This is a genomic window from Streptomyces sp. NPDC026500, from assembly GCF_055567635.1.
Map to the genome: position 1 here is coordinate 111,225 of NZ_JBVHQB010000013.1, position 167,655 is coordinate 278,879.

A 167,655-nucleotide genomic window follows, 5' to 3' on the forward strand; every position below is an offset into this window, starting at 1 on the left:
GGACTCGACGGTCTCGCGGCCTGCATACTGCGTCCTTCCGGCATTCAGCCCGGCAGCGGGGAGAGCGCCGCTCCGAGCAGCGCGCCGTCGGACCAGAGCGGCGCACCGCAGAATCAGAGCAGCCCGCCCCAGAACCAAGGCAGCCAACAGGGCGGCGCCGCTCCGGTCGGCAACGGCCCCGTGGTCGCCGACTTCGCGGACATCAAGTCCGTCCAGCCCAACGTGCAGACCCCGCAGCCCCAGGGCGACGCCTCCCAGGGCGAGTTCGCCTCCAGTTGCGGGGTGAACGCCAATGGGCTGTTCAACTCCGACAACGTGATCGTGGCCCCCGGCGTCACCAACGGCGCCCACCACTTCCACGACTACGTCGGCAACCAGTCGAACAACGCCTTCGCCAGTGACGACGACCTGGCCAAGGCCGACACGTCCTGCCAGGACAAGGGCGACAAGTCCTCGTACTACTGGCCCGTGGTGCGGCTCCAGAACGGAACCCGCGAACGCGACGCCGACGCCGCCGGAGGCGGGACCGAGGGCAACGCCGGTCAGATCGTCACGCCCAAGCAGGTCACACTGACCTTCGTCGGCAACCCGCGCAGCAAGGTCACGGCCATGCCCCGCCTGCTGCGCATCATCACCGGCGACGCCAAGGCGTTCGTCAACGGTACCAAGAACGCCAACGCATCCTGGAGCTGCACCGGTTTCGAGGACCGGCAGTTGAAGGACAAGTACCCGATCTGCCCGCAGGGCAGCGACGTGGTCCGCACCTTCAAGTTCCAGAGCTGCTGGGACGGCGCGAACATCGACAGCGCCAACCACCGCACCCACGTGGCGTTCGCGGACGCCGAGGGCAACTGCCCCGGCGGTTTCAAGGCCATCCCGCAGCTGGTGCAGCGCATCGTCTACGCCATCGACGCGCCGAGTCTGCAGGACGGTGGCCGTACGTCACCGTTGTTCGCGGTGGACTCCTTCCCCGAGCAGCTGCACAAGCCGGTCACGGATCACGGCGACTTCATCAACGTCTTCGACGAAGGCCTGATGAACGACATGGTCGACTGCATCAACAGCGGCCGGAAGTGCGGCGCGGGCGCGGGGGCCGAGCAGCCGCAGGACCCCTCGGGCACCGGCAAGCCGCAGAGCCCGTCGCAGAGCGCGGAGCCGAACCCCTCCGAGGCGGCCCCGAACCCGTCCGAGGCAGATCCGAATCCGTCAGAGGCGGCCCCGAACCCGTCCGAGGCAGATCCGAACCCTTCCGAGAACCCCTCGGAGAAGCCGGCGCCCACCGCGGACGACCCGTCCGACGGTACGGGGGGCTCGGCCCCCGGTGACAACGGCGGCGGTCAGACCACGGAGCCCACGGCCGGAGCGCCGGGCACCGAGCCGGCGGGCGACAACGCGACTCCCGTCAACGTGGAGCCCAAGTCCGATGTGACGACCCCGGGCAACGATCAGGGTGCCGAGGTGGGTACGCCCGCGCAGACGGCGCCGGCCGCCGGATCGTATCCGTCGGCCGTCTCGGGGGCCGAACCGCAGGCGGTCGGAGGTGGCGGGCTCGCCGAAACCGGGGCGAACCTGTGGCCGGCCGCGTTCGGCGGGATCTTCGTGATCGCGGGCTTCGTGCTGCTCCGCTGGATCCGGCGCACGTATGGGTGACACGGACCGGCCGGGACGGACGAGTCCTGACGGATGAGTTCTGAGGGGGCTCGTGGCCTGTGCGGACAGGCCACGGGCCCCCTCGGGCGCGTCGCGGACGCCCATCTCGACCGGCGGTGTGCGCCGATTCACAGCATGCTGGTGGGAGACGCGATCATGTCGTCCACATTGGGGAAGGCGAAGCTCCATGGACGCATCAGAGCAGGCACCGGATGACCGGCCCCTCGACCTGTACCTCGAAATGCTCCGCCTGCGTATGGATCCGGCGGACTACGCGCTCTTGCTGCGCATGGTCGAGCCCGTACTCCAGGCGATCAGCGAACAGAGGGTGGGCGCGATCGAACTGTGTCTGGACGGCGCGGAACCCGACAGCGTTCCGCAGGAGGTCCGTGACGAGGCGTCCCTCGTGGTCGCCGTAGCCGTCACGGGACGCCTGGACAACCGGATCGTCGAGCTGGAGACCGAGGAGATCGGTGTCGTCCGGGTCGTCACGGATTCGGGTACCGCCGATGATCCGGAGCGGTGCAAGGAGATCGCCGACTTCATCGGCGAGCGCCACCGTCAGGACGAGGAATTGCGCGGAATCGCCGAGGCCAGCGGTCTGCCCACCGATGTGTGACACCCCTCGGAGCGCTCCGGCCCGTCCCGCAGGACCGTAAACCGGCCGACCGGAGCGTCGCGGAGGCGAGCCGAGGCGAGCCGAGGCGAACCGTCGTGGGCCGACGTGAGACGCCGTGGGCCGGCCGCTCCGGGTGGACCCCGCCGCGCGCTGTCCCGCGCGGGGAGGATCCGGCCCGCGAAGAAGCATGCCCGGACCGGGGGCCCGGCGCCGGAGAAACCCCCTCGTCGCCTGCCTGTGGGCGATCATGGTCTTGGGGCCGGAAAAGATGACGTAGAGTTGAGTTCAACGACGCGGGGTGGAGCAGCTCGGTAGCTCGCTGGGCTCATAACCCAGAGGTCGCAGGTTCAAATCCTGTCCCCGCTACTCGAAGATCGAGGGGCCGACATGACAATGTCGGCCCCTCGATCGTTTTGTGCGTACCCGCCTGTAGGGCCCGGCGTCCTGGCTACCGGGTGACCAGCCGACCGTAGAAATTCTCCGGTACCGGGGCGAAGCGGAAAGCCATCGTCACCGAGTCCGGCCGGGGCACCGTCAGCCGGTAGCGGCCGCACATGAGGTAGCACAGGGCCATGAGCTGCACGGTGCCGATGCCCGCGCCGACGCATTTCTTCGGGGCCCAGCCGAACGGCACGTAGCAACTGCGGTCGGCCGGCCCGTGCGGTGCCCCGGGCAGGAACCGGTCCGGGTCGAAGGTGTCGGCCTCCTTCCAGACGCGGGGGTCGCGATGGATCATGTGCGGGCTCAGCAGATACCACTGACCCTTCTCCAGACGCGTCTTGCCCAGCTCGAAGGGGAACAGCGAACGCCGTACGAGCAGCAGCGGGGGACTCCACAGCCGCAGGACCTCCTTGACGAAGCGGTGGGTCACCGGTGCGGCCCTGGTCGGTGCGGCGCAGAACTCCGCCCGGCTCAGCTCCCGCAGTTCGGCTGTGATCCGCTCCTCCCACTCGGGGTGGCGGGCGAACTCGTACAGCAGGCTCGCGGCGGCGACGCCCGGCGGGCCGCCGATGGCCGTGAGGACGGTGGTGACCACGTCGAGGGCTCGGTCCATGCCGAGTTCGGGGAGAAGGTCGACGATCGGATCGGCCAGATCCTGTCGGCGGGCCCGCTTCCCGGAGGCGCGGTCCCGCAGGACCCGCCGTACGACGAGGCCCGAACGCACCTGCACCGCGACGAACTTGAGGTGGTGCCAGGCCCCGCCCTCGGCACGGGATACGAGCCGGAGCAGTTTCTGGTCGAGGTCGCGGCCCACCGACTCGGCTTCGGCGTCCGTGAGTCCCGACAGCGCGACCGGCAGCATCGAGCGCAGCGCGACCTCCTGGGTGAGCATGACGAGGTCCACGTCGTCGCCGAGCCGCGCGTCGATGATCCGCTCCATGCGGGCGACGAGGCGGTCGTTGTGCTCGGCCGTCGCCAGGCTGTGCAGTTGGGCGAGCCACGCGGCACGGATCCGGGCCCACGGCATCGGAGTGCTGGTGCGCCGCCGGACCATGTCGATCAGGCGGTCGTGCATGAGGTAACGGTTCCAGTTGACCGCACTGACGCGGCGTGCCGCCTCCGGTTCGAAGATCGCGAGGCGCTCGTCGTCGATCCAGAAGATCCCGTCCTCGGCCGCGCTGCGCAGCCGCAGGTCGTGCAGGAAGTCGTCGGCATGCTGCGGAGTGGTCATCGCTGGCGTTCCCCTTCGTGGTGCGCGGGGAGCCGCGGCCAGGCGGCTCCCCGCGCCGGGCCGGATCAGATGTGGTGGTACAGGTACCAGAACGTGCCGTAGATGCCGCGAATGTTGAGAGCGGACTTGACCTGCCGGTACAGAGAAGTCACTGGGTTCACCCCCTTTCGGGGCAGCCGTCGGGATCGTCGAGCGTCGCCGTGAAGCGGGGCGGCGCCAGCGCGGGACCCACCTGGGGTCCGTCGCCGTACGGGGTGACCGACAGACGCCAGTCACGGGTGATGAGACCTACGAGGTCCTCCAGCAGCCGCATGGTCACCGTGGCGCCCGCGCAGCTGTGCGGTCCGTGTCCGAACGGGAGGAACGCCGGATCGGGCACGGGCTCGGCCCAGCGCTGCGGCAGGAACTCGTCCGGCCGCTCCCAGTGCCGTGGGTTGCGGTGGACCAGGTAGGTACAGACGGCCAACTGGTCGCGCGGGGTGACGGTCAGGCCGGACAACTGGTGCTCACGGCTCGGGGTACGGCCGAACAGCCAAGCGACCGGCCACAGCCGCATGGCTTCACGCACCAGCCAACTCGGTTCGGCAGAGCGGTAGTTCGGATGCAGCCCGGTGAGGTAGACCGACCAGCCCAGGGCGAACCCGATCGACCCGACCGTGGCGAACAGGAAGGACAGATACACCTCGGCGAGATCCCGGACGTCCGCGGTGGGGCCACCGCCGAAGACGGTGACGTCGAGAAGGTCACGCGGTGCGTCCCCGGCCCGGTCGCGCCGGGCGTGGATCTCGGCCAGCAGGACGCGCAGGGCACGGCGCCGGAAGAGCAGGCGGGACACGGGCGAGTGCTGTCCGCGCGCGCCCGCCAATACCGCCCGGCCGACGATCTCCTCGACGGTGGTGCGGAGTCGGGCCGGCGTGTCCGGGCACAGCAGGGCGTCGCGCAGATGTCGGTGGACCAGCAGATTGCCCGCGTCGGGCCAGACGCTCCGCGGTGCGAGCCGTTCCGCGACCAGGTCCGGCAACTCCGACCGCCGCTCGCGCAGATGCCGTCGCAGCAACGCCCGCGCGTTCCGCCCGATCTCGATCTGCGCGGCACGGGGTCCGAACACCCCGTGCCGGGTGCGGTAGAAGTCCGAGGTCGGGGCGACAGTCGCGTGCCGGTTGCCCAGCACGTCACGGGCGGTCGCCGGATCGGCCACGCAGACCGCGCCCGACGCCGTACGCCACACGTCGTGGACACCGTCGAACTCCTCGGACAGCGAGGTGAGCGGGTCGCCGCCCCGGCGGTGAGCGCGGGACCTGCCGTGGCCGGTCCCGCTCTTCGTACCGGCGCCGCGCGTCGCGGACGACTCCATGGGGATCCTCCTTCGGGGCGCGGTGGCGGCATCGCGCCCTGCACCGGATCTTGTTGAGAACCGCGCCAGCCGGCGAAGGGGTCGGCTCAGCGATGCGACGGTCACCGGGCCGAAGGTTCCTCGCACCCGTCGACGGCCCCCGGGAATGCGGGACCGCCGTAGAGCAGCGTGGCGGCCCGCGTCAGCCGTGTCACCGCCGGTTCCGTTCAGCGGACCGGGTGACGGCGACATCCGGCCTCAGGCCAGGGCCGAGCCCGGCCTGTGGGGTGACCACGCGCTGCCGGGACGGACTCGCCCGCCCGCGGCGCGGATGTGGGGGAGACGGAGCCGGGGGAGCAGGCCGGTCCGCAGCGGATCCGTGTCGGCGAGGCCGAGCCGGTCGGCGGCGATGGTCAGAGCCCGCGCCCACGCGCCGTGGGCGGCGCGGGGGGCGGAGCAGGCGTGATGGATGTCGCCGAGGCAGACGAGGCTCGCGGCCTCGCTGTGGAATTCGCCGGTGCGGTGGAACAGGGCGACAGCCTGCTGGTAGCAGTCGACGGCCTGGGCGTACTGGGCGAGATGGTGGTGGATGTAGCCGAGGCTGTCCCAGATGTGTGCCTGCCCGTTCAGATCCCCCGTCTCCTCGGCCAGGACCAGTGCCTGCCGGCAGTGGACAAGTGCCTTCTCCTGGTAGCCGAGTTGGGCATGCAGCCATCCGATGTGGTTGAGGGCGGCGGACTGCCCGGCCCGGTCGTCGGCCGCCCGGTAGTGCGCGAGGCTGTGATGGGCGTGCGCGAGGGCCTGCTGGTGAAGCTGCTGCGCGGCGCTCATCCGGGCGAGGTGCTGATGGGTGCGGGCCTGTCCGGCGTGGTGGCCGAGAGCCCCGAACAACTGGAGAGCGAGTAAGTAGTGGGTACGCGCCTCGTCGCGCCGGGTCAACCGGTCGTGCGCCAGGCCGAGTCCGCGGTGCGCGTCCGCCTGGCCCGCCGTGTCGCCCTGCCGCCGGGCGGCGTCCAGGGCGGCGGCCTGCACGTCGGCCAGCGCCCGCCAGTGTCCATGCCGGTCGAGGAAGGTGGTGAGGGCCGAGGCGAGTCTCCAGGTGTGCGCGTCGAAGCCCTCGGCCGCGGCCCGGTGCACGGCGGCGAGGAGCACGGGAAGCTCACCGCGGAACCACTCCTGGGCCTGCTGATGATCCATCAACTCGATGGGACCAGTGCCTGGTTGAGGGGACGGGAGCGGCACCGGACGGGGCTGGGGGGTCAGCAGTACGTCCGCTCGGTGCGCCGTGTGCGCATAGTGGTCCAGCATCCGGAGCGTGGCGTCGCGCCGGACGGCCTCACTGTCGTGCGTGGCGACCAGTTCGGCGGCGTAGGCGCGCAGCAGGTCGTGGAAGGAGTACCGGCGTGCGGCGGTCTCTGTCTGCAGGTGTCCGCGCACCAGTTCCGTGAGCAGCGGACGTATCTCCGCCGGTCGCGCCCCGGCCAGCGCGGCGGCGGCGGGGAGAGCCGTGTCGGGCCCGGGATGCAGCCCGATGAGCCGGAACACCCGGGCGGCCTCGGGGCGCAGCGCCTGATACGACCAGGAGAACACGGTCCGTATCTGACTGGCCGGCTCCCCGCCGTCGAGGGCGTCGAGCCGGCTGTCGGCCAGGCGCAGTTCCTGGGCGAGCCGGGCGAGCGGCAGCCCGGGATCGGCGGCGGCGCGCGCGGCCACGACGGCGAGGGCGAGGGGCAGTCCGGCGCAGCGGTCGACGATCTCCCGCACGGCTGACGGCTCGGCCTCGGTGCGGTCGGCGCCCAGCCGCCCGGTCAGCAGGTCCAGTGCCTCGTCGGGAGTGAGCAGCCCAAGGGCGAGGAGGTGGGCGCCCTCGGCGGCGGCCAGTCCGGTGAGCAGGTTGCGGCTGGTCACGAGTGCCATGCAGCCGGGTGAACCGGGCAGCAGGGGGCGGATCTGCTCGGCGTCGCGGGCGTTGTCGAGGACGACGAGGACACGCCGCCCGGTGAGCAGGCTGCGGTAGAGGCCCGCCTGCGCGTCGAGGCCGACCGGAATGCGGCTCGGCGGCACGCCGAACGCGTCGAGGAAGCCCCGCAGCGCCTCCGCCGGGTCCATGACCGGCCCGCCCGGGGCGAATCCGCGCAGGTTCACGTACAACTGCCCGTCGGGGAAGGCGCCTTGTGCGGTGCGCGCCCAGTGAACGGCCAGTGCCGTCTTCCCCGCGCCCGCGGTGCCGGACACGGCGCAGATCACCACGCCCCGCGGTTGCCCCGCTGTCGCCGCGAGGAGTCCGTCGAGGTGTGCGAGTTCGTCCTGTCGGCCCGTGAAGCCTCGTACCCCCATGGGTAGTTGGGCCGGTAACTCGCCCAACCGGGCCGTCGCGGTGGGCGGCGGTGGAGGTGGCGGAGGTGTCGGTGGTTCGGGGGGCGTCGGGGTGAAGGACATCGCGATGGTGGCGTCGTCCGTCGCGCCGGTGGCTGTCGGCCACGCCGGGGGCGGGGACAGACTGCCGCGCAGTATGGCCTGGTGGACGTCCTGGAGGCCGGGCGAGGGGTCGGAACCGAGCTCCTCGGTCAGCCGTCGGCGCAGAGCGGCGTAGGAGTCGAGGGCCTCGGCGCCGCGTCCCGCGGCGTGCAGCGCGCGCATCAGGGCCTCGCTGAGCGGTTCCACCAGCGGATACTCGCCGAGCAGATCACCGAGCGGGCCGATCACGGTGGCGGGGTCCCCGGCCCGCAGCGTCAGCCGGGCCCAACCGACGGCGGCGTCCACATGCTGCCGTCGCCATGCCTCGCGCACCCGTGCAGCCCACTGGCCGCTCAGTCCGGCGAGAGGTTCACCGCGCCACAGGCCGAGGGCCTCCCGCAGCAGGGATGCCCGCGCGTCGTCGGACCGCCTCGCCTCCCGGGCCCCGCCGACGAGGTGCCGGAAGCGCAGGATGTCCACCTGGTCCGGGCCCGCTTCCAGGACGTAACCGCCGGAGCGCCGGACCAGCCGGAACCGTACGTCGTCCACCTCGCCGAGTTGCTCGCAGAGCCGACGGATCCGGGCGATGTGCGCGTGCAGGGCGCGCCGTGCGCCGTCCGGGGGTTCGGTGCCCCACACCCTGGTGATCAGTACGTCGGTCGCCACGGGCAGTGCGGTGTCGACGGCCAGTGCCGCCAGCACGGCACGTCGTTGCGGCGGGCCCACTTCCCTCGCGTTTCCGTGCTCCGCGAATTCCACCGGGCCCAGCAGCCGTAATTCCACCACGATGTCCGCACCCCCGTGCAGATCGCCTTTCACCGTCGCGCATCCGCAAGTGCTGGGCGACAAGCTATCGACAACGTTGCGACCAACGCTCGGGGGCCACGCTGGTGGCGCGGCGGAATCGCATATGCCCGCGGCCGCCGCGGTGCGGAAGAGGCGCGATCAGGAGTGAAGTGCCGCGCGGGACGGGAGAGTCGGGCCCATGTCCAGGTGCCCGGTCCCGGCTCCGGTCATGGCCTGGGCCGGAACCGTCGGACGGACCGCTCCGGGCATGACCGGCCCGGGGCGCGTGTCGCACGAATGGCCGGCCGCCGGACCGCACACGGGGAAGTGATCGGGGGAGTGTGACGAGGCGATGGACACGTATGAGAGGCGACGCACGGAGACGGTCGGCACGAGAGGTTCGGACAGGTATCCGCTCCGGCACGCGGAACGGCCGGCCGAGCCGGTCGCCGTGCCGTCCGCGGACGCCGGCGGACGGAGCGTACTGGAGGGCGCCTTCGCGTTGTTGGGAGCGTTGGAACGGACTCAGGTCGCGGGTCTGACCCGGCTGGCGGCGGACTGCGGCCTGCCCAAGACCACCGCCTACCGGCTGTTGGAACAACTGGTGGACCTGGGAGCGGTGGAGCGGTGTGTCGGCGGGTACCGGATGGGGCCGAGGCTGTTCCGGCTCGGCCAGCGGTGGCAGCCGCACCCCGGACTCAGGGCGGCCACCTGGGAGTCGGCCCGTCGTCTGGCGCAGATGACCGGTGCGATGGTCGGGGTCAACGTGCTGCGGGAGGGACAGACCCTGGTCCTGGACTGGACCGCCGGCGCCCCTGACGCCGTCCGCGATCAGCTGCGCCTCGACGTGGTGTGGCCCTGGTTCACCGCGGCGGGCAAGGTTCTGGTCGCCGGGGCGCCTCCCCGACTGCCGCTGGGCCCGCAGCCCGGCACCTGGCAGCGGGAGGCGGCCGTCATCCGGGAAGAGGGCGTCGCCTTCGACCGCGAGGAGTTGGTGACGGGCGTGTGCTGTGTGGCCGTGCCGCTGAAGGGGCCCGGCGGTGTCACGGTGGCGGCGCTGTCCGTCGTCACCGATGCCGGGCACCGGCTGGACCGCCTCGCCGATGTCGTTCAGCGCGCGGGAAGGACGATCAGCGCGGGGCTGCGGGGCCGTTGACGGTGAATGCCCGGCTTCCGGGCCGCACAAAAAAGCACCGCCTCCGGAATCACCGGAGGCGGTGCGTGTGGAGCGCCGGGCAGGCCTTGCACCTGCATTTCCCCGCAGGAAGCGGGGCGTCTTTCCTTGGACCACCAACGCCGGGCTCGTCACCGAGTGATCGGTGCGGGCTCAAGATCGAGCATATCAGCTGTCCAGAGGGTCCTGCGTTGGACCCGCCGGGCGAAACGCGCAAGGTGAAGTGGAGCGCCTCACGGGCGACGCGGGGGCTTCGGGGGAAGCCTCTCCCAGTCGGCCGTCGCTCGTCGGCTCGTCGGGGTGGTGCTTGCGGTGGTGGCGGGCCGCGCGGCAGGGTGCGGGGTGTGCCTACTCTGCTGATCGTGCATCACACGCCCTCGCCCAACTGCCAGGCCATGTTCGAAGCCGTGCTCTCCGGCGCGACGGCGCCCGAGATCGAGGGCGTCCGGGTGGTGAGGCGGGCGGCGCTGGAGGCGACCGCTTCGGATGTGCTCGCCGCCGACGGCTATGTGCTCGGCACCCCGGCGAACCTCGGCTACATGTCGGGCGCGCTGAAGCATTTCTTCGACCAGGTCTACTACCCGTGCCTGGACGCGACGGCCGCGCGCCCCTTCGGCTACTACGTGCATGGCGGAAACGACGTCACGGGGGCGGCGCGCGGCGTCGAGTCGATCACGACCGGCCTCGGCTGGCGCCGTGCGGCCGAGGCCGTGAAGGTGACCGGCGAGCCGGGCAAGGCCGACATCGAGGCGTGCTGGGAACTCGGCGCGACCCTCGCCGCCCAGCTGATGGACTGATCCAGATAGGTTGCGGCAGCCTGTCGCGGCCGCCGCGGCGCAGTCCCGCTAGCTCCCGGAGTTCGGGGTGAACGTGCGGGCGAGGTGGGCCGTCAGGTGCGCCGCCGTCGGCGGGGAGAGCCGGGCGTCGATGTACCCGTCGGGGCGGACCAGGAAGGCCGTCGCCCCGTCGGAGACCGCGTAGAGGCGGGCGAACTCGCCGAGCGTGTCGACGTACGCCGGCGGGCCGGCGGTGTCGGTGGAGGAGCCGGCGGGCCGGATCACGCAGGTGTCGACGCGTCCCTCGGAGAACTCGCCCGCCACGTCGGCGAGTTGCCCGTCCCGATCGTCGTCCCCGAACAACAGCAGCACATGTCCGCGGTCGCGCAGGAGGTCGTACAGGCGCAGGTGAAAGGCGGCGATGTGCGCCGAGAGGCCGCCGCAGTCCGGTGCCCGGTCGCCCGGCTGGGGGCCGGGTCCCTCGGACGCCGGATCCACGAGCGGGCTGCCGCGGTAGCCGACGAGCAGCTGGGCCTCGCGCAGCATCATGGTCCGCGGGTCGAGCGGGTCGGCCTGAACGCCCTGAGTGGCGTGCCGGACCGTGCGTTCGACAACTTCCTCGCCGACCGGCCGCCGCTCGGCGTCGTAACTCGCCGCCAGGTCGCGGTGCGCGCCGCCCCCGATGGCGAGGGCGAGTTTCCAGGCCAGGTTCCAGGCGTCCTGGATACCGGTGTTCATGCCCTGGGCGCCGGTCGGGGGGTGGATGTGCGCCGCGTCCCCGGCGACGAAGACGCGGCCCTCGCCATACCGGTCGACGATCCGGTGGCTGATGCGGAACACCGAGGACCAGCGCAGGGCCGAGGCGGTCGTGGGCTGCGGGGACAGCCGGTCCAGCACGGCCTGGATGTCGGAGAGCGCGGGCGCGTGTGCGCTCTCCAGCCCGTGGACGACGCCGTCGGCCGGATCGGCCGGACCGTCCTGCCGCCCCGCCGCGGAGAGTTCGGGCGGGACCATCATCGACATCCGGTACCGTCCCCGGCCGGGCAGCGGGATGCACACCAGCAGGTCGTCCGCCTCGCCGTCCGCGTCCCGGTGCATGGCGCGGACGCCGTACCCCGGCGGCAGGTCCCAGTCCACCTCGACGTCACCGAGCATGTACTCCTCCGGGAACGCGCTGCCCTCGAAGGTGAGACCCAACTGCTTGCGCACCACGCTGTGCGCGCCGTCGCAGCCCACCAGATAGCGTGCCCTGACCTCCTCCTCGGCCCCGGACGCCGACCGCAGCGCGACCGTCACGCCGTCGGCGTCCTGGCTGAACGAGACCAGCTCCGTGCCCCGTTCGATCCCGGTCCCGAACCGCGCGAGGAACCCGTCGAGGATGCGCTCGGTCTCGTACTGCGGCAACGCGGCGAAGCCGTACGGCACTTCGGGCGGCAGAACGAGGTCGATCCGGGGCTGTTCGACGCCGTTGACGTACGCCAGCTGCCCGTACATCGGTACCGCCGCCTCCAGGGCCGTGCGGGCGAGCCCCATGTGGTCCCAGATCTCCAGCGTGCGCGGCTGGATGCCCACCGCCTTCGCGTACGGCAACCGTGCCGGGAGCCGGTCGACGACACGGCAGCGCACCCCGCGTCTGCGCAGCTCCGCGGCCGCTGTGAGACCGACCGGGCCCGCACCCGCCACCACGACGTCGGTTCCGAAGGTGTGCGCCACGGGAGCCTCCCTGCGTACGCCCCCTGCGTCGAGTCGATCTCGTTCCATCGTGGCCCCGCGGCGACCGGCCTCGCTACTCGAGCACCGGTGCGGGAAGCCCGTGCGCCTCCCGGAGTGACGGCGCATCGGATGCGAACGGAGCAGGTGGAAGCCACGATGGACGAGAGCGGAGGGGCACCGAGCCTCACCCCGTACCGCCCCCACGGGAGATGCGCAGTGGCACGCACCGAACCGGCCGGACGAACGGGCGGCATCTTCTTCGCCTTCGCGCCGTGGATCATCTTCGATGTCGTGGCGAGCCCCAGCACCTGGAAGTACGCGGCGCTGGCCGCCCTGCTGGCATCGGTGGTGCTGAACGTCGATGACATCCGCCGCGGCCGGCCGAAGATCCTTGAGGTCACGGGTATCGTCTTCTTCGCGGTCCTCAGCGTGCTCGCGCTCGCCGTGGACCGCCACGACCTCATCTGGCTGGAGACCTACGCGCAGGTACTGGCGAACGGGGTGATCGCCGTCGTGGCCCTCGTCTCCCTGGCGTTCGATCCGTTCACGGCTCAGTACGCGCGGGAGTCGACGCCGCGCGAGTACTGGGACTCGCCCGCGTTCCGGCACATCAACCTCGTCCTCACGGCGGTCTGGGGCGGCGTCTTCGTGGTCATCGCCGTACTCGGCCTCGTCGCCGTCCACACCGAGGGCTCCTCGGACTGGCTGAACTGGGTCATCCCGGTGGCCCTCCTGGTCCTCGCGGTCCGGTTCACCGAGCGCTACCCGGACCAGTACGCCGCACGGCACGGCCGCGAGCGGGCCACTGTCTGACCGTCACGGGGGCCTGAGCCGGCCTCCGTCTCCTCTTGCCGGGCGCGGAGTTGCTCCCGTGCTCGTTCAGCGTTGTGCGGGAGGCGTGGATCCGTCGGCGCGGAGGCGGTGGTGGCCGTCCAGAGGACGGTGCGGGAGGTGGAGGTGGTGGGAGGCGATGCGCTCGATGACCAGGAAGGCGGCGTCGTCACCGGGCTCGTCACCGATGTGCCGCACGAGGTCGTCGTGGATCCGGCGCAGCAGGTCGTCGGGGCTGGAGGCGGGAAAGGAGGCGACCCGCTCGACCAGGGGGTAGAAGGTTCCTTCCGGGGAGCGGGCCTCGATCACGCCGTCGGTGTACAGCAGCAGGAAGTCGCCGCCTTCGAAGGCGAACGGGTCGGTGCGGTGGCTGGCCGCGGGCAGCTCGCACATGCCCAGCGGGGGCACGGGGTGTCGTGCGTGCAGGACGGAGACCTTGTGATCGCGCAGAAGCAGGGGCGGCGGGTGGCCGCAGTTGATCATTTCGACCTGTGTGCCGTCGTCGGGGATGTCGAGAACGAGCGCGGTGACGAAGTGTTCGCCCGGGTCGTGCTCGGTGTCGGCGACCTCGTCCAGATCCCGGCACACGCTCACCTCGAGCGCCGCGGTCAGTTCGGGCAGCGTGGCGTACCGGTGGGCGCCCTCACGGAACGCGCCCAGCACCACCGAGGCCTCACCGATGGCGGCCAGCCCCTTGCCCCGGACGTCGCCGATGATGACGCGGGTGGACGAGCCGGCGGCGCGGGAGATCGCGAACAGGTCGCCGCCGATCTGGGTGTCGTCCTCGGCCGCCAGATACAGCCAGGCCACGCGCAGCGGACCGATCCTTCGCGGCGGGGGCCGCAGCAGAACCCGTTGCGCGGTCTCGGCGACCGAACGTGCCCGCACCAGTTCCCGGGCGCGCCGCTCCCGTACACGGCACACGAACACCACCAGCGCGGAGAGGACCACCAGGGCGATTATCTGCGCGATGTGATTGGTGGTGCCGATTCCGCCGTGCAGGATGGCGATGACCACTTGGGCGGTCACGGCCAGCACCCCGACCAGAGCCGTCAGCAAGGGGCCCGCGAGCGAGGCGGTGAGGGTCGGCGCGATGACCAGCAAGGGGCCCAGGTGGACGTCAGCGGGGGAGCGTATGTCCACCACGGTGATCACGACGATCAACGCGAGTGGAATCGCCACCAGACCGCGGCCCGACGGTTGCTCCACGAGACGGTCCACTGACATGCGCCGGATACCCACATGCCCCATTTTGTACCTGATTCTGTGGCCGTGGCCTCCACGGCCACAGCACCGTCGGCGAGTCCGACGCGAGCGTCGGGGTCTCAGGCGACCCCGGAGCGGCCTCGGGCCGGGTCCGTCAGGGCGCGACGCCGGGTCCGCGACGGGCGGCGGCCGTCAGTTCCACAGCGGGTAGCTGACCGCGTGCGCGTATCCCTCCGGCCGGTCGTGGGTGTACACCAGCGTCATCTGCGAGTAGTGCTGCAGTTGCGGCTTCTTCTTCCACTGCTGCGGGTGGTCCAGCAGGACGACGACCGGGTACGAGTGGAACTTGCCCGCCGCGCAGTACGGCTTGCAGTCGTTCACCATGTTGACGCCCTCGGCCACCGCCGAGTTCCGGTTCCAGTGCGACCAGTGGAGTGAGACGAGGCGGCTGTTGCCGTCGCCGCAGGCCAGGATGAAGTTGGCGGGGCGCACATCCGGGTGCCAGAAGCAGTCCACGAGTACGGGGGTCGCCTGTCGCTGCTTCGCGGCGTGCGAGGCCGCGGGGGCGGCGGACGCGGTCCCCATCACTGCTGCGAGCGACGCGGCCGCGCAGACGGTGATCGCGGTCCGGATTGAATTTCTGCGCATATCAGCTCCGTGCGGGACGCTCTGTCATGTGGCCGTCAGCGTGTCGGCTCTGCCTCGACGCTACGGCTTTGCCTTGTGATGTTCCACTCATACGGATTAACGACACCATTTCGTGAGAAGTACCCACCACCGGAACGCACCGGAGCGCACCGGAACGCACCGGAACGAGCCGGTCCACCCCTGTCCCGCCTGGTCCCCCGGGCGCGCCGTCGCTCTAGAATTCGTCCGTGATGAATAAACCCGGGTCGCCCCGTGGGCGCAGACCGGGAAGCCCGGACACCCGGGCCGCGATCCTGGACGCCGCGCGCCGCCGCTTCCTCGAAGACGGCTATCAGGCGGTGACCCTGCGGTCCATCGCCGGTGAGGCCGGGGTCGATCTCGCTCTGATCAGCTACTACTTCGGGTCCAAGAAGGGGTTGTTCGGTGCCGCTCTGGCGCTGGGCGCGAACCCGGCCGAAGTCCTCGCGAGGGTCGTGGAAGAAGGGGACCTCAATACGTTCCCGGAACGCGTCATCCGTCAGGTCGTCGCCATCTGGGACGATCCCGTGACGGGCCCGTCCCTGCTCACGATGCTGAAGAGCGCGATCGACGACGACCCTCTCGGCGGACTGGTCAAAGAGGCGGTGGAGCGCGAGATCGTGGACCGGATCGGGACCCTCGTTCCGGGACGGGAGGCCCGGCAACGCGCCGCCTCGTTCACCACCGTGATCGTCGGACTGATCGCCACCCGCTATCTGCTGCGCCTGGAGCCGATCGTTTCCATGACGACCGACGAACTGGTCCGCTTCGTGAGCCCGCAGCTGCGACAGGCACTGCGCGGCCCCGGACGCTCGGCGCCGAACGCCCGACCGGCGGGGCGACCCGCGCGGCGCCCCTGACCGGTGGGGTGACGGACGTCCTGCTTCCGGCCGGTGGGTCGACCGGCGCCGCGCTCCTGACCGGCGCCGCGCTCCTGACCGGTGGAGTGACGGACGTTCCGCTTCCGACCGGTGGCGCGCTTCCGATCTGCTGGCCGGTTCCGTCGTACGCAGCGCGGTTCCCCGACGCACCGAAGGCCGGCACCTCGCACAGGGCGAGGCGCCGGCCCGGAGGTCTCAGAGGTACGAGGGCTGCTCCTGCGCACCGGCGGTGCGCGGCACCTCGTGGTCGTCGGCGGGCACCTCCGGCCGCGGAGCGGAACGCAGCAGCAGGGCGACGGCGACGGCGGCGAGTGCGGCGGCCGCGGCGGCGCCCAGGAGCGCGAGGTGCATACCGTCGATGAAGGCGGTCGTCGCCCGGCCGGAGACCGGGCCGCCGATGGCGTGGGCGGCGGCCAGAGAGGAGCGCGCCGCGTCCGCCACCTGGTGCGGCAGACCGGGCAGGCTCAGGTGGTCGCGATAGGCGGCACTGAGCAGGCTGCCGAGGACGGCGATTCCGAGGGCGCCGCCCAGCTCACGCGCCAGGTCGTTCATGGCGGAACCGACGTTCTGCAGCGAGCGCGGCAGAGCGTCCGTGATGGACGTCGTGGCCGGTGTCATGGCCAGACCCATCCCCGCGCCCAGCGGCACGAGACCGGTGGCGATGAGCCAGTACGGGCTGGACGCGTCGAGCCGTGAGAGGACCCCCATGCCCGCCGCGACAGCGGCCAGGCCGACCACCCAGGGCGCCCGGAAGCCGAACCGGCCGACCAGCAGAGGGGCGGCGCGGGAGACCGGCACCATGGTCACGGCCATGGGCAGCATGGCGGTGGCCGCCATCAGCGCGCTGTCGCCCCGCACCAGTTGCAGGTACTGCATCATCACGAAGATGAACCCGAAGAACACGAAGAACTGAAGCATGATCGACAGCGAGCCCGCGGCGAAGTGCCGGTTGCGGAACAGCCGGGGGTCCAGCAGCGGGTTCTCGCGGCGCAGTTCGAAGAGGACGAATCCGGCCAGCACCACCAGGCCCAGCCCGATTCCCGCGAGCGTGACCGGGTCGGCCCACCCGCGGGTCGGCGCCTCGATGACCGAGTAGACGAGCGCGACCAGACCCACCACGGCGAGGAGAGCGCCTCCGATGTCGAGCCGCGGCTGCTGCGGTTCCGCGGACTCGGGCACGAACAGCAGCGTCCCGACCAGGGCGACCAGGGCCAGAGCGACGTTCAGCAGGAACACCGAGCGCCACGACCAGCCCTCCAGCAGGGCTCCGGTGGCGAACAGGCCCACCAGAGCGCTGGCTCCGGCGACCGCGGCCCAGACGCTGACCGCTCGCGCCCGCTGAGCACGCGGGAACGTGCTGGTGATCGTCGACAGCGTGGCCGGCATGACGAGCGCCGCGCCCACACCGAGGACGCCCCGCAGGACGATGAGTGTCGAGGGTTCGGTCGTCAGCGCGGCGGCGGCCGACCCGGCGCCGAAGATCGCCAATCCCGCGAGCAGGGCCCGCCTGCGGCCGAAACGGTCACCAAGTGCGCCGGCCGGCAGCAGCAGCGACGCGAAGACGAGGCTGTATGAGTCGATGATCCAGGACAACTGCGTCTGCGTCGCATGCGTCTCGCGGGCGAGATCGGGCAGCGCCACATTGAGCGACGCCATGGCGGCGACCACCGTGCCGAGGGCGACGCAGGTGACCACCAGGATCAGGTTGTGGCGTACGGCCGGTGCGGAACCGGCGGCAGGGGCGCGCGTGGAGGGCATCGTGGCGTCCTTCGTCCGAGCGGTCCGGGGGGATCCCGGTGCCTGGTCCCAGAGTCGGGAGTCCGGAGAGTGATTTCCACGTCGATGAATTAGGGGTACGGTCCGCCGACCGGTACCGAGGGGCCGCGTTCGTATGCCGCCCCTCGGCACCGAGCCATGCAAAAGTGCTGGTCAGTGGACCGGAGAGCCAGACGCGGCGGCCGACCGGGAGCGAGCGCGCCGATGCCCCCGCCCCCGGATCGGCACAACTGACCGGCCCCTGTTGAATTTCTTCTCGCCCTGCCCGAAGTGCGCGGGGGAGCGCCTACCGGAGCTCGCGTCCGGAGTGAGGTCCGGAATGAGGTCCGGAGTGAGGTCCGGACGAGGGCTCCTAAGCGCCGGCCGGTCGTGCGAGAAGATCTGTCACCTGTCGGTCGACGAGTTCCCAGGTCGCGGCGGGAAGACGGCCGAAGGAACTGCTCCGCAGAGTGCGCAGATCCTCGTTGACATCGGTGTGGCACGCGGTGCTCTCGCTGAACACCTCGTCGTTGTCGCGGACGGCGACGCACAGGCGGGTCGGTCCACCGTCGGCGGAGTGCACGGCGGCGGCGACGACGAGAGGCGATGGCCCACCCGCCTCGCCGGCGGCCTTGTGGTAGCTGCTGGCGATCGGCGCGCGCCAGTGGAGACTCAGCAGCAGATGGCGCTTGGCCAGCACCTCGGCCAGGTCGGTCTCGGAGACGCCTTCGGGTTCCAGGATCACCGCTCGGGCGTCCAGTACGAGCGCCGCGGGCAACAGACAACGCAGCGTGCTGCCGACGATGTTGCCGCCCACCGTGGCCGTCCGCCGTACCGCTCCGGTCCCTACCGCAGCGGCCGCCCGGCGCAGCACCTCCGGCACACGGTCGTCGATACGGTTCAGCACCACGGCCGCGCCCAGGGCCTCGCGCCCGATCGCGTTGGCCTCCGGGAGGTCGCGCAGCGACATGGCGTGGTCGGGGAAGCCGTCCCGTTGCCAGGTGGCCCACACCAGCGTGGCGCCGCCTATCGGCACCGCTCCCTCGGTCATGCACTCCTGCGCTTCGGACACGGATGTGGGCAGACGCAACAGCACGGCAGCCGACCTGCTTTCCTGGTGACTTGGCGGCGGGGTACTCGGTGTCTGGGCCGAATGACCGTCAACAGGCGCATTTTCGCGGTGGGGACGGGGGCGCGTACAGGGCACACTCCTTCGACTGGTGCGCCCCGCCTGCGGATGCGCTCACGACGAGGGCTCTTGCCGAGGCCCGCACCTGCTGTCGGCTCTCACCGAGCGGCAGCCGCCCGCCACTTCCCTTTCCCAAGCGACGACTTGCTTCGTGTCGCGGTCAACTACCCTGGTGGCGGCCGGAGTAGGCGGCCCATCGGCCCGCATGCCGGACCACGGTGATACGGCGGCCGGATTCCGGCGGCGGTGGGTGACGGTCACTGCAGGACGGGGATGGGTCACGGTGACTTCAGGATGTTGACGGCGCGGGCCACCACCAGCACCACGGTCACCAGTGAGACCGTGGACTGGAGCATCATCAGCATCTTGGCCCAGCGGGACAGCGGCATCACGTCGGTCGGGCTGAACGCGGTGGAGTTGGTGAAGGAGAGGTACAGGTAGTCCAGGAACGCCGGTTCCCAGTCCGGCGGCGCGGATTCGGGGCTCTGCATCTGCACGAACAGGAAGTCGGCGAACTGGTGATGGCCCATCATCCGGTCCGCCGGTCCGCCTCGGTCCCACTCCCAGTACCACAGGCCGAACACGATGACGTTCGTCAGCCAGATGTTGGCGCCGGTCAGCAGCAACGTCGGGGGGTGCGACCAGTCCGTGCCGTGCACCAGGTCCGTCACCAGCTGTGCGGCCGCCCAGCCGTTGGCCAGACTGATCAAGCAGATCAGCGCCAGGCCCAGCCACCGCAGCCGCTTGTTCCGGGGCTCGACCCGCCGGGGGTTGGCGGCGATCAGGCCCCCCAGCAGAACCAGTTCCAGGACCGGCAGTACCCAGGGCGACATCAGGGTCAGCCGGTGCGGCAGTTTCAGCTGGAGGATGACCGCCACCAGGATCGCGACGGTCACCGCCCAGCGCGGCTCGCCGTGCGTCACCCTCCGCCAGGCGGGTGCCACTTCGCGCTCGCCGGACTCCAGGAGCCGCTCGATCCTGACGATCCGGCTCTCGGTGTCGTTCGATCTGTCATTCATGGAGGTGATTGTCGCGTGTCACATGTTGATCAAGTGACGCCCCGGCTCGGCTACCTCGGCGGATGGCAGGCACTGTTGGTCTGAACGGCAAGGATGCTGTTGTCATGTGCCGTTGCTGGCCGTTGCTGTCCTCCCTCGTCCGGCCCACGCACGGCCCAGCTCTCATGCGTCTTTGTGGGGTGGCGCCAGTGGGCTCGGCAGATTTGCAGACCGCGCGTCCATTACGCGCCCAAATGCGCCTTCCAGGGTATGGGCATCCTCATGCCCCACGAGTGCCCCACCTGCAGCGGTGCACCTGCCTCGCTCTGGGATGACGGCCCGCCGTTCAATCAGCGTGCGCATCGCCCATCCGAACATCGGGGGCGGGAGTCTCCGCTCGGAGTGGTGCCCCCATGCGGTCGAATCGCAGTTCCGGGCCCGCGGCCTCGGCTGCCCCCAGACGGCCAGGTCGCGGCAGTTTTACAGCGGGGCAGGTCCAAAACCATTGATTTGCGGTTTTTCCCAGCGCCTGCCGCAGTCGGTATGGCGACAAGGCCTCGGAACCGGCGCCTGTCCGCGCACTCAAAACCGACTGGTGGCAGTTCCTGAGAAGACCGGGGAGGGGCGGCACCCTGTGCGGGGTGCCGCCCCTTCGGCATGCTCTGCGGAGACGATCACCGACAGTCTGCCGCGGGATGAGCATGAATGTCCTGTAGCCGGAACTGCGGTCGCGCTACGGGGGTCGGGGCCCGAGCGGGACAGCCACCGCGGTCCCATCGTGAATCCGTGAGCACGACGGTTCAGGGCGACTTGGGAATGTCACCCCGTTCAGCCCGAGCTCGGTGGCATGCACGACGGGCCGGCCCCGAACACCTGCATCGCAGGCTCTGGTCAGTGGCCGCCGCTCGGGGGCTCACAGTTGCTGCCGTCGGGGTAGCCGCCGAAAGCATCCGCCTTCGTGGAGCCACTGCTCATCATGCCCTCCACACACCAGGGAGAGACGCCGATGTCGATGAGGAAGCCGACCCCGGCGGACCCGTTCTGGTACGTCTGTACCTTCTCGGCGGAGTAGCCGAGACCGGTGAGCGCGGCGCGGACGCTGTCCGGGGCGAAGTCGCCACGTCGGCGCAGCGGTTCGAGTGCGTCCTTGACGCGTCCGACGACGGTCAGCCCGTCGCAGCGGTTCTGGCCGTGGAGCGGAATGGGAACCCTGAAGCCGTGGTTCTCGGCGTAGTGGTCGGCCGGCGACTCGGTTGAGCCGGGGGTGGCGGCGGCCGTGGACTCCGTCGGCTCGGCGCTCTCGCCCGGACAGGTGAAGTCCACTGGTGTGCTCGGCGTCGCCATGCCGCTCGGCGTTGGATGCGAACTCCGGTATGCGTCGGCGGCATCCCCTGCCCGCTGCGTTCCGCACCCTGTCGCCGACAGGACCAACACCGCTGACGTCAGCATCCCGAGCCGGACTCTCATCTTCCTTGGCGTCGTCATTCCCTGATCCTTTCCCGCAGCTCGGCGGGCGTCATGAGTACTTCTACTCATGACCGCAACATCGCGTCAGCCGGCGATGGCAAACCCCGGCGATCGGTGTGTGGGAGGTGTTGTGGTCCCGCGACCCCACGCCTCCGTGAACAGTCACGAGTTGGCCGGGTACCTCATCGACCTCGGCCGGGTCGAAGAGGCCGTTGCCGTCCTGCGTCAGGACAAGTCCCGTCCGCCACAGCCCTCGACCACCGCCTGGAGCGCAGAGCCCCTGTTCTGATGTGTGCCTGGCGCCTTCCGGTGATGGGAGCCGGACGGGCAGGGGTGCTGATGGCGCACCCGATCCACCGGCTGCGGGGTGACCGTACGGATCACGCCGGTTCGGCGGTCCACGGCCACGCGGCCGCGCGGCCGGCCTCGATGAGGCCGACCATCCGGAACGCGGCGTCCGTGAGGCCGCCGAAGGTGTGCCGGTGGGGGCCCGTTGGGCCGTGGGCGGGCCGGTATCCCGCAAGGTTCCAGGTGTAGACCGGGATGTCGAGCGGGACCGGCTGGGCCGGGTCCCCGGAGCAGCGGCAGGGGGCGGCCTGCTCGTCGGTGACGATCAGGACCCGGTCGTGCCCCCGGTAATGAGTCCGCACCGCCTCGGCGGTGTGGGTGCCGCCCATATCGTGGAACCGTTTCAGCACCTCGAGCACCGGCTCACCCGCCTCGAACGGCACCTGCGCGCTGCTCGAGCCGAACTCCACCAGATCCGCCTGCTCGGCGCGCATGGCCAGCGCGGTGCCGAACACGGCTGCCGCGTCCGCGTGGGTCAGCTTGGACCGCTCGGAGACGGTGCCGTAGAACATCGAGCCGGACCGGTCCACCAGGATCAGGGTCCGGCCGGGAAGCGGCGGTACGTTGGGCAGGGAGTGGGTCAGGGCCTGTTCCAGTGCGGCCGCCCAGCGCTGCGACGGTGCGTGCTGGTGGGCGGCCAGGTAGCGGAAGGGGAACTGCCGGGACCGGGCCACCTCGGAGGCGTTCGAGAGACGGGCGGCGACCTGGGCCGCGACGTCGTCCGAGACTCCCGCCTCGTCGAAGTTCCGCAGGTTCCGCAGGAGCGCCATCGGCGCCATCGTGGGGATCATGGCTTCCCAGACAGCGGCGTCCATCGGTCCGTGGAGCCAACCCGCCAGCGCCTCCCACGTCATGCCTGCCGCGGCAAGCCGCTCGGAGCCGCCCGGCCCGGTCACCAAGGCGCGCCGTTCGTCCGCAGGCGCTTCCATCAGAGTCCGGTGGGCGGTCAGCAGACGGTCGGAGAACGGCGGAACCGCCTGTTCCGGGTGGTGGCGGCGGTCCAGGGCGTAGCGGAAGAGCGCACCCTGCCAGGGCTTGTCCGGGTCGGGGGAGGCGTGCACCAGGTTGAGCACGTCGCCGAAGCGCAGATCCTTGGACGCGGTGTCGTACTTGAGCAGGGACCGAGACGTGTACAGACGGCGTACGCCGTCGGCGACGCCCCGCTTCACCGGCTGCGGCACGTTCCGCCCGTACGCCGAGATCCAGTGGGCGAGCAGTTCGCCGGGCTCGTCGGCACGCTGGAGCACCGAGTCGATCACGGACCGGTTGGACGGGTCCCCGGACTCACCGGCTCTGAGCCGGGCCCGTACGTACGCGGCGGCGCCCACCAGGGACGCCGTGCGCATGTTGCCCTCGCCGCGAAGCCAGCGCAGCAGGCCGGCCGTCCATTCGGGGTCCTGGAGAGCGAGTTCACCGACGAGGCGGGCGTACCGGTCGTCCCGCTCCGCACCGCTCTCGTAAAAGGTGCGCTGGGAGACGAAGTTGCCGACCGCGAGCAGGAAGAGTTCCTCGCGGGGTTCCCGGACGAAGGCCTGACCGCCCTCGTAGGTGCGGAAGTCCGGCGTGCACTCGTGACCGAGCCGTGGTGGGGACAGGGAGCGGGCGGCGGCCGAGATGTGCGAGGCCACGAGCATCTCGGACCAGATCTTGGAGACGCGCGGGGTGTGACGAGGCAGCGAATCCCCCCGGATTCAAAGGACTGGACGGCCCCGGCCAAAAGGTCGACGGGGCGAAGACGCCCCGACGGGGCGAACACGCCCGCGCCTGCCGAGATCAAAGGTGGCGGCGGCGTTACTTGGTTTTCGGAAGGAAGTAGCCGCAGCCGAGCGCATCGGAGGCGCGGTCGCGATCCCAACATACAAGCGCCATCGGGTCGCACACCAGCGATTTAATACTCCAGCAGCGTTGCGCTGTCTGGCCTGGTCAGAGGCGTTGTCGGGAGTGTAGGCGCTGTCCCGTAACTGCTGGTCACGGTGAGCCGGTAACGCTGGCCGACGTCAGCCGAAGAGGAGGTCGATGTCCCTCTCCGCGTCAGTCACACCCGACGAGGCGCGTGCTCCGGCTGCCTGCTCCGGCCCCGACGACTGCTATGGCGTCGCATGGTCGTTGCTGCACCTGATCGAGACCAGCCCGGGCCCTCTGCCGCCAGTGATACGCCCGGGCCCCGACGCCGACGCCTGGCATCACACGCTCTGGAACGGCTGGGGAAATCGGCGGATTCACGGACGCGGACTTGACGCGTTAGAGCCCTGAGGTGTCTGGATAGGTCCGTTCATGGGGGTGAGCCCGCGTCAGTTCGGCAAATCGATCACCGCGTCGAGGCGCGAAGGCGCGGAGCCGGTCCGCAGGGGCCGACCCTGGAACCTGCCGCTGGAGGACCGGTCCTGCGCAGGCCCAACGTCCCAGAGAAGTCCCAGAGACGCCGCCGCACCCCTTCCTGGCTCGCTGCGCTGCAGTTCAGAAGGGGTGCGGCGGCATTCACCCGTCACATGTTGATCATGTGGCCGGCCAGCCCGTGAATGGCCTCCTTGACCGCCTCGCCGAGGGTCGGGTGCCCGTGCACATTGCGCGCGACCTCGTGGACCGTCAGATCCCACTGCTGAGCGAGCGTCAGTTCCGGGAGCAGCTCGGTGACTTCGGGGCCGATCAGATGGGCGCCGAGAAGTTCGCCGTGGCGCGCGTCGCTGAGAATCTTGACGAAACCCGCGGTGTCACCGAGGCCGTGCGCCTTGCCGTTGGCGGTGAACGGGAACTTCGCCACCTGGACGTCGAAGCCCCTGTCGCGGGCCTGCGCCTCGGTCCAGCCGAAGCTGGCGATCTGCGGCTGGCAGTAGGTCGCCCGAGGGATCATGACGTAGTCGAGTTCCATCGTCTCCGCGTCGGCGATCGTCTCGGCCGCCACGATGCCCATCGACTCGGCCGCGTGGGCCAGCATCAGCTTCGCCGTCACGTCACCGATGGCGTAGATGTGCGGCACGCTCGTACGGCAGCGGCCGTCGATGTCGATCGCCCCGCGGTCGGTGAGTTTCACGCCGGTGTTCTCCAGGCCGTAGCCCTGCACCCGCGGCTGGAAGCCGATCGCCTGCAGCACCTTGCCGGCCTCCAACGTCTGCCGCTGGCCGCCCGTGGTCACCATGACCTTGACCGTGTCCCCGGAGTCGTCGATCGCCTCGACGCGGGTCGACGTCAGCACATTGATGCCGAGTCGCTTGTATCGGCGGGCCAGTTCGGCGGAGACCTCCTCGTCCTCCAACGGGACGATGCGGTCGAGGAATTCGACGAGGGTGACCTGGACGCCGTAGTTGTGGAGCACGTAGGCGAACTCCACGCCGATGGCGCCGGCGCCCGCGATGATGATGCTGTCCGGGAGCGTGTCCGACAGGATCTGCTCCTCGTACGTCACCACGCGCTCGCTCAGTGAGGTTCCGGGGAGCAGCTTGGTGGTGGCGCCGGCGCCGATGATGCAGTGGCCGAAGGTGACCGTTTCCGCGCCGCCGTCGGAGAGGGCGATCTGGAGGGTGTTGTCGTCGCGGAAGGTGCCGTGGCCGGTGTACTGGGTAATCTTGTTCTTCTTCATCAGGTAGTGGACGCCCTTGACCCGTCCGTCCGCCACCTTCCGACTGCGGGTGAAGGCCGCGCCGTAGTCGAAGCTCACCTCACCGTTCACCTGGATGCCGAAGGTCTTGGCCTCCTGGGTGAAGATGTGGGCGAGCTCCGCGTTGCGCAGCAGCGCCTTCGACGGGATGCACCCCACGTTCAGGCACACACCGCCCCAGTACTTCTCCTCGACGATCGCCGTGCTGAGTCCGAGTTGGGCGGCTCGGATCGCCGCGACATATCCACCCGGGCCGGCGCCCAGGACCACCACGTCAAAGTGTGCGCTCATGGCGGCCAGCCTAGAACGCCCCGCCACCGGATCGCCGATCCTGGCGTGACGCCGGGCCGTGGGCCGGGCATGCCGAGGGCCCGTTCCGGCCGAAGGCGTCCGGGCCGGCCCCGGTCAGGGCCGGCCCGGACACCGGATGTCAGACGAGGTCGAACCGGTCCAGGTTCATGACCTTGTCCCAAGCGGCGACGAAGTCGTTCACGAACTTCGCCCGGGCGTCGTCGCTCGCGTAGACCTCCGCGAGCGCGCGCAGCTCGGAGTTCGAGCCGAAGACGAGGTCGGCACGCGTGCCGGTCCACTTGATCTTGCCGGTGGCGTCGTCGCGGCCCTCGAAGGTGGTCGCGTCCTCGGACGTCGGTGTCCAGGTCGTGCCCAGGTCGAGCAGGTTGACGAAGAAGTCGTTCGTCAGCGTCCCGGGGGTCCCGGTGAGGACACCGTGCGAGGACCCCTGGTGGGTCGCGCCCAGGGCGCGCAGACCGCCGACGAGGACGGTGAGCTCCGGCGCGCTCAGGGTCAGCAGGTTCGCCCGGTCGAGCAGCAGGTATTCGGCCGGCAGCCGGTTGCCCTTGCCGAGGTAGTTGCGGAAGCCGTCCGCGCGCGGCTCCAGCGCGGCGAAGGACTCCGCGTCGGTGTGCTCGTCCGTCGCGTCGACGCGGCCCGGGGTGAAGGGCACCTGGACGTCGTGACCGGCGTCCTTGGCGGCCTTCTCGACGGCGGCGACGCCGCCGAGGACGATCAGGTCGGCCAGCGAGACGTTCTTGCCACCGGCGTTGAAGTCACGCTGGATGCCTTCCAGCGTGCGCAGCACCGCCGCCAGCTGGTCGGGGTCGTTGGCCTCCCAGCCGCGCTGCGGCTCCAGACGGATGCGCGCGCCGTTGGCTCCGCCGCGCTTGTCGCTGCCGCGGAACGTCGAGGCCGACGCCCATGCGGTGGAGACCAGCTGCGAGACCGTCAGGTCCGAGTCGAGGATCTTCGCCTTGAGGGCGGTGATGTCCTGGGCGTCGATGACCTCGCCCTCCGCCTCCGGCAGCGGGTCCTGCCACAGCAGGGTCTCCTCCGGGACCTCGGGGCCGAGGTAGAGGGACTTCGGGCCCATGTCGCGGTGGGTCAGCTTGTACCAGGCCCGCGCGAAGGCGTCGGCGAACTCGGCGGGGTTCTCGTGGAAGCGACGGGAGATCGGCTCGTAGATCGGGTCGAGGCGCAGCGACAGGTCGGTCGTGAGCATCGAGGGGGCGATCTTCTTGGAGGGGTCGTGGGCGGCCGGGACGGTGCCCTCGCCCGCGCCGTCCTTGGGCTTCCACTGGTTGGCGCCCGCGGGGCTCTGGGTCAGCTCCCACTCGTAACCGAAGAGGTGGTCGAAGAAGCTGTTGCTCCACTGGGTGGGCGTGGTGGTCCAGGTGACCTCCAGGCCGGAGGTGATGGCGTCCGCGCCCTTGCCCGTGCGGTACGTGCTCTTCCAGCCCAGGCCCTGCGCCTCGATCGGGGCGGCCTCGGGGTCGTCGCCGACGCTCTCCGCCGGGCCCGCGCCGTGGGTCTTGCCGAAGGTGTGGCCACCCGCGATGAGGGCGACCGTCTCCTCGTCGTTCATCGCCATCCGGCGGAAGGTCTCACGGATGTCGCGGGCCGCGGCGATCGGGTCCGGGTTGCCGTTCGGGCCCTCCGGGTTGACGTAGATGAGGCCCATCTGGACGGCGCCGAGAGGGTTCTCCAGGTCGCGGTCGCCGGTGTAGCGCTGGTCGTCGAGCCAGGTGGTCTCGGGACCCCAGTACACGTCCTCCTCGGACTCCCACACGTCCTCGCGGCCGCCGGCGAAGCCGAAGGTGTCGAAGCCCATCTGCTCCAGCGCGACGTTGCCGGTGAGGATCATGAGGTCGGCCCAGGAGAGGCTCTGGCCGTACTTCTTCTTGACGGGCCACAGCAGACGGCGGGCCTTGTCCAGGTTGCCGTTGTCCGGCCAGCTGTTGAGGGGGGCGAAGCGCTGCTGCCCGGCACCGGCACCGCCGCGGCCGTCGCTGATGCGGTAGGTGCCCGCGCTGTGCCACGCCATGCGGATCATGAAGGGGCCGTAGTTGCCGAAGTCGGCGGGCCACCAGTCCTGCGAGGTCGTGAGCACCTCGGCGATGTCCTGCTTCACGGCCGCGAGGTCGAGGGCCTCGAAGGCCGCGGCGTAGTCGAAGTCCTCGCCGAGCGGGTTGGCCACGGCGGGGTTCTTGGCAAGGATCTTCAGGTTGAGCCGCTCCGGCCACCACTGGCGGTTTCCGCCGCCCTGGGTCGGGTGCGGGGCGCGGTCGTGCGCGACCGGGCAGCCGCCTCCGGCCTCCGTTTTTGCGTCGGTGACGATCGCATCGTGGTTCTCAGACATGGGAATCCTTCCGGACGGGCGGATCTCGGTGCTCAGAGACTGCGGGTGGGGGAACAGCCGGGGCGGGGGCCCCGGCGGCCGGCCCCGGAACCATCGACGCGGTCGACGGGGAGGCCGTGGTCTTGGGACGGGAACAGGCAGGGGGCGCAGCCGCCCGCACAGTCGAGGGCGGGGACGTCGTTACACCGCTCGCATCGGGCCGGCTGGACCGGTCCGATACGGGGTACGCGTCCCGCCACGGTGAGCGGACGGAGGGCTGTGTGCGACGTGGAGGGAGATACGGCGCCCGGGCGGCACACCTCGGCAGCGATCGCGTCCTCGCCGAGGTGGCCCAGGGCTCCGGGAGGGTCCCGAGCAGCGTGTCATGGGCGGCCGTCACACGCAGGCCGGCGCCGCGACGTTCCACGGCGGTGGTCCCGACATCTCTGTCTCTCCTGCCCGTACTGAAGTCTTCCTGTCCCTTGGCCAGTGCCAAAACCGATCCTACAATGGACAGAGTCCAAGTCAAGAAGGACGCCAAACGCGTATCCGATCGGACCCAGGATGCACACCGATAAACTGCGGGTTCCCACTGATCCTGAAAAGGTGAACCGATATGAGTGACCTGCTGGAGCGACTGCGAGGGCGTGGCTGGCGAATGACCTCCCAGCGGCGTGTCGTTGCGGAGGTCCTCGACGGCGAGCATGTGCACCTCACGGCCGACGAGGTGCACGCCCGCGCGGCGGAACGGCTGCCCGAGATCTCCCGGGCGACCGTCTACAACGCCCTGGGGGAGCTGGTCTCCCTCGGCGAGGTCATCGAGGTCTCCACCGACGGCCGCGCCAAGCGCTACGACCCCAACGCCCACCACCCGCACCAGCACCTGGTGTGCTCCAGCTGCGGCACCGTCCGTGACGTCCATCCGACCGGCAACCCGCTGGCCGACCTTCCGGCGGCGGAACGATTCGGGTTCACGGTGGCCGCCGTCGAGGTCACCTATCGGGGGCTGTGCCCTTCGTGCGTCTAGGGTCCGTCCGGATCCCGTCCGGACTCCAGTCCGGCGGGCGACGGACTCGTCCGTGATCCGTCCGGCGGGGCCCAGCCCCGGGGCGGCTCGCACGGTGATGCCTAAGCTTTCCGCCGTGAACGACACCACGCGGGGCACGACACAGGAGATACGGATCAGGCCGGGCGGCCCGGCCGACGCGCAGGCCATCCTGGACATGCTCGACGCGGCGGTGGTCTGGATGAACGGCCGCGGCAACACCGAGCAGTGGGGCACCATCCCGTACTCGCAGACGTCTGGCGGGGCGGAGCGCGTCCATCGGTACACGACCGAGAACGCCCCCTACATCGCGGAGTCGGACGGAGCACCCGTCGGAGCCATGGTGCTGGACTCCGGGCCCAGCCCGCTGATGCCGATCGAGCCCGCCGGGGAACCCGAGCGGTACGTCCGGCTGCTCGTAACCGACCGGCGCTACGCCGGCCGGGGCATCGGGGCGGCACTGCTGGCCCACGCCGCCGAGGAGACCCGGCGGGCCGGCGTCGAATTGCTGCGGGTCGACTGCTGGGCGGGCGGCGGGGGCGAACTGGTCGCGTTCTACGAGCGCCAGGGATTCACCCCCACCAGCCCCTTCCTGTCCGGGACCTGGCCGGGCCAGGTGCTGGCCCGGCGGATCGGCCGACCCCGCGGACGGAGCGATCAGGCGAGGTAGTCGGCGACCAGCGTGGCGAACTCCTCCGGTGCCGCGAGTCTGATCCCGAGAGTCTCGGCCTTGGCGCGCTTGGATCCCGCGCCCTCCCCGGCGACGACCAGGGTGGTCTTCTTCGACACGCTGGAGGAGGAACGCCCGCCGGCCCGTTCGATGAGCTCGTTCATCTGGTTGCGGCTGAGCTGCTCCAGGGCCCCGGTCATCGCACCGGTGACCACCACCGTCATCCCGGCCAGCGGCCCGCCCGCGGCTTCGCCGCCCTCCGCGGTCGGGTCGTCCTCACCGGCCGGAGCGGGCGGGGTGGCGCCGGGCTCGGTCATGTTGACCCCGGCAGCGGCGAGCTTGTCGATGAGCGGGGCGAGTTCGGCCAGCTCGGCGACGATCGACGGGGCCTTCTCGGTGCCGATGCCCTCGACCCGCTGCATCGTTTCCGCATCCGCCGCGCGCACCAACTCCATGGTGGCGAAGTACCGGGCGATGCGCCGGGACATGGAACGGCCGGTGCCGCGGACGCCCAGCGCGCACAGCACCCGCGAGAGCGGCTGTCCCTTGGCCGCCTCGATCGCCGCGAGGAGGTTGTCGGTGCTGGTCTCGCCCATGCGCTCCAGGCCGAGGAGCTGATCGCGGGTCAGGCTGAACAGATCGGCGAGATCGGCGGCCAGACCGGCCTCGACGAGCTGGACCACCCGCGTATGGCCGAGGCCCTCGATGTCGAGCTGGTCGCGGCCGGCGGCGTACGAGAGCGCGGCGACCAGATGGCAGTTGCGGCCCTGCTCGCAACGCCAGCGCTGCTCGCTCGTGTCGATGGCGGATCCGCAGTTCGGGCACGTCTCGGGGAAGACGATGGGCTGTTCCTCGCCGGTGCGCAGATGGGCCACGGGCGCTTCGATCCGGGGGATGACGTCTCCGGCGCGGTGGACCATCACATGGTCGCCCAGCCGCAGATCGCGACGCGTGATGTCCGCCGGATTGTGGAGGGTGGCGTACGTGATGGTCGAACCGTCGATCTCGACCGGCTCCAGCACCGCGCGCGGGGCGATGATGCCCGTACGGCCGACGTTCCACTCCACCGCCAGCAGCCGGGTGATCTTCTCGACGGCCGGGAGCTTGTAGGCGATCGCCCACCGCGGCGCGCGTGAACCCGACCCGGCGGCCCGCTGGTCGGCTGCCAGGTCGGCCTTGATGACGATCCCGTCGATCCCGAACGGCAGCTCGGCGCGCAGTGCCCCGATCTCCTGGACTCGGGCCAGGACCTGCTCGGCGGACGCCGCCGTGATGCCGGGGACGGCGGTGCCGGCGGTGGTGTTCACGCCCAACTCGGCGGCCCGTGCCATGAGTTCGCTGTGCGCGAGCTCGCCCAGCCGGGCGGCCTCCTCAGCTTCGGTTCCGGACACCGGGAGAAGGCCGTAGCCGAAGAAGGTCATCGGAACGGTGTAGGCACGCTCCTTGGCGCGCAGGGTGCCCGCCGCGGCGTTGCGCGGGTTCGCGAACGGCTGCCCACCGTGCGCGGTGCGCACCTCGTTGGCGTGCTCGAACTGGGCCGTCGTCATGAGGACTTCGCCGCGCGCCTCCAGCGTGAGCGGCTCCGTGAGCTCGCCGGGCAGGCCCTCGATCGTTCCGATCGCGTGCGAGACGTCCTCACCGGCCGTCCCGTCCCCGCGCGTCACCAGTTGCGTCAGCCTGCCCTGGCTGTAGCGCGCGGCGATGGCAAGACCGTCGAGCTTCGGCTCGACGCTGAAGTGCTCCACCTCGTGACCGATCCGCCGGGCCACCGACACCGTCCAGGCGGTGAACTCCTCGGGCGAGAACACGTTGTCCAGGCTCAGCATCGCCACCGTGTGCGGGACATCTCCCTCGACGGCGCCGCCCGCGACCTTCCCGGTCGGCGAGTCGGGCAGCACCTGATCGGGATGTTCGGCCTCCCACGCGGCGATGCCGCGCACGAGCCGGTCGTACGCGTCGTCGTCCAGCATGGAGGTGCCGCCCTCGTAATAGGCGGCCGATGCCTTCAACGCGTCCTCGACCGCCTGCGCGTAGGCGACGGCATCCACGATCACTGCGACTGGTGTTGTCATACCCGTCATCCTGCCTGCCACCACTGACAATGCCCTCCCGTCGACCCGCTCGCCAGGAGCCGGCCGCGTTGGCACATGTGAGACGTGGCGCTTTGGTGCCAGCCTCTTGGCGTTCCCCCGGGCCGACGCGGACCGGTAGGACCTAGCCATGATCTCCCTCATACCGCGCCGCCCACGAGGCAGGCGGGCCCTCGCGGCAGCGGCGGCCGCAGCCGCCGTGCTCGGCTCACTCACCGGCCAGGCGGACGCCGCGAACAGCGCGCCCACGGCTCCCGCCGCCCCGTCCCGCACGGGCGCCGACCGCACCGTCACGCTGATCACCGGAGACGTGGTCAAGGTGATGGACCTCGGCGCAGGCAAGCACTCCGTCGACGTACGGCGCCCGCGCGGCGCCACCGGCGGCGTACACACCGAGACGGTCGGCAAGGACCTCTACGTCTACCCGGACGAGGCGTTGCCCTATCTCGCCGCGAACCGTCTCGACCGACGCCTCTTCGACGTCACCGCCCTCATCGAGCAGGGCTACGACGACCAGCACAGCTCCGGACTCCCGCTGATCCTCGGCTACCGCGACAAGGTGGCGGCGACTCCGACCGGCACCACCAAGGTGCGGTCGCTGAAGAGCGTCAACGGCACCTCCGTCCGGGCGTCCAAGAAGCAGGCCAGGAAGCTCTGGAGATCGGTCGCCACCGACACCCCCGCGCAGCGGCCCTCGCTGAAGGGCGGCCTGTCCAAGATCTGGCTGGACGGCCGCGTCAAGGCCACCTTGAAGGACAGCACCGCGCAGATCGGCGCGCCGGCCGCCTGGAAGGCCGGGCTCGACGGCAAGGGCGTCAAGGTCGCCGTGCTCGACACGGGTGCCGACAGCCATCACCCGGACCTGGCCGGCCGGATCAGCAGCGCGGTCAGCTTCGTGCCCGGCGAATCCGCCGAGGACGGGCACGGACACGGGACCCACACCGCGTCCACCGTGGGCGGCAGCGGAGCCGCCTCCGACGGAGCCGAGAAGGGCGTGGCGCCCGGCGCCGACCTGCTGATCGGCAAGGTCCTCGCCAACGAGGGCTACGGAGACGACTCCTGGGTCATCGCCGGCATGGAATGGGCCGTCGACCAGGGCGCCAAGGTGGTGAGCATGAGCCTCGGCGGCTCCGAGCCCACGGACGGCACCGACCCGATGAGCGAGGCGCTTGACCGGCTCAGCGAGAAGAGCGGCGCGCTGTTCGTCGTCGCCGCGGGCAACACCGGGACGGAAGCGTCCATGAGCGCCCCGGGCGCCGCCGACGACGCGCTGACCGTGGCCGCGGTGGACTCCGACGACCAGCTCGCGTACTTCTCCAGCACGGGCCCGCGCTACGGCGACTACGCCCTCAAGCCGGACATCGCCGCACCCGGCGTGGACATCCTCGCCGCCAAGGCCGGGGGCAGCGCCGAGACCGGCTGGTACCAGACGATGAGCGGCACCTCGATGGCCACGCCGCACGTCGCCGGAGCGGCCGCGATCCTCGCCGAGGAACACCCGGAGTGGACCGCGCCGCAGCTCAAGGACGCCCTGATGAGCACGTCGAAGGAGCTCCCCGGCCTGAGCGCCTATCAGGTCGGCGCGGGCCGGGCCGATGTGGCGGCCTCCGTCGACGCGACCGTGACCGCCACCGGTTCGGCGTACTTCGGCTTCGACGCCTGGCCGCACAGCGGTCCGGCGACCGTCGACCGCACGCTCACCTACCGCAACAGCGGTGACAGCGCCGTCACTCTGAAACTCGCCCTCGCCGCGTCCGTGGCCGGCGGCCCCTACGACGTCGACCCGGGCGCCGACGCCGGAACCCCGGCGCCCGCGGGCATGTTCTCCCTCTCCGCCGACTCCGTGACCGTCCCCGCGCACGGCACCGCCTCCGTCACCGCCACCGCGCGGCCGAACCTCGGCGCGAACGGCCGCCGTTACCTCGGCCAGGTGTCCGCGAGCGACGCGTCGGGCGGTGTGCGAGCCCGCACCCAGGTCGGGCTCTACCGGGAGGAGGAGCGCTACTCGCTCGACGTCACCCTCAAGGACCGCTCCGGCAAACCCGCCTCCGGATACGTCCAGTTGCAGCGCTTCGGCAGCGACACCGACCCGCAGATCGTGCCCGTCGGTGACACCGGCAGCGCGACCGTGCGGCTCCAGGCGGGCACCTACAGCGCCCTCAGCTACCTCGACGTGGCCGGCAGCCACGGCCCCGACTCGCTCGGCATGGCGCTGCTCGGTGATCCGGAGATCGTCCTCGACCGCGACCGGACGGTGGTCCTCGACGGGAGCAAGACCCGCGAGGTCACCGCGGAGGTACCGCGCAGGACCGAGGACCGGATGCTCTACATGAACTGGTACCGCTCGGACGGCGGAGTCAGCACCGTGGACTCCGAGTACCTGCTGCCGCCCACGTACGACAGCATGTTCGTGCTGCCCACGCGGAAGGTGACCCAGGGCACCTTCGAGTACGAGACACGCTGGCGCAAGGCGTACCCGCTGCTCTCGCTGAGCCACGACGGCAAGGCACTCACGCCCCTCGGGCAGGCCGGATCCGCCTTCTACGACGGCCGGAAGCGGATGGACGTGGTGTACGCCGGATCCGGCGCCCCCGCCGACTACGCGGGGCTGCGGGTCAAGGGCAAGGCGGTGCTGGTGACCCGTTCCGACACCGTCACCGGTACGCAGCGGGCACAGGCGGCGGCCGACGCCGGGGCGGGACTCCTGCTTGTCGTGAACGACCAGCCCGGCAAGCTCCTCGAATGGGTCGGTACCGACGAGGGCGGCTACAGCGCCGTCCCGGTCGCCTCGCTGACCGCGCGCGAAGGCGCCCCGCTCATCAAGCAGGCCCAGCACGGCTCCCTGCGCCTGAACGTCGAGGGAGCGCCCAACTCGCCGTACGTGTACGACCTCGTCGACCCGCACCCGGGCCGGATCCCCGATTCGGGCCTGACGTACCGGCCGCGCGCCTCCGAACTGGCCGTCGTGGACATGCGCTTCCACGGCACCACCAAGTACCCCAGCGGCGAATACCGTTGGGACTACCGGCCGTACCGCACCTACGCCGTCGGATTCCCGCTGCGTACGGACATGCCCGCGACGCGCACGGACTACCTGTCGGCGCAGCCGGGCACCTCGTGGGCCGAGGACTCGATCACCGGGCCGAACCTGGCTCTGGAGTCACGCGGCGGAATGATCACCTACAAGGCCGGCAAGCGGGTCACCAGCGACTGGTTCGCCCCGGTCGCGCATCCGCGCAACGGCAGCGGCTTCTGGTGGTCGGAGCGGCAGGTGGGCTTCGTGTCCTTCAACGTCCAGCCCTGGACCGACAACGGATCCGACCACGGCGGCTACATGCAGGACGGCAACGACAGCCTGGACTTCAAGGTGTACCAGGACGGTGAGCTGGTGAAGACCTCGGCCTGGGCTTCGGCGACCGTGTATCCCGTACCGGACGTTCCGAGTACCTACACCCTGGACCTGCGTGCCGAACGCGACGCGAGCGCCTACCGGTTGTCGCCCCGCACACACACCGTGTGGAAGGTGCGATCGGCGCCGGTGACCGATCCGATGAAGATCGACCGGATGGCGCTGATGCAGCTGGACTACGACGTCGCCACCGACCTCGCGGGCGACGCGCGCGGTGGCCGGCAGACCCTCGGCCTGACCGGGTCGAACCTGCCGGACGCGGCGGGCGCCGGACGGGTCGCGGGCGCGACGCTCTCCGTCTCATACGACGACGGCCGCCACTGGCGTCCGGTGCGTCTGGACCGTACGGCCACCGGCCACTGGACCGCCCGATTCGACGCCCCGCGCAGCGGATTCGTGTCTCTTAAGGCCCGCACTTGGGACGATGCGGGCAACAGCGTCACGCAGGAGGTGACACGGGCCTACGGCTTGAAGTAGACCTTGGCGTACCCGTGAGACCGGGCGGGCCCGGGCTTCCGCAGCCCCGGGCCCGCCTGGCGTCACCTGCGACGTCAAGGAGTGGCCCATGCTCGCCGCGCTCGGTCTCGGCCCGGCCGAGGAGGAGATCTACCGCCTGCTCGTGGCCCGGGGACGGGCGGCCGTCCATGAACTGGCCGCCGACGGGGACCGCCCCGAGTCCGAGGTGCGGGAAGTCCTCACCGATCTGGCCGGGCGCGGTCTCGTCGTGCGCCAGGCGAGCGAGGACACGGTCACCATGTTTCTCGCGGCACCCCCCGCGGTGGCACTGGGCGGGGAACTGCGGCGGCGCCGCGACGAGTTGAGCGCGGCGGAGCACGCGGTGCTCACTCTCGCGGAGCAGCACCGCACGGGCGCCGAGGGCGGCGCGGTGGAGGTGATCAGCGACATCGACGCGGTTCGCCACCGGTTCAGACAGCTCCAGGAGTCCGCCCGGCACCAAGTACGGTCGATGATGGTGCCCGAACAGACCGTTGTGCCTCGCAGTGACAACGCCGCGGAGGGGGCCGGAGTCCGCCGTGGCGTGCTCTACCGGACGATCTTGCACCGGGAGGCGCTGACCGAGCCCGGAGCGGTCGCCCAGGCCCTCGCCGCGCTGGAAGCCGGACAGCAGGTCAGGGTCGCCGACGCCGTGCCGGTCAAACTCATGATCGCGGACCACGAACTGGCGATGCTTCCCCTGTTCAGCGGCCGCAACACCGCCGCCGCCTCGGTGCTGGTGCACGCCGGAGGGCTGCTGGACGCGCTCGTCGCCTATTTCGAACTGGCCTGGGAGCAGGCGTATCCGCTCTCGCCCCACACGACGGGCGACGGCGTCGCCGAGCAACGCCCGGACGCCATAGACGAATTCGACTCCCGGATGCTCGCCCTGGTCCTCGCGGGACTCACCGACCAGGCGGTCGGCGCGCGCCTCGGCGTCTCCCGGCGCACCGTGCAGCGACGCATCGGTGAACTCATGGCCCGCGCAGGCGCGGAGAGCCGCATCCAGCTCGGCTGGCACGCCGCGCGCAAGGGGTGGGCCTGACACGCGACCCGGTGGTCGTTCCGGGTGTCAGTGTCCCCGGACGGCGGGTGAGGGGCGCGCGGACCGGGTGACGACGAGGTCCGGTTCGCGCGGACCGGGAGGCAGGCCCCTGTCGCGGTCGGCCTGGCGCAGTTCGGCCAGCAACTCCGTCTGGCCGGAGAGCAGTTCGGTGAGGATGCGGCGGGCGGCACGCAGGAGTTCGGCGACATCGCCGCCGGCCAGCGCGTAACTGACGGTGGAGCCCTCGCGGATGGACACCACGATTCCCGAGCGGCGCAGTACGGCCAGTTGCTGCGAGAGGTTGGAAGGTTCGATCTCGATCTCGCTGAGCAGGTCGCGCACCGAGACGGGGCCGCTCTGCAGCAGTTCCAGGACCCGGATGCGCACAGGGTGTCCGAGCATGCGGAAGAACTCGGCCTTGGCCTGGTAGAGGGGGACCTGCCTGGTCAAATCGTTCGCTCCCTGCCGCCTGGGACGGGCTGTATCTCCGGCTGGTGCGGTGGCTGTCTGCGCGCCCCCGCGAGCGGTGCCGTAAGGACTGATCCTCGCGGCTCCACCTCCGCACGCCCACGGGATTGACCTGATCTGGATGTACCTAAATGAAGAAGTCTTCAAGTCGTGGGCATGCGGAGGCGCGGAGAAGCCGGCCGTTTACACCTCGAGTTCGGCCTCGATGCGTGCGAGTTGATGACGCGCCATGGCCAGGTTGGAGGTCGCCTTGTTGAGCACCAGGTACAGGAACAGCCCGTTGCCGTCACGGCTCTTGAGCGGCCGGAGGAGGTGGTACTGGTCCGCGAGCGTGATCAGCACGTCTTCGATCTTGCTCTTGAGGCCGAGGTGCTCCATGGTGCGCACCTTGGCCCGGATCACGTCGGTGTTGCCCGCCGCCGCGACAGACAGGTTGAGTTCCTTGCTGCCCCCCAGCGTGCCCAGTGCCATGCCGCTCGTGTAGTCGACGAGAGCGACGCCCATCGCACCCTCGATGGACGTCATGGTCTCCTTGAGGGAGATCTCCACATTTGCCATACCGATGTCTCCTCCTGGTCACTGCGCGGGCGGAGGAGTTCCCGCCCGGTCAGTGACCAGGACCCTACGGACCGTCCGCGGCGGGCAGCCGAGTTGTTTCGGGACTGGCGGAAGGAGCATCGAAATGCGCGCCGACACAAGCTCTATTGATCACTGTTGTGCGGTTGATGACCATGGATCACGGCCGTGGCGGGAAGGCCAGGTGGCCGCGACGCCGACGGGCGATGCTCACCCGCCGGCCGCGGGCCGTGACGCTGCCGTGCGCGTCGCGAAGTCCGCGAACCACGTCAGCATCTCGGGGTGGGTGATGGATCCTTCGCTGCTGACGTCCGAGCTGCGGGCGCCCTGGAGAATGCGCTTGACCGGGACTTCGAGCTTCTTGCCGGTGAGGGTGCGCGGGACGGCCGGGACCGGCACGATCACGTCGGGCACATGGCGCGGGGACAGCCGGCTCCTGATGGCCGTGACGATCCGCCGGCGCAGGCCGTCGTCGAGCGCGGTGCCCTCGGCGGGCACGACGAACAGCGGCATGAAGTAGTCGCCGTCGGACTGTTCCACCCCGATGACGAGACTGTCGGCGATCTCCGGGAGCTGGTCGACGACGGCGTAGATGTCGGCGGAGCCCATGCGGACACCCGAGCGGTTCAGGGTGGAGTCGGAGCGGCCCGCGACGACGACCGACAGGTCGGGGTCGATCGTGACCCAGTCACCGTGCCGCCAGATTCCGGGGTAGGTGTCGAAGTAACTGGCCCGGTAGCGGGCGCCGTCGGGGTCGCCGACGAAGCGGAGCGGCATGGACGGCAGTGGCGCGGTCACCACCAACTCGCCCTGTTCGCCCGTCAGGGAGTGCCCCTGAGCGTCCCAGGAGGCCAGGGCGACGCCGAGTGCGGGGGCCTGGATGCGGCCCACGCGGACGGGCAGCAGCGGGGTGCTTCCCGCGAGGACCGAGCAGACGTCCGTACCGCCGCAGATGGACTGGAGCCGCACTCCCGGCGTCAGCCGGTCGTGGACCCAGCGCCAGGTGCTGGGCGGCAGGGTCGACCCGGTCTGCAGGACGGTGCGCAGCTTGCCGAGTCCGAACATGTCCGCGGGACGCGAGTCCGCCTTCTCCCCGGCGGTGAGATACGCGGCACCCAGCCCGACCACGGTCGCGCCGGTCCACTCGGCGATCCGCCAGGCGCCGTCTATGTCGGGAAAGGTCGGGCTGCCGTCGTACAGGATGACGGTGCTGCCGTGCAGCAGGCCGCCGACCAGGAAGTTCCACACCATCCAGCTGGTGGAGGTGAGGAAGAGATAGCGGTCGTCGGCGCGCAGATCGACGCCCAGTCCCAGGGCCTTGAGCAGTTCGACCACGATGCCGCCGTGCCCCTGGACGATCCCCTTCGGTATCCCCGTGGTCCCCGACGACCACAGGATCCACAACGGGTGGTCGAAGGGAACGTCGGCGAACTCCAGCTCCTCGTCCGCCGCCGGCAGCGCGGACCAGGCGTGCTGTTCGACGTCGGACCGCCCCGACCACGGTTCGGACGGGACCGGGAAGAGGCTGTCGACCGCGAGGATGTGGCGGACGGTGGGCAGGCCGTCCGCGAGCTCGGCGACCTCCGGGCGTTTGTCGTAGGTCTTGCCGCCGTAGCGGTATCCGTCCGCGGACACGAGGACCGTCGGCTGTGCCTGGCGGAGCCGGGCGAGCACGCTGGGCGTGCCGAAGTCGGGGGAGCAGGCCGTCCACACGGCGCCGACGGCGGCCGAGGCCAGCAGCGCCACGACGGTCTGGCGGAGGTTCGGAAGGTAGCCGGCCACGCAGTCGCCGGGCTGCACGCCCAGGCGGCGCAGGGCCGCCGCGACATCGGTGACCTGCCGGCGCAGATCGTGCCAGGAGATGTCCTCGGGAGTGCCGCCCTCGGTCAGGCAGACGAGCGCGGGGCGGGCGTCCGTGGCCTGGGCGAAGCAGCGTTCGGCGAAGTTGAGCCGGGCACCGGGAAACCAGTCGGCTCCCGGCATCGACGCCTCGCCGAGCACGTTGTCGTAACCGGTGACCGCGTCCAGCCCGTAGAACTCCCACACCGCCGACCAGAATCCAGCCAGGTCGGTGGAGCTCCACCGCCACAGCTCGGCGTAGTCGGAGAAGTCGAGTCCCCGTACTTCGCTCACCCAGTCCATGAAGCACGCGACGTTGGAGTCCTCCAACTCACGGCGACCGGGGGACCACAGGAGGTCGGTGTCGGTGTTCATCGGTCTTCCTTCGTGGATGCCCCGGCCTTCGGGCCGGGGTGGGGGTACCTCCCGCTTGCGGGGAGAAACTGACTCCTGCGGAGCAGGGAAGCGAAAGACGATTCGCCGGCTTCGAGGTCCGGGCGAAGTACCCCCGGTTCAAATCTCTCAAGAAGTCCCGCCGTTGCGCCGAATACACCAGCTCGGCGTTCCGCCACCGCGACGGCCACCTCATGCTCGCCAAGATGCGCGAGGGAGTCCTCCCGAACGGGGCGGTCGTCGGTGAAGCGGGAACTCCAGCGGGCGACCGCTGGACCCCCCCGGCCCTTAGACGGGGGAGGAAGCCAACGGTTGCCTTCTGGGCTGGGACGCGGCGTTCAGCCGGTTTCTTCTATTTCGCGGAGCAGTTCCTCCGCGCGCGGCCAAGGACCGTAGCCGGACCCGGGGTTGAGATGGCCGACCTCGCCGAGGTCCACCAGCCGGCTGCCCCAGTCGCGGGCCAGTTCAGTGACCCGCTCGACTGTGCCGAGGGGGTCGTTCGAGCTGGCCGCGACGACGCTGGGGAAGGGCAGCGGCGTCCGGGGCACCGGTGTCCAGCCGTTCTCCGCGAGCGCCTCGGGCCTCGGATAGCCGTCGGGCAGCGGGGTCTCGAAGTCCGGCGGTGTCGCGAGCAGTGCTCCGTGCACCTGTGCCGTGCTTCCCTGCGCCCAGTGGACCGTGGTGATCACACCGGCGCTGTGCGCGACGATGACGACGGGACCCTCGATCTCGGAGACCACCTTGTCGAGCGCCGCCACGCGGGCCTCGCGGCTCAGGGTGTCCTCGGTGAGCGGCGGGACCGTGCGGACGGTGCGCCCGGCCTCGGCCAGCCGGTTCGCCAGCAGGGTCTGCCAGTGCTCCGCGACATGATCGCGCAGGCCGGGGACGATCACGATCACCGGTTCGGTGGTGGTGCTCACGCGGACACCACCGCGTCCTCCGGCTCCGCCGCCGGGACGGGGCTGCTCGTCAGACGGCGCAGATCACGCTCGTAGAAGTGGCGGCCGATCAGGAAGGCGACGGTGGCGGCGAGCGCCGTGAGCGGGATGACCCGAAGGGCGCCGAGCAGCCCCATGTGGTCGGCGAGCGCGCCGGTCACGGCGGGCCCGGGAGCCAGCCCGAGCAGGCTGTTGGCGAGCGTCAGGGTGGCGAAGGCCGTCGCGGAGATGGACGCGGGGGTCAGGTTGGCCACCATGGCGGTCGCGGGACCGGCCGTGCCGGCCGACAGCAGGGCTCCGGCCGCCAGCGCCGCGAGCTGGAGGGGGCCGGTCGGCAGCTGGAACGCGGTCATGAGCAGGACGAGGGAGCCGATGCTGCACCCGATGGCGACCGCCCATTTGCGGATGGGGAAGGCCCGGCATATGCGGTCCGAGACGATGCCGCCGCCGATCATGCCGATGCCGATGACGAGGACGAAGATGCCGGCGGTCGCGCCAGCCTTGGCGGTGGGCATGTCGTAGTAGCGGTTGAAGTAGCTGGGCAGCCAGGCCATGAGGGAGGCGGCGATGAAGAGCTGGAGACCGCTGCCGACGTAGGCGCTGATGACCGAGACCGAGGAGAACAGCCGGGGCAGCAGCACGCGCAGTCGGCCGCGTGGTCCGGGATCCGTTTGGGCGTCGGTGGAACCGGCCTCCGGCGTCAGTCTCTTCTCGGTGACGACGAAGCCGTAGACCGCGGCCAGGACCAGGCCGAAGATGCCCATGACGCCGAACGCCCAGCGCCAGCCGAGGTGTTGGGCGACCGCGCCGCCGATCGATATGCCCAGGACCGATCCGAAGGCGCCGCCCGCGATGAAGGCACCGGAGAGGGTGGCGCGCAGGCCGATCGGGAAGATGCTCAGGACGACGGCGATGCCGACGCTTCCGTACGCCGCCTCACCGATGCCGACGAAGAGCCGGCCGATGAACATCTGGTCGTAGCTCGCGGACACCGCGCAGCCGAGGGTCGCCACGCTCCACATCGACGCGGCGAGGAGCAGGCTCTTCACCCGGCCCCAGCGGTCGGCCATCAGCGACATGGGGAAGGTGAGCACGCCGACCATGAGAGCGACGACTCCGCTGAGCGAACCGAGCTTGGCGTCCGTGAGCAGCCACTCGCTCTTGAGCATGGGGAAGACGGCGTTGAGGACCTGCCGGGACATGTAGTCCGACAGCAGCAGGCCGAAACTGAGGGCGAAGACCACCCAGGCATAACGTCGGGTCACGGGCCATCCGGACGAGGCGGTCGTGTCCGTCTCGGGAATGGATCCAGCAGTGGTGTGCAACTCCATTGTCATCACCTCACGCGCTTGGAGGAAGGGTTCTAGAACGGTCTGTCGCCGACGATTCCGGCACGCTCCATGCGGCGGACGGCGGGCCAGTAGTCCTGTACGGCGTAGTGCTGGGTGGAGCGGTTGTCCCAGATGGCGACGCTGTTCGGGGTCCAGCGCCAGCGCACCTGGTACTCCGGGATCGCGGCCTGACCGATCAGGTAGTTCAGCAGGAGGCTCGCGCCGGGGGCGAAGTCCTGCCCGAACCGCACGTTCTCGGGCGTGTGGTAGTTCACGAAGTGCGTCGTGAACGCGTTGACGAAGAGGATCTCCTCGCCGGTCTCCGGGTGGACGCGGACCACCGGGTGCTCCGCGTCGGGGAAACGCTCCTTGAGAGCGTGCCGCTTCTCCTGCGGCATGGCGGCGCCGAAAGTGGCCTCGATGCTGTGCCGGGCGCGCAGCCCACGGATCTTGGTGCGGATGTCCTCTGGCAGCCGGCGGTACGCCTCGGCCATGTTCACCCAGATCGTGTCCCCTCCGACGGGAGGCCCTTCGATACATCGCAGCACGGCGCCCATGGGCGGGCGCTCGCGCCACGTGGCATCGGTGTGCAGGGCTCCCTCGTACGACTCCGCCGGGCTGTCCAGGTCCTTGTAGATCCGCACCAGGCCGGGGTTCTCGGGATCGCTGCCGGCCACCGGGTGGTCCTCCAGCGCGCCGAAACGTTCGGCGAACGCGACGTGTTCGGCGCGCGTGATGTCCTGGTCCCGCAGGAACAGCACCTTGTACTGGAGCAGCAGGGACCTGATCTCGTCGAAGAGATCGTCGTCGCGTGAGGCGTCGCCGAGGTTCACACCGGACAGTTCCGCCCCGATCGTGCAGGTCAGCGGTTCGACCCTGATCGAGCCGCGATTGTGGGCGCGGACCGGAGCGCCCTCGGGGGGAGCGAGCGTGTGTTCCATGGTGCTTCCTCCTGGAGTGAGTGGAGTTGAACCGCGGGGGAGGGGTGGGCTCAGAGGACGAAGACGGACGAACCGGTGGTCTGCCCGGCCTCAAGTTCGCGGTGCGCCTGGGCCGCGTCCTCGAGGGCGAAGCGCTGGTTGACCTCGATGGTGATGCGGCCGGAGGTGACGTGGTCGAAGAGTTCACCCGCGAGGTCCGCCCGTTCGGCGGGGTCCGCGATGTAGTCGGCGAGGGCGGGCCGGGTGACGAACAGGGAGCCCTGGACTGCGAGTTGCATGGCGTCGATGGGCGGGACGGGGCCGGAGGCGGTGCCGAAGCAGACCAGCAGGCCGCGGCGGCGCAGCGAGGCGAGCGAGGAGGCGTACGTGGTCTTGCCGACGCTGTCGAAGGCCACCGGGACCCCTGCGCCGTCGGTGAGTTCACGCACCCGCTCGGCCACGTTCTCGGACCGGTAGTGGATGACGTGGTCGCAGCCGTGCGCGCGGGCCAGTTCGGCCTTCTCCTCGGTGGAGACGGTGCCGATGACATTCAGACCGAGCAGCTTGGCCCACTGGCAGACGATGAGGCCGACGCCGCCCGCCGCCGCGGTCAGCAGGATCGTGTCACCCGCCTTGAGGGGGTGGATCCTGCGGAGCAGGTACGCGGAGGTCAGACCGCGCATGGTCATCGCCGCGGCGGTCTCGAAGGCGATGCCGTCCGGCAGCTTGATCAGCGAGTCGACGGGCATGACCCGCTCGGTGCTGTAGGCGCCGAGCGGACTTCCGGTGTACGTGACCCGGTCCCCCTCGGTGAACTGGGTGACGCCCTCGCCCACCGCCTCGACCACGCCGGCCGCCTCGACACCCAGCCCGGCGGGCAGCGGCGCGGGGTAGAGCCCGGTGCGGAAGTAGGTGTCGGCGAAGTTCAGTCCGACGGCGTGGTGACGGACCCGGACCTCGCCGGGGCCGGGGTCGCCGACGACGACCTCCTCCCAGCGCAGGACCTCGGGACCGCCGGTCTCCTTGAATCGAATGGCGTGGGCCACGGGAATGCTCCGTTGTCGGGTGTCGGGTGTCGGGTGAAGGGGAGGCGAGGGGAGTGGAAGGGGCCGCCGGAGCCGGGGGGCCTGGCCCCGGCGGCCGCGTGGCGTGAGCAGCAGAGCGGCGCCACGGTGGTTCCGGCCGCGACCGGACTGTCGCGCGGTGGCCCGACGGTCGGTCGGCCCGGTGGTGCGGGGACGCGCGCGACGGCTGGTGGGGCCGGCACGCCGGCCGGTGCCCGGCCGAGCGGCCGGCGCGGGGCCCGTGCCACGGTCACCATTCGATCGGGTGACCGGTGCATGGGCCGGCGCCGTGGCCGGGCGGGCCACGATGGTGCCGGCCGTGGCCCGGTGGCCGGGACCGTGGTCCTTGCCCTGGCCCGGGCGGCTGGGACTGTGGTCCTTGCCGTGGCCTGGCGTGCCGGGACGGTGGTCCTTGCCCTGGCCGGGCGGCCGGGACGGTGATCCTGGCCCTGACCAGGTGGGCCAGGGTGGTGGTCCTGGCCGTGGCCCGGTGGCCGGGGCCGTGGTACTTGTCCTGGCCGGGCGGCCGGGACGGTGATCATTGCCGTGGCCTGGCGAGCCGGGACTGTGGTCCTGGCTGTGGCCGGGTGGCCGAGGTCGGGACCGTGGTCTGGCGGGCCGCAACGCTGCTCTGTTCGGCAGCGGAGCGGGCTACAAGGGCGGTCTGTTCCCGGCCGGCCGGCACGGTGGTCCGCCGTGGGGTCAGGCGTCGCGCAGCATGAAGCCGCGCCGGCCGGGACGGCGGTTCGGCACCATGCCGAGCTGGGCCAGCGTCTCGTCGGCGTTCGCGTAGGTCTCGCCGAGCTTGTAGATCTTCCTGGCCTCGGCGCCGGTCGCGATGTCACGGCCGAGCGCCTCGGAGATCTGCACCATCTGCTCGACCTGCTCGACGCTGGACATGCGCTCGCCCTTGCGCCGCCACAGGTTGTCCTCGTTGCCCACCCGGACGTGCACGCCGAGCGCGATGCCGATCGCGTTCATGGGCGCCACGGCGCGCATGGAGCTCTCGATGGTGAGGACGGCGCCGTCAGGGGCGCGACGGACGAACTCGATGAGGTCGGCCGGGTGACGGCCGGCGAAACCGCCGCCGATCGCGACGTAGTTGAGGATCAGCGGGCCCGTGTGGATACCGGCCCGGATGAGCCGCTCCACGGTTTCGAGCTGGGCCAGCGTGGCGAGCTGGAAGTGCGGCTGGATACCGCTCGCCGCCAGACGCTTGAGGTGCTCCAGGTAGAAGTCCGGACCGGCCTCCAGGTACATGTCCCGGTACGCCTTGTAGTAGTCCGGCTTGGCGATCGAGGTGCCTTCCAGATCATCGTCGGTCATGATCTCGACGATGTTCATCTGGCTGGTGTTGATCGCGATGGTGACCTGGTCCGGCTTCGGGTCCAGGTCGGCGAGCATGTGGCGGCTGTCGAAGTCGAGCCACTTGGCGTCCGCACCCTCGCCCTCCGGGGCGAACGAGATGGACCCACCGATCTGCAGGACCATGTCCGGCACGGCCTCGCGCAGGCGTCCGATCAGCTCGTTGAACATGGAGAGCCGCTTGGAGCCCTTGCCGTCGAGCTCCCGTACGTGGATGTGGAGCACGGTGGCGCCGGCGTTGTAGCAGTCGACGGCCGCCTGCACGTGCTCGTCCATCGTCAGGGGAAGGTCGTCGGCGTCTCCGGGAAGCCATTCGGGCCCGTAGGGAGCGGCCTGGATGACGAGCTTTTCCTGGTTCTCGGGGAACAGTGAGTCGTCGTGGAAGTGCACGGTCCGTCTCCTTCGTCGGATCGGTGATCACTCGCCGGGAGCATCGCCGCGCACTGCGCGGGCCTGGGATGTCCGGCGGGGATCGATGCGGGTCACCGGGTGACAGCGGGCGCGGTGGCCCGCTGCGATCGGCCGTTCCGGAGGGAGTGCCGGGGGAGTGGCACGGCTCCCTCCGGCGGCCGACCGCGTCTTCTGTGCGGTGGTGCAAAGGTAGGGCCGGGTTCGGAGGTGCGCTTGCCGTTAGGGGACAGATGATTTGTCATTTGGGGACATTGACGCTTCGGTGTGCCCTGAGGGGCGGTGCCTGGTCCGCCGGACCGTCCCACCCGTCACGGCAGTCCCCCCGTGGGAGTTGGGGTGGAGGAGCTGGAGCCACTACGGAGCGTTGCTGCCGCGCCACGCTCTCGGACTGCACCCGAACTGCTCACGGAACCAGCGCGAGAACCCGCTCAGCGACGAGAACCCCAGCAGGTCGGAGATCTCCGTCAGCGAACGCCGAGGGTTCGCGACGAACTGCTCCGCGAGATGGCGGCGGGTGACATTGAGGAGCGAGGAGAACGTCTCGCCCGACGCGGCCAGATGCCGGTGGACGGTGCGCCGGTCGACGCCGAGGCTGCGCGCGACCTGCTCGATCGAGCAGCGCCCGGTCGGCAGCAGGACCTCGATCAGTTCACGCACCCGGTCCGCGGCGGTGGTGTCCTTGGGGACGGCGATCGCGTCGAAGTACTGGCGGGCGTACTCGCGCAGCAGCGGGTCCGCCATGGCGTTGGGCGCGTCGAGGTCGTCGGCGTAGAAGACGATGCCGTCGATCTCGCGGTCGAACTCCACGATGGGCCCGAACGCGCGCCGGTGCGCCGCGGTGTCCGCCGGCGCGGAATGCCGGAACCACACGGAGAGCGGCTGCCAGCGGGTGTGCAGGAAGTCGTTCAGGATGCGGTGGAACGCGGCGACGGCCAGCTCGGTGGCCTGCCGCGACTCCATCACCTCACCGAGCCGCAGATCCACCTTCAGCGTGGCCAGGCCGTCCCCCTCGGACAGCCGGGTGTGCAGCACCTCGTTGTACATGTACTGATGGCGGATCAGCAGTTCCAGCGCGCTGCGTACGTCGGGTTCCTCGCGGACGACCAGACTGATGGGGCCGAGATTGGAGAAGCGCCGGAACTCCGCGAGCAGCACCCCGAAGTCCTCGTGACCGGACTCGGCCGCCGACAGTTCCAGTACCTCGACGGCGGCCGTGCCGGAGATCCAGCGGTCCTGCACGGTGAGGGCTGCGGTGTCCAGGCCCACCCGCTTCAGAAGCGCCTGCGGATCGATGCCGAGGGAGCGGCACAGCTCGACATAGCCGCTCAGGGCGGCGGTGCGGACCAGAGGTCTCATGGGCACGCTCCAGAGATGTCCCGAAAAGCCAAATCTCCTGTCCCGCCATGACAAGCACGGCGGTGGTCGAGGAACCTAGCATGACGCCGTTCACCGGCCGGGTCCCTCAGGGGGACCGCTCGTGTGCAGGTGAACACGCGACGGATCGGAGGCGAACATGACAGGAACGACGGACGCGGACCAGGCGCCGCCCACGCCCACGCCCCGCTCGGGCCCCTCGGTGTGGAAGGGCCAGGACCTGACACACCCCGAGGAGTGGCAGCTGCTCCTGTCGGCGCCCCGGCTCGCCGAGATCGACTCCGCCCTGCACGCGGCACGCAGACGGGATCTCACCCTGCTGAGGCTGACAGCCGCCGATTTCCCGCTCCCCACCCTCGCCGCCGACCTGGCGCGCCTCGCCGGGGTCCTCGAACACGGACGGGGCTTCGCGGTCGTCCGCGGCATCCCTGTCGAGCGGCTCGGCGAGACGGCCGCGAGCACCGTCTTCTGGGGCCTCGGCCGGCACCTGGGGCATCCGGTCCCGCAGAACGCCGACGGAGTCGTCCTCGGCCACGTCCGGGACACCGGCCGCAGCCTGAGCGACCCCGCCGTACGCGGCTACCAGACCCGGGAGGCCCTGCCGTTCCACACCGGCGGCGCCGATCTCCTCGCCCTGCTGCCGGTGCGGACGCCCCGCACCGGCGGACGCATCTCCCTGGTCAGCTCGGCTGCGGTCCACAACGCCGTACTGGACCTGCGCCCCGATCTCGCCGGGCGCCTGTACCGCACGTACCACTTCGACCGCCGCGACGAACACGCTCCCGGCGAGCCGCCCTACACGGCCGCCCCGCTGGTCTCCCGCCCCGACGGCCCCTTTGGGGCACTGAGCATGCGGTACAACCGGTGCTATCTCGAATCCGCCCAGCGCTTCCCGGAGGTGCCCCGCCTGGAGACGGCGGACCGGGAACTCTTCGATCTCATCGACTCCGTGGCCGGCTCCCCGGAGTACCGGCTCGACCTCGACCTCCAGGTCGGGGACCTGCTTCTGGTCAACACACACCGCGTGATGCACGCCCGCTCGGCGTTCGAGGACCATCGATCGCCGGAACAAAAACGCCACTTGCTGCGTCTGTGGCTGGCCTTCCCGCAGGGGCGAGGTAGCCAAGACGCACGTCACTGGGTCACTCTTCGCGATGTGATCCGACCGCGCAGCCACGCCACGCCCGGCGCGACGAATTCAAGGAGATCCCCGGTATGACCAACCTCGTCACCCTGCTGGCCGCCACCGTCGCGGCCCACGGCGAGCGCGTCGCCGTCCGCCATGACGACAGCACGCTCACCTACGCCGAACTCGACGACGCCAGTGCACGGGTGGCCGCGCTGCTGCGGGACCGCGGCGTCCTGCCGGGCGACCGCGTCGCGATGACCATGCCCAACGTCCCCCTGTTCCCGGTCCTCTACTACGGCATCATGCGGGCCGGCGGTGTCGTCGTCCCGATGAATCCGCTGCTCAAGGCCCGTGAGGTCGCCTTCACCCTGCGCGACTGCGGGGCACGGATCGCGCTGGTCTTCCCGCTGTTCGCCGAAGAGGTCACGAAGGCGGCGGCAGAGACCGGAACCGACTGTCTGGTGACCGAGCCCGAGGCCTTCGACGCCCTGCTGCGCGGCCACGAGCCGATGCGCGACACCCCGGACCGGACCGACGACGATCCCGCTCTGATCCTCTACACCTCGGGCACCACCGGAACGCCCAAGGGCGCCGAACTGTCCCACCGGAACCTCGCCAGCAACACCCTCACCACGTCCGAGACCCTCCTCCAGGTCGGACCGGACGACGTACTCTTCGGCGGCCTGCCCCTCTTCCACGCCTTCGGCCAGACCTGCGGGCTCAACACGGCCGTCGCCGCAGGCGCCACCCTGACCCTGCTGCCCCGGTTCGACCCGCGGAGCGCCCTGGAGATCATCGCCCGGGACGAGGTCACCGTATTCCTGGGCGTGCCGACGATGTACGCGGCGCTGCTGCACGCCGAACTTCCCGACGGCTTCGACACCGGCCGGCTGCGCCTGGCCGTCTCGGGCGGGTCCGCGCTCCCGGTCGAGGTGCTGCACGGTTTCGAGCGGCGCTTCGGTGCCGCCGTGCTGGAGGGCTACGGACTGTCCGAGACCTCGCCGGTCGCCGCCTTCAACCACCCGGACCGCCCGCGCAAGCCGGGGTCGATCGGGCTGCCCATTCGCGGGGTCGAGATGCGGCTCGTCGCCGACGGCGGTGGTGAGGTCGAGCCCGGCGGGATCGGCGAGATCGCCATCCGCGGCGAGAACATCATGAACGGTTACTGGAACCGCCCGGACGCCACCGCGGAGGCGATCCGTGACGGATGGTTCCACAGCGGTGATCTGGCCCGCGTCGACGAGGACGGTTTCTACTTCATCGTCGACCGCAAGAAGGACATGATCATCCGCGGCGGCTACAACGTGTATCCGCGTGAGATCGAGGAGGTGCTGTACGAGCACCCCGCGGTCGCCGAGGCCGCCGTCGTGGGCGTGCCGCACCCCCTGCACGGTGAGGAGGTCGCGGCGGTCGTCACGCTCCGGCCCGGTGCCGAGGCCACGGCCGAGGAGATCCGCGCCCACACCAAGGAGCGGGTCGCGGCGTACAAGTACCCGCGCATCGTCACGATCGCCGCCGAACTGCCCAAGGGCCCCACGGGCAAGATCCTCAAGCGCGAGATCGTGGTCGGCGGCGCGTGAACCACTGAGAGTGGACGGCCGTGCGGTGCCGGTGGCGGAACCCTGCCACCGTCACCGCTCCCTCGGTCGCGGTCCCGCGAGGATCAGGCTCTCGACACCCTCGTACACCCCCCGTTCCCGGTCCGCCGCTCGCCGGCCGGACAGCAGGCTGCCGAGCCACCCGAAGGCGAAGCCCAGCGGGATGGACACCAGCCCCGTGGTGGTGAACGGGAACCAGTTGAAGTCGGCGGCGGGAAAGGCGGACGTCGGGGACCCGGACACCAGTCTGGTGCCCGGCATCAGGATCAGGACGGCGAGGGTGCCGCCGATGAGCGTGCTCATCAGCCCGGTCCGCGTGTAGCGGCGCCAGAAGAGGCTGTAGACCAGAGCGGGGGCGATCGCCGAGGCCCCCACGCAGAAGGACAGCGTGGCGAGCGGTTGCAGACTGCGGTGCTGGACGAGCACCGCGAGGGCGATCACGGGCGCGCCGACGACCAGGGCCGAGCCCCGGGCGAAGGCCGTCTCGCGCTGCGGTGACATGGCGGCGTTCCCGCCCGCGAAGACGTCATGGGCCAGCGAGTTGGCGCAGGCGAGGGTCATCCCGGCGACCGAGGCGAGCAGGGTGAGGAAGATCGCCGTGGTGACCGTGGTGAACACGAGGGTCTCCGCCCGGGACATCGCCGGGCCGAACGCGGCCAGTGAGCCCAGCAGATAGGCCGTGTGCCCGTGCGGGTCGGCGGCGGTGATGCGGGCCCGGCCGATCATCGCCGTCGCTCCTATGGCGACAACGCCCGCCACCAGCATGAACAGTGCCACCGAGGACACCGCCCAGGACATCGAACGCCGCACCTGGCGGGCGCTGTTGGCGGTGAACATGCGCATGGTCACGTGCGGCAGACAGGCACCGCCCAGCACGATGGCGAACTGCGTACTGATCATGTCGAGCCGTGGATGCGGGCCGCCGGCGAACTGGAGCCCGCCGTGCAGATACGCGGCCGGTGAGCCACTGCGCTTCGCGGCCGCGGTGAACAGGACCCCGGGGTTCCAGTGAAACCGGCTCAGGATCAGCAGCGCGACGACGCTTCCGGAGCCGAGGAGCACCACCATCTTCAGGAGCTGGATCAACGCGGTGCCGCGCATGCCGCCGATGGCCGCGTAGATGATCATCAGGGTGCCGACTCCCACGATGCAGCCGGTCTTCATGGAGTTGTCGGAGAAGCCGAGGATGAAGGCCAACAGCTGCCCTGTACTGGCGAGTTGGACGAGCATCATCGGCACGAGCGCGGCGATCGTGACGCCGCACGCGGTGATCCGTACGGCGCGAGAGGGCATCCTACGGGCGAGCACGTCGCCCATGGTGAACTTGCCCGTGTTCCGCAGGGGTTCGGCCAGCAGGAACATCAGCACCAGCAGGGAGAGCAGCGTGCTGAGAGCCAGCACGACACCGTCGAAACCGCACAGGGCGATCACGCCGCCGATGGTCAGTACGGTCGCGGCGGAGATGTAGTCGCCGGCGATGGCGAGGCCGTTGCGCAGCGGGGAGAGCGAGCGGTAGCCGGTGTAGAACTCCGCCAGATCGTCGCTGTCCGGGCCGGTCAGCACACACAGCAGCAATGTCACCGTGACGGCGACGGAGAAGGCGACGAGTGACCAGGACTGCGTGGAGCCGCCGAAGGCGTTCACCGCTCCTGCTCCTGCTCGCCGCTCGCCCAGGGGGTGCTCCGGTTGACGCGGCGTGCGAGGGGGTCGACATAGCGGCGGGCGGTGCGCTCGTAGGCGAGCACGGCGAGCCATGTGGCGGGGATCTGGGAGAGGGCGAGCACCAGGCCCGTCGACAGGCCTTCGGTGACGGGACGGTCCATGAAACCGGGGCAGCCGGCGGAGAGACCGAGGAAGAGAGTGAAGCAGCCGAGCACCGCGAACGTGGTCACGCGCCGTTGCCGGCGGTAGGCGCGGCGCAGGATGCGCAGATCGCGATGGTGCCCGGTCCAGGTGCGGGGTGATACCCCGCCGCATAACGGTTCCCCGGCGGGGTCCGGGACGGGCCGGGCGGGGGAGTCGTGCTGTCCGTGCGGCGTTCGCGAGGGATGCGGGGCGGAGCTGTCGTACGACATGCCGGCCTCCTGGTGGGGTGCGGGCCCGGCGTACATGGACCGCGGGACGGTGGGGGGAACGGCTCGGGTCCTCGCACGCTATTCGGCCCTTCGGCCCGTGCGAAGGGGTTTCCTTCAAGTGCCTGGTCGGACCGTGTTCATGCCGCTGACCTCGCCTGTTGTCGGTGAAACCGCTGTTGCGCCCGCGCTCGGAGTGGGGCGTGTGGCGGGGGTGATGGGGACGTTCTGTGCGCGGGGATTCGTCACTCGCCCCACCGGGGGGGAGGGGCGGCGAGGGTGTACGCGTTGGTCGACGAGGCGGTCCGGGAGGGGGTTCGGAGCGGTGCATGCGGCGCGCGTTACATGCCGATCGGCGGTCGTGCCCGTGCCGGCTCAGGAGGAGTCGCGCAGTTCGTTCAGCGGTGTCCCGTGCGCCCAGCGGCGCAGGCACGAACCGTCGATCAGACGCACACCGCCCTGCCGTCGCGCCCACTGGACGTCACGCCGGGTGAAGGCCCCGCGGTGCACCACGAGACGGAGCGGCGGGCCGGGGCCGCCCGGACGTCCCGTGCGAGAGGGCGCGTCCTCGTCGGGCAAGGGCTCGGCCACGGGCCGGAAGGCGACCTCCAGACGCTGCCCGCGACCGTCCCGCGCACGCACGTGGACGCGGTCCTCGGATCTCCGCGGAGGGAGCACCCGCCAGCCGTCCCGGCGCAGCATCCGGGACACCGCCTGGGCCAGCCCCGCCGTGTCCAGCTCCGCCAGTTCCTCCGGCGTGTAGAAGCCGAGGCGCCGACGGGCCGACGGACGGTGCCGCCGCACCGCGGCCGGGGCGGCGACGGCCACGACGACGAGCGCGCCGAGGGGTACGCCGATGCCGGCCACGCGGTAGCCGACGGCAAGGCCGGCGACCACCGCGCACAGGGTGACGACGACCGCGGCGAGGGCCGGCAGCACCTCACGTAATAAGGGCCCGTAGTGCCCTTCCGCGCGCAGCCGGCGGATGGCTCGCTGCCGCTGCGCGCGTCCTGACAAGCGCTTTCCTGGTGTCCGCCCCCTCGGTGTCACTCGGGCCAGCTCCCCCCAACCCTCGCGCGCTTCGGCGTGTGCGGGAAGGGGCTACCCCTCGCGGGCGGGCCGGTCCCCTGGAGTACGGGATCCGGCCACGAATCCGGCTGAACTCTTTCGCGGCCCCGCGACGTGTGGGGCACGATCGGTTCCGGTGGCCGCGGAGTCCTGTGCGGCGGACCGCGCTGTGGGCCCGGTAGGGGCGTCGGCGTGACCACGGGGCGGTGGCGGTCTCATCCCTCGGCGACGCGGACGGCCCGCGTGGGAGAGGGCGCGGAGGCGGCCCGGACTCGGGGCCACTGGTCCTGCGCAGGTCGCTCGGACCGTACGAGCGTCTCGTTCTCTTCGTTCATCAAGAACGCGTCCGGCGCGGTGACCGTGCACAGGCCGTCGGACTCGCGCCCGGTGCGGTCCACTTCACCCTTCACAGGGGTGCCGACCGCCTGACTTGGCCCGGACTTGGCCTCCGGACCTCGCCCAGCCGGGGAGCCGGCCGACGCCCGACGGAGGCGGCGGGTGGTGCGCCGCCGCCTCCGTCAGCACTCGTCCGTGGGGTGGACCCGGACTGCCGGACCGCTCAGACGGTGCCGCAGTCGGAGACGACGATCTTCTTCGAGGTGGTGCCGGAACGGCTGCCGAGCGCCTCGATCGCCTTCACGACGTCCATGCCCTGGACGACCTCGCCGAAGACGACGTGCTTGTTGTCCAGCCAGTCGGTGACGATGGTGGTGATGAAGAACTGCGAGCCGTTGGTGTTCGGACCCGCGTTGGCCATGGACAGCAGACCCGGCTTGGTGTGCTTGAGCGTGAAGTTCTCATCGGCGAACTTCTCGCCGTAGATGCTCTTGCCGCCCGTGCCGTTCTGCCGCGTGAAGTCGCCGCCCTGGAGCATGAAGTCCGGGATGACCCGATGGAACGGCGAGCCCTTGTAACCAAAACCGTGTGCGCCGGTGGCGAGCTCACGGAAGTTCTGCGCGGTCTTCGGGACGACGTCGTCGTAGAGTTTGAACTCGATGCGGCCCAGCGGCTCGCCGTTGGCGGTGACCTCGAAGTAGACGTTCTCGCTCATTGCTCTGCTCCTCATGGATGCGAATGTTCGCCCCCGAGCATAGAGAAGCTGAGGCGGTGGACGCGTGACCGGGGGTGATCATTCGGCGTGTGGCCCGGGATGATGGAGCGATGAGCCCCGGGTGAAACGTGCCGCGGACATCACCGGGCCACCGCGATCTCCGCGCGGCATTCGCCCGCGCCCTCGGGACTGATGTGCCGTGCGCGCCGAGCGAGTTCTGCGTACGCCCCTGGTGCCCGAACTTTCGACAGGAGTAGTCGGTAAGCGGTTCTCTTGCGCTCATGCCCGGTCACCGGATGTCAGCCTCGGAGATACTCCGTTGGTGACTCGGCCGTGCGCATACGGTGCGGTCACGCGGCAGGACGGACGATTGCCGGTCCTGCCGCGTGACCGACAACCAAGGGGAGACGCTATGGCGAGTGTGGAAGTGTCGCTGAAGGAAATGATGACCGAGGCCGAGGGAGCATTGGGGGCGGCCGTCGTCGACTACACCAGTGGTATGGCGCTGGGCACGCTGGGAGGGGGCAAGGATCTGGACATGACGGTCGCCGCTGCCGGCAATACGGATGTCGTCCGCGCGAAGGTGCGGGCCATGGAGCAGCTGGATCTCAAGAGCCGGATCGAGGACATCCTGATCACCCTCGGAAACCAGTACCACCTCATTCGGCCGGTCGCCGGGCGCAGCGGCAACGGCCTGTTCCTGTATCTCGTGCTCGACAGGGCGCGTTCGAACCTGGCGATGGCCCGCCACCACCTCAAGCGCGTCGAGGGGCAGCTGGAGATCTAGACCGGCCGGAGCCCTGGGCTGACGTGTGCCCACGATATGAAGACTTCTTCAAGTCGCCATATCAACATGATCGCAACAGCGGATGCGCGTGGCCATGGGCGAGAAGGACCGGTATTCGTGGACACATCCTGCGGCGGCGCCCTCCGGGCGTCGCCGCGCTGTGGCGAGGCGCGCGTGCCGAGCTGTCCTTCGGCTGCCGGTCCAAGGACCTTGATTGGGATCCGGCGGCGGCCGGCGGATCCGACAGGGCAGGAGGCGGGGGCGGGGGACGGTCAACTGGGCGGCACCGTCCGGCAGCGGGACCGTTTCGAATGGCGGCCGGCCGGGGCGAGCCGCCTTGTTGCCGTGGAGCGTCTCGCCCCGTCCCGCCCGCAGGGAGCAGCCGCCTCCAGATACCCGGAGCACTGTCCAAACTCCAGGAGGCGGCCGCCGATCGAGGGCCGTCGCTAGGAGGGCGCTTTCATCCCCTGCTGAGCGGCCTTCAGATCGGCGAGCAGCTCGGCCTGACCGGCCAGCACCCCGGACAGGATGGTCCGCGCGACCCTGAGCAGCTCCGCCACATGCGGGCTGGTCAGGGAGTAGTACACCGTGGAGCCCTCCTTGCGCGTCACCACCAGGTTCGCCCGGCGCAGCACGGCGAGCTGCTGGGACAGATGTGCGGCTTCGATGCCCACCTCGGGCAGCATCTCCGCGACGGCGTGTTCGCGCTCGCTGAGCAGTTCCAGGACGCGGATGCGGGCAGGGTGCCCAAGGGTTTTGAAGAACTCGGCCTTCAGCTGGTACAGCGGCGTGCTCATCGTGCTGTCGCCTCCCCGGAACAGCTGTCCGGCCGAGCTGGCCAGTCCTCGGTGCATCGCGTCCACCCACTCGTCAACAACATGGCGCCCATCTTCGCCCGCGGAGTCGGCCGGGCCGAAACTGCGTGCGAGGAATCGTCCACCAGTTCAAGCAGTGAAGGCCTCATGACTTGCCAAGATTAGAAACTCAATATATCGCGTGACGGATCCCTGGGTGAGAAGCACTGTCAGGTCGACCAGCCGCTGGTACGCCACTGCTGTTGACCGTCATCGCCCTGGCTGTAGGCGTCATGCTCCGCGACGGCCGCCGCAAGGTCGGTGTGGATGGTGATGGGCGGGCAGTCGCCGTCAGGTACGAGGGAGCCGTCGGCGGGGATCGCGGCCAGTTCCAGGCTGCGTCCGTGTGCGCCGAGCCGGCGCGCTGCCTCGATGACGGCGAGCTGGCCGTTGACGGACCAGCTGCGCAGCCCGCTCATGTCGACGACGACCGGACCGGTGCCGCGGGCCAGGACCCAGCCGACGGCGCCGGCGAAGCGATGCGCGCCCTCGGGTCCGAGATGCCCGGAGAGGGAGAGGACACTGAAATCCTCTCCGGCGGTGTAGTGCCATTCGATCGTCATGATGATGAACCTTCTTGTGGGTGGTGCGTGTTCGGCTCGCTTCCCCGACCGGCTCGGGTCACAGGGGCAGGGTGATCCAGATGCTTTTGCCGTTTCCGTCGGCGTCACCGCGGACGACGGCGGTGCCGCCCAGGCCGAGCGTGAGTTCCATGACGGTGCTCAGACCACCGGCCCCCGTGCCGATCGCGGCCCCGTACAGCGATGGCTGGTGGGGGTGGCGGTCGTGGACGGCGAAAGCCAGGCAGTCGGAGCCGGCCGCATAGATGACGGTGAGCTGGGGAGAGAGCCTCACAGCGTGCCGGACGCTGTTGGTGACCAGTTCGCTGAGGATCAGCAGCGCCGGGTCGACGGTGGGGTGGCGCAGGCTGATCCCCCATTCGGTCAGGGCTTCTTCAGCGGTCTGGCGGGACAGCCGGACAGCGGACGGCTCGTTGGGCAGGGTGACGACGTGCCGGTGGGGCAGGGCTTCGAACAGCGTGGACATCAGGCCTCCGTCCCCCGGGGCAGCCGGAAGCCGGATACGACGTGGTCCGTCACGGACGAACGAACCGCGGCAGCCCGCACCGGAGTGCGCACCACCAGTCGCCCGAACTCCCACACCTGGCGGCCCGGGCGGACAACGGTCAGATCCCGCCGCATGGAGACCAGGCGACCCGACGCAGCCCCCTCCAGCGGCCACAGTGCCTCCGCGCCGGAGACCTCGGCCATGCGCGGGGTGGCGGGAGTGGCGCTCATCGAGGTGTCTCCTCTCTCATCTCTGTGACGTCGCGGGCGGGCTTCGGGGCGGCGAGAAGGACTCCGGCCCTCTCCAGGTGGCCGCGGGCCCCGCGGATCGCTTCGGGGGTAGTGGTGTACTCGCGGCCCTCCAGCCGCAGGAGGTCCAACACACCGACCGAGTCGAGGACTTGGCGTTGCTCCGGCCTGATTCCGGAGGTGAGGACGACGATTCCGCGCCGGTTCAGCTTCTGGACCGCGTCCTTGAGCACCAGCGCCCCGGTCGCGTCCATGGTCGACACCCGCGACATGCGAAGGATCACCACACGGACGTCGGCCACTTCCGTCATCTCCAGCAGGAAGCGGTGCGCGGCGGCGAAGAACAAAGGCCCGTCGACGCGGTAGGCAATGATGTGCTCGGCGAGCAGGGCATGTTCCTCGGCGGTGTGGTCCCCGCGGTCGAGAGGCACCTGGTCGAAGCGGGCCTGCTTGGCGACGGCGCGCAACGCGAGGGCGCCCGCGACGACCAGGCCGATGATGACGGCGTACACGAGATCGAGGGCCAGCGTCGCGACGGCGGTCAGGACGAGGATCAGCGCGTCCGAGCGGGTGGCCTTCATCATCGCCCGCAGCGAACCGACCTCGACCATGCGGATCGCGGTGGCCAGCAGGACACCGGCGAGGGCCGCCAGCGGGATCTTCGACACGAGAGGCGCGGCCGCGAAGACGATCACCGCGAGGATCGCGGCGTGAGTGAGGGCGGCGAGCCGGGAGCTCGCACCGGTGCGCACGTTGACCGCGGTGCGCGCGATCGCCCCGGTCGCCGGCACGCCACCGAACAACGGGGCGGCGATGTTGGCCAGGCCTTGGCCGAACAGCTCCCGATCCGGGTCGTGCCGCTGGCCGACGGTCATGCCGTCGGCGACCGAGGCCGAGAGCAGCGACTCCAGCGCGGCCAGCGCCGCGACCGCAACCGCGGGGGCCAGCAAGGAGCCCGCCGCGCCCAGGTCAAGGAAGGACAGCGAGGGCGCGGGCAGCCCCGACGGCAGTGCACCGATCGGTTTCGCCGCGGTCAGCCCGGCGGCCTGCGCCACGACCGTGGCGGCGATCACCGCGACGACGGAGAACGGCACGGTCGGACGCCACCGGGCTCCCAGCAGCATGACCGCGGCCACCGCGACGGCGACGGCGACGGCCGTCCAGTTCGGGTGCCGCGTGAACTCCTCGATGGCCCGCCAGGTCACCACCAGTACCCGGTCGCCCTCCGGTTTGGGCACACCGAGCACGCCCGGAATCTGCTGCAGTCCGATCACGCACGCGATGCCCAGCGTGAAGCCCTCGACGACCGGCGCGGGCACGTACTGCATGTAACGTCCGGCCTTCAGCACGGCGAGGCCGACGAGCATCACGCCGGCCATCACACCGACCGTGAGGACGCCTGTCGGACCGTATCGGCCCACGATCGGTACCAGCACGACCGTCATGGCGCCCGTCGGCCCCGACACCTGCAGATTCGATCCGCCGAACAATGCGGCGAGGGCGCCGGCAACGACGGCGGTGGCCAGGCCCGCCTCGGCGCCGAGCCCGGACGAGACGCCGAAGCCGAGGGCAAGCGGCAGCGCGACGATGGCCACCGTGAGCCCGGCGAGCAGGTCCCGGCGGGGGTTGCGTCCCATCTCCGCCAGGTCGCCGCGGGTGGGCAGCAGCGACGCGATCCGGGCCCGGACCCGGCTGATCCCCGAGGTCATCGCGCGGCAACCTCGGTCTCCAGCAGCTCGGCCAGCAGTTCGTTGCGCCCGGACAGCATCTGGGTCAGGATCCGGCGAGCGGCCTTCATCAGGTCTGCCACGTCCCCGCCGGCCAGTGCGTAGACGACCGTCGAGCCGTCCCGCGTGGCGGTGACGATCCCGGACCGGCGCAGTACCGCCAGCTGCTGCGACAGGCTGGACGGCTCCACCTCGATCTCCCCGAGCAGTTCCCGTACCGGCCGCGGGCCGTCCTGGAGCAGCTCCAGGACCCGTATCCGTACGGGATGCCCGAGCATCCGGAAGAGCTCGGCCTTGGCCTGGTACAGCGGAACGGACACGACCCCTCGCCTTCCCCGGATGGCGCCCCATCCGGGGCAGACACAAACGGCTGCGCCCAGAGCTACCTGCGGGTACAGCGAATACAGCATCTAACCAATTGCTAAATTTTGCAATTCCGCAAGAAGCTGCTGCCTCGGTCACCCGCGAGTCACGGATCAGGCCTTCTTGACCACGCTGGACTTGAGCTGCATCGCCCCGAAGCCGTCGACCTTGCAGTCGATGTCGTGGCCGTCGACGCCGTCGACCAACCGGATACTGCGCACCTTGGTGCCGGCCTTGATCCCCGAAGGGCTGCCCTTGACCTTGAGAGCCTTGACGACAACCACGCTGTCGCCGTCCTGCAGCACATTGCCGACAGCGTCCTTGACGACCCGCTCCCCGGTGGTGGCCCCATCCTCGGCACCGCTTTCGGCGGGAACCCATTCGTGGCCGCACTCCGGGCACACCACAAGGGCGTTCATCTCGTAGGTGTACTCACATGAGCACGTCGGGCAGGGGGGAAGATTTTCGATCATTCCATCAGAATATCCGGCCCTGGCCCTCAGGCGGCCCGTGGCTCCCACCTGCTGGATTCCGCGTTCAGCCCCTGGCGCGATACGAGCCAGGGGCTGAACGGAGTGTCCTTCGGTCACCGGCGTGATCGACCCTCGGTCACCCGCGTGATCGACGGTCCGGCCTATTCCACCTTCGCCCAGTCGAGGGTGCGCTCCACCGCCCTCTTCCAGTCCGCGTACCCCTGCTGACGCCGGTCCTCGGACCACTGCGGCTCCCAGCGCTTGGACTCCTGCCAGTGGGTGCGCAGTTCGTCGGTGTCCTTCCAGAAGCCGGTGGCCAGACCCGCCGCGTAACAGGCGCCGAGCGCGGTGGTCTCGGCGACGACGGGACGGCTGACCGGTACGCCGAGGACGTCGGCCTGGATCTGCATGCACAGGTCGTTGGCGGTCACGCCGCCGTCGACCTTGAGCACGTCGAGATGGACTCCGGAGTCCTGCTCCATGGCCTCGACGACATCGCGGCTCTGGTAGCAGATCGCCTCCAGGGTCGCCCTGGCCAGGTGGGCGTTGCTGTTGTACCGGGCGAGGCCGACGATCGCGCCGCGGGCGTCGGAGCGCCAGTACGGGGCGAACAGGCCGGAGAACGCCGGGACGAAGTACATCCCGCCGTTGTCCTCCACGCTGCGGGCCAGCGTCTCGCTCTCGGCCGCGTTGGTGATGATCTTCATCTGGTCACGCAGCCACTGCACGGCGGATCCGGTGACCGCGATGGAGCCTTCCAGCGCGTAGACGGCGGGACTGTCGCCGAACCGGTAGGCGAGGGTGGTCAGCAGGCCGTGCTGTGAACGAACCAGCTCCGTACCGGTGTTGAGGACCAGGAAGTTGCCTGTGCCGTAGGTGTTCTTGGCCTCGCCGGGTGCGTAGCAGACCTGTCCGACGGTGGCCGCCTGCTGGTCGCCGAGCACCCCGGTGATGGGGATGGGGGCGCGCAGCGGACGGGAGGTGCGCGTCGTACCGAACGCCTCGCGGTCGGACGAGGAGTTGATGCTGGGCAGCATGGCTCGCGGTACACCGAAGAAGCCCAGCAGTTCGTCGTCCCAGTCGAGGGTCTCGAGGTTCATCAGCATGGTGCGACTGGCGTTGGTCACGTCGGTGGCGTGGATGCCGCCGTCGGGGCCGCCGGTCAGGTTCCACAGGACCCAGGCGTCCGTGTTGCCGAACAGGGCGTGGCCCTGTTCCGCCGCTTCGCGGACCCCGTCGACGTTCTCCAGGATCCACTGGATCTTGCCGCCGGAGAAGTAGGTCGCCGGCGGCAGCCCCGCCTTGCGGCGGATGACGTCGCCCTGGCCGGAACGGTCCAGCGCCGCGGCGATGGAATCCGTCCGGGTGTCCTGCCAGACGATGGCGTTGTAGTACGGACGCCCGTTGCGCGGGTCCCACACGACCGTGGTCTCCCGCTGGTTGGTGATGCCGATCGCCGCCAGGTCCTCGGCGGTCAGGTTGCCGTGCCGCAGGGCGTTCTGGATCACCGAGTTGGTGCGTTCCCAGATCTCCACCGGGTCGTGCTCGACCCATCCGGAGCGCGGAAGGATCTGGGCGTGTTCCAGTTGATGCTTCGCCACCTCGTTGCCGTCGTGGTCGAAGATCATGAATCGGGTGCTGGTGGTCCCTTGGTCCACCGCGCCCACGAATTCAGCCATGGGTTGCCGCCTCTGCTGGGGGTGTCAGTCCTCGGGAACCGGGACGCGTCCCGCGGGTTCGGGCTCCGCCGTCGGCAGGAACCGGCCGATGAAGAGCTTGTAGATGCCGGCGCCGAGCACGCCACCGATGAACGGACCGATGATCGGCACCCAGAAGTAGAAGTTCCCGTACTGATCTCGCCAAGCCCCTCCGTATCCCGTGAGGAAGCTCGCCAGCCGGGGGCCGAAGTCACGGGCCGGGTTGATCGCGTAGCCCGCGAGGGTGCCCCAGGCCATTCCGATGCCCACGACGACCAGGCCGATGATGAACGGGGCCAGGTTCGCGCCGGGCGGGGTGTTGAGCAGGTCCGTGATGGCCATGATCAGCAGCAGCAGAATGGCGGTGCCGATGATCTGGTCGCGGAACGCGCCCCACTCGTGGACCGGCAGGTTCGGGTTGCCGTTGGCGGGCAGTGTGGAGAACACGCCCTGGGTTTTGATGGTGTGGCCGGGGTCGGCCTTCGCCAGCGCATCCGTGTAGTTCCAGCGCACGATCAGCGCCGCCACGAAGGCACCGAGGGTCTGGGCCACCACATAAGGCGCTACCCTGCGCCACGGGAATCCCCTGAACGTGGCCAGGGCGACCGTCACCGCGGGGTTGAGGTGCGCGCCGCTCAGCCGTGCCGCGACGTAGACGCCCATGATGACGCCGATACCCCATGCCCACGCGATGCTGTCGTGGTTTCCCAGACCGCCCGGTGGCGTCGTGAGGGCGCCGCCTGCGACCACCTGGGCCACCACGCCGCACCCGAAGAGGATGAGAATCATTGTGCCGAGGAATTCGGCGGACATTTCGCCGATCAGCCCCGACTTAAGCCGCCCAACCATGGAAGCCTGCTTCCCGCCGGTCCAGGACCGGCCGTTGACCGCCGCCCGAGCCCTCCCTCACATCAGCATAGAATGATCAAGAGCGAATCGCATTAAAAGATAAATATCCCGCTTTGGTACCCCCTGTGATCGATGGATCGGTTGCGAGAGTCGAGGAGCCGTAGACCCCTCGGGGTCGGCGCGGACATGGTCGGCGCGGACGCGGGAGGCGTCAGGCGGGCACCGTGACGATGCCGAGAGGCTCGCTGGTCGGCTGTGGTGATCCGCCCGCGGGTTCGGCCGTGATTCCCACGGCGCTGACGTCGTCCAGGGGCCCTTGGAGCACCTGTGCGTGACCGCCGCCCGAGCCGGGAAGCAGGCCCGCCGGGCGAAGGCCGCCCGCTTTCGCGGCGTACCAGAGTTCGTAGACCTGATCGTTGCCGAGGCGGGGCAGGCCCGAGGCGATGAAGGCGGCCCGGCCCTGCGCGCGGGAGGCGACGACTGCGAGCGTGAGAACCCATCCCCGGGCGGTTCCGAGTTCCGGTCGATAGCGGCCCGCGGTCCGCCAGATCTCCACCATCACGTCCTGCGCCACCTCCTCGGCCTGCGCCTCGTCCCGCAGCACACGACAGATCAGACCCTTGACCGGCGGCGCGAGGGCGTCGTAGACATCGGCGAAGGCGTCATGGTCGCCCTCCGCGGCGCGCTTGAGCCGGGCGTCCAGCCACGCCTCCGCCGAGGGGTGCCGTCGCGAACCGTGTCCGTCCTGGCCGGTCCTGGGCATCGCTCACAGAATCCGTCCGTTGCTTCCTTCTCGCCCGGCCCGTCCGGCTCGACTCTCCGTCGCGGCGGCCTCCTCTGCAGCGTGACCGGACCGTTCCCGATGGGGTAAGCGCAGGTCGCCGTGCCGAGAATGCGGTTCCGACCGGCGCCGCCAGCGTCCGGAACCGCGCAGGCAACGGCCGTTGACACCGTGTATTCGTAGCCACCGTGCCCCGCGTATGGGCCGAGGGCGCCGCGAAGTCCCCGCGCCGGGTCATGGGCTCGGCGCCCACGGAACCGGCCCTGTCCGACTCCTCACGAAAAGTCGTATCAAAAACTTACTGGGGTCTATCCTCATACATACCTTTCTTCGCTCCGAATACCTTATGTCCCGCACATCGAGGGCCTTGGAACGTACCGACGGCTTCGGCGCGAACTCCCGTGACATCGGCTCCCGTTGCGCACGTCCATCACATTTCGAGGGAGGTAGTCCGATGAGCGCACGCCTCAGTGCCCGGCGCCTGCTCGCCGGTGCGGCCGCGACAGGCCTGCTGGCCGGCGGTGCCGCGTTGGGCCTGTCCGGTTCAGCCGCCGCGGCCGCGACACCTTCGCCCACGCCTTCGGTGACCGCTGACCACCATGGTCACCACGACCGCTGCGAGTGGAAGAGGGGCCACTGGGAGAACAAGTGGGTGCCCGGACACTGGGTCAAGAAGTGGGTCCATCACGACACCTGGCACCACGGCCATCACAGCCACGGCTGGATGCAGAAGTGGGTCTACGTTCCCGGCCACTGGGACCACGTATGGGTCAAGGCCCACTGGGACTGCCGACACCACCACCACTGAGTGCTCCGGTCGAGGCGTGAGGGCCGGGCGCGGTCACCCGCCCCCGGTCCGCCCTCGCCGGTTCTGCCGCCCGGATTGCAGCGGTGAGGGCACTGGAAACGCGGTGGAACAGGGTCGATCCCGTTGGTTAGGCTCGCCCGATGACCACACGCACTTTCCGTATCACCGTTCGCGGTGTCTTCGACGGGCTCGGCGCCGACCAGCGTGCCGAACTCCTGGCCCGCGCGTCAGAACATGACGTCCTGCAGGCCGCCTTCACCCCCGAGGGGCACCTCAGCTACGACCTGGCCGCCCGGCCGGCCTTCACCTTCCGCTTCCTGGACTCGGGGGAGGCGGAGGAGGACATCCTGGAGGCGGTCGAACGGGCCGAAACCGCCGCGACAGCCTGGCTGACCGAGCGCGGCTACGGTTTCAAGAGGCTCAAGTCCCAGGGTGAGGACCTGTCCCAGGCCCCCCTCGGCAAACGACAGCGGCGGGCCATCGCCCAGAACACCCCCTGATCCCTCGTACTCCATGGGGTGCCTACGTTCCGAATATGCTTGAGTAGTCAAGGAGGTGTCAATGAGCAGGGGACTGGACGCGGCACTGCGCCTGGTGAGGGCCCAGGCCGCCCTGGTGAAGCGGTTCGACGCGAGCCTGGGCGGACTGCACGGGGTGAGCCTGGCCGACTTCACGATGCTGCTGCGTCTGTCCGAGGCCCCGGGTGACCGCATGCGCCGGGTGGATCTGGCCGAGGCGCTGGGGCTGACCGCCTCCGGTGTCACCCGGGGGCTCGTACCGCTGGAGCGCATCGGCCTGGTCAGGCGGGACGCGGACGCCCGTGACGCGCGGGTGGCCTATGCGGCGCTTACGGAGACCGGCAGGGAGCTGTTGGCGGACATGCTCGTCACGGCCGAACAGGTCGCCGAGGAGATCTTCGCCGAGCCGCCGTGGACCAAGGAGGAGGCGGCACAGCTCGCCGGCCTCCTCGGCCGCCTCGGCGGCACCGGGTTCGTCCGGCGCGAGCCCGGGCGCTCCTGAACCGTGCGGACGCCGGTCGCGGACGGGGCGTCCCGCTGAGCGGGCTGTCCGTTTCGGCCGGCCTGGGCGTCGGCCGGCCTGAGCGTCGGCCGGCCTGAGCGTGGGCCGGCCTGGGTGTCGGCCGGCGTGCGCGACGGCAGGCCCCTGCGACCGGCGTCCCGTGTGACCGGCGTCCCGCGCGGCGGCGATGCCGTGAGCGGGGGTCGCCCCGGGGGTAGGGGCGCCGGGGTGGGGGCGCTCCGAGTCCGCTGCTCCGAGGGGTTCACCCGGAGCAGCGGAGCCGCAGAAGCGGGCCCCTATGGGCGGCGGATCCGGTGACGCCTTGCCTGTCTCGTGACCTCGGCGCACGCTGGTGGCATGGGAGTTCGCGACGGGCCGACGCTCATCACCTCCGTCCAGCGGGCCTTCCGCCTGCTGGAGGCGGTGAGCGCCCACGAGAACGGCGCGCCCGCCAAACAGCTGGCACGCGAGACCGAGCTGCCTCTGGCCACCGCCTATCACCTGCTGCGGACCCTCGTCCACGACGGATACATACGCAAACTTGACGACGGTGGATTCATCCTGGGTGACAAGATGCAGACATTGCGGACCCAGGGCCGTGGGCAGGCGCTTCTCAGCCGCGTCCGCCCCACTCTCGCCGCTCTGCGTGACGAACTCGCGTCCGCCGCCTACCTCACCTTCTACGAGGAGGGCGAGATCAGGGTCGCCGAGATCGTCGACGGGCCCCGGGCGCCCCGGGTCGACCTGTGGGTCGGATTCGAGGACGCGGGGCACGCCACCGCGCTGGGCAAGTCCGTACTGCGCGAGCTGGACGAGGAATCCCGTAACGACTACCTCGCCCGGCACACCCTCGCGGACCTCACTCCGCGGACCATCACCAGCCGACCGGAACTGTTGCGGCGCCTGGCCTCGTCGCCCGTGGCCCCGGCCGTCACCGACCTGGAGGAGTACGCCCTCGGCACGGTCTGCGTCGCCGTCCCCGTCTACAGCGGGGACACGCTCGGCTCGCTCGGCGTCTCACTCCCCGCCGAACGGCTGCCCCGGCTCGAGGAAGTCCTGACGCGGCTGATCCCGACCGCAAACCGGGTGACCAGGAGCCTGTCGCTCACTATCTGAAATCTCTGTGCTTGTGGCGGACGCCTCGAACGTCTTTCCTGTATCAATCGGACATTTCAGTGATGAATCCAGGTGAGGACTGCGGACTAGCATGAGTCAGGCCCGAGAGCACGGTAGCGAGCACTGGCCGAAACAGACGTTCACGAACCGAGGAGTGGGTTCCGGGGCCGCGGTCCGCAAGCGCGCCGCGCACCTTGCCTTCGGCACGCCGGTGCTGCCTTTCCTGGTCGTCGGCGCCATCGTGCTCGTCGACCTGGCCGGCGGAGCGGGGGTGATCTGGCTGCCGTTGCTGGCCGCCGGACCCGCGCTGGCGGCCACCACCAGCCGGCCGTACGGCGTTCTCTGCGTCGGTCTTCTGGCCGCAGCGGTGAGCGCGATCCTCGGCACCCGGGACAGTGTCCCGGGCGGCGAGCTCGCGGCCGTCCTGTCCGCCCTGGCCGCCGTCACGCTGGCGAGTGCCCTGGCCAGCGCGCTGCGCTGGCGCCGGGAGCGAGTCCTCGCGGCCGTCCGCTCCGTGGCTGAGGCGGCCCAGCACGCCGTGCTCGCACCCATACCGTCGAGAGTCGGTCCGTTCCAGGTGGCCGTCCGCTACAGCGCCGCCGCGGCGGAGGCACGGATCGGCGGGGATCTCTACGCGCTGGTGCCCACACCGTACGGAGTCCGGATGATCATCGGCGATGTCCGCGGCAAGGGGCTGCCGGCCGTGGGTACGGCCGCACTCGTGCTCGGTGTCTTCCGCGAGGCCGCCTACGACGAGCCCGACCTTCTCGCCGTCGTCGGCAGGATCGAGCGGAGTCTGGCGCGGAACCTGGGGTACGACGACTTCGTGACCGCCGTGGTCGCCGGGTACCCGGAGCCGGGCCGGCTGGAGGTCGTCAACTGCGGACACGCTCCTCCGTTGCATGTCCGCGCGTCCGGGAGCGTCGCGTCGGTCGACCCCGTCAACCCCGCTCCGCCTCTCGGGCTGCGGGCTCTGACGGGGGAGACCCCGAGCCTCCAGGTGCTGCCGCTGGCCGATGGTGATCAGCTCCTGCTCTACACCGACGGGGTCACCGAGGCCCGCGACCACGGCCGCGAGTTCTACGCTCTCGCCGAAGGACTGGCACGGCATGTGTCCGACGAGCCGGCTTCCACCCTGGCCGCGCTCGACGCCGAGCTCCAGGCCCACGTGGGCGGCCGGCTGCACGACGACGCGGCCCTGCTCCTGCTCCGCAAGCCGGCCGTTCCCGACCCGGTAGAACCGGCGACCGCGGTCGGCGCGGGCAGTGACTCCGTCGCCATCACCGTCCCCGCCCCGCCCCGGCCGCCTGCCGCGGGCGCCGGTATCGGCTGTGGCCGGGGCACGGAGTAGCCCTTCGGGGTGTGTCACCTTCACCTGTGAGGTGCCCTGTTGCGCGGGACTGCCGATGCGCTTTCCGGTACGGGTCAGTGCCGGGCGAACTGGACCCGCGTCGGTTGCACGGTGTCGGGCCGCAGCGCGATTCCGCTGACGGTCAGACGTTCACCGTAGATGTCGGTGATCCTGATCGCGCCGCCGCATCCGCCGCCGTTGTCGGCGAGGAAGTAGTTGTAGTCGGTACGGGGCAGCTGCCGCCATCCGCTGGCGGTGCGAAGTTCGAGCCGGGCCACCGGATTCCGGTGGCCGATCACCTGGACCGCGCACCACCAGCGGCTGGACCCGGTCTTGTACCGGACCGCGATGGTGTCGGAGGTGCTGGGGCTCAGCAGCTTCCAGGTGATCGGGATCCGTCCGGCCGCCGGACTCGCGAGTCGGGCGAAGGCCTGTGCGCTGAGGTCGAGCTGCCCTGGAGCGCAGCCCACCGGGCATTCATTGGTGATCCGGACGGTGACGGTCGCGCCGTCGGCCGCGCGGACCACGACGTACGCTCCGCACGCCTTGGACGTCTCGTAGTCGGTGCGGTTCATCGCCGCGGTCATGAGGTCGTCGCTCGGGCCAAAGGAGCAGGCGCCGTCGCCGTTCCCGGCGTCGTAGGTGGTGGCCACTCCCCGGTAGCCGACCCCGGGGCGAATCCGTCCCGCCAACGAAGCCGTCGTGGAGACGGTCCCGGAACTGTGCGAGGCCGACGGCCGAGCCGGTGCGCTGGTGGCATCGGTGGCGGTCGGGGACACCGTCGAGCTCGGCGACCGTGTCGCCGTCGGGGACGCCGATCCGGCCGGAGCCCGCTCGTCAGGAGTCGCGGTCCCTTGGGCTCCGGCGACGGCCGAGGCCGCGGTGTGCCCGGCGTCGGCTCTGTGATCGGGGCGGAACGCCACGACAAGGCTGACGAGAGCACCCACCGCGATCAGCGCGATCGGGGTGACGGTCAACAGCCTGAGCCGGTGCCTGCGGCGCCGCGCGGCCTGCCTCGTTTCCTTCATGCGCATCCGTTCCGAGGATCGAGCCGATGGTGTGTCCATCAGCGGCCGCGGGACGCGAAAGGGTTGCCGCCCGATTCCGGCTGGCGCTGAACAGGGTGAGAATGTCCGAGGGCCGCGCCCACCCAACCACCCGTACGCCGGCCGTCCCTGTCTGCCGTGGGCGGTTCATGTCTACTACGGAAGACTCGTTGACGGGGTCATGTTGACCGTATGCGGCCGATCCGCTTCCGGCCCCAGGCCCGGCCCGGCACCTCGATGCGGCGATGGGTCAGCACGGACAGCGGCAGCAGCACGGCGAAGAACGCCGCCTCGAGTACGAGTTCGTCCCGCCGGTACCGTCCGATCACGCTGTCGCTCACCGCGAGCAGGACGGGATGCACCAGGTAGACCGAGTAGCTGATCGTTCCCAGTCCGGTCAGTACGCGTGGGAACCTCCGGCGGCGCAACGCCACACCGGCACCGAAGGTGAGTACGGCGAGGAGGAAGGCCGCGATCCAGCCGCGCCGTGCGAAATGCGCCCCGTCGCCGTGTCCGTACGCACTCCCGACGGCGCAGATCAGCACCACGACGGCCGTGCAGGCCGCGACGAGCCAGGTGCTCTCACCGCTTTCCGCCCGCTGGACGGCGGTGCCGAGGAACATCACGGCGAGGATCACGAGGCCTTCCCAGAGGGGAACGGTGCCGTTGAACGCGACCAGGACCAGCGCCAGCACGCCGCCCACCATGGCCCCGGACACGCGCAGTCCCGTTGACCCGGAACTCGCACAGCAGACGGCGACCACCAGGGCCGTCGAGGCGAGCGCGACCAGTGGGCCGGCGCCCACCGCGGCGGACAGCGCGGAGGGCGGTGGCACGAACCCCTCCGTCGCGCTCACGGCGGCCAGCATCCCCAGGACTACGGCCGCTCCAGCCGACCGCCGGTGCAGACGGACCGTGAAGAGGGCGACGACCAGCAGGTAGAAGGCCATCTCGTACGACAGTGTCCACAGGACGAGAACGACACTGGGCGTCCCCAGCAGTTCCTGCAGCAGGGTGAGATGAGCGACGGCCACCGTGAGGGGACTCCGCCCGGCGAAGCGAGCGTGCGTATCCGCGATGCCCAGCAGATCGAGTGCCACGACCGAGCCCACGACAGCGGCCCACAGGGGGTAGACGCGGAAGAACCGTCCGGTCCAGAAGGTCCGGACCCGGCCCCGGCGTTCGAGCGACGCGGGGATGACGTAGCCGCTCACGAGGAAGAACACCAGGACGCCGTACCGGCCGATGTTCACCTGGGACATCAACTGCTCCCGGGACCCCGCCATGAAGGCGTACGACGAGTGGTCGAGCGCCACGAGGAGTGCGGCGATGCCGCGCAACGCGTCCAGCCAGCCCAACCGGGGCGGACCGGTGGATCGGTCGGACGAGGGTGGACGCGACGGTGCGGAGAGCCGCCGCTCCAGCGGCGGAGGAACGGGACGCGCGGGTTCCATGGGTTCCCTGACTGGACCGAGTCGTGTGAGGGTGATGGGTTCGTCGGGACGGCCGTGAGGCGGGCATGCGGAGGAGGGCGGCCCGGTACGGCGGATCGCCGGAGTTCTGTGCGAGAGGCCTCCGCTCGCCCATCGAAGTGCGGCCGCGGGGCGGCACGGCACGGGACACGCCCTGATGAGGCGGCTTTCGCCGGGATTGACTACGCGGCGGTCAGGGGCCGCGCGTGTGCGTGGGGCAGGGCCGCCACCGTTTTCGGCCGGGCAAAGCCGAGCGCGCGCGACCGCCTCCCGGCGTCCTCGTGTGCCGGGATCCTTGATGCTTGTGCTCCGCGGTTCCTGCGCCTTCCGCGACGGCCGATCGGGCGGCGGAGCCCGAGGGCCAGTGGGGCGAGAACCCGGCGCTGTGCCGCCGACGGCCGTCTTGACGGGCCTGTTTCAGCCATCGTCTTCCTTCTGGCCGCCGGACGTTCGGTGTGGGTGCCGCGCTCCTGCGCTCGTAGGGTGCGCCGAACGTCGACGGACCGCACGTGGACGGGGGCAGACCGGTGGACCGTCCCGGCGATTGCTCCGTCGTCTGTGCGGTGGGTATGCGTTGGTTCCGAGGATGGGACAGAGTGTCGTCATGGGGCGCCTGTGGATGACGTGGTCGATCGAGGGAGTCGGGTCGGCCGGCCAGAACGTCGCTGACGTGGAAGCGGCCTGTCGTGCTCTGGTCGGCTCCGTCGAGCGGTCCCGGCGTGCCTTCGATGTGCCGGAGCCGTGGGAGGAGATCCGTGAGTCGGCGCTGATCGTCCAGGACCAGCTCCTGGGCTCGGGGCGCGAGATCCTCGATCAGGGCCGGGAGTGGACCTCGACCCTGAAGGGCGTGAGCATCATCCTGATTCCGCGCGACTGAACGGTCCGGACGCCGGGTCCGGCGTCCGGTTCCCCGTCCAGCCATCCGTGCGAGGACCCCGCTCACCCGCCCGGCCGGGCGCTCGGCCAGGCGGGAACCTCCCCTCCCGATTGCGCCGGAGCGTCAGGCGTCGGCCGCCACGGACACGAAGGCGCTCCCGTCCCGGAAGGCGGAGTGGTCGCCCAGACGGAGTACGTAGTCCCGGAGCCGGGGATGCGAGCCGAGGCTGTCGGTCGGCCCCAGCCGGGTGACCGCGACCCACACGTCCACGTCCGCGGCCGTCAGGTTGTCGCCCAACACATAGGGTTGCGTGGCGAGTTGGCAGTCCAGCAACTCCAGTGCGGCCGAGAGCTCCGAGGGCTGGGCGGACGGGGTGACGTCGCGGTCCAGCAGGTCGCGGAGGGCTTCGAGGTCGGCGCCGAGGGCCGGAGGGCACAGCGTGGACGGGTGCCCCGTGGTGTGACCGGAGAGCAGCCCCGCGAGATCGCGGAGGATGTCCGGCGTGTGGTTGCTGACGATGCGTCCACTCCATCGGTCGCACAGCGCGGGCGCCGTCAGCGGTCCGTCGTAGTGGTGCTCGGTGGCCTCGTAGGCACGGCGCAGTGAGGCAAAGGCGTCGGGTGTCGCGGCGGGGTGCGCCAGGAGGGTGGTGGCGACCGAGCCCCTCAGGCCGAGCAGGTCGAGGGTGATCGCGATGCGCAGCGAGAGCGGACAACTCTCCGACAGATACAGCTCGTAGCGGTGCGGTGCCGGGTAGAAGCCGCCGGCCACACCTACGCCGATACGGCTGTGGACGCGGTGGGGGAGCGTGGACGGTGTCGTCGCCACTTTGAGGCGACGGTCCGAGGGGAACGAGATCTGGTCGCAGGGGCGCGAGTTGGCTGTACCTGAAGTCCGCGAAGCTGTCTCGGGCATGACTCTCCCTTGGGGAACGAGGAAGCCACCGCCGCCTTGTGGGCACCAGCGGCCGAATGCGGATTGACTGCGCTTGTCGCACCGGTCCGGATCGAACGGACCGGTCGCGGATCAGTAAGCGCTGGAGACACGCAACAGATCGATGTGCAGGCGCCTCGTCAAACCGTTCCTGGGCAATTCCCACCGGTCCCGACTCCAGGGCTCGCGAGACGCGAGACCACGCTTGCCCCGCCGCATCGGCGGAACCCGGTCGTCACCCGGGGCACCCCGTCGCGGTGGAAGGGTTGCCTGTCAGCGGGCCGGGGCCGATGACCACAGGAGCGGGGCGAACCCGCACCGTGGGCGCTGACAATCGTGACCGTCCACGCCAGTCTCGATGTGCCCTGAGCTGCCGTCAAGACGGCCCGGTACGCGGTCTCAACTGGTGGTCACCCGCATTGACATTCTTTTCCGGGCAGGCCTAACGTGCGGCGCACAACGGATGCCTCAGGGCCGGAGAAGTGATGGTGAAGGCGATGCACGCAGCTGACGGGACGACCGCATGGCGGCGCCTCGGCCGCGATGTGCTGTGCGCCGACCGCTCCGTGGACCTGCTGCGCGTCAACAGCGCGCTGTGTACGGCCATGTGCCGCACCCTCAGCCAAGGCTGACGGCTCTTCTCCTGAATCTCTGACGACCACCGCTGTCGCGGTGTGCCCCTTCTCCGTCCAGCCCCCGTTCCACGTGCACCCGTGCGTAGATTCGCGCCGAGCCGTTCCGGCTCCCGCCTGCTGCTGCCGCTCGCCGTGGTCCGGGGTGTCCGCATCCGCTGGAGCTCTCCATGAGTCAATCTCCCGGCACAGCTGTGTCCTCCGGATCAGCACCGCTCGCCGAGGCGATCCCCCGTACCGACGTCCCCGCCTCACCCAAGCCTCTGGCGGCTCAGCGGGTCCTCCCGCTCCGGCGTCCCGGCCGCTGGATCGTCACGGCCGTCGTGCTCGTGCTGGTCGCCCAGATCGCCCACGGGCTGGTGACCAACCCCTTCTACCAGTGGGACCGTTTCCAGTACTGGTTCCTTCGCCCGACCATCCTCGACGGCCTGCTCATCACCCTTGAAGTCGCTCTCTACAGCGCCGTGTTGGGTCTTGTGGGCGGCATCCTGCTCGCTCTGGCCAGGCTCTCACCGAGCCCTGTGCTCCGCGCGGTGAGCTGGGTCTACACCTGGTTGTTCCGGTCGGTCCCGCTCATCGTGGTCCTGCTGTTCCTCTACAACTTCAGTGCGCTGTACCGGACGTTGAGCGTAGGCGTTCCGTTCGGCCCGGCCTTCTTCACCTTCGACGAGTCCCACCTGGCCTCCGACATGGCCGTCGCCGTCGTCGGACTGAGCCTGAACGAAGCGGCGTACGCCTCCGAAGTGGTGCGCGGCGGCCTCCTCTCCGTCGACCAGGGGCAGCACGAAGCGGCCTCCGCCCTGGGCCTGCCGAAGCGGTACCAGTTCGCGAAGATCGTCTTCCCGCAGGCGCTGCGCTCCATCACCCCCAACTACGTGAACCAGCTGATCGGCCTGATCAAGGGCACCTCACTGGTCTTCTACGTGTCACTGCTGGACCTGTTCGGCTCCGTGCAGAGCATGGGCAGCACGTATCCCGGCGACATCGTGCCGCTGCTCCTCGTGGCCAGCGCCTGGTATCTGATCCTCACGAGCGTCGTGTCCGTCATCCAGTTCTACGTCGAGCGGCACTACTCACGGGGCGCGCTGCGCACCCTGCCGCCGACCCCGTTGCAGAAGGTGCGGAACGGTCTGCGCGACGTGCGGGCCCGGGTCCGGAGGGAGACGGCGATATGAGCGGCGAGACGAATCGGACGACGCTGAGGACGCGGAGGGCCCGGGCGCTCCGGGCGACGGAGACGGCTTCGCCGCCCGAGAACGCCGGAGCGCTCGGGGCGGAGCCCGCCGCGGTCGAGGTGCACGACGTCCACAAGTGGTACGGAGCCCAACGGGTCCTGAACGGAGTGGAGTTGACCGTGCGACCCGGAGAGGTCACGGTCGTTCTCGGACCGTCCGGCTCCGGCAAGTCCGCTCTCCTGCGGGTGATCAACCACTTGGAGAAGCCCGAGATCGGCCATGTCAGCCTGAACGGCGAACTCATCGGCGTACGCAGAGTCGGTGAGCGTCTGAAGGAGCTCAGCGAGCGGGTCATCCTGGCCCAGCGCAGCCGGATCGGGTGCGTGTTCCAGAACTTCAACCTCTTCCCGCACCTGACCGTGCTGGACAACGTGGCCGCGGCTCCGGTGGCGACCGGGAAGCTTTCCAGGCCCGAGGCCCAGCAGCTGGCCCGCGATCTGCTCGCCCGCGTGGGGCTGGCCGACAAGTCCGGTGCCTATCCACGGCAGTTGTCGGGCGGACAGCAGCAGCGGGTGGCCATCGCCCGCGCCCTCGCCCTGCGGCCCGGGGTCATCCTCTTCGACGAGCCGACCTCGGCGCTCGACCCCGAACTGGTCGGCGAGGTGCTCACCGTCATCAAGGACCTGGCCGGCAGCGGCACCACCCTCGTCATCGTCACCCACGAGATCGGCTTCGCCCGTGAGATCGCCGACCGGGTCGTCTTCATGGACGGCGGCCGCATCGTCGAACAGGGTCCGCCCGCGCAGGTGTTGGACCATCCACAGCAGGAGCGAACCAAGGACTTCCTGAGCAAGGTCCTCTGACCCACCCGCCGACGGCGAACGGCGAGGCATCGGTCGCCACCGGCCTGCGCCCGCGACCGCCGACCCGCGTTCGGCGACGCGACGCGCGGCGCAGACCCCGGAACCCGCCATCCACTGTGCGCCCTCGCGCACGTCCACCCGATCTCGCGGCCCGCCGGGACCGCGCCCCCACACCCTCACCGCACACACCCGACAAGGACAGCCATGCGCACCCTCCCCCTGGACAGCAGAATTCTTCGCGGCGTCACCGCCACCGCGGCCGTCGCCTCCCTCGCCGCCGGGCTCGCCGCGTGCGGGGGTGACAGCGACGCGGCCACCCGGAGCCAGGGCGCCTCGGCCGGATCGGTCACCGTCGGCGCGCTGTCCAACGGCGCCGCCAAGGAGACCCAGTTGAAGGTGTCCGAGGTGAAGTCGATCAGCGCCGAACTGCCCAAGTCCATCGCCAAGAGCGGCACATTGCGGATCGGCGTCGGCGCCCTTCCCGCCGGATTCGCGCCCCTCGCGTACGTGGGCGGGGACCAGAAGACGCTCACCGGCGCCGAACCCGACCTCGGTCGGCTGGTGGCCGCGGTGCTCGGCCTCAAGCCGGAGGTCAAGAACTCGACCTGGGAGAACCTGTTCGTCGGCATCGACAGCGGCAAGGTCGACGTCGCCTTCTCCAACGTCACCGACACCGAGGAGCGCAAGAAGAGGTACGAGTTCGCCTCCTACCGGCAGGACAACCTCGGCTTCGAGGTGCAGAAGAAGAGCACCTGGAACTTCGACGACGACTACCGGAACCTGGCCGGCAGGACCGTCGCGGTGAGCGCCGGTACCAACCAGGAGAAGATCCTCCTTGAGTGGAAGGCGAAGCTCGCCAAGGAGGGCAAGCAGCTCAACGTCAAGTACTACCAGGACAGCAACGCCACGGCCCTGGCGCTGTCCAGCGGAAAGATCGACGTCTCCTTCGGCCCCAACCCCGGCATCGCGTACCACATCACCCAGACCGCCAAGACGCCGAATCCGACGCGCAACGCGGGGAAGTTCTCCGGTGCGGGCGAAACGCTCCAGGGTCTGATCGCGGCCACCGCGAAGAAGGACAGCGGGCTCGCCAAGCCGCTCGCCGACGCGATCAACCACTTGATCAAGAACGGCCAGTACGCCAAGTGGCTGGCCGCCTGGAACCTCTCCAACGAGGCCGTGGGCACGTCCCAGGTGAACCCGCCCGGCCTGCCGCTCGACAACTCCTGAACCAGCGCCCACCTCAGGGGACTCCGCCGCGCCGCGACGGAGTCCCCTGAGGCGCCCGCTGTCCCACGGACGTGTCCCGGTGCACGGCCCTCGAGGACCCCACCGACCGCCGCTCGTGGGACGACTTCGCCGCGTACGGGCAGCCGGAAGAAAGGGCACAGCCGTGCCGTTGTGCAGGTTCAGGAGCGCGTGGCACCCCTTCGGGTACCCGCGAGGCCGGGCGGACCAGGAACTCCGGAGCACCGGGTCGAAAGGGTGGAGGTGAGGCACATGCGTCGCGTGTCCCGCCGCCGTGTGCCGAGGCTGCTCCCGCCCCGCCGCCTGTACCTGTACGGCCGGCCGCACATCGATCTGCTGCGGGTCGCCGGCGCGCTCTGTCGCCCCTGACCCGTTCCCACGCAGCCGCGCCCCGCTCGCCGGGGCGGGCTTCCTCGTACGGTCGATCAGGAAGGCACCTCCCGTGTCCTCGTCACCCACACCCCTGCACCTCGCCGTCGCGCTGGACGGCGCGGGCTGGCACCCGGCCGCCTGGCGCGAGCCCGTGGCCCGCCCCCGTGAACTGCTGACCGCCGCCTACTGGACCGACCTGGTCACCGAGGCCGAGCGCGGTCTGCTCGACTTCGTGACCATCGAGGACGGACTCGGCCTCCAGTCATCGTCGCTCACCGGACCGGACGGCCGCACCGACCAGGTCCGCGGCCGCCTGGACGCCGTCCTCATCGCGTCGCGAATCGCGCCGCTGACCCGGCACATAGGCGTGGTTCCGACCGTGGTGGCCACACACACTGAGCCGTTCCACATATCGAAGGCGATCGCCACTCTCGACTATGTGAGTTCCGGCCGCGCGGGCCTACGCGTGCAGATCAGCGCACGCCAGAGCGAGGCCGCTCACTTCGGGCGCCGTACGTTCCCGCCCTTCCGGTTCGAGGACTACGACACCCCCGCGGTGCAGGAGGTGGTGACCGACCTGTTCGACGAGGCCGCCGACCACGTCGAGACCGTGCGCAGGCTCTGGGACAGCTGGGAGGACGACGCCGAGATCCGCGACGTCGCGACCGGCCGCTTCATCGACCGCGACAAGCTGCACTACATCGACTTCGAGGGCAGGCACTTCAGCGTCAAGGGCCCGTCCATCACTCCCCGGCCGCCCCAGGGACAGCCGCTCGTCACCGCCCTGGCCCACGCGACGATCCCGTACCGGCTGGTGGCCAGGGCCGCCGACGTCGCCTTCGTCACGCCGCGCGACGCCTCTCAGGCCCGTGCCATCGTCGACGAGATCCGCGCCGAGCAGACCGCGGTCGGCCGGGGAGAGGAGACCGTGCACCTCTTCGGGGACCTCCTGGTCTTCCTCGACGACGACCCCGGGGCCGCCGAGGCCCGCCGCGAGCGCCTGGACGCCCTCGCGGGCCGGCCGTACACCGGCGACGCCCGGATCTTCACCGGGACGGCCACCCAACTCGCTGATCTGCTACAGGAATTGGGCGAGTCGGGACTGTCCGGCTTCCGGCTGCGGCCCGCCGTCGTCGGGCACGACCTCCCGGCGATCACGCGCACTCTGGTGCCCGAACTCCAGCGCCGGGGTGTCTTCCGGAACGCCTACGAGGCCGACACCCTGCGCGGACTGCTCGGGCTCGCCCGCCCCGCGAACCGCTACTCACCCAAGTTCACCGAGCAGGGGTCAGCCAAATCCGCCCCGACCGCCTGAGCCGGAAGGACCCCCGACCATGAGCAAGCCGCTCAAGCAGATCCACCTCGCGGCGCACTTCCCCGGCGTCAACAACACCACCGTGTGGAGCGACCCCGAGGCCGGCAGCCACATCGAGTTCAGCTCCTTCGCACACTTCGCGCGCACCGCCGAGCGCGCCAAGTTCGACTTCCTGTTCCTCGCCGAAGGTCTGCGCCTGCGCGAACAGGGCGGAAAGATCTATGACTTGGACGTCGTAGGACGGCCCGACACCTTCACCGTCCTCGCCGCCCTCGCCGCCGTCACCGAACGGCTCGGCCTGACCGGCACCATCAACTCCACCTTCAACGAGCCCTACGAGGTGGCCCGTCAGTTCGCCAGCCTCGACCACCTCTCCGACGGGCGTGCCGCCTGGAACGTCGTCACCTCCTGGGACGCCTTCACCGGCGAGAACTTCCGCCGCGGCGGCTTCCTGCCCCAGGAGGAGCGCTACTCCCGGGCCAAGGAGTTCCTGACCACGGCGAACGAGCTCTTCGACTCCTGGCACGGGGACGAGATCGTCGCCGACCAGGAGACCGGCACCTTCCTCAGCGACGCCAAGGCCGGAGCCTTCGTCCACCAGGGGCAACACTTCGACATCGAGGGCCAGTTCAACGTCCCGCGCTCCCCGCAGGGCCGACCGGTGATCTTCCAGGCCGGTGACTCCGAGGAGGGCCGCGAGTTCGCCGCCGCGGGCGCCGACGCCATCTTCAGCCGCTACGCGACGCTCAAGGAGGGCCAGGCCTTCTACAGCGACGTCAAGGGACGCCTCGCCCGCTACGGCCGCCACCACGACCAGCTGCTGATCCTGCCCGCCGCGACCTTCGTGCTCGGCGACACCGACGCCGAGGCCGAGGAGCATGCCCGCGAGGTGCGGCGCGCCCAGGTCAGCGGCGCCACCGCCATCAAGCACCTGGAGTTCGTCTGGAACCGTGACCTGTCCTCGTACGACCCGGACGGCCCCCTGCCCGACATCGACCCGGACCTCGGCGAACACACCATCGCCCGCGGCCGCGCCCAGGTCCGGATGTACCGCGACCCGCTGGCCACCGCCCGGGAGTGGCGGGAGCGGGCGGCCGCCAACAACTGGTCCATCCGCGATCTCGTCATCGAGACCGGGAACCGGCAGGCCTTCGTCGGCAGCCCGGCCACGGTCGCCGAGACCATCAACGACTTCGTCCAGGCCGACGCCTCCGACGGCTTCATCCTCGTCCCGCACATCACGCCGGGCGGCCTGGACTCCTTCGCGGACACCGTCGTCCCGCTCCTCCAGGAACGGGGCGTTTACCGCACCGACTACGAGGGCAGCACCCTGCGCGACCACCTCGGCCTGGCCCACCCCGACGCCGATACGTCCGCCGAACGGGCGGCGTCATGAAGTTCCTGGCGATCACCCTGATCGTGCACGCCCCCCACCCGGTCACCGGAATCCAGAAACCGACCAACGACCGCTTCCGTGAGGTCATCGACAACGCGCTGCTCGCCGAGGAACTGGGCTTCGACGGCTTCGGGGTGGGGGAACGGCACGAGCGTCCGTTCATCTCCTCCTCGCCGCCGGTGGTCCTCAGCCACATCGCCGCACTCACCTCAAGGATCCGGCTGTTCACCGCGGTCACCACGCTCAGCCTTCTCGACCCGGTGCGCGCGTACGAGGACTACGCGACGCTCGATCATCTGTCCGGCGGACGCCTGGAGCTGATCGTCGGCAAGGGGAACGGCGCCGCACAGCGGGAGCTGTTCAAGGTCACCACCGAGGACCAGTGGGACCGCAACGCCGAGAGCTACGAGGTGTTCCGCAGGATCTGGCGGCAGGACAAGGTCACCGCGGCGACCCGGTTCCGTCCGGAACTCAAGGACGCGGAGGTGTGGCCCCGACCCCTCCAGCAGCCCGTCCGGGTCTGGCACGGCAGCGCCACCAGCAAGGAGTCGGTCGATCTGGCCGCCCGTCACGGCGACCCGCTCTCCTCCGCCAACGTCACCAACCCGATAGAGCCGTATGCCGAGTTGATCCGCCACTACCGCGAGCGCTGGGAGTACTACGGCCACGATCCGGCCGGCATCGCGGTCGGCGCCGGGACGGCCGGCATCTACGCGGCCCGGACCTCCCAAGAGGCGCTCACCGCCTACCGGCCCGTCTTCGAGGGAAACCTCGCGTTCCAGAAGCGGCTCGGCCTCGCACCGGTGTTCACGACGCTGGAGGACTTCGTGGAACGCAGCTCGGCACTGATCGGCAGCCCCCAGCAGATCATCGACAAGGTGCACCGCTATCACGAACAGTTCGGGCACAGAGTCCTCCATCTGCACGCCGACGCCGGAGGACTGACCAACCGTCAGCACCGGGACTCACTGGAACTCTTCCAGTCCGCCGTCGCGCCGGTGCTGCGCCGAGAGATCCCCGACCCGCCGTTCCCGTGGGCGCCCGTCCTCTCACCGCCCGTGCCCGAACCCGTGCCCGCCGACCACTGAGGAGCCCTGACCCGCCATGTCCGACATCCCCCTCGGCGTTCTCGACCTGGTCCCGATCTCGTCCGGTTCCACCGCCACCGAGGCGCTGCACAACTCCATCGACCTGGCCCGCAGGGCCGAGGACCTCGGGTACGCCCGCTACTGGTTCGCCGAACACCACCTCAATCCGGGCGTGGCCGGTACCTCGCCCGCGGTCGTCCTCGCCCTGACGGCATCCGCGACCTCGACGATCCGGCTCGGCTCCGGCGCCGTACAACTGGGCCACCGCACCGCCCTGTCCACGGTCGAGGAGTTCGGTCTGATCGACGCCCTGCACCCCGGCCGTCTCGACCTGGGCCTCGGTCGCTCCGGCGGCCGGCCTCCTGGCGGGCCCGCCACGCCGCTGCCGACCGCGACGCCCGTCGTCGACGGCCGCACGCCCAACGGGCTGCGCATTCCGCCCCGTTTCTCGTTCGAGCATCTGCTCGGCTCACCACGGGTCGCCCTGCAGCGCACTCTCCTCCAGCAGCCGAACGCCCAGTCGCAGGACTACGGCGAGCAGATCGACGACATTCTCGCGCTGCTCGCCGGCACCTACCGATCGGCGGAGGGGGTCGAGGCGCATGCCGTACCGGGCGAGGGCGCGGACGTGGAACTGTGGATCCTGGGCAGCAGCGGCGGCCAGAGCGCCGAGGTCGCCGGCCGCAACGGGCTCCGGTTCGCGGCGAATTACCACGTCAGTCCGGCCACCGTGCTGGAGGCGGCGGAGGGCTACCGGGCCGCGTTCCATCCGTCCGACGTCCTCGACAAGCCGTACGTCAGCGTGTCGGCGGACGTCGTGGTCGCCGAGGACGACGACACCGCCCGCGAACTCGCCACCGGATACGGCCTCTGGGTCCGCAGCATCCGTAACGCGGAGGGAGCCATCCGGTTCCCGACCCCGGACGAGGCGCGCGCCCACGTCTGGTCCGACACGGACCGCGCGCTGGTCCAGGACCGCCTCGACACCCAGTTCGTCGGCTCGCCGGGACGGGTGGCCGACCAGCTGGCGCAGCTCCAGGAGGCCACGGGCGCCGACGAGTTGCTGATCACCACGATCACGCACGGCCACGCGGACCGCGTGAAGTCGTACGAGCTGCTGGCCGAGGAATGGCGTACGAGGTGAACCGGCTTCAGGTGAACCGGCTCTGCGCACCTCACCCGGTGACTACACGCCGTTCGGCCGCGCGTCACGGCGAAGCGGTTCGCCACCGCCCCGGGGTACCCGCTGGCGTACCGCCCGCACCCGCACGGGGGCCACGATCCTCGATGGGTACCGTAGCGAGAAGATCGTCGTGACCTGCGAAATTCGCCGGACCCCGGAAGGAACCAACGAGATCATGCGCGTCATCGTGGCCCAGGGCCTGACGGAGGCTGTCGGATGACCGGCACCGAGGCACCCGGCGCCGAGGAAGCCGTCCTGCTGCACACCGACGGACGGGCCGCCCACCTCACCCTCAACCGGCCGAAGGCCCTGAACGCCCTGAACCACACGATGGTGCGCCTGATCGACCGAGCCCTCGCCGCCTGGGAACACGACCCGGCCGTCGAGACGGTGGTCATCACAGGCGCCGGAGAGCGCGGACTCTGCGCGGGCGGCGACATCCGGTTCGTGCACGACGACGCGCGCGACGGGGACGGCACCGCGTCCGCCGCGTTCTGGCGCGACGAGTACCACCTCAACGCCCGCATCGCCCGCTACCCCAAGCCGTACGTCGCGGTCATGGACGGCATCGTCATGGGCGGCGGCGTCGGCGTCTCCGCGCACGGCAGCGTCCGGGTCGTCACCGAGCGCTCACGCATCGCCATGCCCGAGACCGGCATCGGCTTCGTCCCCGACGTCGGCGGCACCCGTCTGCTCGCCCTCGCCGCGGGTGAACTGGGCACCCATCTCGCCCTGACGGGTGCCTCGATCGGCGCAGGCGACGCTCTGCTGTGCGGCCTCGCCGACCACTACCTGCCGTCCTCGTCGATCCGCCAGTTCGTTGCCGACCTCGCTGCTCTCCCGGTACAAGAGGCTCTGGCCCGTCATGTGCAGCCGTCGCCTCCTGCCGAGCTCGCCGAGCGGCGGGAGTGGATCGACGCCTGCTACGCGGCCGACACGGTCGAGGAGATCGTCCAGCGGCTGCTCGCGGTCGGGGATCCGGCGGCGAAGGAGACGGCGGAGATCCTGCTCGGCAACTCGCCCACCGCGTTGAAGGTCACGCTGGCCGCCCTGCGCCGTGCCCGGCGGCTCGGTTCGCTGGAGCGCGTTCTGGACCAGGAGTACCGCGTCTCCTGCGCCGCCCTGTCCGCCCCCGACCTGGTCGAGGGCATCCGGGCCCAGATCATCGACAAGGACCGCGACCCGCACTGGTCCCCGGCCACCCTCGCCGAGGTCACCGACGCCGACGTCGAGCGCTTCTTCGCGTCCCTGGGAGAGCGGGAACTCGGGCTCGCCGACCCGGGAACGGCGATACAGAGGGACTGAGTTCGGCGAGCGGGCGCGTCGCATTCACCCGACCCGGGCACACGGGCCGAACCCGTCCCGCGTGCCGAGCGCGCACCGAACTCCGCCCGCAGACGGTTCAGTTGTACGCCGCGAACGTCCAACCTCGTGCGTCGCCCACGGCCGAACGCGGCGGAGTCACCGGGCACTTCTTCGGGCTTCGTCCGAAACGGCACCGGTGACCCGCCGTTCACACAGGACCCGCCACCTGGGACGAGAGGAAGATCACCCCAGGTGGTGCGGTCTTGGCCAGGTAGTCACCACGCGGTACGGTCGGTCCGATATTGATGACGTCAAGACGGAAGCCGGCGGAAATCCGGCACGGTCGCGCCACTGTGAACGAGACGCTCCAGCCACGCTGGGCGCCGCGTGAGTCAGACCCGTAGGCGTCATCCTGTGCACCACCGAGATGGGACGCGAACTCCCGAGGAGGTCCTGCCATGGCGCAGACCGTCGCCCAGCCGACAGCCACCACCCCCGCACTTCCCGCCAAGCTGCCGCTGACCGCGATAGCACCCTGGGCGGTCTTCTTCGGCATCCTGATGCTGGTCCTGCTGTACTTCGTCGGCGCCGAACAGGGCGCCACCTCCGTCGTCTCCGGCGAGGACGTCCACGAGTGGGTGCACGACGCCCGCCACCTGCTCGGTTTCCCCTGCCACTGACGCGAGGGACGGCACACGCTCATGAACTCCGCAACGGTAAGAAACCTGCTCGTGCGAGGCATGCTCGCCGGTCTCGCGGCCGGTGTACTCGCCCTGGTCGTCGCCTACTTGCTCGGTGAACCGACCGTCGACAGCGCGATCGGCTTCGAGGAGGCTCACGCTCCCGCGCACGGGCACGAGGTCGAACTCGTCTCCCGCAGCCTCCAGTCCACCGCCGGCCTCGCCACCGGTGTCCTGATCTACGGCATCTCCTTCGGCGGCATCGCCGCGCTCGCCTACTGCTTCGCACTCGGCCGCGTGGGCCGCTTCGGCCCCCGCGCGACCGCGCTCCTGCTGTCGGTGACCGCGCTCCTCGCCGTGTACGTCGTCCCGTTCCTGAAGTACCCGGCCAATCCGCCGTCGGTCGGCGACCCCGCCACCATCGGCAAGCGGACCACGCTGTACTTCCTGATGATGGTCCTCAGCGTGCTCCTGGCGATCGGCGCCACCATCCTCGGCAAGCGCCTCGCGCCCCGTCTGGGTACCTGGTACGCCACCGTGCTCGCGGTGGCCGCCTTCGCCGTCGTGATCGGCCTGGCCTACGCGTTCCTGCCCGTGGTCAACGAGGTGCCGGGGGACTTCCCGGCCACCCTCTTGTGGCGGTTCAGGCTCTCCGCCCTGGCCATCCAGACCGTCCTGTGGGGCGGATTCGGCCTCGTCTTCGGCGAGTTGGCCGAGCGCATGCTCAACCCCAGGCCCGCGACGGTCCCGTCCGGGCGGTCGGTTCCGGCCGCACACTGAATTCTTCGCGAAGCGAGAGGCCCCTCGGATCCGTCCGAGGGGCCTCTCGTGCTGTGCGTGCCGGGAAGGCGTGACGCAGAACCGTCGATGACCTGTCGGCTCCGCCGTCCGAGCGGCTAGGAACCCGCGCCGCCGAACACCTTCAGAATGCGCTCCGCCGCGAGCGTGGCCGTCAACCCGCCCTCCCGTACCTGCCGTTCGAGGTCGGGGGCGATGGCCCGTACGGCCTGATCGGCGTGCAGGCGGCCGAGGAGTTCGTCGCGGACCATCGTCCAGGTCCAGTCGACCTGCTGGTCACGGCGCTTGTCGGCGAGACGGCCGGTCGAGTCGAGAAGAGTGCGGTGCTGTTCCAGACGATCCCAGACGGCGTCCAGCCCGGCCGACTCGCGGGCGCTGCAACTCAGCACCGGAGGCGTCCAGGCCGCGTCCTTGCCGTGCATCAGCCGCAGGGCGCCTGCCAGTTCACGCGCCGCGGACTGCGCGTCGCGCGTGTGCGGGCCGTCCGCCTTGTTGACGGCGATCACGTCGGCCAGCTCCAGGACACCCTTCTTGATGCCCTGCAACTGATCTCCGGTGCGCGCCAGCGTCAACAGCAGGAAGGAGTCGACCATGTTCGCGACCGCGGTCTCCGACTGGCCGACCCCGACCGTCTCCACCAGCACCACGTCGTAGCCGGCGGCTTCCATCACGACGATCGACTCGCGGGTCGCCTTGGCCACCCCGCCGAGCGTGCCCGCGGTGGGGGAGGGGCGGATGAAGGCCGCCGGGTCCACGGCGAGGCGCTCCATGCGGGTCTTGTCGCCGAGGATCGAGCCGCCGGTACGGCTGGAGGACGGGTCGACGGCGAGCACCGCGACCCGGTACCCGAGCGAGGTCAGCATCGTGCCGAACGCGTCGATGAACGTCGACTTGCCCACGCCCGGCACCCCGCTGATGCCGATCCGCCGCGCCTTCCCGCTGTGCGGGAGCAGTTCGGTCAGCAACTCCTGTGCCAGCGCCCGGTGCTGGGGCCGGGTGGACTCGACGAGCGTGATGGCACGGGCGACCAGCGCCCGCTTCCCGTCGAGCACACCCTTGACGTAGGTGTCGAGTTCGATCACAGGGCGTGCCCGAGGTCGGCAGAGAGCCGCTGGACGAGGTCGTAGGCCGCGTCCGGGATCACCGTCCCGGGCGGGAACACGGCCGCCGCGCCCATCTCCAGCAGGGTCGGCACGTCCTGCGGCGGGATCACCCCGCCGACCACGACCATGATGTCCTCGCGGCCCTCCGCCGCCAGTTCCTCGCGCAGCGCCGGTACGAGGGTGAGGTGCCCCGCGGCCAGCGACGAGACGCCCACGATGTGCACGTCCGCCTCCACCGCCTGGCGTGCCACCTCGCCCGGCGTCTGGAACAGCGGGCCGACGTCCACGTCGAAGCCGAGGTCGGCGAAGGCGGTCGCGATCACCTTCTGGCCGCGGTCGTGACCGTCCTGGCCCATCTTGGCGACCAGGATGCGCGGGCGCCGGCCCTCGGCCTCCTCGAACGCGTCCACCAGGGTGCGGGTGCGGTCCACGGACGGGGACTCCCCTGCTTCGTTGCGGTACACGCCGGAGATCGTACGGATCTGGCCCGCGTGCCGCCCGTACACCTTCTCCAGGGCGTCGGAGATCTCCCCGACGGTGGCCATCGCGCGGGCCGCGCGCACCGCCAGTTCCAGCAGGTTGCCCTCGCCGCCCGCAGCTCGCGTCAGGTCGTCCAGCGCGTCCTGGCACGCCCGCTCGTCGCGCTCCGCGCGCAGCCGCCGCAGCTTCTCGATCTGCTGCGTGCGTACGGAGGAGTTGTCGACCTTGAGGACGTCGATCTTCTCGTCGGTCTCCACGCGGTACTTGTTGACGCCGATGACCGGCTGGCGGCCGGAGTCGATGCGGGCCTGGGTGCGGGCCGCCGCCTCCTCGATCCGGAGCTTGGGGATGCCGGCGTCGATGGCCTGCGCCATGCCGCCCGCCGCCTCGACCTCCTCGATGTGCTGCCAGGCCCGGCGGGCGAGGTCGTGCGTCAGCTTCTCGATGTACGCGCTGCCGCCCCACGGGTCGATGACCCGGGTCGTACCGGACTCCTGCTGCAGCAGCAGCTGCGTGTTGCGGGCGATCCGCGCGGAGAAGTCGGTGGGCAGGGCGAGGGCCTCGTCCAGGGCGTTGGTGTGCAGCGACTGGGTGTGGCCCTGGGTGGCGGCCATGGCCTCCACGCACGTACGCGTCACGTTGTTGAACACGTCCTGCGCGGTCAGCGACCAGCCGGAGGTCTGTGAATGCGTGCGCAGGGAAAGGGACTTGGCGTTCTGCGGGTCGAACTGCTTCACCAGCTTCGCCCACAGCAGGCGCGCCGCCCGCAGCTTGGCGACCTCCATGAAGAAGTTCATGCCGATCGCCCAGAAGAACGAGAGCCGCGGCGCGAACGCGTCCACGTCGAGCCCCGCCTCGCGGCCCGCCCGGATGTACTCGACGCCGTCCGCGAGCGTGTACGCCAGCTCCAGGTCGGCCGTCGCGCCCGCCTCCTGGATGTGATACCCGGAGATGGAGATGGAGTTGTAGCGCGGCATCCGCTGCGAGGTGTACGCGAAGATGTCGGAGATGATCCGCATCGACGGCTTCGGCGGATAGATGTAGGTGTTGCGGACCATGAACTCCTTGAGGATGTCGTTCTGGATGGTCCCGGCCAGCTTCTCGGGCGGCACGCCCTGTTCCTCGGCCGCCACGATGTACAGCGCGAGGACGGGCAGCACGGCGCCGTTCATCGTCATCGACACGGTCATCTTGTCCAGCGGGATGCCGTCGAAGAGCTGCCGCATGTCGTAGATGGAGTCGATGGCCACGCCCGCCATGCCGACGTCGCCCGTCACGCGCGGGTGGTCGCTGTCGTAACCCCGGTGCGTGGGCAGGTCGAAGGCGATCGACAGGCCCTTCTGACCGGCCGCCAGGTTGCGGCGGTAGAAGGCGTTGGACTCCTCGGCCGTGGAGAAGCCCGCGTACTGGCGGATCGTCCAGGGCTGGTTGACGTACATCGTCGGGTACGGGCCGCGCAGATACGGAGCCATGCCCGGGTACGTGTCCAGGAAGTCGAGGCCTTCCGTGTCACGGCCGGTGTACAGCGGCTTGACCGCGATGCCCTCCGGGGTCTCCCAGAACGCCTCGCTCCCGCCGGTGGCCTTCTGTGCGGCGGCACTCCACTCGTCGGCGCTGCCTTCGGTGGTGGGCGTCCCCAGTTCGATTCCGGAGAAGTCGGGGATTCCCATCAGGACACTCCCATGCGGTCGAGGGTGGCGGAGAGGACGGCGACGGCGTCGCAGCCCGCGAAGACATAGGCGTCGACACCGGCGTACTGACCGGGGCGGCCGGCCAGGAACACATGCCGGGCGCCGGCCGCCGCGAGGGCTTCGGCCGTGGTCGCGGCCTGCTCCTCGTACAGGGCGTCACTGGAGCACAGACAGGCCTCGGTGGCGCCGCTGTCCTCGAACGTGCCGTCCGTGACCGGCTCGATGCCACCGGCCTGGAACAGGTTCGCGACGAACGTCGACCGAGCGGTGTGCGCGGCGGCGGGGCCGATCGTGGCCAGGTAGATCCGGGGACGGGTCCCGGTGGCGGCGAGGTGCGCGTCGGAGCGGGCCCGCAGCTCCTCGTACGCCTCGTCGCGCCGCACCCGCGGCAGGCCGCCGGACGGCGCCTCGGGAGCGGGTTCACGCTCCACCGGGCGCTCGGCCAGATGCGGGAACTCGCTGACGCCGGTGATCGGTTCGCGCCGCTTGGCGAGCTTCGCCGAGCGCGCCGCCCAGGTGTCCGCCAGGTCCTGGCGCAGCCGGCCCGAGCGCAACGCCGCGGCCTGGCCGCCCGTCTGCTCGATCCCCTGGAAGAACTCCCAGCCCGCGTGGGCGAGTTCGTCAGTGAGCTTCTCCACGTACCAGGAGCCGCCCGCCGGGTCGATCACCCGGGACAGGTGCGACTCCTCGATGAGGATCGTCGAGGTGTTGCGGGCGATGCGCCGCGCGAAGGCGTCCGGCAGGCCGAGAGCGTGGTCGAACGGGAGGACGGTGACGGAGTCGGCGCCGCCGACCCCGGCCGCGAGCGTCGCGATGGTCGTGCGCAGCATGTTCACCCACGGGTCGCGGCGCGACATCATCACCGGCGAGGTCACGGCGTGCTGCACCTGGGCACCCGCGCCCGGCGCCCCGCACACCTCGGCGACCCGCGCCCACAGTCTGCGCGCCGCCCGCAGCTTGGCGATCGTCAGGAACTGGTCGGCGGTCGCGGCGTACCGGAACTCGAGCTGCGCACAAGCCTGTTCGACGGACAGACCCGCTTCGGTCAGCTCCCGCAGACAGGCGACACCGGTCGCCAGTGAGGCGCCCAGCTCCTGCGCGGCCGAGCCGCCGGCCTCGTGGTACGGCAGCGCGTCCACGGTCAGCGCCCGCAGTCCTGGGTACTCCTCGGTGCACCGCAGGGCGAGCGGGACGATCGACGTGAAGTCCATCGCGGTCCCGGTGCGGGCCTCGTGGCCGAGCGGGTCCGCGCCGAGGTTGCCGCGCACGGCGCTCGGAGCGATGCCCCGTTCCTCGTACAGCCGCAGCAACTCCCGGGCCGCCGCCTCGACGTCACGTCCCGCGTCGAGGACGACGGGCGCCAGGTCGAGGAAGACGCCGTCGAGGACGCCTTCGAGCGAGGAGACCGGAATGCCGCCCTCGCCGACGGCGAGCCACAGCGAGGTGACGCCGTTCTCCAGGTCACCGAGCACCAGGGCGTTGTCGGTTGCTGTGTGCCGCTGCCGTACGTCCCAGCCGCCGGCGGTGTTGCCCTCGGGCCGGCTTCCCCGGACGAAGGGGGCGAATCCGGGGAAACCGGGTTCGGCTGCTGTGTCGTGCGCGGTGTACAGGGGCCTGGTGGCGAGCCCGTCCTCGAGCGAGGTGGACAGCGCGGCTTCGGCTGTCGCGCTCGAGACCTCCTTGCCCGATTTGCGCAGCACGCCTTCTACCAGGAGCTGCCACTGGTCATGGGTCGCGGAAGGGAACTCGGCGGCCAGCGCGAGCCCGTCATTGGGCAGGACTGTCATGCTCGGATGCTAGGTCAGAGTCCTGGAGCGACAGCAGAGGCAAAGCCTGTGACCTTGACCTCTTGCTGTCGGTGATCCAGATCTCAGGCGCCTGAACGACGCCCTTGGACCGCTCTGGCAGGGTGAACCGATGCGAATACCCAGGCAGGCAGCCAGAGTCGCGGTACTGGACCCGGCGGGGGCGGTCTTCATGTTCCGGCACTGCTGGCTGCCGTACGACGCGAAGGCCCACCGGCCGTGCCCGTCGACCTCGGTCTCGCCACGAACGGGCCCGCCGGCACATCGCCCTGACCGCGGCGCCGACAGCCCCCGATGGGCGGGAAGCCCGCGCACCTGCCTCGGTGAGCCGCCGACGCGCAGCTGGTCAGTACACGTCGCGGACGTACCGCCTCTCGGCCGCGAGCTGCTTGAGGTACGCGGCCGCTCCGTCGGCGCTGTGGCCGCCGTGGGTGGTGGCGATGTCCCGGAGGGCTCGGTCGACGTCCTTGGCCATGCGGGAGGCGTCGCCGCACACGTAGAAGTGCGCTCCCTCCTGGAGCCAGGACCACAGTTGCGGGCCGTGCTCGCGCATCCGGTCCTGGACATAGACCTTGGCGCGCTGGTCGCGGGAGAAGGCGGTGTCGAGTCGGGTGAGCGTGCCGTCGGTGAGGAAGTCGGTCAGCTCGTCCTCGTAGTAGAAGTCGGTGGCCCGGTGCTGTTCGCCGAAGAACAGCCAGTTGGGCGCGCGGTGACCGAGGGCGCGGCGCTCGTGCAGGAAGCCGATGAAGGGGGCGACTCCGGTGCCGGGGCCCACCATGACCATGGGCGTGGCGGGGTCGGCCGGTGGCCGGAACCTCGGGGCGGGCTGGACGAAGACCGGTACAGGTGTGCCGGGGGCCGCGTCGGCGAGAAAGGGCGAGCAGACGCCCTGGCGCGGTCGGCCGTCCGGGTTCTCGTACCGGACGACGGAGACCGTCAGCGAGACGAGGTGGGGATCGGTCAGCGGGCTGGACGAAATGGAGTACAGACGGGGCTGGAGCGGCTTCAATACCTCGGCCCACTCCTGGGCGTCGGCCCGGACGGGGTGTTCGGCGATGACGTCGACGGCCTGGCGGCCCCAGGACCACTTGGCCAGCTCGTCCTTGTTGTCGGGACGCAGGAGCTTCTTCAATACTCGGTCGCGGGTGCGTTCGGCGACGAAGCGCAGCAGGTCGGGGGTGATCCGGGTGATGTCCAGACACCGGTGCAGGGCGTCGTGAAAGGGGATTTCTCCCGTTCCGCTCAGGTTCACGGGGCTGTCCGGTGCGAGGCCGGTGGTGGCCAGCCATTCCGCGACGAGGTCCGGAGAGTTGACGGGACGTACGCCGAGAGCGTCGCCGGCCCGGTGGACGAGCGGGGTCTCGCTGTCGCGGGTGTCGAAGGTGAAGCGCCGGACCTCCTTGCCCGCTCCGGGAAGACTGAGCAATCGGTTGCCGACCAGGCGGGTGGTGACGGGGGCTGCCTTCTTCGTCGGGGGAGCGGGCGGTGGTGGCGCCAGGGGGGCGGACGATCGCCCCGGGGCAGCGGCCGAGGCGGTGGGCGCGGGCTTCGGGACCGTTGCCGGGCCGTCGGTCAGTGAGGTGAGGACCTGGTCGAGCCACGCCATGGCCGAGGGCTCGTAGTCGGGCTCGCAGTCCGTGCGCGGGGCGAGCCGTACGGCGCCCAGTTCGTCGAGGCGCTGGTCCAGACGGCGGCCGTGGCCGCAGAAGTCGTCGTACGAGGAGTCGCCGAACGCGAGGACCGCGTAGCGGACGCCGTCCAGGCGCGGTGTGTCGGGCGCGGCCAGGGCGTCCCAGAACCCGGAACCGTTGTCGGGGGCGTCGCCGTCACCGAACGTGCTGGTGATCAGGAGGATGTCGGCGCCGTTGGGCAGTTCCCCCGGGTGGGCGTCGTCCATGCCGACCAGGGTGGCCTTGTGCCCGGTTGCGGTGAGCCGCTCGGCGGCGGCCGTGGCGAACTCCTCCGCGTTGCCGGTCTGCGAGGCCCACAGAACGACGACCTCCCGGACCGGGGTGGCAGGTGCCCCGGCCGGGGGCGGCGTTCCTGGAGCAGACCGGGAGTACATGCCGGCCAGCACACCGTTCACCCAAAGCGCGTGCTCGGGGCTGAAGGGTGCGCCCGGCGGCAGCACCGGCACGCCGGGAGCGCCCGATTCGATGCCGGCGAGGAAACCGATCAGGTACCGGCGCTCGTGCTCGGCCAGGACCGGCGGTGGAGCGGGCTCGAACCCGAAAACGCTCGCGGGTCCCGCGGAAAGGGCGGCCGCCGTGGTCGGCCCCCCGGACGCTGCGGCCACCGCGACTCCGGCGTCCTCGGCGGCACCGCCCACGGCCGGCGCCGTCACCGTCACCGGCGTCGCCACCTTCGTCAGGGACACCGCGCAGACCTTGAACTCCGGCTGGAAGGACAGCGGATCGACGGCGTCGCTCGTGACGGCGTTGACGCTCAGGTATTCGCCGAACAGATCGTTCCAGTGGAAGGGCGCGAAACAGCAGCCGGGCCGAACCCGGTCGGTCACCACGGCGGGCAGCACAGCCCGGCCGCGCCGCGAGGCGACCTCCACCGAATCGCCGTCGGCGATCCCGAGCGCCGCGGCGTCGTCCGGGTGCAGCTCCACGAAGGGCCCGGGGTTGAGCTTGTTGAGCTTGGCGACCCTGCCCGTCTTGGTGAGGGTGTGCCACTGGTGCTGCAACCGGCCCGTGTTCAGGACGTACGTGTAGTCGTCGTCGGGCATCTCGGCGGCGGGAGTGTGCGGACGGGCGTAGAACACCGCGCGGCCGCTCGCCGTGGGGAAGACAGGACCTACGCCGTCCGCGTCCAGGTAGCGGATCGGGTTGCGGTCGGGGCCGTCCTCGTGCGCCGCGGGCCACTGCACCGGGGTGGACCGCAGCCGGTCATAGGTGACGCCCCGCAGGTCGTAGCCGGTCTTCGGGTTGTGGGCGCGCTTGATCTCCTCGAAGACCTCCTCCGCGCTGTCGTACGAGAAGCCCCGCTCGTACCCCATCGCGCGGGCGACCGCGGCGATGATCCGCCAGTCCGCCATCGCCTCACCGGGCGGCTCCACCGCGGGCCGTGCGAGGGTGACATTGCGCTCGCTGTTGACGAGGACACCCTCGGTCTCGGTCCACAGCGCTGCCGGCAGGACGACATCCGCGTACGCGTTGGTCTCCGTCTCGGCGAACACGTCCTGGGCGACGACGAACTCGGCCCGCTCCAGGCCCTCGATGACGGTCTTGCGGTTGGCCACGGAGGCGACCGGGTTGGTGCAGATGATCCAGCACGCCTTGATGTCCCCGTCGGCCATCTTCCGGAACATCTCGATCGTGCCCCGGCCGACCCCGTCCTTACGGACCGTACCGGGGGCCAGCTCCCACAACTCCTCGATGAAGGCGCGCTCCGCGTCGACCAGCACCGACCGCTGGCCGGGCAGTCCCGGACCCATGTACCCCATCTCCCGGCCACCCATGGCGTTCGGCTGACCGGTCAGCGAGAACGGACCGCTGCCCGGCCGGCAGATCGCGCCCGTCGCCAGATGGAGGTTGACCAGCGCGTTGGTGTTCCAGGTGCCGTGCGTCGACTGGTTGAGGCCCATGGTCCAGCAGCTCATCCATTCCCCGGCCTCGCCGATGAGCCGGGCCGCTTCACGGATGTCGTCCTCCGGGATCCCGGTGATGTCGGCGACCGCGGCGGGCGGGTAGTCGGCCAGGAACTCCGGCATCGCCTCCCAGCCCTCGGTGTGCGCGGCGATGAACCCGGGATCGGTGTGCCCGTTCTCGTACAGCAGGTGCAGCAGTCCGTTGAGCAGCGCCAGGTCGGTTCCGGGCCGGACCGGCAGGAACAGGTCCGCCTTGTCGGCGGTCGCGCTGCGCCGCGGGTCGACGACGATCAGCTTGGCGCCACCCGACTTGACCCGGTCCATCATCCTGAGGAACAGGATGGGATGACAGTCGGCCATGTTGGAGCCGATGACGAAGAAGACGTCGGCGTGCTCGAAGTCCTGGTACGAGCCGGGCGGCCCGTCCGCGCCCAGCGACAGCTTGTAGCCGGTGCCCGCGCTGGCCATGCACAGCCGGGAGTTCGACTCGATCTGGTTCGTCCGTATGAAGCCCTTGGCCAGCTTGTTCGCCAGGTACTGGGCCTCCAGACTCATCTGCCCGGAGACGTAGAACGCGAAGGCGTCCGGGCCGTGCTCGTCGATCACCGCCCGAATCCGGCGAGCGGTCTCGGCGATCGCGCTGTCCACCGGGGCGGACTCGGCCTCCTCCCCCCGCTCGGATCGCACGAGGGCCGAGGTCAGCCGCCCGGGGGCGGCGAGCATGTCGGCCGTGGTCGCGCCCTTGGTGCACAGGCGCCCGAAGTTGGCGGGGTGCGTCTTGTCACCGGTGGCCTTCAGGACCGTACGCCGCCCATCGGGACCCATCCCGATGTCGAGGACCATCCCGCAGCCGACACCGCAGTACGAGCACACCGTCCGTACCTGCTGGGTGGTCGTGGTCACGAGCGGCCCCTCCGTGTGATCGGTACCTTCCTCCCCCGACGCTACGAAGTGCCCATTACGCGGTTGTCACACCGCTCGATCATCAGGGGTTACGCGCTCCACACACCCGGGTACCGGCGCTTGTGAGATGTGGCCCGCGGGGACACCGAGGCATGGGCTGTGCGGTGATCCGTACCCTTGCCGGGTCCGGATCGGCACTCCTACGGTGAGCGACATGACGGATGAAGCGACACGCGCGGCGCGGCTGCTGGACGCTCAGGCCAAGGCGGCGTCGCTGTTCGCCGAGATCGAGACGAGACAGCTGGTCGCCGCGGGCCGGGGCGAGCGCGCGGTGAGCGACAGGATCCGTGACCTGGCGAACGAGATGTTCGGGACCACCCACTACTGGCACAAGCGGATCGTGCGGTCCGGACCGAACAGGCTCCTGCCCTACCGCGAGAACCCGCCGGACCGGGTCATCGGCGCGGACGACATCGTGTTCGCCGACTTCGGGCCGATCTTCGAGGAGTTCGAGGCCGACTTCGGGCGGACCTTCGTACTGGGCGAGGACCCCGTCAAGCACCGCCTGCGCGACGACCTGGCGACCGTTTTCGCGGCAGGACGCCGCGCCTTCGACGCGGACCCGGACATCACCGGCAAGCAGCTATACGCCGAGGTCGAACGGCTGGCGGCCGAGGCGGGCTGGGAGCTGGGCGGCTGGCACGCCGGCCACTTGGTCGGCGCGTTCCCGCCCGAGTACAACGACTGGGACGACGTCGACTCCCACATCGTGCCCGCCAACGACAAGCCGCTGCGCCGCACGGACGACGCGGGGCGGTTCCTGCACTGGATCCTGGAGATCCATCTCGTCGCCCCGGGACGGGAGTTCGGGGGATTCTATGAGGAACTGCTGGACCTCTGACGTTCGGTGAGGGTACGTCAGGAAGGGCCGCGTCGCACGCACGCACGCACGCACGCAACCGGCCGGCGGGGAGACAGGCCGCCCGGCCGTCGCCTCAGTAGCCGAGGCTCGTCGTGTACGCGCACTCGGTGTAGACGTAACCCGGCGACAACTTGGCGGTGTCCGAGGCGGGGGACTTTCCTGTTCCGCTCCGGGACTTGTGCACGAAGTAGGTGGTGCCGACGGGCAACCGGATGGTCCGCTGCGGGTAGTGCTTGCCACTGTCACTGCACGGCTTGAAGCCGATCCCCAGCGTGCTGCCGAAACCGTACGTGGCACAGCTCCCACAGGCCTTGAGGTTGAAGCTTCCGGTCACCGGCCCCGTGTACAGGACCGTGATGTCGTCGGGGCTGTCGTTCTTGACCGTGACGGCGATGCTGCCGCCCGATGCCGTGGTCGGCAGCCGCTTGCCTGCCGCGGGCACCGTCTGCGCGACCTCCGCGGCGATGGCTATCTTCTGGGCGCGCGCCCGGTTCTTGTGGTGCGGGTTGTTCTTGGCGAAGTCGTTCATGGTGGTGACGGCGTCACCGAAGTTCCCGTCCGTGTACTGATGCACACCGCAGGTGTACGCGCCCGAACGTGCGCTCTGCGAGGCCCGGTCGGCGTCCTTGCCCAGGGCGTCGGCCAGTCCGGCCTGCTCCCCGGGCAGTCCCCGGACCTGGGTGTCGAGACCGTTGAGCTGCTGGACGGCGGCACAGGGGTCGTCGCCGCCCACGGACTTGACCGCCTTGTCGACCGCGGTCTTCACGGCGGGCTCCACCCTCCCGGCCTGTGCGGACTTGGGGAAGGTCGACAGGAGCTCGCCGAACTGCGTGGTCCAGTCGCCTCCTCCGCCGCTGAGCGACGCCGCCGCGCACTCGTAGAGTGATGTGGCCAGCCGGTCGTCCGGCCAGGTGGAGAGGTCTCCGAGTACCTTCTTGCCCATCGTGTGGGGGACCGTACGGAGGTACTTCAGGGGCGATACGGCGGAGCAGTAGTTCTTCTGCGCGTAGGGGGCGCCGACGGTGGCGTAGTAGGTCTTGAGCCGGTCGGGGACACGCTGGGCCGCGCGTGAACCCGGGTGGTCGTCGCTGAGTGCGCCGTAGACGGCGAGGGCGCGGCGATAGTCGGCCTCCGCCGTTTCGAACGTCTGCTTCCCGGATTGCCTGACCAGCTTGTCCGCCCGGTCGAGCCGGTCCAGGAGCATCTGCTCCGTGGCTTCGTCGCGCGCCCCGTCGTACAGGACGACTCCTCCGGAGGGCACGGCCAGCAGTACGACGCCGAGCGCGGCCGCGGTCAAGGCGCTCGGCAGCAACGCCAACCGGGTCCGCAGGCCCACGGACGCGCCGTGCGCCGCCGCGAGCGCCAGGAAGATCAGGTACAGCACGACCATCGCGCCGGGGACCCCGTCAGGGTCCGCGGGCAGGGCCACCAGAAGCAGGATCGCCGTCGCGACCCAGCATGCTGCCATCAGCCCCCAGCGGCGCACGACGGCGTAACCGAGCCCGAGCCCGCTGAGGTTCAGCAACGCCACCGCGAGGGCCCGCCCTGGATCGGCGGGAGCGGGCGGCGGCGCGGTCGGCATCGGTGGTACGACGAAGTCGTCACGAGCACTTTGAGGATCCCAGGACATGACGGTTCCCCCCGTCAATCACGCCTGAAGTTCTATGACTTGTCAGCGTACGGTCAGTAAGCGACCGAGGACAGGGGCCCGCACCGAGCGTCTACGGCCCACCCGCCCCGCCGGATGGCAGACGCCTCGCGCGTTTCGCGCACGGTGGTCGACGCGGGGCGCCACCGGCCGGTACCTCGGTGTGTTCGGCCTGGGCGCCGGGCCCGGCCGAGCCGTCGGGCCGGGTCTCCCCATCGCGCTCCGCATCACCCGGGGGCGCCCCGGCTGGTACGTCCTCGGACTGCTCTTCGCGCTCACGGGGATGGCGGCACCCTTCGCGGTCCGCCGGGCGGAACACCATGGGGGTGGGCGGCAACCACACCTCACCGTCCCGGAAACGCCGAAGACGAACCGGATCTACGGAACTGCGGCCGACATCACCAGGAGAACGCGACACCAACGGCCGGAACCGTCGGCGCGGTGCGGCTCGCAGCCGATCGGCGAGGCCTGAGTGCCGCATGATCGTCTTCTTGGTCCCGATTGATGCCAACTTGGCGGGCGGTTTGTGATGGTGAGCCATGGGCGGCCCGCTCGTCGACGCCGCTCGGCCGGTAGGTTCGTGCGGGGCGGCGGAGTCGTCATGACGCGCATGTGGCGGCAGTTCCGGTCCACCTGACGGCCCTTGCTCTCTGGTGAGAGGCGCTCTCGCCGTGTAACGTCGCTGGCAGATGTCGTGGTTCGCAGTACCTGCCCGCGCCGTGGTGCGGGCGTTTTGCTGTGCAGTGCCCGAGGACCAGGACGACTACCTCCGGGTCCGCGCGGTGCGGATCCGTCATCGAGTGAGAGGCACTGGCATGGCCAGCGGAACTGTCAAGTGGTTCAACGCCGAAAAGGGCTTCGGTTTCATCGCGCAGGACGGCGGCGGCCCCGACGTCTTCGCGCACTACTCCAACATCAACGCCAGTGGCTTCCGTGAGCTCCAGGAAGGCCAGGCGGTGACCTTCGACATCACCCAGGGTCAGAAGGGCCCCCAGGCGGAGAACATCACCCCCGCCTGACCTTTGCGTCACGCCGGCACGGTGCCTCAAGGAATACCCACGTTGAGGCACCGTGCATTGCGGCAGACCAGAAGGCTCCGCCGCTTCCCCGAGGGGGTGGCCGGGCCACGTACCGACGCGGCGGCGTGGCACTCGCCCGCGTGACAGGCACGTACCCCTTTCCGGCGCCATCGGCGCCGAGGCTCCGACGGCCCGAGTGCGGCCGTCATCACTTGTCCACGCCCGACCGCCCTCGCTCAGGGGCATGGTGAGGCGTGAGAGTTCTTGTGGTCCCCGGCCGTCAGTGGCTCCCATCCGTCGGCGACGGCCTGGTCGATGCCGCTCCCGGCGATGCCGAGTACCCCCACATCGGTTCCGTGGCCTGCGGCCGTGTTGATGATGTGGGTGATTCCTGACGCCGCGGAGGCGGCCCCCCGGCTCACCAGCCCTTCAGTGGCGGTTCGGGCGCGACGCGTACGGCGTCGTGGGCCGAAGACCGCAGGCGTCGCCGATCGGGCGCCGATCACCCGTCCGGCCCGTGCGGCCTCCTGGATCGAGGCGACGACTGCGGCACCCTGGCCGAGTAGGCCTGCGATGCTCCCCGTCGTCCGGCCGCACCGCCACCGGCTGACGGGCCGCCAGGAACGCGGCGGCGAGGCGCCGCCCACCGGACCGGACCTCCCACGGTGACGGGACCGGCGGGGTCTCGGATTCCGCCGGCCTCGGTATGCCGCCGGATCGGAGCGGAACGGTGTTACTCACTTTCGGGTGACGGCCGCCTGAGGTTCGGCGATGTACCGGATGCCCGAAAATGGGCTGGATGCTGTAGGAGTACGGGAGTTGGCGATGACAGGGCATCACTCTTCGGCTTTCAGCAGTTAAAGGACTGATACAGGTGTCTGTAACCGACATGTTCGTAATTCGTAACAGGGGTCGGGTGTTGCTCGTCCCGGGCGGGGATGTGGAGCAACTTATGAGTCACCGGCCACCGGGCCGGGACTCGCACAGGGTCGCACCGTCCAGTTCCCCGCATTGGGGTGCTGCACGGGGTGTGCCGGCTCTCGAACCTTGAGGAGCATTCATGTCCGTTTCCACGTCTGTCACGGCCCGCCGTATGGTGGCCGCGGCCCTCGCGGCCGGCGCAATGGTCGGCTCGACCGCCGTCTCCGCCTCCGCCGCGGAGCCGCGCTTCGAGCGCACGCACGTCGCCATCAGCAGGGTCCAGAGCGACGCGCCGGGCTTTGACGACCGCTCCAGCCGTTCGCTGAACGCGGAGTGGGTGGAAATCACCAACTCGGCACGCCGTGGAGTGAACCTGAACGGCTGGACGCTGTCGGACAAGGACGGCAACCGCTACACCTTCCGGCACTACACCCTGGCCGGCCGTGCCACCGTCCGGATCCACACCGGCTTCGGCCGAGACACCAGCCGTGACCTCTACCAGGACCGCCGCAACGAGGTGTGGGACAACCACTCCGACGTCGCCACCCTGAAGAACGACCGCGGCCGCTTCGTCGACAGCGTCTCCTGGGGCCGGCACCACGACCGTGACCACGGCCGTGACGACAACCGCGGACACGACGACAACCGCGGACACGGCGACAACCGCGGACACGGCGACAACCGCGGACACGGCGACAACCGCGGACACGGCGACAACCGCGGACACGGCGACAACCACGACGGCGGTCACCGCGGCCGCTGAACGGCCCTTGGTGGCAAGCCCCTTCCGGGACCGGACGCTGAGATGACCTGCTGAGGTCGGGCACTGTCGGACCCCGTGATCACTTGGCCTGCTGGACGGCCTCGCTGAGGAAGACCCGCACCGGACGGTGCGGGTCTTCTGCGTGCGGCGCACGCGGCCGTTCCTTCAGGCGCTGGTCCAGACGAGGTCGGTTTCGCCGACAGCGACCCGTCCCGGAGGCGGGCCCCCACGGGCTCGCCGGTTCAGGCCGATCGCCGTTGCCTCGATGCGCTGACGAGCCTCCACGCGGTCCCGGGCGACGGCCCGAGGAGCCCTCGGGAAGCTGATCAAGCACTCCGGGAGCGGCCGGCGGGGCGGGGCGACGGACACCCGTCGCCGGATCGCGGCCGTGCGCCGCGCGCGGCCTGCGCCGGGCGCGCGTCACCGGCTCGAAGGACGACGTCGCGTGGTCCGACACGGCTCAGGGCGGCCCCGTCCCGATCCCGATGCCGCTGAGCAGCAGGGTCACATCCACCGTCGCCACGACGATCGCCGTCGCGAACGCCAGCCGCTCCCAGCGGCGTCCCAGTACCGTCCCCGTCACCGCCACCAGGAGGACCACGCCCAGGGCTGCCACCTCGCGTCTGCCGGGCGGTCCTGCGGGCCCCAGCGCCAGCAGCGCGGACGCGATCACCAGGGGCACCGGAAGCAGCAGCCGCGCACGATCGGGCCCCAGTCGCTGCGGCCACCCTCGGACGCCTGTCGCCAGATCCCCGCGGATGTCCGGCAGGACATCGCCCAGATGCGCCCCGATTCCCAGGAGCGCTCCGGCGCCGACGACCCACCAGGCCGGCCACGGACGGCCCGGCAGCCCGAGCGCGACGAACGCCGGGAGCGCGGCGAACGCCAGCGCGTAAGGCGCCCAGGACCAACGGGTGGCCTTCAGTCGCACGTTGTACGCCCACCCCGCCCCGACCGCGGCCAGGTGAACGGCGCCGGCCCACAGGCCGCAGAAGAGGGAGAGCGGCACACACAGGGCCAGCGCGGCGTACGCGGCAGCCCAGACCTGGGGCACTCCGATCGCGCCGTCCACGACCGGCTTGCCGCGGCGGCCCACAGCGGTGTCCCGCCGTGCGTCGAAGGCGTCGTTGCACCAGCCGACCGACAACTGCCCCGTCAGGACGGCGGCGCCGACCAGGACACAACCCCCGGTTCCGCGGCCGGCGATCACGGCCAGCGCCGCCGCCAGCGTGGTGACGGCCACGACGGGCCCGGGGTGGCACGCTCGGCCCAGACCACCCACCCGGCCGGTCCCATTTCCCGCGGTGTCACCGGTCGTCGAGTGCTCGGGAGTACCCACCCGGCGATGGTAGGAGGCTTCGTCGCGCCGGCTCGGGCGCGCCACGGGACGAACCGCCGGACGGGCGATCCCTGGTGGCGAACGGCCGGTCCGGGGAAGGCCTGGAGAGCAGCCCACCCCAGTCGGTTTTCGGACGGGAGCCCTATGACGCGGATCGCCGCCGTGCACGGTGCCCTCGCGCCGCACCACCACGCCCAGTCGGAGATCACGGACATGGTGGCCCGCACATGTCTGCCCGAGGGCGCCGACCGCCGTGTGCTGGACCGACTGCACCGCGGCGCCAAGGTCCGTACCCGCCACATGACGCTGCCACTCGAACAGTACGAGACGCTCGATGGATTCGGCGCCGCGAACGACGTCTTCATCACGGCTGCCACGGACATGGGGGCCAAGGCGGTCCGAGAGGCCCTGCGCCTGGCCGGTCTGTCGGCGGCCGACGTGGACCTGTTGATCTTCACCTCCGTCACGGGCATCGCGGCGCCCTCCATCGACGCCCGGCTGGCGGGCCGCCTCGGACTGCGGCGGGACGTCAAGAGACTGCCGATGTTCGGCCTGGGCTGTGCCGGCGGTGCCGCGGGCCTGTCCCGCATGCACGACTATCTGCTGGGCCGGCCCGACCAGGTGGCGGTGCTGTTGTCGGTCGAGCTGTGCTCGCTCACGTTCCAGCGCGGCGACCCTTCCCTGGCCAACATGGTCGCCACCGGTCTGTTCGGCGACGGCGCCGCCGCGGTGGTGGCCTGCGGATCGCGTCGCACGGGCCGAGCCGTCGGCCCCACGATCGTGGACACCCGCAGCCGCCTGTACCCCGAGAGCAGCCGCGTCATGGGCTGGGCCATCAAGAACTCGGGCTTCCAGGTCGTCCTGGACCCGGAGATCCCCGACGTGGTGCGCCGTCACCTCGCGGATGACGTCGAGGGGTTCCTGGGCGACCACGGTCTGAAGCCGAAGGACGTGAGCGCCTGGGTGTGCCACCCCGGAGGGCCCAAGGTCCTGGAGGTCGTCGCCGAAGCCCTCGACCTGCCGGACGGGGCCCTCGATGTGACCTGGCGTCATCTGGCCGAGGTGGGCAACCTCTCCTCGTCGTCCGTGCTGCACGTGCTGCGCGACACGCTGGCCACCCGCCGCCCGCCTCCCGGTACGCCGGGTCTGCTTATGGCGATGGGGCCGGGCTTCGCCTGCGAGCTGGTGCTGCTGCGCTGGTAGGCCGCCCGGCGTACGACATGGAACGGTGGGACACGGACACATGATCTGGTACGGACTGCTGGTGGCCGCCGTCGCCGCCGAACGGGTCGGCGAACTCGTCGTCGCCCGCCGCAACGAACGGTGGAGCCATGCTCGCGGCGCGATCGAGGCGGGCCAGGGCCACTACCCGGCGATGGTCGCGCTGCACACCGCCCTGCTGGTCGGCTGCCCGGTCGAGGTCTGGCTGGCCGACCGGCCCTTCCTCCCGGCCCTCGCCTGGCCGATGGTGGCCGTACTGGCGGGCGCCCAGGCGTTGCGCTGGTGCTGCATCGCCACGCTGGGATCCCGCTGGAACACCCGGGTGATCGTCGTGCCCGGCCTGCCCCTGGTGGCCCGTGGCCCCTACCGGGTACTGCGGCACCCGAACTACGTGGCGGTCGTCGCGGAGGGCGTGGCGCTGCCGCTGGTGCACACCGCCTGGGTCACCGCGGTCGTCTTCACCCTGGCCAACGCGGTCGTGCTGACGGTGCGCATCCGGTGCGAGAACCGCCTGCTGGCCGACGTGACCGCCTCGCTCACCTCCGTTCCGGCGTGATCGACGTCCTGGTGGCCGGTGGCGGACCGGCCGGTCTGGCCGCCGCCATTCACAGCGCGCTGGCCGGTCTGGAGGCCGTGGTCGTCGAACCACGGACCGCGCCCGTGGACAAGGCCTGCGGAGAAGGCGTCATGCCCAGCGGCGTCGCCGCGCTGCGGGCGCTGGGCGCCGAGGTCACCGGCAGGGAATTGCGCGGCATCCGCTACGTGGACGGCGCCGTCCACGCCGAAGCGCTCTTCCGCGGCCACAGAGGGCTCGGCATCCGCCGTACGGCCCTCCACCATGCCCTGTACCAACGCGCTCTAGGCCTCGGCGTGCGGATCGTGCCCGGCAAGGTGGGGGAGGTGCTCCAGACCACGGACACCGTCACCGCCGCGGGATTCACGGCACGTTGGCTGATCGCCGCCGACGGCCTGCACTCCACCGTCCGCCGCGGCCTGGGTCTGGAGCTGCCGAGCGGCGCACACCGTCGCTACGGACTGCGCCGGCACTACCGTGTCGAGCCCTGGACGGACTTCGTGGAGGTTCACTGGTCAGGGCACGGTGAGGCCTACGTGACACCGGTCGCCGACGACCTGGTGGGTGTCGCGGTCCTCAGCCGCGTGCGTCGCGGCTACGACGAGCACCTGCGCGAGTTCCCGGCCCTCACCGCAGTGCTGCGCGGGGCCCCGGAGACGGAGGTGCGGGGCGCCGGACCGCTGCTGCAACGGGTACGGCGCCGAGTCGCCGGACGCGTCCTGCTCGTCGGCGACGCGGCGGGCTACCTGGATGCCCTCACCGGAGAGGGCATCGCCCTCGGGCTCGCGACGGCCGGAGCCGCCGTCCACTGCCTCGCGGCGGGACGCGCTGAGGAGTACGAGCGGGCGTGGGCGCTGCTGACACGCCGTCACCGGATGCTGACCGGGGCGCTGCTGACGGCGAGCCGCCGTCCCGGCACCGCCCGCCTGATCGTCCCCATGGCGTCCCGGATGCCCCCGGTGTTCACCGCCGCGGTCCACGCGCTGCAGTAGCGCGTACGGCAGAGCGGTCTCGCGGCCCGTTCAGGTGGACCGAGTTCGGCTTGCTGGCCTCGCATGTGTCGCCGCACGGACGACCCCGTCGCCGCGCTGCCGGCCACCGGACTCATCGACGAGGTGCGGCCGATGGTTGCGCCGGTGGTCGTGGGCGGTGGCCGGCGGCTGTTCCCGGACAACGGCGTCCCGGCAGGGTTGCGCCTCCTGATCAGCGAGACGACACCGAGCGGAGTCGCCGCCCAGGTGTTCGAGCCGACAGGACCGCCCCGGTACGGGACCTACGAGGCCGACGCGCCCTCCTGAGAGGGCTCTCCGGTGTTCCGCGCGGTCTCATTCCGAATCGGTCTCTCGGGCGTTCGGCACCGGGGCGACGTCGCTCATGAACCGGCGGGTGTCATGAGATGTCCGCGGCGGCCACAGCGGCCAGGCGGCCGTCACCACCGCGGACCCGTGCGGTTGCGGGACGCGTGCGGGCGTCGTGGAATCAGCGGTTGCGGATGGCGCTGGTGGTGAAGAATCCGGTTGCAGCGGCGGCGACGAGAGCACAGACAGACAACAACATGGTTCGACGCATGGGACGTCCTCTCAGGGTGATCGTGGGCAGGTACGTTGCACAACGCCGGTCATGCCTTCAGGGGCTCGCCTCTGTCCCATACGCCACCCGCATGGACGCGATGTCGGGCGCCGGGGCGCGGACGGAGGGACGCGGGGCGAGCACTCCCCGGCTGTGGTAACGGCTGTTACCATGCCGATATGGCGAGGACACAAGTAGGCGCACGGATCGACGAAGACGTCCTGGAGCTTGCGAAGGCCAGGGCCAAGGACCGCGGGCAGAGTGTCGGCGAATACCTGTCCCAGCTGGTCCTGGAGGACGCCGACGGCCTGCGCGCTCGAGGCCTGGACGCCGCCCGCCGCTTCCTTGACGAGCACCAGGACGTCTTCGACGAGGCCGAGGCCGCCGACGTCCGGCGGGCCGCCGACGAGGCGCACGCAGCGTAATGGACCTGCACATCGACGTCCCCTGGATCCTGCAGGTCGCCGAGATCGCCGGGGCGGGGGATCCGGCCCCCGACGACTACGGGGTGCCGGTGGCCGCGGTCGCCTGCCACAAGGCGCAGCTGCTCGAGCAGCCGGTGTACGACGGCGCTTACGCGCGCGCCGCCGCCTTGGTGCACGTCCTTGGCCGCTGTCGGTGGCTGGAGCGCTCCAACATGGCCGTCGCGGCGGCCACGGGCGTCATGTATCTGGAGGCCTCGGGCATCCCCGTGAAACCGACCCGGGACGACGCCGTCGCGCTGCGTGATCTGCTCCGCGACCCCGCCTGCTCGGCCGCGAGGATCGCCGTGCTGCTGCGCTCCTGGCCCGCGGTCACCTGATCCGCGGTGACCGTTTGATCCAGGCCCGCCCGGCGCGACCGAGCCGGCCGCATTCTGGGCGGGCCGGCCCTTCGGCGCGTCGGTTCTTCGGCTGGTCGGGCCGGCTCAGAGGACGCGCGCCACTCCCGCGTAGATGCCGCTGTCCTCAGGCCTCGGCCTGCGGGCCGACCTGAACCACTCCGTCGCCGTCACCAGGCCGGGCTCGACGAGATCGAGACCGTCGAAGAAGCTCTGCACCCCTGTCCGGGTGCGGAAGCCGAGCTGGATGCCGCCCTTGGCGTACTCGGCGGTGACCTGTGCGGAGAGTTCCGGGAACAGGTCGGAGGAGGCGTGCGACAGCACCAGGTAGCTGCCCGAGGGCAGCGTGGCCACCAGGTTGCGGACGATGTCGTGCGCGTCCTGCTCGTCGGGGATGAAGTGCATCAGCGCGATCAACGAGAGGGCGATCGGGCGGGTGAAGTCCAGGATGTGCCGGGCGTGTTGGACGATCTCCTCAGGCCGCCGCACGTCGGCCTGGATGTAGTCGGTGACTCCTTCGGGCCGGCTGACCAGGAGCGCCTCGGCGTGACGCAGCACGATCGGGTCGTTGTCGGTGTAGACGACCTTCGCCGCCGGCGTGATGTCCTGGACGATCTGGTGGAGGTTGGGCTTGGTCGGAATCCCGGTTCCGATGTCCAGGAACTGGTCGATGCCCTGCTCGGCGAGCCAGGCGGACGCCCGGTGCATGAACTCGCGATTCTGCCGGGCCGCGTCCCTCGCCTCCGGCGGCAGCTTCTCTCCCACCGCCTCGTCGACCGGGTAGTTGTCCTTGCCGCCCAGCAGCCAGTCGTAGACCCGGGCGGGATGCGCCTTGCTGGTGTCGAGCGCTGGAAACGACTGTCGGTCGATCGTCATGGAAGCTCCCATCGCGCCACGGAAACGCGGCAGGCCGAGTGTTCGATCATCCTACTCGGAAGCGCCATGTGGTCTGTACGGTACGGGAGTTGGATCGGCGGACCGCCGGTGCGGACTTGTGCGTGCTCGGCCGACGCTGCGCGACAGTCGTCCGCCCCGGCCGGGCGTCCTCCAGTGCCTCACCCGCCGAGTCTGCGTGTCCTGGGTCGCGTTGGTACGCGGACCAGGCAGGTGTCGCCGCCCTCCGCGGAGAACGGTTCGTCGAACACCGTGAACACCTGGTCCGACCAGCTGATCCCCGCGTCATACCCCTGCTCCAGTACGGTCGACCGCCCGCGGCTCACTCCGTCGGCCGCTCCGCCAGGCCTGTGGTGATCACCCCGACCAGCGTCGACACGCAGGCCAGGGCCACCAGGCCGAGCACCGCCGCCAGCAGCATCCGCAGCGGTGTTCCGGTCACCTCGCCCAGTCGCGGCGTCTGGGTGCTCGTCCGCCACACCGCCGCCGGCCGCTCCCCGAAGCGACCTCGGCGAGCCGGGATCCGTCCGCACGGGTAGGGCGCGAGGGCAGCCGGGGGAGTCGGCGCAGGCGGTGCAGGTTACGGAGCGGCCGGGCTGCTCGGGACCTGGAAGCGGGCGGCAGGATCCTGCTTCGGTTGCGGGGCTCCGCGAGCGCACGCAGGCTGAGGAGAGGCCCGTAGCAGGGGATGGTCGTCGTGAGCGGATCCGCAGGCCGGAGGCCCGGACTGTTCTCGCGCCGGGACCGCGCGGTCATCGCCGCCGCCTCGATCTCGATGCTGCTGGTGCAGATGGACTGGTTTGCGCTGAACCTGATGCTGCCCGTGATCGGCCGCGACTTCGGGACACCGACCACGAACCTGCAGTGGCTGGTGAGCGGCTACATGCTGACGCTCGGCGCGCTGATGATCGTCGGGGGGCGGGCAGCCGACCTTTACGGCCGCAGACGGGTCATCGTCCTGGGCCTGACGGGCTTCGCCGTGATGTCGGTGGTGTGCAGCGCCGCGCAGAGCGCGGCGTGGCTGACCGCGGGACGGGTGGTCCAGGGGATGACTGCGGCGCTGATCCTGCCCATCGCGGTGGCGGTGGTGTCCTCCCATTTCCGTGACGATCGTCAGGGTCGGGCCGTCGGGACGGTTCTCGCCTTCAGCGCGATCGGTACGGCGCTGGGGCCGTTCGTCGGCGGGGCGTTCGCCGAGCTGGTCAGCTGGCGTGCGGTGTTTCTGCTGAACGTGCCCTTCTGCGCGCTGGCGGCCCTGCTGATGCTGCGGTACGTGAAGGAATCGCGGGACGAGGGGGCCGCGCGGGGGATGGACCTGCCGGGTGCGGTCACCCTGGCCGGTGGTCTGACAGCGATCATGCTCGCTGTCGACCAGGGGGCGACCTGGGGCTGGGGCTCGGTGGTCACCGTGGCCTGTTTCGCCGCGGGCGCGGTCATGCTGTGCCTGTTCGTGGTGGTCGAGCGGCGCACCGCGGAACCTCTGATCGACCTGTCCCTGCTGCACAACAAGCCGTTCGTGACCGTGACGGCCGCAGGTACGGTGTCGAACGTCGTGTACTGCCTGATCGCCGTGCTGGCGGCGCTGGACCTGCAACAGGCGCGCGGGCTGTCGCCGTTGGACGCGGGGCTGATCTTCCTGGCGCTTTCGGCGGGCGAGGGTGCGGCGAGCTACTGGTCGGGGCACTTGGCGCGCCGGTGGCGGGCGGAGGTCTTGATGGCGGTGGGGCTCCTGCTCAGCGGGGCGGGGCTGTTCGCGCTGACGTGGACGGGTCCACTGCCGCTGTACACCGCCGTGTTCGCGGTGATCGGAGTGGGCGTGGGGCTCGGCTGGGCACTCACCAATGCGGCGACCCAGTCGTACGTGTCCGCCGGGCGGCTGGCGGCGGCGTCGGGGCTGGTGCTCACCTCGCTGGTGCTGTGGGGCGCGGTGGCCGTGACGGTGGCCGCGACCGTCCTGGAGACGATCAGCGGGTCCACCAGTGGTGCGGCGTCCGACGGTTCGGCGATCGACGGGATGCTGCGTGTGGTTGCCGTGCTTTCCGTGGCCGGTGCCGGGCTGCTGATCCCGCTCATCCGCTCCAACCGCGGGACGCCGACGGCGGAGCCCGCGGCGGAGGAGGAGGTCGATGCGGTGCCTCGACCCCGCTCCTAGGACCTCGCTTCCACGACCTCGCTTCCACGACCTTGCTCCCAGGCCTTCGTCGGATCTGCCCGGCCGTGGCCGGCCGAACCGGCTCCGCCGGAACTTCCGGAATCCGAGGCCCGACCCCCGGTCGGCGGGGCAGGAAAAAGGGTTGGGCGGGACGATGCCCGGGTTGGTAGCTTGCAGCACGCCGTGACGTCGTGCGAGGAGGTGAGACCCATGAACGCTGTATGCATGTGGGTGCTCCCCCTGTTGGTCACGGTCAGGCCCTTGACGTAGGTGTCGCTGGGAGCGCCTCGACAACCAGGCACTCCCGAAAGCCAAGACCTATGCATTCTCTGCAGTTCACTGCCCAGTCGTCGTCGAACGGCATGATCGAGCGCGACTTCATCGTGGGCGGGATCCCCGGCGTCCTGTGGTCTCCGGCCTCCGGCATCGATCGGGCACCCCTGGTACTCATGGGGCACGGTGGCGGTACGCACAAGAAGGCACCGGCCATGGCAGGCCGGGCACAGCGCCTCGTGTCAGGCTGTGGCTTCCACGTCGCCGTCATCGACGCGCCCGGTCACGGAGACCGGCCGCGCACGGCGCACGACGAGCGGGAGATCGCCGAGCTGTTCCGGGCGTGGAGCACGGCCGCCGCGGCTCCGGCGTGGGCGTGGCGGCCGTCGTGGTGGGGGCCGTGCCAGTGGAGGCACAGCACCGTGGCGTCGTCGGGCAGGTGGCCGCCGCAGGCGTCGGTAACCGCTGCTGTCAGGACGCGCACGACCTCGCGGGGATGTTCGGAGGCGGTCTCGCGCATGAGGCCGGGCAGGTCGACGGACTCGGCTTGTCGTTCCTGCATGCCGTCGCTGTGGAGCAGGAGCCGGTCACCGGGGCGCAGGTCGAGGAACTGTACGTGGTACGGGGTGGGTCCGGGGGCGCCGAAGAGCAGGTCGACGTCCAGGCGCACCTCGTTCACCGTGCCGTCGCGCAGGAGCAGCGGCCAGGGGTGTCCGGCGTTGACGAGCTGTGCGCCGGTCCCGTCCAGGGCGATGCGCAGGAGCTGGCCGGTGGCCATGGTGTGGTGGCCGTGGTCGAGGAGAGCCTGGTGGATCCGGCGGGCCTGCTCGGTCAGGCTGGCGCCGTCGCGACGAGCGCCCCGTGAGGCATTGACCAGGAGGGTGGCCATGAGTGCGGCGTCGACGTCGTGGCCCATGGCATCGGTGACGGAAAGATGCAGGGTGTCGTGGTCGAGGGCGTAGTCGTAGGTGTCCCCGGCGGCGTCGTCGGCCGGGACCAGGCACGCGGCGAGCACGAACTGTGCGGCTTCGCAGGAGGGCGCGTCGGGCAGGAGCTGGCGCTGGATCTCGGCGGCCAGGCTGAGAGGGGTAGCGCGCTGACCCCACCGGTAGAGGTCGGTGAAGCGGCGGTCGGTGACGATGATGTACGCCAGCGCGTGCGCGGCCTTGCCAACCTCGTCCAGGATCTCCTGGCTGACGTGCGGCAGGGACAACTCCAGGACGCCGATGGTGTCACCGCGGTTGGTCACCGGGGCGAACACCCGCTTTCCGTGCCCGGCGTCGGGGGCCTGCACCAGCTCCTGGGTGCGCAGCACCTGGTCGTAGACGCTGCCGGCCAGCTGGATCTGATCGGCGTCGTGGCCGGCCCGCGGGGCGATCCCCCCGTCGACCCGCACCATCTGCCGGCCAGCGACGCCGACGAACAGGAACGACACCGCCCGCGCGTCGAACCGGTCGCGTAGATTGCGCGCCACCACAGCGAGAGACGCCCCCGGCGCTGCGTCCTCCGCAGCGGCGAGCACCTCGGCCAGCCCGAAGGGGTCACCCGGCATCCTTGCCTCCGCTCATGCGAATGGGCGCGCTCCGGTCACGATCGCTCGGGCTGCTGGACATCGTGTTGCGAGAGGGCCTGCTCAGTCCAGATGATCTTGCCGAAGCGCGTGTACCGGGTGCCCCAGTGCTGAGCGAGCCGGGCGACGATGAACAGTCCACGGCCGCCTTCGTCGAGGGTACGAGCATGGCGGAGATGCGGCGCGGCTGGGCTGGCGTCCGAGACCTCACAGGTGAGGACCCGGTCTTTGATGAGGCGCAGTTGCACAGGTGGTGTGCCGTAGCGGAGGGCGTTGGTGACCAGCTCACTGACGATGATCTCGGTGGCGAGAGAATTGCCGGTCAAGTTCCAGTCGGCGAGTTGCCGCACCGCTCGGTCACGGGCTGAGGCCACCTCCTCAGGATGTGGGGGAATGGTCCAGGTAACGACCTGGTCCTCGTTGAGAATCCGGGTACGGGCCAGCAGGAGGACGGCATCGGCCTCGGGGCGCTGGGCGGCCTGGATGGCGTAGACAGCGTCGTCGCGCAGCTCGCTCAAGGGTCGGTCGCGGTGGGACAGCACCTGGCGAAACCGGTCCCGGGCCGTTTTCAGGGAGGTGGTGCGAGTGGCTTGCAGGAACCCGTCGTTATACAGCGCGATGATGCTGCCTGGGGCAAGCAGCATCCGTGCGGCGACGAACGGCTCCTCCTCGTCGCCCAAAGATGGGCCACGAGGCACGTCGGGGACCTCGCTGGTGCCGTCCGGATGGACGAGCACCGGAGGCGGATAGCCCGCACTTGCCATGACGCAGTCACCGGTGAGCGGGTCGTACACCACGTACGCGCACGTGGCTCTCAGCGGTTCGTCGCGCAGCGGGTCCGCAGGCGGCAACGCGGACCGTTCCGCTGCCAGACGGATCACGGTGTCATTGAGGCGGGCGAGGAGTTCGTCAGGATCCAGCTCTAGTGCGGCGAGGGCGTTGATCGCGGTGCGCAGTTGCCCCATGGTGGTGGCGGTGTGGATGCCATGTCCCGCCACGTCGCCCACGGTGAGGGCGAGTCGGGCGCTGGACAGCGGAATGGCGTCGAACCAGCCTCCGCTCACCTCTGCGGGCCTGTGGAAATGGGCGACCTCGGCAGCCGTCTGAGAGGCGTGGCCCTGCGGCAGAAGGTGGCGTTGCAGGGTGAGGGCGATGGTGTGCTCGTGGGTGAACCGGCGGGCGTTGTCCAGGCACACAGCGGTGAGTGTTACCAGTTCGCCGACGAGAACCAGGTCGTCGGCAGTGAACGGGTCGGTCCGGGTGGAGCGGTAGAAGCTGGCCATGCCGAGCACGGTTCCGCGCAGCACGACGGGTGCGACGATCATGCACCGGACTCCAGCCTCGCGCAGCGCACGTCCCCGTTCCGGGTCCGCGGCCAGCCACGGGGTGTTCTTGTCCAGAGTGATCAGACGGGGCTCGAGGTCGTTGAGGCTCTGTGTGTATGGCGTGGGGAAGGGAAACCTGCTTGTCTCTCCGCCCGAAGACGCTCGCGGGTGGGCTGTTGCCGGCTTGTATGCGGCGCGCCGCATAGGCTCGTCACCGATGAGCGGCCCCAGTGGGGGTTCGTTCCCGCGAACCACCGCGTCCAGGACATCCACCACCGCAGTGTCCGCGAACTCCGGTACGGCCACGTCCGCGAGTTCGCGGCAGGTCGTGATCACGTCGAGAGACCTGCCGATCTTCTTTCGGGCCGCCTCGCGCACGGTTGCGCGTGCCCGCCCTCGCTCACGCTCGGTGACGTCGGTCAGGGAGGCCACAGCGCCCAGAACCTGACCGTTCTCATCCTGGAGGCGGAACACGGAAACCGAGTAGATGTGCTCGGGACCGGCCTCGGCGGGCGGGCGGCCCCGCACAAGACGGTCAAGGGCCGGTACGCCGGTGCTCAGCACGGCGCGGGCCATCGCCTCCACGCCCTCGGGGTCAGCCATATTCAAGGCCTCGGTCACCGGATGACCGAGCAGGCCGTCGGCCGCGGTGCCACGCATTCCCGCGGAGGCAGTGTTGATGCGTTGGATGCGCAGGTCCGCATCCACGACCAACAGCCCAGTCGGCGCCTGCGTGAACAGGACCTCCAACAGCGCTGTTCCGACCTCGTCGCCGAGTTCGCCGCCGTGGTTCCCGGCCGCCCACACCCCCCAGGCCACTGTGCCGTCGGCACGGATCAGCGGCTGCACTCGGAGATCAGTGCCTGCTGCCGCGCCGGACCCATGCGGGCCGCATCCCCGCCGCATGGGGTCATCTGTCCGGCCCGCTGCCTCGGTGACGAGGGTCGTGGCTGGGCGCCCCACGGCGTCGGAGGCAGCCGTGCCGAGCAAACTTTCGGCTTCTCGGCTCCACGTCACCACCACACCGTTCGCGCTCACCACGAACAGGGGATCTCGATGCCTCACAGGCAGGTCACCTCCGCTGAACGATCCGGCTCCCTGACCACACTGGCTCATCGATCGCGGCTGCCACACCGCCGCCTCCCGCTGCACAACAGTGCCCGGGTACTCCAGCCTGCCCCCAGCCGTTGCAGCGCGCCAACCGTCCCCTGAGCAGGTCTGCCGTACCTATCCCACCCGCGGGAGATAGGTACGTCGGAGCTCGGCATCGAGACGATGGCGCGCGTCGCCATCGAGCGGGGCCTGCCCTTCGCCTGGATGGCCGCCAGCGCCAGCTACGGCAAGGGCCCCGCCCTGCGCACCTTCCTGCATGAGCGCCCTGCCCGAGGTGATGAGGGCCGGTCACGCTGCCGGTGGCCGGCCCGCCCGGTAAGCCAGACCGGACGCATCCGTCCCGACGCCCACATCCTTCACCTGGAAGTACGCACCTGGCGCCCATGCTGAGCCTGCCGCACATTCGTGCAGCCGCGAAGGAAGCACTGCAACAGGTGATAGGCAGGTCGTAGGCCGCTGAAGCGCTTTGTGTTGGCGCTGCACGGTAGTCCTGCTCCCACCCGGGCCCTACCCGAACCGCTTGCCGTGACCGATCTTGCATCACGGCGCCTAGCCCCATCCTCCGCACGTGGCACGTTCGGGTGATCGGGTGGTATGACTGCCGCTTCGGGGGTGGAAGTCCGTTCGGGTGGGGTGTGCCGATATCTCGTGTGCGTTGTTCCCGGGTTCAACGTCCCCGCATGGTGGTGGAGTTGGCTCCTGTGGTGGAGAAGCGTCTGGGTGCTCTGCCTGCCTCTGCCGAGTTTCTGCGCCGACTGGACGTGGCCGAGATCATCGACGAGTTGTGTTCGTGAGCCGGATTCCGGTGACCACTTCGGGGTGGATGCGGACAGCGAGGTCCATGGCCTGGTCCACCCAGGGCTGCAGATGCTGCTGGTAGTGCTCCAGTTCGGTGGGGTCGGTGACCAGGCCGGCATAGCCGGTGGCGATCACGCTCCAGCCGGTTTGGGTGTCGGGGTCGATGACGTCGGCTTCGTAGGCGACCACGACACCTGGAGCCGGGCTGTTCTGGACGTGGGCTGCGAGGGCGGCACCGTGGTGGGTGCGGACGATGATGTCGCCGCCGAGCACGATGTGGTTGACCGGGCGGATGGCTGGCAGCGCGTGCTGGGTGAACACGATCCGCCCCAGCGAGACGGTGCCCAGCAGGTGCAGAGCGCCTCGGCAGGAGCAAGTTCGAGGGTGCGGCGGCTCGGGGTGGGGGTGTCCGGGTTCCAGGGGCGGACCGGTTCCCCGCTCATTGGGCGTTCCACAGCGGCTGTTCCGGCATGGTCACGTGTCCTTTGCACAGGTCACAGCGGGTGCAGACATGATCAGTAGACGGGTCCGAGCAGTGTGGCGTTAGGGCCGTTCGGCCCTTACTGGGAGGGATTCGGGCCCGGTTCGCCCTGGCTCACGGACGCCACTGCTCGCGCCACCGCTGCAGTTCATAGGGCACCGCGAGAGCGCGGAGGGAGACCTCAGCGAAGATCACCCCGAGTGGCAGTCCGGGTCCTGCGGGTCTTCGCCAAGGATCCGCTGTTCGCACCCGTGCAGGACCCGTTGCAGGGCGTGGACGCGGGAGGCCTGCCTCAGGAACCAGGGCCGGGTGTCACCTGGCACCTGTCCGCTCGGCCTTCGACTGCGAGATCGGCATCCCAGCCCCCAGATCCGTGGGAGCTGCTTTCGCAGCAGCTATCGCTGGAGCAGCTTCGCCACCCGCTGATAGGACTCAAGTCGTTGCTGTTCCCGGGCGGCGCGGACGTCCGGATCGGGTGTCAATCCCCTCGAGCCGTGGAGATCTTTCAAGCGGCCAACTCCACTGTGGGGTCGGTCTGATGGTCTTGTTCGTAGTCGGTCGGGCTCCGGTATCCGCACACGTTGTGTAGCCGACGGGTGTTGTAGAAGCCGGTGATCCAGGTGGCGATCTTCAGCCGGGCCTCGGTGCGGGTGGTGAAGGTGCGCCGGTGGACGTATTCGACCTTGAGCACGCTGTTGAACGCCTCGCTGACGGCGTTGATGCCCCTATGGATGTCAAGCGGCGTCTCGGGCTGGTTCCGTGGGCTGTGCCGCGGTGTTTGCGGGGACGATGTGCCGGTAGATCTCTCGTGCGACGTACCGTTTCAGGCAGCGGATGATCTCGCGTTTGGTCTTGCCCTCCGCGAGACGTCGCCGCAGGTAGTCCTGGGAAGGGCCCGCCCAGCGCAGGCGGCTGAGGACGATCCGGTAGAGAGCGGCGTTGGCCTGGCGGTCGCCGCCGCGGTTGAGTCTGCGGCGCTGAGTCTTGCCGGAGGATGCCTCGACCGGGCTGGTGCCACACAGGGCGGCGAAGGATGCCTCGCTGTCGAGGCGTTCAGGGTTGTCACCGGCCGAGATGAGCAGGGCTGCCGCGGTGTCCGGGCCGACGCCGTGCACGTCGAGCAGACCCGGAGTTCTCGCTTGGATCGCTACCTCGAGGATCTCGATGCCTGCCAGCTGCAGGTGGCGCAGAAGTCCGGCGCCGTAGGAGCCGGTGCCCTCGATGCCGATGCGGCGCACGTCGCCGAAGGTGCGCATCCAGGCAAGCAGCGCGCGGTAGCCGGCCCGGGTCGTGGAGAACGCTTCGGTGTCCAGCACATGGTCGTCGGTGCCGATCACAGCGGCGACGTGCAGGTCCTTGTGGGTGTCCACGCCCCCGATGGCGACGCGGGAGACGGGTGGAATGCTGGCCATGTCGGCCTCCTCGCAGAAGATGAGCGCGGTGGGTCAGCGCGCGTTCACCGAGGCGGCGGACAAGACAGTGATGGGACCTTGGCCAGGCTCTCCTTAAGTCACTCCCGTCGGCGAGGCGAGCGCCTCGCCGGGATGCTCCCGGGCCACCGACAAGTCCGAGGAAGGACAGTGCCGTCGATCGGAGTGCGGGTCAGGAGGCCGCGAGAGCATCCCGGCACCGGCATCCTGGCGCGTCCGTCGCTGTGCGAGTCAAGAAGCCCGGGACATCCGGTACTTCACATACTCACTGTCGCTGTGGAAGATGACGCCCTTGACGTCGCCGCCACGGGTGGCCGCGGCCATGTTCAAGGACGCAACGACGAGTTCTGCGTCGTGACGTGCACCCATCGCGTAGCCGAGCAGGCGGCGCGAGAACGGGTCGATGACGGTGGCCAGATACAGCTTGCCCTCACCGGTGGCGATCTCTGTCATGTCGCCGCACCACACCTGGTCCGGAGCGTCGGCGGTGAAGTCGCGGCGGACAAAGTCCGCGAACGCGGGCCGTTTGCCGGGGCGGGTCAGCCCGCCCCGTCGGCGGATCTTCCGTCCGGCCAGGCCGAGTTCGGCCATGAGACGCGCGACGGTGTTCACCGAGACGCGCCAGCCGGCGCGGATCAGGAGGAGCCAGACCTTCGGAGAACCGTAGGTGCCGCCGGAGTTCTCGAAGATCTGCCGGATCGCGTCGGCCAGCTGTCCTCGCCGCACTTCACGAGCGGTGGTGGGCTTGTCGCGCCACTTGTAGAACCAGGACTCCGACACTCCCAGAACCCGGCAGGCCAGGCGGTGCGGGACGTGGTGCTCGGTCCTCTGGTTACCGATGAACGCGGCCAGGGCGGCCGGGTCCGTTTCGGTCACTTCACCCAGAGGACCATGCATCGCTTGAGGACGTCACGCTCCATCTCCAGCTCGCGGATCCGCTTGTTCTTCTCCGCCGCATCCCGCCGCAGCCGCTCCAGCTCGGCCCGCTCGGCTTCGCGCAGCCGCCCGCCCGGTACGGGCTCGGCAGGCTGGTCGGACGACGCCGACCCGTTGCGCCGCCACCGTGACACCCAGCTGTGCAGCGTGCCGGAATGCACACCGAGCTCCTCGGCGACCTCCGGGATCGGCCTGCCCGTCTCGATCACAATGCGTACAGCACCCTCACGAAACTCAGGCGTGTACGTCCGTTGCTTGGACCCCATGAACCCCAACTTCCCCTGCACTCACGGACTCCACGCTAGGAGGGGAGGGACATAGGTCAGGTCGCGGGCAGCGATGGCAGGGGCCGACTGGCGATCTCCTGTGCTTCGGCGCGTGTCATACCGAACATGCGCAGCAGGCGAGTGGCCAGTTGATCGGAAACATGCTCGGCATCGAGGTCCGGGCGGGTCTCCAGCAGGTGGAGTACTCCGAGCAGGGCGCCGCCGACCATGGCCACGGCGGTGTGCGGGTCGTCGATGTCCAGCCGTCCGTTGTCGGCGGCGGCCTGCAGGTCACGCATCGCTCGCGGGGCCAGGCCGCTGCCGGAGGTCAGGTAGGGCATGCCGGTGCGGACGAGGATCCTGGCGATCTGTGTGTGGGTGCGCTGTAGCCGGCCGGTCAGCCGGACGCTGGCGGCGAAGATCTCCGCGGGGTCCTTCAGGTCTCCCACGACGGATTCCAGGAGTGCGCCGTGTTCCTCCAGGGTGAGGGCGACGGCGGCGTCGAACAGCTCGTCCTTGCTGGTGAAGTGGTTGTAGAAGGAGCCGAAGCCGACGTCCGCCGCCTCGGTGATCTCCTGGATGCTCACGTCGGTCCGCCCCTGCTCGGCGAGAAACCCCTGCGCGGCGGCGATCAGGGCGGCCCGGGTACGCGCCTTGCGCCGGTCGAGGCGGTTGGGCGTCCGGCTGTTGGCCTGGCCCTGTCGGTCGATGCTCATCTCTCCATCTTATGCGATAAATCAGTTCTGATTATTACATCACCACTGATGGCTATTGACGAGAGTGTCATCTGGGCTGATTCTCTCATCACTACTGACTGGAGTTGCTCGCGGGAGCGGTCCGGTCGACGCCTGTACAGGACTCAGGAGAGCCGATGAGTATCCAGGTCGTCCGCACCACAGACGGCTGGTGGGTGGGGAGCGGCACGGGACGGCTGCACCGCGTCGACACCGATGCGGACACCACGGCCGGCCTGCTCGCCGACCGCTTGGCCGTGCAGGAGGCGGCTGCCCGCGCTGCGGCCGACCCCGACGCCGGGCTTTCCGTTGGAGAAGCCGAGCTGCTGTCGCCGGTCACCGCCCCGTGCCGGGTGGTGGCGCAGATGGTCAACTACCGTTCCCACGCGGTGGATTCCGGGTTCGACCCGGACACCGTCCCGCCCGCGTTCTTCCGCAAGGCGTCGGGGTCCGTCAGCGGCCCGTACCAGGACATCGTGCGGCCGCCGCACGTGCGCTTCCTGGACTACGAGGTGGAACTCGGGCTGGTGATGGGTGCGGACCTGCCGGTCGGCACCGAGGTCACCGACGCTGCCCTGTCCAAGTACGTCGCCGCGCTGGTCGTCGCCAACGACGTCAGCGCCCGCGACCTGCAACTGCCCAAGACCCAGTTCTACGAGTCCAAGTCGTACCCCACCTTCACCCCGCTGGGTCCCCGGCTGCTCCTGGTCGATGCCGACGATCTGGCCCGCCTGCCGGACCTGCGGCTCACGCTGAAGGTCAACGGGGCCACCCGGCAGGACCGCACCACCACGGACATGATCGTCCGACCCGCGCGCGCCCTGAGCCTGCTGGCCCGCTTCCAGACGCTGCAGCCCGGTGACGTCCTGCTCACCGGAACGCCCGGCGGCACCGCCCTGAGATCTCCGGGCAGGCTCCTGACCACGGTGGCCGCCCTGCTGCCCCCGCACAAGCGCTGGCAGAAGTTCTTCGCCCGGCAGCAGGCGAACCCCGACTACCTCAAGGACGGCGACGTCGTCACGGCCCGGATCGCGACCGATGACGGCGTACTCGATCTCGGCGAGCAGCGCACGGTGGTGCGCGCCCGCTGACGACTCCCGGGACCCCCGCCCGGGATCGGCCGGCCCGGCACCCCCGTACCGGGTCGGCCACTTGACCCCATCCCTCACCCTGCAAAGGCGCACCGGTGACATTCACACCCACCGATCTGCTGTGGCCCGCTCACGACACCTCACCGGACCTGTCCGCGATCGAGGCCGTCCCGCTACATGAGCGTGGCCTGCCCGCCACCACCTACGACACCATGCTGCGCGCCGCCCGCCTGTGGCCCGACCGCCCGGCCCTGACGGTGCTGCCCGACGCCGCGCGCTTTCTCCGTCCCGCCACCGTGACCTTCGCGCAGCTGCGCGACCAGGTGCACCGCACCGCCAACCTGCTGCACTCTCTCGGCGTCACCCGCCGCGCCGCCGTGGGTCTGCTCTCGCCGAACACGTCGGAGCTGCCCGGCGCGCTGCTGGCCGCGCAGGCCGCGGGCATCGCCGCGCCGGTGAACCCGGTCCTGGCGTCCGAGCACGTCGAGCAGTTGCTGCGGCGCGGCGGCGCGCGGGTGCTCATTGCTGCCGGTCCGCAGCTGGATGCGCAGGTGTGGGCCACGGCCCGACAGGTCGCCGCGACTCTGCGGCTGGACGCGTTGCTGGCCCTGGCCCCCACCACGACCGAGGGCCCCGCGCCCGTTCTGGAACCGATCGAGGGCGTGCGCGTGGGCTACCTCGCGGAGCTGGCCGCGTCCCATCCCGCCGACCGGCTGGTGGACATCGATCCCCCGGCCGCCGACGACCTGGCCGCCTACTTCCACACCGGCGGCACCACCGGCACTCCCAAGCTCGCCGCGCACACGCACACCAACGAGGTCGTCGACGCCTGGATGGTGGCCGCGAGCATCCCCCTCGACGAGGACGCGGTGATGTTCGCGGCGCTGCCGCTGTTCCACGTCAACGCCCTGATCGTCACCCTGATCGGCCCGCTGCTCCGCGGCCGGCAGGTGGTGTGGGCCGGGCCGTTGGGCTACCGCGATCCCGAGCTGTATCCGGTGTTCTGGAAGCTGGTGGAGCACTACCGCATCGCCGCCATGTCCGGCGTGCCCACCGTGTACTCCGTCCTCGCCCATGTCCCCGTCGACGCGGACATCTCCAGCATGCGGTTCGCCGCCGTCGGCGCCTCCCCGCTGCCGCCCGCCGTACGGGCGTCCTTCGAGGAGCACACCGGCGTCCCGCTGTGCGAGGGCTACGGGCTGACCGAGGCGACCTGCGCCTCCGCCCTCGGCCTGCCCGGTCACACCCGCCCCGGCAGCATCGGCCGGCGCCTGCCCTACCAGCAGGTCAAGACTGTGCGGATCGACCCGGACACCGGCGAGTGGCACGACCTGCCGCCGGGCGCCACCGGGGTGCTCGCCGTCAGTGGGCCGGTGGTCTTCGCCGGGTACGTTGCCGAGCGCACAGCCGACGAGCCTCGCCTAGAAACCGCCGGGAAGATCCGCGACGGCTGGCTGGACACGGGCGACCTGGCCCGTATCGACGCCGACGGCTTCATCCATCTCGCTGGCCGCGCCAAGGATCTGATCATCCGCGGGGGCCACAACATCGACCCCGCCGGGATCGAGGACGCCCTCCTCGCCCACCCGGAGGTCACCGCCGCCGCGGCGGTCGGCCGCCCCGACCCGCACGCTGGCGAGGTGCCCGTCGCCTACGTCACCCTCGCCCCCGGCGCCGAGGCCGACTCCGCCGAGCTGCTCACCTGGGCCACCGAACGGGTCCCCGAACGCGCCGCCGCCCCGCGCGAGGTGCTCCTGATCGACGCCATCCCGCTCACCGCCGTCGGCAAGCCCTACAAGCTCGGCCTGCGCCTGGACGCCACCCGCCGCGCGGTCCACGCCGAACTGGCCGCCCAGGGCGCGGACTGCGACCCGGAACGCATCCTGTGCCGACCGTACGACGGCAGTGTCCGCGTCACGGTGCCCGCCCTTGCCGACGAGGCGGTGCGGCGCAGGGTCACCGCGGCCCTCGACCGGTACGTCCTGCACTGGCAGTACGCCCCCAGCAAGCCACCTGAGAGAGAAATCCCATGAGCACCACCGCCATCGTCCTCGCCGTCTTCCTGGCCGGGATCTTCCTCCTGCTTGGGTCGGCCAAGCTCGCGGCAGTCCCCGCGATGCGCCTGGCCGCGGCCCACGTCGGCATGACCACCACCCACTACCGCCTGCTGGGTGCTCTGGAGGTGGCGGCAGCGGCCGGTCTGCTGCTCGGCCTGCGGATCACCGCGCTCGGTGCCGCCGCCTCGACGGGCCTGATCCTGCTTATGGCCGGAGCCGTCGTCGTCCACCTGCGCAGCGGCGATCCGGCGGCCCGCTGCCTGCCGGCCGTCGTCGTGGGTGCCTTTGCTGGCGCTCACCTCGTCGTGCTGGCCGGCGGCTAGCCGACCGCACACCCTGCGCCGACGTTCGGCGTGTCGCCGTGACCGTCCAGCCGCCGCCCGGGACCCGAGGAGCATCACGATGAGCCGCATCGACGTCCGCCAGCATCTGCCGCCCCGCACCTCCATGCGGTGGCCGACCTAGCACAGCGTCCACACTCACGGCCGCCGCCGCGGGCCGCCTTCCATTCGTACGGCGCCCACCGCATCTCCACCGCCTTGGCCGCCGAGGCCCGGAACGGCCTCTGATTCGACACCGCCGGTTTCCAGCAGCCCCTCCGTGCTGTTCCGGGCGGCCGACGTGCGCCCGCCGCGACGGGCGCCTTTCGCAACCGACCAGCCTTTCGCATCCGTACTCGCCGCCGCTCACTCAACCCGCGAGCCGGATCGGCGCCCCGCCTCGATCAATCGACCGGGGAAACGCCCTTGGCGCTCTTCCCCTGCCTCTCCTGAGCCGTCCCCACCCCATGGCCCCGAGCCGTGACACCCCATGGAGTACCCATGAACGACATCGACGTCCCCGTCCTCATCGTCGGCGGAGGCGGTGCGGGGCTCACCGCCTCCATGCTGCTCAGCCACATGGGCATCGAGTCCCTGCTGGTCACCGCCTGGCCCAGCACCTCCGTCCTGCCCAAGGCCCACGTCCTCAACCAGCGCGCCATGGAGGTCATGCGCGACGTCGACACGGCCGACACCATCTACGCCGCCTCCACCCCGGCCGAGCAGATGTCCCACACCGCCTGGTACGTCGGCCTGGCCGGCGACCACGAGGACTATGGCCGCAGGGTCGCCAGGACGGAGGCGTGGGGAGCCGGCGGGCACTCTCCGGAGTGGCTCGCGGCCAGCCCCGAGCGACAGGCCAACCTGCCCCAGATCCGCCTGGAGCCGGTCCTGCGCGCCCGCGCCGAAGAACTCGCGCCCGGCAGGGTCCGCTTCCACCACGAGCTGACCGGACTCGCCCAGGACGACGAGGGCGTCACCGCCACCGTCACCGACCGCGACACCGGCGAGACCTACCGGGTGCGGGCCCGCTACCTGCTGGGCTGCGACGGCGGCCGCACCGTCGGACCCGCCGTGGGAATCGCCCAGGAGGGCGTGCGCAACCTCGCCCGCGTGGTCTCCTTCCACATCTGCGCCGACCTCTCCCGCTGGGCGCGCGACCCGGACGTGCTGATCCGCTGGCTGTGGCTGCCCGACCTCGGCATCCCCGGCGTGCTCGTGCCCATGGGCCCCGACCACTGGGGACCGGAGTCCGAGGAATGGGTCTTCCACCTCAACTACGGGCCCGAGGACGGCCGCGCGCTGGACGACGAGTCCGTCCTGGCCGACCTGCGCACCGGACTGGGCCTGAGCGAGGAGGACCTGACGGTTCACATGATCTCCCGCTGGACCCTGGAGGGCGTGGTCGCCGACCGCTACCGCGCCGGCCGCGTCCTGATCGCCGGCGACGCCGCCCACCGCCACCCGCCCACCGGCGGCCTCGGCCTGACCTCCGCCATGCACGACGTCCAGAACCTCACCTGGAAGCTCGCCGCCGTCCTCGACGGCCATGCCGACGACGCCCTGCTCGACACCTACGAGGCCGAACGGCGCCCGGCGGACGCCACCAACGTCCAGCGCTCGCTGGAGAACGCCATGAACCACATCGCCATCAACGCCCTCTTCGGCGGCGGGCCCGAGGCCGGCGAGGAGGAGAACTGGCGGCAGGCCCGCCGCCTGTGGAGCGAGGACCCCGCCGACGCCGACTTCCGCCGCACCTTCCTCGCTGCCGTGGCCGCCCAGTCCATGGAGTTCAACGAACTGGGCGTCGAGTTCGGCTACACGTACGACTCCGCGGCCATCGTCCCCGACGGCACTCCCGCACCCGAGAACCCCGACCCGGTCCGCATCTACCGGCCCGCCGCCCGTCCCGGACACCCGCTGCCGCACGCCTGGCTGGAGGACCTCGACGGAAACCGCGTGGCCCTGGCCCGCCTGGTCCGCCCCGGCCGCTTCCTGCTGATCGCCGGAGAAGACGGCCGGGCCTGGTGCGAAGCCGCCGAGAAGATCGCCGCGGAGAGGGGGCTGACGCTGGACGCCATCCGGGTCGGTCACCTCGAGGGCGACTACCGGGACCTGCGCTCCACCTGGACCGCCGCCCGAGGCCACACACCGCAAGGCGCCGTCCTCGTGCGCCCGGACCGCTTCATCGGCTGGCGGGCCCACGACGCGGCCACCGACCCGGTCGCCGAACTCACCACCGCACTGGACACCCTGCTCGCACGGTAGGAACCGCTCAACTGCCGTGCCACCCGGCCTGCCGATCACCGCCGCAGTCGGCGGGCCGGGCTCCCAACCCTCACCCCCGCCTCGCCTCCGGGGCACCGCGGCACCCGCCCCGCCATCGCGACAGGTCGTGGAGGCCACAGGAAGGAATCCCCCGTGAACGACCCGACATTCACCCCCGTCCCTACTGCAGACGCCCATCAGGGCCTGCACAGCGAGCAGGGAGCCCTGCGCGGTGAGCACCCCGGCCGGGCGGCCCAGCCCGTCATCAAGGTGGTTGACCTGGCCTGGCTGGAGTTCACCAAGCCCGACCTGGACCGGGCCGAGACCTTCGCCCACGACTTCGGCTTCATCACCGCTGCGCGTACCGATGACACCCTCTATCTGCAAGGCGGCATAGCCGGACCGCACTGCTTGGTGATCCGCCGCGGCCCCGCTTCACGGTTCATCGGCCCCGCGTTCCAGGCCGCCGACGCCGCCGACCTCGACCGGCTGGCCCGCGCCACCGGCCACAAGGTCCGGCCTCTCACCGAGTTCGGCGGCGGCCGCGCCGTGGACCTGCTCGACCCGTCCGGCATCCCGGTCCGCGTCGTGCACGGCGTCACCGAGCAGCCCGCGCGACCGCTGCAACAGCCCCTGGTCCTCAACACGGGTACCCCGACCGGCGCCGCCGCTCGCATCAACGCCACCCAGCGCCCGCCCCGCAAACCCTCCCAGGTGCAGCGCCTGGGCCACGTGGTGCTCTCCACCCGGGTCTTCCGGCGGGCCTTGGACTGGTACCTGCAGCACCTCGGCCTGATCGTCAGCGACTTCCTCTACCTGGACGGGCAGCGCGACCGCGGCCCCACCATGGCTTTCATCCGCTGCGACCGCGGCGACGAGCCCGCCGACCACCACACCCTGGCCATGCACCTCGGCCCCGACACGGGCTATGTCCACTCCGCCTATCAAGTCGCCGATCTTGATGCGCTCGCCGCCGGCGGCGAGTACCTGCGCGAGCGCGGCTACCACCACTCCTGGGGCATCGGCCGGCACATCCAGGGCAGCCAGATCTTCGACTACTGGCGCGACCCCGACCGCTTCATGCTGGAGCACTACGCCGACGGCGACGTCTTCGACAGCACGCTGGAACCCGGCTGGGCCGCGATGTCCGCCTCCGGCCTGTCCCAGTGGGGCCCGCCCGCCACCCGGGACTTCCTCGGCACCTCCCCCTCACCGGGGGCGCTCCTCCAGGCGATCTCCGCGCTGCGCGAGGACAACGAAATCGACCGCGCCCGTCTGCTCGGTCTGATGAAAGCCCTGAGCAATTGAATCCTCCCCCAGCTGAAGCAGGGGGATTCCTGGCTCACGCTGCCTGCGGGTCAGCGACCCAACAGGTCTTCCGCGATCAACACCAGCCGGGTTAAAACCAGCCCGGTTTGATCCAGCAAAGCTTGGAGGCGCATGTGCTGTCCTGGCTCTCGATCAGCACGGTGTGCACGCTTGGTTCTCGCACCACACGGCGCGCAGCCTACCCAATCAGGTGGACGGTGTTTCGCCCTGAGGGCGAACACCCTTTCCTGCCCTGCTCCGCAGGAGTCCGATTCTCCCCCGCAAGCGGGAGGTACCCCCACCCCGGCCTGAAGGCCGGGGCATCCTCGGAGGAACCCGGTGACCGCCACCACCCCTGAGCGCGTGCCCGTCGTGGTGATCGGTGCCGGGCCCACCGGGCTGACCGTCGCCACCCTCCTCGCCCGCCACGGCGTGCCCGTCCTGGTCCTGGAGCGTCACCGCGCCCCGTACCCGTTGCCGCGCGCCGTCCACCTGGACGACGAGGTGCACCGCATCCTCCAGGCGCGCTCTCATACCTCTCCCCGATGGAGTTCGAACAGCACCACCACAGGACAGCTAAACTCTCACTCGCAGCATGAACCCTGTGTCCACACTCCGGGGGTCACCTCAGGGAGCGCCTGTTCCGCCCAGACTGCCTTGCCATCGGGCGTGTACCGCGTACCCCAGTTCTGGGCCAGCTGGGCGACGATGAACAGCCCGCGCCCGCCTTCATCGATGGTCCGCGCATGGCGCAGGCGCGGTGTGGCGGGGCTGGTGTCGTGGACCTCGCAGGTGAGGGCGCGGTCCTTGATCAGGCGCAGGCTCAGCGGTGCGCTGCCGTAACGGACGGCGTTGGTGACGAGTTCACTGACGATCAGTTCGGTCGCATAAGCCACATCCTCGTCCACGCCCCAGTCGGTGAGCCGCATGTGAGCGTGGGTGCGCGCTGTGGCCGCGGCTGTGGGGTCCTGGTCCAGAGGCCAGGTGGCGACGTGATCGGCGGGGAAGGTGTGGGTGCGGGCGAGCAGGAGGATGGCGTCGCCGGGACCGGTGTTGCCCTGTAGGCGATAGAGAACCTCGTCGCACAGGTCCTGCAGCGGCCGGGCAGGTGCCTCAAGCGCCTGGAGGAGAGCGTCCGGTGTACGGGTGGAGGAGGACGTCGGAAGGATGGCGGGGGTACAGAGAGCGAGGACGTCGCCTTCGGAGAGGGTGACGCCGGTGTTGGCGAAGGGCGGTCCCGCAGTGCTGCCCAGCGGGGGTCCGCCGCCGCTGGAGTCGAGCCGTTCGGTCGAGCCGTCGGGGTGGGCGATCACGGGCGGGGGCTGACCGGCGCGGGCGATGGTGCAAGCGCGGGCGATGGGGTCGTAGACCGCATACACGCAATGCGCGGTGAGCCCTTCGCGGCGCAAAGGGTCGCCGGGTGGGCGAGCGGCACGTTCCTGGGCGAGAAACAGGGCGGCGTCGTTGAGCCGCGCGAGCAGTTCGTCGGGCTCCAGGTCTAGCGCGGCCAGTGAGTGCAGGACCGTCCGTAGCTGCCCCATGGTCGTGGCGGCGTGGAGGCCTTGCCCGCTGACATCGCCGACTACGAGCGCGGTGCGGGCGCCGGGCAGGTCGAAGGTGTCGTACCAGCCACCTCCGCCCCGGTCGCCGAGCGCCACGAGATGGGCGGTTTCGACCGCGGTCTGTGAGGAGGGGCGTGACGGCAGCAAGCGGCGCTGGAGAGTCAGGGCGATGGTGTGTTCGCGGGTGTAGCGCCGCGCGACGTCGAGACTCAAAGCGGTATGAGAAGCCAGACCGAGGGTGAGCTGGACATCGTCCTCGGTGTACGGGTCGGCCTCCTTGGTGCGGTACAGACTCAGCAGTCCGAGGACTGTCCCCCGCAGCACCAGGGGCGCGGTGAGGAGTACGTGGGCACCGGATGCGCGGATGGCCTGCGCACGCGCGGGGTCGGCTGCGAACCACGGTGTGTCGGCATCCAGAAGGACGAGGCGCGGCTCGAGATCGGTCAAGGCCTGCGCATAAGGCGTCGGATACGTCACGCTGCGCACGTCCCCGACCGGATGCGCCTGGGCCTGATTGGCCCCGCCGCCGACCCGCGCAGCGACACGGCGGAGGGGCACATCCCGCTCCAGGGGACCCAGCGGGGGTTCCTCCCCGCGCACAACGGCGTCCACCACCTCCACCACGGCGACATCGGCGAAATCTGGCACGAGGCAGTCCACCAGCTCCTGGCAGGTGGTCACGAGGTCCAGGCTGCGGCCGACCTGGTCGCGCACTGTCCGGAGGACACCGATGCGGCGACGATCTTTCTCACGGGCAGTGACGTCGAGGATCACCGCCAGCGCTCCCAGGACGTGCCCGTCCGGATCATCAAGCCGGAATGCCGAAACCGAGAACACGTATTCCGGCCCAGGGGCATGCCTGGCGCGCACGCGTACCAGGCGCTCGCGGGCGGGTGCGCCGCTTTCCAGCACGGTGCGGAGCATGGCGTCATTCCCGGCCGGGTCCGACAGGTTGTACACGTCGGTGAGGTGACGGCCCACGAGCTGTTCGGGAGACTCGTCGCCCAGGATCGGTGGGTTGACGGTGGCCCGCACAATGCGCAATTCCTGGTCCAGGACATGCAGGCCCATGGGCGATTGAGCAGAGAGCGCGCCCAGCAGGGCCGCACCGACCGCCGACGAGACGGACGCGTCCGCCTGCGCCTGAAACACCGCCCAGTCCACCGAACCATCAGCGCGTAGCAGCGGCCGTACCCGTAGTTCCACACGTGACTCAGCGCTATTCCCCCGCAGTCGTGAGACCACGCGGCGGGTAGAGGCTGTCCCCGTCCGGCTGACCACACGGTCGACCGGCTGCCCCACCACCTCGGCTGCGGTGCACCCCAGCAGCTCCTCCGCCTCGCGGCTCCACTGCACCACTGTCCCACCGCTATTGATCACCATAAGGGAGGCCTCGCGCGTCACAGGCCATCACCTCCACTCCCAGCCTCCTCCTAGTTGCCACCGTGTGCCTTCGATGCTGGAAGGGCGTGCGGGGCGGACTGGGCCTGCCAGTGGCAGCAACGGCAATGGGCGGTCGAGAACGCCAGGGGCTGGGGACGCCATGTGGCCCGAGTTGCGCCGTGCCGAATCAGTGCACACTGTGCCCGTGGGCGTCGTAGGTGTACGTGAGCCACCGCGTGGGGCAGCGTCAGACGTAGCCCTTGCGCTGCACGAGGCCCAGGGCCAGGGCGCCCAGCGGGACATTCAGCCAGAACGTGAACAGCCGGTAGACGAGCACGGCCGAGGTGGCTGCGCCGGCCGCCACGCCGAGCGCGGTCAGCCCGGCGATGAGGCCGGCTTCGAGGGCGCCCAGTCCACCGGGGACGGGAGCCGCGTTGGCGACGAGGCGTGCCGCCATGTAGACGGCGCCGGCCTGGGCGAAGGGAAGATCGCCGCCGAACGCGTGCACGCTCAGCGCGAGTCCGACGACCTGGATGAGAGGCAGGCCGAGCGCGCCGGTGACGAGGAGGGCCAGCTTGGCGGGGTCGGACGCAATCCCGGTCAGGGTCGACCCGGCCGCGCGTAGGAACGGCCACACCTTCTCGCGCAGGAACCGTCGGCCTGGTGGGGTGACACCGAGCAGACCCCCGGCCGCGAGGGTCAGGGCGATAGCCGGCAGCACATGCCGGCCAGCGGGCAAATGCAGGTGCACTCCGGCGTGGTGCCGTCCGGCCCAGGCGAAGAACCCGGCGGCGAGCACGGCGTTAGCAACGGCGCCGGCCAGGCTCTGCAGCCCCACGGAGGCCGTGGCGGCCCCGGTCTCGATCCCCGTCTTCTGCAGGTACCGCAGGTTGAGCGCCATGCCGCCGACGTTGCTCGGGGTGATCCGGTTCAGGAACGAGCTGGCGAACTGCACCTCGTACGTGGGGCCGAATGGCAGCCTGGCCGGAATGGTGCCCATTTGCAGGCAGGTCGAGAACGCCTGGGAGATGAAGGTAACGGGCAGTACGGCGAGCACCCACCACCAGTTGGCGTCGTGCAACGCGGTGAGCACCGCCGGGGCGTTCGCCAACTGCGGCAGCACCAGGTGGAGGACGAGGAACGCGCCGAGGTCAGGTCGGATTGCGTGTCGAGAGCGTCAGCCAGTTCACGCAGCTGACGGGCGTGGTGCGAGAGATCGGGCGTCGTACAGGCGGGCCCGGTCCAGGGCCTGGGCGATCAGTGCACTGAAAGAGGTGAGGGTGAGGCGTTCCGCCGGGGTGAAGGGGTGGGGCTGGTCGTAGCCGAGCACGCAGGCGCCGACGGGGTCCACCGTGCTCGTAGTCCGGCTCGTCCAGCCAGGGCAGGACCTTCCACGGCCGGGCGGCCAGCAGGCGCGGGATGCTCTCGCCACGAGCTCGGCCGCGGTGCGGTCGACGAAGGTGATCCGTCCGTCCGGGGCCAGGGCGCAGCCGCCCTCGGGGAGGCGGGTGACGAAGTCCACCGCGGCGCGAGCCTCGGCCGGGCCCGTGGAATCACGGCGCGGTCGGGTCAGGTAGCGGGGCTCGGGCGGGGACACGAGGCGGTATCCGGCTTCGGCGGCGCTCTCGAGCAGCCTGGCCAGGCGGTCGCCAGCGGCGCCGATCCCCTTGCGCTCGGCACGGCTGAGCTCAGGCGGTCTTCCATGGGGCCATTCCAGCACCAGGACGCCCCACACGGCGGTACCGGTGGGGAGCGGGGCGAACGCCGCAGCACGCGGATGCGGGAAGAGCATGACGATCTGCGGATAGCGGCGTGCGTACTCCTCGCCCGAACCGATCCATACCGGGCGCCGCTCGCGTACCGCCTCGACCCTCGGATTCGGAATCGCGGAGGTAAGCCTCAGGCACAGCGGCTTGACCCATTCCGGGGACGCTCCGCTGTGCACTTCCATGCTCAGGACTTCACTGCCGGGCTCCATCAAGAAGATCGCACCCAGAGGTGGGCGCCCAGACGCTCCATGGTCCGGACGAGGGTCTGGTCCAGCAGCTCCCGCACGGCGGCCTGCTCCAGGTCCTCGACGGTGTGATCCGCCATGGCCACTCCAGCACAGCAAGGACTTTATCTGCAGAATATGCCGATATACCCCTCAGTCTCCGGCTGTGTCGTACGGAGGTGACGGCTGGTTCCGGACGGCGTCCGAACCGGTGGAGGATCTGTCACGTTTGGCGGGCGCTCGGGTGCGCCGAGCGGTCGTTCCCGGCCAGCGAACAGGGGGATCTGCCAGCCTGGTCCTCTGGCTTCCATCAGCCGGGCGAAAGGCCAACCGCAGCGGCGAGAGCGGGTGCGGTGACGGCCGGATCTCGCAAGATGCGGCGTGATGCCCACCAGGATCAGGGAGCGGTTCCGGCCGAGCACGGCGGCGGCTTGCTCGCGGACTGCGGGCACGCCGGCGCAGTCCAGGCGCCGTCCGCCGGTGGCCGCGTTCCGCCTTGACGGAAGCGTGGATTGCGGCGGTGGTCGCTGCTGGTAGTGAGGTTCTTCCGGTAGCCCGACCAGCATGGGAACGGACTCCTGTAGCCCGAATGGCGGCCTCCTGACGTATGTGCTGGAGTTGATAAGAGCCCTTTTGCGAGCAGTGGAAAGGCAGGGCCATGACGGAGACGACGGACCACATCACCCAATTGACGGAGCGGGCGAAGCACGCGCAAGAGCAGGTGCAAAGCGCCATCACCAAGAACCGGGAGCAGTTGTCGGCTGCGGTCGAACAGGCTCAGCAGGAGGCGGAGCAGCGTGCAGGGGAACTCCGCGGTGAGGCAGCCGAACAGAAGGCCGCTGCCGCTGCGTCACTGGAAGAGGCAAGGAACAAATGGCAGGAGCATGTAGCGACGGCCAAGATTCGTTTCCAGGAGCGCAAGGCCGAGCATGACGTGAAGCGCGCCGGGCACAACGCGGAGGATGCTGAGCACTATGCGTCGTTCGCGATCGACTACGCCGTCTCAGCGATCCTGGAGGCGGAATCCGCTTCATTGGAAGCGTTGCTGGCCCGTGCGGAGGCCGAAGCCCTGGCCAGCAGGTAGGCAGGATTCGTGCGCACCGGCATGCACTGCGTGACTCCCCGAGCCGCCCGGCCCCGCAGACGGTGCGTGACCTGCAGGCTGCGGCTGACAGTGGACGGTTGGACATCGACGACCCGCGGGCCGCTGTGGATATGGCTGGGGTGCTCTGCTCGGAGTGCTCCACCGGGTGGAGATCCGCCCCGGCCTGAACGCCGAGCCGCCCACCTTCTGCACTTGTTCGGCCTCCCCGCGCAAAAGCACAGGAGAACGCCACCCTGCCGTTGCCCGTCCTGCCTGCGGCCTGACCGGTCAAGCCTGGATATGCCTCGGCCCAGGGAGCGTTCGACGAGCGCAAACTGAGCTGCGATCCGAGCCGCCTGGATCGTTTCCTCTCCCAGATGGGGGGAGGGGGGCGGCGCCCCAAAGAGATGAACATGCGGTACTGGCCGCCCACCGCCCCTGCCGCCAGGGCCATCCCCCTCATCGCCTCGAGCGGATCAGCACCTGCGGCGAACGTCTTCTGAAGCGCTTGACATGCTCCCTGCGTCAGGTCGGCGATCAGCGCTTTCCGGAGGGACGTACCACTCACCAAGGACGGCATCTGCACCAAGGCACTGGAACTCATCGACGCCGACGGGGTCGATGCACTGACCATGCGTAGACTCGCGGCGGCACTGGACGCGAACCCGATGTCGCTGTACCACCACGTGCCGAACAAGGACGCCGTGCTGCGCGGCGTGACCGAACGCGTCGGCTCGCAGTTCCGTACGCCGGAGCGGGAGGATGCCCCCTGGCAGGACCGGCTACGTCAACTGTCACTGGACTTCCGCACGCTGGCGCACCGTCACCCCAAGCTGATGGGGTATTCCTTCGGGCGCGCCGACTTCATCCAGCCGGACGACCCGTTCTGGCGTGGACTCACCGAGGCACTCGCCGCCGCCGAACTGCCCACCCCGGACATCCCGCGCGTCGCCGCCACCCTGCGTGCCGTGTTCACGGGTCTGCTGGCCAGCGAACTGACAGGAGCGCTGCAACGGTGGAGCACCTTCCCGCCAGCAGCAGTTGACCCTGGCGGGGTTGAGGCACCCGCACCCTCGAACGATGTGATCGACACAATGTTCAGCGGTGCGCTGGACGCGGTGATCGCGGGCCTGGAAGCCCACCCGGCGCGAACCCGCACAACGGGATGACAGAGGAGAGGCAGCCGCGTGGCTTCGAAATCAGCCTCCCTCTCGTGGCCCCGCAGCACCGGGCCACTCGATGAAGTGGCAACGACCGCCGTCAGAACCATCGTCGGAGCGCGGACTGGGCGCTGCTCGCGGCCAGGACGCCCATCACGACGGCACTCGCTCGCTTCTCCGGCACCCGGCAGCAATCAGGGCGGCAATGACGATAGGGACGGCGTCACCCCCCGCCCTTGACACTCCCTGGCAGGGCGACCGTCAGCGCTTCCAGACCGCTGCCGAGCGCCATGGGGCGGCAAGTGGGATGGAAAACCCCCTCCCGCTCAACCCGGTTGAGAATGTCCGCCGCCCACTCGCCCAGGCTCCGGGAGAGCTTGCCGGGCCGCGCGATCCGGGGCGTGATCTCGAGGCAGTCCCGGACGCGGCACGAGCGGTCGCGCCTGGCCAGCGGAGGGAACCTGCGTCTGCCACTCTGGTCGTATGGGGTCCAATCGGTCAGTCGGCAACCGACCTGGACGGCGAAAGCGGGTGCGGTGATGGCGGGAGCCAAGGCGCGTCCCCGGGCGGTGGTCGTGATGAATCCACACTCGGGCGGAGGCAAAACTGCCCGTTTCGACCTGATCAACCTGGCTCAGGGTATGGGCGCACAGGCCTGGTCGACCAGTGCCGAGCACGACGCGACGGCACTCGCCAGGCTCGCGGTCCAGGAAGGGGCTGAGGTACTGGGAGTCGCGGGCGGAGACGGAACGGTATCGGCAGTGGCCGCAGTGGCCGCCGCCACGGACCGGCCGTTGCTCGTGGTCCCGGCCGGCACCCGGAACCACTTCGCCCGGGATCTTGGGCTCGACATCCGCAACCCAGCGTCCTCACTGAGCGCCCTGATCGATGGCCTACCCACCCGTGTGGACTTCGGCTTCGTAGGCCCGCACGCCTTCGTCAACAACGTCTCATTCGGCCTGTACGCCGACGCCCTGCTGGAGCCCGGGTACCGGGAGGACAAGGCGCATACCTTCGCTACGGTCGCCCCCGATTACTTCACAGGAAGACAATGCGTCGAGGCCGACGTGGAGACCCCGCGCGGAACCGTCCGACTCCCGCAAGTTGTGCTGGTCTCCAACAACCCTTACCACATCGCCACTCCGCGCTATTTGGGGCGCCGCTTCACACTCACCTCAGGACTGCTCGGCGGCATCGTACTCAAGCGCCCGACCGACACGCCGCCGGACCTCCTCCGGCACCTTCGAGGTGAGCTGCTGCGGCAGCAACCCGGCCCAGGTACACCGGGTGATGCAGCCATCGCCTGGACGGCGGCCGGCGTCACGTTGCACGGCCAGGCGCGGCAACTGCACGCAGGGATCGACGGCGAACCCGTGACGCTTCCTCTTCCCGTCACATGCGAGGTTCGGCCAGGTGGACTGCAAGTGCTGCTGCCCAGAGACCGACCAGGAATCCCACGGGAGCCGGTGCCCCCGCCGCTCCCAAGAGCACCGCGTGACCAGTGAGAACCTCGAACTCACTACCGGTAGACGATGCCCTTGTACGTGGTGCGGAAGACGAGCAGTGTCCAGAACTGGGCTGTGTCGCCGTAGGGAGGCATGGAGTAGGTGGGCAGGGCGCCGCCCGTACGACGTCACACTCTCCAGTTGCCACCCCTGTCCCTCGACACTCGAGCGCAGCGGACAGTAGATGCTCTGCCGCCCCGTGCGGGGTTTCGGGATGAGGTGAGTGTGCTCGCCGGCGTCGGCGGCCGTCGTACACCCGGTCCCGGCGTGTGGCCTGATTGTTTCCTCTGGTGACAGGGTGTGTGGGCGTGTAGCGTCTGCGTCAGCTGTCGTGGTTCGGAGTTCCCCTTTGCCCACGCCTTTGGTGTGGGCTTTTTGCTGTGCTGTGCCGCAGGGACCAGGGCGATCACCTCCGCCTTCCGCAAGCTGTGGGAGGCGTTCATCGACTGGAAGGCATGAGACATGGCTACGGGAACTGTGAAGTGGTTCAACGCGGAGAAGGGTTTCGGGTTCATTGCCCAGGACGGGGGCGGTCCGGACGTCTTCGCGCACTACTCCGCGATCAACTCCGCGGGCTTTCGTGAGCTGCAGGAGGGCCAGATCGTGACGTTCGATGTCACCCAGGGCCAGAAGGGCCCGCAGGCCGAGAACATCAACCCGGCCTGACCTTTCCCTCTCTCTCCTGCCCGCGGGCGCCGCGGTCGGCAAGCACGGCTGCCTCATACAGCCGCACCGCCCGACCCGAAACAATGGGCGCCTGGGCTTGGCGGGGGCGTCGGTGGGATCTGAGATGCACGGATCAGGGCTGCGCAGTTGCTGCGCGGCCCTGATCCGTGTCGAGACCGGCGTACCGCGCGGATGAGGTTGGCGCAGGGGAGCGTGGCCCGCCTCGACAGCGCGGCTGCGTGCGAAGGGCTTATGCCCATGATTCCGGCAGGAGTTCATCGACCCGCCCAGCGGGGTGCCTCCCACCCCACTGACTGGGCTGTGCGGTCAGCGGGGTGGCCTCCAGTCAGGTGGAGTTGGTGCAGGGTGTCTTCTGTGTCGTGTCTGAGGTGTTCGGGGGAGGCCAGGCGTTGCCACAGCGGGTCGGGGCGGCAGGGGACGGTGGCGTCGCGGGCGGCCCATTCCTCGGCGAGCTGTGTGTAGAGGGGTGTGCCCTGGTCCGAAGGTTCTGCGAGGGTCTGGCCACGGGCGTGCGCGGGGTGGGTGGGCCTACGGCGCGCGACGAACGCGATCGAGTCCGTGAACGCGCGGATCCGCAAGGCCGTCCGGGCCCGTGGGCACTTCCCGAACGAGCAGGCCGCTATCAAGTGCGTCTACATGGCCATCATGAGTCTCGACCCCACCGGCCAGGGACGTAAACGCTGGACCCAGCGATGGAAGGCCGCTCTGAACGCCTTCGACATCACCTTCAACGGCCGGCTCTCAGCCGCGCGCCGCTGAACCCCCAACAACTCCAAAACCACCGTTAACTTTACGGACCCCTTCAGTGGTTCGGAGACGTGATCGTGCACCGCCAGCCGGCCCCCTCGGTGCGATGCCGTTCCCTGATCACCGGATCGTGACAGTCGTGGCCTGCCCGTCACGGCACGTGCGACCCGCGTGAACACCCATACGCCACGGCGACTCATCAAGATGAAGGTCTCCCGCCACGGCAGCCGATGACAGTGCTGCCGGAATGCGCGTAACACGGGCTTACGCGCGCGACCGTGAGGAACGGCATGGCCCGTCGACCACTGTCGACCGGTAGCACAGGCCGGACCAGTCGCGTCCCTCAATGCTCGAGGGGCACCACCAAGCACATTCCGGGACGTCTCGCGCCATTCCCGTGACTCCTCCTACACTCGCCGTCACGCGACGTGCCGACGTGATGGGGGCCAGATGGTGCTGAACAGAATCGTCGAGCAGGGGGCCGCCGCCGTGTCGGGGCCGACTCTGGAAAGGCTGCTGTCGGTCATGGGGGCCGGTGCGCTCGAACCGTGCACGACGCAGCGCGGTCTGGAGGCCGTGGTCGAGGGGGTCATGATGCTGGACCCGCTGGAACCGGGGCTGTTACGGGGGCAGATGCTGCTCGCGGTGGGCATCGACCCGGGGTCGGCCGCCGCCGTCGACGTCGTGCTCGACGCCGCCGGCTCGGCCGCGGCCGCGGTGGTCTTCGGACAGGGAAGGTCGGGCCGGCCCGCGGACGCGCTGCGGGCGGCGGCCGAGGACGCCGGTGTGGCGGTGCTCTTCCGGACGGCGTGGTGCGGCTGGACCGAGCTGGTCGGGATGCTGCGGGCTGGTCTGGTCCTGTCCGGGATCCCCGCCGATCCGGCGGTGACACTGGGCGACTTGAACGGACTGGCCGACGCGGTGGCACTCCTGGTCGGCGGCGCGGTGACGATCGAGGACGTGGAGTCCCGGGTCCTGGCGTACTCGTCCACGAAGGAGGATGTGGACGAGCTGCGACGGCTGACGATCCTCGGCCGCCGGGTGCCGGAGTGGCGCGTCGCCGCCATGCGGGAAGCCGGGTTCTTCCAGGCGTTGTGGGGTTCGGGAGATGTCATCCACCGGCCGGCACACGGAGAGAACCCCGAACGTCTGGTGATGGCGGTCCGGGCAGGCGGAGAGATTCTCGGATCGATCTGGGTGGCGGCCGCGGGCGGCGACCTCCCCTCGCACGCCTGTGACACGCTGCGCTCGGCAACGCGGGTGGCCGCCGCACATCTGCTCCACCACCGGTCGCACCGCACGCACGCCCGACTGGTCGAGGACGCGGCCCGTGCGCTGCTTGACGGACGAGGACCGGCCGGCGTGCTGACCGAACTCACCGGGATCCCGGCACACGGGCACTGCGCCGCCCTGGCGGTGCGCCCCGGAGCCTCCTGCAAAGCAGAGGGAACCGGAAGGCTGCACGCCCTGCTGGCGGTGTGCTGCGGTGCCAACAACCTCACGCCGGTGGTGATACCGGTCGACCAGGGCGCCCTGGTCCTGGTGGGCGCACTGCACCAGGACCAACGGCGGGCCGCCGAACAGCTCGCGCGTCTGGGGAAGTCACTGGCTGTGCAAGTGGCGGACGCGTCCGGGCCGGAAGCGAGAATAGGTCTGGGCACAGTCGTCGAAACCCTGGCGGACCTACCCGCGTCCCGCCGGTCGGCGGACCTGGCCCTGCAAGCCCTGCTCTCGCCGGGAGAGCACCGTACCGTCGCCTGCGCGAGCGAGGTGGCCGAGACGATCGCCCTGAACCAGATGCTGGACACGCTGACAGGGCCGGCCCCGGCACCGGAGACACCGGTGGCACGCCTGGTGGCCCTCGACGCAGGGCAAGGCGGAGGCACCATGGTGCAGACCCTGCGGGCGTACCTCGACCACTTCGGTCACGTGTCGGATACCGCCCGCGCGTTGGGCGTGCACGCGAACAGCCTGCGCCACCGGATCGGCAGGCTCACCGAGCTCTCCGGACTCGACCTCCGCAGCCCCGACGCCCGGCTCCTCGCCCAACTGCAACTGCGCCTTCTCGAGCGCGGTGGCGAAGCATGAGCACGCGAGCGTCCGCCACGAAGAGAGGGCGCCTTCTTCGTGCCCGAGTCCAAAGGAGGCTGCGGCGGGCCCGCGGTTTCGCTCCACGGTGAGAACCGCGCGGCCGAACACCGGGACTTGCGACGAAGACACCCGCACCGCTGCGACGAGAGGCTGGTGGTCCGCCCCACGGCAACCGCGGGGCGGCGAGACCCCGGCTCAGGGAGGGCGCAGCATGAACGGTTCCGACAAGGCCGACCGGCGTGAGCGGATTCTGCGGGCAGCGGTACAGGAAAAACTCCTGGAACCCGAGACGGCCGTACTGGCCGGGTTCGTCGACCTCGACGGCGTCGGTGAAACCGTCACGTCCCTGCACAGAGCGTTCCGCGACTCCCCCCGGGTCCTGCACGCGTTCGCGGCCAAGGCGAACTGCCTGGTTCCCGTACTCGAGGAACTGCGCCGAAACGGCATGGGCTGCGAGGTCGCCAGCGCCGGCGAACTTGCCCAGGCCCTGGAGGCGGGATTCGAACCCGAACACATCGTGTTCGACTCCCCGGCCAAGACCCGGGCCGAACTGGACCGGGCACTGAGCCTGGGAATCGCCGTGAACGCGGACAGCTTCCAGGAACTCTCACGGCTGGACGAGATCCTGGCGACCCGCCGTTCCCGCTCGCGGATCGGCGTGCGCATCAACCCCCAGATCGGCGCCGGCTCGATCACCGCCATGAGCACGGCCACCACGACCTCGAAGTTCGGCATCCCCCTGGAGGACAAGGGCAACCGGCAACGACTGCTGCGGACATACCAGGACCGCCCCTGGCTCACCTGGGTGCACACGCACATCGGCTCGCAGGGCTGCCCCCTGGACCTGATCGCCCAGGGCATCGCGAAGGCCGTGGAATTCGCCGAGGAGATCAACACCCACCTCGGCCGCCGGCAGGTCACCGGCATCGACATCGGGGGAGGACTGCCGGTCAACTTCGACACCGACGAGACGACGCCCGGCTTCGACACCTACGTCGACCACCTGCGCGAACACGCACCGGCCCTCTTCTCGGGCGAGTACGAGATCATCACCGAGTTCGGCCGCTCCGTACTGGCCAAGAACGGGTTCACCGCCGCGTACGTCGAGTACACCAAGACCGCCGGCGGGCGCCCCATCGCCATCACCCACGCGGGCGCACAGGTTGCCACGCGGACGGTGTTCGCCCCCGACGCATGGCCCCTGCGGATCGAGGCCCACGACCCCAACGGCCGGGCCAAGCACGGCCAGCCGGTGCCGCAGGACATCGCAGGCCCGTGCTGCTTCGCTGGTGACCTGCTGGCACGCAACCGTGCGCTGCCCCTCCTCGACGCTGGCGACCTCGTCGTCGTCCCGGACACCGGCGCCTATTACTTCTCCACGCCCTTCCACTACAACAGCCTGCCCGAACCCGCCGTGCACGGAGCCCGCATCGATGCCGACGGACAGGTCACCTTCCAGTTACTCCGTCCCGCGCAGGCCAGCCACCTGATGCCGGCCCTTGCCGGCCTGTGATACCTGCCCGCCCGCGTGACTCCACCAGAACGCCGGTCGCAGCCACCTGGGCTGGCGGGGCCCCGAGCGAGCACGCCCGGCTGCCCGAAGAAGACCACAACGCCGAGGAAGGAAGGTGCAACCGCCATGACAGTACGGTGCGCCCGGACAGGGTGCCCCACGGGGGAAACGACACCCTCGGGCCAATGGGAGGTCATCGGACGAAGGCTGTCCGTCACGAGGGTGCACTGCGGCCGGGCGACGTGTGATGTCGCGCGGTGGGTCCTGCGACGGCGACGTATCGCAGCCACCCAGTTCCTGCGGGGCGCGTGCTACGGGGCTGGCACGGCCGCAGTGGGTGTGCTGGCGGTGTGGCTGCGGACTCGCTGAGGACTTCGGGTCGGTCGGCGGCCCTGCCGGGCACGTGGTCGGCGAGATCCCGGGAGGTGGCGTGGCCGTCAGCGCTGCCACCTGCCTCCTCGGACGCCAGGACCGGCACCTCGGAGGGCCTCCTCCCCGCCGACGTGGGGAGCAAGCTTTCGACTCGTCCATCACGGCAGCCCTTTTCGGGCCATTCCGACGTGGGAGCAGACAGGGCCGCCAGCACTGCGGCTGTCTCCACCGGGTTCATCCCCGCGTGCGCGGGGATGAACCCCCGGGACGTGCCGCGCGTCATCCGAGAGACCAACTTGATCAGGCCTGTTCCCTGTTGCTTTCGCCGAGTGCTGTGCGCAGCCAGTCGAGTGAGTCTGTTTCGAGTACTGCTTCGGCCAGTGCGTGGGCGGTTTTCGTTGTGAGGCGGCTGCGGCTGTTGTCGATCCAGCGTTGCGCGTTCTGGTATCCCTGGGCCTTGTACTCGATGCCTTGGATCAGGCATTCCAGCTTGTCGGCGTCCCGTGCGCAGACCGATTCCGGGGATTCCTTGGCCTCGTATTCGTCGATCAGCTCGCGTACTGCCTGAGCCAGAATCTCGGGCATCTGGGCGACCTGGTCGGCCGTGACGTGACGGGGGTCGGCCTGCGGCGCGTATGTCCTGCCCAGGTAGTTCACATCCCCGGTTCGGGTTTCCTGCGAGTCGTGCCATACCGCGAGGAATGCCGCTCTGGCTGGGTCCGCGCCTTCCAGCTTGGCGATGATCGTCGCGATGAGGGCGGTGCGCCACGAGTGATCGGCGACCGACTCCGGCTCTTTGATCCCGGCCATCCACCATCCGGTGGCACGCCGCCTCCTGCGGCTACACCTGCCGATTCGCGACAAGCGCGCTCCGTGCAGCGCGGGTTGGAGCGAAGGGAGCGCACTCGCGCACGCGCGCCGGTAATTCACTGCACTTCATTTACTCGTGCAGCAGAGGTCAACAAAGGCTCCAGCCGGCCTGCTAGCGGCAGAGGCTCCTCGTCCACACCGGTAGGAGAGCCAGCCCGTCGTGCCTCATCGGTACTACCACTGCGCCACACCTTCCTGCCGTCCGACGCCATGGAGTGCGCACGTATCAAGGCTTCCGTCGATGATCGCGTTTATCAGGAAAACCGCCCGCAGCTACCACCACTGTGGTTACGGTCTGTGGTCATGCGGTTTCTGCACACTTCGGACTGGCATCTGGGCCGCCGGTTCCACACAGAAGATCTGATCCCCGCCCAGCGTGCCTTCCTCGACCACCTGGTCGACACCGCCCGAACCGAGGACGTCGACGCGATCCTCGTCGCAGGAGACATCTACGACCGGGCGATTCCCAGCCTGGACGCCGTGCGCCTGTTCAACCGCGCCCTGCACCAACTCGCCGACCTCGACGTGCCGATCATCATGATCAGCGGAAACCACGACTCCGCGCACCGCCTCGGCGTCGGATCCGGCCTCCTCGCCCGTGCCGGCATCCACTTGAGGACCGACCCCGGCACCTGCGACATCCCGGTCCTCCTCGAAGACGCCGACGGCCCCGTGGCGGTGTACGGCATCCCCTACCTCGAGCCGTCGATGGTCCGCGACCGCCTGGAAGCCGAAGCCGTCTCCCACCACGCCGTGCTGACCGCAGCCCTGGACCGCATCCACGCCGACCTCACCAACAACCAGCCGGCCGGCACCCGGTCCGTGGTCCTCGCGCACGCCTTCGTCACCTCCGGCACCGGGCAGCCCGAGGAACGCAAGGAGAGCGAGGAGGCCGAGAGCGAACGCGAGATCGCTGTGGGCGGTGTCGCTCACGTGGGCGCCGACGTCTTCGAGGGGATCGACTACGTGGCCCTGGGCCACCTCCACGGCCCCCAGCGCGTCACCGACCGCATCCACTACAGCGGCTCCCCGCTGGCCTACTCCTTCTCCGAAGCCCGCCACACCAAGTCGATCACCCTGGTCGACCTCGCCGCCGATGCCGTTCCCGCCCTCACCCACCGGCTCTGCCCCGTGCCGCTGCGCCTGGAGTGCGTGACCGGCTTCATGGAAGACCTCCTGACCAACCCCGCCCATGAGCCGCTGAAGGATGCCTGGCTCGAGGTCACCCTCACCGACACTGCTCTGCCCTTCGAGGCCATGGCCCGCCTGCGCCGCCGCTTCCCTCACACCGCCAGCCTCAAGCACCGGCCTGCCCTCATCCCCGCCCAGGCCACGAACACTCCGACCTACAGCGAACGCATCCGCGGCCGCGGCGACCTCGACATCGCCAGCGACTTCATCAGCAGCATGCGCGGCACCGACCCCACCCCGGACGAGCACCACCTGCTCCAGCAGGCCGTCGAAGCATCCCGCCTGAACGAGCAGCAGAAGGAAACCGTCTGACATGCGCCTGCACAACCTGACCCTGCAGGCGTTCGGACCCTTCGCCGGCACCCACACCATCGACTTCGACTCCCTGTCCGCCGACGGCCTGTTCCTCCTGCACGGCGACACCGGAGCCGGCAAGAGCACCGTCTTCGCGGCCATCTGCTTCGCCCTCTACGGCAAACCACCGGGCGACCGCGATCTGCTGCTGCGCAGCCACCACGCTCCCGCCGCCCTCCTGACCGAAGTCACCCTCGAGGTCACCCTCGCAGGCCGCCGCCTGCGCATCCACCGGATCCCCGCCCAGATGCGCCCCAAGCGATCCGGTGAAGGCGAGACCTCCCAGAAGTCAGAAACCCGCCTGAGCGAATGGGCCCTCGACACCGACGGCCAAGGCCACTGGGAACCATCCAGCAAGTCCCACCAGGAAGCCGCCCTCGAGGTCACCGACCTGCTGGGCATGAGCCGGGACCAGTTCTGCCAGGTCGTCCTGCTGCCGCAGAACGACTTCACCAAGTTCCTCCACGCCGACGCCCACGGCCGACGAGAACTCCTCGGCAAACTCTTCCGCACCGGCCGCTTCACCTTCATCGAGCGTTGGCTGAACGACCACAGCCGCACCACCGAAAAGAACCGTGACGCCGCCCGCGCCGACGTGCTGCGCCTGGCCGAACGCATCCACCAGGCCGCCGGGGACGACCTGACAACCCAGTGCACGGCACCCACCCCCGACGACCCGCACACCCTCACCGAGCCCGCCCGCGCCTGGGCCCAGGACCTCCTCCAAGCCGGCCACACCGACCACGCCACGACACTCCAGGCAGCCACAACGGCCAAGGAGAACCTGGCCGGACAGCAGCGGCTCGAAGCCGCGGCCCGCGAACTCCACCAGCAGCAGACCACCTACACCAGCGCCCGGCAGCAGCTCGACCTGCTCCAGGAACAGACACCGCACCAGGACGCACTGGCCCAGCGCCGCGACCAGGCCCGCCGCGCCCAACAGGCAGCACCGCTGCTGCACGCTGCGGACACCGCCGCAGACGACCACACCCGCGCCCAGAGTGCCGAACGCACCGCCCGCGAGCACCTGCTGCCCGAACACAAGGACCTGGACGCCGGCCGATTGGAGACCGCCGAACAGTCTCTTCGCGCCCAAGCTGCCGTCCTGACCGCCCTCGTCCCCGAAGAAGACACCGTCCGCCGGCTGACCACCGAGCTGGAGCGCACCGACGCCGAACGGCAGGACTTCGCCTCCCGGCAACGCACCGCCCAGGACTGGCTCGAAGCAGAACCCGCCCGGCGCCGCGCCCTCGAAGCCCGGCGGGAGGCCGCCCGCCAGGCCGAAGAAGAAAGCCGCCGCCACCAGAGCGCCCTGGACAGCCTCAAAACCCGCCTCGAAGCCGCCGGCCGCCGCGACACCCACCTTGCCAAGATCGCCAAGGCTGAGCGGCAACTGGCCGATGCACAAACCGTCGTCGGCCGGACCGGCCAGGACTACCTCACCGTCCGCCGCCGGCGCACCGACGGCATGGCCGCCGAACTCGCCGCCACCCTCACCGACGACACCCCCTGCCCGGTCTGCGGATCCTGCACCCACCCGGCGCCCGCCGCCCCCCAGGACGGGCAGCCCACACGCCAGGACGAACAGGACGCGGAAGCCCTCCACGAGCAGGCCAAGACCACACAGGAAGCCGCCGCAGCCGTGCTGCACGGCCTCCGCGAACAGGCCGCCACCGCCACCGGCGAAGCCGGCGACACCCCCCTGACCGACCTCCAGACCCAGCACACCACGCTCACCGCCGAGCTGACCGACGCCCTGGACCGCGCCGGCGACCAGGGCACCGTCCAAGAAGAACTGCTCGCACTCGACAGCGAGCACACCGCCCAGACCCAGCAGCACAGCACCGCAACGGCCGGACTGTCCGCCCGCAACGCCCACTACGACACCCTCACCCAGCAGCTCACCGAGCTGACGGCCAAACTCACCGCAGCCCGCGGCACCCATCCCACCGTCGCCGCCCACGCCGACGAACTCACCCGCACCGCCGACCGCCTCGAGAAAGCCGCCGAAGCCTCCCGCAGCCTCGCTGCCGCCGTCCAGACCCTCACGCACCGCACCGAACAGGCCACCCGCGCCGCCAAGGACCAGGGCTTCGACACCCTGGCACTCGCCCAACAGGCCCTGCTCGGCGACGAAGACCTGCGCGCCATCGAAGAAGAAATCACCCAGTGGCGCGAGGCCTGCGCCGCACAGACCGCCGTCCTCGACAATCCGGAACTGCAGCAAGCCGCCGCCCAGCCCGCCGCCGACCTCGACGCAGCCACGACTGCAAGGGCGGCCGCGGACGACCAGCACGCCGAAGCGGCCGCCGCCGCCAGCGCCGCCCACACCCGCAGCCAGGCCCTCACCACCCTCGCCACCGACCTCGGCGACGCCGTCCAACGCCTGGAACCGCTCGAGCAGGCCCACGTCACCGCCCGCCACCTGGCCGAACTCATCACCGGCAACTCACCCAGCGCCCGGGTACGCATGCAGCTGGAGGCCTACGTCCTGGCCGCTCGTCTCGAAGAGGTCGTCACCGCCGCCAATACCCGCCTGCACCTCATGTCCGAAGGCCGCTACACCCTCTCCCACTCCGACCACCAAGCGGCCCGCGGCGCCCGCTCCGGCCTGGGGCTCGAGATCACCGACTCCTGGACCGGCCGCCCCCGCAAGACCGACACGCTCTCCGGAGGCGAATCCTTCTTCGCCTCCCTGTCCCTCGCTCTCGGACTCGCCGACGTCGTCACCCACGAAGCCGGCGGCAACCCCCTGGACACGCTCTTCATCGACGAAGGCTTCGGCACCCTCGACGAAGACACCCTCCACAAGGTCCTCGACGTCCTGGACTCCCTGCGCGCCCACGACCGCACCGTCGGAGTCATCAGCCACGTCCCCGAACTGCGCCGCCGCATCACCCACCGCCTCCACGTCCGCAAGGACCCAGCCGGATCGACCTTCTCCCACCTGACGGCAGCAGCCGAATGACCGCGAAATGGGCCGGACCGGCGGCGAGAGCACCTGCGCGCACATACCGGGGGTGCCGGCCCGGACAGGAGGGCGACGTGGACATCCGCCACCGCCGACGGCCACCCTTCCGGGCGGTCGGGCCGTTGACCTGGGGCGCACCGGTTAGGGACCCGGTGGAGAGCCTTCCTTGTGGTACCGCCTCGACCGAGAGGATGAGGGTGTTGCGCGACACAGGAGTGGTGACCATGGGCAGGGTTCAGAACGAGGCCCCGGCAATCAGCCTGTCCAAGATGCAGACGCAGGCCCCGGATCTGGTGAGCCTCTACAAGGCGGCCGGGTCCAGCGTGCGCGCGCACGGTCTCGAGGGGGTGCGTGCTGCCGTGTATCTCGTGCTGGACCGCTCAGGCTCGATGCGGCCCTACTACAAGGACGGCACCATGCAGCATCTCGGTGAACAGGTCCTCTCCTTGTCCGCGCACCTCGATGACGACGGCACGGTACCGGTGGTGTTCTTCTCCACCGACGTCGACGGATCCACCGACCTCAGGCTCGGAGGCCATCGCGGCCGCATCAACAAGCTGCACGAGAACCTCGGCCACATGGGACGGACGAACTACCACTGGGCCATGGACGAGGTCATCGACCACTACCTCGCTTCCGGCAGCGACGCCCCAGCCCTGGTGATCTTCCAGACCGACGGCGGGCCCACCAGCAAGTCCGCCGCCGAACGCTACCTGTGCAAAGCCGCCCGCCTGCCGCTGTTCTGGCAGTTCATCGGCTTCGGCGACCCCGACGACAACGAGTTCGCCTTTCTCCGCCGTCTCGACGACCTGGCCGTACCCAGACACCGCATCGTCGACAACGCAGGCTTCTTCCACGCCGGCCGCGATCCGCGCACCGTACGCGACGATCTCCTCTACGACCGGCTCCTGCAGGAGTTCCCCAGCTGGCTCTCGTCGGCTCGCACCGCTCAGATCCTGCATTGAATCCTCCCCCAGCTAAAGCAGGGGGATTCCTGGCTCACGCTGCCTGCGGGTCAGCGACCCGACAGGTCTTCCGCGATCGACACCAGCCGGGTTGAAACCAGCCCGGTTTGATACAGCGAAGCGTGGAGGTGCCTGTGCTGTCTTGGCTCTCGATCAGCACGGGTGCGCGCTTGGTTCTCGCACCGCACGGCGTGCAGCCTACCCACTCAGGTGGACGGTGTTTCGCCCTTGGGGCGAAACACCGTTTCCTGCCCTGCTCCGCAGGAGTCCGGGTCCTCCCCGGCCTGAAGGCCGAGGCATCCTCGGAGGAACCCGATGAGCGCTTGAACCGAACCGGAGAACCGATCTCGCCGGACGCGGCGCGAGCGGTGGGTGTCCTCCCGCTCCACTCCTCGGGCTCAGCTCGGTCATCGGTTCGGTGAGGGTGTCGACCCCGTCGAGCACCATCCGCCCTGTCTTCTCGGGGAACTGGGCCGCGTACACCGCGCCGAGCCGCGTTCCGTACGAGAAGCCGAGGTAGTTGAGCTTCTTGTCGCCGAGGGCCTGGCGCATCAACGCGCCGCGCGGCCGCTGTGTTCCGTGGCATGTTCTGCTCTGGGCGTCGGGAGCCCGGGCGAAGGCCACCGGTTGAGGCTTCTCAGACGAGGTCGTGGCTCGCAGGATTTTGAGCGGTGAGGCGGGACAGGGGATGCTGACCGGCATGAATGGGGTGCCGGTTTCCGATGATGTGTTCAACGCCGTGTCCGGGGCTACCGGGTGGGCAGTCGTGGACGTGGAAACATCGGGTCTGAGGCCGTACGAGCATCGGGTGCTCTCGGTGGCGGTGCTGACACTGGACACGGCCGGGAATCTGGTGGAGGAGTTCTCCACACTGCTGGATCCGGGCTGTGATCCCGGCCCGGTGCATATCCACGGCCTCACGACGGAGCGGCTGCGTGGCGCGCCGGTGTTTGAGGAGGTCGCCGAGCACATCGGGACGCTGCTGGCCAGCCGGGTGATGGTGGCGCACAACGCCCAGTTCGACTACGAGTTCCTCGCGCGCGAGTTCGCCCGGGCCCGTTCGTGGCTGCCGGTTTCGCAGCGGATGTGCACGCTCGCGCTGAACCGGCGGGTCGCGCCGCCCACCGACGATCTGAAGCTGGCCTCGCTGGCTGCCCACTACAACGTGCCGCAGCAGCGGGCGCACGACGCCCTGGACGACGCCCGGGTGCTCGCCGGCATCCTGCGCGGCTCCTTGTCCGCGGCGGGGGAGCTGGGCCTTTCACTGCCCTTGGTGGCGTGCCCGCCCAAGCAGGGGTCGGGGTATCCGCCCCGAGTGCCGAAGACCCCCTGCGCGCACCGTAACCCCGGTCGGCTCGCGCCCGGAGCCCCGCTGGTGCAGGGCATGAAGGTCGCCTTCACCGGTGACACGCGCACCTCCCGGGAGGAACTCGTCGCGCGCTCCGTCGCGGTAGGCCTGAACGTGATGGGCTCGGTCAGCCGTCACACCAGCGTGCTGGTCACCGACGAGACCGACTCCGACAGTGCCAAGTTCCGTGCCGCACGCAGTGCGGACGTGCCCGTGATCACCGAGGAGGCCTTTCTCGGCCTGCTCGCCGGTGTGCAGCCCGGTACCGCTCACACGAACCCGGTGCCGCCGGCACCGTCCGTACCCGCCCAGCGGCGCACCGACCGCCCAGCCACTGCCGCACCGCTGGCCGGGCGCCGGATCCTGGTGCTGGGCGGCCCCCACGACCACGCATCAGCGCTGCGCACCCGCATAGCGGAGCTGGGCGGAGCCGCCGCCGTCAACCTCTCCGCCGGCGTCACGGACGTGATCCTCCTGGCCGACGGGGCCGGGGACCGCCGCATGCCCCACATCACCGCACGCGGCCTGCCGGTCCACGACGCCCACTGGCTCACCACGCTCACGTCACCATCGGGCACCGCCCGAGAGGTGGAGACGACCGACCCGGCCGATGTCCAGATCCTTCCCCGCGGTGGCGTTCTCGACCTGCCGACCGCACACAACCGCGCCGGAACGTGGACGGTCACTGCAAGCTGGGGCCATCAGATCAGCTGCGAGATCGACGTGGTCGCCTTCGTTCTCGACGAGGACGAACAGGTCTCCTGCGACGAGGACTTCGTCTTCTACGGGGCACCCGAAAGCCCCGACGCGACCGTACGCCTGACCACCGACGGCCCCAGTGAACAAGCCGTCACAGCGAACCTGATCTCTCTTCCCGACGCCGTCCGCAGAATCGTCATCGCCGCTGCCATCGACGGACCCGCGACATTCGCCCAGGCCGGAGCCATCGAGATCACCGTCGCCCAGGGAACCGGCGCGCGAGCCGTGGCCCAGGCCACCCTGGACGCCGCGACCACCGAACGAACGCTGCTGCTCGCCGAGATCTACCGGCGTGGCCCGGGATGGCGCGTACGCGCGGTCGGCCAGGGATACGACCACCAACTGGCCGCCTTGGCCCGGGGCTTCGGCGTCGACATCGTCGGCTGACCTCTCACCTACCCTCCGCCGGGCAGTGCCCTGCACGACATCGGGCCCACCGCGCCGAGATCCTGCGTTCGCCGGAGGCACGAGCTGGGAGAAGACCAGGGCTTATCGGCTGCCTGGCGGCTTCGGCCAGGGTGCTCCCGTGGCAGCCGCGTCCAGGAGGTCACCGAGCCGCAGCCAGGCGGTCGGTCCGGAGTTGGTTGCCGGGCAGGTCGCGAACCGGTTCCACGCGTCCTGGTCGGTGCCCAGGGCATCGCGTACCGCGGCAACCACCGACGGATGCGCGCGCCCGTGATGATCCCCCCGGGCGCGCAGAGCTGGCCAGGCTGGCAGAGCGCGTACGAGGGCCAGCTGAGTGTTCGGCCTGGCCAGGATCAGGCGGGTCCAGGCTTCGCGCCATGTCGGTGCGCCGCCGAGGTTCCCGCGCAGGCCCTTGGTGAGACGCAGTAGCACGGTATCCGGGGAAGTGTGACGTCGCAGCACCCTCTCGAAGTCGTCCTTGGACCTGTGTCCGCTCGCGGCGCAGGCGAGGAGAGCCTTTTCCACGAGGGAGTCGTCGCCGGTGTGCCGGTCCAGGTAGTCGCTCAGCGCTTGTGCCGGGACGCCTGCCAGTTCGCGCACGGTCACCTTGTCCGGGGCACCGAGCGCGGTGCGGCGGCGATCCCCACCGACGGACGGCGGAGGATCGGCGAGGACGCGCTCGATCGTGTCGAGGATCTCCTCGAGTTCACGCCGCTGGTCATGACGCGGCGAGAAGGCCGGATGGTGAGGGCTCAGCCGCTTGCGCGCGTCATGGACGATCGGGCGGATTCCGGCCTTCACATCGTCGGTGAGCGTCGGGAGGTGCAGCACGATCTCGCGCACCCAGGCCACCTCGCTCAGACTGATTCCCGAGTAGCGTTCCGCGGGCTCCCAGAAAGGAAGAGCGCGTGCGACGGTCTCGGCGAACATGGTTGCGAGGCCGGCGAGAGCGGCGTCAGGAGCACGCCAGTGGGCCTGTTGGTAGCCGTCCTTGGCTTGCGTCGGGTTGAGCAGGTGACGCCAGGTTCCGGACGCGGCGTGCCGCGCCCAGACAACCGGGGCGTTGCACCACCGGTTGAGCAGCGTGGCGCTCTGAGGGCCCAGCACGCGACGGCAGACCTGCTCCCGATCCGCCAGGGCGGACAGCTTTCCGGCGAAGTGAGCAAGGATCTGCTGCTCGTCCGATCCGGCGCGGCGCATACGGCAGCCCTGGGCCACCAGGATCTCGAGCTGGAACCGCTCGAGATCTGCTGCGGCGAGCTCGGCCAGCAGTCCCGGCTCGACCGCCCAGGGCAGGCTGCCGAGCAACTCGTTGCGGACCGTCCACTCGGCGTCGGTCCCATCGGCCCACTGGACGAGTTCGCGATGCCGCTCCGGGTGCCGTTGGAGTATCTGGCGCCACATGCTCTCCCACGCCTCGCACGCGCCTGTGTACCGCTTCACCCAGTCGTTCGTGTCACCGTCCGCGTCCGCCTCGTCGGGGTCTGGTGCGGCAGGAAGCGCGTCGCGGGCGGCCTCGAACACCAGGTCGTGCAGCGGTCCTCGCCGCAGCACGACCTGAGCGGGGGTCGGCATCTCGAGCAACTGGGGCGTCATGGGCGGCGTCGCACCGCCGCGAAACCGCAACTCCTCGGCAACCGCACCGGCGAGCCGCTCACCGGCACGCGGGCTCCCGAGCAGAGCCAACTGTTCAACGGTGCAACCCTTTAGCGTCGTATCCTGCAGCGATGCCGGACACGATGGATGCCCGAGCGCGAGCGCGACAAGGGTCATGCCGCCCTCGAGGTGGTAAGGCTCCTTCGCGGCCTCCAGATCAGCCGCCACGGCCGCCTCCAGAAGCCACGGCGGCGCCTGCCGTGCATGAGGCCCCGACAACAGGGCCTCAGCGAGTGCCGAGCGTTCACGGCGAGATTGAGCGGTCCGAACCTGTTGCGCCGCCAGCTGCACCACGGGGTCATCCGGGCCGCTGCCGGTCATCGCTGTGAGGAGGAAATCGCAGGGAAGTACAGCGGCGGAGTCCTGGCCGGTCACGAATGGTTCTCCATCAAGGCTTGTTGGGCTGCTTGCCCGGCATGATGTCGTACGGCACTGACATCGGCTCCGCACTCACCCGTGCAGCGAACTCAAATGTTCTGCGTCCACTGCTCAGCCGCAGGGCTCCGGACGAACGCAGCGCCATGGCGCTCGCGCAGACACGAACATGCTGATCAACCACAGGTGTCCGCTGTCCCAGCTGTGGAGCGGGTGCTCAGCTGATCTCGGCGAAGACCCTCGAGGACGCCCGCCGTTCCCGGCGCGATGGGCTGGCGGGCCTTCTGGGTTGTTCCTCCTTGTGGACGTGGTTTCCCGCGCGCCGGCCATACGCGCTCAGCGCGATCCGGACCCTGCAGACAGGGCCTTGCCTACCGTCGTCGTCGGATCCTGGTCTTGACCGGTGTGGGCTGGTCGGAAATCCCCCGTGGTCCCGGCCTGGAGCGGGATGCATCTGCGGTTCCGCGGTGACGGGAGCTCTGCTGCCATCGCCCCCGAGGACCCGGCCGGGCTGCGCTCGCTCGATGGTGGCGTCCCTTCGGGGCGGATCGCAGCGCATCGGCGGCTGCGGGAGCAGTCTCTGCAGGGGCGTTGTCGGCGAGGGTCGCGTGTTCGTCCGGGAGGTGGAACTGGCGCGTCTTGCAACGGTGTCGCCAGGCTCGCTGATCTGAGACCAGGTCGAGCGGTCGTGGGCGAAGCTGGTGCGACACCGCGAATGTTCCATGAAAGGGTTAAAGGAAAGGGTTAAATGGCAGTGTGGGGCTTGGTAAGGTCCCGAGCGGAGGTAGTGGCCTGTGGCGTCCGAGGAAGAGCTGTTCGCGTCGGTCGATGCACTGTTGGAGGCGGAGCCGCAGCTCCCTCATCCCGCGGAGCGCGCTCGCCTTCGTGAGGCCGCCGGTATCACCCAGGCCCGGCTGGCGACCGCACTGAAGACCACGACTCAGTCCGTCAAGAACTGGGAGAACGGCCGGAGCGAGCCGAAGTCGCCCCGCCTGGAGGCGTATCAGCGACTGCTGAACGGCTGGGCTGCGAAATACCCCGCGCACGGCACGCCCGTGACGGTGCCGGTCCCGCTTCCCTCGCCCCAACCGGAGACGGCGCCCAAGGGGTTCACGGCCCCCGCACCCGCGATCCACGAGACCGACGCCACCGCACCGGTGAAGACCCCCGACGCTTCGGTACCCCAAGGGCGCCCGACTGCCCGGCCCGCCACATCGGCACGCCGGCCGGTGAAGAAACCGGCTGCCCAGCCCCGCGACACCGACCCGCGCTTTCCACACGGCCCACTCGCCGTCCTGGACGGCGACGGCTCCGCCTATGGGACAGCTGGCATCGTGCTCGACTACCCCGCCGCCACCATCCCGGATCTGGTGGAGTGGACGCTCGAGGAATCCGGACTCGGTGCGGCGAAGCTGCACCGCAACGGCAAGGACGCCGATCCTCTGATCGTCCTCACCGCAAGCGCCGCGGTGAAACTCGGCCTGCCCGAGCGCCTGGAGGGCCACGAGCAACGCCGCTCGCTGCGCCTGCCCGCCGACCACCCGGTGGTCAAGCAGGTGGCGAAGGCGAAGTGGAAGCTCACCCAGCGCGGCTTCGGCCCGTGGGCGCGCATCTACCGTCCCGCCCAGTCGGGTCAGCGCCAGTGCGTACAGCTCGCCGTCCTGTCGTGGGACGCCCTCGATGAGCGTTCCTGGCCGGGCGTTGCGCAGATGGAGCCGGCCGACATCGCCCGCGTCCTGGGCATCTACGCCATGCGCGTCATCACCCCGCGCGGCAGCACAGCCGTCTCCGGGCTGGAGCTGATGACCGCGCTGCGCCCGCCCACCCGAGCCGTCCAGGACAAGGAGACCGGGAACTGGCTGTCCGGCCACAACCCGGGTTCGCTGGGCACCGAGCCGATGGATCCGGCGCCGCCGGAGGCCACTGCCGAGCATCCCGTGGTCGTGAACTCCGGCTGGACGGGCGGCTTCCTGGACGAGGAGGCCTACCAGTGGGTGCGTGACGTGGATCTGCTCACGGGGGAGGAAGTGGCCCTGCCGTGGGTGGTGGGCCTGGATCTGAACACCGCGTTCCTCGCAGCCGCGGCCCGGCTCACCGTGGGCCTGTCCGCCCCGGACCACTTCTACACCCCCACGTTCAACCCGAAGATCCCCGGCTCCTGGCTGGTCGACCTTTCCCACATCGAGATGGACCCGCGCCTGCCCTCGCCGTTCACCCCGTCCGGGATCCGCCCCCAGGGCCCGGCCTGGTACCAGACGCACACCGTCGCCTACGCCCAGGAACTCGGCCACAACGTCCAGCCGCTCGAGGCCTTCCTGCGCCGTGAGACGGGCGCGTACCTGGACCCGTGGCACGACCGGCTCAAGACCGCCTACGTCGACACCCTCGCTGATCTCGGCGTCACCAAAGACCTCACCGACACCGAGTTCCTCGCGGCGATGGAGCGACACAAGGACGCCGACCCGGCCCTGGCCGCGGTCCTCGCCGCGATCAAGGCCACCGTCAAGGGCGGCGTCGGCAAACTCCGCGAGCGCCCGCAGGGCCGCCACTACCGGCAGGGCGAACGATGGCCGGCACTGGAGCGCCCGACCTGGCGCCCCGACATCCGCGCCGCGGTCATCTCCAAGGCACGGGTGAACATGCACCGCAAACTGAACAACATGGCCAGGATGACGGGCCTGTACCCGCTGGCCGTGCTGTCCGACTGCGTCGTCTACCCCTCACCCGGCCGCAGCCCGCTGGACTTCCTGCCCTACAGCGCTTCCGGCAAGCCCCAGCCCGGCGGCTTCCGCCTCGGCCCCACCCCCGGCCTGGCCAAACTGGAGGGCGTCCAGGACCTGGCCTGGGCGGTCGACCTGATGGAACAGGGCCTCAACCCCGCCCGCCACATCAAGGGCGGCGACGCCGTCCTGGACGACGGAGAGTAGAACTGTGGGAGAGATCGACGAGGCGATCGAACGCGCCGACCGGGAAGCGTTCACCCGCGAACCGCCCAAGACCCTCCCGGCCCGCATCAACTACCTCCTCAAACAACTGGGGACGGCGAAGGCCGTCGCCGCGGAACTGGGCGTCACCGCCGACTCGGTGAACCGCTACCGGCGCGGAGCCAGGAAACATCCGCCCAAGGACATCACCGCGAAGATCGACGCCGCGGTGCGATCCCGCTGGCAGCCGCGGGTCCGCAAACGCCGACGCAAGCAGGCCGCCTCCGCAGGCGGCATCACCGTGGAGACGCGAGCCCGCTTCGGCTACACCGCGCCCATCGGCACGACCGACGACGGCCGTTTCCGCCGCCTCACCGTCCACCTCCCCGCCGCGTACGCACAGCGCCTGTTCGACGCCCGCGACGCCGGCGCAGGCGACCAGGAGCTGCGCCAGATCATCGCCGAAGGATTCAAGGACATCTACTTCCAGGACGGCGGAAGCCGCGCCACGGGAATCTCGGACGTGGCCATCAACGACATCGACTACCTCGACCTGGATTTCTGAGCGGATCGCGTGAATGCCGGGCGCCCGGTCATGATCTGGGACATCGGGCGTAGCCCTTTGGCCGAGTTCGCCGGGCATGACGTCCTGCTCGGTCCTGACCGCTCCTGGCCCCGGGCCCCTCACAACAGCCCCTCACTCCCCATCCGTCGCCCAGTGGCGGCAACTCCCGGAAACGGCTGGATCCGCGGGGGCCTCCGGCCTGATGACCCGCACCGCCACGGCAGAGCCCTGACCGCATCTCGCATGCCTGCGCCGCAGGTGAATCAGCCTTCCGAGGCAGACCGCAGCCGCTCCCCGGCTGGTACCGCAATGCTTCTCCTGCCCCGGGAAGAACACGGCGAAGAACACATGAGCGAATGCCCCATGTCCTGAACTAGCCCTCAAAACACGGTAGTTGTACCTCATCAGGTGATCCACTGTCAGTGCCTCCCGCCAGCATGACCGTGACGCAGCCGAGCCACGATCACCTGGGGGACCCATGCCGTTCGTCCGTCCGTACATACGCTCCGACGGAACGCCGGTACGCGGACACTCCCGCTGGGCGCCGGGCGCCCGCCGGGAGATGACCGTCTTCGCCGCCTTCGGCCTGGCCGTACTCGGCTTCGGTCACACCTCGGCCGCAGAGGGAACCGGCGGTGTGTCGCCGACACCGTCGGTGACCTACCCGATCCGCTTCGACGACATCCCACACAACGCCCCGCGGGTGGCCGTCCCACGCCCGACGGTGTCGTATCCGATCACGTTCGACACCCCCGCACCGCGCAAGGCGGCACCCGCACCCAGCGTGTCGTACCCGATCGACCTCGCAGCCCTGGGGGGCGGGCGATGACCCGGCGTCCGCCCGCCAGGCGTCGGACCACCGCCCGGCGCCCCAGCCGCCGGCGCAGCCGACACGACACATCCGTCACCGCGCCGGCCGTGGCCGCCGTCGCAGCGGCCGCTCTCGTCGTCATGATGGTCAACTGGCTGCTCGCACACTGGTGGTTCCTGCTCATCGCAGCTGTCCTCGCCGCCCTGGGCGGCTTCGGATGTTGGCAGCACCGGGCACAGCGCATGCAGTGGGAGCAGGCCCGCTCACGCGCTCTGCGCTACGGGCTGGCCCAACTGGACGCGCTCTCCCACCAGCAGTTCGAGTACGCGGTGCGCGACCTGATGCACCGGGACGGCTGCACCGACGCCGTCCAGGTCGGAGGGCAGGGCGATCTGGGAGCGGACGTGAAGGCCACCGATCCGCTGGGACGCCGCTGGGTGATCCAGTGCAAGCACCGCCGGCACGGTGAGCGCGGCGCCGCGGTGGGCACCCCGGAACTCCAGGTTCTCAACGGAACGGGCCGTCCGGTCCACAAGGGGGATGTCGTGGTGATGGTGACCAACGGCAGGATCACCCAGCCCGGCCGCATCTTCGCCCGCCAGCAGCGACTGCACCTCGTCGACCGCCACCTGCTCGGCTCCTGGGCCGCCGGATCCCGGCCCCTGTGGGAACTCCTGCCCGCGCTCCCCACACCCCGCAGGCCCTCACCGCTCTCCCAGGACACAAGCACGCCCGGCCGACCCGAGCGCGCCTGACAAGATCGTGGGAAAGCCTGGGCGCAACAGGCGCGCACGTTCCATGACCGCCAGTAGCGCCAGGGATCTGCCGACCTCGTAGCGGCCCGGCGGCTGTTTCGTCATCCCGGGGGAGCGGGATCACGGCCGTAGAGGGGTGCCTTCCTTTCCTGCGGCACGTTTGCGCAGGCACTCGGAGCCGGTGCCGGCAAGCCTGCGAATCTGGCCGATCTGTACGTGCTTTGTTGCCATCTACCAGCATCTGCCGCGTCCACGGCCGTCTGTGCTCGCTACATCTGTACAAGGTGCGCTCACTGGAGGGGGCTTGTGGTGCTGACGATCAATGTGGCGGTGCTCCTGGCCGTCGTCATCGTCGTGCGGCTCCGGCGCCGTACGGAGGCGCGGAAACGGTCCGATGAGCAGTTGACGGTGCTCATCGTGCTGGTGTTCGGGGTACTGGTCGCTCCGACAGCCTTCGGTCACGGGGTCGTCGACGTGGTCGGGCAGGTCGCTGAGGGGATCACTCAGTCAGGCCGCTGACACTCCGCCCGACCGAGCTGATGCCACCAGCAGGAGCTGGCTGGCAAACGGACGACGTGACCCTGGGGCCGGGCAGCAATGATGGGGTGGGCGTGCTGCCGGCGCAGCCAGGTCAGTGTCCCTTCGGCCCTGGGCGCGTTGACAGCAGATGTGTCCCAGAACGTTCTCTGCAAGAGCGTGAGCTGGCGAGACGTGTCCGCGGAGCGGGTCGGCTGCAGCGGCGTGACGGCACATGGCGGCGTCTGCGCGACTTGACGGAGGCGGGCGTTTCGCCGCAGTTGCACGAGGTGCTGGCTACTGCCTCGGAGCCTTGGCAGTCTCGGTGTACTTTTCCGGTGGGCGTCGGCGACGGTTTCGGTTCATGAGGGCATCGGCGTTCCTATCGCCAGCCGTCGAGGGAGACTTCCGGACCACCTGCGAGGTAGCGGCGGAGGGCACTGGACGTGGTGTCCACGAACTCTGTGGGAATGGCGTCGGCATCGACCCAGCGGACCTGGGCGTGCTTGCGCGGTTCGCGGTTTTCGGGTTCGCCGGTCCACTCGTGGGCGGTGAAGACGACAGTGAGGAAGCCGTTGGGGGCCTCCACGCCCCAGGCGCCGTGGATGATGTGGGCGACCTTGAGTGACTCCGGCTTCACGGTCAGGCCGGTCTCCTCGTACAGCTCGCGTACGGCGGTGTCAGTGATGGGCTCGCCGGGCTCGCTTTTGCCGACCGGCAGGTCCCACATGCCCTGGGCGAACTTGGCGTTCTGGCTGCGCTGGAGGAGGACGATCCGGTTGGCGGCCTTGTCGTGGACGATGACGGCGGCGACCAGCAGAGTCATGGATGCGAGGGCAGGCGGTAGGGCTTTGGGCTGGTCGTCGGTCTGCGGCTGAGCCACGTCCATCGTGTCGCTTTCCATGGCAGAGGTCACCGTGCCAGGTGACGAAGGTTACTCCGGATGGCCTGTTGCTGAGGGGCCGCCCCACGCGCGTCGGGAGCCGGGGGCGGCCGGTCTTGGAGTCAGCTCAGTGCTTGAGCGACGCGCTGCCTCAACTTCTCATCGTGAAGAGCGCCGACCGTTCGCCAGGCAGCGTCGGAGACCTCTTCGGTCTGCAGTTCGCCGATGTCGGCGATGGTGCGGAACAGGAAGCGGAAGTCGAAGTGCTGGTGGGCCGGTTCGGCCTTGGCAGGGTTGGCGTCGATGGGGTGGATGTCGATGTGCAGCGGGGTCTCGTCGTGCGGGGTGACGACGTGGGGTGGGATACCGGTCTCCTCGGCGAGTTCGCGGCCGGCGGTCTGCTTCGACAGGTCGATGCCCGGCCCAACGACCCATCCGGCCCCGCGTCGAGGACCATCTGGCCATGTTTGCTCTTTCCTCACGCCCTGATCCCGCCCGCTGGCGAGCACGATGAGGGCCAGGGGCACGTCGTCGATCCGGAGCGGCCGCCGCTCACTGCGGCCCGTATCCGGGAGATGGCGGCCGGGCTGCACGAGGCGATGGACGACATCCGGCGTTCCGTGGCGGTGCTCGACTATGGCCTGTCCCAGAGCACCCTGAGCGACGTCTGCGCCCGTACGGACACTGTCGCGGAGCCTGACACCCGCCGCCTCGCCACGCTTGCCCACAGCGGCCTCCTAGCCCTCGGTGAGCCCACGGTGCGCGCCGTGGTCCGCCAGGCCGTCTGCGACGTCCGCACTAACTTGCCACCACCGCCCGCCGATCCGCTGGCGGCCCCAACCGTCGCCGCGCTGATGCTCGAAGTCGCCCCGGCCTACCTCTCCGACACCGACGCCGCCGACGACCTTGAGGACGAACAGCTCCCCGTCGCCCACGAGCTGGTGGGGGAGGGGGAAGACGTCTTTGACCGATTCCTCGGCGAGGATCGGGCCGCCGGTGGCGATACGGCCGACGAGCGGTCGTAGGACGCGGCCAGCTTGCCCGCCGTGTCCGTCGGCTGCACCGACGACTGGTCCGAGCCCCGTACCTCGTACGCGCGCGGGCGGTGCGGGTCGCGCCGCAGGAAGCCCTTGCGCTCCAGCGCCATGAGCTGGTGTGCGACGGAGGAGGTGCTGGAGAGGCCGACGGCCTGCCGGTGCTGTTCGTGGAGGTCGACAACTGCACCGAGTCCGCGGACACCCTGGCGGCGAAGTTCGCGGAAGTACCTGCGCTACTTCCGAGCGGAGACGAAGAATTCCGTCGGCAGGGAGATGCCAACCTGGCGCACCCGATACCGTTACTGCAAGCGCAAGGCCACACCGAAATGCGGAGCCGGGACGCGTCCTTGGCGGAGCCACTCCCTCGGGCGCTTCCGCTTGCGCGAAAGCGCCCGCGAGTGTGCAGCTCATGCGCCAACATGAGTCTGCCTTGCCTCCAGGTCACCGATCGGTTGGAGCCAGTAGCAATCCGGGAGGCGACACCGTCGTTGCGACGAACGCTGTCATCCTGCCGACGGTCTCATCGGTGCATCGGTCAGGCAAGCGCAAACCGGGACAGCACTGAGCTAACTCACCACCGAAAATCGCGGAACCCCCGGCGGGCGAGGTATCAGCACTGCTTGCAGGGGATGTTCGATCGTAGACCACCAGAGGGACAATTCCGGACTGAGGACACTGCTGAGCCAATGGCGAGAGGGGACATTCGGGGGTGTGCCCGAAAGGGAGGGAACCTGCGATGCTCCGGGAGTGAGCATCGCTTGGCGGCGCCAACCGCCTGATGCCCAACCTCAATTGGAGCCAGTAGCCCGTTCGGCGGTCCGCTTGATCTCCGGACGGATCGAGAGGGAGTGCACATGTCTCAACCCGTTTCACCTCCGACCGACACCTCACCGCGCGAGAGCACACCACGGTTCGGCTTCCCTCACGCGAGTGTCATCATTGCCTTCCTGGAAACCGCCGCCTTGCTGGCTGCGCTGCAGATGCCCGTCTCGCAAGTGCTGTGGCTGATCGGTGGCGCCGGATCGATCGGCTCCGGCGTGGTGGTGCTGACCGTTGCCGGAGGAACGCGACGGATCAGCTCAGCCCTCCGCACGCTGCTCAGCCCCGAGCGGTAGGCGCCGATCATGGGGCGCCCCGACAGCCCGGTGGACTACTCCGTTCCCGAACGCGGTGAACTCGCTGCATTTCTGCGCACCCGTAAGGCGACCGCCCAGATCACTCATCAGGCACTGGCACAGCGGACCGGCCTGTCCGCAGCCACGCTCAAGCGGGCAGCGTCAGGAACAGGAGTACCCAAGCTCACTACCGTCGCTGCGTTCATTCAAGGCTGCGGGGCGCCCTCCGGGGAAGACCTGGACCATCTACTGCACCAGGCAAAGGAGTTATGGCGAAGGGCTCGGTACGCATCACTGGTGCCACGCCACGCTCACCGGGTCCCTGAACCGCAGTCCCTCCACACCATCCCCGAGTTCTGCAAAGGGCTGGTAGATCTGCATCTGTGGGCTGGAGCCCCCACCATGAGAGACATAGAAGAAAAGGCCGGCTCCGGCGTGTTGCCCCGCTCGACAGCGCATCGCATAAGCCGGGGCAGTTCGCTGCCCTCTGACGGCAGCCAACTGCGTGGATACCTCATCGCGTGCGATGTGCCTCCGGACCGCCATGAACAGTGGTCAACCGTCTTTGAACGCTTGCGCCCACAGCCCTTGCCGGGCTGCAAGAAGGCAGCAAAACGCTCGCGGTTGGTCGGCGTTCGAACTGGCAGAGGTCGCCCCTGGGCGCCGGTGCGAGCGAGCAGCCCACAAGCTCATGCCGTGTCGGGCTTCCTGCGCGACTGCGTCCAGCAGGTGGGCAAGCCCCTGTCCGCCCTGAGCGAGCCCCTGCGCTGTTCCAAGACACAAATCGCCCGGTACCTGGGCGGCGCCGTTCCACCGCGATGGTTCGTAGAGAACTTGATCTACGTAACCGTGCCGCCTGCGCTTCGGCAGGAACGTCACCGGCAGGCCATGCTCCTATTGAACGCAGCACACAGAGCACTGGAACCTCAGACTTCAAGCGCGGTCAGTATCCTGCGCGGACATCAGATCCAGACGCACCAACTGCTCAACCGGGCATTGGAGCAGCAGAGCCAGCTGAACATGGCGGCAAGCAACTCCGCGAAACTTGTCATGGTGCTCCTGGCAATGGTCAACGAGCTGGAAGAGCGGATTGCCGATCTGTCCAAGGAGCGTGAGCAGCTCCGCAGGATGCGCGTCGTGCCCGACGACGCACTGCGCCGAGCCCAGGAGCAGCTCAACCGGGCCTTGGCACAAGAGGAGCGCGCACGGCAGGAACTGTGGAGCGCTGAGAACAAACGACGCCAGGCTGAAGAACTCGCTTCGACAGTCCAGGCTCAGGTCGACATGCTGACTGAGGAACTCGACCGGCTCCGTGACAGCGCGGTGAACGAGGCCATCGCGCACAACGTGCCGGCTGCACAGCCCGGAATCACCGCGGACCCGGTCGGTGACGACATCGATCAGGCCCTGGCCCGGATTGCAGACGTCAACGACCAGGGCGACCAGATGCTGTGCCACATTGCCCAAGAGCTTTTGTCGGATTCTTCTTCACGAGCGATCCGAGATCGCCGCTATCTGCCTTCCACCACCGAGACGGACAACTCCTTGCCAGCCGATCCCTGCATCAGCCCCGATCGACACCGCCCGCAGCTCTCTGCTTGACGGGGAGGGCTGTGTCCCTCGCGCAAGGTCTGTGCGAGGGACACAGCCAAGGCAGCCCTCTGAGCGCAGTCCGCGCCGCCGTCGACCACGCCGCTACCAACAATCAGCTGCCCCACGCCCTCACCGCCGCCTACGCCGGGCCCGAGCAGTTCGCGGATGCGGTCGTCCACGGTCCCGACCTCCTGGACGACGACACCCTGTGCGGTGGGCCATCGAAGCCGTCCGCGATGAGGGGAGCCGCCGCCGCGGCGCAGATCAGCCCGTCCCCACCGCCGTCACCCTCCCGGACTGGGCCGCTGACCAACTCACCGCACTGGCCGAGGACGACGATTAGCCCGATGGCGTCCGTAGCCCCTGCATCGGGACGCCTGCGACGACGCCAGCAGCTGGAATGCCGAAAGTCGGCTCCAGCCTGGTGTGTCGATGTCCAGGCGCCGTTGTCCGACAACCGATCGGTTCTTGGACGTTGCCCGGGGCATGGCCTGGCAGGAAGTGCACGTGACGGGTGAGCTGCCGGCTGGGGCGCGAGTTGCCGTCCTGTCGCAGGCCCTTCGTTCCCCGGCGGCCGACGCCCGGATCAGCCGAATCCGTGGTATTCCCCCGTCCACCCGCGAGAAGATGCCCGCATCCCGTCCCAGGAGCCCTACGCCAGTGGACATGCGGGAAGAAGCCCGAGCCCGCCTCGCCCAGAACCTCGCTGATAGGACGAGGGTGCTCAGAGATCACCTTCAACATGGAGGGACACCAGTCGCAAGCAGCGCCGGTGATCTCGTTCTGCAGGAACCCATGCCTCCAGAGCCTTGGGCGGTCGATCAGATCAAGGTGTACTTCCCGGCGCCGGATGGAGACTTCGTTCTCACAGATCGGACGCTGTACTACCGGGACCCGCGTGGCACGGTCTACGCGTTGCCTCTGTCTTCGATCAGCGGATGGCGACAGAAGCGATCCGATCGCTATGAACACCTGGCACCACGCCTGCAGCGGCGAATTTTGGAGATCGAGGTCAGCACGTCCGACGGCAGGCAATACCTGATTGAGTCGGGCAAGATCTTTGCTCGGCAGATCCCGCCGGACGGGCAAGATCCGCCGTCGCGGGAGGTGACACCGTGCAAGAAGTCGCCGTGCCGCGGCCGTTTACCGGCAGCGAACTCGGAAAGCCCCGCCGAGATCTCCAGGCCGAGCTCGAGGCGGCACTTGATCGCCACGGTCCGATGCGGATCACCGGACCTCGGGCGGAGTGAGACCCGCACGGCTGGGTGGCGCGTACACAGCCGTGCCCATCTCGGTCTGCTGCCACGACTTTGGGATGCTCACGCTACTTCGCGCCCAAGGCGGTGCCGGACGGCGCAGGATTGGTGGGCGGGCGAGCCGTGACACTGTTGGCTGGGATCTGACGGCTTCGCGTCGGCGGGTGATCTCGATCGTGTACCCCGGGGTGAAGCGTCGGCTCGGCTCTTCCCGGATCGGCATGATGGTCGGATGCTGCACTCCGACACCCCGCCGCCGACGCAGCCGGACCTCTGCCCCTTGTGCATGATGCTCAGGATGGACGGGCCGGTTCCAGACTCGATCGGCCGGTACTCGCTGGCCTACGGCTCGCAGTACCGCTGCTCAGCGTGCGATGCATGGCTGTGCGCGGGCTGCGGCGACAGGCCCGTGGCAGGCGCAGGTGTTCGCTGCGGCGTGTGCTCTGTCCCGCAGGAGTCAACGGGTCCGCAGGTTTTCCGTCCCCCTGTCGTGCTCCCCGGGCCGGTGAGCGAGGCGCAGTGCATCCGGATGTTGAAGACCAAGGCGCGCCGCTGTTCGAGCGGGTCGACAGACTGGCCCGCGATCCCGGGAGAGCCGGCGCCCGTTGCTGCCTGTTGGACCCACCTCAGCGAAGAGGAGCGCGAGAACTGCACCCGGGCACGAGGCCTCAGGAGCGCGGAACGGGCGAGGATCTGGGCAGAGGGAGAGCCGGAACGGCAACGCCGCGCTGCCGAAGCCGATACCGAACGGCGCGCGCGGCTGGCAGCATGTCCGTGCGACGAGCAGTTGCCCGAAGAAGTGGGAACGTACTCCGCGGACTACGCCGCCCCGAACCGCTGCAAGGGGTGCGACTCCTGGCTGTGCGGGTCGTGCGACCGGGTACGCGTGGCGACCGAGGGTGCTCAGTGCGAGACCTGCCGCCCACAAGCCACGGCACCCGTACGGAACAGCGATCACGCAGATGAGGACGGCCCCTACTACCGGATCACAGTGGGTGGCCTGGAATGCTTCGAGATGGCGATGCGCCTGTTGATCCGCGCGGGGGCACACAACGGGGGCAGCCCCCGCGTATTCGCGGTACACCTCCCGATCTGCGACAGCCAGATGGAAGCACTGGAGGCCCTGAAAACGTTCGACCATGGCTCGGACGCGGGGAGCATTGAGGTGGAGCTGGTGCCCGAAGGTGCGAAGGCGATGGTGGACCCGGGTCTGCCGGAGCCGGACCTGTCCGGCCTGGGGGACATCGACAGCTGGTGGTACTCCAACGGATACCCGGCCGACGACAAGAGGCGTCGGCTGCAGTGAGCCGGGTCAGAGCCAACTACAACGCGAACGTCCTGTTCGGCGCCCGCGGCGGCTCCTTCGTGCTGGTGGCGTTCGCGAGGAAGCTTAGGCCGCGCGCAAGAGGCCCCGGCCGGGTCGGCGTCCGGTCGGGGCCTGGGCCCACCCGCCCGAATGGGCTGGGTGCCGGGGGGTCTACCGACTTGTGCGGCTGTACGGGTGCCAGCGCCCGCCGTGCCGTCCTTCGGAGGGTGTCCAGGCCGTTCGGTGCAGAGGATGCCGCCGAATTGGGTGCTCGGCCCCGCAGCAGCCGACGAGGCAGCGGGCGTGACGGGGCAGGGTCGTCTTGCTTACCAGATCTCTCCTGCCTGCGACGGGCGCCGGGGTCGCCTCGGGCAGTCGGGCCCGCACTCGTACACCTCGATGCTCAGGTCGTGGGCGCCACTCATCCCGGCGGCGCGGCCGGCTGACCGGGCGCCGCGCGTGAGTTGGGTGTTGCACCAGCAGCAGGCGTGTCCCGAGTACTGAGCCGCGTTCAGTCTGCGCGCGGGTGGCGGCATCGGCATCCAGATCATGGCCGGTCGGCGAGCGGAATCAGGCCACGCTGTTCCCGGCAGGGCGCGCACGCGTACAGGGCGATGGGCGGGGCGCTGTTGCGCTCGATCGCGTCCACCAGGATCGCGATCTCCGACGGGCCTTTGTGCCAGTGGCACCAGCGGTGACGCTGCGGACTGTCGGTGGTGCTCGCGGTATGCGTAGGCTGCGCCATGTCGACTCCAACCAGTCGGCCATCCCCGGGACCGTTCGTGCGGTCGCCGGGCTTTGTCGTGCCTCCTGACGCTAGAGACGTGATGTGTAGCGCTGCCAGGCTTGTGCACCGTTGTGCGCCTGAACGACCGGCTAGGGGACAAGGCTGGTTCGCGACCTTGACCAGCCAGCCCGTGCAGGTGACGTTGGTGCACATCAGTGCACGCACCATCAGGGGAGGAAAAGCCATGGCCTTACTGTTCATCGGCATCGACCCGGAGACGGGACAGAGCGGGTCGCCCACCGCGTGGGTCGACACCGAGACCGCCGACATCGTGTTCCAGAGCTACACCGCGGATGCCAAGACCCGAGAGCAGTGCCAGGAGAACACCGCGCCCGGACACGACAAGGGCATCCCCGACCACGAGACCGTCATCCGAATCCCCGTCCAACTCGTCCCGCTGCTGAGGGAGGCCTGCGATGCCGCAGAACGAGCTGCGCTTTAACGATCTCCTCGAGGCCGCCCAACACTCCGCCGTGCACCTGGAGATGCGCGACTCCTACGGTGTCGGCGACGAGGAAGACGACTACCAGCAGTGGAAGAAGACAGGCCGGCGCGACGCCGACCCCGGCTCCGCCTACTGGGCGCCGTGGGTCGACCTGATCCAGCGGACCACCGCCCGCGGCGTCACCGTCCGGCGGGCCCGTGTCGTCTCCGAACCGGTCACCGACTACATCCGGTACGAGCACGCAGGCGCCGGCGTCAACGTGCACGCAGGCGAACAGGTCCGCTGGCTACCCCGCAGCCAGGCCGTCGACCTGCTGCTGCCAGGCTGCGACCTGTGGATCTTCGACGGAGCCCTCGCACTGTTCAACCACTTCACCGGCGACGGCGACTGGGCTGACCCCCCGCTCGAACTCCGCACCGAACCCGGCATCGTCAAGCAGTGCACCGACGCCTTCGAGATCGTATGGGAACGCGCCACCCCACACGACCAGTACGAGATCCACTGACAGGAAGCAACGGACAGGCCGGCTCATGCCCCTCTCACCTTCGTCCTCGGCCCAGGCCGCGCGCGAAAGCGTAGCCGCGCAGCTGCGCGCCATCCGCAAGGACGCCGATCTGACGGTCGCAGAGCTGGCCAGCCTGTGCGGCTGGCATCACGCCAAAACGTCGCGCATCGAGAACGCCAAGACCCCGCCGTCACCGACCGACATCCGCCGCTGGTGCGCCACCTGCCGAGCCGAGACACGCGCCGACGACCTGGTGGCCGCGTCCCTCAACGCGGAGTCCCTGTACACCGAATGGCGACGGCGCACCCGCATGGGCCTGCGGCAGCTCCAGGACAGCTACATGCAACTGTTCCGCTCCACCGGACTGTTCAGGATCTACTCGCCGACCCTCGTGCCGGGACTCCTTCAGACGGAGGGCTACAGCCGCGCCGTGCTCAGCAGCAACGCCCGCCTGCTCGACATCCCAGACGACGCCGAGAGCGCCGCAGCCGCACGCGTCGAGCGGTCAAAGGTCATCCACGAGCCAGGGCACCGGTTCGTCCTCGTCATCGAAGAGGGCGTACTGCGCTACCAGCTCGGGGATCAGGACACGATGGCGGCCCAGCTCGGCTACCTGCTCACGGCTGGCGCGCTCCCATCGGTGTCGCTCGGCATCATCCCCGACGCCACCCCGCAGCGGATCCTGTGGCCGCAGGAGCTGTTCCACGTCTACGACGACACTCTCGTCTCCGTCGAGTTGCTGTCCGCGCAGGTCAACATCACGCAACCCGGTGAGATCGCCTTGTACCTGGCCGCGTTCGAAGAGCTGCGCAGCATGGCCGTGTACGGGGCCGAAGCGCGCGCCCTGGTCGTGAAAGCCATCGAAGCTCTGCGCTGACCCGGACATGCCGATGTGTTTACCCCTCCGCGTGGAGAGACGGGCCAACGTGCCCGCTGACAGGCTTTTCAGACGCCCTCTATTCGACGTTGACGCCGTGGGCTCGGGCGAGTCCGTCGAGTCCGTCGGCCCAGCCCTGGCCGATGGCGCGGAGTTTCCACACGGCTTGGCCGTTGACGTTGTGCCGGTACAGCTCGGCGATGACCATGGCGCGGATGTCCGGGTCTGCGGGTGGGCTGAAGGTCCAGCCGGTGCCGGTCACGCATTCCATGGCCAGGGCGGCGTGGGTGAGTGATCCGCATGTCAGGCCGGTGTCGACGTCCATGTTGATGGCGACGGCGACACGTTGCACCCGGTCGGGCAGGGCGGACAGATGGATGACGGCGCGTTCGACGGTGTGCGGGCCTTGCGCGTGTTTGCCCAGGAGCCGTGCGGCACCGTCGGCGGTGGAGGGCTGGTTGTAGAAGACGAAGTCCTCGTCACCGGCCACCCTGCTGTCGTTGCCGGTGAGGAAGAGTGTGAGGTCTGCGTCCGCGCCGGCGAAGGTGAAGGCGATGTTCAGCCCCTGCCAGGCTTCTTCGGGCAGAGCGAGGGTCTGCCCGGCCACGAGGGGAGACACCGTGGTGGGCGGCAGCTGGGGTGCGGGTGGCGGCTCGGCCAAGTGACCGTGCTTCCATTCGGTAAACGGCCTGATCCGGTATGGGTCGGCGGTTACGGTCCGGTCGTCGGGTGGGGTGTTGCCGCTCAGGGTGCTGTCAAGGCCGGCGAGGGACGGCTCACCGGATTCCGGTTCGTCGTGCGCGTGGTCCAGGAGTTCTTGGAGGCCCGGGATACGGGCGGTGTCCAGCGGCTTGAGCGTGCTGGAGAGGTTGCCGGAGGCGGTGGTGGTGACCGAGCAGGCGACGTCCTGCTCGATGTCCAGGAAGCGCAGCGCGTCCTCGGGTTCGCGCCATGGGGTGGTCTCGATCGCCTGGCGGGTCCAGCGGCCGTAGGCGACGAATCCGAGTCGCTGGGTGTCGGGCAGGCGGGTCAGCACGGCCAGGTCGATGGCGGTGATGCCGGGTGCGGTGGCGAAGCCCTCCTTGAGGGTGGCGACCACGTTGGAGCCCATGGCGGTCAGCCACCACAGGAGCCGGTCGCGTTTGGTAAGGCTCTTCAGAGCCGGGCGGCCACTCGAGGTGAGCCCGGGTGTCTGAGTCGGCATCGAGTCGAAGTCCTGATGACGCATCAGAACGGACAGGACCGAACCATCCACTCCGAGCGCGCAACCGGCCGCAGGGTTGTCCGCGAATGCGGCATTCACCGCTTCACAAACGGTGCCCTCGTCGTGGGTGAGCAGCGCCTGCCACCAGTGCCCGGCTTCATCTGTCAGCTGTTCACGCACCGCGCTCAGGCGGGCTGACTCGGCCGCCAGATATGCGGGAGCATCGAGCTCCGCTCGCTGTTTGGCCCCGGCCCGCTCCGCACGGGCCAGCCACCCCACACCCTGCAAGTGAAACGTCTGGGCCTCGGCCAGCGCCCAGGGCAGACCCAGCTGCGGAGCATCCCCGATCACCGGCGGATGCGCGCTGGGAAAGGACTGCAAATGGACGCTGGTCATCTGCCGCCTCAACTCCCGCAACTGCGCGATGGCCGCATCCCGATCAGCCTCCTGCTGAGCCCTCTCTGCTTGCCGGCGAGCGCGCTCCAGCTGCGCGGCGGAAGGGGCGACCGACCGGGACTGCGTGGTCCGGCGGGTGCTGGTCGTGGTCCGCCGGCTGCCTCTGAGGGAACTCGAGGCGTAGAAGGGGCCGAGTCCCGTCGACATCCGGGCACCGCCGCTGCCCACACTGATCCTCGCCGCCCGCGGCCCGACGGAGGTCCTCACCCCACGCGTCGAGACACGCACGCTCATGCCCGGAACACCAACACGAAACCCGAATCCCACGGCCCACCCCTCTCACTTGGGGACACAGTGTGGCACCGGCCCCGGCAGCGAGTGGCCGTGCCTCTCATTGCGGCTTCTGCGGGAATTCCTGCCCGCCCTCTCGGCAGGTCCTCACCGCTCTCATAGGACAAGGCGTGCCTGGCCGTCCCGAGAGTGCATGACGAGCTCGTGTGAGGGCCCCAGCCGACCCGAACGGATCGGCATCGTCACCCGTCTCCTCACAGAGGGGAGCCAGTTGGGTCAGGTGGCCTCTACACCGTGAGGGGTCCGGATGCGCGGGAGCTGGACAATCCGGGGCCGGGTGTCCATCCGCTCCATCGCGCGCTCGTGCATGACGAGCAACGCCTCTCGCCCTCATCGCTCGTGATCTCGCCGAAGCGGGTCACCTGGGTCCCCGTGCGGGGGCAGCGGAAGCAGGAGCCCATCTCGTACTCGTACGCCGCGATCAGGACGCCCAGACGATCCGTGGGGGAGGGTTCGGGTGAGGAAGTCACCAGCCCAGCTCCTTGCGCTGCCTGAGCCGCTCCTCGCGCGTGATCGTGATCTTCAGCCGCTCAGGGCCTGGGGCCGTCCACGTGAGGGCCCGCGCATACACCTCGCGAAGGACGAACGTCCCACCCTTCACATCGGTGACGATGCCTTCCTTGTCGGCGTCCTCGTCCCATACCTGGTCGCCCACCCACGCCGTCCGCTGCTCGTCGCTCACTGGGCCGGCTCGATCTTCATCTCGGCCCAGACGGTCTTGCCCCACGGGTGGAGATCGGTGCCCCAGCGGTCCGAGAGGGCATCCACCAGGACAAGGCCACGGCCGCGGATCTGGTCGCCGTTCGAGTCGGTCCGCAGCTTGGGGACGGTCCGGGAACGGTCGACGACCCCGAGACGCACCCAGTTCTCGGTGGGCCGGGCGACGATGACGCGGATCGAGGGGAGGCGCGCGTGGTCGACCGCATTGGAGACCAGCTCGGTGATGACGTTCAGCGCGTCCTCGACCAGCTCCTCCTGGTGCCACGCCGCGAGGGCGATACGGACCAGGCTGCGCGCCACGCCCGCACTCTCCGGCACGCGATCGAGCGTCTGCGAGTATCCGGGGTGCCCGGTTGGGTGCGGTGTCGCTGTCACAGTCATCAGGACCTCAGGGGGTGCGGGTGTGATGTGGTCATGCCTGAGTGAACGGGTCTGGACCGCCGAGAGGCAGGAAAAATCGGTGCGCTGCGCATCGAGCAGTACCGGAAATTTCTCCCCGTCCCTGCTCGCGGACAGGGGTGCACTCCCTACCGTGGGTATGTGGACGGCAACGAGCGCTTCATCAGCGCCATGGACGAGCGCGGCGTGACTCAGGTCGAGTTAGTGGACGCGGTCAACACCCGTCTCATCTCGGCCGGGCACGAGGGCACGGTCAGCGACCGGACCGTCCGCAACTGGCTGACCGGAAGGACCAGGTGGCCCCACCCCCGTCAACGCCAGGCGCTGGAAGCAGTATTCGGATGCACGGCCGAGGAGCTGGGCTTCAGCCTTCCGGCCCGGAACCGTCCCGCCACCGAACCGGAGTCACCTGTGGACCGCAGGAACTTCCTCACCGCCACCACCGGAACTGCCGCAGCCGTGGTGCCGTTCGTCGGTGTGCCGCCTCAGGTCGGCACCTCCGACGTCATCCGGCTCCGTTCGGGCCTGGATGCCCTGATGGCCCTCGACCGCAGCAGAGGCGGCCACGAAGACCTGGAGCGGGCTGCGTTATCCGGAGCCGCCGAGGCACTGGAGAAGCAAAAGCTCGGGGCCACCCAACGAATCCGTCACAGGCTCTTCTCCGTGGCCGCCGACTACACCGCCACGGCCGCCTGGAGTGCGGTCGACGCCCGGCAGATGGACCGTGCCTCCCAACTCCTCGGCCGGGCCCTGTACCTGGCCGGGATGGCCAAGGACCCCATCGCCGAGATGCGCGTCTGGAACAGCTACGCGATGCTCGCCCACCACCGGGACGAGCACGCCGAAGCCGTTGACGCCGCCTATGCGGCCCAGGGAACCGTCATCGCCCGGCGTCATTCCTTCTACAGCTCCCTGGCCCACGCCCGTACGGCTATCGGCTATTCGAACCTCGGCGACCGTCAGGCCGCCCTGCGGTCCCTGGGGCACGCTCAGGACGCTTTGGGTAAGACGGAGATGGACGAACCCAAGCCGTCGTGGGTGGCCTTCTACGGGCCGGCTGAATTGCTGGCCATGACCGCGATCGTCCAGGACCGGATCGGGGACTCGGTCAACTCCGAGGCCGCCTCGCACAGGGCCCTGCGGACGATCCCGAAGGAGTTCCGCAGGAATCGCGCCCTGGCCACAACACGGCTCGCTCTGGCCCAG

General features: G+C 69.9%; 139 protein-coding genes, 1 tRNA gene, 9 pseudogenes and 1 riboswitch (1 of these 150 cut by a window edge). Of the genes and pseudogenes, 76 read left to right on the forward strand and 73 right to left on the reverse strand.

Annotation, left to right across the window (positions count from 1 at the left end):
• From ACZ4N5_RS23890 to ACZ4N5_RS23900, 3 genes are all read left to right on the forward strand, one after another.
• Positions 1-1,650, forward strand: partial view of a DUF1996 domain-containing protein gene (locus ACZ4N5_RS23890; RefSeq protein WP_467759089.1) — the 3' portion only. Its footprint begins 429 nt before the window's first position; only the last 1,650 of its 2,079 coding nucleotides appear in the window; its start codon lies off the left edge, out of view; it ends in the stop codon at positions 1,648-1,650.
• 187 nt (positions 1,651-1,837) lie between these two features.
• The gene (locus ACZ4N5_RS23895) at positions 1,838-2,269 is read left to right on the forward strand and encodes a hypothetical protein (RefSeq protein ID WP_467759090.1); all 432 of its coding nucleotides are present in this window, start codon (positions 1,838-1,840) and stop codon (positions 2,267-2,269) included.
• Positions 2,270-2,561: 292 nt separating this feature from the next.
• A tRNA-Met gene (locus tag ACZ4N5_RS23900) sits at positions 2,562-2,635 on the forward strand.
• Between the two features lie 82 nt (positions 2,636-2,717).
• Here the strand turns inward: ACZ4N5_RS23900 and ACZ4N5_RS23905 are convergent.
• From ACZ4N5_RS23905 to ACZ4N5_RS23920, 4 genes are all read right to left on the reverse strand, one after another.
• Positions 2,718-3,941, reverse strand: a complete 1,224-nt coding sequence (locus ACZ4N5_RS23905) for a cytochrome P450 (protein WP_467759091.1) — start codon at positions 3,939-3,941, stop codon at positions 2,718-2,720.
• A 65-nt stretch (positions 3,942-4,006) separates the two neighbouring features.
• Positions 4,007-4,102, reverse strand: coding sequence for a hyalucidin A family RiPP precursor (locus ACZ4N5_RS23910; protein WP_467759092.1), 96 nt, complete (start codon positions 4,100-4,102; stop codon positions 4,007-4,009).
• Positions 4,099-5,295, reverse strand: coding sequence for a cytochrome P450 (locus tag ACZ4N5_RS23915; protein WP_467759093.1), 1,197 nt, complete (start codon positions 5,293-5,295; stop codon positions 4,099-4,101). The genes ACZ4N5_RS23910 and ACZ4N5_RS23915 overlap by 4 nt, the downstream gene beginning before the upstream one ends.
• 237 nt (positions 5,296-5,532) lie before the next feature.
• Complete coding sequence (locus ACZ4N5_RS23920; RefSeq protein ID WP_467759094.1) at positions 5,533-8,517, reverse strand: AfsR/SARP family transcriptional regulator; 2,985 nt, start codon at positions 8,515-8,517, stop codon at positions 5,533-5,535.
• A gap of 352 nt (positions 8,518-8,869) precedes the next feature.
• On the opposite strand from ACZ4N5_RS23920, the gene ACZ4N5_RS23925 reads away from it, so the two are divergent.
• Positions 8,870-9,673 carry an IclR family transcriptional regulator gene (locus ACZ4N5_RS23925; protein ID WP_467759095.1) on the forward strand — a complete coding sequence of 268 codons (804 nt, stop codon included), beginning with the start codon at positions 8,870-8,872 and terminating at the stop codon, positions 9,671-9,673.
• A 362-nt stretch (positions 9,674-10,035) separates the two neighbouring features.
• The gene (locus ACZ4N5_RS23930) at positions 10,036-10,488 is read left to right on the forward strand and encodes a flavodoxin family protein (protein WP_467759096.1); all 453 of its coding nucleotides are present in this window, start codon (positions 10,036-10,038) and stop codon (positions 10,486-10,488) included.
• A 48-nt stretch (positions 10,489-10,536) separates the two neighbouring features.
• Here the strand turns inward: ACZ4N5_RS23930 and ACZ4N5_RS23935 are convergent, their stop codons facing one another.
• Positions 10,537-12,180 carry an FAD-dependent monooxygenase gene (locus ACZ4N5_RS23935; RefSeq protein WP_467759097.1) on the reverse strand — a complete coding sequence of 548 codons (1,644 nt, stop codon included), beginning with the start codon at positions 12,178-12,180 and terminating at the stop codon, positions 10,537-10,539.
• Positions 12,181-12,396: 216 nt separating this feature from the next.
• Here ACZ4N5_RS23935 and ACZ4N5_RS23940 point away from each other — a divergent pair, with 216 nt between their 5' ends.
• The gene (locus ACZ4N5_RS23940) at positions 12,397-12,993 is read left to right on the forward strand and encodes a hypothetical protein (protein ID WP_467759098.1); all 597 of its coding nucleotides are present in this window, start codon (positions 12,397-12,399) and stop codon (positions 12,991-12,993) included.
• Positions 12,994-13,059: 66 nt separating this feature from the next.
• On the opposite strand, the gene ACZ4N5_RS23945 is transcribed toward ACZ4N5_RS23940, so the two are convergent.
• Both ACZ4N5_RS23945 and ACZ4N5_RS23950 read right to left on the reverse strand, forming a co-directional pair.
• On the reverse strand, positions 13,060-14,238 hold the full coding sequence (locus tag ACZ4N5_RS23945; protein ID WP_467759099.1) for a PP2C family protein-serine/threonine phosphatase: 1,179 nt from the start codon (positions 14,236-14,238) through the stop codon (positions 13,060-13,062).
• Between the two features lie 171 nt (positions 14,239-14,409).
• Positions 14,410-14,865, reverse strand: coding sequence for a hypothetical protein (locus ACZ4N5_RS23950; RefSeq protein ID WP_467759100.1), 456 nt, complete (start codon positions 14,863-14,865; stop codon positions 14,410-14,412).
• Positions 14,866-15,095: 230 nt separating this feature from the next.
• Here ACZ4N5_RS23950 and ACZ4N5_RS23955 point away from each other — a divergent pair, with 230 nt between their 5' ends.
• On the forward strand, positions 15,096-15,743 hold the full coding sequence (locus ACZ4N5_RS23955) for a TetR/AcrR family transcriptional regulator (RefSeq protein WP_467759212.1): 648 nt from the start codon (positions 15,096-15,098) through the stop codon (positions 15,741-15,743).
• A gap of 216 nt (positions 15,744-15,959) precedes the next feature.
• On the opposite strand, the gene ACZ4N5_RS23960 is transcribed toward ACZ4N5_RS23955, so the two are convergent.
• The 4 genes from ACZ4N5_RS23960 to ACZ4N5_RS23975 form a co-directional block, all read right to left on the reverse strand.
• Positions 15,960-17,522, reverse strand: a complete 1,563-nt coding sequence (locus tag ACZ4N5_RS23960) for an MFS transporter (RefSeq protein WP_467759101.1) — start codon at positions 17,520-17,522, stop codon at positions 15,960-15,962.
• 370 nt (positions 17,523-17,892) lie between these two features.
• On the reverse strand, positions 17,893-18,615 hold the full coding sequence (locus tag ACZ4N5_RS23965) for an FAD binding domain-containing protein (RefSeq protein WP_467759102.1): 723 nt from the start codon (positions 18,613-18,615) through the stop codon (positions 17,893-17,895).
• A 371-nt stretch (positions 18,616-18,986) separates the two neighbouring features.
• Entirely contained in the window at positions 18,987-19,727 is a 741-nt protein-coding gene (locus ACZ4N5_RS23970) for a hypothetical protein (RefSeq protein ID WP_467759103.1), read from the reverse strand.
• A gap of 870 nt (positions 19,728-20,597) precedes the next feature.
• Positions 20,598-21,050, reverse strand: a complete 453-nt coding sequence (locus ACZ4N5_RS23975) for a hypothetical protein (RefSeq protein WP_467759104.1) — start codon at positions 21,048-21,050, stop codon at positions 20,598-20,600.
• A 253-nt stretch (positions 21,051-21,303) separates the two neighbouring features.
• Here ACZ4N5_RS23975 and ACZ4N5_RS23980 point away from each other — a divergent pair, with 253 nt between their 5' ends.
• Positions 21,304-21,462 carry a hypothetical protein gene (locus ACZ4N5_RS23980; RefSeq protein WP_467759105.1) on the forward strand — a complete coding sequence of 53 codons (159 nt, stop codon included), beginning with the start codon at positions 21,304-21,306 and terminating at the stop codon, positions 21,460-21,462.
• Positions 21,463-21,553: 91 nt separating this feature from the next.
• Here the strand turns inward: ACZ4N5_RS23980 and ACZ4N5_RS23985 are convergent, their stop codons facing one another.
• Positions 21,554-23,155, reverse strand: a complete 1,602-nt coding sequence (locus ACZ4N5_RS23985; RefSeq protein ID WP_467759106.1) for a TROVE domain-containing protein — start codon at positions 23,153-23,155, stop codon at positions 21,554-21,556.
• Between the two features lie 640 nt (positions 23,156-23,795).
• Here ACZ4N5_RS23985 and ACZ4N5_RS23990 point away from each other — a divergent pair.
• A pseudogene (locus ACZ4N5_RS23990) lies at positions 23,796-23,903 on the forward strand (IS5/IS1182 family transposase); the annotation flags it as partial.
• Between the two features lie 103 nt (positions 23,904-24,006).
• Here ACZ4N5_RS23990 and lpdA read toward each other — a convergent pair.
• Positions 24,007-25,407, reverse strand: a complete 1,401-nt coding sequence (lpdA, locus tag ACZ4N5_RS23995; protein ID WP_467759107.1) for a dihydrolipoyl dehydrogenase — start codon at positions 25,405-25,407, stop codon at positions 24,007-24,009.
• Between the two features lie 139 nt (positions 25,408-25,546).
• Complete coding sequence (gene katG / locus ACZ4N5_RS24000) at positions 25,547-27,769, reverse strand: catalase/peroxidase HPI (RefSeq protein WP_467759108.1); 2,223 nt, start codon at positions 27,767-27,769, stop codon at positions 25,547-25,549.
• A 595-nt stretch (positions 27,770-28,364) separates the two neighbouring features.
• On the opposite strand from katG, the gene ACZ4N5_RS24005 reads away from it, so the two are divergent.
• Both ACZ4N5_RS24005 and ACZ4N5_RS24010 read left to right on the forward strand, forming a co-directional pair.
• Positions 28,365-28,775 (forward strand): Fur family transcriptional regulator, encoded by a 411-nt coding sequence (locus ACZ4N5_RS24005; protein ID WP_467759109.1) that lies wholly within the window; start codon positions 28,365-28,367, stop codon positions 28,773-28,775.
• Positions 28,776-28,890: 115 nt separating this feature from the next.
• Positions 28,891-29,463: a GNAT family N-acetyltransferase gene (locus ACZ4N5_RS24010; protein WP_467759110.1), complete on the forward strand. Its 573-nt coding sequence runs from the start codon at positions 28,891-28,893 to the stop codon at positions 29,461-29,463.
• Here the strand turns inward: ACZ4N5_RS24010 and ligA are convergent.
• Positions 29,451-31,535 (reverse strand): NAD-dependent DNA ligase LigA, encoded by a 2,085-nt coding sequence (ligA, locus tag ACZ4N5_RS24015; RefSeq protein ID WP_467759111.1) that lies wholly within the window; start codon positions 31,533-31,535, stop codon positions 29,451-29,453. The genes ACZ4N5_RS24010 and ligA overlap by 13 nt on opposite strands.
• Positions 31,536-31,683: 148 nt before the next feature.
• Between ligA and ACZ4N5_RS24020 the strand changes: the two genes are divergently transcribed.
• The gene (locus ACZ4N5_RS24020; protein ID WP_467759112.1) at positions 31,684-35,439 is read left to right on the forward strand and encodes a S8 family peptidase; all 3,756 of its coding nucleotides are present in this window, start codon (positions 31,684-31,686) and stop codon (positions 35,437-35,439) included.
• Positions 35,440-35,527: 88 nt separating this feature from the next.
• Positions 35,528-36,502 (forward strand): helix-turn-helix domain-containing protein, encoded by a 975-nt coding sequence (locus ACZ4N5_RS24025; protein ID WP_467759113.1) that lies wholly within the window; start codon positions 35,528-35,530, stop codon positions 36,500-36,502.
• A gap of 27 nt (positions 36,503-36,529) precedes the next feature.
• Here ACZ4N5_RS24025 and ACZ4N5_RS24030 read toward each other — a convergent pair whose 3' ends face one another.
• From ACZ4N5_RS24030 to ACZ4N5_RS24040, 3 genes are all read right to left on the reverse strand, one after another.
• A complete protein-coding gene (locus ACZ4N5_RS24030) occupies positions 36,530-36,904 on the reverse strand; it encodes an ArsR/SmtB family transcription factor (protein ID WP_467759213.1) in 375 nt (124 codons plus the stop codon).
• A gap of 249 nt (positions 36,905-37,153) precedes the next feature.
• Positions 37,154-37,528 carry a hypothetical protein gene (locus tag ACZ4N5_RS24035; RefSeq protein ID WP_261705830.1) on the reverse strand — a complete coding sequence of 125 codons (375 nt, stop codon included), beginning with the start codon at positions 37,526-37,528 and terminating at the stop codon, positions 37,154-37,156.
• A 228-nt stretch (positions 37,529-37,756) separates the two neighbouring features.
• The gene (locus ACZ4N5_RS24040) at positions 37,757-39,760 is read right to left on the reverse strand and encodes an acetoacetate--CoA ligase (protein WP_467759114.1); all 2,004 of its coding nucleotides are present in this window, start codon (positions 39,758-39,760) and stop codon (positions 37,757-37,759) included.
• A gap of 110 nt (positions 39,761-39,870) precedes the next feature.
• Between ACZ4N5_RS24040 and ACZ4N5_RS24045 the strand changes: the two are divergent.
• Positions 39,871-40,017, forward strand: a pseudogene (locus ACZ4N5_RS24045) (RNA-guided endonuclease TnpB family protein); the annotation flags it as partial.
• 99 nt (positions 40,018-40,116) lie between these two features.
• Here the strand turns inward: ACZ4N5_RS24045 and ACZ4N5_RS24050 are convergent.
• From ACZ4N5_RS24050 to ACZ4N5_RS24075, 6 genes are all read right to left on the reverse strand, one after another.
• Positions 40,117-40,698 carry an RBBP9/YdeN family alpha/beta hydrolase gene (locus ACZ4N5_RS24050; RefSeq protein ID WP_467759115.1) on the reverse strand — a complete coding sequence of 194 codons (582 nt, stop codon included), beginning with the start codon at positions 40,696-40,698 and terminating at the stop codon, positions 40,117-40,119.
• On the reverse strand, positions 40,695-41,981 hold the full coding sequence (locus ACZ4N5_RS24055; RefSeq protein ID WP_467759116.1) for an MFS transporter: 1,287 nt from the start codon (positions 41,979-41,981) through the stop codon (positions 40,695-40,697). The genes ACZ4N5_RS24050 and ACZ4N5_RS24055 overlap by 4 nt, the downstream gene beginning before the upstream one ends.
• Before the next feature lie 98 nt (positions 41,982-42,079).
• Positions 42,080-42,988, reverse strand: a complete 909-nt coding sequence (locus ACZ4N5_RS24060) for a TauD/TfdA dioxygenase family protein (protein WP_467759117.1) — start codon at positions 42,986-42,988, stop codon at positions 42,080-42,082.
• A gap of 50 nt (positions 42,989-43,038) precedes the next feature.
• On the reverse strand, positions 43,039-44,013 hold the full coding sequence (locus ACZ4N5_RS24065; protein WP_467759118.1) for a quinone oxidoreductase family protein: 975 nt from the start codon (positions 44,011-44,013) through the stop codon (positions 43,039-43,041).
• Positions 44,014-44,733: 720 nt separating this feature from the next.
• Positions 44,734-45,786 (reverse strand): beta-keto acid cleavage family enzyme, encoded by a 1,053-nt coding sequence (locus ACZ4N5_RS24070; RefSeq protein ID WP_365877123.1) that lies wholly within the window; start codon positions 45,784-45,786, stop codon positions 44,734-44,736.
• Positions 45,787-46,161: 375 nt separating this feature from the next.
• Positions 46,162-47,163: an AraC family transcriptional regulator gene (locus ACZ4N5_RS24075; RefSeq protein WP_467759119.1), complete on the reverse strand. Its 1,002-nt coding sequence runs from the start codon at positions 47,161-47,163 to the stop codon at positions 46,162-46,164.
• A gap of 157 nt (positions 47,164-47,320) precedes the next feature.
• Between ACZ4N5_RS24075 and ACZ4N5_RS24080 the strand changes: the two genes are divergently transcribed.
• Both ACZ4N5_RS24080 and ACZ4N5_RS24085 read left to right on the forward strand, forming a co-directional pair.
• Complete coding sequence (locus ACZ4N5_RS24080; protein WP_467759120.1) at positions 47,321-48,400, forward strand: TauD/TfdA family dioxygenase; 1,080 nt, start codon at positions 47,321-47,323, stop codon at positions 48,398-48,400.
• Positions 48,397-49,890, forward strand: coding sequence for a long-chain-fatty-acid--CoA ligase (locus ACZ4N5_RS24085; RefSeq protein WP_467759121.1), 1,494 nt, complete (start codon positions 48,397-48,399; stop codon positions 49,888-49,890). Before ACZ4N5_RS24080 ends, ACZ4N5_RS24085 begins: the two co-directional genes overlap by 4 nt.
• Before the next feature lie 51 nt (positions 49,891-49,941).
• Here ACZ4N5_RS24085 and ACZ4N5_RS24090 read toward each other — a convergent pair whose 3' ends face one another.
• From ACZ4N5_RS24090 to ACZ4N5_RS24110, 5 genes are all read right to left on the reverse strand, one after another.
• The gene (locus ACZ4N5_RS24090) at positions 49,942-51,552 is read right to left on the reverse strand and encodes a sodium/solute symporter (RefSeq protein ID WP_467759122.1); all 1,611 of its coding nucleotides are present in this window, start codon (positions 51,550-51,552) and stop codon (positions 49,942-49,944) included.
• Positions 51,549-51,983 (reverse strand): DUF485 domain-containing protein, encoded by a 435-nt coding sequence (locus ACZ4N5_RS24095; RefSeq protein ID WP_467759123.1) that lies wholly within the window; start codon positions 51,981-51,983, stop codon positions 51,549-51,551. The genes ACZ4N5_RS24090 and ACZ4N5_RS24095 overlap by 4 nt, the downstream gene beginning before the upstream one ends.
• Before the next feature lie 372 nt (positions 51,984-52,355).
• Complete coding sequence (locus ACZ4N5_RS24100; RefSeq protein ID WP_467759124.1) at positions 52,356-52,997, reverse strand: hypothetical protein; 642 nt, start codon at positions 52,995-52,997, stop codon at positions 52,356-52,358.
• A 266-nt stretch (positions 52,998-53,263) separates the two neighbouring features.
• Positions 53,264-53,446, reverse strand: a complete 183-nt coding sequence (locus tag ACZ4N5_RS24105; protein ID WP_467759125.1) for a ferredoxin — start codon at positions 53,444-53,446, stop codon at positions 53,264-53,266.
• A 161-nt stretch (positions 53,447-53,607) separates the two neighbouring features.
• Positions 53,608-54,099, reverse strand: coding sequence for a peptidylprolyl isomerase (locus ACZ4N5_RS24110; protein ID WP_467759126.1), 492 nt, complete (start codon positions 54,097-54,099; stop codon positions 53,608-53,610).
• A gap of 412 nt (positions 54,100-54,511) precedes the next feature.
• Between ACZ4N5_RS24110 and ACZ4N5_RS24115 the strand changes: the two genes are divergently transcribed.
• The gene (locus tag ACZ4N5_RS24115) at positions 54,512-54,886 is read left to right on the forward strand and encodes a hypothetical protein (protein ID WP_261705816.1); all 375 of its coding nucleotides are present in this window, start codon (positions 54,512-54,514) and stop codon (positions 54,884-54,886) included.
• 446 nt (positions 54,887-55,332) lie between these two features.
• On the opposite strand, the gene ACZ4N5_RS24120 is transcribed toward ACZ4N5_RS24115, so the two are convergent.
• The 10 genes from ACZ4N5_RS24120 to ACZ4N5_RS24165 all read right to left on the reverse strand — a co-directional run bounded on the left by ACZ4N5_RS24120 (position 55,333) and on the right by ACZ4N5_RS24165 (position 62,928).
• Positions 55,333-55,683 (reverse strand): ArsR/SmtB family transcription factor, encoded by a 351-nt coding sequence (locus ACZ4N5_RS24120; protein WP_467759127.1) that lies wholly within the window; start codon positions 55,681-55,683, stop codon positions 55,333-55,335.
• A gap of 227 nt (positions 55,684-55,910) precedes the next feature.
• Complete coding sequence (locus ACZ4N5_RS24125; protein WP_467759128.1) at positions 55,911-56,303, reverse strand: STAS domain-containing protein; 393 nt, start codon at positions 56,301-56,303, stop codon at positions 55,911-55,913.
• 58 nt (positions 56,304-56,361) lie between these two features.
• Entirely contained in the window at positions 56,362-56,787 is a 426-nt protein-coding gene (locus ACZ4N5_RS24130) for an ATP-binding protein (protein WP_467759129.1), read from the reverse strand.
• The gene (locus ACZ4N5_RS24135) at positions 56,787-57,038 is read right to left on the reverse strand and encodes a hypothetical protein (protein ID WP_467759130.1); all 252 of its coding nucleotides are present in this window, start codon (positions 57,036-57,038) and stop codon (positions 56,787-56,789) included. Before ACZ4N5_RS24135 ends, ACZ4N5_RS24130 begins: the two co-directional genes overlap by 1 nt.
• Positions 57,035-58,765, reverse strand: coding sequence for a SulP family inorganic anion transporter (locus ACZ4N5_RS24140; RefSeq protein WP_467759131.1), 1,731 nt, complete (start codon positions 58,763-58,765; stop codon positions 57,035-57,037). The genes ACZ4N5_RS24135 and ACZ4N5_RS24140 overlap by 4 nt, the downstream gene beginning before the upstream one ends.
• Positions 58,762-59,103, reverse strand: coding sequence for an ArsR/SmtB family transcription factor (locus tag ACZ4N5_RS24145; protein WP_356786131.1), 342 nt, complete (start codon positions 59,101-59,103; stop codon positions 58,762-58,764). Before ACZ4N5_RS24145 ends, ACZ4N5_RS24140 begins: the two co-directional genes overlap by 4 nt.
• Before the next feature lie 156 nt (positions 59,104-59,259).
• Positions 59,260-59,619, reverse strand: coding sequence for a zinc ribbon domain-containing protein YjdM (locus ACZ4N5_RS24150; protein ID WP_467759132.1), 360 nt, complete (start codon positions 59,617-59,619; stop codon positions 59,260-59,262).
• Positions 59,620-59,780: 161 nt separating this feature from the next.
• Positions 59,781-61,298 (reverse strand): glycerol kinase GlpK, encoded by a 1,518-nt coding sequence (glpK, locus tag ACZ4N5_RS24155; protein WP_467759133.1) that lies wholly within the window; start codon positions 61,296-61,298, stop codon positions 59,781-59,783.
• Between the two features lie 24 nt (positions 61,299-61,322).
• Entirely contained in the window at positions 61,323-62,165 is an 843-nt protein-coding gene (locus ACZ4N5_RS24160) for an MIP/aquaporin family protein (protein ID WP_467759134.1), read from the reverse strand.
• Between the two features lie 211 nt (positions 62,166-62,376).
• Positions 62,377-62,928: an anti-sigma factor domain-containing protein gene (locus tag ACZ4N5_RS24165; protein ID WP_467759135.1), complete on the reverse strand. Its 552-nt coding sequence runs from the start codon at positions 62,926-62,928 to the stop codon at positions 62,377-62,379.
• A gap of 472 nt (positions 62,929-63,400) precedes the next feature.
• On the opposite strand from ACZ4N5_RS24165, the gene ACZ4N5_RS24170 reads away from it, so the two are divergent.
• From ACZ4N5_RS24170 to ACZ4N5_RS24190, 5 genes are all read left to right on the forward strand, one after another.
• Positions 63,401-63,754: a hypothetical protein gene (locus ACZ4N5_RS24170; protein ID WP_467759136.1), complete on the forward strand. Its 354-nt coding sequence runs from the start codon at positions 63,401-63,403 to the stop codon at positions 63,752-63,754.
• A 140-nt stretch (positions 63,755-63,894) separates the two neighbouring features.
• Entirely contained in the window at positions 63,895-64,254 is a 360-nt protein-coding gene (locus ACZ4N5_RS24175) for a DUF6204 family protein (protein WP_467759137.1), read from the forward strand.
• Positions 64,255-64,315: 61 nt separating this feature from the next.
• On the forward strand, positions 64,316-64,774 hold the full coding sequence (locus tag ACZ4N5_RS24180) for a MarR family winged helix-turn-helix transcriptional regulator (RefSeq protein ID WP_467759138.1): 459 nt from the start codon (positions 64,316-64,318) through the stop codon (positions 64,772-64,774).
• Between the two features lie 357 nt (positions 64,775-65,131).
• A complete protein-coding gene (locus ACZ4N5_RS24185) occupies positions 65,132-65,890 on the forward strand; it encodes an IclR family transcriptional regulator (protein WP_467759139.1) in 759 nt (252 codons plus the stop codon).
• 91 nt (positions 65,891-65,981) lie between these two features.
• Positions 65,982-67,241: a PP2C family protein-serine/threonine phosphatase gene (locus ACZ4N5_RS24190; RefSeq protein WP_467759140.1), complete on the forward strand. Its 1,260-nt coding sequence runs from the start codon at positions 65,982-65,984 to the stop codon at positions 67,239-67,241.
• Positions 67,242-67,315: 74 nt separating this feature from the next.
• Here the strand turns inward: ACZ4N5_RS24190 and ACZ4N5_RS24195 are convergent, their stop codons facing one another.
• Entirely contained in the window at positions 67,316-68,275 is a 960-nt protein-coding gene (locus tag ACZ4N5_RS24195; RefSeq protein WP_467759141.1) for an expansin EXLX1 family cellulose-binding protein, read from the reverse strand.
• A 191-nt stretch (positions 68,276-68,466) separates the two neighbouring features.
• Positions 68,467-69,741, reverse strand: a complete 1,275-nt coding sequence (locus ACZ4N5_RS24200) for an acyltransferase family protein (protein WP_467759142.1) — start codon at positions 69,739-69,741, stop codon at positions 68,467-68,469.
• A 622-nt stretch (positions 69,742-70,363) separates the two neighbouring features.
• On the opposite strand from ACZ4N5_RS24200, the gene ACZ4N5_RS24205 reads away from it, so the two are divergent.
• Complete coding sequence (locus tag ACZ4N5_RS24205) at positions 70,364-70,636, forward strand: hypothetical protein (protein WP_467759143.1); 273 nt, start codon at positions 70,364-70,366, stop codon at positions 70,634-70,636.
• A gap of 123 nt (positions 70,637-70,759) precedes the next feature.
• Here ACZ4N5_RS24205 and ACZ4N5_RS24210 read toward each other — a convergent pair whose 3' ends face one another.
• Both ACZ4N5_RS24210 and ACZ4N5_RS24215 read right to left on the reverse strand, forming a co-directional pair.
• The gene (locus tag ACZ4N5_RS24210; RefSeq protein WP_467759144.1) at positions 70,760-71,464 is read right to left on the reverse strand and encodes a glutathione S-transferase C-terminal domain-containing protein; all 705 of its coding nucleotides are present in this window, start codon (positions 71,462-71,464) and stop codon (positions 70,760-70,762) included.
• Between the two features lie 198 nt (positions 71,465-71,662).
• Positions 71,663-71,788 (reverse strand): putative leader peptide, encoded by a 126-nt coding sequence (locus ACZ4N5_RS24215; protein ID WP_467759145.1) that lies wholly within the window; start codon positions 71,786-71,788, stop codon positions 71,663-71,665.
• A riboswitch (SAM riboswitch) is annotated at positions 71,766-71,911 on the reverse strand. (Overlaps the previous gene by 23 nt.)
• A 155-nt stretch (positions 71,912-72,066) precedes the next feature.
• Between ACZ4N5_RS24215 and ACZ4N5_RS24220 the strand changes: the two genes are divergently transcribed.
• The 12 genes from ACZ4N5_RS24220 (at position 72,067) to ACZ4N5_RS24275 (ending at position 83,606) form a co-directional block, all read left to right on the forward strand.
• Positions 72,067-72,201: a hypothetical protein gene (locus ACZ4N5_RS24220; RefSeq protein ID WP_467759146.1), complete on the forward strand. Its 135-nt coding sequence runs from the start codon at positions 72,067-72,069 to the stop codon at positions 72,199-72,201.
• Between the two features lie 170 nt (positions 72,202-72,371).
• Positions 72,372-73,376, forward strand: coding sequence for an amino acid ABC transporter permease (locus ACZ4N5_RS24225; RefSeq protein WP_467759147.1), 1,005 nt, complete (start codon positions 72,372-72,374; stop codon positions 73,374-73,376).
• Positions 73,373-74,239 (forward strand): amino acid ABC transporter ATP-binding protein, encoded by an 867-nt coding sequence (locus ACZ4N5_RS24230; protein ID WP_467759148.1) that lies wholly within the window; start codon positions 73,373-73,375, stop codon positions 74,237-74,239. Before ACZ4N5_RS24225 ends, ACZ4N5_RS24230 begins: the two co-directional genes overlap by 4 nt.
• A gap of 204 nt (positions 74,240-74,443) precedes the next feature.
• On the forward strand, positions 74,444-75,469 hold the full coding sequence (locus ACZ4N5_RS24235) for an ABC transporter substrate-binding protein (protein ID WP_467759149.1): 1,026 nt from the start codon (positions 74,444-74,446) through the stop codon (positions 75,467-75,469).
• A gap of 270 nt (positions 75,470-75,739) precedes the next feature.
• Positions 75,740-75,856 carry a putative leader peptide gene (locus tag ACZ4N5_RS24240; protein WP_467759150.1) on the forward strand — a complete coding sequence of 39 codons (117 nt, stop codon included), beginning with the start codon at positions 75,740-75,742 and terminating at the stop codon, positions 75,854-75,856.
• A gap of 73 nt (positions 75,857-75,929) precedes the next feature.
• A complete protein-coding gene (locus tag ACZ4N5_RS24245; protein ID WP_467759151.1) occupies positions 75,930-77,174 on the forward strand; it encodes an LLM class flavin-dependent oxidoreductase in 1,245 nt (414 codons plus the stop codon).
• A 19-nt stretch (positions 77,175-77,193) separates the two neighbouring features.
• Entirely contained in the window at positions 77,194-78,570 is a 1,377-nt protein-coding gene (locus ACZ4N5_RS24250; protein WP_467759152.1) for an NtaA/DmoA family FMN-dependent monooxygenase, read from the forward strand.
• Complete coding sequence (locus tag ACZ4N5_RS24255; protein WP_467759153.1) at positions 78,567-79,658, forward strand: LLM class flavin-dependent oxidoreductase; 1,092 nt, start codon at positions 78,567-78,569, stop codon at positions 79,656-79,658. The genes ACZ4N5_RS24250 and ACZ4N5_RS24255 overlap by 4 nt, the downstream gene beginning before the upstream one ends.
• A 16-nt stretch (positions 79,659-79,674) precedes the next feature.
• On the forward strand, positions 79,675-80,802 hold the full coding sequence (locus ACZ4N5_RS24260) for an LLM class flavin-dependent oxidoreductase (protein ID WP_467759154.1): 1,128 nt from the start codon (positions 79,675-79,677) through the stop codon (positions 80,800-80,802).
• A gap of 255 nt (positions 80,803-81,057) precedes the next feature.
• Positions 81,058-82,146: an enoyl-CoA hydratase/isomerase family protein gene (locus ACZ4N5_RS24265; protein ID WP_467759155.1), complete on the forward strand. Its 1,089-nt coding sequence runs from the start codon at positions 81,058-81,060 to the stop codon at positions 82,144-82,146.
• A gap of 458 nt (positions 82,147-82,604) precedes the next feature.
• Positions 82,605-82,826, forward strand: coding sequence for a CbtB domain-containing protein (locus ACZ4N5_RS24270; RefSeq protein WP_365877220.1), 222 nt, complete (start codon positions 82,605-82,607; stop codon positions 82,824-82,826).
• Positions 82,827-82,847: 21 nt separating this feature from the next.
• Positions 82,848-83,606 (forward strand): CbtA family protein, encoded by a 759-nt coding sequence (locus ACZ4N5_RS24275; RefSeq protein WP_467759156.1) that lies wholly within the window; start codon positions 82,848-82,850, stop codon positions 83,604-83,606.
• Between the two features lie 116 nt (positions 83,607-83,722).
• Here the strand turns inward: ACZ4N5_RS24275 and meaB are convergent, their stop codons facing one another.
• From meaB to ACZ4N5_RS24295, 4 genes are all read right to left on the reverse strand, one after another.
• Positions 83,723-84,706: a methylmalonyl Co-A mutase-associated GTPase MeaB gene (gene meaB, locus ACZ4N5_RS24280; protein WP_467759157.1), complete on the reverse strand. Its 984-nt coding sequence runs from the start codon at positions 84,704-84,706 to the stop codon at positions 83,723-83,725.
• Complete coding sequence (scpA, locus tag ACZ4N5_RS24285; protein ID WP_467759158.1) at positions 84,703-86,877, reverse strand: methylmalonyl-CoA mutase; 2,175 nt, start codon at positions 86,875-86,877, stop codon at positions 84,703-84,705. The genes meaB and scpA overlap by 4 nt, the downstream gene beginning before the upstream one ends.
• A complete protein-coding gene (locus ACZ4N5_RS24290; RefSeq protein ID WP_467759159.1) occupies positions 86,877-88,685 on the reverse strand; it encodes a methylmalonyl-CoA mutase family protein in 1,809 nt (602 codons plus the stop codon). The genes scpA and ACZ4N5_RS24290 overlap by 1 nt, the downstream gene beginning before the upstream one ends.
• 364 nt (positions 88,686-89,049) lie before the next feature.
• Positions 89,050-93,141: a molybdopterin-dependent oxidoreductase gene (locus ACZ4N5_RS24295; protein ID WP_467759214.1), complete on the reverse strand. Its 4,092-nt coding sequence runs from the start codon at positions 93,139-93,141 to the stop codon at positions 89,050-89,052.
• Positions 93,142-93,415: 274 nt separating this feature from the next.
• Here ACZ4N5_RS24295 and ACZ4N5_RS24300 point away from each other — a divergent pair, with 274 nt between their 5' ends.
• Entirely contained in the window at positions 93,416-94,102 is a 687-nt protein-coding gene (locus ACZ4N5_RS24300) for a M24 family metallopeptidase (protein WP_467759160.1), read from the forward strand.
• A 94-nt stretch (positions 94,103-94,196) separates the two neighbouring features.
• On the opposite strand, the gene ACZ4N5_RS24305 is transcribed toward ACZ4N5_RS24300, so the two are convergent.
• On the reverse strand, positions 94,197-95,753 hold the full coding sequence (locus tag ACZ4N5_RS24305; protein ID WP_467759161.1) for a hypothetical protein: 1,557 nt from the start codon (positions 95,751-95,753) through the stop codon (positions 94,197-94,199).
• Between the two features lie 833 nt (positions 95,754-96,586).
• Here ACZ4N5_RS24305 and ACZ4N5_RS24310 point away from each other — a divergent pair.
• A complete protein-coding gene (locus ACZ4N5_RS24310; protein WP_037751662.1) occupies positions 96,587-96,790 on the forward strand; it encodes a cold-shock protein in 204 nt (67 codons plus the stop codon).
• Positions 96,791-97,850: 1,060 nt separating this feature from the next.
• Positions 97,851-98,474, forward strand: coding sequence for a lamin tail domain-containing protein (locus tag ACZ4N5_RS24315; RefSeq protein ID WP_467759162.1), 624 nt, complete (start codon positions 97,851-97,853; stop codon positions 98,472-98,474).
• Between the two features lie 460 nt (positions 98,475-98,934).
• Here ACZ4N5_RS24315 and ACZ4N5_RS24320 read toward each other — a convergent pair whose 3' ends face one another.
• The gene (locus ACZ4N5_RS24320) at positions 98,935-99,813 is read right to left on the reverse strand and encodes a UbiA family prenyltransferase (RefSeq protein ID WP_467759163.1); all 879 of its coding nucleotides are present in this window, start codon (positions 99,811-99,813) and stop codon (positions 98,935-98,937) included.
• Positions 99,814-99,957: 144 nt separating this feature from the next.
• Between ACZ4N5_RS24320 and ACZ4N5_RS24325 the strand changes: the two genes are divergently transcribed.
• From ACZ4N5_RS24325 to ACZ4N5_RS24350, 6 genes are all read left to right on the forward strand, one after another.
• Positions 99,958-101,016: a type III polyketide synthase gene (locus ACZ4N5_RS24325; RefSeq protein WP_467759164.1), complete on the forward strand. Its 1,059-nt coding sequence runs from the start codon at positions 99,958-99,960 to the stop codon at positions 101,014-101,016.
• A gap of 40 nt (positions 101,017-101,056) precedes the next feature.
• Entirely contained in the window at positions 101,057-101,590 is a 534-nt protein-coding gene (locus ACZ4N5_RS24330; RefSeq protein WP_467759215.1) for an isoprenylcysteine carboxyl methyltransferase family protein, read from the forward strand.
• The gene (locus tag ACZ4N5_RS24335) at positions 101,587-102,600 is read left to right on the forward strand and encodes an NAD(P)/FAD-dependent oxidoreductase (protein WP_467759165.1); all 1,014 of its coding nucleotides are present in this window, start codon (positions 101,587-101,589) and stop codon (positions 102,598-102,600) included. The genes ACZ4N5_RS24330 and ACZ4N5_RS24335 overlap by 4 nt, the downstream gene beginning before the upstream one ends.
• Before the next feature lie 63 nt (positions 102,601-102,663).
• Positions 102,664-102,906 (forward strand): dihydrofolate reductase family protein, encoded by a 243-nt coding sequence (locus tag ACZ4N5_RS24340; RefSeq protein ID WP_467759166.1) that lies wholly within the window; start codon positions 102,664-102,666, stop codon positions 102,904-102,906.
• Positions 102,907-103,356: 450 nt separating this feature from the next.
• On the forward strand, positions 103,357-103,602 hold the full coding sequence (locus ACZ4N5_RS24345; RefSeq protein WP_467759167.1) for a hypothetical protein: 246 nt from the start codon (positions 103,357-103,359) through the stop codon (positions 103,600-103,602).
• Entirely contained in the window at positions 103,602-103,979 is a 378-nt protein-coding gene (locus ACZ4N5_RS24350; RefSeq protein WP_467759168.1) for a fic family toxin-antitoxin system, toxin component, read from the forward strand. Before ACZ4N5_RS24345 ends, ACZ4N5_RS24350 begins: the two co-directional genes overlap by 1 nt.
• A gap of 105 nt (positions 103,980-104,084) precedes the next feature.
• Here the strand turns inward: ACZ4N5_RS24350 and ACZ4N5_RS24355 are convergent, their stop codons facing one another.
• Entirely contained in the window at positions 104,085-104,873 is a 789-nt protein-coding gene (locus tag ACZ4N5_RS24355) for an SAM-dependent methyltransferase (RefSeq protein WP_467759169.1), read from the reverse strand.
• Between the two features lie 340 nt (positions 104,874-105,213).
• Positions 105,214-105,372 (reverse strand): hypothetical protein, encoded by a 159-nt coding sequence (locus ACZ4N5_RS24360; protein WP_467759170.1) that lies wholly within the window; start codon positions 105,370-105,372, stop codon positions 105,214-105,216.
• Between the two features lie 216 nt (positions 105,373-105,588).
• Here ACZ4N5_RS24360 and ACZ4N5_RS24365 point away from each other — a divergent pair, with 216 nt between their 5' ends.
• The gene (locus tag ACZ4N5_RS24365) at positions 105,589-107,043 is read left to right on the forward strand and encodes an MFS transporter (RefSeq protein WP_467759171.1); all 1,455 of its coding nucleotides are present in this window, start codon (positions 105,589-105,591) and stop codon (positions 107,041-107,043) included.
• A 320-nt stretch (positions 107,044-107,363) separates the two neighbouring features.
• A pseudogene (locus tag ACZ4N5_RS24370) lies at positions 107,364-107,660 on the forward strand (alpha/beta hydrolase); the annotation flags it as partial.
• Here the strand turns inward: ACZ4N5_RS24370 and ACZ4N5_RS24375 are convergent.
• From ACZ4N5_RS24375 to ACZ4N5_RS24415, 9 genes and pseudogenes are all read right to left on the reverse strand, one after another.
• On the reverse strand, positions 107,600-108,868 hold the full coding sequence (locus ACZ4N5_RS24375; protein WP_467759172.1) for a PP2C family protein-serine/threonine phosphatase: 1,269 nt from the start codon (positions 108,866-108,868) through the stop codon (positions 107,600-107,602). The pseudogene ACZ4N5_RS24370 and the gene ACZ4N5_RS24375 overlap by 61 nt on opposite strands.
• Positions 108,869-108,903: 35 nt before the next feature.
• Positions 108,904-111,060, reverse strand: coding sequence for a SpoIIE family protein phosphatase (locus ACZ4N5_RS24380; RefSeq protein WP_467759216.1), 2,157 nt, complete (start codon positions 111,058-111,060; stop codon positions 108,904-108,906).
• Between the two features lie 90 nt (positions 111,061-111,150).
• A pseudogene (locus tag ACZ4N5_RS24385) lies at positions 111,151-111,327 on the reverse strand (PAS domain-containing protein); the annotation flags it as partial.
• Between the two features lie 768 nt (positions 111,328-112,095).
• Positions 112,096-112,443 (reverse strand): pyridoxamine 5'-phosphate oxidase family protein, encoded by a 348-nt coding sequence (locus ACZ4N5_RS24390; RefSeq protein WP_467759173.1) that lies wholly within the window; start codon positions 112,441-112,443, stop codon positions 112,096-112,098.
• Between the two features lie 665 nt (positions 112,444-113,108).
• The gene (locus ACZ4N5_RS24395) at positions 113,109-113,336 is read right to left on the reverse strand and encodes an IS3 family transposase (RefSeq protein WP_467759217.1); all 228 of its coding nucleotides are present in this window, start codon (positions 113,334-113,336) and stop codon (positions 113,109-113,111) included.
• A 1-nt stretch (position 113,337) separates the two neighbouring features.
• Positions 113,338-114,015, reverse strand: a complete 678-nt coding sequence (locus ACZ4N5_RS24400; protein WP_467759174.1) for a transposase — start codon at positions 114,013-114,015, stop codon at positions 113,338-113,340.
• Between the two features lie 249 nt (positions 114,016-114,264).
• A complete protein-coding gene (locus ACZ4N5_RS24405; protein WP_467759175.1) occupies positions 114,265-114,909 on the reverse strand; it encodes an IS3 family transposase in 645 nt (214 codons plus the stop codon).
• Positions 114,906-115,235 (reverse strand): transposase, encoded by a 330-nt coding sequence (locus ACZ4N5_RS24410; protein WP_467759176.1) that lies wholly within the window; start codon positions 115,233-115,235, stop codon positions 114,906-114,908. Before ACZ4N5_RS24410 ends, ACZ4N5_RS24405 begins: the two co-directional genes overlap by 4 nt.
• Positions 115,236-115,291: 56 nt before the next feature.
• Positions 115,292-115,951, reverse strand: coding sequence for a TetR/AcrR family transcriptional regulator (locus tag ACZ4N5_RS24415; RefSeq protein WP_467759177.1), 660 nt, complete (start codon positions 115,949-115,951; stop codon positions 115,292-115,294).
• Between the two features lie 155 nt (positions 115,952-116,106).
• Here ACZ4N5_RS24415 and ACZ4N5_RS24420 point away from each other — a divergent pair, with 155 nt between their 5' ends.
• The 6 genes and pseudogenes from ACZ4N5_RS24420 to ACZ4N5_RS24445 form a co-directional block, all read left to right on the forward strand.
• Positions 116,107-117,060: a fumarylacetoacetate hydrolase family protein gene (locus ACZ4N5_RS24420; RefSeq protein WP_467759178.1), complete on the forward strand. Its 954-nt coding sequence runs from the start codon at positions 116,107-116,109 to the stop codon at positions 117,058-117,060.
• A gap of 95 nt (positions 117,061-117,155) precedes the next feature.
• On the forward strand, positions 117,156-119,093 hold the full coding sequence (locus ACZ4N5_RS24425) for an acyl-CoA synthetase (protein ID WP_467759179.1): 1,938 nt from the start codon (positions 117,156-117,158) through the stop codon (positions 119,091-119,093).
• Positions 119,090-119,440: a DoxX family protein gene (locus ACZ4N5_RS24430; RefSeq protein ID WP_467759180.1), complete on the forward strand. Its 351-nt coding sequence runs from the start codon at positions 119,090-119,092 to the stop codon at positions 119,438-119,440. Before ACZ4N5_RS24425 ends, ACZ4N5_RS24430 begins: the two co-directional genes overlap by 4 nt.
• Positions 119,441-119,938: 498 nt before the next feature.
• On the forward strand, positions 119,939-121,705 hold the full coding sequence (locus tag ACZ4N5_RS24435) for an FAD-dependent monooxygenase (RefSeq protein WP_467759181.1): 1,767 nt from the start codon (positions 119,939-119,941) through the stop codon (positions 121,703-121,705).
• Between the two features lie 153 nt (positions 121,706-121,858).
• On the forward strand, positions 121,859-123,013 hold the full coding sequence (locus ACZ4N5_RS24440) for a VOC family protein (protein WP_467759182.1): 1,155 nt from the start codon (positions 121,859-121,861) through the stop codon (positions 123,011-123,013).
• A 339-nt stretch (positions 123,014-123,352) separates the two neighbouring features.
• A pseudogene (locus ACZ4N5_RS24445) lies at positions 123,353-123,538 on the forward strand (FAD-dependent oxidoreductase); the annotation flags it as partial.
• Between the two features lie 59 nt (positions 123,539-123,597).
• Here the strand turns inward: ACZ4N5_RS24445 and ACZ4N5_RS24450 are convergent.
• The 3 genes from ACZ4N5_RS24450 to ACZ4N5_RS24460 form a co-directional block, all read right to left on the reverse strand.
• A complete protein-coding gene (locus ACZ4N5_RS24450) occupies positions 123,598-125,958 on the reverse strand; it encodes a SpoIIE family protein phosphatase (RefSeq protein WP_467759218.1) in 2,361 nt (786 codons plus the stop codon).
• Between the two features lie 247 nt (positions 125,959-126,205).
• On the reverse strand, positions 126,206-127,081 hold the full coding sequence (locus tag ACZ4N5_RS24455; RefSeq protein WP_467759183.1) for a lysylphosphatidylglycerol synthase transmembrane domain-containing protein: 876 nt from the start codon (positions 127,079-127,081) through the stop codon (positions 126,206-126,208).
• A gap of 63 nt (positions 127,082-127,144) precedes the next feature.
• Positions 127,145-127,909: a hypothetical protein gene (locus ACZ4N5_RS24460; protein WP_467759184.1), complete on the reverse strand. Its 765-nt coding sequence runs from the start codon at positions 127,907-127,909 to the stop codon at positions 127,145-127,147.
• Between the two features lie 700 nt (positions 127,910-128,609).
• On the opposite strand from ACZ4N5_RS24460, the gene ACZ4N5_RS24465 reads away from it, so the two are divergent.
• From ACZ4N5_RS24465 to ACZ4N5_RS24495, 7 genes and pseudogenes are all read left to right on the forward strand, one after another.
• Positions 128,610-129,035, forward strand: coding sequence for a hypothetical protein (locus ACZ4N5_RS24465; RefSeq protein ID WP_467759185.1), 426 nt, complete (start codon positions 128,610-128,612; stop codon positions 129,033-129,035).
• Positions 129,036-129,571: 536 nt separating this feature from the next.
• A complete protein-coding gene (locus ACZ4N5_RS24470) occupies positions 129,572-130,204 on the forward strand; it encodes a TetR/AcrR family transcriptional regulator (RefSeq protein ID WP_467759219.1) in 633 nt (210 codons plus the stop codon).
• A gap of 530 nt (positions 130,205-130,734) precedes the next feature.
• Positions 130,735-131,700, forward strand: a complete 966-nt coding sequence (locus tag ACZ4N5_RS24475; RefSeq protein ID WP_467759186.1) for a diacylglycerol/lipid kinase family protein — start codon at positions 130,735-130,737, stop codon at positions 131,698-131,700.
• Between the two features lie 462 nt (positions 131,701-132,162).
• Positions 132,163-132,366, forward strand: coding sequence for a cold-shock protein (locus ACZ4N5_RS24480; RefSeq protein ID WP_261703049.1), 204 nt, complete (start codon positions 132,163-132,165; stop codon positions 132,364-132,366).
• A 558-nt stretch (positions 132,367-132,924) separates the two neighbouring features.
• Positions 132,925-133,146 (forward strand): annotated as a pseudogene (locus ACZ4N5_RS24485) (transposase); the annotation flags it as partial.
• Positions 133,147-133,584: 438 nt separating this feature from the next.
• Complete coding sequence (locus ACZ4N5_RS24490) at positions 133,585-135,222, forward strand: PucR family transcriptional regulator (RefSeq protein WP_467759187.1); 1,638 nt, start codon at positions 133,585-133,587, stop codon at positions 135,220-135,222.
• Between the two features lie 214 nt (positions 135,223-135,436).
• Positions 135,437-136,738, forward strand: a complete 1,302-nt coding sequence (locus ACZ4N5_RS24495; protein WP_467759188.1) for a type III PLP-dependent enzyme domain-containing protein — start codon at positions 135,437-135,439, stop codon at positions 136,736-136,738.
• Positions 136,739-137,410: 672 nt separating this feature from the next.
• On the opposite strand, the gene ACZ4N5_RS24500 is transcribed toward ACZ4N5_RS24495, so the two are convergent.
• Positions 137,411-137,989: an HD domain-containing protein gene (locus tag ACZ4N5_RS24500; RefSeq protein WP_467759220.1), complete on the reverse strand. Its 579-nt coding sequence runs from the start codon at positions 137,987-137,989 to the stop codon at positions 137,411-137,413.
• Positions 137,990-138,283: 294 nt separating this feature from the next.
• Between ACZ4N5_RS24500 and ACZ4N5_RS24505 the strand changes: the two genes are divergently transcribed.
• The 3 genes from ACZ4N5_RS24505 to ACZ4N5_RS24515 all read left to right on the forward strand — a co-directional run bounded on the left by ACZ4N5_RS24505 (position 138,284) and on the right by ACZ4N5_RS24515 (position 143,461).
• Positions 138,284-139,483 (forward strand): exonuclease SbcCD subunit D, encoded by a 1,200-nt coding sequence (locus ACZ4N5_RS24505; RefSeq protein ID WP_467759189.1) that lies wholly within the window; start codon positions 138,284-138,286, stop codon positions 139,481-139,483.
• Between the two features lies 1 nt (position 139,484).
• Positions 139,485-142,493, forward strand: a complete 3,009-nt coding sequence (locus ACZ4N5_RS24510) for an AAA family ATPase (protein WP_467759190.1) — start codon at positions 139,485-139,487, stop codon at positions 142,491-142,493.
• 227 nt (positions 142,494-142,720) lie between these two features.
• On the forward strand, positions 142,721-143,461 hold the full coding sequence (locus ACZ4N5_RS24515) for a vWA domain-containing protein (RefSeq protein ID WP_467759191.1): 741 nt from the start codon (positions 142,721-142,723) through the stop codon (positions 143,459-143,461).
• Positions 143,462-143,839: 378 nt separating this feature from the next.
• Here ACZ4N5_RS24515 and ACZ4N5_RS24520 read toward each other — a convergent pair.
• Positions 143,840-144,016 (reverse strand): annotated as a pseudogene (locus tag ACZ4N5_RS24520) (alpha/beta fold hydrolase); the annotation flags it as partial.
• 145 nt (positions 144,017-144,161) lie between these two features.
• Here ACZ4N5_RS24520 and ACZ4N5_RS24525 point away from each other — a divergent pair.
• Entirely contained in the window at positions 144,162-145,955 is a 1,794-nt protein-coding gene (locus tag ACZ4N5_RS24525) for a DEDDh family exonuclease (RefSeq protein WP_467759192.1), read from the forward strand.
• A gap of 102 nt (positions 145,956-146,057) precedes the next feature.
• Here the strand turns inward: ACZ4N5_RS24525 and ACZ4N5_RS24530 are convergent, their stop codons facing one another.
• Entirely contained in the window at positions 146,058-148,004 is a 1,947-nt protein-coding gene (locus tag ACZ4N5_RS24530; RefSeq protein WP_467759193.1) for a hypothetical protein, read from the reverse strand.
• A 794-nt stretch (positions 148,005-148,798) separates the two neighbouring features.
• On the opposite strand from ACZ4N5_RS24530, the gene tap reads away from it, so the two are divergent.
• From tap to ACZ4N5_RS24555, 5 genes are all read left to right on the forward strand, one after another.
• Complete coding sequence (tap, locus tag ACZ4N5_RS24535; protein ID WP_467759194.1) at positions 148,799-150,931, forward strand: telomere-associated protein Tap; 2,133 nt, start codon at positions 148,799-148,801, stop codon at positions 150,929-150,931.
• Between the two features lie 4 nt (positions 150,932-150,935).
• Complete coding sequence (gene tpg / locus ACZ4N5_RS24540) at positions 150,936-151,493, forward strand: telomere-protecting terminal protein Tpg (RefSeq protein WP_467759195.1); 558 nt, start codon at positions 150,936-150,938, stop codon at positions 151,491-151,493.
• Between the two features lie 478 nt (positions 151,494-151,971).
• Complete coding sequence (locus tag ACZ4N5_RS24545; RefSeq protein WP_467759196.1) at positions 151,972-152,322, forward strand: hypothetical protein; 351 nt, start codon at positions 151,972-151,974, stop codon at positions 152,320-152,322.
• 89 nt (positions 152,323-152,411) lie between these two features.
• On the forward strand, positions 152,412-153,059 hold the full coding sequence (locus tag ACZ4N5_RS24550) for a restriction endonuclease (protein ID WP_467759197.1): 648 nt from the start codon (positions 152,412-152,414) through the stop codon (positions 153,057-153,059).
• 306 nt (positions 153,060-153,365) lie between these two features.
• Positions 153,366-153,578, forward strand: a complete 213-nt coding sequence (locus tag ACZ4N5_RS24555) for a hypothetical protein (RefSeq protein WP_351130517.1) — start codon at positions 153,366-153,368, stop codon at positions 153,576-153,578.
• A 379-nt stretch (positions 153,579-153,957) separates the two neighbouring features.
• On the opposite strand, the gene ACZ4N5_RS24560 is transcribed toward ACZ4N5_RS24555, so the two are convergent.
• The 3 genes and pseudogenes from ACZ4N5_RS24560 to ACZ4N5_RS24570 form a co-directional block, all read right to left on the reverse strand.
• A complete protein-coding gene (locus ACZ4N5_RS24560; RefSeq protein ID WP_467759198.1) occupies positions 153,958-154,479 on the reverse strand; it encodes an NUDIX domain-containing protein in 522 nt (173 codons plus the stop codon).
• Between the two features lie 101 nt (positions 154,480-154,580).
• Positions 154,581-155,186 carry an NUDIX domain-containing protein gene (locus tag ACZ4N5_RS24565; RefSeq protein WP_467759199.1) on the reverse strand — a complete coding sequence of 202 codons (606 nt, stop codon included), beginning with the start codon at positions 155,184-155,186 and terminating at the stop codon, positions 154,581-154,583.
• Between the two features lie 168 nt (positions 155,187-155,354).
• Positions 155,355-155,650: pseudogene (locus tag ACZ4N5_RS24570) on the reverse strand (LexA family protein); the annotation flags it as partial.
• A 699-nt stretch (positions 155,651-156,349) separates the two neighbouring features.
• On the opposite strand from ACZ4N5_RS24570, the gene ACZ4N5_RS24575 reads away from it, so the two are divergent.
• The 4 genes and pseudogenes from ACZ4N5_RS24575 to ACZ4N5_RS24590 all read left to right on the forward strand — a co-directional run bounded on the left by ACZ4N5_RS24575 (position 156,350) and on the right by ACZ4N5_RS24590 (position 160,765).
• Positions 156,350-156,610, forward strand: a complete 261-nt coding sequence (locus ACZ4N5_RS24575) for a hypothetical protein (RefSeq protein ID WP_467759200.1) — start codon at positions 156,350-156,352, stop codon at positions 156,608-156,610.
• 9 nt (positions 156,611-156,619) lie between these two features.
• Positions 156,620-156,847, forward strand: a pseudogene (locus ACZ4N5_RS24580) (helix-turn-helix domain-containing protein); the annotation flags it as partial.
• Between the two features lie 459 nt (positions 156,848-157,306).
• Entirely contained in the window at positions 157,307-158,212 is a 906-nt protein-coding gene (locus ACZ4N5_RS24585; RefSeq protein ID WP_467759221.1) for a hypothetical protein, read from the forward strand.
• A 2,034-nt stretch (positions 158,213-160,246) separates the two neighbouring features.
• On the forward strand, positions 160,247-160,765 hold the full coding sequence (locus tag ACZ4N5_RS24590; RefSeq protein ID WP_467759201.1) for a hypothetical protein: 519 nt from the start codon (positions 160,247-160,249) through the stop codon (positions 160,763-160,765).
• Between the two features lie 547 nt (positions 160,766-161,312).
• On the opposite strand, the gene ACZ4N5_RS24595 is transcribed toward ACZ4N5_RS24590, so the two are convergent.
• Positions 161,313-161,510, reverse strand: a complete 198-nt coding sequence (locus ACZ4N5_RS24595; RefSeq protein WP_467759202.1) for a hypothetical protein — start codon at positions 161,508-161,510, stop codon at positions 161,313-161,315.
• Positions 161,511-161,736: 226 nt separating this feature from the next.
• Here ACZ4N5_RS24595 and ACZ4N5_RS24600 point away from each other — a divergent pair, with 226 nt between their 5' ends.
• Genes ACZ4N5_RS24600 through ACZ4N5_RS24610 form a run of 3 tightly spaced genes read left to right on the forward strand, consistent with a single transcriptional unit; the run spans position 161,737 to position 163,379 of the window.
• Entirely contained in the window at positions 161,737-161,994 is a 258-nt protein-coding gene (locus ACZ4N5_RS24600; RefSeq protein WP_143605076.1) for a hypothetical protein, read from the forward strand.
• Positions 161,969-162,502 (forward strand): DUF6879 family protein, encoded by a 534-nt coding sequence (locus ACZ4N5_RS24605; protein WP_467759203.1) that lies wholly within the window; start codon positions 161,969-161,971, stop codon positions 162,500-162,502. The genes ACZ4N5_RS24600 and ACZ4N5_RS24605 overlap by 26 nt, the downstream gene beginning before the upstream one ends.
• Before the next feature lie 25 nt (positions 162,503-162,527).
• Positions 162,528-163,379: a helix-turn-helix domain-containing protein gene (locus ACZ4N5_RS24610; protein WP_467759204.1), complete on the forward strand. Its 852-nt coding sequence runs from the start codon at positions 162,528-162,530 to the stop codon at positions 163,377-163,379.
• A gap of 79 nt (positions 163,380-163,458) precedes the next feature.
• Here the strand turns inward: ACZ4N5_RS24610 and ACZ4N5_RS24615 are convergent, their stop codons facing one another.
• The 3 genes from ACZ4N5_RS24615 to ACZ4N5_RS24625 all read right to left on the reverse strand — a co-directional run bounded on the left by ACZ4N5_RS24615 (position 163,459) and on the right by ACZ4N5_RS24625 (position 166,368).
• The gene (locus ACZ4N5_RS24615) at positions 163,459-164,979 is read right to left on the reverse strand and encodes a TerD family protein (protein ID WP_467759205.1); all 1,521 of its coding nucleotides are present in this window, start codon (positions 164,977-164,979) and stop codon (positions 163,459-163,461) included.
• Positions 164,980-165,796: 817 nt separating this feature from the next.
• On the reverse strand, positions 165,797-166,012 hold the full coding sequence (locus tag ACZ4N5_RS24620; protein ID WP_467759206.1) for a hypothetical protein: 216 nt from the start codon (positions 166,010-166,012) through the stop codon (positions 165,797-165,799).
• A complete protein-coding gene (locus tag ACZ4N5_RS24625) occupies positions 166,009-166,368 on the reverse strand; it encodes an ATP-binding protein (RefSeq protein WP_467759207.1) in 360 nt (119 codons plus the stop codon). Before ACZ4N5_RS24625 ends, ACZ4N5_RS24620 begins: the two co-directional genes overlap by 4 nt.
• Positions 166,369-166,590: 222 nt before the next feature.
• On the opposite strand from ACZ4N5_RS24625, the gene ACZ4N5_RS24630 reads away from it, so the two are divergent.
• On the forward strand, positions 166,591-167,655 hold a 1,065-nt coding region (locus ACZ4N5_RS24630), incomplete at its 3' end, for a twin-arginine translocation signal domain-containing protein (protein ID WP_467759208.1).

Bases quoted from the DNA above. Each gene is read 5' to 3' on its own strand.
- ACZ4N5_RS24600 (WP_143605076.1), top strand. From the start codon at position 161,737: ATGGCCTTACTGTTCATCGGCATCGACCCGGAGACGGGACAGAGCGGG.
- ACZ4N5_RS24220 (WP_467759146.1), top strand. From the start codon at position 72,067: ATGCACGCAGCTGACGGGACGACCGCATGGCGGCGCCTCGGCCGCGAT.
- ACZ4N5_RS24040 (WP_467759114.1), bottom strand. From the start codon at position 39,760: ATGAACACCGACACCGACCTCCTGTGGTCCCCCGGTCGCCGTGAGTTG.
- ACZ4N5_RS24420 (WP_467759178.1), top strand. From the start codon at position 116,107: ATGAGTATCCAGGTCGTCCGCACCACAGACGGCTGGTGGGTGGGGAGC.
- ACZ4N5_RS23950 (WP_467759100.1), bottom strand. From the start codon at position 14,865: ATGCGCAGAAATTCAATCCGGACCGCGATCACCGTCTGCGCGGCCGCG.
- ACZ4N5_RS24430 (WP_467759180.1), top strand. From the start codon at position 119,090: ATGAGCACCACCGCCATCGTCCTCGCCGTCTTCCTGGCCGGGATCTTC.
- ACZ4N5_RS24465 (WP_467759185.1), top strand. From the start codon at position 128,610: ATGACGGAGACGACGGACCACATCACCCAATTGACGGAGCGGGCGAAG.
- ACZ4N5_RS24230 (WP_467759148.1), top strand. From the start codon at position 73,373: ATGAGCGGCGAGACGAATCGGACGACGCTGAGGACGCGGAGGGCCCGG.
- ACZ4N5_RS24400 (WP_467759174.1), bottom strand. From the start codon at position 114,015: ATGGCCAGCATTCCACCCGTCTCCCGCGTCGCCATCGGGGGCGTGGAC.
- ACZ4N5_RS24460 (WP_467759184.1), bottom strand. From the start codon at position 127,909: ATGGAAGTGCACAGCGGAGCGTCCCCGGAATGGGTCAAGCCGCTGTGC.
- ACZ4N5_RS23970 (WP_467759103.1), bottom strand. From the start codon at position 19,727: ATGAATGACAGATCGAACGACACCGAGAGCCGGATCGTCAGGATCGAG.
- ACZ4N5_RS24095 (WP_467759123.1), bottom strand. From the start codon at position 51,983: ATGTCGTACGACAGCTCCGCCCCGCATCCCTCGCGAACGCCGCACGGA.
- ACZ4N5_RS23915 (WP_467759093.1), bottom strand. From the start codon at position 5,295: ATGGAGTCGTCCGCGACGCGCGGCGCCGGTACGAAGAGCGGGACCGGC.
- ACZ4N5_RS24150 (WP_467759132.1), bottom strand. From the start codon at position 59,619: ATGATCGAAAATCTTCCCCCCTGCCCGACGTGCTCATGTGAGTACACC.
- ACZ4N5_RS24120 (WP_467759127.1), bottom strand. From the start codon at position 55,683: ATGAGCACGCCGCTGTACCAGCTGAAGGCCGAGTTCTTCAAAACCCTT.
- ACZ4N5_RS24005 (WP_467759109.1), top strand. From the start codon at position 28,365: ATGAGTGACCTGCTGGAGCGACTGCGAGGGCGTGGCTGGCGAATGACC.
- ACZ4N5_RS24525 (WP_467759192.1), top strand. From the start codon at position 144,162: ATGAATGGGGTGCCGGTTTCCGATGATGTGTTCAACGCCGTGTCCGGG.
- ACZ4N5_RS24180 (WP_467759138.1), top strand. From the start codon at position 64,316: ATGAGCAGGGGACTGGACGCGGCACTGCGCCTGGTGAGGGCCCAGGCC.
- ACZ4N5_RS24480 (WP_261703049.1), top strand. From the start codon at position 132,163: ATGGCTACGGGAACTGTGAAGTGGTTCAACGCGGAGAAGGGTTTCGGG.
- ACZ4N5_RS24375 (WP_467759172.1), bottom strand. From the start codon at position 108,868: ATGCCGGGTGACCCCTTCGGGCTGGCCGAGGTGCTCGCCGCTGCGGAG.
- ACZ4N5_RS24185 (WP_467759139.1), top strand. From the start codon at position 65,132: ATGGGAGTTCGCGACGGGCCGACGCTCATCACCTCCGTCCAGCGGGCC.
- ACZ4N5_RS23975 (WP_467759104.1), bottom strand. From the start codon at position 21,050: ATGGCGACGCCGAGCACACCAGTGGACTTCACCTGTCCGGGCGAGAGC.
- ACZ4N5_RS24125 (WP_467759128.1), bottom strand. From the start codon at position 56,303: ATGACGATCGAATGGCACTACACCGCCGGAGAGGATTTCAGTGTCCTC.
- ACZ4N5_RS24265 (WP_467759155.1), top strand. From the start codon at position 81,058: ATGACCGGCACCGAGGCACCCGGCGCCGAGGAAGCCGTCCTGCTGCAC.
- ACZ4N5_RS23895 (WP_467759090.1), top strand. From the start codon at position 1,838: ATGGACGCATCAGAGCAGGCACCGGATGACCGGCCCCTCGACCTGTAC.
- ACZ4N5_RS24300 (WP_467759160.1), top strand. From the start codon at position 93,416: ATGACGGATGAAGCGACACGCGCGGCGCGGCTGCTGGACGCTCAGGCC.
- ACZ4N5_RS24240 (WP_467759150.1), top strand. From the start codon at position 75,740: ATGCGTCGCGTGTCCCGCCGCCGTGTGCCGAGGCTGCTCCCGCCCCGC.
- ACZ4N5_RS24345 (WP_467759167.1), top strand. From the start codon at position 103,357: ATGGCGAGGACACAAGTAGGCGCACGGATCGACGAAGACGTCCTGGAG.
- ACZ4N5_RS24610 (WP_467759204.1), top strand. From the start codon at position 162,528: ATGCCCCTCTCACCTTCGTCCTCGGCCCAGGCCGCGCGCGAAAGCGTA.
- ACZ4N5_RS24030 (WP_467759213.1), bottom strand. From the start codon at position 36,904: ATGCTCGGACACCCTGTGCGCATCCGGGTCCTGGAACTGCTGCAGAGC.
- ACZ4N5_RS24575 (WP_467759200.1), top strand. From the start codon at position 156,350: ATGTCTCAACCCGTTTCACCTCCGACCGACACCTCACCGCGCGAGAGC.
- ACZ4N5_RS24115 (WP_261705816.1), top strand. From the start codon at position 54,512: ATGGCGAGTGTGGAAGTGTCGCTGAAGGAAATGATGACCGAGGCCGAG.
- ACZ4N5_RS24135 (WP_467759130.1), bottom strand. From the start codon at position 57,038: ATGAGCGCCACTCCCGCCACCCCGCGCATGGCCGAGGTCTCCGGCGCG.
- ACZ4N5_RS24295 (WP_467759214.1), bottom strand. From the start codon at position 93,141: ATGGTCCTCGACATCGGGATGGGTCCCGATGGGCGGCGTACGGTCCTG.
- ACZ4N5_RS24595 (WP_467759202.1), bottom strand. From the start codon at position 161,510: ATGGCGCAGCCTACGCATACCGCGAGCACCACCGACAGTCCGCAGCGT.
- katG (WP_467759108.1), bottom strand. From the start codon at position 27,769: ATGTCTGAGAACCACGATGCGATCGTCACCGACGCAAAAACGGAGGCC.
- ACZ4N5_RS24200 (WP_467759142.1), bottom strand. From the start codon at position 69,741: ATGGAACCCGCGCGTCCCGTTCCTCCGCCGCTGGAGCGGCGGCTCTCC.
- ACZ4N5_RS24495 (WP_467759188.1), top strand. From the start codon at position 135,437: ATGAACGGTTCCGACAAGGCCGACCGGCGTGAGCGGATTCTGCGGGCA.
- ACZ4N5_RS24350 (WP_467759168.1), top strand. From the start codon at position 103,602: ATGGACCTGCACATCGACGTCCCCTGGATCCTGCAGGTCGCCGAGATC.
- ACZ4N5_RS23945 (WP_467759099.1), bottom strand. From the start codon at position 14,238: ATGTCAGTGGACCGTCTCGTGGAGCAACCGTCGGGCCGCGGTCTGGTG.
- ACZ4N5_RS24140 (WP_467759131.1), bottom strand. From the start codon at position 58,765: ATGACCTCGGGGATCAGCCGGGTCCGGGCCCGGATCGCGTCGCTGCTG.
- scpA (WP_467759158.1), bottom strand. From the start codon at position 86,877: ATGGGAATCCCCGACTTCTCCGGAATCGAACTGGGGACGCCCACCACC.
- ACZ4N5_RS24235 (WP_467759149.1), top strand. From the start codon at position 74,444: ATGCGCACCCTCCCCCTGGACAGCAGAATTCTTCGCGGCGTCACCGCC.
- ACZ4N5_RS24275 (WP_467759156.1), top strand. From the start codon at position 82,848: ATGAACTCCGCAACGGTAAGAAACCTGCTCGTGCGAGGCATGCTCGCC.
- ACZ4N5_RS24060 (WP_467759117.1), bottom strand. From the start codon at position 42,988: ATGGAACACACGCTCGCTCCCCCCGAGGGCGCTCCGGTCCGCGCCCAC.
- ACZ4N5_RS24255 (WP_467759153.1), top strand. From the start codon at position 78,567: ATGAAGTTCCTGGCGATCACCCTGATCGTGCACGCCCCCCACCCGGTC.
- ACZ4N5_RS24160 (WP_467759134.1), bottom strand. From the start codon at position 62,165: ATGGTTGGGCGGCTTAAGTCGGGGCTGATCGGCGAAATGTCCGCCGAA.
- ACZ4N5_RS24475 (WP_467759186.1), top strand. From the start codon at position 130,735: ATGGCGGGAGCCAAGGCGCGTCCCCGGGCGGTGGTCGTGATGAATCCA.
- lpdA (WP_467759107.1), bottom strand. From the start codon at position 25,407: ATGAGCGCACACTTTGACGTGGTGGTCCTGGGCGCCGGCCCGGGTGGA.
- ACZ4N5_RS24215 (WP_467759145.1), bottom strand. From the start codon at position 71,788: ATGCGGCGGGGCAAGCGTGGTCTCGCGTCTCGCGAGCCCTGGAGTCGG.
- ACZ4N5_RS24250 (WP_467759152.1), top strand. From the start codon at position 77,194: ATGAGCAAGCCGCTCAAGCAGATCCACCTCGCGGCGCACTTCCCCGGC.
- ACZ4N5_RS24165 (WP_467759135.1), bottom strand. From the start codon at position 62,928: ATGCCCAGGACCGGCCAGGACGGACACGGTTCGCGACGGCACCCCTCG.
- ACZ4N5_RS24260 (WP_467759154.1), top strand. From the start codon at position 79,675: ATGTCCGACATCCCCCTCGGCGTTCTCGACCTGGTCCCGATCTCGTCC.
- ACZ4N5_RS24270 (WP_365877220.1), top strand. From the start codon at position 82,605: ATGGCGCAGACCGTCGCCCAGCCGACAGCCACCACCCCCGCACTTCCC.
- ACZ4N5_RS24605 (WP_467759203.1), top strand. From the start codon at position 161,969: ATGCCGCAGAACGAGCTGCGCTTTAACGATCTCCTCGAGGCCGCCCAA.
- ACZ4N5_RS24205 (WP_467759143.1), top strand. From the start codon at position 70,364: ATGGGGCGCCTGTGGATGACGTGGTCGATCGAGGGAGTCGGGTCGGCC.
- ACZ4N5_RS23905 (WP_467759091.1), bottom strand. From the start codon at position 3,941: ATGACCACTCCGCAGCATGCCGACGACTTCCTGCACGACCTGCGGCTG.
- ACZ4N5_RS24615 (WP_467759205.1), bottom strand. From the start codon at position 164,979: ATGACCAGCGTCCATTTGCAGTCCTTTCCCAGCGCGCATCCGCCGGTG.
- ACZ4N5_RS24225 (WP_467759147.1), top strand. From the start codon at position 72,372: ATGAGTCAATCTCCCGGCACAGCTGTGTCCTCCGGATCAGCACCGCTC.
- ACZ4N5_RS24020 (WP_467759112.1), top strand. From the start codon at position 31,684: ATGATCTCCCTCATACCGCGCCGCCCACGAGGCAGGCGGGCCCTCGCG.
- ACZ4N5_RS24560 (WP_467759198.1), bottom strand. From the start codon at position 154,479: ATGGAAAGCGACACGATGGACGTGGCTCAGCCGCAGACCGACGACCAG.
- ACZ4N5_RS24340 (WP_467759166.1), top strand. From the start codon at position 102,664: ATGTGTCGCCGCACGGACGACCCCGTCGCCGCGCTGCCGGCCACCGGA.
- ligA (WP_467759111.1), bottom strand. From the start codon at position 31,535: ATGACAACACCAGTCGCAGTGATCGTGGATGCCGTCGCCTACGCGCAG.
- ACZ4N5_RS24330 (WP_467759215.1), top strand. From the start codon at position 101,057: ATGATCTGGTACGGACTGCTGGTGGCCGCCGTCGCCGCCGAACGGGTC.
- ACZ4N5_RS24325 (WP_467759164.1), top strand. From the start codon at position 99,958: ATGACGCGGATCGCCGCCGTGCACGGTGCCCTCGCGCCGCACCACCAC.
- ACZ4N5_RS24035 (WP_261705830.1), bottom strand. From the start codon at position 37,528: ATGGCAAATGTGGAGATCTCCCTCAAGGAGACCATGACGTCCATCGAG.
- ACZ4N5_RS24510 (WP_467759190.1), top strand. From the start codon at position 139,485: ATGCGCCTGCACAACCTGACCCTGCAGGCGTTCGGACCCTTCGCCGGC.
- ACZ4N5_RS23955 (WP_467759212.1), top strand. From the start codon at position 15,096: ATGAATAAACCCGGGTCGCCCCGTGGGCGCAGACCGGGAAGCCCGGAC.
- ACZ4N5_RS24170 (WP_467759136.1), top strand. From the start codon at position 63,401: ATGAGCGCACGCCTCAGTGCCCGGCGCCTGCTCGCCGGTGCGGCCGCG.
- ACZ4N5_RS24110 (WP_467759126.1), bottom strand. From the start codon at position 54,099: ATGAGCGAGAACGTCTACTTCGAGGTCACCGCCAACGGCGAGCCGCTG.
- ACZ4N5_RS24195 (WP_467759141.1), bottom strand. From the start codon at position 68,275: ATGCGCATGAAGGAAACGAGGCAGGCCGCGCGGCGCCGCAGGCACCGG.
- ACZ4N5_RS24305 (WP_467759161.1), bottom strand. From the start codon at position 95,753: ATGTCCTGGGATCCTCAAAGTGCTCGTGACGACTTCGTCGTACCACCG.
- ACZ4N5_RS24310 (WP_037751662.1), top strand. From the start codon at position 96,587: ATGGCCAGCGGAACTGTCAAGTGGTTCAACGCCGAAAAGGGCTTCGGT.
- ACZ4N5_RS24080 (WP_467759120.1), top strand. From the start codon at position 47,321: ATGACAGGAACGACGGACGCGGACCAGGCGCCGCCCACGCCCACGCCC.
- ACZ4N5_RS24490 (WP_467759187.1), top strand. From the start codon at position 133,585: ATGGTGCTGAACAGAATCGTCGAGCAGGGGGCCGCCGCCGTGTCGGGG.
- ACZ4N5_RS24290 (WP_467759159.1), bottom strand. From the start codon at position 88,685: ATGACAGTCCTGCCCAATGACGGGCTCGCGCTGGCCGCCGAGTTCCCT.
- ACZ4N5_RS23960 (WP_467759101.1), bottom strand. From the start codon at position 17,522: ATGCCCTCCACGCGCGCCCCTGCCGCCGGTTCCGCACCGGCCGTACGC.
- ACZ4N5_RS24410 (WP_467759176.1), bottom strand. From the start codon at position 115,235: ATGGGGTCCAAGCAACGGACGTACACGCCTGAGTTTCGTGAGGGTGCT.
- ACZ4N5_RS24435 (WP_467759181.1), top strand. From the start codon at position 119,939: ATGAACGACATCGACGTCCCCGTCCTCATCGTCGGCGGAGGCGGTGCG.
- ACZ4N5_RS24175 (WP_467759137.1), top strand. From the start codon at position 63,895: ATGACCACACGCACTTTCCGTATCACCGTTCGCGGTGTCTTCGACGGG.
- ACZ4N5_RS24075 (WP_467759119.1), bottom strand. From the start codon at position 47,163: ATGAGACCTCTGGTCCGCACCGCCGCCCTGAGCGGCTATGTCGAGCTG.
- ACZ4N5_RS24355 (WP_467759169.1), bottom strand. From the start codon at position 104,873: ATGACGATCGACCGACAGTCGTTTCCAGCGCTCGACACCAGCAAGGCG.
- ACZ4N5_RS24505 (WP_467759189.1), top strand. From the start codon at position 138,284: ATGCGGTTTCTGCACACTTCGGACTGGCATCTGGGCCGCCGGTTCCAC.
- glpK (WP_467759133.1), bottom strand. From the start codon at position 61,298: ATGGCTGAATTCGTGGGCGCGGTGGACCAAGGGACCACCAGCACCCGA.
- ACZ4N5_RS24415 (WP_467759177.1), bottom strand. From the start codon at position 115,951: ATGAGCATCGACCGACAGGGCCAGGCCAACAGCCGGACGCCCAACCGC.
- ACZ4N5_RS23985 (WP_467759106.1), bottom strand. From the start codon at position 23,155: ATGCTCGTGGCCTCGCACATCTCGGCCGCCGCCCGCTCCCTGTCCCCA.
- ACZ4N5_RS23925 (WP_467759095.1), top strand. From the start codon at position 8,870: ATGGACACGTATGAGAGGCGACGCACGGAGACGGTCGGCACGAGAGGT.
- ACZ4N5_RS24025 (WP_467759113.1), top strand. From the start codon at position 35,528: ATGCTCGCCGCGCTCGGTCTCGGCCCGGCCGAGGAGGAGATCTACCGC.
- ACZ4N5_RS24545 (WP_467759196.1), top strand. From the start codon at position 151,972: ATGCCGTTCGTCCGTCCGTACATACGCTCCGACGGAACGCCGGTACGC.
- ACZ4N5_RS24515 (WP_467759191.1), top strand. From the start codon at position 142,721: ATGGGCAGGGTTCAGAACGAGGCCCCGGCAATCAGCCTGTCCAAGATG.
- ACZ4N5_RS24450 (WP_467759218.1), bottom strand. From the start codon at position 125,958: ATGGTGATCAATAGCGGTGGGACAGTGGTGCAGTGGAGCCGCGAGGCG.
- ACZ4N5_RS24315 (WP_467759162.1), top strand. From the start codon at position 97,851: ATGTCCGTTTCCACGTCTGTCACGGCCCGCCGTATGGTGGCCGCGGCC.
- ACZ4N5_RS24085 (WP_467759121.1), top strand. From the start codon at position 48,397: ATGACCAACCTCGTCACCCTGCTGGCCGCCACCGTCGCGGCCCACGGC.
- ACZ4N5_RS24190 (WP_467759140.1), top strand. From the start codon at position 65,982: ATGAGTCAGGCCCGAGAGCACGGTAGCGAGCACTGGCCGAAACAGACG.
- ACZ4N5_RS24130 (WP_467759129.1), bottom strand. From the start codon at position 56,787: ATGTCCACGCTGTTCGAAGCCCTGCCCCACCGGCACGTCGTCACCCTG.